Origin of the sequence: Hymenobacter lapidiphilus (assembly GCF_003417065.2) — a bacterium.
Lineage (GTDB): Bacteria > Bacteroidota > Bacteroidia > Cytophagales > Hymenobacteraceae > Hymenobacter.
The window spans coordinates 1-208,860 of sequence record NZ_QVLT01000004.1; the positions used below are offsets into that span (position 1 = coordinate 1).

Annotated in this window: 181 protein-coding genes, 5 tRNA genes and 4 pseudogenes; 101 read left to right on the forward strand and 89 right to left on the reverse strand. The window is 57.5% G+C overall.

Annotated features, from left to right (window positions below; genetic code table 11):
- A pseudogene (locus D0N36_RS03170) lies at positions 1 to 600 on the reverse strand (hypothetical protein); the annotation flags it as partial.
- Positions 597 to 1,598, reverse strand: a complete 1,002-nt coding sequence (locus D0N36_RS03175) for a VWA domain-containing protein (protein WP_147320724.1) — start codon at positions 1,596 to 1,598, stop codon at positions 597 to 599. The gene D0N36_RS03175 and the pseudogene D0N36_RS03170, both read right to left, overlap by 4 nt.
- A 191-nt stretch (positions 1,599 to 1,789) precedes the next feature.
- Here D0N36_RS03175 and D0N36_RS03180 point away from each other — a divergent pair.
- The 5 genes from D0N36_RS03180 to D0N36_RS03200 all read left to right on the forward strand — a co-directional run bounded on the left by D0N36_RS03180 (position 1,790) and on the right by D0N36_RS03200 (position 5,408).
- Positions 1,790 to 1,877, forward strand: a tRNA-Ser gene (locus tag D0N36_RS03180).
- 104 nt (positions 1,878 to 1,981) lie between these two features.
- Positions 1,982 to 2,058: transfer RNA gene (locus tag D0N36_RS03185), tRNA-Pro, on the forward strand.
- A 98-nt stretch (positions 2,059 to 2,156) separates the two neighbouring features.
- A tRNA-Arg gene (locus D0N36_RS03190) sits at positions 2,157 to 2,230 on the forward strand.
- 98 nt (positions 2,231 to 2,328) lie between these two features.
- Positions 2,329 to 2,622 (forward strand): hypothetical protein, encoded by a 294-nt coding sequence (locus D0N36_RS03195; protein ID WP_116939600.1) that lies wholly within the window; start codon positions 2,329 to 2,331, stop codon positions 2,620 to 2,622.
- A 155-nt stretch (positions 2,623 to 2,777) separates the two neighbouring features.
- Positions 2,778 to 5,408, forward strand: coding sequence for a TonB-dependent receptor (locus D0N36_RS03200; protein ID WP_199798298.1), 2,631 nt, complete (start codon positions 2,778 to 2,780; stop codon positions 5,406 to 5,408).
- Positions 5,409 to 5,531: 123 nt separating this feature from the next.
- Here the strand turns inward: D0N36_RS03200 and D0N36_RS03205 are convergent, their stop codons facing one another.
- Positions 5,532 to 7,109, reverse strand: coding sequence for a ThuA domain-containing protein (locus D0N36_RS03205; RefSeq protein ID WP_116939601.1), 1,578 nt, complete (start codon positions 7,107 to 7,109; stop codon positions 5,532 to 5,534).
- A 303-nt stretch (positions 7,110 to 7,412) separates the two neighbouring features.
- On the opposite strand from D0N36_RS03205, the gene D0N36_RS03210 reads away from it, so the two are divergent.
- On the forward strand, positions 7,413 to 7,712 hold the full coding sequence (locus tag D0N36_RS03210) for a putative quinol monooxygenase (protein ID WP_116939602.1): 300 nt from the start codon (positions 7,413 to 7,415) through the stop codon (positions 7,710 to 7,712).
- A 183-nt stretch (positions 7,713 to 7,895) separates the two neighbouring features.
- On the opposite strand, the gene D0N36_RS03215 is transcribed toward D0N36_RS03210, so the two are convergent.
- Positions 7,896 to 8,987, reverse strand: a complete 1,092-nt coding sequence (locus D0N36_RS03215; protein WP_147320725.1) for a M1 family aminopeptidase — start codon at positions 8,985 to 8,987, stop codon at positions 7,896 to 7,898.
- A gap of 380 nt (positions 8,988 to 9,367) precedes the next feature.
- Between D0N36_RS03215 and D0N36_RS03220 the strand changes: the two genes are divergently transcribed.
- The 3 genes from D0N36_RS03220 (at position 9,368) to D0N36_RS03230 (ending at position 13,472) form a co-directional block, all read left to right on the forward strand.
- A complete protein-coding gene (locus D0N36_RS03220) occupies positions 9,368 to 9,904 on the forward strand; it encodes a (2Fe-2S)-binding protein (RefSeq protein WP_199798299.1) in 537 nt (178 codons plus the stop codon).
- A 65-nt stretch (positions 9,905 to 9,969) separates the two neighbouring features.
- On the forward strand, positions 9,970 to 10,989 hold the full coding sequence (locus D0N36_RS03225; protein ID WP_116939604.1) for an FAD binding domain-containing protein: 1,020 nt from the start codon (positions 9,970 to 9,972) through the stop codon (positions 10,987 to 10,989).
- Positions 10,990 to 11,240: 251 nt separating this feature from the next.
- On the forward strand, positions 11,241 to 13,472 hold the full coding sequence (locus D0N36_RS03230; protein WP_116939605.1) for a xanthine dehydrogenase family protein molybdopterin-binding subunit: 2,232 nt from the start codon (positions 11,241 to 11,243) through the stop codon (positions 13,470 to 13,472).
- A 480-nt stretch (positions 13,473 to 13,952) separates the two neighbouring features.
- Here D0N36_RS03230 and D0N36_RS20215 read toward each other — a convergent pair whose 3' ends face one another.
- From D0N36_RS20215 to D0N36_RS03245, 4 genes are all read right to left on the reverse strand, one after another.
- Entirely contained in the window at positions 13,953 to 14,432 is a 480-nt protein-coding gene (locus tag D0N36_RS20215) for a DUF6678 family protein (RefSeq protein ID WP_410504151.1), read from the reverse strand.
- Positions 14,433 to 14,521: 89 nt separating this feature from the next.
- On the reverse strand, positions 14,522 to 15,667 hold the full coding sequence (locus tag D0N36_RS03235; protein WP_242478785.1) for an MFS transporter: 1,146 nt from the start codon (positions 15,665 to 15,667) through the stop codon (positions 14,522 to 14,524).
- A 260-nt stretch (positions 15,668 to 15,927) separates the two neighbouring features.
- Positions 15,928 to 16,527 carry a DUF6134 family protein gene (locus D0N36_RS03240; protein WP_116939606.1) on the reverse strand — a complete coding sequence of 200 codons (600 nt, stop codon included), beginning with the start codon at positions 16,525 to 16,527 and terminating at the stop codon, positions 15,928 to 15,930.
- A 122-nt stretch (positions 16,528 to 16,649) separates the two neighbouring features.
- A complete protein-coding gene (locus tag D0N36_RS03245) occupies positions 16,650 to 17,453 on the reverse strand; it encodes a DUF547 domain-containing protein (protein ID WP_116939608.1) in 804 nt (267 codons plus the stop codon).
- A gap of 235 nt (positions 17,454 to 17,688) precedes the next feature.
- Here D0N36_RS03245 and D0N36_RS03250 point away from each other — a divergent pair, with 235 nt between their 5' ends.
- From D0N36_RS03250 to D0N36_RS03305, 14 genes and pseudogenes are all read left to right on the forward strand, one after another.
- Positions 17,689 to 18,387 (forward strand): TIGR04283 family arsenosugar biosynthesis glycosyltransferase, encoded by a 699-nt coding sequence (locus tag D0N36_RS03250; RefSeq protein ID WP_116939611.1) that lies wholly within the window; start codon positions 17,689 to 17,691, stop codon positions 18,385 to 18,387.
- Positions 18,388 to 18,581: 194 nt separating this feature from the next.
- Positions 18,582 to 18,719: pseudogene (locus D0N36_RS20065) on the forward strand (NAD-dependent epimerase/dehydratase family protein); the annotation flags it as partial.
- A 31-nt stretch (positions 18,720 to 18,750) separates the two neighbouring features.
- On the forward strand, positions 18,751 to 19,593 hold the full coding sequence (locus D0N36_RS03255; protein WP_317191431.1) for an NAD-dependent epimerase/dehydratase family protein: 843 nt from the start codon (positions 18,751 to 18,753) through the stop codon (positions 19,591 to 19,593).
- 4 nt (positions 19,594 to 19,597) lie between these two features.
- Entirely contained in the window at positions 19,598 to 20,548 is a 951-nt protein-coding gene (locus D0N36_RS03260) for an SDR family oxidoreductase (protein ID WP_242478786.1), read from the forward strand.
- 172 nt (positions 20,549 to 20,720) lie between these two features.
- A complete protein-coding gene (locus D0N36_RS03265; RefSeq protein WP_116939613.1) occupies positions 20,721 to 21,413 on the forward strand; it encodes a TIGR04282 family arsenosugar biosynthesis glycosyltransferase in 693 nt (230 codons plus the stop codon).
- A gap of 109 nt (positions 21,414 to 21,522) precedes the next feature.
- Positions 21,523 to 24,576 (forward strand): TonB-dependent receptor, encoded by a 3,054-nt coding sequence (locus D0N36_RS03270; protein WP_116939616.1) that lies wholly within the window; start codon positions 21,523 to 21,525, stop codon positions 24,574 to 24,576.
- Between the two features lie 188 nt (positions 24,577 to 24,764).
- Positions 24,765 to 25,979: an ABC transporter substrate-binding protein gene (locus tag D0N36_RS03275; RefSeq protein ID WP_116939619.1), complete on the forward strand. Its 1,215-nt coding sequence runs from the start codon at positions 24,765 to 24,767 to the stop codon at positions 25,977 to 25,979.
- Positions 25,980 to 26,182: 203 nt separating this feature from the next.
- Positions 26,183 to 27,034, forward strand: coding sequence for an ABC transporter permease subunit (locus D0N36_RS03280; RefSeq protein ID WP_116939622.1), 852 nt, complete (start codon positions 26,183 to 26,185; stop codon positions 27,032 to 27,034).
- A 172-nt stretch (positions 27,035 to 27,206) separates the two neighbouring features.
- Positions 27,207 to 27,968 carry an ABC transporter permease gene (locus D0N36_RS03285; protein WP_116939625.1) on the forward strand — a complete coding sequence of 254 codons (762 nt, stop codon included), beginning with the start codon at positions 27,207 to 27,209 and terminating at the stop codon, positions 27,966 to 27,968.
- Between the two features lie 78 nt (positions 27,969 to 28,046).
- Positions 28,047 to 28,667, forward strand: a complete 621-nt coding sequence (locus tag D0N36_RS03290) for a hypothetical protein (RefSeq protein WP_116939627.1) — start codon at positions 28,047 to 28,049, stop codon at positions 28,665 to 28,667.
- Complete coding sequence (locus tag D0N36_RS03295; RefSeq protein ID WP_242478787.1) at positions 28,660 to 29,220, forward strand: hypothetical protein; 561 nt, start codon at positions 28,660 to 28,662, stop codon at positions 29,218 to 29,220. The genes D0N36_RS03290 and D0N36_RS03295 overlap by 8 nt, the downstream gene beginning before the upstream one ends.
- Positions 29,187 to 29,312, forward strand: a complete 126-nt coding sequence (locus D0N36_RS19880) for a hypothetical protein (RefSeq protein WP_262895290.1) — start codon at positions 29,187 to 29,189, stop codon at positions 29,310 to 29,312. The genes D0N36_RS03295 and D0N36_RS19880 overlap by 34 nt, the downstream gene beginning before the upstream one ends.
- A gap of 199 nt (positions 29,313 to 29,511) precedes the next feature.
- Positions 29,512 to 30,258 carry an ABC transporter ATP-binding protein gene (locus D0N36_RS03300; protein ID WP_116939630.1) on the forward strand — a complete coding sequence of 249 codons (747 nt, stop codon included), beginning with the start codon at positions 29,512 to 29,514 and terminating at the stop codon, positions 30,256 to 30,258.
- Positions 30,255 to 31,202 carry a radical SAM protein gene (locus D0N36_RS03305; protein WP_116939631.1) on the forward strand — a complete coding sequence of 316 codons (948 nt, stop codon included), beginning with the start codon at positions 30,255 to 30,257 and terminating at the stop codon, positions 31,200 to 31,202. The genes D0N36_RS03300 and D0N36_RS03305 overlap by 4 nt, the downstream gene beginning before the upstream one ends.
- Before the next feature lie 150 nt (positions 31,203 to 31,352).
- Here the strand turns inward: D0N36_RS03305 and D0N36_RS03310 are convergent.
- Positions 31,353 to 31,823 (reverse strand): annotated as a pseudogene (locus D0N36_RS03310) (STAS domain-containing protein); the annotation flags it as partial.
- Between the two features lie 299 nt (positions 31,824 to 32,122).
- On the opposite strand from D0N36_RS03310, the gene D0N36_RS03315 reads away from it, so the two are divergent.
- The 3 genes from D0N36_RS03315 to D0N36_RS03325 all read left to right on the forward strand — a co-directional run bounded on the left by D0N36_RS03315 (position 32,123) and on the right by D0N36_RS03325 (position 36,135).
- Entirely contained in the window at positions 32,123 to 32,998 is an 876-nt protein-coding gene (locus tag D0N36_RS03315) for a sterol desaturase family protein (RefSeq protein WP_116939632.1), read from the forward strand.
- A gap of 133 nt (positions 32,999 to 33,131) precedes the next feature.
- Positions 33,132 to 35,795, forward strand: coding sequence for an MGH1-like glycoside hydrolase domain-containing protein (locus D0N36_RS03320; RefSeq protein WP_116939634.1), 2,664 nt, complete (start codon positions 33,132 to 33,134; stop codon positions 35,793 to 35,795).
- A 34-nt stretch (positions 35,796 to 35,829) separates the two neighbouring features.
- Positions 35,830 to 36,135, forward strand: coding sequence for a hypothetical protein (locus tag D0N36_RS03325; protein ID WP_116939637.1), 306 nt, complete (start codon positions 35,830 to 35,832; stop codon positions 36,133 to 36,135).
- Between the two features lie 156 nt (positions 36,136 to 36,291).
- Here D0N36_RS03325 and D0N36_RS03330 read toward each other — a convergent pair whose 3' ends face one another.
- From D0N36_RS03330 to D0N36_RS03345, 4 genes are all read right to left on the reverse strand, one after another.
- The gene (locus D0N36_RS03330; RefSeq protein ID WP_116939640.1) at positions 36,292 to 36,744 is read right to left on the reverse strand and encodes an ankyrin repeat domain-containing protein; all 453 of its coding nucleotides are present in this window, start codon (positions 36,742 to 36,744) and stop codon (positions 36,292 to 36,294) included.
- A gap of 85 nt (positions 36,745 to 36,829) precedes the next feature.
- On the reverse strand, positions 36,830 to 37,888 hold the full coding sequence (locus D0N36_RS03335) for a bile acid:sodium symporter family protein (protein WP_116939642.1): 1,059 nt from the start codon (positions 37,886 to 37,888) through the stop codon (positions 36,830 to 36,832).
- Between the two features lie 86 nt (positions 37,889 to 37,974).
- The gene (locus D0N36_RS03340) at positions 37,975 to 39,030 is read right to left on the reverse strand and encodes an LLM class flavin-dependent oxidoreductase (RefSeq protein WP_116939645.1); all 1,056 of its coding nucleotides are present in this window, start codon (positions 39,028 to 39,030) and stop codon (positions 37,975 to 37,977) included.
- Positions 39,031 to 39,260: 230 nt separating this feature from the next.
- A complete protein-coding gene (locus D0N36_RS03345; protein ID WP_242478788.1) occupies positions 39,261 to 40,844 on the reverse strand; it encodes an MDR family MFS transporter in 1,584 nt (527 codons plus the stop codon).
- 247 nt (positions 40,845 to 41,091) lie between these two features.
- Between D0N36_RS03345 and D0N36_RS03350 the strand changes: the two genes are divergently transcribed.
- Positions 41,092 to 41,865 (forward strand): sulfite exporter TauE/SafE family protein, encoded by a 774-nt coding sequence (locus D0N36_RS03350; RefSeq protein ID WP_116939650.1) that lies wholly within the window; start codon positions 41,092 to 41,094, stop codon positions 41,863 to 41,865.
- A 128-nt stretch (positions 41,866 to 41,993) separates the two neighbouring features.
- On the opposite strand, the gene D0N36_RS03355 is transcribed toward D0N36_RS03350, so the two are convergent.
- A complete protein-coding gene (locus D0N36_RS03355) occupies positions 41,994 to 42,458 on the reverse strand; it encodes a hypothetical protein (RefSeq protein WP_116939652.1) in 465 nt (154 codons plus the stop codon).
- Positions 42,459 to 42,695: 237 nt separating this feature from the next.
- On the opposite strand from D0N36_RS03355, the gene D0N36_RS03360 reads away from it, so the two are divergent.
- Positions 42,696 to 43,730 (forward strand): SDR family NAD(P)-dependent oxidoreductase, encoded by a 1,035-nt coding sequence (locus D0N36_RS03360; RefSeq protein WP_116939655.1) that lies wholly within the window; start codon positions 42,696 to 42,698, stop codon positions 43,728 to 43,730.
- Positions 43,731 to 43,748: 18 nt separating this feature from the next.
- Here D0N36_RS03360 and mutM read toward each other — a convergent pair whose 3' ends face one another.
- From mutM to D0N36_RS03385, 5 genes are all read right to left on the reverse strand, one after another.
- A complete protein-coding gene (gene mutM / locus D0N36_RS03365; RefSeq protein ID WP_116939658.1) occupies positions 43,749 to 44,579 on the reverse strand; it encodes a DNA-formamidopyrimidine glycosylase in 831 nt (276 codons plus the stop codon).
- Between the two features lie 250 nt (positions 44,580 to 44,829).
- Positions 44,830 to 45,729, reverse strand: a complete 900-nt coding sequence (locus D0N36_RS03370; protein WP_116939660.1) for a PhzF family phenazine biosynthesis protein — start codon at positions 45,727 to 45,729, stop codon at positions 44,830 to 44,832.
- Between the two features lie 152 nt (positions 45,730 to 45,881).
- Positions 45,882 to 46,769 carry a M48 family metalloprotease gene (locus D0N36_RS03375; RefSeq protein ID WP_116939662.1) on the reverse strand — a complete coding sequence of 296 codons (888 nt, stop codon included), beginning with the start codon at positions 46,767 to 46,769 and terminating at the stop codon, positions 45,882 to 45,884.
- A 175-nt stretch (positions 46,770 to 46,944) separates the two neighbouring features.
- Complete coding sequence (locus D0N36_RS03380) at positions 46,945 to 48,606, reverse strand: MFS transporter (protein ID WP_147320727.1); 1,662 nt, start codon at positions 48,604 to 48,606, stop codon at positions 46,945 to 46,947.
- A 304-nt stretch (positions 48,607 to 48,910) separates the two neighbouring features.
- Positions 48,911 to 50,686, reverse strand: a complete 1,776-nt coding sequence (locus tag D0N36_RS03385) for an ABC transporter ATP-binding protein (RefSeq protein WP_116939666.1) — start codon at positions 50,684 to 50,686, stop codon at positions 48,911 to 48,913.
- Between the two features lie 48 nt (positions 50,687 to 50,734).
- Here D0N36_RS03385 and D0N36_RS03390 point away from each other — a divergent pair, with 48 nt between their 5' ends.
- Positions 50,735 to 51,922, forward strand: a complete 1,188-nt coding sequence (locus D0N36_RS03390; RefSeq protein ID WP_242478789.1) for a bestrophin family protein — start codon at positions 50,735 to 50,737, stop codon at positions 51,920 to 51,922.
- A gap of 122 nt (positions 51,923 to 52,044) precedes the next feature.
- Here D0N36_RS03390 and D0N36_RS03395 read toward each other — a convergent pair whose 3' ends face one another.
- Positions 52,045 to 54,219 carry a hypothetical protein gene (locus tag D0N36_RS03395; protein WP_147320728.1) on the reverse strand — a complete coding sequence of 725 codons (2,175 nt, stop codon included), beginning with the start codon at positions 54,217 to 54,219 and terminating at the stop codon, positions 52,045 to 52,047.
- A gap of 393 nt (positions 54,220 to 54,612) precedes the next feature.
- Between D0N36_RS03395 and D0N36_RS03400 the strand changes: the two genes are divergently transcribed.
- Entirely contained in the window at positions 54,613 to 55,950 is a 1,338-nt protein-coding gene (locus D0N36_RS03400; RefSeq protein ID WP_116939674.1) for a site-specific integrase, read from the forward strand.
- Positions 55,951 to 56,212: 262 nt separating this feature from the next.
- Positions 56,213 to 56,644, forward strand: a complete 432-nt coding sequence (locus D0N36_RS03405; protein ID WP_116939676.1) for a hypothetical protein — start codon at positions 56,213 to 56,215, stop codon at positions 56,642 to 56,644.
- 632 nt (positions 56,645 to 57,276) lie between these two features.
- On the opposite strand, the gene D0N36_RS03410 is transcribed toward D0N36_RS03405, so the two are convergent.
- Together D0N36_RS03410 and D0N36_RS03415 are read right to left on the reverse strand one after the other, a co-directional pair.
- Positions 57,277 to 57,771 (reverse strand): hypothetical protein, encoded by a 495-nt coding sequence (locus D0N36_RS03410; RefSeq protein ID WP_116939678.1) that lies wholly within the window; start codon positions 57,769 to 57,771, stop codon positions 57,277 to 57,279.
- 57 nt (positions 57,772 to 57,828) lie between these two features.
- A complete protein-coding gene (locus tag D0N36_RS03415) occupies positions 57,829 to 58,341 on the reverse strand; it encodes a hypothetical protein (RefSeq protein WP_207190717.1) in 513 nt (170 codons plus the stop codon).
- A gap of 300 nt (positions 58,342 to 58,641) precedes the next feature.
- Here D0N36_RS03415 and D0N36_RS03420 point away from each other — a divergent pair, with 300 nt between their 5' ends.
- The 4 genes from D0N36_RS03420 to D0N36_RS03435 all read left to right on the forward strand — a co-directional run bounded on the left by D0N36_RS03420 (position 58,642) and on the right by D0N36_RS03435 (position 64,361).
- On the forward strand, positions 58,642 to 59,112 hold the full coding sequence (locus tag D0N36_RS03420) for a hypothetical protein (RefSeq protein WP_116939683.1): 471 nt from the start codon (positions 58,642 to 58,644) through the stop codon (positions 59,110 to 59,112).
- Between the two features lie 95 nt (positions 59,113 to 59,207).
- Positions 59,208 to 60,242 carry a PD-(D/E)XK nuclease family protein gene (locus D0N36_RS03425; RefSeq protein ID WP_116939686.1) on the forward strand — a complete coding sequence of 345 codons (1,035 nt, stop codon included), beginning with the start codon at positions 59,208 to 59,210 and terminating at the stop codon, positions 60,240 to 60,242.
- A 961-nt stretch (positions 60,243 to 61,203) separates the two neighbouring features.
- A complete protein-coding gene (locus D0N36_RS03430; RefSeq protein WP_116939690.1) occupies positions 61,204 to 63,165 on the forward strand; it encodes a hypothetical protein in 1,962 nt (653 codons plus the stop codon).
- Positions 63,166 to 63,332: 167 nt separating this feature from the next.
- The gene (locus D0N36_RS03435) at positions 63,333 to 64,361 is read left to right on the forward strand and encodes a hypothetical protein (RefSeq protein WP_116939692.1); all 1,029 of its coding nucleotides are present in this window, start codon (positions 63,333 to 63,335) and stop codon (positions 64,359 to 64,361) included.
- 291 nt (positions 64,362 to 64,652) lie between these two features.
- On the opposite strand, the gene D0N36_RS03440 is transcribed toward D0N36_RS03435, so the two are convergent.
- Entirely contained in the window at positions 64,653 to 65,081 is a 429-nt protein-coding gene (locus D0N36_RS03440) for a hypothetical protein (RefSeq protein WP_116939695.1), read from the reverse strand.
- A 380-nt stretch (positions 65,082 to 65,461) separates the two neighbouring features.
- Between D0N36_RS03440 and dcm the strand changes: the two genes are divergently transcribed.
- A complete protein-coding gene (gene dcm, locus D0N36_RS03445) occupies positions 65,462 to 66,859 on the forward strand; it encodes a DNA (cytosine-5-)-methyltransferase (RefSeq protein WP_116939697.1) in 1,398 nt (465 codons plus the stop codon).
- Between the two features lie 37 nt (positions 66,860 to 66,896).
- Here dcm and D0N36_RS03450 read toward each other — a convergent pair whose 3' ends face one another.
- Positions 66,897 to 67,610 carry a hypothetical protein gene (locus D0N36_RS03450; protein ID WP_147320729.1) on the reverse strand — a complete coding sequence of 238 codons (714 nt, stop codon included), beginning with the start codon at positions 67,608 to 67,610 and terminating at the stop codon, positions 66,897 to 66,899.
- Between the two features lie 637 nt (positions 67,611 to 68,247).
- Between D0N36_RS03450 and D0N36_RS03455 the strand changes: the two genes are divergently transcribed.
- The 3 genes from D0N36_RS03455 to D0N36_RS03465 all read left to right on the forward strand — a co-directional run bounded on the left by D0N36_RS03455 (position 68,248) and on the right by D0N36_RS03465 (position 70,145).
- A complete protein-coding gene (locus D0N36_RS03455) occupies positions 68,248 to 68,742 on the forward strand; it encodes a hypothetical protein (protein ID WP_147320730.1) in 495 nt (164 codons plus the stop codon).
- Between the two features lie 94 nt (positions 68,743 to 68,836).
- The gene (locus D0N36_RS03460) at positions 68,837 to 69,337 is read left to right on the forward strand and encodes a hypothetical protein (protein ID WP_147320731.1); all 501 of its coding nucleotides are present in this window, start codon (positions 68,837 to 68,839) and stop codon (positions 69,335 to 69,337) included.
- A gap of 13 nt (positions 69,338 to 69,350) precedes the next feature.
- A complete protein-coding gene (locus D0N36_RS03465) occupies positions 69,351 to 70,145 on the forward strand; it encodes a hypothetical protein (protein WP_116939705.1) in 795 nt (264 codons plus the stop codon).
- Between the two features lie 212 nt (positions 70,146 to 70,357).
- On the opposite strand, the gene D0N36_RS03470 is transcribed toward D0N36_RS03465, so the two are convergent.
- From D0N36_RS03470 to D0N36_RS03485, 4 genes are all read right to left on the reverse strand, one after another.
- Positions 70,358 to 70,801 carry an HNH endonuclease signature motif containing protein gene (locus tag D0N36_RS03470; protein ID WP_190242495.1) on the reverse strand — a complete coding sequence of 148 codons (444 nt, stop codon included), beginning with the start codon at positions 70,799 to 70,801 and terminating at the stop codon, positions 70,358 to 70,360.
- 332 nt (positions 70,802 to 71,133) lie between these two features.
- Positions 71,134 to 71,205, reverse strand: a tRNA-Glu gene (locus D0N36_RS03475).
- A 191-nt stretch (positions 71,206 to 71,396) separates the two neighbouring features.
- Positions 71,397 to 72,152, reverse strand: coding sequence for a YwqG family protein (locus tag D0N36_RS03480; protein WP_116939711.1), 756 nt, complete (start codon positions 72,150 to 72,152; stop codon positions 71,397 to 71,399).
- Between the two features lie 240 nt (positions 72,153 to 72,392).
- Positions 72,393 to 72,464: transfer RNA gene (locus D0N36_RS03485), tRNA-Glu, on the reverse strand.
- A gap of 292 nt (positions 72,465 to 72,756) precedes the next feature.
- On the opposite strand from D0N36_RS03485, the gene gap reads away from it, so the two are divergent.
- The 5 genes from gap to D0N36_RS03510 all read left to right on the forward strand — a co-directional run bounded on the left by gap (position 72,757) and on the right by D0N36_RS03510 (position 78,310).
- Positions 72,757 to 73,764 carry a type I glyceraldehyde-3-phosphate dehydrogenase gene (gene gap, locus D0N36_RS03490; RefSeq protein ID WP_116939714.1) on the forward strand — a complete coding sequence of 336 codons (1,008 nt, stop codon included), beginning with the start codon at positions 72,757 to 72,759 and terminating at the stop codon, positions 73,762 to 73,764.
- A gap of 221 nt (positions 73,765 to 73,985) precedes the next feature.
- Complete coding sequence (locus D0N36_RS03495; protein WP_116939716.1) at positions 73,986 to 74,855, forward strand: diacylglycerol/lipid kinase family protein; 870 nt, start codon at positions 73,986 to 73,988, stop codon at positions 74,853 to 74,855.
- A gap of 214 nt (positions 74,856 to 75,069) precedes the next feature.
- Positions 75,070 to 75,405 carry a translation initiation factor gene (locus D0N36_RS03500; protein ID WP_116939719.1) on the forward strand — a complete coding sequence of 112 codons (336 nt, stop codon included), beginning with the start codon at positions 75,070 to 75,072 and terminating at the stop codon, positions 75,403 to 75,405.
- 129 nt (positions 75,406 to 75,534) lie between these two features.
- Positions 75,535 to 75,951 carry a DUF1622 domain-containing protein gene (locus tag D0N36_RS03505; protein ID WP_116939722.1) on the forward strand — a complete coding sequence of 139 codons (417 nt, stop codon included), beginning with the start codon at positions 75,535 to 75,537 and terminating at the stop codon, positions 75,949 to 75,951.
- A gap of 220 nt (positions 75,952 to 76,171) precedes the next feature.
- Positions 76,172 to 78,310: a glycoside hydrolase family 97 protein gene (locus D0N36_RS03510; RefSeq protein WP_199798300.1), complete on the forward strand. Its 2,139-nt coding sequence runs from the start codon at positions 76,172 to 76,174 to the stop codon at positions 78,308 to 78,310.
- Positions 78,311 to 78,373: 63 nt separating this feature from the next.
- Here D0N36_RS03510 and kdsB read toward each other — a convergent pair whose 3' ends face one another.
- Positions 78,374 to 79,126 (reverse strand): 3-deoxy-manno-octulosonate cytidylyltransferase, encoded by a 753-nt coding sequence (gene kdsB / locus D0N36_RS03515; RefSeq protein ID WP_116939725.1) that lies wholly within the window; start codon positions 79,124 to 79,126, stop codon positions 78,374 to 78,376.
- 197 nt (positions 79,127 to 79,323) lie between these two features.
- Between kdsB and D0N36_RS03520 the strand changes: the two genes are divergently transcribed.
- The 8 genes from D0N36_RS03520 to rlmF all read left to right on the forward strand — a co-directional run bounded on the left by D0N36_RS03520 (position 79,324) and on the right by rlmF (position 85,943).
- Positions 79,324 to 79,923, forward strand: a complete 600-nt coding sequence (locus tag D0N36_RS03520) for a LysM peptidoglycan-binding domain-containing protein (RefSeq protein WP_116939728.1) — start codon at positions 79,324 to 79,326, stop codon at positions 79,921 to 79,923.
- Positions 79,924 to 80,010: 87 nt separating this feature from the next.
- Positions 80,011 to 80,298, forward strand: coding sequence for a hypothetical protein (locus D0N36_RS03525; RefSeq protein WP_116939730.1), 288 nt, complete (start codon positions 80,011 to 80,013; stop codon positions 80,296 to 80,298).
- 107 nt (positions 80,299 to 80,405) lie between these two features.
- Positions 80,406 to 81,164, forward strand: a complete 759-nt coding sequence (locus D0N36_RS03530) for a TIGR02757 family protein (protein WP_116939733.1) — start codon at positions 80,406 to 80,408, stop codon at positions 81,162 to 81,164.
- 21 nt (positions 81,165 to 81,185) lie between these two features.
- Complete coding sequence (locus D0N36_RS03535; protein WP_147320732.1) at positions 81,186 to 81,854, forward strand: hypothetical protein; 669 nt, start codon at positions 81,186 to 81,188, stop codon at positions 81,852 to 81,854.
- A gap of 108 nt (positions 81,855 to 81,962) precedes the next feature.
- A complete protein-coding gene (locus D0N36_RS03540; protein ID WP_116939737.1) occupies positions 81,963 to 84,386 on the forward strand; it encodes an endonuclease MutS2 in 2,424 nt (807 codons plus the stop codon).
- A gap of 30 nt (positions 84,387 to 84,416) precedes the next feature.
- Positions 84,417 to 84,626 carry a hypothetical protein gene (locus D0N36_RS03545; protein ID WP_116939740.1) on the forward strand — a complete coding sequence of 70 codons (210 nt, stop codon included), beginning with the start codon at positions 84,417 to 84,419 and terminating at the stop codon, positions 84,624 to 84,626.
- A complete protein-coding gene (locus D0N36_RS03550; RefSeq protein ID WP_116939742.1) occupies positions 84,613 to 84,954 on the forward strand; it encodes a type II toxin-antitoxin system PemK/MazF family toxin in 342 nt (113 codons plus the stop codon). Before D0N36_RS03545 ends, D0N36_RS03550 begins: the two co-directional genes overlap by 14 nt.
- Positions 84,955 to 85,007: 53 nt before the next feature.
- A complete protein-coding gene (gene rlmF, locus D0N36_RS03555) occupies positions 85,008 to 85,943 on the forward strand; it encodes a 23S rRNA (adenine(1618)-N(6))-methyltransferase RlmF (protein ID WP_116939745.1) in 936 nt (311 codons plus the stop codon).
- A 153-nt stretch (positions 85,944 to 86,096) separates the two neighbouring features.
- Here the strand turns inward: rlmF and D0N36_RS03560 are convergent, their stop codons facing one another.
- From D0N36_RS03560 to murB, 3 genes are all read right to left on the reverse strand, one after another.
- A complete protein-coding gene (locus D0N36_RS03560) occupies positions 86,097 to 86,624 on the reverse strand; it encodes a hypothetical protein (RefSeq protein ID WP_147320733.1) in 528 nt (175 codons plus the stop codon).
- A gap of 190 nt (positions 86,625 to 86,814) precedes the next feature.
- The gene (locus D0N36_RS03565) at positions 86,815 to 89,124 is read right to left on the reverse strand and encodes a phospholipase D-like domain-containing protein (RefSeq protein WP_116939750.1); all 2,310 of its coding nucleotides are present in this window, start codon (positions 89,122 to 89,124) and stop codon (positions 86,815 to 86,817) included.
- A gap of 135 nt (positions 89,125 to 89,259) precedes the next feature.
- Entirely contained in the window at positions 89,260 to 90,288 is a 1,029-nt protein-coding gene (murB, locus tag D0N36_RS03570) for a UDP-N-acetylmuramate dehydrogenase (RefSeq protein WP_116939751.1), read from the reverse strand.
- Between the two features lie 318 nt (positions 90,289 to 90,606).
- Here murB and D0N36_RS03575 point away from each other — a divergent pair, with 318 nt between their 5' ends.
- Positions 90,607 to 91,416, forward strand: coding sequence for a DUF547 domain-containing protein (locus D0N36_RS03575; protein ID WP_116939754.1), 810 nt, complete (start codon positions 90,607 to 90,609; stop codon positions 91,414 to 91,416).
- Between the two features lie 16 nt (positions 91,417 to 91,432).
- Here D0N36_RS03575 and D0N36_RS03580 read toward each other — a convergent pair whose 3' ends face one another.
- The 5 genes from D0N36_RS03580 to D0N36_RS03600 form a co-directional block, all read right to left on the reverse strand.
- The gene (locus D0N36_RS03580) at positions 91,433 to 91,585 is read right to left on the reverse strand and encodes a hypothetical protein (RefSeq protein ID WP_190242496.1); all 153 of its coding nucleotides are present in this window, start codon (positions 91,583 to 91,585) and stop codon (positions 91,433 to 91,435) included.
- Between the two features lie 13 nt (positions 91,586 to 91,598).
- Entirely contained in the window at positions 91,599 to 93,011 is a 1,413-nt protein-coding gene (locus D0N36_RS03585; RefSeq protein WP_190242497.1) for a sugar MFS transporter, read from the reverse strand.
- 241 nt (positions 93,012 to 93,252) lie between these two features.
- A complete protein-coding gene (locus tag D0N36_RS03590) occupies positions 93,253 to 94,278 on the reverse strand; it encodes a hypothetical protein (RefSeq protein WP_190242498.1) in 1,026 nt (341 codons plus the stop codon).
- A 113-nt stretch (positions 94,279 to 94,391) separates the two neighbouring features.
- Positions 94,392 to 94,832: a DUF1810 domain-containing protein gene (locus D0N36_RS03595; RefSeq protein WP_242478790.1), complete on the reverse strand. Its 441-nt coding sequence runs from the start codon at positions 94,830 to 94,832 to the stop codon at positions 94,392 to 94,394.
- Positions 94,833 to 94,844: 12 nt separating this feature from the next.
- Positions 94,845 to 95,360: a hypothetical protein gene (locus D0N36_RS03600; RefSeq protein WP_147320734.1), complete on the reverse strand. Its 516-nt coding sequence runs from the start codon at positions 95,358 to 95,360 to the stop codon at positions 94,845 to 94,847.
- 407 nt (positions 95,361 to 95,767) lie between these two features.
- Here D0N36_RS03600 and D0N36_RS03605 point away from each other — a divergent pair, with 407 nt between their 5' ends.
- From D0N36_RS03605 to D0N36_RS03615, 3 genes are all read left to right on the forward strand, one after another.
- Positions 95,768 to 96,991: a THUMP domain-containing class I SAM-dependent RNA methyltransferase gene (locus D0N36_RS03605; protein ID WP_116939759.1), complete on the forward strand. Its 1,224-nt coding sequence runs from the start codon at positions 95,768 to 95,770 to the stop codon at positions 96,989 to 96,991.
- A gap of 213 nt (positions 96,992 to 97,204) precedes the next feature.
- Complete coding sequence (locus D0N36_RS03610) at positions 97,205 to 99,079, forward strand: glycoside hydrolase family 13 protein (RefSeq protein WP_116939762.1); 1,875 nt, start codon at positions 97,205 to 97,207, stop codon at positions 99,077 to 99,079.
- 215 nt (positions 99,080 to 99,294) lie between these two features.
- Positions 99,295 to 99,912: a hypothetical protein gene (locus D0N36_RS03615; protein ID WP_116939764.1), complete on the forward strand. Its 618-nt coding sequence runs from the start codon at positions 99,295 to 99,297 to the stop codon at positions 99,910 to 99,912.
- Positions 99,913 to 100,216: 304 nt separating this feature from the next.
- Here D0N36_RS03615 and D0N36_RS03620 read toward each other — a convergent pair whose 3' ends face one another.
- On the reverse strand, positions 100,217 to 100,561 hold the full coding sequence (locus D0N36_RS03620; protein ID WP_116939767.1) for a four-helix bundle copper-binding protein: 345 nt from the start codon (positions 100,559 to 100,561) through the stop codon (positions 100,217 to 100,219).
- 243 nt (positions 100,562 to 100,804) lie between these two features.
- Here D0N36_RS03620 and recQ point away from each other — a divergent pair, with 243 nt between their 5' ends.
- The 4 genes from recQ to D0N36_RS03640 all read left to right on the forward strand — a co-directional run bounded on the left by recQ (position 100,805) and on the right by D0N36_RS03640 (position 105,808).
- On the forward strand, positions 100,805 to 103,060 hold the full coding sequence (gene recQ / locus D0N36_RS03625; RefSeq protein WP_116939770.1) for a DNA helicase RecQ: 2,256 nt from the start codon (positions 100,805 to 100,807) through the stop codon (positions 103,058 to 103,060).
- A 283-nt stretch (positions 103,061 to 103,343) separates the two neighbouring features.
- Positions 103,344 to 104,162, forward strand: a complete 819-nt coding sequence (locus D0N36_RS03630; RefSeq protein WP_116939773.1) for a LexA family transcriptional regulator — start codon at positions 103,344 to 103,346, stop codon at positions 104,160 to 104,162.
- A gap of 200 nt (positions 104,163 to 104,362) precedes the next feature.
- A complete protein-coding gene (locus D0N36_RS03635; protein WP_116939776.1) occupies positions 104,363 to 105,082 on the forward strand; it encodes a pirin family protein in 720 nt (239 codons plus the stop codon).
- Positions 105,083 to 105,091: 9 nt separating this feature from the next.
- Entirely contained in the window at positions 105,092 to 105,808 is a 717-nt protein-coding gene (locus D0N36_RS03640; protein WP_116939778.1) for a GAF domain-containing protein, read from the forward strand.
- Between the two features lie 76 nt (positions 105,809 to 105,884).
- Here the strand turns inward: D0N36_RS03640 and D0N36_RS03645 are convergent, their stop codons facing one another.
- The 8 genes from D0N36_RS03645 to D0N36_RS03680 form a co-directional block, all read right to left on the reverse strand.
- On the reverse strand, positions 105,885 to 106,751 hold the full coding sequence (locus D0N36_RS03645) for an alpha/beta hydrolase (RefSeq protein WP_116939781.1): 867 nt from the start codon (positions 106,749 to 106,751) through the stop codon (positions 105,885 to 105,887).
- A 47-nt stretch (positions 106,752 to 106,798) separates the two neighbouring features.
- Positions 106,799 to 108,649, reverse strand: coding sequence for a M2 family metallopeptidase (locus D0N36_RS03650; protein ID WP_116939783.1), 1,851 nt, complete (start codon positions 108,647 to 108,649; stop codon positions 106,799 to 106,801).
- A 44-nt stretch (positions 108,650 to 108,693) separates the two neighbouring features.
- A complete protein-coding gene (locus D0N36_RS03655; protein ID WP_116939786.1) occupies positions 108,694 to 109,173 on the reverse strand; it encodes an SMI1/KNR4 family protein in 480 nt (159 codons plus the stop codon).
- A gap of 22 nt (positions 109,174 to 109,195) precedes the next feature.
- Positions 109,196 to 110,137 (reverse strand): M90 family metallopeptidase, encoded by a 942-nt coding sequence (locus D0N36_RS03660; RefSeq protein WP_116939789.1) that lies wholly within the window; start codon positions 110,135 to 110,137, stop codon positions 109,196 to 109,198.
- 57 nt (positions 110,138 to 110,194) lie between these two features.
- Positions 110,195 to 110,524 (reverse strand): low molecular weight protein tyrosine phosphatase family protein, encoded by a 330-nt coding sequence (locus tag D0N36_RS03665; RefSeq protein WP_116939791.1) that lies wholly within the window; start codon positions 110,522 to 110,524, stop codon positions 110,195 to 110,197.
- A gap of 19 nt (positions 110,525 to 110,543) precedes the next feature.
- Entirely contained in the window at positions 110,544 to 111,824 is a 1,281-nt protein-coding gene (locus D0N36_RS03670) for a sugar MFS transporter (protein ID WP_116939794.1), read from the reverse strand.
- 252 nt (positions 111,825 to 112,076) lie between these two features.
- Complete coding sequence (locus tag D0N36_RS03675; RefSeq protein ID WP_147320735.1) at positions 112,077 to 113,504, reverse strand: DEAD/DEAH box helicase; 1,428 nt, start codon at positions 113,502 to 113,504, stop codon at positions 112,077 to 112,079.
- Between the two features lie 158 nt (positions 113,505 to 113,662).
- Positions 113,663 to 114,613: a YihY/virulence factor BrkB family protein gene (locus tag D0N36_RS03680; protein WP_116939798.1), complete on the reverse strand. Its 951-nt coding sequence runs from the start codon at positions 114,611 to 114,613 to the stop codon at positions 113,663 to 113,665.
- A 227-nt stretch (positions 114,614 to 114,840) separates the two neighbouring features.
- Here D0N36_RS03680 and D0N36_RS03685 point away from each other — a divergent pair, with 227 nt between their 5' ends.
- On the forward strand, positions 114,841 to 115,341 hold the full coding sequence (locus D0N36_RS03685) for a DUF2062 domain-containing protein (RefSeq protein WP_190242499.1): 501 nt from the start codon (positions 114,841 to 114,843) through the stop codon (positions 115,339 to 115,341).
- Between the two features lie 323 nt (positions 115,342 to 115,664).
- Here the strand turns inward: D0N36_RS03685 and D0N36_RS03690 are convergent, their stop codons facing one another.
- The 3 genes from D0N36_RS03690 to D0N36_RS03700 form a co-directional block, all read right to left on the reverse strand.
- A complete protein-coding gene (locus D0N36_RS03690) occupies positions 115,665 to 116,666 on the reverse strand; it encodes an enhanced serine sensitivity protein SseB (RefSeq protein WP_116939802.1) in 1,002 nt (333 codons plus the stop codon).
- 104 nt (positions 116,667 to 116,770) lie between these two features.
- Entirely contained in the window at positions 116,771 to 117,514 is a 744-nt protein-coding gene (locus D0N36_RS03695; protein ID WP_116939804.1) for a LytR/AlgR family response regulator transcription factor, read from the reverse strand.
- Positions 117,511 to 118,500, reverse strand: coding sequence for a sensor histidine kinase (locus tag D0N36_RS03700; protein WP_190242500.1), 990 nt, complete (start codon positions 118,498 to 118,500; stop codon positions 117,511 to 117,513). Before D0N36_RS03700 ends, D0N36_RS03695 begins: the two co-directional genes overlap by 4 nt.
- Positions 118,501 to 118,812: 312 nt before the next feature.
- Between D0N36_RS03700 and D0N36_RS03705 the strand changes: the two genes are divergently transcribed.
- Entirely contained in the window at positions 118,813 to 120,213 is a 1,401-nt protein-coding gene (locus D0N36_RS03705; protein WP_190242501.1) for an alpha/beta hydrolase family protein, read from the forward strand.
- A 136-nt stretch (positions 120,214 to 120,349) separates the two neighbouring features.
- Here the strand turns inward: D0N36_RS03705 and D0N36_RS03710 are convergent, their stop codons facing one another.
- The 7 genes from D0N36_RS03710 to D0N36_RS03740 form a co-directional block, all read right to left on the reverse strand.
- Positions 120,350 to 120,778 carry a c-type cytochrome gene (locus D0N36_RS03710; RefSeq protein ID WP_116939812.1) on the reverse strand — a complete coding sequence of 143 codons (429 nt, stop codon included), beginning with the start codon at positions 120,776 to 120,778 and terminating at the stop codon, positions 120,350 to 120,352.
- Complete coding sequence (locus tag D0N36_RS03715) at positions 120,775 to 121,461, reverse strand: SCO family protein (RefSeq protein WP_116939814.1); 687 nt, start codon at positions 121,459 to 121,461, stop codon at positions 120,775 to 120,777. The genes D0N36_RS03710 and D0N36_RS03715 overlap by 4 nt, the downstream gene beginning before the upstream one ends.
- 13 nt (positions 121,462 to 121,474) lie before the next feature.
- Positions 121,475 to 121,900: a hypothetical protein gene (locus tag D0N36_RS03720; RefSeq protein WP_116939816.1), complete on the reverse strand. Its 426-nt coding sequence runs from the start codon at positions 121,898 to 121,900 to the stop codon at positions 121,475 to 121,477.
- 58 nt (positions 121,901 to 121,958) lie between these two features.
- Positions 121,959 to 122,171, reverse strand: a complete 213-nt coding sequence (locus tag D0N36_RS03725; protein WP_190242502.1) for a hypothetical protein — start codon at positions 122,169 to 122,171, stop codon at positions 121,959 to 121,961.
- A gap of 341 nt (positions 122,172 to 122,512) precedes the next feature.
- On the reverse strand, positions 122,513 to 125,221 hold the full coding sequence (locus D0N36_RS03730; RefSeq protein ID WP_190242503.1) for a UvrD-helicase domain-containing protein: 2,709 nt from the start codon (positions 125,219 to 125,221) through the stop codon (positions 122,513 to 122,515).
- 133 nt (positions 125,222 to 125,354) lie between these two features.
- The gene (locus tag D0N36_RS03735) at positions 125,355 to 126,260 is read right to left on the reverse strand and encodes a phospholipase D-like domain-containing protein (protein ID WP_116939821.1); all 906 of its coding nucleotides are present in this window, start codon (positions 126,258 to 126,260) and stop codon (positions 125,355 to 125,357) included.
- Positions 126,261 to 126,531: 271 nt separating this feature from the next.
- A complete protein-coding gene (locus tag D0N36_RS03740; RefSeq protein ID WP_190242504.1) occupies positions 126,532 to 128,949 on the reverse strand; it encodes a KAP family P-loop NTPase fold protein in 2,418 nt (805 codons plus the stop codon).
- 301 nt (positions 128,950 to 129,250) lie between these two features.
- Between D0N36_RS03740 and D0N36_RS03745 the strand changes: the two genes are divergently transcribed.
- The 6 genes from D0N36_RS03745 (at position 129,251) to D0N36_RS03770 (ending at position 135,932) form a co-directional block, all read left to right on the forward strand.
- On the forward strand, positions 129,251 to 129,442 hold the full coding sequence (locus tag D0N36_RS03745) for a hypothetical protein (RefSeq protein WP_147320737.1): 192 nt from the start codon (positions 129,251 to 129,253) through the stop codon (positions 129,440 to 129,442).
- 248 nt (positions 129,443 to 129,690) lie between these two features.
- Complete coding sequence (locus tag D0N36_RS03750; RefSeq protein WP_116939828.1) at positions 129,691 to 130,542, forward strand: hypothetical protein; 852 nt, start codon at positions 129,691 to 129,693, stop codon at positions 130,540 to 130,542.
- 453 nt (positions 130,543 to 130,995) lie between these two features.
- Complete coding sequence (locus tag D0N36_RS03755; RefSeq protein WP_116939831.1) at positions 130,996 to 133,581, forward strand: HsdM family class I SAM-dependent methyltransferase; 2,586 nt, start codon at positions 130,996 to 130,998, stop codon at positions 133,579 to 133,581.
- 549 nt (positions 133,582 to 134,130) lie between these two features.
- Entirely contained in the window at positions 134,131 to 135,123 is a 993-nt protein-coding gene (locus tag D0N36_RS03760; protein WP_116939834.1) for a recombinase family protein, read from the forward strand.
- A 76-nt stretch (positions 135,124 to 135,199) separates the two neighbouring features.
- Entirely contained in the window at positions 135,200 to 135,394 is a 195-nt protein-coding gene (locus tag D0N36_RS20220; RefSeq protein ID WP_116939836.1) for a type II toxin-antitoxin system HicA family toxin, read from the forward strand.
- 100 nt (positions 135,395 to 135,494) lie between these two features.
- Positions 135,495 to 135,932: a helix-turn-helix domain-containing protein gene (locus D0N36_RS03770; protein ID WP_147320739.1), complete on the forward strand. Its 438-nt coding sequence runs from the start codon at positions 135,495 to 135,497 to the stop codon at positions 135,930 to 135,932.
- A gap of 76 nt (positions 135,933 to 136,008) precedes the next feature.
- Here the strand turns inward: D0N36_RS03770 and D0N36_RS03775 are convergent, their stop codons facing one another.
- Positions 136,009 to 137,217, reverse strand: a complete 1,209-nt coding sequence (locus D0N36_RS03775; RefSeq protein WP_116939842.1) for a hypothetical protein — start codon at positions 137,215 to 137,217, stop codon at positions 136,009 to 136,011.
- 514 nt (positions 137,218 to 137,731) lie between these two features.
- Between D0N36_RS03775 and D0N36_RS03780 the strand changes: the two genes are divergently transcribed.
- Together D0N36_RS03780 and D0N36_RS03785 are read left to right on the forward strand one after the other, a co-directional pair.
- On the forward strand, positions 137,732 to 138,340 hold the full coding sequence (locus tag D0N36_RS03780) for a hypothetical protein (RefSeq protein WP_147320740.1): 609 nt from the start codon (positions 137,732 to 137,734) through the stop codon (positions 138,338 to 138,340).
- A 21-nt stretch (positions 138,341 to 138,361) separates the two neighbouring features.
- Entirely contained in the window at positions 138,362 to 138,934 is a 573-nt protein-coding gene (locus D0N36_RS03785; protein WP_147320741.1) for a hypothetical protein, read from the forward strand.
- Between the two features lie 135 nt (positions 138,935 to 139,069).
- Here the strand turns inward: D0N36_RS03785 and D0N36_RS03790 are convergent, their stop codons facing one another.
- Positions 139,070 to 139,513 carry a hypothetical protein gene (locus tag D0N36_RS03790; RefSeq protein WP_116939851.1) on the reverse strand — a complete coding sequence of 148 codons (444 nt, stop codon included), beginning with the start codon at positions 139,511 to 139,513 and terminating at the stop codon, positions 139,070 to 139,072.
- A gap of 349 nt (positions 139,514 to 139,862) precedes the next feature.
- Here D0N36_RS03790 and D0N36_RS03795 point away from each other — a divergent pair, with 349 nt between their 5' ends.
- Together D0N36_RS03795 and D0N36_RS03800 are read left to right on the forward strand one after the other, a co-directional pair.
- Positions 139,863 to 140,828, forward strand: a complete 966-nt coding sequence (locus tag D0N36_RS03795; protein ID WP_116939856.1) for an ADP-ribosylglycohydrolase family protein — start codon at positions 139,863 to 139,865, stop codon at positions 140,826 to 140,828.
- A 16-nt stretch (positions 140,829 to 140,844) separates the two neighbouring features.
- Positions 140,845 to 141,318, forward strand: a complete 474-nt coding sequence (locus tag D0N36_RS03800; protein ID WP_116939858.1) for a hypothetical protein — start codon at positions 140,845 to 140,847, stop codon at positions 141,316 to 141,318.
- Between the two features lie 409 nt (positions 141,319 to 141,727).
- On the opposite strand, the gene D0N36_RS03805 is transcribed toward D0N36_RS03800, so the two are convergent.
- Positions 141,728 to 142,072, reverse strand: a complete 345-nt coding sequence (locus D0N36_RS03805) for a hypothetical protein (RefSeq protein WP_147320742.1) — start codon at positions 142,070 to 142,072, stop codon at positions 141,728 to 141,730.
- Between the two features lie 437 nt (positions 142,073 to 142,509).
- Between D0N36_RS03805 and D0N36_RS03810 the strand changes: the two genes are divergently transcribed.
- Positions 142,510 to 143,085 carry a site-specific integrase gene (locus D0N36_RS03810; protein ID WP_190242505.1) on the forward strand — a complete coding sequence of 192 codons (576 nt, stop codon included), beginning with the start codon at positions 142,510 to 142,512 and terminating at the stop codon, positions 143,083 to 143,085.
- Positions 143,086 to 143,270: 185 nt separating this feature from the next.
- Here D0N36_RS03810 and D0N36_RS03815 read toward each other — a convergent pair whose 3' ends face one another.
- The 3 genes from D0N36_RS03815 to D0N36_RS20225 all read right to left on the reverse strand — a co-directional run bounded on the left by D0N36_RS03815 (position 143,271) and on the right by D0N36_RS20225 (position 146,223).
- Complete coding sequence (locus D0N36_RS03815) at positions 143,271 to 144,542, reverse strand: hypothetical protein (protein WP_116939863.1); 1,272 nt, start codon at positions 144,540 to 144,542, stop codon at positions 143,271 to 143,273.
- 589 nt (positions 144,543 to 145,131) lie between these two features.
- Positions 145,132 to 145,797 (reverse strand): tetratricopeptide repeat protein, encoded by a 666-nt coding sequence (locus D0N36_RS03820; RefSeq protein WP_190242506.1) that lies wholly within the window; start codon positions 145,795 to 145,797, stop codon positions 145,132 to 145,134.
- Positions 145,798 to 145,977: 180 nt separating this feature from the next.
- Positions 145,978 to 146,223, reverse strand: a complete 246-nt coding sequence (locus D0N36_RS20225; RefSeq protein WP_116939868.1) for a helix-turn-helix domain-containing protein — start codon at positions 146,221 to 146,223, stop codon at positions 145,978 to 145,980.
- Between the two features lie 143 nt (positions 146,224 to 146,366).
- On the opposite strand from D0N36_RS20225, the gene D0N36_RS03830 reads away from it, so the two are divergent.
- Positions 146,367 to 147,998 carry a hypothetical protein gene (locus tag D0N36_RS03830; RefSeq protein ID WP_147320743.1) on the forward strand — a complete coding sequence of 544 codons (1,632 nt, stop codon included), beginning with the start codon at positions 146,367 to 146,369 and terminating at the stop codon, positions 147,996 to 147,998.
- Positions 147,999 to 148,121: 123 nt separating this feature from the next.
- On the opposite strand, the gene D0N36_RS03835 is transcribed toward D0N36_RS03830, so the two are convergent.
- Together D0N36_RS03835 and D0N36_RS03840 are read right to left on the reverse strand one after the other, a co-directional pair.
- A complete protein-coding gene (locus D0N36_RS03835) occupies positions 148,122 to 149,639 on the reverse strand; it encodes a tyrosine-type recombinase/integrase (protein ID WP_116939873.1) in 1,518 nt (505 codons plus the stop codon).
- Positions 149,640 to 149,735: 96 nt separating this feature from the next.
- Positions 149,736 to 150,212 carry a DUF4112 domain-containing protein gene (locus tag D0N36_RS03840; RefSeq protein WP_116939876.1) on the reverse strand — a complete coding sequence of 159 codons (477 nt, stop codon included), beginning with the start codon at positions 150,210 to 150,212 and terminating at the stop codon, positions 149,736 to 149,738.
- Between the two features lie 123 nt (positions 150,213 to 150,335).
- Between D0N36_RS03840 and D0N36_RS03845 the strand changes: the two genes are divergently transcribed.
- Complete coding sequence (locus tag D0N36_RS03845) at positions 150,336 to 151,325, forward strand: aldo/keto reductase (RefSeq protein WP_116939879.1); 990 nt, start codon at positions 150,336 to 150,338, stop codon at positions 151,323 to 151,325.
- Positions 151,326 to 151,417: 92 nt separating this feature from the next.
- Here D0N36_RS03845 and D0N36_RS03850 read toward each other — a convergent pair whose 3' ends face one another.
- Complete coding sequence (locus D0N36_RS03850) at positions 151,418 to 152,872, reverse strand: diadenylate cyclase (RefSeq protein WP_116939881.1); 1,455 nt, start codon at positions 152,870 to 152,872, stop codon at positions 151,418 to 151,420.
- Between the two features lie 199 nt (positions 152,873 to 153,071).
- On the opposite strand from D0N36_RS03850, the gene D0N36_RS03855 reads away from it, so the two are divergent.
- Positions 153,072 to 153,329, forward strand: a complete 258-nt coding sequence (locus D0N36_RS03855; RefSeq protein WP_116939883.1) for a hypothetical protein — start codon at positions 153,072 to 153,074, stop codon at positions 153,327 to 153,329.
- 4 nt (positions 153,330 to 153,333) lie between these two features.
- Here the strand turns inward: D0N36_RS03855 and D0N36_RS03860 are convergent, their stop codons facing one another.
- The gene (locus tag D0N36_RS03860; RefSeq protein WP_116939886.1) at positions 153,334 to 154,569 is read right to left on the reverse strand and encodes a BaiN/RdsA family NAD(P)/FAD-dependent oxidoreductase; all 1,236 of its coding nucleotides are present in this window, start codon (positions 154,567 to 154,569) and stop codon (positions 153,334 to 153,336) included.
- A 166-nt stretch (positions 154,570 to 154,735) separates the two neighbouring features.
- Here D0N36_RS03860 and D0N36_RS03865 point away from each other — a divergent pair, with 166 nt between their 5' ends.
- Positions 154,736 to 155,923: a cation:proton antiporter domain-containing protein gene (locus D0N36_RS03865; protein WP_116939888.1), complete on the forward strand. Its 1,188-nt coding sequence runs from the start codon at positions 154,736 to 154,738 to the stop codon at positions 155,921 to 155,923.
- A 111-nt stretch (positions 155,924 to 156,034) separates the two neighbouring features.
- On the opposite strand, the gene D0N36_RS03870 is transcribed toward D0N36_RS03865, so the two are convergent.
- The 3 genes from D0N36_RS03870 to aroQ all read right to left on the reverse strand — a co-directional run bounded on the left by D0N36_RS03870 (position 156,035) and on the right by aroQ (position 158,365).
- Positions 156,035 to 156,595, reverse strand: a complete 561-nt coding sequence (locus tag D0N36_RS03870; protein ID WP_116939891.1) for a MarC family protein — start codon at positions 156,593 to 156,595, stop codon at positions 156,035 to 156,037.
- A gap of 163 nt (positions 156,596 to 156,758) precedes the next feature.
- The gene (locus tag D0N36_RS03875; RefSeq protein ID WP_116939893.1) at positions 156,759 to 157,826 is read right to left on the reverse strand and encodes an aminotransferase class V-fold PLP-dependent enzyme; all 1,068 of its coding nucleotides are present in this window, start codon (positions 157,824 to 157,826) and stop codon (positions 156,759 to 156,761) included.
- A 92-nt stretch (positions 157,827 to 157,918) separates the two neighbouring features.
- Positions 157,919 to 158,365 carry a type II 3-dehydroquinate dehydratase gene (aroQ, locus tag D0N36_RS03880; RefSeq protein ID WP_116939895.1) on the reverse strand — a complete coding sequence of 149 codons (447 nt, stop codon included), beginning with the start codon at positions 158,363 to 158,365 and terminating at the stop codon, positions 157,919 to 157,921.
- A 201-nt stretch (positions 158,366 to 158,566) separates the two neighbouring features.
- On the opposite strand from aroQ, the gene xerD reads away from it, so the two are divergent.
- Positions 158,567 to 159,469, forward strand: coding sequence for a site-specific tyrosine recombinase XerD (gene xerD / locus D0N36_RS03885; RefSeq protein WP_116939997.1), 903 nt, complete (start codon positions 158,567 to 158,569; stop codon positions 159,467 to 159,469).
- A gap of 21 nt (positions 159,470 to 159,490) precedes the next feature.
- On the opposite strand, the gene D0N36_RS03890 is transcribed toward xerD, so the two are convergent.
- Positions 159,491 to 159,916, reverse strand: coding sequence for a hypothetical protein (locus tag D0N36_RS03890; RefSeq protein WP_116939898.1), 426 nt, complete (start codon positions 159,914 to 159,916; stop codon positions 159,491 to 159,493).
- 113 nt (positions 159,917 to 160,029) lie between these two features.
- On the opposite strand from D0N36_RS03890, the gene D0N36_RS03895 reads away from it, so the two are divergent.
- The 10 genes and pseudogenes from D0N36_RS03895 to D0N36_RS03945 all read left to right on the forward strand — a co-directional run bounded on the left by D0N36_RS03895 (position 160,030) and on the right by D0N36_RS03945 (position 171,338).
- On the forward strand, positions 160,030 to 161,766 hold the full coding sequence (locus D0N36_RS03895) for a DUF6044 family protein (RefSeq protein ID WP_147320744.1): 1,737 nt from the start codon (positions 160,030 to 160,032) through the stop codon (positions 161,764 to 161,766).
- A 179-nt stretch (positions 161,767 to 161,945) separates the two neighbouring features.
- Positions 161,946 to 163,202, forward strand: coding sequence for a DNA translocase FtsK 4TM domain-containing protein (locus D0N36_RS03900; RefSeq protein WP_116939904.1), 1,257 nt, complete (start codon positions 161,946 to 161,948; stop codon positions 163,200 to 163,202).
- Positions 163,165 to 163,359 (forward strand): hypothetical protein, encoded by a 195-nt coding sequence (locus tag D0N36_RS03905; protein WP_147320745.1) that lies wholly within the window; start codon positions 163,165 to 163,167, stop codon positions 163,357 to 163,359. Before D0N36_RS03900 ends, D0N36_RS03905 begins: the two co-directional genes overlap by 38 nt.
- Positions 163,356 to 164,885 (forward strand): DNA translocase FtsK, encoded by a 1,530-nt coding sequence (locus D0N36_RS03910; protein ID WP_242478791.1) that lies wholly within the window; start codon positions 163,356 to 163,358, stop codon positions 164,883 to 164,885. Before D0N36_RS03905 ends, D0N36_RS03910 begins: the two co-directional genes overlap by 4 nt.
- 161 nt (positions 164,886 to 165,046) lie before the next feature.
- Positions 165,047 to 165,691: a LolA family protein gene (locus D0N36_RS03915; protein ID WP_116939907.1), complete on the forward strand. Its 645-nt coding sequence runs from the start codon at positions 165,047 to 165,049 to the stop codon at positions 165,689 to 165,691.
- Positions 165,692 to 165,821: 130 nt separating this feature from the next.
- Positions 165,822 to 167,101: pseudogene (locus D0N36_RS03925) on the forward strand (DUF2851 family protein).
- Positions 167,102 to 167,190: 89 nt separating this feature from the next.
- Entirely contained in the window at positions 167,191 to 168,444 is a 1,254-nt protein-coding gene (locus tag D0N36_RS03930) for a hypothetical protein (protein ID WP_116939914.1), read from the forward strand.
- A 278-nt stretch (positions 168,445 to 168,722) separates the two neighbouring features.
- The gene (locus D0N36_RS03935) at positions 168,723 to 169,355 is read left to right on the forward strand and encodes a NeuD/PglB/VioB family sugar acetyltransferase (RefSeq protein ID WP_116939916.1); all 633 of its coding nucleotides are present in this window, start codon (positions 168,723 to 168,725) and stop codon (positions 169,353 to 169,355) included.
- Between the two features lie 108 nt (positions 169,356 to 169,463).
- Positions 169,464 to 170,417 carry an oxygen-dependent tRNA uridine(34) hydroxylase TrhO gene (gene trhO / locus D0N36_RS03940; protein ID WP_116939919.1) on the forward strand — a complete coding sequence of 318 codons (954 nt, stop codon included), beginning with the start codon at positions 169,464 to 169,466 and terminating at the stop codon, positions 170,415 to 170,417.
- A 48-nt stretch (positions 170,418 to 170,465) separates the two neighbouring features.
- Entirely contained in the window at positions 170,466 to 171,338 is an 873-nt protein-coding gene (locus D0N36_RS03945; RefSeq protein ID WP_116939921.1) for a nucleoside phosphorylase, read from the forward strand.
- Positions 171,339 to 171,449: 111 nt separating this feature from the next.
- Here D0N36_RS03945 and D0N36_RS03950 read toward each other — a convergent pair whose 3' ends face one another.
- Positions 171,450 to 172,478 (reverse strand): acyl-CoA reductase, encoded by a 1,029-nt coding sequence (locus D0N36_RS03950; RefSeq protein ID WP_116939924.1) that lies wholly within the window; start codon positions 172,476 to 172,478, stop codon positions 171,450 to 171,452.
- A 198-nt stretch (positions 172,479 to 172,676) separates the two neighbouring features.
- On the opposite strand from D0N36_RS03950, the gene D0N36_RS03955 reads away from it, so the two are divergent.
- On the forward strand, positions 172,677 to 173,027 hold the full coding sequence (locus tag D0N36_RS03955) for a 4Fe-4S binding protein (protein WP_116939926.1): 351 nt from the start codon (positions 172,677 to 172,679) through the stop codon (positions 173,025 to 173,027).
- Positions 173,028 to 173,180: 153 nt separating this feature from the next.
- Here the strand turns inward: D0N36_RS03955 and D0N36_RS03960 are convergent, their stop codons facing one another.
- On the reverse strand, positions 173,181 to 174,344 hold the full coding sequence (locus D0N36_RS03960; RefSeq protein WP_116939928.1) for an N-acetyl sugar amidotransferase: 1,164 nt from the start codon (positions 174,342 to 174,344) through the stop codon (positions 173,181 to 173,183).
- A gap of 52 nt (positions 174,345 to 174,396) precedes the next feature.
- Positions 174,397 to 175,338 carry a carbon-nitrogen hydrolase family protein gene (locus D0N36_RS03965; RefSeq protein WP_116939930.1) on the reverse strand — a complete coding sequence of 314 codons (942 nt, stop codon included), beginning with the start codon at positions 175,336 to 175,338 and terminating at the stop codon, positions 174,397 to 174,399.
- 221 nt (positions 175,339 to 175,559) lie between these two features.
- Between D0N36_RS03965 and D0N36_RS03970 the strand changes: the two genes are divergently transcribed.
- Together D0N36_RS03970 and D0N36_RS03975 are read left to right on the forward strand one after the other, a co-directional pair.
- Positions 175,560 to 178,268, forward strand: coding sequence for a valine--tRNA ligase (locus D0N36_RS03970; protein ID WP_116939932.1), 2,709 nt, complete (start codon positions 175,560 to 175,562; stop codon positions 178,266 to 178,268).
- Positions 178,269 to 178,401: 133 nt separating this feature from the next.
- On the forward strand, positions 178,402 to 180,237 hold the full coding sequence (locus D0N36_RS03975; protein ID WP_116939935.1) for a sensor histidine kinase: 1,836 nt from the start codon (positions 178,402 to 178,404) through the stop codon (positions 180,235 to 180,237).
- 294 nt (positions 180,238 to 180,531) lie between these two features.
- Here the strand turns inward: D0N36_RS03975 and D0N36_RS03980 are convergent, their stop codons facing one another.
- Positions 180,532 to 181,383 carry a hypothetical protein gene (locus D0N36_RS03980; RefSeq protein ID WP_116939938.1) on the reverse strand — a complete coding sequence of 284 codons (852 nt, stop codon included), beginning with the start codon at positions 181,381 to 181,383 and terminating at the stop codon, positions 180,532 to 180,534.
- 282 nt (positions 181,384 to 181,665) lie between these two features.
- Between D0N36_RS03980 and D0N36_RS03985 the strand changes: the two genes are divergently transcribed.
- Together D0N36_RS03985 and D0N36_RS03990 are read left to right on the forward strand one after the other, a co-directional pair.
- Entirely contained in the window at positions 181,666 to 183,708 is a 2,043-nt protein-coding gene (locus D0N36_RS03985) for a S9 family peptidase (RefSeq protein ID WP_116939940.1), read from the forward strand.
- Between the two features lie 180 nt (positions 183,709 to 183,888).
- Positions 183,889 to 186,414 carry a TonB-dependent receptor domain-containing protein gene (locus D0N36_RS03990; RefSeq protein WP_116939942.1) on the forward strand — a complete coding sequence of 842 codons (2,526 nt, stop codon included), beginning with the start codon at positions 183,889 to 183,891 and terminating at the stop codon, positions 186,412 to 186,414.
- Between the two features lie 101 nt (positions 186,415 to 186,515).
- On the opposite strand, the gene D0N36_RS03995 is transcribed toward D0N36_RS03990, so the two are convergent.
- The 3 genes from D0N36_RS03995 to D0N36_RS04005 form a co-directional block, all read right to left on the reverse strand.
- Positions 186,516 to 186,719: a hypothetical protein gene (locus D0N36_RS03995; RefSeq protein ID WP_116939944.1), complete on the reverse strand. Its 204-nt coding sequence runs from the start codon at positions 186,717 to 186,719 to the stop codon at positions 186,516 to 186,518.
- Positions 186,720 to 186,864: 145 nt separating this feature from the next.
- On the reverse strand, positions 186,865 to 188,238 hold the full coding sequence (locus tag D0N36_RS04000; RefSeq protein WP_116939947.1) for a dihydrolipoamide acetyltransferase family protein: 1,374 nt from the start codon (positions 188,236 to 188,238) through the stop codon (positions 186,865 to 186,867).
- A 210-nt stretch (positions 188,239 to 188,448) separates the two neighbouring features.
- A complete protein-coding gene (locus D0N36_RS04005) occupies positions 188,449 to 189,705 on the reverse strand; it encodes a competence/damage-inducible protein A (RefSeq protein ID WP_116939949.1) in 1,257 nt (418 codons plus the stop codon).
- 189 nt (positions 189,706 to 189,894) lie between these two features.
- On the opposite strand from D0N36_RS04005, the gene D0N36_RS04010 reads away from it, so the two are divergent.
- Positions 189,895 to 190,650, forward strand: coding sequence for a DUF4197 domain-containing protein (locus D0N36_RS04010; protein ID WP_116939951.1), 756 nt, complete (start codon positions 189,895 to 189,897; stop codon positions 190,648 to 190,650).
- An 83-nt stretch (positions 190,651 to 190,733) separates the two neighbouring features.
- Here D0N36_RS04010 and D0N36_RS04015 read toward each other — a convergent pair whose 3' ends face one another.
- The 6 genes from D0N36_RS04015 to D0N36_RS04040 all read right to left on the reverse strand — a co-directional run bounded on the left by D0N36_RS04015 (position 190,734) and on the right by D0N36_RS04040 (position 196,890).
- Entirely contained in the window at positions 190,734 to 191,093 is a 360-nt protein-coding gene (locus tag D0N36_RS04015; RefSeq protein WP_116939954.1) for a hypothetical protein, read from the reverse strand.
- Positions 191,094 to 191,201: 108 nt separating this feature from the next.
- Positions 191,202 to 191,834: an ABC transporter ATP-binding protein gene (locus D0N36_RS04020; protein ID WP_116939956.1), complete on the reverse strand. Its 633-nt coding sequence runs from the start codon at positions 191,832 to 191,834 to the stop codon at positions 191,202 to 191,204.
- 180 nt (positions 191,835 to 192,014) lie between these two features.
- Positions 192,015 to 192,815: an acyl-ACP--UDP-N-acetylglucosamine O-acyltransferase gene (lpxA, locus tag D0N36_RS04025; protein ID WP_116939958.1), complete on the reverse strand. Its 801-nt coding sequence runs from the start codon at positions 192,813 to 192,815 to the stop codon at positions 192,015 to 192,017.
- Between the two features lie 109 nt (positions 192,816 to 192,924).
- Positions 192,925 to 194,319, reverse strand: coding sequence for a bifunctional UDP-3-O-[3-hydroxymyristoyl] N-acetylglucosamine deacetylase/3-hydroxyacyl-ACP dehydratase (locus tag D0N36_RS04030; protein ID WP_116939960.1), 1,395 nt, complete (start codon positions 194,317 to 194,319; stop codon positions 192,925 to 192,927).
- A 143-nt stretch (positions 194,320 to 194,462) separates the two neighbouring features.
- Positions 194,463 to 195,503 carry a UDP-3-O-(3-hydroxymyristoyl)glucosamine N-acyltransferase gene (gene lpxD / locus D0N36_RS04035; RefSeq protein WP_116939962.1) on the reverse strand — a complete coding sequence of 347 codons (1,041 nt, stop codon included), beginning with the start codon at positions 195,501 to 195,503 and terminating at the stop codon, positions 194,463 to 194,465.
- Positions 195,504 to 195,660: 157 nt separating this feature from the next.
- Entirely contained in the window at positions 195,661 to 196,890 is a 1,230-nt protein-coding gene (locus D0N36_RS04040; protein ID WP_116939964.1) for an HD domain-containing protein, read from the reverse strand.
- A 342-nt stretch (positions 196,891 to 197,232) separates the two neighbouring features.
- Here D0N36_RS04040 and porX point away from each other — a divergent pair, with 342 nt between their 5' ends.
- Complete coding sequence (gene porX, locus D0N36_RS04045; protein ID WP_116939966.1) at positions 197,233 to 198,798, forward strand: T9SS response regulator signal transducer PorX; 1,566 nt, start codon at positions 197,233 to 197,235, stop codon at positions 198,796 to 198,798.
- A 66-nt stretch (positions 198,799 to 198,864) separates the two neighbouring features.
- On the opposite strand, the gene D0N36_RS04050 is transcribed toward porX, so the two are convergent.
- The 3 genes from D0N36_RS04050 to D0N36_RS04060 form a co-directional block, all read right to left on the reverse strand.
- A complete protein-coding gene (locus D0N36_RS04050; RefSeq protein ID WP_116939969.1) occupies positions 198,865 to 199,200 on the reverse strand; it encodes a TonB-dependent receptor plug domain-containing protein in 336 nt (111 codons plus the stop codon).
- 54 nt (positions 199,201 to 199,254) lie between these two features.
- Positions 199,255 to 199,578 carry a TonB-dependent receptor plug domain-containing protein gene (locus D0N36_RS04055; protein ID WP_116939971.1) on the reverse strand — a complete coding sequence of 108 codons (324 nt, stop codon included), beginning with the start codon at positions 199,576 to 199,578 and terminating at the stop codon, positions 199,255 to 199,257.
- Positions 199,579 to 199,708: 130 nt separating this feature from the next.
- A complete protein-coding gene (locus D0N36_RS04060; protein WP_190242509.1) occupies positions 199,709 to 200,965 on the reverse strand; it encodes a pyridoxal phosphate-dependent aminotransferase in 1,257 nt (418 codons plus the stop codon).
- A gap of 218 nt (positions 200,966 to 201,183) precedes the next feature.
- On the opposite strand from D0N36_RS04060, the gene tsaE reads away from it, so the two are divergent.
- From tsaE to D0N36_RS04075, 3 genes are all read left to right on the forward strand, one after another.
- A complete protein-coding gene (tsaE, locus tag D0N36_RS04065) occupies positions 201,184 to 201,603 on the forward strand; it encodes a tRNA (adenosine(37)-N6)-threonylcarbamoyltransferase complex ATPase subunit type 1 TsaE (RefSeq protein ID WP_116939973.1) in 420 nt (139 codons plus the stop codon).
- 92 nt (positions 201,604 to 201,695) lie between these two features.
- Positions 201,696 to 202,931: an alanine dehydrogenase gene (locus tag D0N36_RS04070; protein ID WP_116939975.1), complete on the forward strand. Its 1,236-nt coding sequence runs from the start codon at positions 201,696 to 201,698 to the stop codon at positions 202,929 to 202,931.
- Between the two features lie 144 nt (positions 202,932 to 203,075).
- Entirely contained in the window at positions 203,076 to 203,615 is a 540-nt protein-coding gene (locus tag D0N36_RS04075; RefSeq protein WP_116939977.1) for a hypothetical protein, read from the forward strand.
- A 39-nt stretch (positions 203,616 to 203,654) separates the two neighbouring features.
- On the opposite strand, the gene D0N36_RS04080 is transcribed toward D0N36_RS04075, so the two are convergent.
- Both D0N36_RS04080 and D0N36_RS04085 read right to left on the reverse strand, forming a co-directional pair.
- Positions 203,655 to 204,056 carry a sugar 3,4-ketoisomerase gene (locus tag D0N36_RS04080; protein WP_116939979.1) on the reverse strand — a complete coding sequence of 134 codons (402 nt, stop codon included), beginning with the start codon at positions 204,054 to 204,056 and terminating at the stop codon, positions 203,655 to 203,657.
- 206 nt (positions 204,057 to 204,262) lie between these two features.
- Entirely contained in the window at positions 204,263 to 205,186 is a 924-nt protein-coding gene (locus tag D0N36_RS04085; protein WP_116939981.1) for a flavin reductase family protein, read from the reverse strand.
- Positions 205,187 to 205,374: 188 nt separating this feature from the next.
- Between D0N36_RS04085 and D0N36_RS04090 the strand changes: the two genes are divergently transcribed.
- Positions 205,375 to 206,442: an SPFH domain-containing protein gene (locus D0N36_RS04090; RefSeq protein WP_116939983.1), complete on the forward strand. Its 1,068-nt coding sequence runs from the start codon at positions 205,375 to 205,377 to the stop codon at positions 206,440 to 206,442.
- Entirely contained in the window at positions 206,439 to 207,365 is a 927-nt protein-coding gene (locus tag D0N36_RS04095; RefSeq protein WP_116939985.1) for a diacylglycerol kinase catalytic domain-containing protein, read from the forward strand. The genes D0N36_RS04090 and D0N36_RS04095 overlap by 4 nt, the downstream gene beginning before the upstream one ends.
- Positions 207,366 to 207,509: 144 nt before the next feature.
- Here the strand turns inward: D0N36_RS04095 and D0N36_RS04100 are convergent, their stop codons facing one another.
- On the reverse strand, positions 207,510 to 208,100 hold the full coding sequence (locus D0N36_RS04100) for a hypothetical protein (RefSeq protein ID WP_116939987.1): 591 nt from the start codon (positions 208,098 to 208,100) through the stop codon (positions 207,510 to 207,512).
- 96 nt (positions 208,101 to 208,196) lie between these two features.
- Here D0N36_RS04100 and D0N36_RS04105 point away from each other — a divergent pair, with 96 nt between their 5' ends.
- Complete coding sequence (locus tag D0N36_RS04105; protein ID WP_116939988.1) at positions 208,197 to 208,619, forward strand: IS1/IS1595 family N-terminal zinc-binding domain-containing protein; 423 nt, start codon at positions 208,197 to 208,199, stop codon at positions 208,617 to 208,619.
- Positions 208,620 to 208,860: the final 241 nt, after the last annotated feature.

Genomic DNA, 208,860 nt, shown 5'->3' on the forward strand with positions numbered 1-208,860 from the left:
CCGGGCTTGTGGGGTGCTGCTCGGGTCGTTGGGCTGGGTGGGGTCGGGTCGTTGGCCGGGGGTGCCGGGGCCAGCTTTGGGCTGCGTCTGCTGCTCGCGGGGGCCGTCGGGCTGCTTTTTGGGGCTGGCATCGGTGCTAGGCGGGGGCGGTGGGGGCGGGGTGGTACGGCCGGCCAGGAAGCGGCGCAGCACCTCGTAGTTGTAGCGCGCACCCGTGTTACTGGCATCGGCCAGCAGCGACTGACGCAGCAGGGCTACGGCCGGCGCGTATTCGCCCCGGTCGGCGGCCAGGGCGGCCAGCTGCTGCAGGGCTACGCTACGCATTTGCCGGTTAGGGCTGGTCAGCAGGCGGCCGTAGTAGGTGCGGGCCTCGGCGGGCCGGCCGGCTCGCAGGGTGGCGTGGGCCAGGTTTAGCCACAGCGCATCGTCTGTTTCTTTCAATTCCAGCGCGGCTCCGCGGTAAGCTAGGGCCGCCTCGGCGTACTGCCGATTGGCGTAGGCCTCGGCGCCGCGCCGCACGGCCGCGTTGCGGTCGTGGATGCGGGTGAGGCTGCCCCAGAAACTGAACAGTAGCAGTAAGGTAGTCAGCAGGATTTTCATGGCCGGATAACTTTCACAGTCAGCAGAATATCGAGCCCGATAAGCAGCAGCGCCAGTGCCAGCGGGTAGCGGTAGCGGTTGTCAGCCACGGCCACGGTGCGCACCTGCTGGGCCTGGCCCTCTAGCTGGTTGAGGGCGGAGAGCAGCAGCGCAAACTCGTTGCGCTGGTCGGTCAGCTCGAAATACTGGCCGCCGGTTTGCTCGGCGAGGCGGCGCAGCGGGATCGGCACCAGCCGCGTTACAGCATCGCGGCCCCGGGCGTCGCGCACATAGCCCGGCTGGCCGTCGGCGCGCGGAATCCGGCTGCCCTCGGTGGTGCCCACGCCCATGGTAAACACGCGGGCGCCGGAGCGGGCCAGCACCCGCACGGTACCCTCCAGGTTCTCCCCGAAATCCTCGCCGTCGGTGGCCAGCACTATAGCCGTAGCGCGGGGCGGGATGCCGATAGGAGCTGGTCCGGCAGGGGGCGTGGCCGGGGCGAGGCGGTCGAGCACGAGCTTGAGCGGCGGCACCAGATCGGTGGTGCCGGCCGGCACGAGGCTGGTTTGCAGGGTGCTAATAAAGAGCTGCAGCGCGTCCTGGTCGTAGGTAAGCGGGCACTGCACGTAGGCTTCACCGGCAAATACGATGAGCCCCAGCCGGTCGGCTGGGAAGCGGCGTACCAGCGTGGCCAGCTCGGCCTTCAGTTTCTGCAGCCGCGAGGGGGGCACGTCGGGCGCGTTCATCGAGCGCGACAAATCCACGAGTAGCCACACGTCTTTGCCAGCAGTGCGTACCGGGTGCTGGGTGAGGCCGTAGGCGGGGCCGAGTAAAGCGGCGCCCAAAAGGCCACAATACAGCAGGCGCAACGCCAGCTTCCAGATCAGCCGGCCGCCATGCTGGCCCAGCGGGGCGGCCAGCCGGCGGGTGCGGAGGGCGTAGCCCAGGTAAAGAATAAAAAAAATCAGCGCCGCTGCCGCCTCCGGCCAGCCTGGCAGATACGCCCAGTTCAACGCCACGGTAACGGGTTCATGTTCACAATACAACCAGCCAAAAGGGTGGGGCTGCCCCCCGGGCAAAAAGCGCCAATTTGCGGCCTGCAAGCCCCAAATGCAGTAGCAAGATGGAAGATATTTTTCGGAACAGGGTTTGAATCTCCATCCGGCTCGTATATTTGCAACACCTTTCAACCGGAAAGGACAACCCTTCGGGAGAGATGGGTGAGTGGCTGAAACCAGTAGTTTGCTAAACTGCCGTAGCTCTAAAGGCTACCGGGGGTTCGAATCCCCCTCTCTCCGCGTTTCTTTGAATTAAAAATTAGGAGTTAAAAGTTGAAGATTTCCGGTTAGCGCAAGCACGGTTGATTTTTAACTTTTAACTCTCAGTTTTTAGTTATCCTTTTCGGGGTGTAGCGTAGCCCGGTATCGCGCCTGCTTTGGGAGCAGGAGGCCGCAGGTTCGAATCCTGCCACCCCGACCAGCATTTAGCCGTCAGCCCGCCTTTGGGGCGGGCGGCTTTTTGCTTTTTAGAACTTGCTCTATTGTTGAATAGTGCGTTTCACTTTGTCAACCCAACCCGCCTCGTTAGCTCAGCTGGATAGAGCACCTGCCTTCTAAGCAGGCGGTCACACGTTCGAATCGTGTACGGGGTACAGCGAGAAAAACCACTTAGCAGCTGTACTAAGTGGTTTTTTTGTGGCCGGCTTAGTTGTTTCGCAACAAGTGCGGCTGCCCCTTATCTTTGTTCCTTATGAAAGCGCCCCTTTTTCATCCCGGCCAGGAAGTCATCTGTACCAACGACGACTTTACCATGCTGCTGGTGCAGAATCCCAATATCCAGACGCCTAAGCGCGGCCCAATCTACACCGTGCGCGACGTGTACGACACGCACAACGGCTTTGGCATTACGCTGCACCAGATTAATAATGCGGCCGTGGCGCCCGGCTTCCCGGAAGCCAATTTTCACGAGTCGCGCTTTGCGCTAGTGCCGCCGCTGGAGGAAGTCGATATTTCGGCGGCCATTGAGGAAACGGTTACAGTCTGAAAACGGGTTGCGGATATGGAGTGGGCGGCCTACTGGCAAAACACAGTGAGCCGTACACAGCGGGAGGGAAATTATAAAGCACCTCATCTAGCCATCAGTTACACCCCTGTTGCGCCGGCCGCGTCTACCTTTTCGCTGACTCCGACTGTCGCCTAATGAAGCATTATTTACGCGCAATCCGCCGCCGGGCGCTGGCGGGGCTGACTGTGGCGGCCGCTACTGCTGTTAGTCCGGTCCTGGCGCAGCAGGCGGCCGCGCCGGCCGATACTACCCGCCGGCCGGTAGTGCTGGGCGAGGTGGTGGTGACTGCCTCCAAGGTGGAGGAAAGTATTCTGCAGTCGCCGGTGACGGTGGAGAAGCTCAATGCGCGGGCCTTGCGCCTGTCGCCTGCGCCCTCGTTTTTTGATGCCCTGGAGCAGGTGAAAGGCGTGCAGGTGATTACGCCCAGCCTGGGATTCAAGGTGCTCAACGCTCGCGGCTTTGCCAACACCACCAACGTGCGCTTCGCCCAGCTCGTGGACGGTATTGATAACCAAGCACCTCACATCGGCGGACCGATTGGCAATGTGCTCGGGCCGAGCGACCTGGATATTAAGAGTGTGGAAATCGTGCCCGGCACGGCCGCCGCGCTCTACGGGCTCAATGCCATCAACGGACTGGCCAATTTCAGCACCCGCAACCCTTTTGCGAGCGAGGGGCTGAGCGTGCAGCAGAAGGTGGGCGTCAACCACCTGAACGACCCGAACACTGGCGCGCGACCTTACTCCGAAACCAGCCTGCGCTACGCCAAAGCGCTGGGGCCGAAGTGGGCGTTTAAGGTGAACGGGACTTATCTGCGAGGTTACGACTGGATGGCCATGGACCCGACCGATATCAACCCCAACGGCAACGCCAGCACCGGCCTGCTGGGGCCCGACAACCCCGCCCGCGACCCGGTGAGCAGCTACGGCAACGAATCATCAAACCGCACGACGCTGACGCTGGGCGGCCGGAGCTACCAGGTGGCCCGCACCGGCTATCAGGAACGCGACGTGGTGGATTATCATCTGCAGACGCTGAAATACGACGCGGCCCTGCACTACAGACCAAATGCCCGTACCGAGCTGGCCTACACCTACCGCGGGGCCGGTTTCGACAACGTGTACCAGCGCAGCAACCGCTTCCAGCTGGCCGACTACCGCCTGCAGCAGCACGCCCTGCAGCTGACGACGCCCGTGGTGCAGGCGCGGGCTTATTTCACGCAGGAAAATACCGGCAAAAGCTACAACCTACGTTCGGCCGCCGAAAACCTCGACCGCAGCTTCAAGCCTGACAAGAACTGGAACGCCGATTACACCACCGAGTGGAACCGTGCCGTGGGGCAGGGCCAGACCGTGGCCGCCGCCCACGCCGCGGCCCGCGTGTTTGCCGATACCGGCCGCCTGCAGCCCGGCACTCCGGAGTTCCGGCAGCGCCTCAACGCGCTGGCCGACATCAACAACTGGGACCAGGGTGCGGCTTTGCGGGTGCGAGCCGATTTGCTGCACGCCGAAGTGCAGGCCAACCTGGGCGCGGCCCTGCGGCAGGGCGGTAGTAAGGGCCTGCCGGCCTGGGCCGATGTGCTCGTCGGGACCGACCACCGCACCCACTTCGTGCAGCCCGATGGTAACTACTTCATCAACCCTAACCCCGGCCGCGACCAGTTCAGCACCCTGGCCTACGGCAAAACCGGCGGCTTTGCACAGGTGGGGGCGCGGCTGCTGCCGGGCGAGAAGCTCCGCCTCACGGCCACGCTGCGGGCCGATAAGAACCGCTACTTCAGTATCCGCTTCAACCCCCGCCTCACGGCCGTGTACTCGCCCACGGTCCGCCACAACTTCCGGCTCAGCTACCAGAGCGGCTACCGCTTCCCCAGTCTGTTCGAGGGGTTTTCTAACGTGAATAGCGGGCAGGTGAAGCGCATCGGCGGGCTGCGGGTGATGTCGGATGGGGTGTTTGAAGGCAGCTACCTGCGCAGTTCCATCGACGCCTTTAATGCGGCGGTAACTCAGGGCGTGAATACCGGCGGGCTGACCCGCAGCCAGGCCATTGCTGCTAACCAGAACCGGCTCGTGGCCAACCCCTACACCTATATCAAACCCGAGTTCGTGCGCTCCTGGGAGGTGGGCTACAAGGCGGCCCTGCTGCCCGGCGGCCGCCTGCTGGCCGACGTGGACTTCTACTACAACACCTACCGCGACTTTATAGCCCAGGTGGAAGCCTACGTGCCGCTGGCCCCCGACGGGCAGTCCCTGCCAGCTGAAGCCAGCGCCAACGCCGTGGCCACCGCCCTCAACGCCCGCGCCACCCAGGCCCGCTACCGCCTCTGGACCAACTCGCGCAGCCGCGTGTACAACTATGGCGGCTCGCTGGGCCTGCGCTATGATGTGCCCGGCGGCCTGCTGGCCGGGGCCAGCACCACCTACGCCCGCCTCGACCGCACCGAAGCCGCCGACGGACTAGAGGCCGGGTTCAACACGCCGCGCTGGAGCTACAACCTCAACCTGGGCCATGAAAACGTGTACCGCCACCTGGGTTTCGGCCTCAACTACCGCTGGCAGCAGGGATACTTCTCCGAAACCTTCCTTGTGAGCGGCAACGTGCCGGCCTACGGCACGCTCGATGCCCAACTCAGCTACCACCTGCCTGCGCCTAACCTGCGGCTGAAACTCGGGGCCAGCAACGTGCTCAACAACTCCTACGTCAGCTACCTCGGCGGCCCCGGCGTGGGCGGGTTGTACTACGCACAAGTGACCTACGGACTGTAAGCAAGTAGTTGTATGGCACTGCAAGCGCCGCGCATAGTAGGAATCACTCTACCGCAGGGATGGAATGCCGTCGAACAAAGAGTGAGACGCAAGTGCCTACTCAATCAATCCTTCATCAAGCGCCTACCGATATTCTACGGGTATTTCAGTGATGGGCCGAATCAGCATATGGCGGTAGTATGCCTCCGCTGCCTCCGACTGGAGCTGAATTTTACCATTGACAAGTGGTACGATTGAGCCATCCGGCTTCCGCTCCCGCGAGTTTTCCAGTATCATCATTATCTGGCCATTAACGATGTGCATACTCTTCTGCCCCAGACATATCAGTTCGACCGTATTCCACTGGCCCAGCGGGTTCTCGTTGTTGCGGCCGCGTCGGCAGCGGCCCGGCTGCCCCATTCCGAACGGCTGCAAGGGAGCCGTGGGCGTATAAATCCATTCGGTTTCTTTGTCTGCCAGTTTGTAAACTGCCTTGATGTCCATGCCCGGCCCCAGCGCGAAGTAGTCGCCCATGTCCGATTCCTGGATTTGCATTTCCTGCGACAACATCCAAACATTCCAAAAAGCCCCGTGGCTGCCTTTGGCGTGGTAGAGAATGCCGTTGTCTCGCTTATCATTTAGTCGGGGTTCGTACTTGCTGGTGCCCCAGCGAAACTCCGCTTTGAAATGGTAGTTACCGTGTTCCTGTTTGGTGCTTAGCCCCCCGTAAATCTGCCCGGATACGCGCAGTTCGGGGGTTCCGTCATTCATCGCCACGCTAAACACGTCCAGTGGGTCGTTGTGCAGGCCCAGCGGGGTGCCGGTGATGCCATCGGTACTCGTATAGCCGGGCAAACCGACGCTATAATGAGGGACGCCAATAAACTTATCCCATTGCGTTAATGATTTATCCAGCAGCGTATTCCACAGATAGGTCGGGGCCGAAGCAGGCGTTAGTACCCGTTTTGAAGTGCCGGTAGCATACTGGATACCGCCCAGCAGGTGCTGCAAAAACAGCGGCTCCTGGTAGCTTTCGTCGGTGTGGCCACCAGCCGTATAAAAGGAGCGCCCGCCTTGGTAGCCATGATACCAGGCAATGGGATGATTGTTGCCATGAATGCCCCCGGAATAGCTGCGCTCATCCAGGTTCACCAACACCTGCACATCCGGCGACAACTCCCGGAAATTGTACCATTCATCGTTCCGCTGCCATTCGTCGGGCAGGAAAGCCGTGGCATCGTGGTTCTTGTCTACCACGCGCAGGGTTGCTTGCTGGATAGCCGGGTGTCCGTTGAAATAAGCGCCGACCAAGCCATTGTACCAGGGCCAGTCATATTCGGTATCGGTGGCGGCATGAATGCCAACAAACCCATTGCCGGCACTGAAATATTGCTCAAACGCCTGCTGTTGCGCCGCATTCAGCACATCGCCGGTGGTGCTCAAAAAGACCACCGCTTTGTATCGGGCCAAAATAGCCGGGGTGAAGTTGGCCGCCATCCTGGTTGTATCTACTTCGAACCGATTTGCCGCGCCCAGTTTCTGGAGAGCCGTAATAGCCGCCGGAATCGAGGTATGAAAGTAGCCGGCCGTTTTATAGAATACCAGCACCTTCGCCGGTGGCTCCGGGGTAGCCGGCGCGTCATCGTCGGAAGAGTTGCAGCTACACAGGCAGGCAGTGGCCAGCAGATACAGCAATAAATAGGGGCGCAGGAGTAAGGGCATAGTCAGGGCTTTCAGAGAATACGGGTCAACTCCAGATACCTAGCGTTGCTGTGCTTGCTGAATTCGGAGAAAAAAGTCAGAAAGTGAGCGAAAGTATTTGCTTAGTAAGATATTATTTTAAAGAATTATCCTACAAATACCTTAAGATTGACCAGCCTAAGGCAAGAAGCGTTGTAAACGGGTAATTAAACTACGTTTTCAATGCTTCTTAATTCAACTCCTTTCTACACCCGAAAAGGCGTCGTTGTAAACATTCCACTGTTGAGCCGGTCCTGTAAGTCTACCCCTTAACCCCCTCATATCATGGTAAAAGTAGGATTGTTCGTACGTCTCGAAGCCAAGCCTGGTAAAGAGCAGGAAGTAGCCGATTTCCTCCGTGGTGGCCTGGCCCTGGTGGAGCAGGAACCCGACACCGCCACCTGGTACGGCGTGCAGATGGGTCCGACGACCTTCGGCATCTTCGACACGTTTGCCGATGAATCCGGCCGCAAGGCTCACCTGGGTGGCAAAGTGGCCGAGGCGCTGTTTGCGAAGGCTCCCGAGCTGTTCGCCTCCGCCCCGGCCGTAGAGATGCTCGACATTCTGGCTGCCAAAGGCGCGTAGCCGTTGATACTTTAGAAAATCCGCCTCCCGCTACCACGACCTCCTGATGGTCTGGCAGCGGGAGGCGGTTTTGTGTCGTAGAATCAGACTGTAGTTAACCACGTGTTGTAGAACGGTGTAGGGTGCGGGGCTTAGCTTCGCACCCTACGCCGTGCCAACGAATCACTCCGCAACTCGGGTTAGTTACCGCTTGAGTTCCGCCAATAGCCAGACGCTGGTTTCCGGCCCGGCTACCTGCTCCACCAGTTGCAAAAACTCCGTGGTGGTGCTGGTTTTTCGGGCTGCGGATGTGGCGAGCAGCTGCAGGAACTGCGCATTGCCGATACGGGTGCGCAGCGCGTGGAGGATGCCGGTGCCCTTGTTGTAAATCACGCGGCGGTGCATGGGATACTCGTATTTGTAGCGGTCGAAACCCCAGAGTGGCGGTGTTCCAGTAGTGGTTTGCGCCAAGCGGTTCAACTCTTTCTGGTAGCCTGCTTCGTCGCCGCTGGCTTGCAGGTAGAGAAGGCTGGAGTAAGTGGCGAAGGCTTCGTTCAGCCAGTCGGTTTCGTCATGAAACGAGCCGTAGCCCCACCATTTATGGCTGATTTCGTGGGCCAGCACCAACAAGTCTTCTGTTTTGGCCACGTCGAAATCGGGGTAGGTGATGATGGTGGCGTCATCCAGCAACCCGTATGCCCCTCGGTTGGTGCCGGGCAGGAAAATGGTGAACCGGGTAATAGGGTCCTGCCGGCCGATAGTGCGGTTGTAAAAAGCCGTAATGACCTCCCCCTGACGGAGCATAACCGAATCGGTGCGGGCCAGCGGGGCACCGGTTTTAACGAGGGTGATGGGCGGGCTAACAGCGGACACAGTCTCATAGAACTGCTTGGCCACGAAGGCCGTGAGCTCGATGGCGCTGGTGGTGCCCTGGAAAGTCCAGCGGCCGGCCTTCTGCTGGCTGGGCCGTACGGTGCTCCGCACCTGATAGCCGGGCGGTACCTGCACCGTAAGCTTATAAGGCAGTACCTCGTATTCCTGGTAAGGGCGGTAAGGCAGCCATTCGCTATGGCCGCTGAGGAAATTTACGTGGTCGGTGTAGTAGCCCTCGCCGATTTTACCCGTGTACACCAGCTCGATGTAGCGGCTGCGGCGCGGATTTGGAGCGTAGCGAACCTGAATCTGGTGGAGTGTATCGTTTCCATACCCCGGCACCACCGATGTGATGCGCGGCTGCCCGGCCCGTGGAGCTAGTACCTGTTGCAGCTTTAAGTGGCTGTTCAGGTTCAGCCGCACCACCGACGTGGTATCAGAAGCGGGTAGGGTGAAGCGGTAGCGGCAGGTGAAAGAGTGCGTTATCGGGTCGACTTGCAGTTGAACCTGCAGGATGGGGGTTGCCAGGGCCGGGGAGGCGGTCCGCAGAGGGCCATCAAGAGTAACAGAAGATATTTCACGGAAACAGACTTGGCGTATAAGATGCGGCTGCCAAGCTACACACTGCTGCATTAAGCGGAAAGGCAAATCGGCCTGCAGCCCGCTTCGTTGGTTTTGGCGCCGGGGAAATGCGGCCCGAAGCATAACGCGCCGGCCGTTGCGGGCGTACAGGAAACCTACGCACTGCCATTGCGCCCGCCGCATTCGGTGCCCATGCTCCTCACCACTTCTATTCTTTCCTTATGTCGCAACTACTTACCAGCACCCCCTATAGCGGGGGCGTGCCGGCCCCGGTGCCCACTGGCCCGGTTCGCCTGCACATCAACGGCGAAACCCGCACCCTACAGCTCGCGCCCTGGACCAGCCTGCTCGACGCGCTGCGCGAGTACGCCGGCCTCACGGGCACCAAAAAGGGTTGCGACCATGGCCAGTGCGGCGCCTGCACGGTGCTCGTGAACGGCCGCCGCATCAATAGCTGCCTCACGTTGGCCGTGATGCACGAAGACGACGACATCACGACCATCGAGGGCCTGGGCTCCGAGGATAACCTGAGCCCGTTGCAGCAGGCCTTCGTCGACCACGACGCTTTCCAGTGCGGCTACTGCACGCCCGGCCAGATTTGCTCGGCCCAGGGCCTGCTCAACGAGGGCCACGCCCACTCCGAAGCCGAAATAAAGGAGTTGATGAGCGGCAACCTCTGCCGCTGTGGCGCCTACGTAGGTATTCTGGACGCGGTGAAGGAAGTAGTTGATAAGGAGAGCTCAGAAGTTAGAGCCTAGCGCTTCGACTGACACACTGATTACACGTGCTAAGCACTACGCTCTAACCCCTAAGCCCTAAATAAATGTATCCTTTCACCTACTCCCGCGCCACCGATGTGGCCGACGCGGTGCGCGACAAGGCCGGCCACGATGGCTCGGCCTACATTGGCGGCGGCACCAACCTGATTGATTTGATGAAGATGAACGTGGAGCAGCCCGCGCATCTGACCAACGTGGCCAAGCTGCCGCTTTCCAAAATTGAAGACCTGCCCGACGGCGGCCTGCGCCTCGGGGCCACGGCCACCAACTCCGACACGGCCTGGAACGAGCAGGTGAAGCAGCGGTATCCGTTGTTGAACCAGGCTATTCTGGCCGGTGCCTCGCCCCAGCTGCGCAACGCGGCCACCAACGGCGGCAACCTCATGCAGCGCACCCGCTGCTACTATTTCTACGATATCGCTACGCCCTGCAACAAGCGCGAGCCCGGCTCGGGCTGCTCGGCCATCGGGGGCTACAACCGCATCCACGCTATTCTGGGGGCCAGTGAGGCCTGCATTGCCACCCACCCTTCGGATATGTGCGTGGCCCTGGCGGCCCTCGCGCCCACCGTGCGCGTGAGCGGCCCCAACGGCGAGCGGACCATCGCCTTCGAGGACTTCCACCGCCTGCCCGGCGAGCAGCCCGAGTTCGACAATACCCTGGCCGAAGGCGAGCTAATTACTTCGCTTGATTTGCCCGAAAAGGGCTTCGCCAAGCACTTCGCCTACCTCAAGCTCCGGGACAGGCACTCCTACGCCTTTGCGCTGGTAAGCGTGGCCGTGGGACTGGAAATGGATGGCGACACCATCACGGAAGCCCGTCTGGCCCTGGGTGGGGTGGCCCACAAGCCCTGGCGCGACAAATCGGCCGAGGAAATGCTAAAAGGCCAGCCCGCCACCGCCGAAACGTTCGGCCGCGTGGCTGCCCATGTGGTAGCCAACGGGGTGGGCCAGGGCTCCAATGATTTCAAGATTGAGCTGGCCCGCCGGGCCATCGTGCGGGCCCTCAAGCAGGCCGCCGAAGGCCAGCAAGAGGCCGGCGACGTTTACCTGGGCGGCCAGTAGGGGCGGGGGCAAGCCCCGCCCATCGTTGAACGGAGCCGCCGGAACTACCCGGCCAGCTTCGCGCCATGTAGAGCGGTGTAGGGGCGGGGCTTGTCCCCGCCCGCCGTTGAACGATTCGGACCCGGACCGTTGAACGATTCAACCCCGGACCGTTGAACGATTCAACCCCGGACCGTTGAACGGCGGGCGGGGGCAAGCCCCGCCCCTACAGCATTATTATAAAGCCGTCAAACAGCTACAAACTCCATCCCATGACTCAGACTAATCATATCGGCAAGGGCCCTAACCGCGTAGATGGGCCGCTAAAAGTATCGGGTGCGGCGCACTACTCGGGCGAATTCAATGTGCCCGACCTAGCCTACGGCTACGTGGTGAGCAGCCCCATCGCCAAGGGCAAAATCCTGAAAATCCATGCCGATGAGGTGCGGGCGCTGCCGGGTGTGCTGGAAGTGTTTTCGCACGAGAACGTGCCGTATCTCGCTTGGTTCGATAAGAGCTACAAGGACCAGATTGCCCCCGGCGGCTCGCCTTTCCGGCCGTTGCACGAGCCCGACATTACCTTCAACCAGCAGCCTATTGCCTTGGTAGTGGCCGATACCTTCGAGCTGGCCCGCTACGCCGCCGCGTTGCTGCGCATTGATTACGAGCAGGACGAGCACGAAACCAACCTGGAAACCAAGCGGGCCGCGGGCTTCGTGCCGGGTAAGGGCAAAACCGGCTTCCAGCCGCCGCCGCCGCCCCGCGGCAACCCCGATAAGGCCCTGAAAAACGCCACCCACAGCATTGAGGCCGAATACGCCCACGGCGCCCAGCACCACAACCCCATGGAGTTGTTCACGACCACCGTGGAGTGGCGCGGCAACGGCAAAATAACGGCCTACGACAAAACCCAGGGCGTGTTCAACGTCAAGAACTACCTGATGGGCGTGTTCGGGCTGGGCAAGAACGACGTGCGGGTGGTGAACCAGTTCATGGGCGGCGGTTTCGGCTCGGGGCTGCGGCCCCAGTACTCGGTGTTTATGGCCGTGCTGGCCGCGCTGGAGCTTAAGCGCTCGGTGCGCGTCACGCTCACGCGCCAGCAGATGTTCAGTATCGGCCACCGGCCCAACACGCTGCAGCTGCTGAAGATGGGCACCAACCCCGACGGTACGCTGGCTTCCCTGCAGCACCACGCGTTGCACGAAACCTCGCAGTTCGAGGACTACACCGAAAACGTGGTGAACTGGTCGGGTATGCTGTATAAGTGCGAGAATGTGAAGCTGGGCTACCAGCTGGCCAAGCTCGACATTTACTCGCCCCAGGATATGCGGGCACCGGGCGCGGCCTCGGGCAACGTGGGCCTGGAGGTAGCCATGGACGAAATGGCCTACGCCGCCGGCCTCGACCCACTCGAATTCCGGCTGCGTAACTACGCCGACCGCGACCAGAACGTGGATAAGCCCTTTTCGAGCAAGAAGCTGCGCGAGTGCTACCAGCAGGCCGCGGCCAAATTCGGCTGGGAAAACCGCACCCAGGAGCCCCGCTCGATGCGCGCCAACGGCAAGCTGGTGGGCATGGGCATGGGCGGCGGCGTTTGGGATGCCACCCAAGTTAAATCGGCCGCCAAGGCCCTGATTTCGGCCGACGGGCAGCTGACGGTGCGCAGCGCTACAGGCGAAAACGGCACCGGCACCTACACCATCATGACCCAAATTGCGGCCGAAACGCTGGGCCTGCCCCTGGAGGCCGTCACGTTTGAGCTGGGCGACACCGACCAGCCCGAAGCCCCCATTCAGGGCGGCTCCTGGACTGCCGCCTCGGTGGGCACGGCCGTAAAAAACGCCTGCGACGCGCTGGGCGAGAAAATCCTCAAGCTGGCCCAGAAACCCGCCGACTCGCCGCTGAAGGGTGCGAAGTTCGACGACGTGGAGTTCGTGAACGGCCAGCTGCGCCTGCGCCTCGACCACGACCAAGCCGTAGTGCTCCGCGACGTGCTGCAAACCAGCGGCGAAACCCAGCTCGAAGCCGACAGCTCGGCCATGCCCAACATGGTCAAGCAAAACGGCTACTCGCTGCACTCCCACAACGTGGCCTTCGCCGAGGTGGAGGTAGACGAGGACCTGGGCACCATTAAGGTGACGCGGGTGGTGAGTGCCGTGGCCGCCGGCCGCATCCTTAACCAGAAAACGGCCCGCTCGCAGGTGCTGGGCTCGGTGGTGTGGGGCCTGGGCATGGCCCTGATGGAGGAAACCGTGATGGACCACAAGTTCGGCCGCTACGTGAACCACAACTTCGCCGAGTACCACATTCCCGTCAACGCCGATATGCCCCACATCGACGTCATTTTCGTGCACGAAGACGACGACATCGTAAACCCGCTGGGCGTGAAGGGCATCGGCGAAGTGGGCATGCTCGGCGTCACGGCCGCCATTGCCAACGCCGTCTTCCACGCCACCGGCAAGCGTGTCCGCGACCTACCCATTATGCTCGATAAGCTGCTGTAACACTTGCCGCTTTCCGTAACGCAAAACCGCCCCGCAGCCGAAAGGTCGTGGGGCGGTTTTTTGTGGGGGATTGAACAGCAAAACAGCTCATTATGCTGAGTGAAGGCGTAGCCGAAGCATCTCTACCGCTTCGTTGGGGGGGTAAATACCTGATTAATATTGATAATCAATGATTGGATATGCTATTTTCTCTTTATGCAAGTAAATTTTCAATTCTTCAATTCCTTGCCATAAGTAGGAGGAACCGTTTTGGCAAATATAAACTCCATCGTCTTCTATGATTGCACATAAGTTGGGCATGTTACCAGTATTAGTATTCGTTTTATGTTCTATAAACTCTCTATTAGCGAATAAAAGAATTCTGGTGAAATTATGATGATTTTCCAGAATAATCCGAACAGTACTCAGTTGTTTAACTGTGAAAGTAGTAGCTATCTTATATTCAAATCCCATGTTTCGTTAGTTTATAAATGAGGATAATTATCTATATCCAATTATTCTCAAGTGTTTTTCACTCTCGTCCCACTGGAATTGGCCAACTCTGTCTAGTGATGATTTGATTGCGCACGTATCTTGAGTTTCCTTCGTTGGTTTTACAAGTCTACCGACAGGCTCATTATTCCAATATTTTAAAAATTCAATAAATTCAATTTCTTTATATGAGGTTTTGTGCTCAGAAGTTGTAAAGAAATTGTCTATGTAAGTTGGAAATATATGATCCATATAATTTATATATATTTTAGAGAATATAATTTCATTAGTACAGCTTCCAAAGAAATCGTAGATTTCACATCTTTTTATAATTTTATTATTCTCGCAAATTGTAATAAAAAGTTTTTGCCATTTTGAATTATTCATGAATGAATAAGAGAACGTAGAAACTTTTCTATCTAACCGTAATAGCCAATCCTCATACCCTTCCCGGGTCAAAAAAGAATCCTTGAAATTTCCCCTATCCATATAGTATTAATTTTGTGATTGTGATGGTAATATAGGCAATACTGTTGCATCCTTACCAAAAAGCGGCTGATACTGTTTGCCGATTCTCTTCATAGCTGAACGACCCGCTCCCGCCCAAACAACCCCCACAGCCCCAGCAGCGGCCCCAGCGCCAGCGGCAGGTACAGGTAGGGCGCGGGCAGGTGGGCGGCCAGCCAGCTGGTGAATTGCAGGCTGGCAATGGTGAGGGCGAACCCCAGGCAGGTAACCAGCGTGAGGGCCGTGCCCCGGCTGGCAGGCGGGGCGTGCTGGGCCACCAGCGTCGAGAGCAGCGGCGAGTCGGCTACCACCACCAGGCCCCAGAAGCCCAGAAACGCCGGTCCCAGCCACAGCGGCCCGCCGCCGCCCAGCACCAGCGGCGAGAGCAGGCAGCAGGCCCCCGAGAGCAGCAGCGCCCCCGGCCGCCACCGGCCGGGCCCCGCGCCGCTGGGCCAGCCAGCCCCGCGCCCACGCACCCCAGGGCCCCCACCGCAATAATGGCGAAGGCCAGCAGCGGCCCGTTGGCGCCGGCCGCCGCCGGATGCGCCGCCCGCCACAGCGCCAGCATCATCGGCACGAAGGCCCAGAAGGTGTACAACTCCCACATATGCCCGAAGTAGCCCAGCGCCGCCGCCCGAAACCCGGGCTCGCGGAAGCCGTCGAGCAAGGCGGCGGGGCGGAGGCGCTGGCCGCGCGGCGGAAGGGGCCATCGGGCACCAGCAGCAACAGAGCTGTGCCGCCCAGCGCCGCCAGCGCCGAGGTGGCGTCGTTACGGTTTGCCAGGGCAGCGCGCCGCCCGCGCCGCCGGGTTCAGCCAGCAGGCCGCGCAGCAGGTGCGGGAAGGCTGTGCCCAGCACCAGAGCGCCCACCAAAAACCCCAGCGAGCGGCCCAGTCCGGCCTCGTAGTAGTCGGCCGCCAGTTTCATGCCCACCGGGTAGATGCCGGCCAGAAAAAACCCGGTGAGCACCCGGGCTGCCAGCAGCCCCTCGGCCCCGAGGCCCGGCAGGTTGAGCGCCAGGTTGCAGCCCGCCGCCAGCAGCGCACTCGTAAAAAACACCCGTGAGGGCGAAAACCGGTCGGCCAGCGCCAGCAGCGCAAATACCAGCGTGCCGCCAATAAAGCCCAGCTGCACGGCGCTGGTGAGGGCGGCCACGAAGCCGGCCGGCTGGCCCACGCGCGCCGCCAGCTCGGGGGCCACGGCGTGCCGGCAAACCACAGCGAGGTGCAGCAGAACTGCGCCAGCACAATGGTGGGAAGAATGCGGGACATGAAATCGGGAGCAGGGTAGGAGCCCGCAAAGTAGCCGTTTCGGCCGGGGTTTGTAGAAACGGGTAGGGTGCGGGGCTGCTTGAACAGGTAGGAGCGGGGCTTGTCCCCGCCCGCCGTTAAACGATTATCGTTGAAACGGTGCGAACGGCGGGCGGGGACAAGCCCCGCCCCTACAACGTTCTTTACCAGCCGAAGCCGTTACGCGCCCTATAGCAGCCGGATGATAAAATTTTTCAGCGGGTTCTTCTTGATGAGCGTTACCAGCTGCCCGTTCTTGTATTGGTACTCGTCTTCGCGGCCGTCGCGGGTGGCTTGGTAGCGCCCGGGCTTGCCGGGCTTCACGGCGAAAAAGTCGCCGAAGTACTCGGCGAAGGCACGCGGCTGGCCGGTAGGTTCCCCGAAAAACATATCGGTAACCGTGTAGCGGATGGGCTTGGTTTCGGTGGCCTTGTACTTGTATTTGTACTGGTCGGCCACAATGTCGTAGTGGTCGCCCTTCCACTCGGTGCGCGACGAAAAATTGCCCTGGTTGGTGCGGGCATCCACGGTAGACAGCCGCAGCTGGCCGCCGCGCATGTAGTTCGTTACCTTATAATAGATGACGAGGTGATAGAACAGAATATCCACCTGCACGTCGCTGGTGAGCGTGCTGATGGTTTCGGGGTTGCTGGGCGTGGGCAGCTGGCGGGTGGCCGTCATGGTGCCCACGCGCAGGCCGGCCACCTCGATGGCATAGCGGCGCGTTTCGGGCGTTTGGGCCTGGGTAAGGAAGGGGAGTAGCAGGAGTAGTGATAAGAACAGCTTCATACGGACGTCAAAAAACGGCTGTCATCCTGAGCTTGCGATGGACCTTACCCCACTCAACCGGTTGTCATATCAGGTCGAACGGGATAAGGTCCTTAGCAAGCTCAGGATGACAGGTACTGCAATTACTGCTCGTTCAGGTTCCAGTTGTAGTCCATGTACCCAATCTTGGTGTTCTCGCTGATTTTGGTTTTGGCGTACTTGTTCACCCACTTCACCACCGACTGGCCGTTCTGGTTCCAGTCTTCCTTATACCAGTTGAAGTAGTTGGAAAGCTGGGCGCTCTGGGCGCTGAGCTTGTTTTTGCCGGTATCGTTGAGTAAGGTGCGTCCCTGGGCGTCGAGCTGGACGTTGAGGCGGGCGGCCGTGTAGGCTTCGGGGCGCAGCGCCGGGCACGAGATGGAGGCGCACACCAGCGCGAAATGGATGCGCGGGTCGTTGAATTTCTTGCGCAGAATGCCGTGCTCAATATCGTCGAGGCTCATTTTGGTGCCCCCGATGGTGATGAACACCTTCTTCCAGGGCTCCCCAATATCCTTGATACTCTTGAGCGGGTAGTTGTCCAGAATGAGGCGGATGGTGTAGGCGTTGTAGGCATTGGTCCAGAAGGCCATCTGCTCAGCCTTTGGGTCGGTGGCCTTGGGCGGGTTCTGGCTGAGCTTGGCCAGGTAGGCATTAAAAGCCTTTTCCTCGCTCTTGAATCCCTTGTAGTTCACCTGGCCCCGGGCATCGACGTACTTTTTCAGCAGCCGGTCGAAGGCGCTGTGGTCGAAGGCCGCTGCTGCCACTGGGGCCGCCACGGGTGCCGCTGCCAGGGCCGCCGGGGCCGTTGCCGTTTCGTCGGCGGAGGGCGTGACGCCGTTGCAGGCCGAAACCGAGAAGGTGGAAATGCTAAGCGCCGTCAGCAGAAAAGTGCGGTATATAAACATGGAGGAGGAAGCTATGGAGAGGAAAAAAGGCAGGCGACAAATCGGCGCCCTAAGCGTTTGACGCATACGGGGGAAACCACAGCCGTGGTGAGGTGCTTTGCAATAAACGCGCCGTGCCGGGCGGCCGGATTGCCCGGGCGGGCAAACTGGCCGGGCCCACAACTGCGTATCTGCCGGGCCGGACCAGTTTATGGCCGCCGGAAATTGCGCAAATTGCGCTCCTGTTCAGTTTTTTATGCCCGAGCTAAGTATCATCATTCCTACCTATAACGAAGCCCCGCACATTGCCGGGCTGGTGCGCCAGCTGCGCCAGCTTGCCCCGTCCGGCGAGGCGGTAGAAATTCTGGTAGTTGATGCTCAAAGCCCCGATGGCACGGCCGCGCTGGCCGAGGCCGCCGGGGCCACTGTGCTGCCTGCCCCGCGCCCGGGCCGCGCCGCCCAAATGAACTACGGCGCCGCCCACGCCACCGGCCGCATCCTGTACTTCGTGCACGCCGACGTCGGCATCTGCCCCGGTTACGTCACCACCATTGCCCAGGCCGTAGCGGCGGGCCACGCGGCCGGCTGCTACCGCTTCCGCTTCGACTCGGCCCACCCGCTGCTGCGCATCAACAGCTACGGTACCCGCTTTCCGGGCCTCATGAGCCGCGGTGGCGACCAGACGTTGTTCATCACCAAGGAGCTATTCGGGCAGCTGGGCGGCTTCAACGAGCGGTTTGTGGTGATGGAAGACTTCGAGATTATCCAGCGTATCCGCCGCGTGGCCTCGTTTTACATCGTGCCCCAAAGCGTGCTGGTATCGGCCCGCAAATACGAGCAGAACGGCTGGCTCCGCGTGCAGCTGGCCAACCTTACGGCCTTCATGCTGTACTTCATGCGCGTCGAGCCCGCCCGCATTGCCCGCACCTACAAAACGCTCATCAACCATCGGTAGGTAGGTTTTGGTGGGTGGGAAAGAGGAAGGAAAAACGTCATTCAGAGCATGTGGCGCATAGAGCCAGGGACGAAGAATCTCGCGTGATATTCTTGAACGACTGTTTAATCATCAGCTCACGAGATTCTTCGTCCCTGGCTCTATGCGCCACATGCTCTGAATGACGTTCTACTGTCGTCGTTATCCGATTTCCTGTGTCTGACAATCAAAGCCTACTTAACCCAAAGTCGGTCCTCGTTACCGGGGCCAATGGTTTTCTGGGCCGCCACCTGGTAGCCGAACTGCACCGCCGGGGCCACGCCGTGCGGGCGCTGGTGCGGCCCGGCACCGCGCCGCCTTTTCCGGCCGAGCGGGGCGTAAGCTATGTTGAAGCCGACCTGGCCCAGCCTGCCACTGGCCGGCGCGGCTACCGGTTGCGGGGCCATCATTCATGCCGCCGCGCTGGCCAGCGTGAACCCGGCGCGCAACCCGGCACTGTGGGCGGTGAACGTGGAGGGCACCCGCGCCGTGCTGGCCGAGGCCCGCCGCGCCGGCGTACGGCGGCTGGTGTATGTAGGCACGGCCAACGTATTCGGCTTCGGAACCCGGGAAAACCCCGGCGACGAAACCCGGCCCTACGCCGGCGCCCGCTACGGCCTCGACTACATGGACAGCAAGCGCGCCGCCACCAACCTCGTGCTGCAAACCGTGGCCGATGAGCAGCTGCCGGCCGTGCTCGTGCACCCCACCTTCATGCTCGGCCCCGACGATGCCAAACCAACTTCGGGGGCGCTGCTGCTGGAAATTTACCGCGGCAAAGTGCCCGGCTACCCGCCTGGCGGCAAAAACTACGTGCACGTGCGCGACGTGGCCCACGCCACCGTAAATGCGCTGAATCTGGGGAGGGTGGGAGAGTCGTACATTCTGGGCAATGAAAACCTGAGCTACCACGAAGCCTTTGCTCTGATGGCCGACTTAATGAGCGTACCGGCCCCGCGCTGGCCCCTGCCGGCCGGCCTGGCCCAGCTCTACGGCGAACTGTGCAGCCTGCAAACCCGCCTCACAGGCCGTCCGGGCCGCCTGAACGCCGCCATGACAGCCGTGGCCAACGACGGGCACTACTTCGCAGTAGAGAAGGCCCGCCGCGAGCTGGGCCTGCCCCAAACGCCCATAGCCGAGGCCATAACCGACGCCTTCGCCTGGTTTCGAGCCCAACAGTATATTTGATAGTATGTGGAAAGAAAGTCCGGCCCCGGTCGATAGTGAGCCTGCCCTGTCCTTATCCCCAACACCGGCGGTACTGGTGTCAACGGAAAAGGCCGTAACCGGTGCCCAGGTAGCGGCGCGCGTCCCCCGGGCCCTGCCCACGGTGGGGCCGCTGGCCGGCAAGGTGGCCCTGGTTACGGGTTCCGAGTCGGGCATTGGGCGCGAAACGGCGCGGGCCCTGGGCGCCGCCGGGGCTGCCGTAGTGCTCAACGGCCTGCGCCCCGACTACCTCGAAGCCACCCGCCAGCAGCTCGAAGCGGCCGGCGCCACCGTGGCCGCCTGCCTGGCCGACGTAACCGACTACGCCGCCTGCGAGGCTCTGGTGGCGACAACCCTGGCCGAGTTCGGCCGGCTCGATATCCTGGTGGCCAACGCCAGCATCTCGCAGCGGGCCTATTTCCGCGACATGGACCCCGACGTGTTCCGGCGGGTGCTCGACAGCAACGTGTACGGGGCCGTTTTTCCGCTGAAAGCCGCCTTGCCGCACCTGCTCGAAAGTAAGGGCAGCATCACGTTCATTTCCTCCATTTCGGCTCTAAACGGGATGCCCAGCGGCTCGGCCTACTGCGCCGGCAAGGCGGCCCTCACCAATCTGGCCCATACCCTGCGCCTGGAGCTGGATTGTACCGGCGTGCATTTTGGGGTGGTACACATTGGCTTCACCGAAAACGACGACGACAAACGGGTGCTCGATGCCGCCGGCCAGCCCGTGCCCATTGCCTACCGCAAGCCCCGCTGGCAGAAAACCCAGGCCGAAGTAGCCGCCATCATCGTGCGCCACATCCGCAAGCGGCGGCAGCGCACCGTTATTTCGGCCCTGGGCTGGATCATTGCCATCGTCCACGGCAACTTCCCCCGCCTCGGCGACTGGGTGGTGCTGACGAGCATGCGGCGGTTACGGAAGTTTTATGAGTGAGGAAAAGCTGCGATGGTAATTGGGTAAGAGAAGAGCGGCTCATGCTTGTTCTCTTACCCAATTACCACCGCAGCCGTCAATCCATCCCGGCCAGCTCTGCCGTACATTGCGCCTCGCAAGCAGCACCCGGCAATGTGCCGGCTGAAATCCCATTCAAGTCCAGCCCCTGCCAGTGCTTTCTGTCGCCCCGCGCTCCGCTACTGCCGTTTTGCTCTTCAGCCGCCTGGCGGGCGAGGAAGCCGCGCACAAGCGCTTCGGCAACGGGCCCGCTGCGGCGGTGGCAGCCCAGCTGATTGCCCGGGCCACGGCCACAGCCCGGCAGGCAGGCGTCGATTTTCTGCACTTTGGCACCGGCCAGCAGGTGGGCCACACGTTTGGGCAGCGGCTGGTTTCGGCCCTGGCTTACGGCTTCGGGCTGGGCTACGAGCGGCTGGTGGTTATTGGCAACGACTGCCCCCAGCTGACGCCCGCACGGCTGCGCCAGGCCGTGGCCGGCCTCGAAACGGCCGATGCCGTGCTAGGCCCCGATTTGGCCGGGGGCGTGTACCTGCTGGGCGTTAATCGCGCTTTTTTCGTGGCCGAGGCCTGGGCCGTGCTGCCTTGGCAGACCGCCACCCTGCATCAGGCCCTGGGCCGCTGCCTGCGCCACGCCGGCGCTATCGTGCGCCGGCTCCGGCCCCTGGCCGACGTAAACAACGCCTACGATCTGGCGCGGGTGCTGCGCCGGCTGCCCGCCGCGGCATTGCGCCGCCGCCTGTTGCGCCTGCTGCGGCCTGCCAGCCCGGTGCGCCTGGCCCTGCGGCCCCGCCTGCGGGCGGCGGTTGTAGCCGCGCCACTGCCCCTGCGCGGGCCGCCCGCCAGCTGAGAACCTTTGCGAATGGCCCACTTACGGGCGGTTGGGGTGCCGGATGGCGGCCTTGCCGGCCCGCAGGTGCGCCCGGGTTTCAGTTTTAAGGTGTTTTAGTTTTTTTCAGATGAGTAAATTTGCCGCTTTCGCAGTGTCTTCGCTGTGTCTGCTGGTGCTGCCCGTGTCGGCGGCGCTGGCGCAATCCGTCGATTTAGTGGTGTCGGTAGTGGATGTGGGCACCCGCCAGCCGGTGGTGGGCCAAGTGGTGCACCTTGATAACGCCGCCATTGGTTTTAGCACCCAGCAAACCACTGATAATCAGGGCAAAGTCCGCTTTCGGGGCCTGAGCACGGCCGGCTCCTACGCCGTGAGCACCGATTTATCGGACAAGTTCCAGCCGGTGCGTGAGGCCAACATTCTGCTGCGTTCCAACTCCAGCCCGAGCGTGACGCTGGTGCTGCCGCGCGCCAGCGGGCAGGCCTTGGGCGAGGTAACGGTGCGGGCCCCCAACGCCACCACCATCAACACCCAGAACGCCGAGGTAGCCTCCCAGCTCTCGGCCCGCGAGTTGCGCCAGATACCCATTGAAGCGCGCGACATCACCCGCGCCCTTTACCGCCTGCCCAACGTCACGCAGGCCACCGGCTTCTTCACCGAAGCGCCTAACGTGAGCATCAATGGGGCCAACGGCCTGTACACCAACTACCTGATTGATGGTCTCGACAACAACGAGAACTTCCTGGGCGGTCAGCGCTTCGCCATCCCAACGGGTTTCGTGCAGAACCTGAACGTGCTGACCAACAACTTCTCGACGGAGTACGGCAACTCGGCCAACGGCATCGTCAACGTCACTACCAAGTCAGGCTCGAACGAGCTGAGCGGCGAGGCGTTTTACCTGACCCGGCCCGGTCCGGGCATTGATGGCAAGTCGGATTTTGCGCAGCGCGACCTGTCGGGTAACCAGGTGAAAAGCGGCTTCCAGCGCCAGCAGTTTGGCTTTGGCGTGGGCGGGGCATTGGTGAAGGACAAGACGTTCTTCTTTCTGAACGCCGAGCAGACCTTCGACCTGAAGGATAACCTGTTGAATTCGCCCGCGCTGGGCGTGAACGAGAGCGTGCGGGGCCAGAACCGCTTCACCTACCTCAGCACCCGCCTCGACCAGCGTTGGAATGACCGGTTTACCTCTTCGCTGCGGGCCAATGTGGGCATCGTGAACATTGAGCGGCAGGGCGGTGGCCTCGACGGCGGCGTGAACTTCAACTCGGCCGGCAACCAGCAGGACCGCAACTCGGTGAGCATTGCCTCGCAGAACGTGTACGTGGGCGAGCGAATCACCTCCGAAACCAGCCTGCAGTATGCCCGCTTCCGCTGGAACTACGCCAAGGCCAACAATCCTAACAGCCCCGACGTGGGCGTGCGCGGCCCCGACGGGCAGACCATTGCCGTGCTCGGCCATCCCGGCTACCTGTTCGATGCGCTGGAAAACACCTGGCAGGGCCAGCAGAAGTTCACCTACCTGGCCGGCCGCAACACCTTCAAGGCGGGTTTTGGGCTGATCAGTTCCCAGCACTCGCTGTTCGGCGGCGGCAACCCCAACGGCAGCTACACCGTGCAGCTGAGCGCCACTCAGCTGGCAGCACTGCGGGCCCGCAACCTCGGCGGCGGCCTGAGCATCAACGATATTCCGGCCGACGTGCAGGTAGTGAACTACGGTGTGGAGCTGCGGCCGGCGTCGTTCGGGACCACCCAGAACCTGTATAACATCTACCTCGAAGACCTGGTGGCCGTAACCGACCGCCTGAACCTGACGCTGGGCCTGCGCTACGACTACGACAACCTCTCGAAGGGCGGCTCCGACAAGGATGACTTCAATAACATCGCGCCCCGCGCCAGCTTCAACTACCAGCTCACCGAGCGCAGCAGCCTGCGCGGCGGTTTCGGCCTGTTCTACGACAAGATTCAGTACGCCATTTACAGCGACGCGCTGCAGCAGAACACCACCTCGGCTGACTACCGCGCCCAGCTGACGGAGCTGGTGCGGGTGGGCGCGCTGCCCGCCGACACCGACCTGGGGCGGGTGACGTTTGCCGGCAACGCCGGGGCCTCGTTCAATAACACCACCTACCTCAACGGCCCTTCGGCGGCCAGCCTGCAGGGCCAGCGGGAGGCTTCGTTCAGCAACGAACGGCGCATCCTCAATCCCAACGGCTACCAGAACCCCTACACCCAGCAGAGCACGTTGGGCTACCAGTACCAGGTAGGCGAGCGGACGCTGTTCTACGCCGATGCCGTGTTCAACCGCTCGTTTAATCTGCTGCGGCTGGCCAGCCTGAACGGGGCCGCCAACTACCCCGTAACCGACCCCGCCAACGTGGTGGTACGCACTGCGGCCCAGGCCGATGCCAGCCGCCCAATACCGATTCTGACCGATGCCAATGGTCCTTATGCCAACATCAACGGCCAGAAAGTGCGCGGCGTGGCCCGCGACATTATCGTGAGTGAAACCGCCGGCCGCTCGCGCTACCTGGCGCTTAACCTGAACCTAAAGCGCGACTTGCTCGCCGACGATAAGTACGGCTACCGCTTAAGCTACTCGCTGTCCAACCTCAAAAACGACACCGAGGACATCAACTTCCGCGCCCAGAACGCCAACCAGTACGGCACGGAATACGCTAACTCCATCAATGACCGTACCCACGTGTTCAATGCCCTGGGCTTCTACCAGCCCATCCGCAACCTGAACTTCAACGTGGCGGCGCTGGTGCAAAGTGGCCAGCCCATCAACCGCGTGGCCGGGGGCTATCCGGTGCCGGGCGCCTTCAACCCCGACGGCTCGCCGGTACTCACCAACGACCTCAACGGCGACGGCAGCTCGTTCAGCACTGCTTACCTGGGCAACGCCGACCGGTTTCCGGGCGAAGGCCGCAACTCCGACCGGTTGCCCTGGTCGAAGACGATTGACGCGGGGCTGCAGTATAACTTCCTCTTTGGCGAGAAGCTCAGCCGGCTCGAAATCCGGGCCGATGTGTTCAACGTCTTCAACACCCAGAACCTGAGCGGCTACGCCAACAACGCCACCCAGAGCAACCAGATTCAGGTGGGCCCCGAAGGCTCAGGCATCGTGCGCAAAAATGCCAGTGCCCCCCGCCAGTTCCAGTTCGGCGCCCGCTACGCGTTTTAATCAGATTCCACCTTCGGCTCCTTCCCGTCAACCCCACCCCAACCCCTCCCCAAAAGGGAGGGGCTCTAGTTATAGAACTTAGAGGGCTAGAAATCTAGCAGGCTAAAATTAGAGCCCCTCCCTTCTGGGGAGGGGTTGGGGTGGGGTTGACGGGGAGGAACCGAAGGTGAGTTGTTTACAAGCTCAACATGAAAACCTTCTTCCTTTTCCTTCCCATCCTCGCCCTGCTGGCTGGCTGCAACTCGGGCGAGCAAACCAAAACGCCTGAGCAGACGCTGGCCCAGACCTGGCCGAAAATTGAGGCGGCGGGCAAGGGCCAGCCGGTAAGCATGCTGATGTGGATGGGCGACCCGCTCATCAATAAATACATGCAGACCTACGTGAAGCCCGAGCTGCAGCGCCGCTACGGCATCGAGCTGCAGATTGCGGCCAGCCAGGGCGCGCAGCTGGTGCAGACGCTTGCCGCCGAGCAGCAGGCGGGTCAGCCAAGCGAGGCCGATATGGTCTGGATTAACGGCGAAACATTTTACCAGCTTCGGCAGGTGAATGCCCTGCTCGGGCCCTTCGTGGACAAGCTGCCCAACGCCCCGCTGCTCGACCTGGAAAACCCATTCATCAACACCGATTTCCAGCAGCCGGTGGCCGGCATGGAGGCTCCCTGGGGCAACGTGCAGTTCAACTTCATCTACGATTCGGCGCGGGTGGTCAACCCGCCGAAGTCGTTTGCCGAGCTGCCAGCCTTCGTGCGGGCTCATCCCGGCCAGTTCACTATCCCGAACGAGTTTACGGGCATGACGCTGCTCAAATCGTGGATGATTGCGCTGTCGGGCGACCCGAAGCTGTTCCAGGGCAAGTTTGACGAGGCCGTGTACAACAAGTGGTCGGGCGAGCTATGGAAGACCATCAACCAGAGCAAGCCCTATTTCTGGAAGGAAGGCCGCACGTTCCCTGAGCAGCTGGCCCCGCTGCACCAGCTGTTTGCCAACGGCGAGGTGGCCTTCACCTTCTCCAACAACGACGCCGAGGTGGACAATAAGGTGAACCAGAAGGTGTTTCCGGCCACGGCCCGGGCCTACGTGCCGGCCCCCGGCACCATCCGCAACTCGCACTACCTGGGCGTGGTGCGCGGGGCCCAGCACCCCGAGGCGGCTATGCTGGTCATCAACTTCCTGATTTCGCCCGAGGCCCAGCTGAAAAAGATGGACCCCAACGTGTGGGGCGACCATACGGTGCTCAACCTGGCCGCCCTCACGCCCCAACAACGGCAGCAGTTTCAGCAGTTGCCCTCGCGCCGCTACGCCCCGCGCCGCGAAAACCTGCAAAACCTGGCCCTCATGGAGCCCGACCCCGAGTACATGACCCGGCTGTTCAAGGATTTTCGGACGGAGGTGATTGAGAAGTAGCTGTTGGGACTGCGCCTCACCCCCCGGCCCCCTCTCCGAAAAAGGAGAGGGGGAGCCTAACAGAATAGATGGCCTCGGTTAACTAAAATTCGTCCGTTATATCCAGCATATTGCATTGGCCATCGGCCCAAGTCGTCCGGCACCCCCTCTCCTTTTTCGGAGAGGGGGCCGGGGGGTGAGGCGCAACGCAAGAACGACGTTCAATGAAACCCATCAAACCCATTCTGCCGCTTTACGCCCTGCTCGTTATCGGCCTGCCGCTGGCGGGGCTGGGCTACGCGCTGCTGGGTAGCGTGGGCGTGGTGGGGCCACTGGCCGGGGACTTTACGGGGGAATACTGGCAGGCGCTGGGCCACGAGCCGGGCCTGGCGTATGCGGCATTGTACAGCTTCTGGATTGCGGGGGCCTCGGTGGGTATTTCGGTGGTGCTGGCGCTGTTGCTGGTGCTGCGGGCGCAACCCACGCTGCAGCGTGGGCCGCTGCCGGGGCTGTTGTACGTGCCGCTCGTGATGCCCGCGCTGGTGGTGGCCTTCTACCTGTTTCAGCTGCTGAGCCGCAGTGGCTTGCTCTCGCGCATCAGCTTCCGGCTGGGCCTGACGGACAGCCTGGAGGCCTTCCCCGAGCTGGTGCAGGATGCGGCAGGAGTGGGCATCATCATGGCCCACGTGCTGCTCACGTTTCCGTTTCTCACGCTGCTGTTCCAGGCTATCTACCAGGAAAGCCGGCTGGCCGAGCTAGGGCAGCTCACGAGTACGCTTGGGGCCAGCGCAGGGCAGTTTCGGCGGCGGGTGGCGGCGCCGCTGCTGCTGCGCCGGGCCGCGCCCACGGTGCTGCTCAGCTTCATTGCCACGCTCGGCGCCTACGACATTCCGCTGCTGCTGGGCCGCCCGTACCCGCAGATGCTGAGCGTGTTCATCATCACCAAGCTCCAGCGCTTCGACCTGCGCGAGTTACCCGCCGCCTACCTGGCCGGGTTCCTGGTGGCTGCGGGGCTGATAGGGCTTATTTTGCTGCTGTTGCGGCTGGTAAACCGGAGCAAAGTGGAGGCGGGGTGAGATGATTAACAAGAGTGTCATGCTGAGCGTAGCCGAAGCATCTCTACCGCAGTGGTAAAATCAACGACAGGATTAGCGTTGCAGTAGAGATGCTTCGACTCCGCTGCGCTCAGCATGACATCGTTCTTTTCGTTTCCAGCCCCGTATCGTCTTCTCCTTTTTCCTTCAATCAATGCGCTCCAGACTCCTCACAACCGTTCTCCTCATCCTCTTCGCGCTGCCGTTTGGGCTGCTGGGGCTGCTGGCGGTGGGGCAGGAGTGGCGCTTCCCAGAGGTGCTGCCGCCGGCTTACTCGCTGGAGGCGTTACGCGGGCTGGTAGCGGCCGATAATGACCTGCTGGCCGGCCTGGGCAAAAGCCTGCTGCTGGCCTCCGTGGTGGCGGTGCTGGCTACGGCCGGCGGCTTTCTGGTCGCGCGGGCCATAGCCGGAGCACGGCGGCCGGGGCGCTGGACGGCCCTAAGCTACCTACCCTACGCGCTGCCGCCAGTGCTGCTGGCCGTGCTGATTCAGCCGTTTATTATCCGGATGCATTTGTCGGGTTCGGTGGGCGGGGTGCTGCTGGGGCTGCTGCTGCTGGCGCTGCCGTTTGCCACGCTGCTGCTGGGCTCGTTCTGGAGTCAGCGGGCCACCGAGTACGAGCAGCTGGCCCGCACGCTGGGCTGCACGCCCCGGCAGGCGCTGCGGCGGGTGCTGCTGCCGCTGGCCGCCCCGTTGCTGCGCACCACGCTGGTCCAAACGTTTCTGCTGGCCTGGTTCGATTTCGGCCTGACCAATGTGCTGAGCGTGGGCAAAGTGCGGACGCTTACGGTGCAGGTGTTTACTTACGTGGGCGAGGCCAACGCCCCGCTGGCGGCCGTGGCCTCGCTGCTGCTGGTGCTGCCGCCGATGCTGCTGCTGCTGGCCAATAAATCTGCCCTGCTGCGAAAGCCGTAACTAGCCTGCCGGTTGCTAGGAGATACCCAAACCAGCCTCCGGCAACCAACAAGTTCCGACCGTCAATCAACAACCAATATGCTGCAAGCCCTTCTGATTTCCAATGGTCTGCAAGGGCTGGATAGCTATTATGTTTCCAACGAGCTGGTGCAGTACACCATCTGCCTCGTCACCAAAGACTTCAACCCCGACCTGTTACCTTACGACCTGCTGGTGGTGCCCAACGGCTCCGACCACGTGGCCATGCTCAGGATAAAAGATAAGGTAGAGGCGTTTCTGGCGGCCGGAAAAGCGTTGATATGCTGCGACGGGTTTTTCACGGCCTGGGTGCCCGGCAACCAGTGGCTGATGGACAATTCGCGCCGCACTCTGGATGTGCGCTATTCGGCCGGTACCGATTCGCACGGCCTGCTGGCTAACATCAACCTCGATGAGCTGAACTTCTCGCACGGCATGAGCGGCTGGTGGGCCTGCGGCTACATTCAGGCGGCTGCCGGGGCCGATGTGCTGCTCCACGATACCTGGCAGCGCCCCATTGTGGTGCTCGACGAGGTAAGCACGCCGGGCCGGATGCTGCTCACGGCCAGCGGCCCGCTGGCCGACGTCACGTACGGCGGCAAATCGGAAAGCGCTATGGTTACGCTGTACCGCAACTTTCTGCATCTTATTTCCACCGAAACTGTTTCTGCACATGGCTAAGATCGGCTTGATTTTCAACGGCGTGTGGTCGCACTACGCCGTGGCTACGGCCCCCAAGTATCGCGACCTGTACGAGCTGCTGTACGTGCACGACCTCACGGCCGAAGCCGTGGCGAACCTGGAGGCGCTGGCCATCCCGTTCCAGTCGAACCAGCAGGTGCTGACGGAGAAGAAGGCCATTATATACGATTTCCTGGCGGCCGGTAAAAAGGTGTTCCTGGAAGGCGACTCTTCCACGGCCTGGCTCGATGCCCAGTGGGAAGACCGGCCCGTAAACAACTACTGGTGGGTCGACGACCCTACTAATCCGCCCGTGTCGGAAACCAACTACGACCACCCCGTGTACCAGGGGCTCACGCCCCGGCAGGCCTGCTGGCACACCCACGGCGTGTACACCCGCGTACCCGCATCGGCCGAAATCCTGCAAACCAACGCGCCGGCGACGTTATTACCTGGCAAACCCACGCCTACGGTGGCACATTGCTGGCCACCACCCTCGACCCGCTCGTCGAGCACGGCGTGCAGCAAATCACCCACCTCGATAACTACGTAGACCGCCTCACTTACTGGCTCAGCGGCGAGCAGCCTAGCCCGGAGCGCATGACGATTGACGCGGCAGCATATGGCGTAGGGGCGTTGGTGTGAGGTTGATGAAACCAGAACGAGTGGCTAATGATAAAACCAGTACGTCATGCTGAGCGCAGCCGAAGCATCTCTACCGCAGTGGTGATTTTTGCTCCCGGCCAGTTTAGCAACGGAGTGGTAGAGATGCTTCGACTGCGCTCAGCATGACGTACTTTGTCTTCCTCCGCACGTCATTTAATTCCCCAAAAAGCCTCACCTAATGCTCACCGTTTCGCACCTTTCCAAGCAGTTCAACGACCAGCCCGTGCTACGCGATATTTCGCTGACGTTGGCTGAGGGCGAAGTGCTGGCAGTGCTGGGGCGCTCGGGCTGCGGCAAAACTACGCTGCTCAAGATTATGGCGGGCCTCGAAACTGCCGACAGCGGTACACTGGAGCTGCACGGTCAGGATTTACTCCCCGTCCCGCCCAACGAGCGGCAGATGGTGTACCTGTATCAGGAGCCGCTGTTGTTTCCGCACCTGTCGGTGTTTGAGAACGTGGCTTTCGGGTTGCGGATTCGGAAGGTGAAAGAGGCGGAAATCAGGCAGCGCGTAACCGAGCTGCTGGCCGAGCTGGAGATGAGCGAACATGCCCAAAAGGCGCCGCATCAGCTTTCGGGCGGACAACGGCAGCGGGTGTCGTTCGGGCGGGCGCTCATCATTCGGCCGCGTTTGCTGCTGCTCGACGAGCCCTTCGGCAACCTCGACGCCCAGACCCGCGCCGCCATGCAGCAGCTGTTCGGCCGCGTCAGCCGTCAGCACCGCATCACCTCCATTTTCGTCACCCACGACAGCCGCGAGGCACTTACCGTGGGCTCGCGCCTGGGTTACCTGGAGCGCGGCCGCCTCACGAGCTTCGGCTCCGTGGCCGAGTTTGTGGACGACCCACGCACCAATATTGCCGCCGAGCTGTCCTTCTGGGAGAATATCCGGCAGGCCGCTACCTCTACCTTAATCATCGAATGAAGACCGATTTCAACCACTGCGAATCCGTGTACTGGGTGTTTACCCAGCTCTGCAACGACAAGTGTGACCATTGCTACAACAGCTCCGGGCCCCAGGGTACGCGCATCAGCGTGCAGGACTGTTTTCGTATCATCGACAACCTGCCGGAAAAGATAGACCGGCTGATTCTGTCGGGGGGCGAGCCGCTGGCCGATAAGGTGAAGCTCTACTCGATTCTGGAGGCGTTGCAGCGCAAATACCAGGGCCGCACCCAGATTATGCTGCAAACCAACGGTGACCTGCTGACGGAGAAAATCCTGGATTTGCTGATTGAAAAGGGCGTTACCCGCTTCGATATTGCCAGCATCGACCGTTACCACAAAGCCGCCGGGGCCCGGTTGATGACGCTGGCCGACCTGTTCGAGAGCCGCGGCGTAAACGGCGACGACCACGACCCGCTCATCGACAAAGAACACCTGCTGGTGGAAAGCCACCGCCTGAGCTGGGGCTACTGGGGCGCGAGCGAGGATATGTGGCTGGGCGGCAACTGGGCCCGCGGCCGCGCCCTCGAAAAGGATATCTGGCTCAAGGACCCCAGCCATAATTTCTGCGCCATCCTATCAGGCGCGAAAGGCTTTCTGGGCGGCACCGAGCTGCCTCAGGAAATCAGCATCCAGCTCTGGAAAATCAACCCCTGCTGCCCCGGTACCAAGTTTCCGCTCGGAGACGCCCGCAAGGAAAAAGTGGCCGATGTTCTGCTGCGCGCCTCCAAATCCGAAATCATGCAGCGCCTCAACGAAGGAGCACCCTGGAAAATGGGCGAATCCATCGGCGTGTCGGAAGCCCACGCCCTGGCCCGCACCGAGGACCTGCAGAATGTGTGCAAGTGGTGCGACGAGTTCTTCGAGCAGCATTTCGACGGCCCACTGGTGGCCTCTGAAGAGCCGAAACTAGTGGTTAGTTAATGGTGCGTAAAGCTTAGAAACCGCCTGTCATCCTGACAAAGGAAGGACCTTATCACGCTAAAACGATTCGTTGTTACAACCGTTTAAACGTGATAAGGTCCTTCCTTCGTCAGGATGACAAGCGGTTCCGTTCGCCCACCAACCACTAACTCAATACCGCAAATCCGCGCCGGCTACATGGTATATCGGGTCCTCCAGGATATTCACGTCGATGAGCGAATCGGCGCGTTGGAGCAGGTGGCGGCAGTCGGGGCTGAGGTGGCGCAGCTGCACGGTTTTGCCAAGGCGGTGGTAACGCTCGGTGAGCTTGTTGAGGGCTTCGATTGCCGACATATCGGCGACGCGACTTTCGGCAAAGTCGATGATGACCTGCTGGGGGTCGTCGGCCACGTCGAACTTCTCGCTGAAGGCCTGCACCGAGCCGAAAAACAGCGGCCCGAAGATTTCGTAGTGCTTCACGCCGGCCTCGTCGAGGTGCTTGCGGGCGCGGATGCGGCGGGCGTTTTCCCAGGCAAATACCAGCGCCGCAATGATGACGCCGATAAGCACGGCCAGTATCACCACAAGGTCGGATACGGGCATGTGGCCGAAGGTGCGGAGCGAGGCCCACTCGAACGTGCCTGCAGGACTTGTTGCATAAGCGGCGGAAAGCAGGAGAGGAACGGCGCCCAAAAAGCCGCCCGCCCCAGTAGAGCCGTGCGGCGGGAAGGGTAGTAGCCCGGCAGAATGAGGACTCTGGCGGAAAATCCGCCAGGGCAAGGGTGCAGATTCAGTTATCGGTTGAATGACGTTCTTTGTTCACCAGTAAAGTAGGGTGCGGGGCTTGTCCCCGCCCGCCGCTGAACAAAACCCGCACGAACCGTTCAATGGCGGGCGGGGATAAGCCCCGCACCCTACGCCGTTTCTACCAGCCACGAATAATGAACCTGCTCCCCGTTTCTCACCCTCTGCTCAAGCGTTTCGATAAATACGCCACGCCCGTACTGGCCGTGCTGGGCCTGGGCCTGCTGCTGCTCGAAACCCGCAAGCCGCTTCGCAGGCGCACCCGGCCCCGCACCGAGCGGTGGGTGCGCAACGTGGCGCTGGCCGCCCCCTCCATGCCGGCCATGCGCCTGACGCTGCTGCCGGCCATGGTAGGCCTGGGCCAGCTGATGGCGCCCTACCGCACGCCCCTTTCGCGGCTGCCGGAGCCGGCCCGGCTGCTGGCCGAAGTGCTGCTGCTCGACTACCTGGGCTACTCCTGGCACCGGCTGCTACACTCGCCGCTGCTCTGGCGTCTGCACCGCGTCCACCACTCCGACCTCGATATGGACCTGAGCACGGGGTGGCGGTTTCACTTTGGCGAGATGCTGGCCAGCATCCCGTACCGGGCCGGTATTGCGGCACTGCTGGGCGTGCGCGGCTCCACAGCTTTGGGTTTTGAAGTAGTGTTTGAAGCCTGCACTGCCTTCCACCACACCAACCTGGAGCTGCCCTACGAAGTAGAGCGCCGCCTGGCCCCGTTCATGGTCACGCCCCGCGCCCACGGCATCCACCACTCCATGGTCGACCGCGAAACCCAGAGCAACTTCGGCGTCGTGCTCACCCTCTGGGACCGGCTCCACCGCACGCTGCGCCTCAACGTGCCCCAGCAGGATATCACCATCGGCGTACCCGCCTTCTCCGACCCCGCCGGCCAAACCGTCGCCCGCCTGCTTGCCCTGCCCGTCAAGCCGCTCGATACATGGGCCTTCCCCAACGGCACCGTGCCTGAGCATCCCGAATATGCCAAGCCGGTTACTGAGCTTGCGGAGTAGATTTCGGTGTCCGGTTACCAGTTTTTAGACTCCTCAGTAGCCGGCAACTGCCAACCCGGTATCTTTGCCGGCTTAACAGGGCCTGATTTTTGGTTTCCTGAACCGGCGGCCGTTGGCCGGCCCGATTCTTTTTATGACGCACGAACAACTGCGGCTGGCCGATGCCAACGCCCTGACCACTCCCTGGAAGAAATTCGGTCCCTACCTCACCGAGCGGCAGTGGGGTACGGTCCGCGAAGACTATAGCCCCGACGGGCAGGCCTGGAGCTTTCTGCCCCACGATGAGGCCCGGAGTACGGCCTACCGCTGGGGCGAGGACGGAATCGGGGGCCTCTCCGACGACGAGCAGCACCTGTGCCTGGCCGTGGGCCTCTGGAACGGGCAGGACGAGCTGCTCAAGGAGCGCCTGTTCGGCCTGACCAATCCCGAGGGCAACCACGGCGAGGATGTGAAGGAGCTGTACTACTACCTCGACAGCACGCCCACGCACTCTTACATGCGGATGCTCTACAAGTATCCGCAGGCCGAATTCCCGTACGAGCAGCTCCGGCGCGAAAGTGCCGCCCGCACCCGCCAGGACCCCGAGTTCGAGCTGCTCGATACTGGTGTTTTCGACCAGGGCCGCTACTTCGACGTGTTCATCGAGTACGCCAAGGCCGGCCCCGATGATGTGCTGCTGCGCATTACGGCCCACAACCGCGGGCCCGAAGCCGCGCCGCTGCACGTGCTGCCCCAGCTGTGGTTTCGCAACACCTGGAGCTGGGGCTACCCTGGCCAGGAGGCCCGGCCCGTGGTGGCTGCCCACGCCCCCGGCACGGCCCTGGCGGCCCACCCCACGCTGGGCCAGTACTACTGCTACTGCGACCACCCCGACGTCGAGCTGCTGTTCTGCGACAACGACACCAACGCCTACCGCATCGGCAGCCTGGCCGACTACCACAATCCCGGCCGCTACTTCAAAGACGGCATCAACGACTACGTGGTGGAGGGCGACCCCACGGCCGTAAACCCGGCCCGCCGGGGTACCAAAATGGCCGCCCATTGTCAGTTCGAGGTGCCGGCCGGCGAATCGGTTACCGTGCAGGTGCGCCTGACCCCGGCCACTTTGGAGGCACCGTTTGCCGATTTCGGGACCCTATTTGAAGCCCGCCAGCAGGAGGCCGACGAGTTCTATGAGTGCCTGCAGCAGGATTTGCCCGACAACGCCGACGCCCGCAACGTGCAACGCCAGGCCTTCGCGGGCATGCTCTGGAGCAAGCAGTTCTACTACTACGACGTGGCTCAGTGGCTCGACGGCGACCCGGCCCTGCCGCGGGTGCCCGCCACGCGCCGCCGCAAGGGCCGCAACCACAACTGGCGCCACCTGCGCAACCACGACATCATTTCGATGCCCGATACCTGGGAGTATCCCTGGTACGCGGCCTGGGATTTAGCCTTCCACTGCATTCCGCTGGCGATGGTGGATGCCGACTTCGCCAAAAACCAGCTCCGGCTGCTGTGCCGCGACTGGTACATGCACCCCAACGGCCAGCTGCCGGCCTACGAGTGGCACCTGAGCGATGTGAACCCACCCGTGCACGCCTGGGCCACCTGGCGGGTGTACCAGATGGACAAGAAGCGCAACGGCCACGGCGACCCGGCTTTTCTGGAAGCCGTGTTCCACAAGCTGGTGCTCAACTTCACCTGGTGGGTGAACCGCAAGGATAAAAGCGAGCGGAACGTGTTCGAGGGCGGTTTTCTGGGCCTCGACAACATCGGCGTGTTCGATAGGAGCGCCCCGCTGCCCACCGGCGGCCATATCGAGCAGTCGGATGGCACGAGCTGGATGGCCATGTTCGCGCTCAACCTGATGCGCATTGCCATGGAGCTGGCCCGCACCAACTCGGTGTACCAGGAAATGGCCGGCAAGTTCTTCGAGCACTTCCTCTACATTGCCGACGCCATGACGCGCGGCGGCGATGGCCAATTCAACCTCTGGGACGAGGAAGACCAGTTTTACTACGACGTGCTGCACACGCCCGACGGAGCCCGCACCATGCTCAAGGTGCGCTCCATTGTGGGGTTGATTCCGCTATTCGCCGTGGAGGTGATTGACGAGCAGCTGCTCAGCGAGCTACCCGATTTCACGGAGCGGGCCCGCTGGTTGCTCGAAAACCGCCCGCATCTGGCCCAACTAGTGTCGCGCTGGCGCGAGAAGGGGCCGGGCGACGGCAAGGGCGCCCGTCACCTGCTAAGCCTGCTGCGCCGCTCGCGCCTGCGGGCCCTGCTCAAGCGCATGCTCGACGAAACCGAGTTCCTGTCTGACTTCGGCATCCGCTCGATGTCGCGCGACCACCTGGCGCACCCCTACGTGTACCACACCCCGGAAACCGACTTCACGGTGCAGTATGTGCCCGGCGAGGCCGAAAGCAGCATGTTTGGGGGCAACAGCAACTGGCGCGGCCCCATCTGGTTTCCCATCAACTACCTCATCATCGAGTCGTTACAGCGCTTCTACGCCTACTACGGCGACGCTTTCCAGGTCGAGTACCCGACCGGTTCGGGCAAGATGCACACGCTCAAGCAGATTGCCGAGGCCCTCTCGGAGCGCCTGACCAAGCTGTTTCTGCGCGACGCCAACGGCCTGCGCCCGGCCTTCAACGGCGACGAGCTCATGCAGACCGACCCGTACTTCAAAGACCACCTGCTCTTCCACGAGTACTTCCACGGCGACACCGGCCGCGGCCTCGGTGCCAGCCACCAAACCGGCTGGACCGGCCTAGTCGTGCGTCTGCTACGCTACCAAGGGTACGAATAGAGCTTAGACCAAAACGAGCGTTTCTTTACAGCCAATGCTTCTTCCCTTCTTTGGCTTCGTCTTCGGCGTGATGGCCAGCACGTTTCTTGGAGCAGCCGTTATTGCGCTTCACCCCTGCTGGAAGCTGACCTTCGCGAATATCGCCTGGTTTATCGGCGGTGCTTTTGTCGGAGCCATCGGCTCCTCGCTGCTTTACACCCGAGTGTTTGCCGACGACAACCAAGTCCTGCACTCCACGGCCGCGATTATTGGGTTTCTGGCTACGCTCGGCGCAGCGACCTTATTGGGAGGCACGTTAGCTGTTTACATAGCCCAACGCTTTGGTAGTCGGGCGGCTTAATCGCTTAGCGGGAAGCAAACCAGCCGTTCACGAAAAGGGTCGGAAGGTAAACGCGCTTTGTTCAGGATTACGAGAGTTAAAGATGAAAGCCGTTGAAGAGCTGTGAGGCACTCTTCAACGGCTTTTATCTTTAACTCTCGTTTGTTGATTTTCAGCCTACATCCTGCTTTTTATTAGCTTGATGACCTGCTCGTTTTCGCCTTCCTTGGCGGCGGCCAGCACGTCTTTGCCATCTTTATCCTTGGCCTTGGGGTTGGCGCCGTTGGCGAGCAGGAACTCCACTACGTCGAGGCTGCCGTTGGCGGCGGCGGCCATTAGCGGGGTCATCTGGAAGGAGTCGGTTTTATCAATCTGAGCCTTGTTTTTGAGCAGGGCCTTCACCACATCGAGGTGGCCGTTGCCGGCGGCAATAACGAGGAAAGTGGTCGGAAAGCCGGGCATCATTTCCACCGGCGCGTTGGCGTCGGCTCCGGCCGCGAGCAGGGTTTCTACGTCGGCCGGGTTGTTTTTTGCTACTGCCGCGTACACTTTTTGGGTGGGCGTCGTCTGGGCCTGGGCCAGAATGGTAGTGGTCAGAAATAGCGTAAAAGCGAGAAGAAGTTTTTTCATTCCGGAAAGTGGGGGTGGGGTGGAAGAAAACCAGCCGGAAGATACGGTTTCAGTGGAAAAAATACGCGTACTAAAAAGTGCCCGCCTAGGTTTCCGGTTGGGCCTCAGCACGTAGGGCCGCCCGCCCAAACTGCTGGGCCATGATGCTGGCCAGCACAATCTGCAGGGCGTGGTAGAGCATCAGCGGCAGCAGCAGCGCCCCAGTGGCGGCCGTGGCCGGAAATAGCAGGCTGGCAAACACGCTGCCGTGCACCAACGACTTCTTGGAGCCGCAGAAAATAGCCGTGGTGCGGTCGGCGGCGGCAAAACCCAGCAGCCGGCTAGCTCCGGCCACCAGCCCAAACACCCCAAAATATAGCCCTACCATGCCCACGCCCAGCAGCGCCACGGTAGTCGGCGCGTAGCTGCGGAACACGCCCTGGGCAAACGATTCGCAGAACGAGGTGAACACGATGCTCAGGATAACGACTTGGTCGAGCACGCGCAAACGGCCCTTGTGCCGCCCGGCCCACGCCCCGAAGCGCGGGTTGAGCAGCATGCCGGCCCCCACGGGCAGGAGCACCTGCCAGCCCAGGCTCAGGGCCAGCGCGCTTAGCCCCTCGCCGCTGCTGCCGGTGGGCTGCAGCACTGCCCGCACCCACAGCGGCGTAAGGGCTATGCCAATCAGGGCGCTCAGGCTGGCGTTGAAAATGGCGGCGGGTACGTTGCCGCGGCCCATGCTTACCATCATCACCGAGGTCGAAACCGTGCTCGGCAGCACGCACAGAAAGAAAATACTCGGCCATAACAGCTGGCCCTGCACGCCCCCAAACAGCGGCCGCACCGCCAGCGCCAGCAGCGGAAACAGCACAAACGTGGTGCCTTGCACTACCAGGTGCAGCCGCCAGTTGCGGGTGCCACTGCGCAGGCTGCTCAGGCTCAGCTTAAGGCCGTACAGGAAGAAAACCAGCGCCACGCCCCCGGTAGTAAGGGCATCCCAAGGCAGAGGGCTGGCCGGGCTGCCCGCCTGCGGAAATAAATAGGCCAACCCTACCACGCCGGCCAGCGCCGGCAGAAACCAGTCGAGCAGGCCGGCGCGGCGCAGCCAGGCTACCAGGTGGTTTTCGGTGGGAGGCAGGGGCGAAGGATGGGCAGCAGTAGGCATGGGTGCCGCAAAGCTAGCCGCGCCAGCCCAATTAGGGCCGACGCGGCTGTGGTGAGCCTCTGCTCTGCGAGAACTTTAAGCGGGTGCTATACCGTCGCTAATTCGGGTCGGGCCAGGGCTGCTGCAGTGGGCAGGGCGAAGGCATCGGCCAGTAGCTCGTAGGAGCGGAGGCGGTCGTCGTAGTCGTGGGTGATGGTGACGGCCACTACTTCGTTCACGCCGTAGCTGGCGGCCAGTGCCTCAATTTCAGCCTTCACCTTGTCGGGTGTGCCGCTGATGATGCGCTGGTGATGGTAGGCCAGGCGGGCCCGCAGGTCGGGCGAGAAGGCAGATACGTTCACCGTTTCGGCCGCTTCAATGGGCGTGAATTGGCCGGTTTCGAGCTTGAGCATTTGCAGGGCCAGGTTATCGGCCAGTAGCTGGGCGCGGCCGGCCGTATCGGCGCACACCACAAAAATGGCTACGTTGGCCTGGGGCGCGGCCAACTCGGGCGAGGGCCGGAACCGCTCCTTGTACATCTGCACCATCTTCGGGCCGCCGTTGGGGTTGATGAAGTGGGCGAAGCTGAAGGATGCCCCCACGTGGGCTGCGAACAGCCCGCTCTGGCCGCTGGAGCTGAGCAGCCACATTTCTGGTACCGTATCGGCGAAGGGCGCGGCTTTCACTTTGGCATGAATGGTATCGGCCACCACCTCGTCGCGCAGGTAGGTCTGCAGGTCCAGCAGCTGCTCCACAAAATCCTGGTCGCTGAAGGTATTGTGGGGATTGAGGGCCTGGGCCGTGATGCGGTCGGTGCCGGGGGCGCGGCCGATGCCCAGGTCGATGCGGCCGGGGTACAGGGTTTCAAGCAGCCGGAAGTTCTCGGCCACTTTCAGGGCCGAGTAATGGGGCAGCATCACGCCGCCCGAGCCCAGGCGGATGCGGCTGGTTTCGGCCCCGAGCCGGCCCAGCAGCACTTCGGGCGACGAGCCGGCCAGCGTGCGGGTGTTGTGGTGCTCGCTCACCCAGAAGCGGGTAAAGCCCAGCCGGTCGGTCAGCCGCGCCAGCTCCACGGTGTGTAGCAGCGCCTCGCGCGGCGTGCGCCCCAGCGGTACCGGCGACTGGTCGAGGACACTGAGTTGAAGCTTATTTTCAGTAGTCATGTAGTAGACCAAGAGGTGAGCCCGGCCGCGAAGCCAGGGTTAAGCAGGTAGAACAGCAACCGGCGGCAAGTAGTTTGCCGCCCGCCCACATGCCTCGTACCGCATTGCTGATTGATAACGGCCGTAGCGCGAGGCTTCCGCTTCGCGTGTCGTTGAACGATACGGCTGCCGACGAACACAACGACCCCGTTCAACGATACGCGAAGCGGGAGCTTCGCGCTACGGCCGTTCTACTTCACCGGCGGAGCCTCCTCGTTGGTTTTGCGCAGCGGCAGCTCGGGCACGAACAGCGTCATCACGAAGCCCGCGGCCACCAGCAGCATCGTTACCAGGTACACCTGCGAAATGGACTTGGAGAAAGCGGCTTTCAACTCTGGCGACGCGGGTGTGCCGGCCGGAACTACGACCGGGCCTTCGCCTACCGGGGCCGCTTGGGCCGCCGCGGCCGATGGCGCCACGCCGCCCGCCGGTCCGGCTGCGGGCAGTACGCTGCTCAGGCCCAGCGAGAGAATAACACCCAGCACCGAGGCCGAAATAGCCCCGCCAATCTGCCGGAAAAACTGGCTGGCCGAGGTGGCCTGCCCAATGAACTGTGGCTCGACAGCATTTTGGATGGCCAGCGTATAAAGCGGCATGCTCGGCCCCAGGCCTACCCCGCAAATCAGCAGGTACCCCAGCACCTGGCTGTAGCCAACGGTGGGCGGCATGGTGGCCAGCAGCGTGAGGCCGCCCATCAGCACCACCAATCCGGCCAGCATCCAGCGCTTGTAATGGCCGTAGCGCGACACCATCTGGCCCGCCAGCAACGAGCCCGTCACCACGCCCATCGACAGCGGAATCAGGCTGACGCCGGCGCTGGTGGCCGATTCGCCCAGCACGTTCACCATAAACAGCGGCTCGAAAATGATGAGTCCCAGAAAGGCCCCGCCCAGCAGAAACAGCGCCGCATTAGCCGTCCGGAACACCGGATTCTTGAACAGGCTGAACGCCAGAATAGGATTGGGATGACTGAGGCTGCGGCGCACGAACAACAGCAGCATCAGGGCGGCGAAGGCCAGCAGGCCCAGCGTAACGGGGTCGGTCCAGCCGTACTCGTTCTTGTTGAGCTGCAGACCAATCACCAGCGACCCCAGGCCCAGAATCAGCAGCAGCATCGAGAGGTAGTCGAGGGGTTTGGGCGCGGCGCGGGGGCGCAGCGGCGGCATCTGAGTGATGATGAACCACAGCGCCAACGCGCCCAGCGGTAGGTTCACGTAGAACACCAGCCGCCAGCCCTCCACCCCCGGAATCAGGTTGGTGCCGTTATCGGTCAGGAAACCGCCCAGAAACGGCCCCAGCACCGACGAAGTACCGAACACGGCTCCCACAAAGCCCTGGTAGCGCCCCCGCTGGGCCGGCGGAAAAAGGTCGGCAATAACGATGAAGGCCATAGCAAACAGACCCGCCCCGCCCAGACCCTGAATGGCCCGAAATACGATGAGCTGCGTCATGCCGTCGCCGAGCAGGGGCAGCGTGCCGAACTCGCCGGCCAGCCCGCACAGTGCCGAGCCCAGCAAAAACACGCTCACGGCCACAATCTCAATGGTACGCCGCGAGTACGTGTCGGCCAGCTTGCCGTAGATGGGTACCAGCGCCGTGCTGGCCACCAAGTAGGAAGTAGCTACCCAGGTAAACCGGTCGAGGCCCTGCAGGTCGTCCACAATGCGCGGCAGGGCAGTACTGACGATGGTTTGGTCGAGGGCGCCCAGAAACATGGCCAGCAGCACGGCGCCAAACGTGAGCATTTTCTGCCGTTGCGTAAGTTGTTCGCTCATAAGCCAAGCTGTACGGCCGGCAGCAGGGGCGGTTGTTGGCAGGCGGGAAGGATAAGGGTAAGTAGCCTACCAAGACCAAGGAGGTTGTCATGCTAAGCGAAGCGGAGCGCAGTCGAAGCATCTCTACTGCATTGGTAAACTCAACAACAGGATTAGCACTCCGGTAGAGATGCTTCGGCTATGGCTGCGCCTTCACTCAGCATGACAGTCTCCTATTACCCACCTCGCCGCTTACCTTCGCGGCCCTATGCTGACTGCTACCACGCTTGCCCTGCTGTGCCTGTTTGCCTTTCTGGCCGGATTGATTGATGCCGTGGTGGGCGGGGGCGGGCTGATTCAGCTGCCGGCGCTGCTGGTGCTGCTGCCGGGCGTGCCGGTGCCCACGCTGCTTGGTACCGGCAAAGTATCGTCGTTGCTGGGTACGGTGGCGGCGTTGCGGCGCTACGCGGGGCAGGTACCGCTGCGGTGGCGGGCAGTGGGTACGGCGGCAGCCGTGGCGGGCGTGTTCTCGTTTCTGGGGGCGCGGGTGGTGAGTAAGCTGCCCCAGGAGCTGCTGCCGCCGCTGGTGCTGGGGCTGCTGGTGGTTATTGCCGCCTACACCTTCTGGCGCAAAGATTTCGGGAGCATCCACGCGCCCCGGCTGCCCGCCAGCCGCGAGCCGTACTACGGAGCGGCCCTGGGCCTGGTGCTGGGCTTCTACGACGGCTTTTTCGGCCCCGGCATGGGTTCGTTTCTGCTCTTCGCCTTCGTAGGCCTGTTCGGCTACGATTTCCTCACAGCCTCAGCCTCGGCCAAGCTCGTCAACGCCGTCACCAACTTCACGGCCCTCATTTACTTCGCCGCCTCCGGCCAGATCCTGTGGGCCGCCGCCCTGCCCATGGCCGCCAGCAACATCGTCGGTTCCACGCTGGGCGCCCACCTGGCCCTGCGCCACGGCACCGGCTTCGTGCGGGTGCTGTTTCTGCTGATGGTCAGCGCCTTCATTCTGAAGCTAAGCTGGCAGGTGTTTTTTGGTGGTTAGTGAAGAACGTCATTCAGAGCGAAGCGAAGAATCTCGCGTGTAGTAGTAAACCCTAACGACAGGGCTACTGCTGCACGCGAGATTCTTCGCTGCGCTCTGAATGACGTTCCTCCTCTAACCACTAACCACTAATCCTGGCCCGGCATACCGGGAACGGGGTTGCCCTGGATGCCCTGGGAGCTAGGGACGCCCATTTTCTCCTCGCGCTTACGCTGGTATTTGTCGAACTGGGCGGGGCTGAGCACTTCCTTGAGCTGCGCGATGCGGGCCTGGCCGATGTCCTCGATAACGCCGCCCATCTTGCGCACATTCTGGCGGTAGGTATAGCGGGCGGTTTCTACGCCGCGCACGCTAATGAGGTTTATCTGGCCCACCCGGGCCATCTGTTGCGGATTCAGGCCGAGGGCTTTCTGCATGTTGGCCGTGAGGGCCGTGGCGCGCTCGGCAATCTTACCCTCATCGAGTTTGGGGGCCGGCGCGGCGGCGGCCGTAGTGGCCGGACGGGCCGATGGTTTGGGGCGGACGGCCGTTTGGGCCAGCAGGGCAGGGGCGGCGGTGAGGGTGAGCAGGGCGACGAGCAGGGGCGCTTTCATAAGCGAAGAAGTCAATATCGAAGAGGTGAAGTCGGAGAACAGCCCGCAACCGGCGCCGGGCCGGAAAGGGGGTAGTAAAGATGGTGCCAGTTTCAGCAAACCACTGCCACCAACGCGTGGCGACGAAGTTATATTCCCTTTAGTGGCCTAAAAAACCCAACCGGCCGGCTGGCCTGTAACCTTTCGGCTCCGAAATCCTTACAGTTACCTATCCTTTCGCTTAAACGTATTCCTTGTATGAAATCTGATACCCGTAATTCGTTGCTTATGGCCGCTGCTGCCGGTGCCGGCCTGCTGGCCGCCACCCTCTATGCCAACCGTCGCGGCAACTTCGAGCTGGCTGGTCGCACGGTACTCATCACCGGCGGCTCGCGCGGCCTGGGCCTCATTCTGGCCCGCCAAGCCGTGGCCGAAGGCGCCCGCGTCGCCATCTGTGCCCGCGACGCCGACGAGCTGGAAACGGCCCGCCGCGAACTGGACGCTGCCGGCTCCGAGCTGGTCCGCGCCTTCGTTTGCGACCTGACCCAGCCCGACGAAGTGCGCCAGCTGGTGGCCGATGTGGAGCAGCAACTGGGGCCCATTGAGGTGCTAGTCAACAACGCCGGCATCATCACGGCCGGTCCGCTCGACAACATGGACGTGCGCGAGTTTGAGGAATCGATGGATACCCATTTTTGGGCGCCGCTGCACGCCATGCAGGCCGTGCTGCCCAGTATGCGCAACCGGGGCGAAGGCCGCATTGTCAATATTGCCTCGGTGGGTGGCAAAGTAGCCGTGCCGCATCTGGCGCCCTACTGCGCCAGCAAGTTCGCGCTGGTGGGCCTCTCGGAAAGCTTCCGGGCCGAGCTGCTGCAGTACGGCGTGCGGGTAACCACCGTGTGCCCCGGGCTGCTGCGCACCGGTAGCGCCCGCCACGCCATCGTGAAAGGCCAGCACCGCAAGGAGTACGCCTGGTTTACGGTGGCCGATTCACTGCCCGCCCTCTCGATGAATGCCGACAACGCCGCCCGCCGCATCTGGAACGCTTGCCGCCGCGGCGACGCCGAAATCATCCTGAGCCTGCCCGCCAAACTACTCTCGGGCCTGCACGGCCTACTGCCCGGCACCACCACCGACCTGCTCGCCTGGGTCAACCAGGCCCTGCCCGCCCCCGACACCAACCGCGGCGACGCCCGCCGCTTCGGCTACCAAAGTGAGTCGCCCATCACCCGCTCCTGGCTCACAACCCTCAACCGCCGCGCCGAGGAGAAGAACAACGAGGAGTTTGAGTAGAAGCGCAGGCCTTAGCTGTCATTGCAGTTCAGCCGGCCCTGGCTGGCAGCGGGGGCAGAAGTAAGTGGCCCGACCGCCCACGTATTTCTTCTCGATGCGGGTGCGCGGGTGGCGGGGGCAGAACTCGTGGGCATCGGTGCCGGGCGTGGCCGATTCGTCCCACTCGCGGGCGTGGATGAGGAAGCTGGCCGGGAAGTTCCGGTAGTTGACCTCGGCCGCAATGGCCGTCGTGAGCACCAACTGAATGGCCGCGTGCAGACGCTTGACCTCGGCGGCCGCGAGGCTGTTGGCTATTCGCTCGGGATGGATTTTTGCCTGGAACAACACCTCGTCCACAATCCAGTTGCCGAGGCCGGCCGTCAGTCGCTGGTCGAGCAGCAGGGGCTTGAGCAGGGTTTTGCGTTTGGCCAGCTTGTCGGTCAGTTCGGCTACGGTTAGCTCCAGCGCGTCGGGGCCCAGCTTTTTGGCTTGCTGATAGGCGGCCACGCTCTCGGCCAGTCGGATGCGGCCGAACTTGCGCGGGTCGACGAAGGCGGCGCGCAGGCCCGAATCGAGGTGCAGGGCCACGCGGGTGAAGCGGGGTGCGTCGGCCGCGTCGCGGTAGGCGCCTACGTCGCCGCTCATGCCGAAGTGCAGCACCAGCACCCAGCCATCGTCGAGCAGCAGAAAGCAGTTTTTGCCCAGCCGGCTGGTGCCCGCAATGGTGCGGCTCACTAGAGCCGGCCGCAACGTGTCTTCCGGCGTACCCAGCACGTGGGCGTCGAGCACTTCAAAAGCGGTAATCGTCTGGCCCACTACCAGCTCGTCCAAGAAGCGGCGGTAAGTTTCAACCTCGGGTAGTTCGGGCATTTGGGAGGGTCAGCGAGTTAGGATTTCGGGAGTTTGAAAGGACGTTATAACGGCTCTTTCATGCATAAACAGGCCGCCGGGCAAAAAGTCAGGCAGAGCTGGCTCTCTTATCTACTTAGCTATTCGAACGGTGTAGGGTGCGGGGCTTGTCCCCGCCCGCTGTTGAACGATTCAGTTATAGACCGTTCAACGGCGGGCGGGGACAAGCCCGCACCCTACACCGTTCGGCTAGCAGTTCTACTTTCCCTACTCACAACCTCAACTCGCCCTGCACCACTACCACGCCCTGGCCGCTGATATGGACGGCTTCAATGGCTTCGGGCGGGCCCTGCACCGCTACGTGGACCGTACCGGGGCGGCCCATCCAGTGGCCCTGCTCGGCAATGAAATCGGGCGTGGAAAGCAGGCCGTAGTGCCAGAGGTAGGCGGCCATGCCGCCGGTGGCCGAGCCGGTTACCGGGTCTTCGGGCAGGTCGGGCGGGGTGCAGAAGTGGCGGGCGAAGGTGGTGCCGGCGGGCGTGGCCCCTTCGAGGCAAAACAGATGGGAGCTGAAAAAGCCGCTGGCCCGGCGGTATTCATCGAGCGCCATTGGGTTGGGCAAATGGGCCCGGCGAAGACTGGCCGCGTCGCGCAGCGGCACCATGAGCTGGGGCGTGCCGGTGCTCACCGTCTGCACCACGGCGCCGGGCAGCAGGTCGGCCGGCGTGAGGCCGAACAGGGGCAGCACGTCGGCCGGCTCGTGCAGCGGCCCGAACTCGGGGCAGCGCTGGGTCATGCGGATAAAGTGGGGCTGGCCGGCTTCGGCGGGCGAAACCCGAATGTTTACGGGGCCGTGCAGCAGCTCCAGCTGCAGATCATGGGGCTGCCCGGTGGGGCGGGGCAGGCGGCCGGTGTGCAGCAGGGCCGTGAGGGTGGCAATGGTGGGGTGGCCGGCCAGCGGAATTTCCTCGCCCGGCGTAAAGTAGCGCACCCCGAATTCGGCCACCGCCGAGCGGCGTACAAAGGCAGTTTCCGACTGGTTGAACTCCTGAGCCAGCCGCTGCATCTGGGCGGGGCTAAGGTCGTCGGCATCGAGCACCACGGCGCAGGGGTTGCCGCCCAAAATCGCGGTGGTAAAGGCATCAACCAGCAAAAATGGGTAGACCGGCATCAAAAAGTAGGAGAAGTGAGCCGCAAAGATAAACGGCCGGCCTCCCGCAAGGGAAGCCGGCCGGCCGATAGAACAACGTAGGGGCGGGGCTTGCCCCCGCCGTTCACACCGTTTCAACGATAATCGTTTAACGGCGGGGGTAAGCCCCGCCCCTACGACGGGTCCGTCAACATGGCTACCTGGCGGCCGTTAGGGTCGTAGATTTCGCCCATCCGGCTGATATAGAGGCGGCGCTGCTGGCCGTCGATGAGCACGTAAGGGTAGCTGAGGCTTTCGGAGCGGGTGAGGCGACCAACGACTTCGGCGGCCTGGCCGGCCCGGTCGAGGCGCACCACGCTCAGACGGTCGGTCACGTAGAAATCGACCTCAGGCTTGGCCTGAAACGTGATTTTACCCAGCACACTCACTGGCGCGGCGCGGCGGGCTACTACCTGCCGCACCGGCGCCGGCTGGGTGGCCATCATCGCGGGCTCGGCCGAAGGAGCAGCTCCGCGGGTGCTGGCCGTAATCTGCTGGCTGGCCCGCTGCCAGCCCTGGCCGATAGCCGTGAGGCGGGTCCGACGGCCGGGGTGGGTGGGAGAAGCCTGCTCATCCGACACCACAGCCATGCCAGCCTGAGCCTGGGCGAGGCTGGCGCCCATCTTGCGCAGCACAAAGCCCGAAAACTCGTCGGCCTCCAGCTCGTCGGTGGGGTTCGAGCCGCCGGTGCGCAGGGTGTGGCCGTTGAGATGGTGGCCCATTTCGTGGGCCAGAATGCTGATACCGGCCCAATCGGTGCGGCCGGCCCGGTTCACGGCGGACACGAACTGCGGGTTGTAGAGCAGGTAGCGCTGGCCGCCATATACCACGGCCGCCGCGTTTTGTACCTCGCTGGTGGCGCGCAACTGGAATCGGGGCTTCAGGCCCACCACATCGGTGATTTCCCGCAGCACGTCGCGCTGGCCGTTGCCGCTGCTCTGGGCCGAAGCAGTGCCGGCCAGCAGCATTCCCGCAGCCAGCAGGCCGGTAAAGCGGTGGAAAAGTCGAAGGCTGATATTCATGGATAAGTAGAGTAGAATGCGTTTGCATGGAGGCAACTACCTTGCCGGAACGGCGCTAATAAGACGCATTTGTAGCACCAGTAGGTTGTCAGTAGAACGGTAACAGCTCCGAATTTATTCTGCTTCAGGCCGAAAAGGTGAGTTAAGCTGTCGGCCTCACACCATGCATCCTGACTTACGTGACCTCGCCGGCGGTGCTGGCTACCAGGCGGGTGCTGCCAGGCGGCATGGGCGGGTGACCAGAAACCGGATGGTGGTGCTGGGCCAGCAGGTGGCTGACGTGCGGCGGCTCGGGGCCCTCATGGAGCCGGCGCAGGCTCACTTTCAGCTCGGCCTCCTCGCGGCCCACCCCACGCTGGTGCTGGCGCAAATATTCCTCCCACGACTCCGACAAGAAGTATTCCATCAGTCGGTCGGGGTCGGCCAGATCGGCGTAGAGGCCCCAGCCGATGGCACCTTCGCGGCGGCGGATGCGGCCCAGTTGCTCCATGTAGTAGGTGAAGGCCGGGCGGTTTTCGGGGGCCACGCGGTAAGTGGTAGTCGTGATAACCGGGCCTTCGGCGGGGGCAGGCTCCTCAGCCAGCACGGGCTCGGGGCGCTGGCGGGCGGGGGTGTGGTCGAGGGCTTCGGGAGGCGTTTGCAGCGAGTAGCGGCGGACCAGCAGTAAACTCAGGAGCAGCCAGATGGCCGAGCCAGCTAAAGCCAGCGGCAGGCCCGCCCGCTCGGCCACCGCGCCCCACACCACGCTGCCCAGCGCCATGCCGCCCTGAATAACGAGCAGATAGATGCTGATGGTACGGGCCTGCACCCAGCGCGGCACCACCGTCTGCACGCCCACGCTGAACGAATTGAGCACCAGCATCCAGGCCATGCCTACCAGCGCCAGCAGCCCGTACAGCAGCCATGGTGCATCTACGTAGCCCAAACCTAGCAGTCCGCCGGCAAACACGGCCGTGGCCAATGCTACCCGGTTATCGATGTTCAGGCGGCGGTTGAGGCGTGGCAGCAGCACGGCCGCCAGTACCGCGCCCAGGCCCATGCAGGTGAGCAGCAGCGAGTAGAACGAAGTAGGCCGCAGCAGGCGCTGGGCCACCACGGCTGGCATCAGGGCAAACAAAGCGCTGCCCCCGAACGTGAAAGCGGCCCCGCGCAGCAGAATCCGCTGGACTGGGGGTGAGAAGCGGGCGTAGCGCAGGCCGCCGCGCATGGCCATTACCAGCCGTTCGGTGGCCAGGGTGCTGGCCGGCTGGGGCTGGCGCTGCCAGCGGTACACCATATAAATCGTGCCCAGAAACGAGATGCCGTTGAGCAGAAACGCCGCTCCGGCCGAGAAATAGCCGATAACCAAGCCGCCCAGGGCCGGCCCCAGTGCCCGGGCCAGGTTGAAGCTAACGCTGTTGAGGGCAATGGCTTGGGGTAGCTCGGCGGGCGGCACTACCTGGGGCGTTACTGACTGCCACACTGGGTTGTTGAGCGCCCCGCCCAGCCCCAGCAGAAACGTGAGGCTCAGCAGCAGCCAGGGCGAAGCAAAGCCCCCAAAGGCCATGCCCGCCAGCAGCAGCGCTACCAGGGCCATCCAGGTTTGGGTGAGGATGAGCAGCTTGCGCCGGTCGAGCAAATCGGCCAGGGCGCCGGCGGGCAGGCTCAACAGAAACACGGGTAGCGCCGAAGCCGTCTGGAGCAGGGCCACCAGCACGGGCGAGGCCGTCAGCTCGGTCATCAGCCCCACGGCGCCCACGTTTTGCATCCAGGTGCCCACGTTCGATACGAACGAGGCAATCCAGAGCATCCGAAAAATCGGAATCTTCAGCGGCGTAAACGGCGACGAGGAAGCCAAAGTGAAACAGTGAGGTGGTGAACTGGTGGGTGGCGGTCCTGGGTACTCAGCCAGCTTCCAACATCCCCCAAACCCCACTCATACGGCTGTCAGGGTCTTTCGAACAAGTGAGCCCCGCATCCTCCCTGAAAACGTCACCTCGCAACGGCTTCTACTGTTGTACAGCTCGCCAGCATGGTGTAGGGTGCGGGGCTTGTCCCCGCCCGCCGTTGAACGGTGCAAACCCAAGTCGTTCAACGGCGGGCGGGGACAAGCCCCGCACCCTACACCGTTCCTTAGAACTTGGGCTACCGCGCAAAGCCATTCAGCGAGTTACCGCCGCCAGGGGCCGCTCACCAATTTGCTGGCGCCACATGGCGTAGTAGAGGCCGCCCTGTTCGAGCAGTTCGGCGTGGCGGCCGGCTTCGGCTACGTGGCCGCGTTCGAGCACGAAAATACGGTCGGCGTGCAGAACGGTGCTGAGGCGGTGGGCGATGAGGATGGTGATGTGCTGGCGCGAGCCCGACAGCTCGCGCACCGTCTGGCTGATTTCCTCCTCCGTGAGCGAGTCCAGGGCTGAGGTAGCCTCATCAAAAACGAGCAGTGTGGGGTGGCGCAACAGGGCCCGGGCGATGCTCAGGCGCTGCTTTTCGCCGCCCGATACCTTCACGCCGCCCTCGCCAATTACCGTGTCGAGGCCCAGCGGGGCGCGGGCCAGCAGCGACTCGGCCGCCGCTTGGTGCAGGGCTTTGATGCACTGCTCGTCGGTGGCGTTGGGGGCTACAAAACGCAGGTTTTCGCGGATGGTACCAGCAAAGAGCTGAGTATCCTGGGTCACGAAGCCAATCTGCTCGCGCAGGGTGTCAAGGTCGATTTCAGGTCCCGGGATGCCGTTATAGAGAATCTGGCCCTCGGCAGGCGGATACAGGCCCACCAGCAGCTTCACGAGGGTAGTTTTGCCCGAGCCGGAAGGGCCCACAAAGGCAATGGTTTCGCCCAGCTTGGTGCGGAAGCTGATGCCGTCGAGGGCCGGGGCGCTGGCCGTGAGGTGCTGGAAACGCACGTCGTCAAACTCCAGCGTTTCGATTTGGTCGATGACTTTGGGGTGAGCCGGCTTCACTTCCTTGGGCGTGTCGAGAATCTGCTGGTAGTTGGCCAGCGAGGCCTCGGTTTCGCGGTACACATTAATGATGGTGCCCATCTCCTGAAGCGGCCCAAAAATGGCGAACGAGTAGATGAAGAACGAGAAGAACTCGCCCACCGAAATCGTCTGGCGCACCACCAGAAACAGCAGCATGAGCAGAATCAGGTTGCGCATCAGGTTCACAAACGTGCCCTGCACGAACGACAAGGACCGCAAATAGCGCACTTTGCGCAGCTCCAGCTTCAGGATTTTCTCGGTCGTGGCGTTCAGGCGCAGCGTTTCCTGCTGGGCCAGCCCGAGGCTTTTAATCAGCTCGATGTTGCGCAGGCTTTCGGTGGTAGAACCCGCCAGCGCCGTGGTTTCAGCCACAATCGTTTTCTGAATCACCTTGATACGCTTGCTTAGAAACAGGCTCAACGAGCCCAGCAGCGGAATAGTGAGGAAGTACACCGCCGCAATGGGCCAGTACACGCTCAGGGCGTACCAGGTCACGAACACGATGCCTACCAGCGAGATAAACAGGATGTTGACGAAGCTCTGGATGAGCTTCTCTACGTCGGTGCGCACCTTCTGGAGCTTACCCAGGGTTTCGCCCGAGCGCTGGTCTTCGAACACCTGATAGGGTAGTTCTAGCGAGTGGCGCAGGCCGTCGGAGTACAACTGGGCCCCGAGGCGCTGGGTGATGACGTTGGTGTAGTAGTCCTGGAAATTCTTGGCGATGCGCGACACCATGGCCACGCCCATGGCCTGCAGAATCAGCAGGCCCGCCCCGCCGCTCAGAAAGGTCCAGAAGCCCGTTTCGAGCACGCTGGCTCCGGCTTTCACCACGTGCCGGTCGATAATCTGCCGAAAAATATACGGGTCGAGCAGGGAAAATACCTGATTAATGGTGGCCAGTAGCAGGGCCAGGGCCAGCAGCCCCCGGTAGTGGCGCAGGTAGGAATAAAGGAGTTTCATGCAGTAGAAAGAGAATCGGAGGAAAAGCCGTAAGTCCGGCGGAAGGTTTTGCTACACCCGTACAGCCTTCACCCCGACCCCAGAACTGATCCGGTGCGAAGCGGCTTCCGGCGACAGCTCAAAAACGAAGATTTGCCGTATCCGTACCGCTACTACCACGTTGCTGCCAGGCCGTGGTCATGCTGTGGTTCCAGCGGACGGGTGCTCAGGGTACTGCCCAAACAACTTCTGCCGGATGCGCAGGTTGCTTTTAATACGGATTTTGAGGCGCTCAAGGCATCACCGGCACAACTTCTACTTTCTCTCTTCATTGTTTGCTCCATGCTATTGAAAACCAAAATTCCCCTGCGTTATATATTTGGTGGAATAAGAACTGAATTGTTCTTTGTCTTTTTCTATGCCGGCATTATCGCCCTTGAAAATAAATACATCCACCTGATTGCTATATCTATTCCGCTGAGTGTGCCCATGGTTCTGGGCACGGTTTTGTCGCTGCTGCTGGCTTTTAAGTCCAACCAGGCCTACGACCGGTGGTGGGAGGCGCGCGTTGTCTGGGGCGCCGTCGTCAACGATTCCCGGACCCTGGTGCGGCAAATCCTCTGCTTTGCGGAAACTCCTTACGACTCCGAGGAAATGCAGAACTGGCAGGCGCGGCTGACCAACCGGCAGATTGCCTGGCCCTACGCGCTGGGCATGACGCTGCGCAAGCAGATGGAACCGGAAAAAATCAGCCCCTATTTGTCGCCCGAAGAACTGGAGTTTGTTGCCACGCACGAAAACATTCCTAATGCTCTGTTGCAGCTCCACGCCCAGGATCTGCGCCACGCCCTGCAACAAGGCTGGATCAACCGCTACCAGCAAATAGAACTAGACAATACGCTAACCAAGTTAACCGACTCAATGGGGCGGTGCGAACGAATTAAGAATACGGTGTTTCCGGTGACGTATTCTTTGTACACCCACTTTTGCCTGTTTTTTTTCGTGCTGCTGCTGCCCTTCGCGCTCCTCGACGTATTTGGCATGCTGGGGGTATTCGTCGTGCTGGCCATTTCGGCGGCCTTTTTTCTGATTGAGAAAATGGCCATCCACCTGCAGGACCCCTTTGAAGATAAGCCCACCGACACGCCCGTAACCGCCATTGCCCAAACCATCGAGCGAAACCTGAAACAGATGACCGGCGACCATCAGGCTGTGCGTCAGGTGAAAGTTCCCGATTCGCACTTTTTCATGCTGTAAAGCAAGACCCCTGTTCCTTTGCAAAACAGGTGGCTGTCGGCACTCATGCCACCCATTGGTCGCGCCCGATACTGGGCTGCAAGATTACGCCAGCATTGTGCCGACTCTGAAGTCAGGGCTGCTCACAGCCGCACCCCAATCCCCGGCCCGAACAGGAAGAACATCTGGCCCTTGTTGACCAGGTAACCGGCGCCCAGGTACAGCGGGAACGTGAGCTTGGCGTCGGAGCGGGTGGGGTACACCGAGCCCAGCACCACCAGGCCCAGGTCGCGGGAGGCGTTGGCGTTGGAGCTGAGGTTGAAGGCGTTGAGCGCCACAAAGCCCGCGCCCACCTTGTAGGGCCGCAGCTTGTTGATTTTGTTGGGGTTATAGAAGCTCAGCTGGGCCAGCGTGGCCAAGCTAATGCCGCTGAACGCCGTGTAGTTATTGACCTCGCCGCCGCCGAGCTGCTTGGTGAGCAAGCCGGCCGGGAAGCTGATGTCGATATCGAATTTTACGCGCCGCTGCAGTACCAGTTCCAGCCGCTGCGTGAAGCCCGGCTCCTGGTACTGGGCCTGGGTGTGCTTGATGGTCACGATAATCTTGCTCCAGTCGTCGAGGTCGTAGCTTTTGCGGGCGCTCAGCAGGTTGTTGAGGCTGATGTTGCCCACCTGGCACTGCTTGTCCTGGTAGAAGGGCGCGCGCACCGATTTGCCATCGGGGCAAATCACCACGTTGTCGATGGTGCGCATCTCAATCAGGTCGCCCTTGGCGTTCTGGGTCCTGATTTCGAAGGTGAGGTACTGCTTGCCGTAGAGTTGCTCGGGCGAGTCGATGGCGCCGGGGTTGAAGCTGAACACCACGTCGCGGATGGTGCGGTCGTAGAGGATGGGGCCGTTGAGGCGGGTGATGGGGCGCACGGCCTCGCCAAACGTTACGCCCACGAAATCGAGCGGGTGGGGCTTTTGGAACTCGCGCACCGCCAAGGCAAAGCTGGTGGGCTGGCCGGCATTATCAATGGCAATGCGCTTCTTATCGATATTCACCGGCACCTGCACCCGGTACACCACCGCGGCATCCGAGCGCACGCTGGAGTCGGAGGGCACCACGCGCACGTCTTCAAAGTGTAAGCGGCCCCGTAGCAGGGCCACGCCTTCGAGGCGCACGTCCACGGTTTCGCCGGGGTTCACGGTGTTGGTGCTGGTCCAGTCGCCGCCGCGGTGGCGCACGCTCAGGCCCGTAATGGCCGTGGGGGGCGAAATGTTGAAGTTGGTGATGTACTTGGCCTGGTCGTTTTCCTTGATGTAAAGGTAGCTGTCGGCCTGGCGGTGGGTGTTGTACACGCGCAGCCAGCACAGCACCCGGTCGTTGGTCAGGTACTGGCGCGTAAACAGCTCGGCAATCAGCGTCCCGCCGGCTTCCTCCTGGTCCTCGATGCGGTAGGTGCGCTTGAGGTTGAAGCTGCGGCCGTTGTCGAGAATCAGCTCCACGCCCTTGCGGCGCGAGTCCTCATCGAGCGTAATTTCCTTTTTATCGACGCTCAGAAAGCGCAGCCGCGAGCTTTTTACGGTGAACTCCTGGCGCAGCGGCGGCAAGGCGTAGGTCACGCGGCGGTTGCGGTCGGTGAGGAAGGGCTGCTCGGTCTGGGGCTGCAATGTTAGCATCCGGCTGCCGGTGGCGTTGGGCAGCACGTGCAGGCGCAGCGTGCCTTTCTCACGGTCGAGGCGGTAGTCGATGTCCTGGCCACGGGTCCATTCGGGGCTCAGGCGGATGTTTTTGGAGTTGTTGCTGGTCAGCTCGAACACCTTCTCCTCGCCCACAAACAGCTCGGTATCGGTGGGCCGCAGCTCCAGCGTAGTGCGCGTTACGGGCAGCAGCTTTACCGTTTGGCTGCGGGGCGCAAACCCGCCCGCCACGGCCGACTGCTGGAACGTGAGGCTCAGGAAGCGGGCGTCGGCAAGGTTGCGGAAGCGCAGCTTGGCCCGGTAGTACTGCCCGCCATTCACCGGCGTCAGCGAATCGAGCAGCGTGAAATCGGCCGAGCGTTGCAGGTGCAGCGGGCCGGCGGCGGGGTCGGCGGGGGATACCTGCAGCTCGGCCGCATCATCGCCGGGGCGGTAGTAGAAGTAGAGGTGGGGCTCGTCTTGGGCCAGAACCGTGTTACGGCTCAGCGAGTATACGGTGGTGTCGAGGCGCAGGCTGAGTTCGCGCAGCAGCGGGGGCGGGGTCTGCTGGGCGCGGGCGCTCAGGGCCAGGCTAAGCACTAACAGCAAGGCGGGCAGCAGCTGGCCTGCCCGGAATCCGGACAAATTAAACACGGCAACATTGGAAAAGCGGCTCCCGACCCACCGGCAGCCCGTGCAAAGGTAGGAGGCTGCACCAAGCGGTTGCACTAATGCCGCTTTTATTGCCGGAAATTGTATTCAGGCGGGGCGGAAAAGCAATAAGGCTTCCCGCGCAGTGCGGAAAGCCTTATTTGTAGTCCGTAGGGGAATCGAACCCCTGTTGGTAGAATGACTTCTAGATTCCTATTTGACTGACAGGTAACCAGATGCGGAAAGCTCTTTCAGGTCTTTGAGCGCCTGACGGTGCGGAGTCGGCAGGTCCGTACCGCACTGCAAAAGGAGACGATTTGTCGGCCCCGTTTCATGGGAAGGTACGTGCGCCTATACTGCGTGTGTTGCATCTAACACACTAAACAGTAGAAGATTATGGCCACAACCAAGGCGTATCTAAGAGCCACCAACGTCCACAAATCTGCCCTGCCCGTCGGGGTGAAGTATTGCCACCAGCGGCAGTGGTTCGCCGTTTCAACCGGCACGACCATCGAACCCGAACACTGGGATAAGGTCAAGGGCCAAGCCAAGTCCACGGCTACCAATGCCGCCAGCGTCAACGCGGCCATCTCCCGTGTCGCGGCCGAATTGCAAGCCATTGCCGATAACCTCGCCAAGCAAGGCATAGAGCCGTCGGTGGAAGCCGTGAAGGCCATGCAGAAATGCCATCCTAAAGCGCCCGACGCAAGTCCCGCCGTTTCATCGGTGCCGGAAACACGCAGTATGGGATTGCCCTTCCTGTATCACCTTGACTCGTTCATCAGCAGCAAAAACGGCGGCTACAGCTACGAACAGATTCAGGTACGCAATCGGCAGCACCGAAAGAAGGACTATCGAGTGCCCATTCAACACGAAGGCGGCATCTTCGGCAACAACACGATGAAGACCTACTACTCGCTTTATCGCATCATCAGGGAGTACCAAGTATACAAAGACATGGTGTTGGAGCTGATGGATTTCGACAAGCGGATGCTATCGGACTTTCAGGCGTTTCTAGTGGGCGAAAAGAAGTACCTCAACTCTTCTGTTGCCAAGGTCATCAAGAGCCTGAAACGGGTGCTGAACCAACTGGCCGATGACGACTTGATGCCTCACACCAAATACCGGCGGTTCACGCTATCAGAAAGCAAGAAGACCGTGGCGCGTACCGTGATTGCCCTGACGCAACAGGAGATGGATGCGCTGAAGGCATTGCCGTTGGTCAATACGCCGGGCGTGGCCTACGTACGCGACTTGTTCATTCTCGGCTGTTCGTCGGGGCTGCGCTACAGCGACCTCGTTCGCTTACAGCCGTCGCACATCCGTAACAACCACATCCATATTGAAATGCAGAAGACGGGCGAAGCAGTGGCCATCCCGCTCAACGCAACGTCGAAAGCCATTCTCAAGCGGTACGACTACACTATCCGGCGTATTTCTAATGTGGGCTACAATGTACATTTGAAGACACTACTGCAACTGCTGCCTACGATGCTTGCCCCGGTGGAAAGGGTGCGTTGGTCGGGGGCCGAGAGAAGGAGCGAGGTCGTTCCCCGTTGGTCATTGGTTACGACCCACACGGCCCGAAGGACATTCATCAACGTGGCGTTGGAGAGTGGCGTATCGGTGGCCGTGTTGCGTTCTTGGGTGGGCCACGCAAATCTGGAACAGTTGCTTCAGTACGCGGACCAAAACCGCAACGCGGTAGGGGAGATGGCCAAGGCATTCTGCTAAGCGTGAGAGGTCAGCCTTCAAGCGAACTGAAACGCGAATAGAGCTACCAAACAGCTCCACCACGGAGGCCAGCCCTTCCAGCTAGACTTACTACTAGCTGAAAGGGCTGGCCTCTCTGTACGCGTCCAGATTGACCCGTTTGAAAAGGACGGAATCTTGAACAATAATAGGATTAAAATAAGTCAGTGGAAGTTGTCATTAGTCGCGGTAACGCGGCATCTTCACAGAGTAATAATTCAACAACCACTTAATCCACAGTAGCATGTCCAGCAAGAAGACCACCGCCAAGCAAGTAGCAGTTGCCATCGAAGAGGCACCCGTAATGGAATTGAATCCAACCATGACAGCTGAAGAGGCCGCTGAAGCGCCCGTCACCTTGTCGCAAATGGAAGCCGAAGCATTGGCTGATGAGCCAGCTTCTACGTTGCCCGAGAAGCTTAAGAAAGAGCGTGGGTATTCGCAGTCAGCAATCGACAAGGCCGATTTGGAGCGGCTCAATGGCCTCAAAGCTATTATTAAGGGCAAGTTGCAAATGAGCATCAGCAACCAGCGTATCCTGAGCAAAGCGTTGGATTGCCTTGGTGACCAAGTAGAAGGATTCCTGAATGAGCTGGTTGCAGAAGCCAACGAAAAGGCCAAGGCCAAAGACTTCAAACAGCTATCCGAATTGAAGGCAAAGTTGGGTATAGAGTAACCCAAGCAATAGCTTAAACATAAAACCCCGACCATGAGGATTTTTCCTTGTAGTCGGGGTTTTATTATGTGGGCAGCGAAGTCATACTATGCTTTGCTAGGTATCACTTTCTTTTTGCCTCTACTGAAAAACTCTATTACCTGTTGTAGGGCTTCTTCCGAAGTGTATGATTCTGCTTGCTCAGTCAAAAAGTGCTTATTTCTGAAAGGGACCGGAGTTGTCGATAGTAAGCATGAATCGACCGCTGGATTATACAACATGTATAGTGGAAGGCCACTACTATGTAAGGCATCATGCCTGTATAGTTGAACACCTGTACCGCTTTCAAAACCTTTGACATGGCCACCGTCAGTTCCGTCAAAAACATCGCCTGACTGTTCCGTTTTAGCGTCTACTTGGTGAAACGCCGCCGCAATGAGCTGTTGAAATGTTATCATGCGCCAAACATAAGCACTAATAGCCAAAGCATATGACCCGACCACTCATTCTATGGTAGCCGGCCCAGCAGATTAGACTAATAACTTGGGTTTTCGGTTTACTCTACCATATATTACAAGTATGAAAATGTTAATATTATTCATTGAATAATATTAACAGATGTCCTTTATGTCGTGTAAGGAATCAAATAAAATTTATCGTTTTATAGTATTTCTCTGGGTTTTTTGGCCATCTAATTTTTTGTCATAAAAGCTTATACGAGCTTCGTTAAGACCGATGAAACTAGTGTATTGTAATTCTATCTTTGAGCTTTCCCACATAATCATTTTAGACCCCTCTGATAAGTTAAACTCCTGTCCAAATCCATATGCCTTTTTCAATGCCTTCAATATCCCTTGGCCGTTGGACAATCCATCAATCTTGATGACAATTTGTATTAAAAGGTCTTTGTAAAATCTGTACTCAATGGCCTCTAGCTCATAAGCTCCAATGCTAAGCTTATCAGTTGGATTCGTGTAACTCTTGGTTGTTTCATCAGCCCAGATGAATTTAAGATTGGAAATAGAACGGCGATGCATACCTAGTTTGTATGTTCTAAATCCATTATTGGCATCTAAGACCGCGATACTCTGAGCAGATACTGAAAATGCTAAACTGAGTAGGAGAGCAAGTAAAAACGTACGGAGCATAGAGGATATATGGCTTCGAAGAGTATTAAAGTGTACAAGATATGTCGCATTGCAAGATTACATGTCATTTACTGCATTACGTTTTTTTGCCTCAAGGTCAGCTTCTATTTGCTTCTTCATAGTTAAGCTAATGAACTCTATATAAGCTGTCTCGAGTATAGTTTTATGAAATGAGGCAAATACCTTTTTGCCTTCCCAAGTGTGTGTCCATCTTGCCTCATCGTTCACTGATTCCCCATAAAGCCTTGTAAGGGTATCATAAACCCCTTGACAATTATCTGCACTTGCCGCAACTTTGAGATAAACGGAATGTAATCGGTCCTTGTAGAACACATATGAAATGCTTTGTAGGGGATAAGGTCCTATTGATAATTTCTCATCAGTTTTGTTGTAGTAAGGTAATTTGGTAGCTGGATGAATGCCACCGTACTTCAGGTTGGGTATCGCCTTTCGAGCCATCCCAAATTTGTAAGTTCTGAATCCATCCTTCGTATCTAGGTCAGCAACGCTCTGAGCAGATACTGAAATAGTTAGAGCAATTAAGAAGACGAATAGAAACGTGCGTAGCATAGATTGACGTAGATTTTTATAGTGCAATTGAGGCATCTAAGATAGCAAAGGTTGATTGTGTTCAACCGACAGACAACTCCAAGGGGTGCTTTTTGCATTTTAATGAGAGCGCGTAACTGAAAATACTTTGATTGCTTTACAAATAAGATAACGCCATTAGAGCGGCTGTGCCAACCTGATGCACGCCATGACTTCGTGGACTTGTATGCCGCGATACAGCTATTTGTGGATGGTTAGGCCTACCCGAAAATGGCAGTAGGATTAGCTTGGAATAATAGAACTACTCTATATCTTTCAGGCATGGAAAACTTCTTACTCAATGGTGAATCGCTAATCACGCAGTCGCCCAATAATGTGGTCATGCTGACCAGCCACCGTATTCGCTACAATGCCGCCTCTTCCTCCTATGCCCATCTCGTATCCATGATGCTGGAAAAGGTCAGCTCGTGCGAAGTTCGTTACCAGAGCCATCCTGGCCTACTCATTTTAGGGCTTTTAGTCGCTGGCTTAGGAAGCTTAGGATTCGCAGGCAATGGCGATACACAGGCAATGGCTATGGCAGCTATAGTAATAGGCCTTGTCCTAGTGCTGGTGTACTTCTCTACCAGAAAGCACATCGTCAGCATTGCCTCGGATGGTGGAAGCCGCATTGGCTTTGAAACCAAAGGAATGAAACGGGAAGCTATCGTCGCCTTTGTCAATGCAATTGAGAAGGCAAAGGTCAAACGCGTAGAGCAGCTACAGCAGCTTGCTTCCCCCATCTTGGTCTGAGGCCAGAAGCTTTCGGCAGTTATAAATCTCCCTTAACGTTGGCTGATCTATTCTATAATCTGGGTTAGCCAAATCACGCATAAGCAAATAACATAATGCACTCCAAACCCAATATTTTCAGTGTTGCTACCAAAGAGTTATCACAAGACGGGTTCCTTACATGGCTTCTGCAATGGGCCGATAGTCGCGTAGCCTCATTCGATGAATCCTTGAATGAAACGGCTAAATCATTCGTCCGAATGCTGTTGGGCCAACCGGCCTCTTATGAAGTGACGAAAGTCGAAGCAGGGCGTCAATGGAGCAATATTGATGTATGGGCAGAAGTAAACGACGAGTACTTTATTGCCATCGAAGACAAGACTACTTCGGGCGAGCATTCTCAGCAGTTGGAGCGCTACAAGCAGATTGCTCAGGAATACTATGCGGACAAAGGGTTCAAGCTCATATTCATCTACCTGAAAACGGGCAATGAAAGCGCTGCAACCTTGCAAAAGGTAACGGAGAAAGGCTACGCAGTCATTGGTCGAAAACCCATATTAGCGGTATTGCAAGAGCGCACAGTGAGCAACGCCATTCTGGTGGACTTCTTAGAGTATTTAGCCAGCATCGAAAACCAGACTAACTCACATAGCCAGTTTGAGAACATTACTTCTGACTGGAAAGCGGCTGAGGGCTTCTACATTCAGTTGCAGGAACGGCTGGCGCAATGGAGCGACTGGCGGTATGTTGCTAATCAGACCGGTGGGTTTTTGGGTTTTTGGTATCACTGGGCAGAAGCCAGCGATTACAGCCTGTACATCCAAATTGAGAATAGACTTGACGGCGGCATCAAGTTGGTTGTAAAGATTGGCGATTGGGATCCTAGCGTTGATACGCTTTATAGTATTCTTGCAGGACTACAGCCGTATGCAAAGAAGCAAGAGTTGCTCCTTGCCAAACCAGACAAATTTCGCTCAGGTAGTACTTCGACTTTGGCTATTGTTAAAAACGCATTTCCCGCGAGTGATCAAGGTGCCTTTGACATAGAAGCTTTTCTACAGGTACTAGCAAAATTGGAAATGGTATTAGACGAGTATGTTGAGGATGCTGAGAAGGCACGAATAGCAATTAGTTTAGGGTTAGAAGCATAAGCAGTTCTTGTTGCTTCCTGAACGAAATACTAACCTAAAGTTTCAGCAGCCAGCAGCAGGTAGTTTTGAACGCTGTACGAGGGGCAGAGTGGGGAAATAGCAGGGAATAGTAGGCACTTTTGTTCGCTGTACGAGCAAACCCACGAGGCCAGTGAGCAGCTGATTTAAGTGTTTCCGTTTTCGTACCTTGCAGAGCCTATGAGTAGCTGATTTAAGTGTTTCCATTTTCGCACATAGTTTCCAATGGGCGCAAAAATGGAAACACATCTGTCTATACAAATCCTCGTGGTCGTGGCCGCTAATGGTGTAGTGGTGGCTGGTGTAGTGGTCGTAGGTGTCAGCGACCCGAAGACCGGTTCTGAATCCCGTTTCGTTTAAGTGTTTCCGTTTTCTTTGTTGGCGTTTAAGTGTTTCCGTTTTCGCCGTTAGTAGCTGTAAATGTCAGTATCTAGCGTCTTGTGCAAAAATGGAAACACATCTGTCTATACCTTTTGCCTTCGCTGGCCGTGGTCGTCGGTTGGCCTGCCCGTTAGTGGTTTGGTTGGGCTTGCCGGTTGGGTTGGCGTTGGTTTGATCGGTTTGAGGGGCGGCGTCGCAGACCGAGCCCCTCTGGTTTAGCCTGCTTAAAAATAGTTGACTTATTTATCGGCATTTCGCAAGCAGAACGCCTACATCGCAGTATATAGTTTATGGAAACAATAGCATCAGAAACAGCAACTACTACAGTACGTGTGAGCAAGAAAATCAGGGCTAAAATAAACGCACACGCTAAAGAACTATCTGCGCTTTACGAGCGGCCGGTTTCGACCAACGAGTTGATTACAATTCTTTTTGAGAAGAGCGGAGTGTAATTTAAAATACAGGCAACGGCTTCCAGTTTGTCATTCTGGAAGATAGTGAGAGGGAACGGCCGTTCTCTTTCACGCCTACCGTTAAAAATATTAAATGACATATCAACGCAATGACACATAATAAACGACTAACTACAGCCGAGAAGGCAATTAACAGCGGCGCATTAACGCCACTACAAATATGGCTACCTGCCACTGTTGACGTAATTAAATTCCGCGACGAATTTTCTACTTGGGTCGCCAATAAGAGGTTTTACAATGGCTCTGGTGTGGCCCTTGAAGATGAGTGCCTGCACATCTTGTCGCTATTCGCTCTATCGGCCAACCTGACCATCTACCGCAGCAAGAAGGCCAGCGAGGTCTACAAGGATGGCAGCGGTATCGTTACTAGGCTTACAGAGCTAGGCTACCACAGCGCCAGCAGGGACCAGCTGTACAAGCAATTCGGCAAATCCTACGCCAAGCATATCGACTTCCTTACAGAAAATAACTACATCAAGTGGTACGATTTCTACGACCCCGAACGCCTTGCTAGCGATGGTACAGACATATTTGGCCCAGCACCACTCAAAAAGAACTACACGTATGAAGCGAAGACCACTAGAGCTGGTCGAGGTTCCTATATCTCGAAGGTTGCTGGCGAGAGTGGCGACGGTGTTCCCAAGAGCTACCGCCTGAAGCGACCGCACACCGTTGATACTACTGACTTCGATGTTATCGTGCCGGTCGTGCTGGGGGCCAAGTACAGCGCCAAGGCCCACCGCTTCTACGCCAAGAGCAAACAGGTTTATCTGCGTCGGCGCGCCAATTACAGCCGGACACGCCAACTACTAGCTGCCCACGTCGATACGCTGATTAAGCACGTTGACATGGTGGCGCTGGAAGTTTTCTTGCGCAGCGAGAACGAAATACAGGCCATGCCGGCAGTCTGGAGCCTGTACTACGTCGATATGTTGCGCCAGGGCCTCATTAGCTACGAGAATCTCTGCTGCGACTTTGGTAACCGGATGCACACGCCGCTAACCAACATTGCCACCATGCTACGCCAGTTCTTTACTAGCGGCAGCCAAGCCTACTCGCTCGATATCCGGTGCTCCCAGTTCGTGCTGGCCAGCTACCTTTTTGAATACCCTGAGCAGTGTTTCCGATTGCTGACCAAGAGCGGCGCCATCGACTCCGCGACGGTGCGCTACGTGCTGGATGAGTTGCATACAGCCTACCAGGCCGACGAGAAGATACGGCAGTTCTGCACCGACGTGCGCACCAAGGACCTATACGCGCACACGGCTGAGGCGCTTGGATTAGCGTCGCGCAAGGATGGCAAAGATTTGTGGTTTGGCGCGTTCTTTTCGGCCACGGGTGAGTGTAACTCTGCTAAGAAGCAGCTACGCCCTTTGTACGGTTCGTTGCTAGACGTTACTGGCCAGCTCAACGCACCACTGGAAGGCAAGGGCAAGGAGAAGCGCAACTATATGCCGCGCCTGCTGCAACTGCTGGAGCAGGAGCTGATGATAGGTGGTCTCGCAACCCGGCTGTTGAAGCTGACCGATACGCCCTTCTTCCTGGTGCACGACTCGGTGCAATCCGACGAGCAGGTTATCCGGTTGGCCGGTGAGGTGCTGGTTCAGGTGTATGCCGACGCCGACTTGCCAATGGCACCTTACAACATCGAGACGATGGACGCCGACGGCAGGGCCACAAAAGCGCTTATTGAACTTGCAGCCGACGAAACTGTAGCTACGCACGCTACTGAAGTGATAGCGTCAGCTTCTGGGGTTGAGGTTGATGATACCCCCCTTTACGAGCGGTTACTCAGTATGAGCGCGGACGACACATTTACTGACCATGACGACTTTTTGCCAGTGGGTAGGCCAGTAGCAGACCCAGCACCCGAAGCCTCCACACGCAAGCCCAAAACGCTTGTGGACGAGGACCCACGAGTAGCACAGCTTACGCCATTGCAACTACGTGAGTACCGTAGCATTCAGGACCTTGCTGAGCCATTTGAGGCCGTTGATTTTCTCGATAACCTCGACTACTTGGCCGACCGTATGCAACGCCTAGGCTGGTAATTTTAGCTAGTGACGTGCGTCGCGTTCTACTTCGCCATCGCTGTACGCTTCCACTAGCTGGCCACTGTTAGGCCTGGTGCTGCTTGAAGTGCTTGCCGTTTGGTTAGCGTGCAGCTAAATATAAACTGTCTTTTTTGTCGACATTGTGGGTATTATTCTACCCACCAATGATTAGAAACCTACCCTCACCCAGCGATTTCTTGGGTCTAGCTCACGACTGCCTGATTCAGGCCTTCGAAATCATTTTTGAGAACGATAAACATCTCTGGGATTACTTCGAGGCGGCATTACAAGAGGATGTCTGGGCTTACTCACAGAGCAAGCTGAACACTGCGGTAGTGTTAATCCATCAGGCCAATGAGGCATTCATGAAAGCCAGCATCTGTCAGGTCAGTCCGTTGCTGCTGCTAGAAGGCAAACGCACGGACTGGCCAGTAATGCCTCAGCAGAAGGACAAAGACTTCAACGATTTCTATACTACACCTTCGGAAGCATTATTATACACCTATTCCGCGACCGCTTCCACACCTGTGTCTGAAGTGCTAATTGGCCACATTGACGCCATCCGCAAGCTGCGTAACCAAATCATCCACGGAATACCTAAAATAAAGCTCACCCCTCAAAACCTTATAACTAGCATTCTGAACACCTACACCCTATTCAGTGGTAAGGATACATGGTGGGAATCCTTCATTAAACAGGAGTTCAACCACCCATTGGCTGGGGTATTCAATATCCATTTTGAGTTAGCAGATTTCGCTAATCGCCTGGAATACATTGTTAAACAGATTGGAAAAAAGCAGTTGGCGAAGCATTTGTCTATCAACATTATGCAGCGTCCTTATTTCTGCCCGGTCTGCTTGGCTGGATTTGAGCAAGAGGCAGGCGATCCGTACGAATACAAGTGGGCTTTTTTAAAAGGCACTGCAAAGAATTCTGTAGTCCACTGCATCAACTGTCGCACCGTATCAGATGTAGTGCGCGACTCTTGCCCTCATGAGGGTTGTAAAGGCAGTGTAATGTCTTTCGTGATGCGAAACCCAGAAGAAACGCAGATAAATTTTGATGAGCCTAACTACGACTCACGGTGTTTGACATGTGGTTGGGAAGTGTACCGGAATGATTCCACAGTTTCGGACGATGACCATATAGCCGATTCAGATGACACATCTTCAAGTGAGCTACCAGTGTCTTAGTGTTTCGCCCGTGCTTTTTTGGAAGTCAGCAAAAAGCCTATCATAAAGGTCTTTTTCGAAAGTGCAGTTGCCTAACATAGACTGGTTTGGCTCAACGTATATAGGGCCCTGACAATGTACACGCATACCGGCATTTTGCATACGCACGATGTTGTCAGTCATCAGTTTTTCTGGTGATGGGCAACCCCCCCATGTGTGGAGGTTATCATCGTAAACAATGTTGCATTCGTAGCTCATATAGAATTCAATATTAAAGAGTATTAGTTATACCCAAATCTAGTGAGCAATAAGCTAGAATCGGGCGTCGCGTTCCACCTCGCCGTCGATGTACGTCTCGGTTAGCTGGCCTCCGGTAGGTATCGTGCTGGAAAATTGGGATTGCAGATAGGCACCTTGGCGGCTCTTTGCCAGCACCATGAACTCTTCCTCCAACGTCGGTAGCTCCTTACCTAGCTCTGGTATCAACCCGCCCTGAGCATGGACCCGTACTTGATAGAGCTGTGAACCCTCCGGTATCTCGTTGGTTTTCCAGAGATGCACCAAGCGACACTTCTCACACTTGACCAGAATCTGCCACCTGGCTGTTCGGCTTTTCGGCCAGTGCGCCAGTACCCGTTGCTGCGTGTGGCGCGTGGGTTGCTTATCGACGGGGCAGAGTAGGGTGGCGAACTCTTTCAGGAAGGTGGCGGTGCCACCGGTTACGGTATTCAGTTTGGCCATTGGTTCGTACTTTAAGTGAAGATAGCCCGAACCGGCTTGCCGACTGCTACACCAGTAACGAGTACGTGGCGATCATATGATTTATTACGGTTAATTATCTGATAACCAATTAGATTATAAAATAATCAGCAGTAATGCGAGTTGGGTTGGCTAAATTAGCGCTACCATACCTAATCTGAGCATTAATGGATAAGAATCAGGGATCTGCCCCACTTGGACCAATGGCTAACGGCCCAGTTAATATGTTGAAAATGACTGCCTTGTTTAACATCGATGATACAGTAGTACACGATGCGATAAGGGTAGTAGGGGACGATGAAGGCCGAGTTTATTCATGGCTGACTGTTTACCTCAAGCCCAATAACAGGAAGAAAAAATAGATGACTGTAGTAAAAGAATTGCGAACAAAATTGGGGCTGACGCAGAAGCAACTAGCCGCCAATACCTCTAGTAAGCTAGCGTTTATTCAAAAAATGGAACGGGGTCTTATTACTCCGACAATTGAAGAAATAGCACCGGTGGCCGAGTTTCTAGGAATAACACCAGGGATATTACTTGATTCACTGAAATTACGAGCTTTAGATAACATTGGAGAAGGCTATAAAACATCGTTGCAAGGTGAGGCATTTACAATACCGCGTGTTAAACCTATAACACCCGACCGCCTCTACATGGTAGATTTGTTTTGCGGGGTAGGGGGCTTATCATACGGGTTTGAGCAAACAGGTCGTTTTGAAGTAGTTGCTGGCCTTGACCTTTTAAGCGACCGTGCAAAAACATTTTCTGCTAATCACCTACATGCGTTTTCTGTTTGCAGTGATATTACCAAGATTACGCCACAGACTATTCAAGATAATGCGCCTCGACCATTTATAGTAGCTGGTGGCCCACCATGTCAGGGCTTTTCCTCTATTAGACCTTTTCGGACACTTACAGTAAATGATGAACGCAATAATTTATTTGAGCACTTTGCGCTTTATGTAGATGCTTTACAGCCCGAGTGGTTCGTCATGGAAAATGTAGTGGGTATGCTTACGCATAAGAATGGCGAAACATTGACAACCATCCTTGAATTGATGCAATCTATAGGTTATCGGGTTTCATGGAAAGTACTAAATGGCGCGTATTATGGTCTGCCGCAAAGCCGTGAACGATTATTTATTATTGGAAATAGACAAAATGTAGATTTTGTATGGCCTGAACCAACTCACTTCTATGTTTATCAAGGTATGGCTGGTAGGTACAGCCAAGTGCTTGCTCGTGACCTTTTTCACGGTGCTTTACCCCCAGCAGTGTCTGTGATGGAGGCTATTGGAGATTTACCGCCAATAATAGCTGGTGGCAACGCTACTCAATATGAGCGTGAGCCATTGACGCCATACCAAGCTACAATACGTAATGGTGCTCAGAATCTAGCTTTACATGAAGCTACTACACACTCGGATAAGATGATGGAAATCATTAGACAGAGTGGTCGAAATATAAGTGCGGTGCAACACTTAGTAACAAGTGGGTTTAGTACTTCTTATAGCCGACTTGATGCAGATGAGCCATCAACTACTATTACAGTTAATTTTGTTCATCCTTCTTCAAATAGATGTATTCACCCGATACAGCATCGAGCTTTGACTCCCCGAGAAGGAGCTAGATTACAGAGCTTTCCTGATACTTTTGTTTTTAATGGTAAAAAAACACAAATAGTAAAACAGATAGGTAATGCTGTGCCACCTCTACTGGGGGAAGTAATAGCAGAAGCTATTCTTGCCAATATTGCATAAAAAAGAACCTTGCTTATTGATAAGCAAGGTTCTTTTTTTAAAGATCCAAAATTATCTGATCTTCTACTGCCCCAAATAATTTTTGCATTTCTTTTCGATGCTTACTTCTGTGACCGTATGGAGCGACGTCTAAATCACAGTATACAACACTGAGTTTATTCATACCAGCGGCATTAACTACAGCCGTTTTACCTGAGTCACCGGCAGTATTGCTTGTATTAAAATCCGATTCATCTAACCAACCAAAGCGAACTTCCCAAATACAAGGTATTGTTCCTACTCGAACAATTCGTCTTTTTCCAGGCTTATCTGGATGCTCTTCGCTGTATGTAAGAGTGTGCGAACCATCCTCATTTAGTAATACATAGCGGCACGTTAAATAATATCCAGCCTTTGCTAAATGGCCTTTAGGCGTATTATCGTCTAATGCCATTTTTATTTCAACATCTTGTAAGCCGTCCTTAACAGCTACTAAGTCAGGATAAGTGTGTGGGCCATTACGCCGTAGCGCACCATTTGAGCAACGCGCTACACCAGCCCCTAATAAGTTGCCTATCATCGAAGACAGGTTTGCGAGTTCTACAGTTTGGGATAACCTATCCGCACCAACCTCGATTAGCTTATCATCAATTGCGGCAACGGTGCTATGTACGTAGTTGCAGGCATCTGCTATTACCTGGGGGGTCAACCCAACTAACTCAAATTGCGGGTTCGCCTTAATAATTGTGTGTTGAACAGTTCTTGACATCATTGTTGCCTAGTTGTGGTAAGTAGAGGGCAACAAGTTAGGGTAAGCAGTTCAGCTCAACAAGTGGGCAAATCGATTTTCATCATTGTGGGTAATTGGTGGCCGGTGATTAACAACTCGATTGGGCGAAGCCACAGTAGCATCAGCTACTAAAATGCCACTCAGTGTACTGAGCGACGACTGGCAGGAGCCAATATCTATCAGCCGCAGGCACACCAGCTGATTTATTTTGTCGTAGAATCGAAATAAATGACCAAGTATTATTAGATATGATTATTCCGTGTGATTCACGGCTAAAACAGACTGTTTAAATTGCACTGCTGTACCTACATCATTGTTTTTTGTTGATAGGAATGCGGGTTTTAGGGTAGAAGTTTCCGTCGTTTTCCTTCGGTCGGCTTTACCACGGTTTGCAATCGCCAATAAGATTTAAGTCATTTGCATGGCAATCGAGACACGACGCCCGACCCGGCGCAGCTTCAACGAGCTTCTCTTGCCCTTTGCGTTATCCGTGGGAATGGCCCACTCCAAGCAGGTTCGACTCCTGGGATTAGCGACCACAGATTTTGATAGTCAGTGTTTTCATCTACGGATAATCCGTGGGGTTCCTGATTACGTCCTGTGTCATTCCCCCCGTAAAATGGACAAGGAGAGTAAAAAGTACGGCTATCCGGCCGGATTGATTGACGAGCCTGAACAGCCTGGCGACGCGCATCAGGTTAGCCAAGCCGAAGCAGAGGCCCAATGGTGCCCGGGCTGCGTCGATGAGGACTGGGCCGAGGAGGCCTTGCAGGAATCTTGGGCGAATATGCCGGAAGGCCTCTGGTACTGTGTGTGGAACCTAAACAGGTTACGCGATGAGTTCTTCGCTACCATGCCCAGTGGAGACGAGAAACAGTTTCAGGCTGGCCTTGATGCAAACATCACCATAATGATTGGTGTGAGTGCGGCGTTGGCCGTGAAGGGCCGCAAGGCACAGCGTGAAGCGTTTGCTCGCTACTTCGACCAAGGTGTAAAGCAAGTGCAGGTAGCTTACGGTACTACCCACGAGTTGGAGCTGGCGCAGTTCAGCGACTCGGTATACGAGCTGCTGGAGGAGTGCCTGACTGTAGAGGAGAATAGCCTAGCCCAATAACCTAACACTTTCCCGGTAAAGTACCCGCCCTGAAAAGGGCCAGGGCGGCGCTTTGCCAAATTTTCAAACTTCACCCCCCCCCTTTACCATGATAATGAATAGTGACAAAGAGCTGCGTAAAGCCATCATCTTTTACAGCGAACTGATCGGCGCCCTGCGCTGGGATCTTATTAACCGGCAGCAGGACTACCTGCTCGAACACCTGGCGCAACCGGCTCCTGAGCGTACGGCTGCCGACCAGGCCATGCTGGACCAAATCGCCGTCCTGCTGCAGATCATCCTCGATGCCGAGCCTGGGTTGGCCGAGTTCGGTCTCGACGGCTCGATGTGCGATGCCGTCCTGGAAGAGTCGATCGATAGTCACCAGCAGGTGGCGTTGGAAATGACGGCTGGTTTACTGCGCTGCTGCAACGAGAGCGACGCGAAAGAGCTGCTTGTGGTGCGTGAGTCAATGGCGGCCTGGGAAGAGGGAGCGTTGGTGGAGCTGATGATCGAAGGCGGCCGGTTGATCGGGCAGCCACGGCGAGATGTCGTGGACGAGTTTAGTGGCCTGCTGCGCGGGGCCAAGCCAACCAACGCCAACGATAACGACTAACCACTTAGGACCCATGAAAAAGAACAAGAAAGCACAGTTCAAACTACAGGCCGGGGCGACGAAAGTCCCGACCGTTTTGCCCACCCCGACCCCGAAGCCGATGGTCTTCAGTGGCCTCAGCTCCTTGGGGCCGGTTAAGCTGGAAGTGTTAGCGGAGCCGACACCGGAGCCGACGCTACCGTCCGTAAAGGACCGAGGGCAAGTACGCTCCCTCGACAAGTACGCGAGCTTACCGCCGCAAACGCCGCCAGCGACATCCAACCGCAACCCTCGTAAGCAGCCGCTGCTCAAGGATGCGCAGTACGAGGACTGGATGAAAATCCGCGCTTCGGAAGAGAATGCAAAGCTGCCCCGCAAATCGGAGAAGTTTTTACGAGGCTTATATCTATGGGAACCACCGGTGGAGCCGCTCAACGGTAACGCCTGGACGGTGGCCGTAGCGGAAGACCCAGCCACGCCGTACCGGATGCAGCTCCACGCCGTCCGAAACGAAGTAATTAAGGCAATTACCGACCTGCATCAGCTAGCCTCCCGGTTGCCTGAGTTCGATGATGCGCGCCGGGAGGTTTGCCATGTGATTGCCAAGCTCTACAAGACGCTGGACGCGGAACAGTACTACGAGCAATCCATCGTCACGCGCTACCAGTGGACTTATCAGTACGGCGAGCTGAAGTTCGATGCGCTGCCGGTGGCCGATGCGTTGCGGTTGCGGGCCGAAAGACAGCAGCGAGAAGCTGAAGCACACGTGGCCTACCTGGCGGGCCTGTCGCCGGAGGACTTGGAGCAATACAACAGCCTGCCGTTCTAATTGAAAAGGCCCACTCAATAACTGAGTGGGCCTTTTTGCGTTTAACAGTTCGTGTCCCAGCCTCAAAAAGCCCGCTCTCAAACGAGCTCCTGTATCGAGCCCAAAAGAGGCCAGTTAGATAAGCTTGCTTATCAGCGGGTCCGGGCTCAATACAGGTCGGATTTAACTATAAAAAAGACCAGCACGAATCAGATTCGTGCTGGTCTTTTTGCTTACTCGGTTGGGAAATTCATGTACGTGAAGCCTAACGCGGCGGCACCGGTATCTCTCGCCTTGGCCGCACTTTCTTCGTCGTTGTGGTAGCCGAAGCTGTAAGTCGTGCCGCCTACTTTAGCTTTCGCCACCCATTGCCCTCTGGTCGAGTTGAAGCTAACGCCGACATACTGCGAGGTGCCTTTCGATGATGCTTGACGGTTTCGCATCTGGTCGCTACGGTTGGCCCAGACCAGATTGCCGATAGCGTTGTTCTGCACGTTCTGGTCCAAGTGGTCAACCTCAACCTTGTCCGCGATAGGAGGGAGGAAGGCTTGGGCAACGATGCGGTGGACTTTCACGCGCTTACGCTGCCCATCTACTTGCCGGAGCCATACTTCAAAATGGCCACGAGGGGTCGCACCCAGTACAGCCCATTTGGCCTGCTCCTGGTCGTAGATCAACCCAGCGGGGGTAATTCGGTAGTCTGGGTACTCCGGATGGGTTACTGCGCCGTGTAGGGCCTCTGCGAGGTCGTTCGTATGATTTTCCATACGATTGTACGTCCCAACTCTATAATAGTCCTCCCTTGGGGGCTACCAATTCGCAGTTGAGATGCGACGATTTGTCGCGTTTGCTGAAGGTACAGCCTGTACCTTCAGCCTAGCGGTACGGAAAAGCCGATTCTGACGGTGCAGACCCGATTTGCTGAAATCGCTCTAAATGCAAAAAGCCTCCCTACATGATGCAGGGAGCTTTTTAGGCTTTACTTGAGAGCTTGTAGCCCCCAAGTGAGTAGTCCGTAGGGGAATCGAACCCCTGTTGGTAGAATGAAAATCTACTGTCCTAACCCCTAGACGAACGGACCGTGGTAGGTTTTGGTGGTGCAAAGATACGGGTCAAATAATGCGGGGCAATAGTGAGCCACAAAAAAAGCGTTAAAGGCCTATAAGTGGTACATAATCAGCTGGATTATTTTACTCAAACCTACTTAAACAGGTTGTAAAACGTGACTCCACAGCCACTACATAAATGGTGGCGGGCAAAAATCCCTGTTGCTCAACAGCAGTCCCACTGAAAATACGCTTGTTCGAAATCCCGGCTTTTCAGCGCCTCTGGGCTGATGAATACGTGGGCCACCCCACTGTCACCGAACATTATCTCTTCATCGATATCAATTTGCAGCAGCAACACGTGCGTGTTTGTGGCTACCGAGCAGTCTCGTGGGTCTTGCTGATTGAACAAAGCATAGCCACCAATCTTGTGTCCGGTGTTGTAGCAGTAGGCATCTAATTGCTTCTGCTGCGCCTTAGGTAAGGTTTTTTGGTACTCATAGTATTCCAGGCCCTCGAACGTCATATCGAACCGGCAATCCTGAGTGCCCCCGTATTCCGTTTCCCTACTAAACGTGAGCGTATGCTCGACGTAAATCGGGGAGTCTTCGTAAAGGTCGGGGGTGAGAAAGGAAAAGTCGGTTTGGGGCTCCGTTTCCAGCGAAGGATGATACAGGATGCAGTGATCATCCATGCTGTACCAATTGGTGGCCGAGACAAACAATTGGAGCAGCCCATGAGTAGGGTAAGGCTCTAAAGCAGGCGTTTCGGCGAAGTTGATTTGCGCCAGCAGAATCATGGGTTTACCCAGCTCATCCAGCGGGTAAGGCACACTGATAGGCAGGAAAGGCGTGCCCAGAAACTTGCTTTGGGTGAGGGGAAGCGCAGGCGCGTCGCGGTGAGGCTCGGCCAGAATTTTGAGGTAATCAAGCCGATATTGTTCGAGTTGAGACCGGAAACTGCCAAGGAACTCAGGTAGCATAGAAATAGAAATAAGTGTTAAAGTGAAGGTAGAAAAACTTGAGATATCACCACTTATTCGGGCGGTTAACTGCTTTTAGCATATACCTAATTAGCGTACTACTTACCTTAAACTCGCCCTCGGGCAAAGAATGGTTCGGCTGCATCCCAGGAGTCTCCTTCTGGATGGAAGAATTTTAAAAACAGCGCGTAACTAACTGCTGGAAAAGCAAAAAGCCACCCTTTAGAGGCGGCTTTTAAGTAGTCCGTAGGGGAATCGAACCCCTGTTGGTAGAATGAAAATCTACTGTCCTAACCCCTAGACGAACGGACCGACTAGAAAACGGAAGCGTTTTTCCGTTTTGGTGCTGCAAAGATAGGAAGCCGACTGCGGGGTGCAAGGGGTGGAGTGGAAAAAAGGGGCTTCTAGTGATAAATAGGCTGATTTTCAGCTGGAAAAAAAGTTGAGTACGCCGGCAACTGGCCCCGAAAGCAGGTCCAGTTACGCCCCAAATAGCCCGCAGTAGGCCCCCGATTTGGGTATCCGGACCTAGCCCATTACCTTCGTTGCGTGTTTTCACCCCGGCCCGTTGCGGGCCGATAAACTTCCCACTCCCCCTACTACTATGGCTAAAATTAAAGTTGCCATCAACGGCTTCGGGCGCATCGGCCGCCTCACGTTCAAGGCGCTGCTTTCGCGCGACAACGTGGAAGTCGTGGCAATCAACGACCTGACCGACAACAAGACCCTGGCCCACCTGCTTAAGTACGACTCCGTACACGGCCGTTTCCCCGGTACCGTTGAGTTCGACAACGATAGCCTGACCGTGAACGGCAAGCGCATTGTGGCCCTGGCCGAGCGCGACCCCAAGCTGCTGCCCTGGGGCGATATGGGCGTCGACATCGTGCTCGAAAGCACGGGTCGCTTTGTAGATGAGGCCGGCGCAGGCCAGCACATCACCGCCGGCGCCAAGAAAGTCGTGATTTCGGCTCCCGCCAAGGGCAACATCCCCACGGTGGTGCTCGGCGTGAACGAGGACATCCTCACCGGCGACGAAACCATCATTTCGAACGCCAGCTGCACCACCAACTGCCTGGCCCCCATGGCCAAGGTGCTCAACGACACGTTCGGCATCGAGAAGGGCTTCATCACCACGGTCCACGCCTACACCTCCGATCAGAGCCTGCAGGATTCGCCGCACTCGGACCTGCGCCGCGCCCGCGCCGCCGCTCTGAGCATCATCCCGACCAGCACCGGCGCTGCCAAGGCCGTGGGCCTGGTGCTGCCCGAGCTGAAAGGTAAGCTCGACGGTATTGCCATGCGCGTGCCAGTTCCGGATGGCTCGACCACCGACCTGACCGTGCTGCTGAAGCGCGAGGCGACGGCCGAGGAAATCAATGCCGCCATGAAAAAGGCCTCCGAAGGAGACATGAAAGGCATCCTGGAGTTCAGTACCGACCCGTTGGTAAGCGCCGATATCATCGGTAACCCCCACAGCTGCATCTTCGATTCGGAACTGACTTCGGCCAACGGTACGCTGGTGAAAGTAGTGGGCTGGTACGACAACGAAGCCGGCTACAGCGCCCGCACCGCCGACCTCATCAAGATGCTGGGCGACAAAATGAACGCCTAGGTTTTGAGCTGTTAGCTGAACGCTAGTAGCTCAACGTGCTAAGTGAACCGTTCATAGAACGTCATTCAGAGCGAAGCGAAGAATCTCGCGTGTTAATCGTCAGGATAATTCCCAACGATTTCACGCGAGATTCTTCGCTTCGCTCTGAATGACGTTCTTTTGTTGTCAGCTTAAGCTTCTCTGACGAAAAGCTACCAGCCATTAGCCAACAGCTCAAAAGAATGCGTCTCTGCTTTATTCTGAATCCGACTTCCGGCACCAACCGGAGCCAGAACGTGGCGGCGCTGCTTACCGAGCATGCCACGGCGGCCGGGGCCGAGTTCGATATTATGCCCACGCAATACGCCGGCCACGCCGAGGAGCTGGCCCGCGAGGCCGCCGCGGCGGGTTGCCGGGTGGTGGTGGCCGTGGGCGGCGACGGAACCGTGAACGAGGTGGCGCGGGGCCTGCTGGGCACCGGCGCGGCGCTGGGCATCGTGCCCCGGGGTTCGGGCAACGGCCTGGCCCGCCACCTGCACGTGCCACTCGATTTGCCCGCCGCCGTCCGCCGGGTCTGCCGCCCCACTTTCCAGCGCATCGACGCGGGCCGCATCAACGGGCACTGGTTTTTCTGTACTTCCGGATTAGGCTTTGATGCCCATGTTAGTCGCCTGTTTGCCCAGGCTGGCACGCGCGGGCTGGCCACCTACGTGAAAGTGGCGTTGTGCGAATACCGCCACTACCGCCCCACCGCCGTGCAGCTGCTGCTGGAAAATGAGGCCGTGCGCGACACCCATTGCTACGTGCTGGCCTTCGCCAATGCCTCGCAATATGGCAACAACGCCTACATCGCGCCCCGCGCCGACATCCAGGACGGCCTGCTGGACCTCTGCCTGATTGACGCGCTGCCCATCTGGCGGGCCGTACGGGTAGGCGTGGGGCTGGCCCTGGGCACGCTGCCCACCTCGGGCGGCGCGCAGTTCCACCGCAGCCGCCACATCCGTGTGCAGGCCGCCACCCCACTGGGCTTCCACGTCGATGGCGACTACGTGGCCGACGCCACCGACTTTGAGGTACTGCTGGAGCCACTGGCGCTGGAAGTGGCGGTGTAGGGGTGAATGAGTGACTTGGTGAATGAGTGAGTTGATGAGAGGTAGAGAAAGAACGGGTCATGCTGAGAGAAGGCGCAGCCGCAGTCGAAGCATCTCTACCGCTTCGTTGAAGTAATAACCAACCGACAAGATTACCCATTGCGGTAGAGATGCTTCGGCTGCGCTCAGCATGACGTTCTTATTTTCCCTAATCCCTAATCCCTAATCCCTAATCATGAAAATCAACCGCCAAGGTGTGGTGTATTCCACTAATCCCGAATTTAGCTACGATGTACCCACTGAACAAACGGCCGCCACGCTGCCGCCCCAGCAGCAGAACCTGCGCGTGCAGCTCGATAAGAAGGCTCGCGGGGGCAAGCAGGTGACGCTGATAACCGGTTTTGTAGGTCAGGAAACCGATTTGCAGGAGCTGGGCAAATTGCTTAAAACTCGCTGCGGCGTCGGCGGCAACGCCAAGGACGGCGAAGTCATCATTCAGGGTGATTTCCGCGACAAAGTGCTGGCTTTGCTGCTCGAAAAGGGCTATAAGGCCAAGAAAGCCGGCGGCTGAGAAGGCCGAGCTCAAGCACGCTTCGGCGGTGGGCAACACGTTTTTACCTGCCAACTTCCTTCGGAAGCCCACCGGTTTGGCCGCAGTTCCGGCACAACCGTACAATTCCTTCCACCTCGCCCACTACCGATGCCTGACGTTACGCTCCCGCACGTTTCCAGTGCTTACACCCAGGTCGAGGAAACCGTGGTACATGCGGTGCTGTGGCTGAAGCTGGGGGCCGAAGCGGTGGGGGCGGGCATCATTGTGCTGGGTATTGTGGTGGGGGGCTACCTGTTCGCCAAGGCGTTAGCATCGCGCCAAACGGCCGACTTCACGGCCATCCGCCTCACATTGGCTCGTTATCTGGCGCTGGCGCTCGAATTCCAGCTCGGGGCCGATATTCTTTCTACCACCATTGCGCCAAGCTGGGAGCAGATTGGTAAGCTTGGGGCCATTGCCGTTATCCGGACGGCCCTCAACTACTTCCTGTCCCGCGAAATGAAGGACGAGCACCGCACCGCCGCCGAGCACCACGTGCAGCGCCGCGCCCGTCAACAGGAGTAGGTTTTTGAGAAGTGAGAGTTTAGAAGCGAGAGGTGAGAACCGTTCAGGGGAACAGAACTATCTCACCTCTCGCTTCGCATATCTTACCTCTCGCTTCTATTCAAATAGTCAATGGGGCGCGAGGACCGGGCAACGCACTGGTAGCCCGGGCGGCGGCGGCGGCCGAACTTGCGGCGGCAAAGGGCTACTTTGCCAATTCCTGCTACTCCAACCCGTTTCTATGCTTACTTCCCCCGTTTCCTCGCGGTTCGGCCGCGGCCTGCTGCTGCTGCTCACGTTTCTGTGGACCACTGCCACGCTGGCCCGCGCCGAGGAACAGCTCCAGTCGCCCGATAAGCAGCTGACGCTCAACGTAAACCTGACGGCCGACGGTACGCCTACTTACAGCCTCACTTACAAGGGCCGCGCGGTGCTCAAGCCCAGCCAGCTGGGCCTGGAGCTCAAGGGCACGCCCAATCTCACCAACGGCTTCGTGCAGACGGATGCCGTCCGCAAAGCCATCGATGAGAGCTGGAACCCGGTGTGGGGCGAGGTGAAAACCATCCGCAACCATTACAACGAGCTGGCCCTCACGCTCACGCAGCCTGCTACCAAGCGCACGATGCTGGTGCGGTTCCGGCTGTTTGATGATGGCCTGGGCTTCCGCTACGAGTTTCCGCGCCAGCCCGAACTGGGCTACTTCGTGGTGAAGGAGGAGAAAACCCAGTTCGCCCTGGCCGGCGACCATAAGGCGTTCTGGCTGCCCGGCGACTACGACACCCAGGAGTACAGCACCGTCACGTCGAAGCTCTCGGAAGTGCGCGGGCTAATGAAGGCGGCCATCACCGGCAACGCTTCCCAGACCCAGTTCTCGCCCACCGGCGTGCAAACCCCGCTCATGCTCAAGAGCGCCGACGGGCTCTATATCAATATCCATGAGGCTGCGCTGGTCGATTATTCCACGCTTTCGCTCGACCTCGACGACAAGACCTTCACGCTTAACGCCCACCTCACGCCCGATGCCCAGGGCAACAAGGGCAACCTGCAAACGCCTTGCACCTCGCCCTGGCGCACGGTTATCGTAAGCGACCGGGCCGCCGGCATCCTCGAATCCAAGCTCGTGCTGAACCTCAACGAGCCCTCCAAAATCAAGGATACCAGCTGGATTAAGCCCATCAAGTACGTGGGCGTGTGGTGGGAGATGATTACGGGCAAAAGCTCGTGGTCGTACACCGACATGGAGAACATCAAGCTCGATTCTATCGACTACTCCAAGGTGAAGCCCAACGGTACCCACGCCGCCAACACGGCCCACGTAAAGGAGTACATCGACTTCGCTGCCCAGCATAAAATTGGTGGCGTGCTGGTAGAGGGCTGGAATATTGGTTGGGAAGACTGGTTCGGCAAGCACAAAGAATACGTGTTCGATTTCGTGACGCCGTACCCCGATTTCAACATTGCCGAGCTCAACAGCTACGCCAAGAGCAAGGGCGTTAAGCTGATTATGCACCATGAAACCAGCGGGGCGGCCCGCAACTACGAGCGCCACCTGGAGGACGCCTTCCAGCTCATGAACAAGTACGGCTACGACGCCGTGAAAACCGGCTACGTGGGCGACGTGCTGCCGCTGGGCGAGTACCACTACAGCCAGTGGCTCATCAACCACTACAACTACGTGCTGAAAAAAGCGGCCGAGCACCGCATTATGGTCAATGGCCACGAGGCCGTGCGGCCCACCGGCCTGTCGCGCACCTACCCCAACCTCATCGGCAACGAGGCGGCCCGCGGCACCGAGTACGAGGCCTTCGGGGGCAACAACGCCGACCATACCACCATTCTGCCCTTCACCCGCCTCGTGGGCGGCCCGATGGACTACACGCCCGGTATCTTCCAGACCAAGGTGAGTGCCTACAACCCGAAGAACAACTCCTTCGTGCACAGCACCCTGGCCCGGCAGCTGGCCCTGTACGTCACCATGTACAGCCCGCTGCAAATGGCCGCTGACCTGCCCGAAACCTACAACAAGTTCCTCGACGCCTTCCAGTTCATTGAAGACGTGCCCGTGGATTGGGACGACACCCGCATCCTCGAAGCCGAGCCCGGCGACTACATCACCATCGCCCGCCTGCAGAAGGGCGGCAGCAGCTGGTTCGTGGGCAGCACCTGCGACGAGCAGGGCCGCACCAGCAACATCAGCTTCAGCTTCCTGAAACCGGGCAAAAAGTACGAGGCTACCATCTACGCCGACGGCAAGGGCGCCCACTACGAAACCAACCCCCAGGCCTACGCCATCCGCAAAATCACCGTCACCAGCAAGTCGAAGCTCCAGCAATACTGCGCCCCCGGTGGCGGTTACGCCATCAGTGTGGTGGAGAAGTAAGGAGTAACATACGCCGCTAAACGCATGCTGAGCGAAGGCGTAAGCCTTCGCTCAGCATGACGTTTAGCGGCTGCTTTGGCTCTCAATCAGCTGTAACGCCCGCTCCACATCTTCCGGCGTGTCGATGCCCAGTGTTTCCAGCTCCGTTTCGGCGGTTTGTATGACGTAGCCGGCTTCGAGCCAGCGGAGCTGTTCGAGACTTTCGGCCAGCTCTAGGGGCGAAGGTGGGAGCTGGGTGAGGGCGCGGAGCACTTCGGGGCGGTAGGCGTAGAGGCCGATGTGGCGCAGGTAGCAATGGTAGGCGAGCCACTCGGTAGTCGCGTGCTGGCGCTGGTAGGGCAGAGGGTGGCGGCTGAAATACAGCGCCCGGCCCCGGCTGTCGAGCACCACTTTGGGCAGGTGCGGGCTGAACAGCTCCTCCTCGCTGACGACCGGCTTCACCAGCGTCCCGATTTGGGTGGCGGGATTAGCGAACAGGTCCAGCAGCGCGTTTATCTGGTCGGGATGAATGAACGGCTCGTCGCCCTGGATGTTGACGATGCAGTCGGCCGTTACGCCCAGCTGCTCGTAGGCGTCGCGCACCCGGTCGGTGCCGCTGGGGTGGTTGGGGCTGGTCAGGACAGCTTCGCCGCCGAAGCCGCGCACATGGGCCAGAATCCGCTCGTCGTCGGTGGCTACTACTACCCGCTGCAGATTGGCTTGCTGGGCCTGGCGCACCACGCGCTCAATCATGGTCTGGCCGCCCAGGTCAATCAGCGGCTTGCCGGGTAGGCGGGTGGAGGCGTAGCGGGCGGGAATGATGCCGATGGCGAGCATAGAGGAGGAGTAAATAGAGGAAGCGCAAGAAACGGCAAAAGCGCCGAACTGCCGGCCGTGTAGTGTCGGGCAGCCTCTGAAATAAGCGGCTTTGGGGGGCTTAAGCCGGTGCTAAAGCCTGAATCCGTAACTTTAGGCAAAGTTTATGCGGCTGCGCTGGTTTCGGCCCGCTTACCCGCTTCGTGTTCTGCTTCCTTATGTCCCGATTTTCGTTGCTGACCGCCGCCCTCGTCTTCTCCGGCCTTTCCGCGTGGGCGGCTCCCGCGCCGGTGGCCCCACCCGATTCCATCGGGGTGGAGTACCGCAACAACAAGCTGCTGATTCGCCACCGCGTGACGGCCGGCGAAACTATCTACGGCCTTTCGCGCCGCTACAAAGTGCCCGTCGAGGACATTGTGGAGGCTAATTCGGGCCAGAAGGGCCAGCTCAATCTGGGCCAGATAGTTCTCATTCCGCGTACCCGGGTGGTGCTTACGCCCGCTCCGGCCCGCCCCGCGGCTCCCGTAGCAGTGGCCGCGCCCGCCGCGGCCACCGTGCGCGCCCTCGCCACCGATGCTGACGGCAACCGCGTGTTCAAAGTGACGCCCGGCATGACGCTCTACGGCATTGCCCGCCGCTTCCAGACCACGCCCGCCGAGCTGGCCCGCCTCAACGGCTTCGCAACCGACCATAGCGTGCGGGTTGGTGAGGTGGTGATTGTGGCGGCCCCGGCCACTGGTGCGGCTGGCCCGCCCGCCCCCGTAGTGGCCGCTGCTCGCCCCACCGCCCCGCGAAAAGGCCGTGATCCGCGACGCTGAGCGCGACAAGCCCGCGACGAAGCAAACTCGCCGGCCGTAACGCCCGAGCCCGACGCTAAGCCCGAAGCCAAGGAAACACCCGCCCCGGTGCGCGTCAACGAAGCCGGGCGCCGCGTCACGGAAAGCGGCTTGGCCATGGTCATCCCCACCGATGCCTCCGACAAGTATCTGGCCCTGCACAAAACGGCCGCTGTGGGCACCATCATGGAGGTGCGCAACATCATGAATGGCCAGGCGGTGTATGTGCGCGTTATCGGCCGGCTGCCCGACACCGGCGAAAACGACAAGGTGCTGCTGCGCCTCTCCAAGCGCGCCGTGCAGCGCCTCGCCACCCCCGACCAGCGCTTCCGCGTGGAAACCAGCTACGTGCCGTAGGCTGTTAGTGAGTAGTTGGTATGGAGTAATGAGACTCGACTTTGCTAATACTAACGACTGCAAAGCGTCAATCTCACTACTCCATACCAAGTACTCAATACTAAAATATGAACCACGCCCAGGTGCGGGCGCTGCTCGACGAACAGTACCGCCGCTACAACCAGCCCGGCTTTATTGCCCTCGACCCCATCAGCATTCCGCACCAGTTCACGGCGCGGGCCGATGTGGAAATCAGCGCCCTATTTGCGGCAGTGCTGGCCTGGGGGCGGCGGCCCACCATCATCAGCAAGTGCCGGGAACTGATGCGCCGCATGGACGACGCGCCCCACCAGTTCGTCACCCAGCACCACGACGACGACCTGAAGCGCCTGCTGGGCTTCTGCCACCGCACCTTCTGCGACACCGACCTGCTGTATTTCGTGCATTGGCTGCGCTGGTACTACGGACAGCACGCGTCGCTGGAAGACGCGTTCCTGCAGGGCACCACCCAGAAGCAGCGGCTGGAGAATTTTCATACCCTGTTTTTCAGCCTCGACGATGCGCCCCAGCGCACCCGCAAACACGTGGCTACGCCTGCCCGCGGCTCAGCCTGCAAGCGCCTGAACATGTACCTGCGCTGGATGGTTCGCCAAGATGAACAGGGTGTGGACTTCGGCCTCTGGACGCGCCTCTCGCCCGCCGACCTCATCTGCCCGATCGACGTGCACGTCGAGCGGCAAGCCCGGCAACTGGGGTTGCTCACTCGCCTGGTAGTGGACTGGCGCGCCGCCGAGGAGCTGACCGAAAACCTGCGCCGCTTCGATGCTGCCGACCCAGTGAAGTACGATTTTGCGCTGTTTGGGCTGGGGGTGGAGGAGAAGCGGTAAGGCCACGACCAACAACATTTTATGAAGACATATACCCTGCACACGCTGCACCCCAAGCCAGCCTTCGCTATTTTACTCGTTGGAATGGTTGGGTGTTTGGTCGGTATTTTATTGCTGCCCACAGGCCTGACGATGGTGCAATGTGGCATTTGGGTGGCTGCTTGGGCCGGCGTAGGCTATTACCTGATAAAAAAGCTAGCCGTAGGAACAACCCAAGTGACACTGACGGCAGAAACTCTGACAGTTCAGCCCACCGGCGGAACAGCGCGGCAGGTGTTGTTGCGGGAAATTGTTTCGTATGCCCATAATGAGTACAACGGCAATGAGTCGCTGCTGCTGCGCCTGCCGACCGGGAAGCCGGTAGTCATCGGCTACAATTCCACCTTCTGCGACGAGGGTGACTTTCCGGCGCTGGTGGCCGATTTTGAGGCCCAGATTGCCGACGTGCCACCAGCTACAACAGCCGCCGCACCGGTGAGCATTCTGCGCGAAAAGACCTTTTTCGAAAAGCCCGTCGGCAATGCCATTGGCTGGCTGATTTTAGTGGCCATGGTAGGCTTTACCGGGTATCTGTTGCTGTACGGCCTGAAACCGGGCAAAACGGGCTCGTTATTCTTAGTGTATGGCAACGGCCTGGCGTATCTGGCGGCGTGGCGGAACGCGCGGAGCAAGCAGGCGAAAGCCCAATAAATCCCAATACTCACACTTTATTAACGCCGCTGAATCTTTCCCGGCCCTCTAGCTGTTTATCTTCGCACTGCCATCCAATTACCCAGTACCTACTACCTAGCACCCAATTTGATTCTTCCTCAGAATTTCGAGCAGAAAATAGGCTTCTCGCAACTCCGCGACATGCTCAACGAGTTGTGTCTAAGCGGCCTGGGTCGCCATTTTGTGAGCAAGATGAGCTTCCAGACGCAGGCCGAGCCCCTGCAGAAGCTGCTGCTGCAAACCGACGAGTTCCGCCAGCTGCTCAACAGCGGCGTCGACTTTCCCAGCAGTCACTACCACGACGTGAACCAGTACCTGGTGCGGGCCAACCTGCCGGGTTCCTACCTCGATGTGTCGGCATTCTTCGCCATCAAGATGAGCCTGCGCACCATTCGCGAGGCGCTCCTGTTTTTCTCGCGGGCCGAGGACGACTTCTATCCTACGCTGCGCCTGCTGGGCATCGGCGTGCAGGTCGACCGTAATCTGCTGGCCGCCATCGATAAGGTGGTAGATGACGAGGGCCAGGTGCGCGACGATGCCTCGCCGCTGCTGCGCCAGTTGCGCCAGGAGCTGATTTCGCGCCAAATGATGCTGCGCAAGCAGATTGGCAGCATTCTGCGCCACGCCCGTCAGCAGGGCTGGGTGCCCGAGGGCGTCGAGCCCACCATCCGGGGCGGGCGGTTGGTGCTGCCGGTAATAGCCGAGCACAAGCGCCGCATTAAGGGTTTGATTCACGACGAGTCGGCCACCGGCCAGACGGTGTACATCGAGCCCGAGGCCGTGTTCGAGCTCAACAACGACATCAAGGACCTCGATAATGCCTACCAGCGCGAGCTGATGCGCATTCTCACCCAGCTCACGGCCCAGCTGCGCCCCCACATTCCGGACCTGCGCAAGGCCTACCAGTATTTGGGGCTCATTGACTTCATCCGCGCCAAGGCCCAGCTGGCCCGCCGCATCGAAGCCACGTTGCCCATCCTGCACCCGCAGCCCATGATGCGCTGGAAGCAGGTGCGCCACCCGCTGCTCTACCTCACCTTCCTGGCCCACGCCAAGGACGACCCCCGCGAAGTGGTGCCGCTCGACATCGAGTTGACGCCCGAGCAGCGGATTCTGCTGATTTCGGGGCCCAACGCCGGCGGTAAGTCGGTGAGCATGAAAACGGTGGGCCTGGTGCAGTACATGCTGCAGTGCGGGCTGCTGATTCCGGCTGGCGAGAAGTCGGAGGCCGGCATGTTCGATGATGTTTTTATTGACATCGGTGACGAACAAAGCCTGGAAAACGACCTGAGTACCTACTCTTCGCACCTGCTCAATATGAAGCAGTTCGTAACGCTGGCCAGCAAGCGCAGCCTGGTGCTGATTGACGAATTCGGCACCGGCACCGAGCCCAGCCTGGGCGGGGCCATTGCCGAGGCGGTGCTGGAGCAACTCAACCGGGCCCGCGCTTTCGGCGTTATCACCACCCACTACACCAACCTGAAGAACTACGCCGAGCGCACGCCCGGCATCGTGAACGGGGCCATGCGCTACGACCCCGACAAGCTCCAGCCGCTTTACCGCCTCGAAATCGGTAAGCCGGGCTCCTCGTTTGCCATCGAAATTGCCCGCAAAATCGGTCTGCCCCGGCAGATTGTGGAGCGGGCCAGCCAACTCGTAGGCAAGGATAAAATCCGCTACGACCAGCTGCTCGAAGGCCTCGAAAAGGAGAAAACCGAGCTGGAGCACCACACCGCCGAAGCTGCCAAAGCCGAGCGCCGCCTCAAGAAAGCCGCCCAGGAATACCAGGACCTCAAGCGCTACCTCGACGACACCACCCAGGAAACTCTGCGCACGGCCAAGGCCCAGGCCAAAACGCTGCTGCGCGATACCAACCAGAAAATCGAGGCCACCATTCAGGAAATCCGGCTGGGCCAGGCCGACAAGGAGCGCACCAAGGAGGCCCGCGGCAAGCTCGACACCTTCGTGCGCGAGAAGCTGCAGATTGAGCCGCCCAAGGCCCGCGCCACCCGCGAGCTGGCCGATGCCGCCACGCTCAAAACCGGCGACAAAGTGGCCTTGATGGGCCAGGAGGGCCACGGCGAAATTATGAGCGTGAAGGGCAAAACGGCCGAGGTGTCGTTTGGCGGCATGAAAACCATCGTCAAGATTGGCCAGCTCGAAAAGCTCACGCGCTCGGAAATCCGGGAGCGGGAGAAGCAGGCGGCCCGGTTGGCCCCGGCCCAGTACGCCAGTTCGGGTTTCAACACCACCAGTCGCATGGCCACCTTCAACCCCACGCTGGACCTGCGCGGCGAGCGGGCCGAGGACGCCGTAACCAAAATCCAGAGCTACGTCGACGACGCCATCATGCTGGGCATCCCGGAAATCAGAATCCTGCACGGCCGCGGCAACGGCGTGCTGCGCCAGATTGCCCGCGACTACCTGCACCGCACCCGCGAAGTAGCCAGCGTAGCCGAAGAACACGCCGACCGCGGCGGCGACGGGGTGACGGTGGCCGTGTTGAAGTAACCTAAACCCAATTCTGCGTATCTTCAACTCATGACAACGGCCGCCATTCTTCGCGAAATTCAAAAGCTTCCTCTAGCCGAAAAGTTACGGGTAGTAGAAAACACGCTGGAAAATATTCAGGCGGAGAAGACGAGTCGTTTGGAAAAAGCTGCGGAAGCGTTATACCACGATTACGCCACTGACCCGGAGTTGACGGCGTTTACGAGCCTCGATAAGCAACCCTACCATGAAGCAGGGTGAAATCTGGCTGATTAATCTCGACCCAACTATTGGTTCTGAAATCAGCAAAACCCGGCCCGCCGTGCTTGTCAACGACAACGCGGTGGGCCGTTTGCCGCTTAAAATCATCGTGCCACTCACCGATTGGAAAGACCGGTATGCCGTGGCTCCCTGGATGGTGAACGTACTGCCCGACCAAGCCAACCAGCTCAGCAAAGAGTCAGCGGCCGACTGCTTTCAGATTCGTTCCGTGTCTCAGGAGCGGCTGGTGCGAAAAGTCGGCACGATTGGCCGCGAGAAAATGCGTGAAATCAGAGCAGCCCTAGCTCTGGTACTAAGTATCCCGTAAGGCCGCACTCCGCACATTAAGAATACATTTTCCACATTCTGCACATTAATACATTGCATCCTCGCAACCCCCACAACGGCCGCTACGATTTCGCCCAACTCACGGCCGCCAGCCCTACGCTGACGCCCTTTGTGGTGCCCAATCCGGCCGGCGACCAAAGCATCGACTTCGCCAATCCTGCCGCTGTGAAGGCCCTGAACCAGGCGCTGCTGCGGCAGCACTACGACGTGCAGCACTGGGACGTGCCGGCCGGCTACCTCTGCCCGCCCATCCCCGGCCGCGCCGACTACCTGCACTACGCCGCCGACCTGCTGGCCACCGACAACGGGGGCGTTGTGCCGACTGACAAAGCCGTGCACGTGCTCGACATCGGCGTGGGGGCCAACTGCGTGTACCCCATCATCGGTACTAAGGCTTATGGCTGGCGCTTCGTGGGCTCGGAGACTGATGCGGTAGCCCTGAAAGCGGCCCGTGCGCTGGTAGGTGCCAATCCGTCGCTGGCCAACCGGGTGGAGCTGCGGGCGCAGAGCCACCAGGCTTTCGTGTTCGAGGATATCGTGAAGCCGCGCGAGGAGTTCGATCTGGTGATGTGCAACCCGCCATTCCATGCCTCAGCCGAGGAGGCCGCGAGCGGCAGCCGCCGCAAGGGCCGCAACCTGGGCTACCCCAAAACGGCTGGTGCGCCGATGCTCAACTTTGGGGGCCAGAACACGGAGCTGTGGTGCGAGGGCGGCGAAGAGGGCTTTTTGAAGCGCATGGTGGCCCAGAGCGTGGGCGTGCGCGAGCGGGTGCTGTGGTTCAGCACGCTTATCTCCAAAAAGGAAACCCTGCCCAGCATCTACCACTTCCTTAAGCTGGCCGACTCACCCGAAACCCGCACCATCGAAATGAAGCAGGGCCAGAAAATCAGCCGCATCGTGGCCTGGACCTTCCAGAAGCCCGAACAGCGCCAGGAGTGGGCCGCGCGGCGCTGGCAGGTAAAGGGCTAACGCCTCTCGTCCTGCGCTCTGCCCAGGATGATTGATAGAGAAAAAGGCGCCCCCAGCTTTGGGGGCCGCCTTTTCGCGTTACCGGCTCGGTTGAGAAAGTGTTTTAAAAGGACTGCTTTTCTGACGTAACCTCGCCTGTGTGCTTCCAGCCAGCTAACGAATCATAATAGAGCCGGGCGCAGATTCGACCTTGGGCGATTGGGCCAACCAGACATCCACGAGCGTAGCGGGCTGCCCGGCGGTGGGGCGAATAATATGCAACTGCCCGATGGCAGCCGGTGCAATGCGCAGGCCTGCTACTGATGGCGCGTCGAGCGGGTGGCCGTTTAGGGCGAACAACAGCGGACCGCTTATACCTAACTGCTTACCCAAATCAGCAAACGATTGGCTTTTGACACGCTTGGCTAATTTAATGTCAACAATTCCCACCCCGAGATTTCGGAGCTGAGCCGGATAATCTGCTTTGTCGCCTTTGTACACCATCATCTCTTTGATATCGTTCGGTTCAATTTCATGCAGCATGCCGTTGATGATGACGTTGGAGTTCAGCACAAATAGGGGTTCGGACAAGGCAATCGACGACTGGGCATAAGCCGTGATTTGCTGCGCGAAGGTGGTTTGGGCCCCGCTCCAGCAGCAGGCCAGCAGGGCACTGGTCAGGTAAAGTCGCTTTAGAAGCATATGCGCTATAAAGAGAGTGGATGGAAAGACCGTCAACAAGAATACGGAAAATGCTCGCCGCATTGCTATCAAGGGCGGTAAGATATTGATTGACGCAAAAAAGGTGGCTCCCAATTTCGGGAGCCACCTTTTTTTGCGTCAATAGAGTTGGTGAAGAGTCGCACTTCTCACCACTCATAATCTCACTTTTCTATTCTACCACCACGCGGCTAACCTGCGTGGCTTCGGGCGTTACAATCTGTACCATGTACAGGCCGGCTTTCAGGTTGGAGGCGTCTACGTTCACATCCTGGCCGTTGAGGGGCTTGGTCTGGTCGAGTACCACGCGGCCGGTGGCGTCGCGCAGCACCACGCGGGCGGTGCGGGCGGCTCCCGTCTGCACCCGCAGGCGGAACTTGCCGGTGGTGGGGTTGGGATACACCTGCACGCTGCTGCGCTGGATGCTGGCGTTTTTGGTGGCCAGCACCAGGTTGCACACCTGCACGCCGTTGTTCTGGTCGGCGATGCGCTGGGCAAACTCCTGGTAGTACTGGTTGGCAATGCGCTCATCGTGCACAATCAGCGTATTCTCGTCGTTTTCGGTGTTGGCCGACAGGCTCCAGTTGTGCGAACCCACGAACACCTGCGGGTCCGACTGCGGCGCGGTGGCGTCGATGATGGCGTACTTGTGGTGCATGATACCGGGCTGGTTATCCAGCATGAGGCGCGCGCCAAGTGCGGTCTTGATGTTGTCGAAGATGTCCTGGGCAGCGGAGTTGGCCTGGATAATATCCATTAGCATCTCCGAGCAGCCGGCTATGTTTTTGGTCCGGATCTGATTGGCAATAGCGTTGCCGATATCCGTCTGGGTGAGCAACATGGTGGCAATGTGCAGGTCCTTGTCGGCCGTCTGGATGGCGTCAATCAGGCGGCCGTTCACGTTGTCGGTGGGCGAGAACCACGACTCTACCTGCTTGCCGGCAATGTTGAAGTAGTGCGGCGTGTTGTCGGTTTTGCGCGAGCCGAACAGGGCCGTAGCCTGGGTGCCGCCGCCCCACATTTCGTTGAACTCGACGGTGTAGGTGCGGGCCAGCGACTGGTCCTGCACGGCAATGGAGTTGTTGCGGTCGGTGCTGAGCTGAGCGGGCGTCCAGTTGGTCGAGCCGGTCCAGACCCAGGGCTGGTTGGGCTCGGTGCTGTTGGCGTCAATCACCACAAACTTGTTGTGCATGATGTTCTGCAGCGTCTGGCGCTTGATGCGCGGGATGGCCGGATCGAGGCTGGCGAGGCTGATGTTGGCGTTTTCACCTTCGTAGATAACGCGCACGGCCACGCCGCGGGTTTTGGCGGCATTCACAGCGGCCACAATCGTGGCGCTGTTCCAGTTATAGATGGCAATGTCGAGCGTTTGCTTGGCCAGGCCAATGTAGCGGGCCACCGTGTCGGCCATGGCGCCGTTGGGCAGGTACAGGGCAGTGTTGCCGGGCAGGGCCAGCGCCGGATTTACGGTGCTGGTGAAATACGTCCGCATCTTGCCCGTCGAGCGCGAAGCCGTAATCATGGGTACTACCCGCGACTCGGAGAGACCCACGGCGTTGGTGCTGCTGGCCTTCACGTAGTAAATGGTAGCCGGCTGCAGACCCGTGATAGCGAGGCTGTGGCTGGTGGTGCTGGCCGTATTATTCACGGCCGTAAACGGCCCGGTAGGACTGACGGCGTATTCCAGCTTGCTGCTGCCGGCGTTCTGGGTAACGAAGTTTACCGTGAAGCCGGTAGTGCTGATGTTGGTGGGGTAGGGCGTGGCCAGGAAATTGGGCGTGTTGCCCTGCCGGAAGTCGGCGTAAAGGCGCGGCAGCAGCTGGTAGCCGGCCGCGGCACCGCCGCCCGTTGGGGCCGTGTTGGTGAACTGGCTCATGATGCCGACCACATCGAAAACGCCGGTTGGCGAGGGTTTACCCACCAGTCCGTCGGGGCCATCAGAAGCCCGGTTCACGTACATCACAGTGGCGGCGTTGCCACTCACGCGGTAAGAGGTGTTGGCCGAAAAGGCCGATACCGGCGCGCCCGCAACAGTGGTTACAGTGGTGGCATTTACCAGCTTCACCAGCTGGCCCTCGTACTGCTCGGCGTAAGCGGCCGTGGCAGTAGCCACCGAAAATTCGACGGGCTTAGGCAGCGGCCGGTTGCCGGCCACCACTTCGAGCGAGGTGATGGGGTCGATTTCGAGCAGCCCCCGGAAATCCTTGAGCACGCCGGTAACCAGAATAGAGTCGCCGGCTACTACGGAGCCGAGTTGGGTGGCCGAATACACGGCAATACCGCCGGTGCCGTCCTGCATGTAGCGGATGGCCCCCAGCTCGGCGCCGTTGGTAACGATACCACGCAGCGTAACGGTGGCTCCCGAAGTATTGAAAGTTGGCGCCTGGGCCCGGGCAGCCCCAATAGTAATAGCAGTTTGTGCCTGCGCCGACTGCCAGCCGGCCAGGCTCAGCAGCAACGCCAGCAAGGGTAATTTTTTCATCAAACGAGAAGCAGAAAAGGGGTGGGAAAAGGAGACTACCCGCAGGCAGACATGAGACAAAGATCTTGATTTCAACGACAAAAAACGCGGCGGCCGGATGAAGTTTGCATGATGCCGGCCTGGGCCGGCCTGCGGCTACATAATGTTCACTTCGGGGTGTAGCTCGATGCCGAATTTCTCGCGCACCGAGGCAATGATTTCGTAGGCCAGGTCGCGGATGTCCTGGCCCTGGGCGCCGCCGTGGTTGACGAGCACCAGCGCCTGCCGGTCGTGCACGCCGTGGGGGCCGCGGCGCTGGCCCTTCCAGCCGCACTGCTCGATAAGCCAGCCGGCGGGCACCTTCACGCCGCCCGGCACGGGGTAGCCCGGCAGGTCTGCGAAGCGGCCTTTCAGCTCATCGAATTTGGCCTGCGATACTTCGGGGTTCTTGAAAAACGAACCCGCGTTGCCAATCTGGGCCGGGTCGGGCAGCTTGCTGCGGCGGATGTTGCTGACGGCCTCGCTGATGTGGAGCGGCGTGGGTTCGCCCTCTATGCCCATATCCTGAAGCGTGGTCTGGATGTCGCCGTAGCGCACGTTGGGGCGGGCCTGCCGGTGCAGCCGTAGCAGCACGCTGGTGACGATGAACTGGTTTTTGAGCGGCCCTTTGAACACGCTTTCGCGGTAGCCGAAGCCGCACTCGGGGGCCAAAAACGTGCGCAGCCGGCCGGTAGCCAGTTCCAGCGCCTCCAGTTGCTCAAACGTGTCCTTCAGCTCGGCCCCGTAGGCGCCGATATTCTGCAGCGGGGCTGCACCCACCGTACCCGGAATCAGCGACAGGTTTTCGATACCGCTCAGATCCTGGCCCAGCGCGTACTGCACCAGCGCGTGCCAACTTTCGCCGGCGCCCGCTCGCACCAGCGCTGTTTCGTCGTCCTGGTCCACGACTTCGAGCCCCCGGATTTCGTTTTTGAGCACCACGCCCTCGAAGTTGCGGGTGAACAGCAGGTTGGAGCCGCCTCCGAGAATGAGCTTTTCGGCGGCCTGCACCTCGGGCAGCGCCAGCAGCGCCCGTAGCTCCTCGACCGAGGCAAAGCGGGCAAACCAGCGGGCCGTTACCTCCAGGCCAAACGTGTTGTAGGGGCGGAGCGAAACGTGGGCTTCGAGAACAGGGGCGGGGCTCATAGCAGCGGGCGAAACGGTGAGAGCCCAAAGGTACACCGGTTGTCAGTTGTCAGTAGTGAGTTGCTAGGTGGAAGGCAGAGCGTTGGTGGTTGCGCAGCCCGCTGTAGGGGCGGGGCTTGCCCCCGCCCGCCGTTTGCACCGTTTCAACGATTTTGTTCAACGACGTGAACGGTGGGCGGGGACAAGCCCCGCCCCTACAGCGGGCTGTGTTCGACCCGCCACCAACTTCTGCCCCGCTACAACTGTTCAGCCTGCCAACTCCGTATATGCCAGCCCGGCACCAGCAGCCGGATACTCCACCGAACCTTTTCTCCTGATATGCAGCGTATTTCCCGCTTTACTTCCCGCCTGGCTCTGGGCACTTCGCTGGTAGTCGGCGCGCTGGCTTCCGGCGGCTGCGGCTACGTTGGCTACCTGATTCCGCTTAACCCGACCTCGCAGGGCGGCCGTACCCTCGACCACTCCGCGTGGGACGGGCTGCTCAAAAAGTATGTCGATGACCAGGGAATGGTGAACTACAAGGGCTTCCAGCAGGATAGTGCCGCGCTGAATTCCTACCTCAAAACGCTCGGCGACAACCTGCCGGCCAAGAATTCGCCCGCCGATGAAAAGCTGGCGTACTGGCTCAATGCCTACAACGCCTTCACGGTGCAGCGCATCATCCGGTCGTATCCATTAAAGAGCATCAAGGATCTGGGCGGCGACAAAATCTTCGTCAATACCGTCTGGGACCAGGATTTTATCCCGCTCGGCGGCAAGCGCTACACGCTCAACGACATCGAGCACCGCATCATCCGCAAGCAGTTCGACGACAACCGGATTCACTACGCGCTGGTGTGCGCCGCCATGTCGTGCCCGCCGTTGCGACAGGAGGCGTACGTAGGCGCCAGGGTGCAGGAGCAGCTCGCCGACCAGGGCCGCAGCTTCATCAACAACCCCCGGAAAAATGACCTCACACCCGCTGCTACGCCCACGCTGTCGGCCATCTACAGCTTCTATCCCGGCGACTTCGAAAAGAACGGCAGCACTTCCATCCAGGATGCCGTGAACCGCTACGCCAAGCAGAAAATCGACCCCAACGCGAAACTGAGCTACAAAGAATACAACTGGAGCCTGAATGAGCAATAAGGTATTGAGCTGCTGACTAACTGGAAATGCAGATAACGATGTAGGGGCGGGGCTTGTCCCCGCCCGCCGTTGAACGAACCAGTTGGCGCTTAATAACCCGCTGGATGTTGTTCTTGCGGCGGGCGGGGGCAAGCCCCGCCCCTACATCGTTCTTCACTGCGCGTTGCATGAGGTTCTAACAGCTAACCACGCTGCACCCGGTAGCCGTTCAGAGCGTAGAACAGCAGGTAGGCATAGCAGAGGGCGGGCAGGATGAAGGCCACGCGCAGGCCGCCGCCGTGGGTGGCCACCAAGCCCATGAGCGGCGGAATGATGGCCCCGCCCACGATGGCCATAATCAGGTACGACGAGCCCTGTTTGGTGAAGCGGCCCAGTCCGGTAATGGCCAGCGGGAACACTACGGGCCAGATAATAGCGTTGCACAGGCCGCAGAGCACCACCAGCCACAGCGCGGTTTCGCCCTGGCTGAAAATGGAGAGTGTAACCAGCGCCACGCCGGCCGCGCACACGCCCGCCAGTAGCTTGCGGGCATCGAAGCGGCTGAGTAGCGGAATGCCGATGATGCGGCCCACCATTACGCCAAACCAGTAGGAGGCCACTAGCACCGCGCCCACGGCCTTGGTAAAACCGGCCGAAGTGTCGATGGCTTCGGGCGTGTTGCCGAACAGCGCGGCGGCCCAGTTAGTAGCTAGACTGAGGATGCGCACCAGCTCCTGGGTGAAGCCGCTGAGCTGGGCTATATTCTGGGCCTCGCCGTAGCGGATGATGAAGGAACCGATGCCCACTTCCACGCCCACGTACACGAAAATAGCCACCACGCCCAGCGTCAGGTGGCGGAAGCTGAGGGCCGACGAACGGCCGGTTTCGGCCGCGGCCTGCGCGGCGGCGGCGTCTTCATCGGCGGGCAGGCTCTCGATTTCGGGCAGGCGCACCACAAAAAACAGCAGCGCCAGCACCGCCAGAAACACGGCCAGACCAATGTAAAGCGGCTTTACCAGCGCGGCTTCCTCGGTTAGGCGCTGCTCCAGCGGCATTTGGGCCAGCTGGGCCTTGAGCACCGTGGAGCCCCCGAACAGAATCAGGCCGCCGATGAGCGGCGAAAGGGTGCCGCCCAACCCGTTGGCCACGCCCACGATGCTCACGCGGCTGGCGGCAGTGCGGGCCGGGCCCAGCACACTTACATAGGGGTTGGCCGCCACCTGCAGCAGCGTAATACCGGCGCCCAAAAAGCTTAGCGCCAGCAGAAACAGCGAGAAGGTGCGCGTATTGGCAGCCGGCACGAACAGCAGCGCCCCCACGCCCATCACGAGCAGGCCCAGCACAATACCCCGCTGGAAACCAAGCTTCTCCAGCACCCGCCCGGCCGGCAGCGACATCAGAAAATAGGCCCCAAAAAAAGCCGACTGCACGGCTGTCGACTGGAAATCGGTGAGCTGGCACACGTCCTTGAGGTAGGGCATGAGCACGTCGTTGAAGTTGGTGACGGCCCCGAACAGGAAGAACAGGGTGGTCATGAGCACCATCGGGCCCACGTAGGAGCGGGCGGCGGCCGGAGCGGCGGCAGTAGCGGGGGAGGAGGCGAGGGGAGCGGCCATGCGGGAATGAGTGGGAATGTGCGGCGTTAAAGATAGGTGGTTGCCACGATCCGGCCGAAACACCCCGCAGCTAAGCTTGCTCAGGCGGCTACCACATCGTGCTTCAGCCCAGTACCCAAGGTTGAATCCACGTGATATGGAGCGGTTGCCGTTGATAGATTGGGTTATTGGCGTTGCGGGAGAGATACTTTGCCTGCGACTTCGCGGACGCCAGATGAAGCATGACGTTCTTCTCACCCCACTACAACGGAAATTCCCGGCGCAGCTGCTGGTAGGCGGCGTTGTCGTCGAGGCTGGTGAGGCTTTCGAACATGCTGATGAAGGCGCGCACCAGTTCGGGGTCGGTGGTTTGCATGGCGCGGGCGTCGGCCACTCGATCGAGGTTGTACTGGCCCAGAAACACCACCAGCGCCCGCAGCGGCTCGTGGGCCTCGGCATCGAAGCGCAGGAAAAGCTGCAGCGGTAGCACCGGTACCTGCTGGTGCGGCCCGAGGCCGGCGGCCCGCTGCTGGCGGTGCTCCGAAAGCGTCTGGAACGTTTCCTCAATCTGGCGCAACGTGGCCAGGTGCTCCTCGCGGTGCTCCTCCCATATCTCACCCGATACGGGTGCCTCGGGATGAAACTGCTGCCAGACGCCCTGCACGAAGTGGTGAAGTCGGCCGTACTGGTCGAGGGTTGGGTGCTGGCTGCCAGCCGGGGTGTCGGCGGCCAGCGTGGCCAGGTAGAACTCGCGGGCGTCGCGGGCCCTGGCTAGCAGCAGGTCATGAATCTGGTCGGTGAGGACGCGCATTTCGCGCTGGTTGAGCTCGGGGCGGTGGTGGCGGGCGTAAAAGGTGCCGATGGCGGCCGAATCAGTCATCAGGGCCAGGTACTCGCTGTCCTTCGACTCCTCCAGAAAGTTGCGCATGGCCAGCAGAATGGGCTGGAAACCACGGTACAGCTCCCGCGTGGCGTCGCTGATAGTAACGACGGCGGCCTTTATCTGCTCCTCCACGGTGGTGCTGCGCTCCACCAGCTGGCGGGTTTCCTCGGCCAGCTGCTGCATCTGGGTCAGGGCTTTTTCGGTGTTGCGCGACGCATCGTCGGCCGCCTTCCAGCTCTGGAAAGCCACGAACAACCCCAGAAACGAGGCCACGCTGCCAATGATGGAGTAGCGCCCGCTCAGCGCCTCGCTGGCCGTAAGCCCCAGCACGATAAACGTCATAAACAGCACCAGATAGAACAACGAGTTCTTACTGGGGTCGAGTAGAAAACCGAGCCGGGGCATGTTTTGCGGGGTAAGGAAGGGAGGAAGCGACAGGCGGCCAGCGCAAAATGCCGCGCCGCTTTCATGTGTGCAAGAACGACATCCGCCCGACAATTCTGCTTAGCTCCCGCCGTTCAATGGGCTCGCGTCGTTCCTGAGCCTACCCGTTTAACAGCACAAACGTCTTCAGGTCCGGCTGGCCGTCGTAGAATTTGTACAGCACCTGCCCAAATACCACGACCACCCGGCACAGCACCGAACAGCGTCATCGAGGAGCGCAACTTCATATCGTCGGGGCTGCCGAAGATGCGGGTGGCGTCGGACGAATCCAGTTTCAGCAGTGCCTCGCAGATTTCAACCAGCCGCTTGCCCAGTACCGGGTGGACCAGGTAGGCAGCAGCTTCGGCCGCATCGTGCAGGCCGTAGAACCGGGCCGTTTCGCTGAATCCCAGGCCCTGCAGCTGCGGAAAGATGAACCACATCCAATGGCTGCGCTTGCGGCCGTTCCGGATTTCCGTCAGGGCCGTTGGGTAGGTGGACTCCTGGGCATCGAGGAAGCGTTGGAGGTTAGGCATGGGTTGATTTTGCTATTTGCTTTTCAAGTATCCAATTATCAGAGTAATTAGAGCACCAAAAACCATGCTTATTAAAGATAAAATTATTTTATCTTTATTGTTATCATAAAAATTTATTTCATGTTTCCTGCTTAACTCGATTTTTGTATTGGAATCAGGATTAATATCGCTAATTAGAAAAGCAATAACCCAAAATGTAATTATAAAAAACCATGGAAGTAAGTTGAATTTGTAGTTTTTATACAGAAGAGATAATGAATAATCGGCTAGCATTAAAAAAGATTGAATAACAATGTTTATTTTGGAAAAACTGGAGTTAAATATATTATATATGCGTTTTCTTTTTCTTATGAGTAGTAATTTTTCAATGTCATAACCTATTTTTAGTGCCTTTTCTTGCACGCTAGCATAAATATGTGAGCGTAAATTAGATATGCTTACTGATATGCGTGTGTAATCAGAAGCACCTTCATACTTGCTGCCGATTATTTCTATCGAAGTAGGATTTTTGCCTTTTATTGATATCAATTCTTCTATTGATTAGTATTTATTTTCATCATCTAGTATTTCTACGTCAAGATTTAGGGATTGAAGCTTTGATATAATAAATTCAACATCATCTAAGTAAATTTTCGTTCGTGGAATGTATCCACTCAGTTTATCCTCTTCTATTTTTTTCATATTGGCTGTTTTAGATTCTGATGTTACGCACCACTTCTGCTGATTGGCTGGAAAGAACCTTTTCTGAAGTAACCAAAGTCGCTTTCTGAAGCCGGAGCGCAATCAGTGCGTAACATCAGTTAGATTGTATCTGATAGAGTGCGAGCTAACTGGTACTACATACCCAACCTATGGGTGCCCGCTACCATCCGCCGCTCCAAGATACGCGCTTGCCACATATTCCCGACCTTTGCGGCTTCACCTGAATCTGCCCTATGTCCACCAACCGCCGCGACCAGCCGTTTTATATGACCGCCACCACCCAGTTCGGGCTCGAAGAAGTGCTGGCCCAGGAGCTGCGCGAGCTGGGCGCGAAAATCGAGAAGGTGGGGCAGCGGGCCATCGAGTTCAGCGGCAACCAGCAGCTGCTCTACGAAGCCTGCCTGTGGTGCCGCACGGCCGTGCGCATCCTGCGGCCCTTCGCCGGCTTCTCGGCCCCCGACGAAAAATCCCTGTACCGCGAAGTAGGCCGCATCGACTGGAGCAAGTACCTGCGCCAGGACCAGACGTTTGCCATTACGGCCGTCGTCAACAAGTCCAATCTGGAACATTCGCTGTTTGTGGCCCAGCTCACCAAAGACGCCATCGTCGACCAGTTCCGCAACCGCACCGGCGAGCGGCCCAACGTGGACGTGCGCAACCCTGATATCCGGCTGCACCTGCACATGCTGGAGAACGAGGTGGTGCTGAGCCTCGACGCCTCGGGCGAGTCGTTGCACAAGCGCGGCTACCGCCAGCAAACCAACGTGGCCCCGCTGAATGAGGCCCTGGCCGCCGGCCTGCTGCTGCTGTCGGGTTGGGATGGCAAAACGACGCTCGTTGACCCCATGTGCGGTTCGGGCACCATCCTCACCGAGGCCGCCCTCATCGCCCAGCGCATCGCGCCGGGTCTCTACCACCAGGGCAAGTTTGGGTTCGAGCACTGGGCCGATTTCGACGCCGTACTCTGGGAAACCGTGCAGATGGATGCGCGGCAGATGCGGCTGGAGGAGCCCCAGTGCTACATCGGCGGCTCCGATTTGAGCCGCGAGTTTATCGAGTTGGCCCGCGAAAACGTGGCCGCCGCCGACCTCGAAGACTTCATCCGCCTCGGCGTGCGCGACGTAAAGGATGCCACCGCGCCCGCCCGTGCCGAGCCCGGCATCGTGCTGACCAACCCTCCCTACGGCGAGCGAATTGGGGAGGAAACGGAGATGGACGCACTCTACAAAACCATCGGTGACACGCTCAAAACCGGCTTCCAGGGCTACGACGCCTACCTGTTCACCGGCAACCTGGAGGCCGCCAAGCGCGTCGGCCTCAAAGCCAGCCGCCGCATCCCGCTCTACAACGGCCCGATTGACTGCCGGCTGCTGAAGTACGAGCTGTACCGCGGCACCCGGAAAGTGGTGAAAGAAGGCGAGGAGGGAGGCGAGCAGGAACGGACGCAAACTGAATAGAGAGAGCGAAAACCAGCCCGTCATGCTGAGCGAAGCCGGAGGCGCAGTCGAAGCATCTCTATCGCAGTGCTAACCCTAACGGCAGGTTAGTATGGCAACGAAGCGGTAGAGATGCTTCGACTACGGCTGCGCCTTCGCTCAGCATGACATGGTTGTTATGGCCCTCACCCGCTTATCTTGCCCATCAATCCTGCCTGCCTTCCTCCTCGCCTCATGAAAAAACTGCTCCTGTTGCTCCTGCTGCTGTTGCCGCTGCTGACTATCGCCCAGTCCATCACCCGCGTGAACCCGACCAACTGGTGGGTGGGCATGCAGGAGCCGAAGGTGCAGCTGCTCGTGTACGGTCCGCAGGCCGGCACTCTGAGCTACACCGTCGAATATCCCGGTGTTACGCTCACCGAAACCCACACCGTCGAGAACCCCAACTATGCGTTTCTCGACCTCACCATTGCCCCCGATGCCCAGCCCGGCACCGTGCGGCTGGTGGGCCGGAGCGGCAACAAGCTTATCACCCAGAAATGGGAGCTGAAGGCCCGCGACAACCGCCCCAAGGGCCAGGGCGTAACCGATGCCGACCTGATTTACCTGGCCATGCCCGACCGGTTCTTCAACGGCGACCCGAAAAACGACAAGTTCAAAGACCTGGCCGACCCCAATGCCGACCGCGCCAACCCCTTCCTGCGCCACGGCGGCGACCTGCAGGGCGCGGCCCAGCGCCTCGATTATCTGCAGGACTTAGGCGTAACGGCCGTTTGGTTTACGCCGGTCATCGAAAACGACCAGCCCCTGACCGATGAGGGCGGCACCATGCGCTCGGCCTACCACGGCTACGGTTTTACCGACCATTACACCGTCGATAGGCGGCTGGGCGGCAATGCGGCCTACCTCGATTTGGTACAGAAAGCGCATGCCAAGGGCCTGAAAGTGGTGCAGGATGCCGTGTACAACCACGTGGGCATCAACCACTGGTTTGTGAAGGATTTACCTTCCAAGGACTGGCTGCATCAGTGGCCCAGCTACACCAACACCAGCTACCGCTATCAGCCCATTACCGACCCGCACGCGGCGAAAATCGACCGGCTCGTGACCACCGACGGCTGGTTCGTCCCCTTCCTGCCCGACCTCAACCAGCAGAACCCCTACGTGGCTAACTTCCTGATTCAGCACGCGCTCTGGTCGGTAGAAAACTTTGGGGTGGATGCCTGGCGGATTGACACTTACCTCTACAACGACCAGCCGTTCATGAACCGCTGCAACGCGGCACTGCTGGCCCAATACCCCAACATTCACATCTTCGGCGAGTCGTGGGTGAACAACGTGGTGGACCAGGCCTACTACGTGCGCAACAAGATGGATTTCCCCTTCAAATCCAATCAGCCCGGAGCCCTCGACTTCGTGCTGGAAGGCGGCATGCTGGCTGCCCTGAAGGAAGTGGGCACCCCCGCCGCCACCGGCTGGGACAACGGCGCCCAGCGCGTGTACCAGGCCCTGGCGCAGGATGCCGTGTACCAGGACGCCAACAAGCTGGTCACCTTCCTCGATAATCACGACCACAACCGTTTCCTGTCGGAAGTAGGGGAGGACGTTGCCAAGTATAAAATGGGGCTGACCTGGATGCTGACCACCCGCGGCATTCCGAGCATCTATTACGGCACCGAAATCCTGATGAAGAACTACAAGGATCCTTCGGATGCCGAAGTGCGCCGCGACTTTCCCGGCGGTTTTCCGGGCGACAAGGACAACAAGTTCACCGCCGCCGGCCGCACTGCTGCCGAAAATGACGCCTTCAACTTCATGCGTACCCTGGCCACCTATCGTAAAACGCATCCCACGCTCAGCTCGGGTCAGCTGATGCAGTACCTGCCCGAAAACGGCCTCTACGTTTACTTCCGCTACGATGCCGCCGGCACCGTGATGGTGGCCACCAACACCACCGACAAGCCCGCCAGCCTGCCCACCGCCCGTTTCGCGGAGCGCATGAGTGGCTTCACGAAAGCCAAAAACGTGCTGACGGGCGAGGAACTGACCGACCTGAACACGCTGACGCTGCCTGCCAAAACGGCCGTGGTGCTGGAGCTGCGGAGGTAAACTCTGGTCCGTAACTCCGAAGCCTGGAATCTACCAGAACGGTGGGTTCTGGGCTTTTCGCTGGTGTCCGTTTTAGGGTCCGGTAGGGGGAGGTAAAGAGCAGGTATTATGCTAGCTGGCTAGCAGGAGAGTTTAGCAGTACTACTTGTCCGGACCTGTAGGTGCTGTAACAGGCTGCCTTATCTTGCGGCCATACTAACGCCATCTTGCTAGATATGCTGAAAATTATTGCCATCGTGGTAGGCGGCCTGGTAGTGGCGGCGGCCACCGGAGTTGTCTGGGCATTTTCCATAGGCCAGCGTTCCGTCAGCTATACCCTGCACCTGACGCTACTCGATTCCGTCGGCCGGCCGCTGCCCCCGCAAAGGGTAGTTGTCTGGAAGCAGGGCTACCCCCTGCAGGAACTGCGCTCCGACGCGGCCGGCCAGCTTACACTGGAGGCTACGGAATCATTTGGGTCCAGCGTGCTTTTCGGACCGAACCGCCCCGATGCCTTTGCCATCCGCCTTTACCTGCCCGAAATAGCGCCGCTGTTTTACTGGTTTACTATCAAGGAATCCGGCCCCGTTGGCCCGTACGAAGTTCACAACGACTACTACAGCTACAACTACAAGCAGTGGGTGGGCGACTTCGACGCTACTCATGCAACTCGCCGCCAAATTGTACCTGCCGACCCCAGTAAAACGTTTTATGCAGTGCCACCTACTGGCGGTCAGGTGCCGCGCTGGCAAGGCACTACCACGCTGGAGCGTGCCGCCAAACGCTCCGATGGCAGTTATGACTATCGCCTGGATCTGGTGTTGCAGCAGAGTGGAGTGGAAGTAATCAATTAAGCGACGAGAAGTTGTATAAGAACTGCGGACCTTCCTGCAGAAGTAAGGTGGCAGGAAATAGGTCTAGACAACACCTGCGATGATCGGTAGATCAGTAGCTGGGCGTGGGGGAGGATTTATTGTTGCGAGAACCAGGGACGCGACACCCTCAAGACAGCGCGATTGATCCGTAGGAGCAACGCAAAATAAACTGTAAAAGCATAAAGCCCCTAACGACCGTACTGGAGTCAGGGGCTTTATGCTTGCTGAAAGTTGCCATGTTGAAGGCACGGATTGCTTCGTGTGCTCGCAATGGCGTAACAGCCTACTTCTGGTAGCTCTTGCAGGCCTCGATGCAGGCGCGGCAGGCTTCGGCACACTGCTGGCAATGCTCGTGCTTATGCTGGCCGCACCCGTCGGCACACTTCTGGCAGATTTCGAGGCACTCCTTGAGCACGTGCTGGGCGTGGTCGGAGCCGCGGGCGATGAAGGCGTGGGTGAGGCGGCAGATGTCGGCGCAGTCGCGGTCGAGGCGAATGCAGGGCACCATCATCTTGATGTCGTCTTCGCGCAGGCAGGCGGTGGCGCACATTTCGCAGGCGGCACTGCAGCGGGCGAGGGCGTCGAGAACCTGCTGGTTCTGTGTAGCGGAGGTGGTGGAATGGGCCATTGAGAATGGATAAAAGGTGGTTGGATGGATAAAACGCGGGGAATGCGAGGCAGTGCGCAGCGTACTGCTGGCGGCTATTGGCCGGCAGCGCAGTTGCACAGTTGCCACGTCCTGGACGTCGCTCTTCTACGGGCTCGTGCCGACTAAGGGTGTGCAGAGTTTTGCGGGTCGCGTGCACGATTTCCACTTTGCGCAGGTTCATTTCCTGCTTTCCCCCGCCGCCATTTACCGTACCTTTACGCTATGTTATTCGCCGCCGAACCCCTCGCCCCGACCATCGAATCTGCCCGCCTTGTGCTGAAGAAGTACTACGGCTACGACACGTTCCGGCCGATGCAGGAGGACATTATCAGCAACATCATGGGCGGGCAGGATACGGTGGTACTCATGCCCACCGGCGGCGGCAAAAGCGTCTGCTTCCAGGTGCCGGCCGTGGTGCAGGAAGGCGTCTGCATTGTGGTGTCGCCGCTGATAGCCCTGATGAAAGACCAGGTGGAAGCCCTGAAAGCCAACGGCATCCCGGCCGCCTACATCAACTCCAGCATCGGCGCAAGCGAGGCCAATAACATTGCCGCCGACTGCCTCAACGGCCACCTCAAGCTGCTCTACGTGAGCCCCGAGAAATTGCTCTCCGATGGCTTTCTGAGCTTTCTGAAGCGGCTTAAAGTGAGCATGTTCGCCATTGATGAAGCCCACTGCATCAGCTCCTGGGGCCATGACTTCCGGCCCGAGTACACCAAGCTGCGAATACTGCGCGAGCAGTTCCCCGAAATTCCCATCATCGCCCTCACCGCCACCGCCGACCGCCTCACCCGCCGCGACATTCAGCAGCAGCTGCGCCTGAACCGGCCCAAGGTGTTTTTGTCGAGCTTCGACCGGCCCAACCTCAACCTCATCGTGCGGCCGGGGCAGGATAGGGTGGGGGGCATTCTGGAGTTTCTGGAGCGCCACCAGGGCGAGGCGGGCATCATTTACTGCCTGAGCCGCAAGCAGTGCGAAACGCTGGCCCAGAAAATCCAGGCCAAGGGTATCAAGGCCGACTACTACCACGCCGGCCTCACGCCCAACCAGCGCAGCGCGGTGCAGGAAGGGTTTCTCAAGGACGATTTGCAGGTAATCGTGGCTACCATCGCCTTCGGCATGGGCATCGACAAGAGCAACGTGCGCTGGGTGATTCATTACAACCTGCCCAAAAACATCGAGGGCTACTACCAGGAAATCGGCCGCGCCGGCCGCGACGGTACGCCCGCCACGGCCCTGCTGTTCTACTCGTTTGGCGATGTAATGAGCCTGCGCGACATGCTGAGCAAGGAAAACCCCACGCTCACCCAGCTCAACCTCACCAAGCTGGAGCGCATGCAGCAGTTTGCCGAGGCCGCCGGCTGCCGCCGCCGCGTGCTGCTCAACTACTTCGGCGAAACCCTGCCCCACGACTGCGGCAACTGCGACATCTGCCGCAACCCGCCCACCACCTTCGACGGCACCGAAATAGCCCAGAAGGCCCTGTCGGCGTTGGTGCGGGGGCGCGAGCGGCTCAGCATCAGCCTACTGATTGACGTGCTGCGCGGCATGCGCAACCAGGCCGTACTCAGCGGCGGCTTCGACCAGATAAAAACCTACGGTGCCGGCCGCGACCTGCCCTACCTCGATTGGTACAGCTATGTGCACCAGATAATCAACGACGGCCTGGTGTACATCGCCTACGAGGAAGGCTACGCGCTGAAAATCACGGACCTGGGCCGCGAGGTGCTGCTGGGCCAGCGGCCGGTTTCGATGAAGAAGTTTCAGCCCGCCGAGAAGGCCGAGAAGAAGCCCCGGGGCCGCAAAGCCGCCGCCGCCGCTTCGGCTGCTACTCCTACCTCGCGCGAAGCCCAGCTGTTTGAGGCCCTGCGCGCCCTGCGCAAGCGCATTGCCGACGAGCAGGGCGTACCGCCTTACGTCATCTTCACCGATGCCACGCTGACGGAAATGGCGGCCGAGCGGCCGGTAAACCGGGTGGCCATGCTGGGCATTTCGGGCGTGGGCATGAAGAAGTACGACACCTACGGCGAGGCCTTCATCCGCGAGGTGCTGGCCCACGGCGGCAACCCCGCCGCCCAGGCCGAGTTCGGCGACGAGCTGCCCGCCAACCTCGACCCCGACGACCCGGGGGCGGCTCGCGCCCCGCGCAAAAAGGAGGCGAATACCGACGCCGGCTCGACCATCGACACCACCTTCCAGCTCCATCGCATGGGCCTGAGCGCCGAGGCCATTGCCGAGCGCCGGGGCCTGGCCCTGAGCACCATCCAGAGCCACTTGAGCACGCTTTATACCAACGGTGCCGACCTGCGGCTGGAAGATTTTCTGTCGGCGCAGGACCTGGCCAACATCCAGACTGCCGTGGCCCAGCTCGGCGGCCAGCCCCTGCTGCGCGACCTGTTCGACCACCTGCGCGAAGACTACGATTACTTCCGGCTGCGACTGGCCCAGCAGTACTTCCGGCGCCTGCGCGGCGAGTAGAACAGCGGCTTGGAACTGTCATTCCGAGCAGCGCGAGGAATCTGGGGGAAGCCACTGAACAACTGCGTTCAACGGCTCCATCGAGATTCCTGGCGCTGCTCGGAATGACAACCTGATGAGCCAGCACCGTTCCGCTTGACCAAATTTCAATAGCTGACAAAGCGCAAAAATATTAGTAAAATTTTCGGCTAATTGAATTAGTATTATCGTAATGGAGTTCCTATCTTCGTGAGCCGGTCCATACTTGCCCTTATCGTTTCGTTTTCCCGGCTCTCCCTGCGTTATGATTAACACCAACCTCAAATTCTGGCGGCGCGAATTGAGCCTCACCCAGGCCCAGATGGCCGAAAAGCTGGGCATCAAACGCTCGTTGGTGGGCGCCTACGAGGAAGGCCGGGCTGAGCCCAAGCTGGCGACCCTCGTGAACATGGCCCGCCTGTTCGGCATCACGCTCGACGCGCTGGTAACCACCGACTTTAGCAAAAAGAAGAACGCCAAAGCAGCTGCCCAGCTGCAGGCCCAGAACGCCCAGATGGCGGCCACCGACACCAGCGCCGTGTACGCGGGCGGCGGCAAGCTGCGCATCCTGGCCCTGACGGTGGACCGCGAGCAAAACGAGAACATCGAGCTGGTGCCCCAGAAGGCCGCCGCCGGCTACCTCAACGGCTACGCCGACCCCGAGTACCTGGAAGAACTGCCCAAGTTCCGGCTGCCCATGCTGGGTAGCTCGGGCACTTTCCGGGCCTTCGAAATTGCCGGCGACTCGATGCTGCCTATTGCCAGCGGCACCGTAATCGTGGGCCGTTACGTCGATGACTGGCTGAACCTCAAGGACGGTACGCCCTGCATTATCGTCAGCAGCAAGGAAGGTATCGTGTTCAAGCGCGTCTTCAACCGCCTCAAAGACAACGCCATGCTGGCGCTGCATTCCGATAACCCGCTGTACTCGCCCTACGAAATCGACGTGGAGGACGTGGTGGAAATCTGGGAGGCCAAGGCCTATATCAGCAGCACCTTTCCCATTGCCGACCTTTCGCTGAGCCGCCTGGCCAGCATTGTGCTCGATTTGCAGCAGCAGGTTTCCACGATGAAGAAAGTGTAAGTGGACTGCTCCTTTGGCCCAGGTTGGCCGGGCAGTTGCCTATAAGCTGCTCCAGTAACCCGAGGTTATCTTTAAGGTACCCGTTTTCCGGCCCTGCTGCCTTCGTTGGCGGCAGGGCCGGTTCCTGATGAGCACCGTGCCTAACTTACCGGGGCGGGCTGCGTAAATCGGGACACTACTCACCTGACTCCTCTTTCCCGATGCTGAAACTGATTCCTGCCACCGACCGTTACCATGCAACCCCGACCAATTGGCTGAGCAGCTATTATCTGCTCAGCTATGCCGATTACAACGACCCCAACAACGAGCACTTTGGCCCAATGCGCGCGTTCAACGACGCGACTATTCAGGGTAAGGGCGGCTATCCGCAGCAGCCGCGCTCCGAGATGGAGATTGTGACGCTGGTACTCGACGGCGAGCTGCAGCACAACGACACGGTAGGCAACCGCGGAACCATTAAAAAAGGCGATGCGCAGCGTATTACGGCCGGTACAGGTCTGGCTCATGCCGAGATGAACGCCACCGACACGCCCACGCATATCTTCCAGATATGGCTGCTACCCAGCCAGAGCGGCCTGGCTCCCTGCTACGAGCAGAAAGATGTCAATCTGTTTGATACCAGCAACAAGCTGGTTCCGGTGGCCTCGGGCCAGAAAGTACTTGAAGACCTGCTGTACATCAATTCCAACAGCACTATTTACTGGTGCAACCTCGATGCCGACGAGACGGTGCGCTTTAAAACCTTTCCTATCCGGAATACTTTCATTTACGTGCTCGAGGGGCAGCTTTTTGTCAACGGCCTCGATGTAGGCACCAGCGACCAACTGCGGGCTACCGATGAGCATGTACTTGAGATTCAGGCAACGGTCGATGCCCGCTTTGTGCTGCTCGACCTGCCGGTTTCTCCGGCTAACTACTAACTTCACTGCATGAGCATTTCCTTTCCCGATAGCCTGATTCCAGCCGATGAGGCTGCCCGGCTGCGGGCCCTGCACCTTTACCAGATTGCGAATACACCCCCTGAGCCCATTTTTGACGAGTACGTGGCATGGGCAGCGCAGCTGTTCAGTACACCCATTGCGATAATTTCCCTGGTCGATGAAGAGCACGTCTGGTTTAAGGCAGTGGCCGGAGTTGATGACCTGACAGAGATGCCCCGCAACTCCAGCCTTTGTTCGGCTGCTATCCTGGTCGATGTGCCTATCGTTACCTCCGACTATTCGCCCGACAGTTGTCAGATCATCAAACCAGATGTGGCTTTGCAGATGGGCCTGAGTTTCTATGCCGGCGCGGCTCTACGTACGCCCGACGGCTCACGCATCGGCATGATGGCCGTTATCGGGCGGGAGGAGCGGACCCTATCGGAGGCGGAAGAGGAAGTGTTGAAGCACTTGTCGGTACTCGTCAGCCGCACCATTGAACTGCGGTTCCAGTATCTGCAAGCCCAGCACAACGCCGATTGGGAGGCCGCTCAGCGCGAGCTTTCCATTACCCTCGATGACAATGCGACGCTCACCCGCTACCTGATGGCCCGCAACAACGGCCTCAACCTCAACGACCCCGGGATTCATACTCTCGTGCTTGCCCGCATGGCCGGTATGAACAAAGTTCTGGACCGCCGGATAGGTGAAAACGACGCGCAGTAGCAACCAGTTGCTGTGCGCTACCGAAAAAAGACTGCTCCTCTCGGGCAGTCTTTTTTTGATGATACCTGACTTCAGTCTACTTCTTTGAGAGGCTGGGCGAAAATACGGCCCGCAGACCCAGCAGTGCGGCCGGATGGTAAATTGTCTGATGTGTTTCGAGGGGGAGTGAAAGGGCCATAACAGTGAGCCGCGGGTTGGCGGCCTGCTGCAGTATAACGCCCAGCTCCCGGGTTGCGCGGGCAATATCGGGCTGGCTGCTGGCGGCCATGTACAGCACTTTGGGCGGGCCTTTATACTGGCGCGCAAAATCCGGGGCAGTTTGCAGCAAGCGCTCCTTGTTCCACCACAGGCTGGGGTCGAAGGCCAGGTAAGTATCGAATAAATCGGGCTCGGCGAGCAGTGTTTCCACCACAAACAGCCCGGCCAGCGACTCGCCAATGATGGCTTTTTCGGTCGTTACGCGGTAGCGCTTCGCCACTTCGGGCATCAGTTCCTGGCGCAGAAACTGCCGGAAAGCTGCCGAACCGCCTACCCGTGGGGCTATTTTGCGGTCCTGCGGATCGGTGGTGGGGCCGGTCAGGTCGCGGCGGCGTTCGGTGTTCTCGATGCCCACCAGCAGAAAGGGCCGCATAGTGCCGTTGCCCACCAGCACCTGTACCAACCCCGCCACGTGCAGAAAATCCTCTGCCATACCACCATCAGGCATGTAAAGTACCGGTAGCGCAGCCCGCGCCGAATCGGGCGGGCCCGGGGGCATGTACACGTTGATGCGCCGGGTTTCGCCCAGCACCCGCGAGGCCAACGTAAACGTCTGGCCAATGGCGAGCGGGGTGGCCGGGGCCAGCTGCTGCTGCGCCGTTGCGGACAAGGCGCAGCCCAGAGCCACCAGCAACAGCAAAAGCGCCAGCTGGCCGCGGGCCGCGAAAGGGCAGGAGTGTTGCATGACGTGGGCAAAAAGCACGGTCTGGCAAAGCGGCCAGACCGTGGGAATTACATGGTGTACTTGCGGCCCTTGTTCTTCTCCTTGAGGTAAGCCATCAGCGGCTGGAAGTACTCGACCATGGCGCGGGCCGAGAGGTCCTCGCCGGTTTTCTCCTTCAGCACCGTGCGCCAGTCCTTGCTCGCACCGGGCCGCATAATGTCGGCCAGGAATGTGCCGACCTCCTTGCTTCCGTAGTAGTTGGTAGCGTGCGGGTCCTGCTTGAGGATATTTTTGGCAATGTGGTCGTGGAGCTGGAACAGGATGACGTAGCTCAGGGCGTAGTCGTAGTACTGGGCCGGGTCGTCGTTTATGTGGGTTTTGGTGGCCGGGTCGAGGTACTGCTCACCGCGGGCCGTGGGCGGCACAATGCCCTGATACTGCTTGGCCAGCTCCCACCAGCGGGCATTCAGCTGGTCGGCGGACAGGTTGTCGGCGTAGAAGCTGTTCTCCCACTCGCTCATCACGCCCGAGGCAAACGGAATAAACACCACCGACCCCAGCGCCTCTTTCAGCAACGACTGCATCTCGTCGGTTTTCACCTTGGGGTCAATCAGCCCCAGGCCGGCCAGAAACGGCTTTTGGCGAGCCGCCAGGCCCATCAGGCTGCCCATGGCCTCGTGGTAGGCGCGGTTGGCGCCGCCGCGCAGCAGCACCGGCACTTCGGGGTTGGTGTAGCTGAGGTAATAGTAAATGTGGCCCAGCTCGTGGTGCGTGGTTTCGTACCACTCGGTGTTGGGCTCCACGCTCATCAGGCTGCGCACGTCCTGCTCCAGGTTCATGTGCCAGGCCGAGGCGTGGTTGTTCTTCTTGTAATCAACCCCCTTGGGCAGCGGGTACAGGCTGGATTTCTCGTAGAACACCGGCGGCAGCGCCGGGAAACCCAGGCTTTGGTAAAAGCGCTCAGCCTGCTGCACCTGCCACTCGGCGCCTTTTTTGGCCAGCACCGGATCGAGGTCGAGGCCCTTCACGTCCACCATGCTGCTCCAGTCCTGGCCCCAGCGGTTGGGCAGCCACGAGGCCGGCAGGTAGTCGGGCACCTTCTTCACGCCGTATTGTTTGGCCAGTTCGTAGCGGGCGTAGGTGTGCAGCTCGCGGTAGAGCGGACGCAGCTCGTCGTTGAGCTGGCGTACCAGCGTCATCATCTCCTGCCGGTTCAGGCCGTAGTCGGAGGCCTGGTAGGTGAAGTAGTCGGGGTAGCCCAGGGCCTGCACCGTCTGGTTGCGCAGGTTGCGCAGGTTCAGCAGGCCGGGCTTCAGCGTCGGCCCTATTTCCTTGCTGGCCTCCCAAAGCTTTTGCCGCCGGGCGGGGTTCTTCTCCTTGCGCAGCAACTCATCGAGGTCGTTGGTGGTTACCGACTTGCCCTGGTATTTATAGTCGAAGCCGTAGAGCTTTTCGGTCTGTTGGGTTTCGGCCTTAATGCGGGTCTTCACCACGTCGGCAATTGTCTGGGGCGAATTGGCAGCGTTGTAAAGGGCCGCTTCGAGCTGCTTCACCTGCAAACCGGTTAGCTCGGCTTTGTGCTCCAGCAGCTGGCGCAGGCGGGTAATGTTTTCGGTAGAGCCGGTAAAAGCTGCCATCCGCTCGTTGGCGCGGGCCGTGGCCCCAGCGTTGGCTGTATCGCCGGGTACAATATGGATGTTGGAGCGCCACTCGGCCTCGGCCGAGGCGGTGTACAGGCGCTGGTATTCGCCCGAATAATAGTCGAGGTAAGTTTGGGCCAGCGCCGGCCAGTTGGGCGCGGCTGCCACGGCGGGCTGCTCGGCAGCAGGCGGCGCGATAACGACGGGCGCTTTGGCAGTGGGGGCGCAGGCGGTGAGCAGCGCGGCAGCAGTGAGAACAGGGAGGAAGGTTCTTTTCATCACCACAAATTAGCCCCATTCGAGTTAAGTCCGTCGAGCCGGGCTTATCCCTCCATAGGAGCAGCAGGAACTAATCCGTTGTAAAAAGCCTCGAAACTGGGTGCAATCAGCATTTCAACCGCGTCATCGGCATCAATCCACAGGACAGTAGGCTCTGTGCTGGTGCGGTAGTCGAGCGTGACCCACCAGTGGCCTTCGCCCCACAGGAGGACCTGCCGCTCGGGCAGGTCCCATTCCTCGGTCATGTAAGCCGTATCAAGGATGTTCAGGTTCGATTTCAGGCCCTCATCGGTTACGATGCCGAATAGCTCATGCATTCTCACGCGGTTCTCCCTCCAGGGAGCCTGAGGCATGGGGAAGTCGAAGGTGTTGGTCGAGCCGCCGTTCTGCAGCCGCAGTAGCGCTACCAACAGCGGCGGCAGTTGCACATCCAGCAGCTTTTCTGCGGTGCGTAGCATCTCGTCGGTCAGTGGTGGGTTTTTGGGGTTGTTGGTATCCCAAAAAGCGTGGAGGTCGATAGCCATAGTGTAGCTGTTAATTAAAGAATTAAACTGCTGCCTCCTGCCCTAAGTGGCAGTCCTTGTACTTTTTGCCGCTACCGCAGGGGCAGGGTGAGTTACGGCCGAATTTGCGGCGGCTCCTGAGCGTCTTCAGCCACTCGCGTGGGTCGGTGGCGCGGCGCAGGAAACGGCTTTTGGGGTTTTGGCGGAAGGCCAGCAGCAACAGGCCGTATAGCTCGGGGTGGTGCTCCTGCAGCTTCTCGGGCTTCTCGAAGAAGTACTCCGTCACGACGGCAAAAAACTCGGCCTCGTTGGTGCCCGCGTAGTTGTTGATTTCGGAGTTGCCGGCCCGGATGGCCTCGATTTCGCGCTGCATCACGGCCTCCCACTCGGGGCGCAGGGCGGCGGGCAGGGTCAGGCCGGGCACTCCGTCAATCACGCCGTCGGCCTCATCAAGCAAGTGAGCAAACTCATGGATACCCACGTTCTGGCGGTCGAGCGAATCCTGGAAGCCGCGCTCCAGGGAGGTTTTCGACAGGCGCATGTAGTGGGAAGTCTGGAAGCCCTGCACGCTGCCGAGCAGGGTGCCTTCGAGGCCCACGTACTCCTTATTGGGGTCGCGCTGCAGCGTCCAGGCGTCGGGCACTACCAGCACCTCGCTCAGGTTGCCATATTCCCAATCGGGAAAGCCAAACACCGGAATAATGGCCGAGGCGGCCACCAGCAGCCGGGTGGCATCGTCCAGCTCGGTCTGCACGCCCGTTACGCGGGTCTGGGCCAGAAACAGCTGCACGCGCTTCTCGAAGCGTACTCTGTCGATTTCGGTGAGCGACAAGTAGAAGGCCACCCGCTCGCTAAGCACCTGCCGCCAGGCCGCCGGGAACTCTTTGGCCAGGGCCACCTTTTTCAGGCGCGCGTCCTGGGTGAGGTAACGGTAGAAAAAGAAGCCCACCAGGGCCATCAGCGCAAAAAAGAACAGATAAGGCATGAGGCGCTAAACGGCCGGCGGCCCACCAGGGTTGGGCGCTATACGGCTTCGGGCTACTTACACCTCCACGGCCAGGTGTTCGCGCACACGCTCCCGCAGCAAATCCACCAGCAGTGGGTCCATAAACTGAAATTTATCAGCAATGCGCAGGTTGATGACCCTTTTGCCCGCCAGCTCGGGGCCAAACTTCTGCCGCAGGATGTCGGCGTGGCGGCGCTCCATTACCAGCACTACATCGGCCCAACCCAAATGCCCAGCTGTTACGCGCACTCTGGCCCCCGGCTCGGTGCCGGCCGAGCGGGCCTGGCAGTTCGGGTGCTGCTCAAGCATCCCTTCGGCCGTGAGGCTGCGCCAGCGGTTCTGGCTACAGATAAATAGGAGCTTCACACGGTCAGTAGTTTAATGCTCAGGCAGAAGCAACGGCCGCCGGGCGGTGACCCTTGAGGCCGTACCACATGATGTAGGCGTAGCAGAGCACCGGCAGAATGAAAGCCCAGCGGAGGCCGCTGCTGTCGGCTACCAGGCCGAACAATAGCGGGATAATGGCGCCGCCCACGATGCCCACATTGAGCAGACCCGACGCTTCCTCGGTATTGCGGCCCAGGTCGCGCACGGCCAGCGTGAAGATGGTGGCGAACATGATGGAGTTCATCAGGCCCACGGCCAGCAGGCTCCACATGGCCAGTGCCCCGGTGCTGCTCACCGACAGCAGCACCAGCAGCACTGCGCCCAGCGCATTGAATGCCAGCAGGCGGCCCGGGTTGAACTTGTTGAGCAGATAGGCGCCCATAAAGCGGCCCACCATCGCCCCGCCCCAGTACCAGGCTACTTTGTCGCCGGCAATTTTGGGCGAGAGGCTCATCACGTCGGGCAGGTGCAGGTAGTTGACGATGTGCGAGCCGATGGCCACCTCACCGCCCACGTAGGCGAAAATAGCCAGCACCCCGAACACCAGGTGGCGGTAGTGGTAAGCGCGGCGGGTCAAATCCTCGTTCTCCGACTGCGCGTGCGTGATTTTGGGCAGCTTGAGCATCGCCAGCAGCAGGCTGATAAGCACCAGCACGCCACCGATGGCCAGGTAGGGCGTCTGTACGGCCTTTACGTCGATGGCCGCGGCCGAGGCGGCGGTGTCGAGGTCGGGCAGGTTGTTGAGGATGAGGGCCGAACCCAGCAGCGGCGCCACCGTGGTGCCCAGCGAGTTGAAGGCCTGCGTGAGCGTAAGCCGCGCCGGCGCCGACTGCGCCGGGCCCAGAATGGCTACATACGGGTTGCCCGCCACCTGTAGCAGCACCACACCGGTAGCCAGCACGAACAGTGCCCCCAGAAACAGTCCGTAGCTGCGGCTGTCGGCGGCCGGATAGAACAGGAAGGCCCCGAGTGCGGCAATCAGAAAGCCCGTCAGCATGCCGCCCTTGTAGCCCACGCGCTGCACCAGCCGGCCCGCCGGAATGCCCATCACGAAGTAAGCCCCGAAAAAGCACAGGTTAATCAGGTTGGCCTGGGTGTAGGTGAGGTTGAAGATGGCCTTCAGATAGGGAATCAGGATGTCGTTCAAACAGGTGATAAAGCCCATCATGAAAAACAGGACCGTCAGCGAAGCCAGGGCGGGCGTGTAATTAGGCCTTTCGGCTCCGGGCGCGGTTTCAGCACTAAAGGAACGCGGGACGGATGATATGGGAGCAGCCATAGCGGCAAGGATGGGAAATGGTGGGCAACTAAGGAACGGAATCAAGCACATGGCTCCGCTTAGCAAAGTAGCGGATTTCGGTCGAATACCAACTGCAGATGCTTATCCAGCACCTTGCGGTTACCTAACTGGCAAAAGCAGCACCATCCGGCCGGCCGGCCCCGGCCTAGTGCCCCCAAAACGGGTTCGCCCGCGCAGCAGCCAAGTTGGCTGTTGCGCGGGCGAATTATATCGAAAATCCGGTCTTTGGGGCTAGGCCACTATCGACACGCGGACCTTGCGGCCTTTTACCTTGGTGCCGGCCAGGCGCTCGGCTACCAGCTGAGCCTGCTCGCGGGGTACGGCCACGTAGCTGTAATAATCGAACACCTCAATGTGGCCCACTTGCTCGCGGGCTACACCGCCCACGTTCACGAAGGCGCCTACCAGGTCGTGGGCGCTTACTTTGTCCTTTTTGCCGGCCGATACGTGCAGCGTTACGTTTTCGGGGCGTGGAGCTTTGGGGGCGGCGGGTGGCAGCTTGGGCGCGTGCAGGGGCGTCCATTTGATGCCCTCGGCTATGGGCCACTTGCTCACGTGGGCGCGCTCTTTCTCGGTAGCCAGCAGGTGGGCCGTACCAGCGGCACCGGCGCGGGCCGTGCGGCCGGCCCGGTGCTGGAAGCCGTCGGCCTTGTCGGGGGCGTCGTACTGCACCACCGTGTCGAGCTGGGTTACGTCGATGCCGCGGGCGGCTACGTCGGTGGCTACCAGCACCTGGCTGGAGCCGTTACGGAGTTTGAGCAAGGCCTTGTCGCGCTCGGGCTGGGGCATTTTGCCGTGTAGCACCTCAGCCGCCACGCCGCGGCCCACCAGAAAGCGGGTCAGCTCCATGCACCGGTCGCGGGTGTTGCAGAAAATGAGGGCGCGGCCGGTTTCGGGCAGGTTCAACAGGTGCAGCAGCGCGGCGGGCTTCTGCTCGATGGCACCGAAGTGGCCGAGCAGCGTCAGGTTTTCGGGTAGCTCGTCGGTATCCTGGCCGGCATTTACTACCCGCGGCCGGGTCAGGTTCTTCCGAATCAGGTCCAGCACCTTATCCGACATCGTGGCCGAGAACAGTAGGGTCTGGCGGCGGCGGGGCAGGCGCTTGATAATCTCCACCAACTCGTCCTGAAAGCCCAGCTCCAGCAGCTTGTCAGCCTCGTCAAGAATGAGGGTTTTGAGCTGGTTAGGGATGATGGTGCGCCGCTCGAAGTGGTCGAGCAGGCGGCCGGGCGTGGCCACCACAATGTGCGGAGCCTGGGTGAGCGAGGCCGTTTCTTCGCGGAACGCGTGGCCGCCGTAGAAGGCGGCCACGCGCAGGTTGGGCAGGTACTTGCCCAGCTTTTTGAGGGCGTCGCGTACCTGCAGGGCCAGCTCGCGGGCCGGCACCAGCACAATCACCTGCACGGCATCCTGCTTCAAATCGAGCAGCTGCAGCACCGACAGGCCGTAGGCGGCGGTTTTGCCCGAGCCGGTGGGCGCCTGCCCGGCCACATCCTGCCCGGCCAGCGCCATGGGCACTACTTGCTCCTGCACGGGCGTGGGCGTCTGGAACTGGAGCTCTTCCAGGGCTTGCAGCAGCTCGGGGGCCAGGCCCAGGTCGGCGAAGGTAGCGGCGGCGGCAGGCGAGGTGGCGGGGGTAGTCGGTTCGGTCGGGGTCATGGTCAGGGGTTCAGCCTGCAAAGGTAGGGCTTTGCGAGAGGGGAGAGAAGGAACGTCATTCTGAGCGAAGCCGAAGAATCTCTACCGCTTCGTTGCAGTCGGGGGAAGTTAGTCAGAGGTAGAGATTCTTCGGCTTCGCTCAGAATGACGTTCTTCCACTAACTACCAACCTCCTCTTCCTCCACCACATCGACCAGCTTGTAGCGCACGGCCGATTTTTTGGGGCGGATATCGAGGCCGGCGTGGTGGGCGTAGGCTTTGGTAAAGCAGGCGCCGAAGTAGAAAATCATGGCCGAATAGAACACGAACAGCAGCACCAGCACGATGCTGGAGGCCGGCCCGTAGATGGGGCCCAAGTTGCGCGGCACCAGCAGCAGCCCCAGCACACTTTCGCCCAGGCTGATGAGGCCGCCCGTGAGCAGTGCCCCGCGCCAGACGGCCTTGCGCGGTATTTTAGCCGAGCTCAGGTTGCGGAAGGTAACGGCGCACCAGCCCACCAGAATCAGCAGCGAAAACAGCCGGTTAACCACCTCCAGCACCACATTACCGAATGTGGCGTTGAAGTAGTCGGCATAGCTGGCCACGAAGCCCAGAGCGGCATCCAAGAGAAAGGCCAGCATGGAGAGCAGGCCCGTGGCTAGCAGCAGCCCCAGCGAGCGGGCCCGTTCCTTGAGCACGGTGCGCAGCTGGCCGGTGCGGCGGCGCACCCGCACCTGCCATACTTGGTTAAGGGAGTGCTGAATAACGCCGAACAGGGTGGTGGCAATGAACACCAGAAAGGCAAAGCCCAACCACGTAACCAGCCGGCTGCGCTCCACATCGGTCACGTTGCGCAAAATCTGCTCGACGAGCCCGGCCGCCGAGGCCCCCAGCAGGTGCGAGAGTTTAGTGAGCAGCAGCACCCGCACCTGCGAAGCCGAGTACAGGTACCCCAATCCCTGAATAAGAATGATGACGATGGGCGGCAGGGCGAACGTGGCGAAGAAGGCCGTGGCCGCACCGAGCCGCAGCGGGTCGTGGTTGCTGAACTCGCGGGCAGCCTGGCGCAGCAGCAGCCAAAATACTACGAACTGACGGCGGGCTGTGGGCCGCAGGTGTACTTTTGTCATGGAAGGCTCTGGGGCCAAAAGCAGTCTGGCCAGCGAAGGGTGCAGCGCGAAGATACGTGCTGCCCAGCCTATGCATGGCGAATTTGATAGGCCCCGGGTAAGTTGTGCGCCTATCTTTGCGAGCCGGTCGCGCGTACTCAGCGCAGCTGTAAGTGCTGGTAGCACTTGCAGCTGGCGCTGAGTACGCGCGACTACTGTCTGTTTTATTTCGTTCTGAAGCTGCTGTTTTGCCTGATACTCCTGCCCCCGCCGCCGCCGCACCACCCCGTAGCTGGTGGCAGCGCCGGCTTACCGACGCCTTGCTGGGGCTGCTGCGCCAAGGCCTCACGCCGCACCAGCTGGCCCTCACGGTGGTGCTGGGTTCAGCCTGCGGGGTTATCCCGGTGCTGGGTCTGACGACGCTTACGGCCACTCTCGCGGCGTTGCGCCTGCGCCTGAATGTGGCTGCAACCCTGCTCATCGCCCATCTCTGGAGCCCGGTGCAGCTGCTGCTCATCATCCCGCTGCTGCGGCAGGGTGCGCTGCTTTGGGGCGACCAAGCACCCGAACTTACGCTTGACAAGCTGCGCTACCTGCTGGCCAACGACTGGCTGGCGGCGCTCCACCTGCTCTGGCAGGCCATGCTGGGCGCGCTGCTGCTCTGGGCCGGTGCATTTCTGGTGCTGGGACCGGTCGTGTATTTCGTACTGCGCCCGCTGCTGGTCCGGGCTATGCGTAACAGAAATTAAGGGCCGACCGGAGTAGAAGAATCAGGCCTGAACAATGAAACCTGACGTCCTGAGTGATTCCGGGTACTTTATAAATGGCTAACCCAAGTTGCGGAGGACGACGTAGGGGCGGGGCTTGCCCCCGCCCGCCGTTAGCACGGGCATTACGGGGCCTCAAAACAACTATTCAACGTATCCTTCTGGCGGCGGGCGGGGGCAAGCCCCGCCGCTACAGCGTCCTCCGCAACTTGGGTTGGCTACAATAGAAAAGAACGCCACTCCACTCGGAATGACGTTCTTTTCTAAGCCCTAAGCCCTAAGCCCTAAGCCCTAAGCCCTAAGCCCTAAGCCCGGGCGTACACCGGCTCGGTGGTGAGCAGGTACTGAATCAGCGGCTCCTCGGAAGTAGGGTCAATCAGCATCAGATCCACGAACTGAGCTTCGGCAATGTTGCCCTTGATGATGGGCCCTAGATCCTGCATGAAGGCCGGGTCGGTTTCCTCAGTGTCGAAGGCCACAAGCAAGCGCGACTGTTCGGGGGCGTTCTGCATACGCATTTCGGCCAGGTACACGTTGCGAATGGCTGGCTGGGTAGCGCTGTACTCGCGCAGGCCGTCGAGCAGGGCCGTGGGCTCGGGATCGGGCTGATGCAGGGTTACCTGCACATCCTGCGGCGGGCCTTGCTCGAAAAGCTGGCCGGCCATCAGGGCCTTTATTTCGTCGGCTGGCATCAGTTTGCCCACCGCCGAGAAGGGGTTGATGGCGCAGTCAGCATCCTGAACCATGCTAAAGAAATCGTGCCCGCGCAGGCGCATGTAGGTAACGCTACCCTCGGGTACGGCCCCATTATCGAAAATGCGCTCCACGGACGTGAAGATGGCAATTTTGCCGTCGTGCAGGGCCTGCAGCTGAATTTCCATGCCCTCGGAGGGCGTGATTTCGCCGGGCTCCTGGTCTTCCCGGGCGGCCAGTACTACCGTCAGCTCTTCGCCCAGCAGGGCCTGATAGAAAGGCGGCCGGAACTGCGGGTCGTAGGAGGCCTGCATCAGCAGCTGCTCCAGAATATTGGTGGGCTCGAAAGCGGCCTGCGCCTCCATCTGGTCTTCGGCCGGGCCGCCCATCATGCCGGGCATGGCAATGGGCGGGGCCGGCGGAATCATCGGCATGGGGGCCGGGGCCTGCGGGGCAGGCATCTGGTAGTTAGAGCCTTTGTAGCGCGGGCCGGCCGGCTCGGCCGGGGCCGCTGGCTGGGCCGGGCTGGTGTCGGCAGCCGGGGCCGGAGCAGGAGTAGCGGGGGCCGAAGCAGTGTCTTCGGTCTTCTTCTTTAGAAAGTTAAACAGGGCCATATTCAAGCAAAGAAATGAAGCTGCAAGCTAAGCAGGTTTGGGGGAAGATGCACGACCAAAACCGGCCGGCAGCCAAACCGCTGCTCTAAAAACAACTGCCTGGCTTAACCGACAGTTCCCGGCCAGTGGCGCAAAAAATCCTGCCGAAAGGCGGCACCCAACGGCAGCATCTGGCCGTTGCGCAGCGTCAGCTGGTTGCCCGCCAGGCGCTCCACCTGCGGCAGCGGCACCACGTACGACTTGTGTACTCGCAGGAAGGCCGGGGCGGGCAGCTGCTCGGCCAGCAGCCGGCGCAGCGTATCGGTAACCACCAGCCGGCCGGCGGCGGTGTGCACCTTCACGTAGTTGCCGTAGGCTTCGAGCCACAGAATATCGGCCAGTGGTACGCGGTGGGTGCTGGCCCCGTCGCGCAGCAGCAGCGCGGCCGGTGCGGCGACAACTGCCGCGGGTGGCGGCGGGTTTGCGGGTACTAAGGCCGGAGTGGCCCCAGCTCCGGGCAAGCGCCCCACCGCCTTCAGAAACCGCGGAAACGGCACAGGCTTGAGCAGGTAATCGACTACGCCAAACTCGTAGCCTTCGAGGGCAAACTCGGCGTGGGCGGTGGTGAGGATAATGTGGGGCGGGTGGGGCAGGGCCGCCAATAGCTCCAGGCCGCTCATTTCGGGCATTTGAATGTCGAGCAGCACCACATCGACGGCCTGATTATGCAGAAACGACAGCGCCTCGGCGGCCGTGTAGCAGTGGCCGGCTACCCGCAGGTGGGCCACGCGCTCCACGTAAGTGCGCAGCACGTCGTGGGCCAACGGCTCGTCGTCCACAATCAGCACGGTCAGGGGCGCGGTAGTCATAGGGCTAGCGTAAGTTGGGTGAGGAACTGGTCGGGCGTGGTGGGGTCGGGCCCCGCCAGTAATTTATGGCGGTTGGGGTAGAGCAACGCGAGGCGCTGGCGGGTGTTGACGAGGCCTGTGCCGGTGCCGCCCTGCTGGTCAGTGGGCGGGGGCAGGGCGTTGCGCAGCGTCAGGGCCAGCCGCCGCTCCTGCACCGTTAGCTCCAGCGTCACAAAGCTGCCCACGGCCCGGCGGGTGCCATAGGTAAAGGCGTTTTCAACCAACGCCAGAAACAGCAGCGGCGGCACTGTGAGGCCGGCTACGTCCTCTTCGGAAGGCATTATGAGGGTAACCGGGCAGCGGGCCCCGAGCCGCAGCTCCTGGAGGCGGGCGTAGTCGCGCAGGTAGTCCAGCTCGTCGGAAAGTGGCACTTGAGCGTGCTTGGTGCTTTCGAGCTGGTAGCGCATCAGCCCGGCTAGGGCCAGCAGCATGTCGGGCGTTTGGGGGCTGTTGGTCAGGCTCAGGGCGTAGAGGCTGTTGAGCGTGTTGAACAGGAAGTGCGGATTCACCTGGGCTTCCAGCAGCCGCAACTGTTGCTCGCGGGTTAAGAGCTGCGCTTGCAGCCGCTGCTGGCGCTGCACCACCGTGCGCCACGTCAGTAGTAGCCCCAAGGCCACCAATATCATAAACAGGCTATTGGACCCCGGCTGCAGTGCATTGTGGGCGTAAATTTCGGGCCAGATAAGCTGCCCGGCCCCGTGCAGCAGCAGCACCCATGCCAGCAGCGCCAGCGCGTAGCGCCCGTAGCGCCCCCGATCAAACAGCCAGGGTACCAACCCCAGGTTGTTACCATAAATGGCCGCCGCGGTTAGCGCCAGAGCAGGAAATAACGAGTGCTGGGCCTTCAGCTGCATATTTGACGGCAGCTTCGAGGTTGCCAGCCACAGCAGCAGCCCCAACCCGCCCCACACCAGTGCATCGCGCAACAACAGCAGCCAGGTTTTCATGGGCAAGGTAGTGAGGGGGTGGGAGTGAAGGCCGGCTAAGCAAGTGGTTTTCCTGATCAGAAATCCACTCTCAGCGGCCCCGACGAAGGTACGGCCCCATCCGGCGGACTGCAATGCTACCGGATGAACGCGGTTCATCCGCCCGGCGGAGGTGTTTATCCGGTTGGGCTGTTGGGTCGTCCTGAAGAGTTTCGGCGCTTGATTGCCCACTGCACCTTTGTCTCAGTTCCATGGCCACCGGCTTTGCTGAAGGTTCGCTGGTCTACTTTTCAGAACATCAAATTCATCCTTTTACTTTTTGCCTTAGCCGTCATGAAAACGCCCTACTTTCTACTCGCCGCCTGCCTGCTTGGTGCCACCGCGGCCCAGGCCCAAAACAGCCCCGCCCCCGCCGGTATCTGGGAGGGCAGCCTCGACGTTTCGGGCCGCGCCCTGCGCACCGTGTTCGAGCTGAAAGGCCCCGCTGCCGCGCTTACCGGAACGCTGGCCGTGCCCCAGCAGGGCCTCACGGGGATGCTCTTGAGTAGTGCCATTATCCGCCACGACAGCCTGCTGCTGGACGCCGATAAAATCGGGGGCAAGTTTGCCGGCCGCTTTGCCGCCGACGGGCAGCGGGTAACCGGCATCTGGAGCCAGGGTGGCGCGCAATTGCCCTTGACGCTGGTGCGCAGCAGTGCCGAAGCGCAGGCCGCCGCCGCCCCGGCCCGGCCCCAGGAGCCCAAAGGCCCGCTGCCCTACCGCGCCCTCGACCTCACGTTTCCCAATGCTAAGGGTGGTTTCAACCTGGCCGGCACGCTCACGCTGCCCCAGGGCAAAGGCCCGTTTCCGGCCGTGGTGCTGGTATCGGGCTCGGGCCCCGAAGACCGCGACGAAGCCGTGTTTGGCCACAAGCCGTTTCTGGTGCTGGCCGATTACCTAACCCGTCGGGGCTTTGCGGTGCTGCGCTACGACGACCGGGGCACGGCCAAATCGGGCGGCACCTTCGCTGGGGCCCTCACCACCGATTTCACGGCCGATGTCCAGGCGGCGCTGGCCTACCTGCGCACCCGCCCCGATATCAAATCCCGCCAAGTGGGCCTGATTGGGCACAGTGAAGGCGGCCTCATTGCCTGGCAGTCCGCGGCCCAGCCCCAGGGCCCCGATTTTGTGGTGAGTCTGGCCGGCCCCGGCCTGCCCGGCGACGCCATTCTGCTGCGCCAGCAAGTTGACCTGGCCCGTGCCGCCGGCGTCGATTCGGCTGCTATTGGGGCCAACCGGCGCCTGCACACCGCCCTGTTTGCCGCGCTGCACCGCCTGCCCGCTACTGCCACTACGGCCGAGGCCACGCAGCAACTGGCCGTCGTTATGCAGCAGCAGGTGCCTAGCCTCAGTGCCGAGCAAGCGCAAAAACAGACCGGCCGACTTACCGCGCCCTGGCTGCGCAGCTTCCTGCTCACCGACCCGGCCACGTATCTAACCAAGGTGAAGTGCCCCGTACTGGCTATCAATGGCACCACCGATTTGCAGGTAGCTGCCGACGAAAACCTGCCTGCCATCGAGCGGGGCCTCAAAGCCGCCCGCAATTCCAACGTCACGGTGCGCGCCCTGCCCGGCCTCAACCACCTCTTCCAAACCGATGCGGCCGGCACCAGTCACTACGCCGAAATCGAGGAAACATTTGCTCCATCTGCCCTCAAAGTTGTAGGCGACTGGCTGGCGAAGCAGACGAAATAAGAACCAAAAAAGAACGTCATTCTGAGCAACGCGAAGAATCTCGCGTGCATTCGTTGAAACGGTTATCGTTCGACGAATGCACGCGAGATTCTTCGCGTTGCTCAGAATGACGTTCTTCTCTAATCTCTAATCACCGCTACTGCCCATCCGAGCCGTTGCAGCGGCCGAGGAGCTCCGAGGTTTCGCGCATGGTGTAGGGCTGGTTGTTGTTGCCCCAGTTGGTTTGCACGAAGTTGAGCAGGTTGGTGATTTGTGAGTCGGTCAGGTCTTCGTGGCCGGGCATTATCTGGTTGTAGTGGATGCCATTGACTACAATATCGCCCTGCATGCCCTTGCGGATGAGGCAGGGCAACTCGGCGCGGTGCTGGGCCACGTAGTCGGCGGCGGCCACGGGCGGGATGAGGCGCTCCAGGCCCTGGCCCTGGTCGCCGTGGCAACTGCTGCAGTGGGCGGCGTAGAGCTGGGCGCCTTCGTTCTGGCGTTCGGTAAAGCAGCTTTCCAGCGAGAAGGCAAGTGTCAGGAGCAGACTGCCGGCCCCCAGCAGCCGTAGCGGGCGGCTCCTCATTTGGCTGCCACGGGCTGCGGCGCCTCGGCTTCCTCCTTCAGCAGTACCGGAATGTCCTTAATGAGCTGGTCGACCTGCGCGGCCACCATCCCGTCGTACACGCCCCGCACCCGGCGCCGCGAATCGACGAGGGCGAAGGTGCCGCTGTGGGCGTAGCCGCCGGGTACAGTCGCGTCCACCTGCGCGCCGGTCATGTAGGCCTTGGCCAGCGCGAAAATGGAGTCGCGGGGGGCCGTGGCGAAGTGCCAGCGCGAGGCGTCGTTGATGCCCAGCCGCTCGGCGTAGTCGCGCAGCACCGGAATCGAGTCGTGGGCCGGGTCGATGGTGTGGCTCAGAAACAGCACGTTGGGGTTGGGTTCGAAGGCCTTGTACACGCGCAGCAGCTCGCTCTGCATTTTGGGGCAGATGCTGGGGCAAGTCGCAAAGAAGAAATCGGTGACGTACACCTTGCCCGCAAAAGTCTGGTTGGTGATTACCTGCCGGTCCTGGTTGGTGAGGCGGAAGGCCGGAATGGGGTCGGGCAGCGTGTCGGCGGCCGAGGTGGGCTCGGCAGACTTAAAGCCCAGCACCGGCAGGCGCTCAACTGGGTTTTCGGGGGCCGATGAGCAGCCGCCGAGCGAAAGGCTCAGGGCGGCCCCGGCAGCGGCCAGCAGCAGGCCGGCACGACGAAGCGGATAGGTCATTATATAAAACAGCTTATTGAGTAACAGAGGACGAAGGTGCCGCCGCGGGCGCGGTGCCCAGCAACTGGCGGGCGGTGGCCTGACTGCTATCAAACAAACGGCCCACCGAATCGATGCGTTCCTGCTGCATAGAATAGTAAACCAGCCGGCGGGCGTCGACCACGGTGTCGGCCGGGCGGCGGTAGCGGTGCATCCAGTCCATCATCCCGTTTTCGGCGCCCACGAGGGCCCTGCGGGCCTGGCCGATAGCCACGGTGTCGGCGGCCGGCGCTTTGGCCAGCTGCTGGCGCAGCTCGTAGAGCTGGTCCATTTGGGCCATCAGCGAATCGTGGCGGGCCAGTACGGTCTTTTCGGCCGTGGCCACCTGTTGCTCCGCGCTGGGCTGGCTCTGGCAGGCCGCCAGCAAGCAGAGCAGGCCGGCAAAATATAGCATTTTCATGCCCGCAAAGGTAAGCAGGGAAGATGAGGGTGCCGTGAAACAACGCCCGCTCACCTATTCACCACTGCACCGATTCGCCCCAGTGCCAGAGGGCGGCACCCAGCGTCCAGGCGGCCCACACGAACAGGCCCCCAATGGCCAGCAAAACCAGCAATAGCACCAGCAACAGGCCCTTGCCCGAGCCCTGGTACTTACCCTCGGCGTAGTGCGCCCGCAGCAGCGCCACGTTGCGGTTGTTGGCTTTATAGGCGAAGTCGAAAATGTTGCTCAAAAACACCGTTTAAATCCATTTAAGCTGTATTTATTATGGTTCTAGTATCTGTGTATTACTTTATGATAGCAAAAATTATACAGTTGATGTAAAACTGTATACAATCTCTGTGTGAGTTTATACAGAGTCAAATCTCATATCATTTGTACTCTACCTTGTTGGCTTACGAAGGTGATTATGCACCAATTGGAGCAACATGAAACATTATTGCAGCCAGAATATGCAACCAAATGTGCTGGCTGATCTTATAGGTTCATTTGCTGCACACGCATCATAAGATAGGTTTTGAAGCAACTTTATCCGTAGCATATCCCACCTTGACACTGTTTCTACCACTGCCACTACAGCACGTCTTGTGGCTCGTCAGACTCTGCAGAAGACGCAAGGCTTGCTCTGATGAGTGCTTTGAACTTAGCCTTGAGCAAAGCTTTTCGCTCTTCTGCCTCACTGTTGCTATTAGGCAACTGCTGCTCTGCAGGAGGTGCTACGCGTACCCATTCTTGGTAATCACATCCATATAGGTAATTAGAGCATCCATAAAATGCCCATGGTTTACCGTTTTTGGTACCAGTGCGTAGCAACGCATCTGCCGTGACACAATGAGGACATTTCTTTCGTTTAGGATCATCATCGTGCGCTTCCAACTCAGTGATAAACTGAGATTTGAAAGCAGGATTGGTTACAAGGATTACCTGCTCCTTAGCTCGTGTGAGCGCCACATAGAAGAGTCGCCGTTCTTCGCCGTTGTGGAACTGTTCTGCTTCGCTTAGTAATAGGCTTAGTACAGGGTCATCTGACATCTCGGAAGGGAACCCGAACTTACCTGAACTGCAGTTGAGTAGAATGACAATATCAGCTTCGAGCCCCTTTGCCTTATGGACTGTGAGAAATGGAATGTGCAGGGTAAGGGCTTCACCAAGCTCATTCGAATACGTGTAATGGATTGTGCTAGATGAATCAATGCTGAATGTTCGGTCGTTGTTTCTAATCCGTTTCAGGTCAAAAGAGTACCTGCCCAAGACTATAATTTCTTTCTGAGCAATTCCCGGAACCTCAGATATTAGCTGATCCAGCAACTGTTTAACAGTATCTGTATCATCTTGCTCCTGAGAGGTATTGTACACGATACGGTAATTCGTCTGGTTACCGATGCTACCGCTCTTCAATGATTTTCGCACTTGATTTGGATTCTTCGTGATAAACTCACTAGAAACACCGATCAAGGGCTCATGGAAGCGATAGGTTGTTTCTATCTTAGAATGCAGACTGTATCCAAAGTACTTGTTGAAGTTTTGAAACAAGGACATATCGCTGCCCGCAAAACGGTAGATAGATTGCCAGTCGTCTCCTACGCAGAATAGCTTACACTGCGGGTTTTGCTCTCGTAAAGCCCGTATTAGATGATACCTACCTTGGGAGATATCTTGAAACTCATCAATGATGATGTAGTCAAACCTCTCTCGATAAGCTCCTGAGCTAATGTATGAGGTTGCTTTGGTGATAAGGTCGCTGAAATCAAGCTCTTGACGTAATGCTAGTTCCTGTTCATAGCGCTCGTAGATCGGCGTTATTAGGTCAAGGAAATGCAGATTACGCTGCTTCTGGTGCTCATTGACTATTGAGTCATTTTGCCTCCGAACATCCTTGATGGAGTAGTTATTCGACTTCATCAGAACGATGAAGGTTTGCAGCAATGTGCTGAAGCTGTCAACTTCATCTGCTGCGGCATTGGCAATGATTTCCCAGATTTCTTGTGGGGATTTCGGCTGCAACACGATGCTGTGCTGCAATAGGTTCTCTGCTAGGTTTTTAAACAGGGTGTTCTCCTGCATCTCGTAACTATACGATTCCAAAAGGGTAGTGCCATACACGTTGCTGGTCTGACGAGCCCACGCCATTTTCCCTTGGTACTTAGCGCTTGCCTGCTCCCGCGTTTCACCATTCTTTGCAAAAAAGGACGGCACATTACCATCATGATCGACTCCGAAGTGCTCTAAGTAAAGCTTCTTGTCTCCTTGTGTTATGGTAAAGTCCGGTTTCCATTGCCCGTAAAGAGGCGAGGATGTGGGATGCTCGTATGGAAATTCATACTGATACTCGACCCCGTTGAAGAGAAGAAAATTGGCAATCTGGCATTCTTCTACACTTTTGACTACTTCCTGTTTGTAGGTTTTCTTCCCTTTCACCCAATGCTCCACGCTTTTGTAGGATCGAATATTATTATCCTTCAAGTGCTGAAAGTAGGCTCCTTGGTTCTGAAATTCCTCTGAAGACTTGACGGGTTTCAGATGATGGATGAAGTAGGTAGTTACTTTCTCAGCATATGCACGATCCTGCATAAGCTTCTTAAACGTAGCGCTGATGAAAGCACGAAATTGGCTTTCATCATACAGAGAAGGCTGTTTTTGCTCCACAGCGCAGATAACATCCTTGCCGAATTTGTGAAAGGTTCGCGGCTGCATCCCTTTGATACCAATGCGGTCAGCGAGTGTGGTGGCTGATTTACTGGTAAACGAGATGAGCAAGATGTTGCTTGGATCGGTGCGGTATCGGTCAAGTACGTACTTGACCTTGCCAATGATTGTCGTGGTTTTACCAGAGCCTGCACCGGCAACAATCAAGCTGTTGTCCTCATTGCTGATGATGGCAGTGCGTTGCTGCAAATCAAGGCTTCTGCCTTCTATATGGCTAAAGATGTTATCGTATCGCTGCAGTTCTTGCGGGATAAAATCCTTGTTGTAAGCTTGCCGGATCTCATCTCCCCGGTTATAATGGTCGAGGAAGGCTTGGATTGTGGCTTTCTCCAATGATGATAAATTAGTAGCCTCGTAAGCTAGCCCCTTGACTGCTTCAAAGGCAGCACTATACTGGTCCTTCCAGATTCTGAGTTTATAATTCTCAAAATAGCCCCATGAATAGGAAGTGAACGACTTGAAGGCGGACTCTGCCTCTACAAGCGTTATTAGCAAGATTCTGAGCTTCGTCGTTAGGGCATTGCGCCTGCTGGTTTCGGAAATCTGCAGATAGATTAGATAGACGACAAGCACCATGCAGATGCCCAATCCTAGATACGCCATGAAAAATGTTTGTGCCGAAAACTTACTTTAGGTCGGCGAGCGGAAAGGTCAGGTGAGTGGCTGAGCGGCTTCGGTCGAAGCCGTGATAGTAGCAGTGTTAGCTTGGTTAGGCATTCTTAAGCACGAAACGAGCTTTTTCTAGTGCCTGCTCATAATGGGCAGCAACAGCTTGCTCATCCGTATACTCATAACTCTTAGCGGCATAGATCTGAATGACGTTACGATTCCAATAGCAGCGGTACTCACCTAGTATTCTGTTAAATGTGGCTTCTAGTTGACTTTTTACCCGTTGATAGTCATGACTATTCCCAAATTCTAGCCGAATTGAGCCTTCGTAACGAAACGTGACGCCTAACCTTGGGAAGCCTTCCGCCATGATTGTCGTTCTCATCCCTGCCCCAAATAATTGAGGGCTGCTTTCTGTTTGGAACTGGATGGCAGAATAAGCCGGATTTTGCGAAAGAAGCTCATGCAGCTTCCGCACCTTCAGATTATGATCAAATGACTTGCTTGGAGCAAGGGCAACACTTACACTAGGTTGTGGCACCGCAACAGGTTGTTTGGCTAAGCTATCTGTTGTTCTTGTGCTTGCTCGGGCTGCTGCTATAATAGAACGCGCTTCCGCAAGTGCGTCAGCAAAGCATTCTTTATCATCACGTTGAGTCAGTACAATGCTCATCTCTCTGTTGTTCTTCTCAGAGAACTCATAAAGATTCATTGAGCTAACGATAAGTGTAGATTCATTATGATAACATTTTGCGTGCAGGTTTTCGAGGTAGAGTAGTTCTAGGTTATGTAACATATCAAGCTGCTGTCGTTCTCGTGGACGTAGCTCAGATTTTCCATATACCAACTTGATTTTCACTCCCAATTCGTTCGCCTCCGCTAATCGCTCTGATAGGATGCGGCTCAATTTCAAGTAGGGAGTTATGAGCACCAGATCAGATTTTGCCTTGATAATGATGTTCTCAATGAGGTGAGAAGTACCTGAAGTGGTAAGGAACTGTGGCATGTCAGAGTAAGGAGATGTAGCCAAAGCTAGCTAGAACAAGGTGATATGTATAAACTGTAATAATCATATATCTATGAGAGGAGGAAAGGGACTTAAGGTTGTCAAGTATCGTTACTGATAGCGGTGGTTTCAATAATGTATGTTTTTCGCATAGTAACACAAAATCAATGGATAGGACAAAGATTTGTAATTCAATGAGTTAATGTTAAAGACAAGTTGTAGCCGCCAAAGATCGAATTATGATTGATTGCAGGCAAAGTCACGTAATGCATTAGCTGTCTTTGTGTCCTTGAAAATCATAAGCAATAGGTTTGTAATTATTTTCAACAAACTTATCGTAGAAATCAGAGAATAAGCTTGTGAAACTATTCAGATCCTTGTTGTTATGTACAAGCGGTTTAAAATCGTTCCATGACCCAAAAATATCAGTGACTATATCGCTCACGGTATATTTTTCATCCATGCTTCTGTGTTCTTTGTTTGTTATGTCTCTTATAAAATCAGTATATACTTTAGTTTTTATAAATTCTATGAATATGCTGCGTGATCCTTCTATAGTTTTGCGACCCTCCTCGTGTATCGTGCTGCCGTGTCTTGACCAGCTTTTATATTTGCAGTTATGATATAGTTCCCATGTGTCTCTGGTCAATGATTCAGAAACGTTGCAATGCTGGTTAAAATAGCCTAGTGCAATGCTATGGCTTTCTTCCGTCGCAAGTGGAAAGCCATCTGAGAAATAACTATTTATTGATTCAATAAAATCAGACTCAAAACGAAAAGGATGTTTAGCTGACAGAAATAAATTTCTGATAAATTCTTGATATGCTACCTTGTCTTTGCTGTAATATTTGTTAGATATTCTATTTTCGTGGTCGGAAATTTTATTTCTCAAATCGTCTTTGTCGTAGCCGTTTAATGTGCCGAATACTTGTGAGAGATGTTCTGGATAGGGGGTATTGGCAAAATTAAATATTGTGGTTATGATTTTTTCGAAATCTTCACGATCATCAAACTGATGAATATCAAGGAAACGTTGTCTGATTTCCCATGAAAGCCCTTTAGCACACCATTCTTCAATGCTTTGGTTAAACACATGTTGTTCACTAGCTCTCGCTCTGCTGAATGCTACTTCTGATAAATTGTCCTCAAGGAGAGCGTATGTAGAATACTTTCTGAAGTTGCTAGGAAATGCAATTGAAAGTACCGAAGATGAGTAAGAGTTAATGTAACTGTCAGTAAATATGTCACTTAGCAGCTTTATTATTTGAGTAATATCATTTTTATTGATGGATAGATTTGGATTGTCTATAATATAGTTTTCTATTAAATATTTGCCTGTCTTTTCTTCAGTTGCAAGCTTATACCTTGCCTTGCTATATTGGACATATGTATCTTTCGTGCTTAGAAAGATATGGCTTTTCTTAAATAATAATTCATAGATTACTGGATATTTCATTCGAATTATTTCTATATTCATGAAGTCGACTATGTCCACTTCGTTTAAAAGTTTAGAAAGGTTTAGTGACAAGGAATTGCTGAAACGAGTTACCTCTCGAATATTCTCCAAATGATGAATAGCTGCAGTATTGCTTCTGTAGCTATCACTCTTGATAGCAGGTTTAATTACTGAATCGTAATGGTTTGGGAATAGCTTTGCTAGTTGAGATTCTAAGTGAAGAAGTAGACGCTCGGCTTTGTAATAAGGTAGGTTAATCTCAAGTTGAAATATTTTCTCTAGGAACTTGGTGTGGTTATGAATATTCTGTTGCGATAAAGCCTCTAAAACATAGTTTCGATCGTATGCAACGACAAAAAATGTATTATAAAAATCCGCGTTATTTCTGATTAGACGAATTACTTCTAATATTTCACTTTTGTCAGACCTGTCTAAATCATCAATGAATATAACAATTCGTTTATTGATTTTAGATAATGCTTTGTTTATCTGTTTGTAAAGTTCCTTGATAGAACTTTCACCTGCCACCAAAGTTATTGTTGACTTGATTGATTTAGTAATATCGCTATCATTTATTGATATAAGCTTTTCGCTATATGATCGTAGTAGTTGCGCTAATGATGAATAATATGGCGCTATAGCTTCTTGGACAGTATCAAAAAAGTCGGTAACTACTGCGTTCGGGGTGGTACTGTTCCAGGATGAGAAATCGATTAGTATAGTGTCATCACTATCTATTCTCTCTTTAATGAGATTGATGAATGAAGTTTTTCCACTACCCCAGGCTCCATTTACCCCAATCGCAAAAGAATGGTTAAAGCTGCTCTTGTTTATATATGTTGCAACAGTGGCTGCATAATCTTGGTATCCTAATGCATCACTGTCTGCAGTCCGTATAGGTTCGTCTGTTGCTAAGTGAACAGATCCTAAAGTGAGGGTTCTGCGGTTGTAGCGTGAGCGAAACCATAGTCCCATGTACACGGCTGGGTATGCCAAGAAAGTGTCAGCATATGCTAGATTGGATGCGACAGAGTAGTGAGTAAAGCTCCATCGCTCAGAGAAAAGCCGATAGCACAGATAAAGGGCTACAGCCAAAGCGCTACTGGTAGCGAGAGGACCTGAAGCAACATATTGCTTATGCTTGCGCAACATGAGTAAAGACGCTAGTGCGATAAGCCCGAATACAACATCATTGATGGTTCTCTTCTCAATCTTGCTAAACAAGGGTTGCACAAGAATCTTTGAGGCGAGGTCCTCGAAAGGCTGATGCAGCAGAATCGCGCAGCAGACTAGAAAAAAGAAGGCTATTATGGATTTCTGACTCAGAAAGTTCAGTACATGGTTGATCTTCTTCACTGTTGCTTCTGGGGACAAGGTTACATCGCATACCCGACAAGGTGTATGGATTCTAATGTATGAGCGAATGTAGCGTTCAGTACGATGCGCTGGATGATGATCTTATAAGAGACTGAACAGTCCAATTTTCGACTTCGTCTAAGTGTAGAAGTATCATTCATAATGTCATCAAGACATCATGGAGGATAAAAATAGTGCATATCTTGCTGATATTCAGTGTAATAATGGTCAGCAAGACGAGACCGTGGTAGGAGAAAGTATTGGACTTGCTGAACCTGAGATTGAGCAGATCATCAAAGGGCTTTTGAAAGAAGGTAGGATTGAACACCAGAGCTTTGAAATCTGTAGCTACAGGCTTACAGGTAGATAACCCATACATCCTGGTTCGGGCATACATATGTCTTCTGCAATATACAGCTAGAGTTTTCGATGATAAGAGATCTTTATTTGAAGGCTATCTAGCAGATATAATGGGTGTTAAGAGCGTTAAAGAATAGATTTGAAGGAGAAAGCACCTTATTTCATAATGTTCTTTCTACAGAATAAACCTCAGTGTAAGCTGGGGCTTATTCATTGGCTTCTATCTTCACTGCTAACATCGTAGACCACACCTAAATAATGGATATCATCATAGGGGATTTTGAGCTATATCTCCACTTTCAACGCCAGTCTGCTACACCACAACGTATCTTCAAGTCGCAAGCCGATTTGATTGTTGCACTTGCAAAGCTTGATGACCTACTAGCACAGACTGTTGCTCAAGAGCTACACGTAGAGCTAATACTTGATGATGTACAAGTAGGCTCCTTGCGCTCTAAGTTAGCAATGCTATTGAGAGAAGTTCCTGATGAAGCCATTAAGGACTTTGACTGGCAGAAACTAGTAGGACACTTTCTTCTTAAAGCCAAGTATGTGCTTCTGAAGCATTTAGAAGATACAGGGGAGTTTACCTCGGGGCAGCAAATAAAGGCTATTCAACAGGAAATACAATCATTAGCTGAGCCAACACAACCCAATCAGCTTACTGTTGCTGGACAAATCCCTTTAGATAAGCTGACCGGGTTTATTGAATCTATAGTACGATCAGTAAGCCCTTTATCTTCAGGTGACTATGTTGAATACAGATCAGCAGTAGGTAATGTGAGGTTGAACCCTAACTTCAATACCTCCAACTTAAATGCACTTGTAGCTGCCGATGCTCAGACCACGGAGCACGAATATCTCATGAAAATCAAACGCGCCGATTTTCTTGGCGACTCTATGTGGGATTTCATGCTACGAGGCAGAATGATTTCTGCCAAAATCGTTGATAATGACTGGTTAGTAGAGTTTCATGAAGGACGTATTAATATTCTTCCTGGTGACTCCCTATTGGCACGCTTACGTACTGAGTATACCTATGGTCCTAACTTCCGGAATGCTCAAGAACACCACACAGTACTGAAAGTGCTGGATGTTATAAGGCATTGATTCACATGAAGAATAAAGACAGGCGCAAGTAAAATGAATTAACAGGGCAACCTGCAGAATAAATAGGCAATATAAAGTGACTGCTTGAACGATGTAGATCAATACGTAGCATGACATTTATTCAGTATTGAAATTGTGGTCACTAAGGTTAAGTTATTCCTTGATCAACATCGGCTACTACACAAATAGCTAAGGTATGCCGGTGCAAACGAGATATATGACATTAACTACTTCCCAATCTGTGTGTGTTATATGTACAATAATATACTGATATTGTTATAGATTAATGCAGATGTTAATTAAGTATATTGTAGTGTAAATAACTGATAGAGATTAGGTTATCATTATGATTTGCTTTGCTTTGAAGCAGTCGTGGTTTCTAAGTTGACAAATGGTAATTTGCTTGACATTTCGCGAACAAAAGTGTTCGTTTCCTTCAAAAAATAGTACAATATGTCGACAGGTCTTACCATAGTCTGCCCTATTCGAGGAGTCCTGAAAGCTGCTGCAAAAAGCAAGAACGGTCTTAAACCATCAGAAGAAAGAATCCGAGTTGAAGCTATTAAGCATCTGATTCAACTTGGTTACCCAAAAGATCATTTTCAAATTGAAACTGTTGTAAAAAAGTTTGGCAATTCAGGTAGAAATAGCCTTCGAGCTGATTTCACTGTTTTAGATGTGCCCGTTGCTTCTGTAAAATCTACTGATATTGATACTATATTGGAGCATGCAATAATTTTATGTGAGGTCAAACGTGATAGTACTAAGATTGAATTGACTAAGGCAACGCAAGTGAAACCATTACTAGATTTCGCAAAGCGTGATGATAGCATTGCTATATATTGGGACGAGATTGAGCAAAGAATTTTTTGGAATGAAAGGAAAGGTGGCAAACGATCTGTCAAAGAAGCTTCACTGGCTTTACTTCCTAAATACGGACAAAAGCTTCTTGTCAAAGCTATCCCATTTAGTGCTACTGTTGCTTCTGATAATCTATTAACCCTATTCTCAAGGATAGAGGATTTGCTCCATGCCGCTACGATTGATCCAGACAAGCGGTATGGCGTAATGATGCAGCTTATATTAAGTAAGCTTTACGATGAACATAGCAAGCAAGCGAAACCTCACGAGGAATTAGAGATACAAGACTATGAATCACTAGGTTATAATGGTAGTAATGCGCTTGTTAAGTTCAATGCGTTATTATCTAAAGCTGTGGCGTATTATGAGAAGGCACTTCCTCAACCCGTTTCTACTAGTTTGCCTGTTAAGGTAACAGGTTCAGTATTGTTGGAAATATGTAAGTTGCTTGCCCCCGTAAGGCTAATTGCCTCTAAGAGAGAGGTAGTTCAGACATTTTACATGAAATTCGCTAAGGGGTTGTACAAGTGGGACTTGGCTCAATTCTTTACTCCTCCTACAGTAACTGACTTTGTTGTTAATATACTAAACCCTCAGTTTGGCGAACACATTAAGGATCCAGCTTGTGGAAGTGCAGACTTTCTAACTGCTGCATTTCACATAGGTAGAGATAAGGATCCTAATTATGCGTCATGCGTTTGGGGGGTAGATAATTCTAATAATGCCGTTCAAGTCGCCATTCTTAACATGATGTTAAATGGTGATGGTAAATCGAATATAAAAGAAAGAAACTCTCTTGTAAACATTAACAACGAAAAGGATAAATATGAAATTATGGTATGTAACCCTCCGTTTGGTGTTAAAATAACGGAGAAGAACCCTGATATTCTCAAACAGTTTTCATTGGGCTACGAGTGGAAAGAAGATCACGGAAAATGGGCGCAAACTTCTGAGTTGCTTGATGCCCAGGAACTTGGTATACTTTTTTTAGAAGTTTGTGTTGTTCAAGCTAAACCAGGTGGAAGAATTGGGATTATTCTTCCCAATGGATATCTTGGAAATACCTCAAAAAAATATATGATTTTTAGAAGGTGGCTTATGACTCATTGCAGAGTTGCAGCCATATGCTCATTTCCGAGATTTACTTTCAAAACCAGCGGTGCTGATGTTAGCGCGAGTATCATATATCTTGAGAAAAGGGAATCCCCTCTTTTAGACTTCATGACAGATGATAAATACTCTTTCAGCGTTCAGATGATTGAAAAAGTCGGCTGGAATCTTGGGGATAAAAAGGCAGCTGTCAGTTATAAGCAGAATCCAGATGATGGGACTTTTATTGTTGATGTTGATGGTGAGCTAATGCTTGATTCTGATTTTGATAAAGCATTGGCTGATCTTCGTAATAGTCAGGCAAGTGTTCATTTCCCATGGTTGCTTGAAGATAAGACCATTAGCCCTGATGGAACAGGATGGAGTGTTTCAATTGATAATGTATTAGGGGACCCTTATTTAACGTTGGATCCCAAAAGGTATTCTAATAAATATACAAAATTGATAGAAGCGATTAAGAAGGAGGACTATTTTAGATTAGGTGATGTTGTAGAGATTTTGCCTGAAATGCATACTTCCTCTGGTAAAAAGGTAAAGAGGGTGGCGAAGCATGTGTATAAATACGTGCAAATTGCTGATATGGACTTTGGTGATTATAACTCCTCTGAGCTTCGTGGGTGGGAGTTGCCCGGTCGTGCAAAGCATTTTGCAGAAGCTGGCGATTTATATTTAGGGTCGATTTGGGCAAGCGTATCCAAGTGGTGCTTAATATCTAAGAATGCGGAGGATACTGTCGTGACCAATGGCTGTTATAGACTAAGAGCAAAGGCAGGCGCTGAGGATCTAATGCCAGACTTAATATCATTCATTTGCACTGAAAATTATCGTATTCAGATGCGAGCTATCTCAAGAGGATCAGATGGTATGGCTGCAATAACTGCCGAAGACCTATTAAACGTATTAGTTGTGAAGTTAAGTGAAGATGCTAGAAATGAAGTGAAGCCTTATGTTGACGGTCTCTTAGAAGGTACGTCAAATATCAGAGCAAAGGTCTCTGCATTGCAGCAGGATAAAGTGATTTCCATACCTGACCATGCATACAGGTCATCTCATGTAATCCTCGTTTAACCAAACCCCTCTTAACGCATATACAAAAGAAGCCGGTTCATCTGAACCGTCTTTTGTATACAAGTGATGGGGCGATGGGGAGTGGTTTTTATATATAATGTATATCCAGATTTAAAAAACAGAAATTACACATGGACATTATAGATGCTATAAAGGGGTATTCAGATCGTGACTGTTCGCTACGATCTAGTGCTTCAGGAGGATGGCTTGTTATTGAAGGGGGTATTGAAATCGCCATAGGTAAGGAGCGTTACGGCGAACTTTCTGACGCATTTGGAAGCGAGGTGCCGATTTCAGTAAATTCTCTCATCAAGAGGTTAAAAATTAACAGGGTTCTCGACGTTGAATGAATCGAGTTTTGAGATTAAGCCCACATTAGATTGAACATAGGGTTTTGTTGATAGATATGTCACGGGTAATTATGGGGTTGCGCATTGCTTAGACGCACGGTTGTGTAGTCTTCAACCACTTGTTACATACTAGTAACGACCGTTGCTAGTATGTAACAGAAATCATATCTTTGTAATGATATCAACATCATCAGTAAGTATGAAGACATACATCAGCTACATTCGAGTATCAACTGCAAAACAAGGTGCTAGCGGTTTAGGCTTGGAAGCTCAACGAGCAGCTGTAGCAGCTTATGTCAAAAGCACTGGTGAGATTGTACAGGAATATCTAGAAGTTGAAAGCGGTAAGAACAATGCCCGCCCAGTGCTTGGCAAAGCAATAGCGGATAGTAGGAAGAACGGACACACATTAGTTATTGCAAAACTTGATCGTTTATCACGTTCAGTTTCCTTCCTGTTCAGCTTACTGGATACCAAAGTTGATTTCGTTGCGGCAGATATACCTACGGCAAATACCTTGACTGTTGGTATGTTCGCCACCATTGCGCAACATGAGCGAGAAACCACTGTAGCCAGAACAAAGGCAGCCTTACAAGCTAAACGGGAAAGGGGTGAACCACTCGGTAACCTAAATAATCTAACTGATGCTGGTAGGGCGCTAGGTCGGGCTGTAATGCAAGAGAATGCACGTATAGCGGAGGCTAACGTTCAAGCATCATACTTAATCAAGCTGATCATGCAGCAGCAGCAGCAAAAGCCAACGTTACGATCTGTAGCAGCAGTGTTGAACGCACAAGGTTATAAAACTAGGAGAGGTAGTGAGTTTACTGCTACTCAGGTTATGCGACTCTATAACCAAGTAGGAGCTGAAGCTGCTACTGAGACTGTAGCAGCTTCTACCTATCCTGCTGATCTGCTGAAGAACCTTGCTGACACTGTGCGTAACCGCACCGCTATCACCTTGCAGCATGTTCTACAGGCTAACTCGTGGCATATTGACGGTTACGATCTGGTACTTGATGGTGTGGCTAGCAGTGATGTTGATGTTAAATCCCATAACACGTTACTACGCTGCACCAGTACAGATGATGTAGCTGATGCACTAGAACGCATACTCTATCCTAGACGCTGGTATAAGAAGCATGGTGAACTGCAAGTCACTCAGGAACAGATAGATGCTGCGTTCAGGTAAATTTATGTTTACTTTTCTTGTGTAAAAGTAAACGATTGTTTACTTTTGTCATGTTCACCAACAGTTAGCGCATGGCATGACAATAACAGACCTGATTAGCAAGCTAGAAGCAGACGGATGGTTTTTAGCTCGTTCAGCCAAACATAAGACCTACGAGCATCCGACCAAGAAAACACTATCGGGCAGACCTCTCATGGTACCACATGGTAGCAGCAAGGAACTCAAGATAGGCACACTAAATAACATACTGAAAGATGCGGGGCTGAAATAGCCCCCATTTTTCTATGCTTCAGAATTTCACATATATGTAATACTGAGGCTTTTCATACGAATAGATTTGTACAAGTTGTAGTGTGCAAATCACCTAGCGCATGACTAATAATCCTAGTTATGCGGAAAATCTACAGCAAAATTCAAAAAGACCGCACAAAATGAAAACCGTAAGCTTCTTGATCGAAAAGGTAGAGGGGGGCTATACAGCCTACGCACAAGACTACAGTATCTTAGCAGAAGGTGATACATTAGAAGAGACGTATAAAGATGCTACTGAGGCATTTGAAGATCAGTGTGAGTATTTGAACGAGAGTCCTAATGATTATAGAATTGAGTTCAAATACGATTTGCCTACATTATTTGAAGTATATAAGATCGTAAACGTTGCTGCATTGGCTGAAAGATTGAACATGAATAATAGTCTTATCAGCCAATATGTTACGGGTAAGAAAGAACCCTCAGCTAAGCAGAAACTACGAATAGAGCAAGGTTTGCATGAGTTTGCAAGAGAGTTGTTGAAGTTCTCTTTTGCCTAGTATCTTTGCAGCCTCACACACCTATTAGTACGAAAGAGCCGGTATTGTAATGATATCGGCTCTTTTCATTGCCTCTTTATTTAGACAAGAAGTCAGCAAGAGGCTTATGCTTAGGATGTGATAGAAAAGTCATGTCTCTCCTAATCCCGTCACTTGTGGCTTCTTTGAATACGAAGACGATACTAATAGACTCGGTAATAAGATGATTGAATAATTTGTAGTCGATATCTTTCTTGCCAATAGGTGAAAACATGGGTGTGTTAGGGCTATGCCCTTTAGTTAAATCAATTTCTATAAAGATTATCTTGTTGAAATCAGATGGAGCGTCTTTATGCTGGCTAATCTTGCCTTGAACTTTGCTTAGTAGGTTCTGATTTGCTCTTTCAATAGGATGAATTTTCATGCCTGTTATAACAACTTGACCTCTTCTTACATCGGTTGGGTCTATTTCTGTATGAAAGGAAATTATAGCTTTGTATACATCTTTTTTGTCTTCAACTTCTTGTTCATGGCTTGTTCCAAGGTGATAAGGTAATATTTCGATATCAAATTCATCTGATTGATACTTCTGAGGAATGTATATTGTTAAACCTTGAGTATTAAAACATTGCAAGTAGTTTTTATACAGTTGCCATATCATGCCTTTTGCTCTATCAATAGAGTCTGAAAGTGCTTTATTGGTTTTAAAACGTATATGACCACGAAACATCTTGTAGTCAACTATTTTGCTAGTAGCAAAAGCAGTTATCAGATACTCAGATATTTGCAACATACTTTTGTTTATTGGCTCATCGACTCTACAGCATTCGACAAGATATTTATTGCCTGAAAATTCGAAATAATTATCGAGTGGTTTATTATTTCCGTTGCTATCGGTATAGCTAACTGTGGATATAGTTTGTATATTATTTGAAGTAAGAAACCTATCGATGTAAACTTCAAAAAGTAAATTACTCAAATTAGCATGTGAAATGTAGCCTTTTTTTGATTTTATCAGTATATGCGGAGTATGATCTTTTGCATACAATATTAGTAGTGCTAATTCATTGACTAGGTATATATCTTGCTCCTTGTCGCTACTGAGTAGATACACAAGGTAGTTTTCGTCATCAAATTTCTTAGTGCCAACTACGTAATCTCTAGGGTGAAAAAAAGCACGTAGAATGCTTTCAACTACTGTATTGAATTTATAAGGTTCGTCTAAAGGTTTGCCAAGTTTAAACTTCTTTACGCCAACATTTTCTTTCCATTCTTGAAGCAAGTCCTTGCCAGTATTAATCTTCATATGCAGTTTGTATATAAGGCTTGATTAAAGATACAAAAGCCTGTGCTGAGAAAGTACAGGCTCTTACACTAGGCTAGGCAGAGTTCATCATCGTTGGTATCATCATGCTCGCTCTTAGCTGCCTGAACCCTGATACGTTCCGCATCAGCACCGATCAGTTCACGTAGCTCAGTACACTTGTCAAGAATCTCTTGTTGCTTAGAGCGTATCTCAGTGCGGTTCGTGGCTAACTCAGGATGATGTATGGTTATTAGAGTCAACAAGACGTTGCATCACATCCTTGATGCTCTTGACCTTCAGCCTCTTTATCTCTTGTAGTGTGGTGGTGTAGAACTTGATAGTTCTAAGATTACTCATGTTATTCATAGTAGTTAGATGTTTAACGTATATCAGTATCTAAAACTGATAAACCACTTTTGATGATGAAAACCACAAAATACTTTAACTACTTATATCTGCTATAATCTAGTTGATGATCAAGATGCTATCTTGCTCAAAATCTTACTGACTACTCATGCTACTTCAAACAGCACCTTTTTTATCTACAGCTACTATAGTTACTATAACTGTCTCAGTTATAGGTGGTCTGATTCTATGGCTGCTAGATAAAGCTTATACGGCACGTAAGAAGCGGAATGAAGCGAAGAATGCGCAGCCTAAACTAGCAGTACGGTTAGAATTTCTAACAAGGGGTAGAATGAATGAAGGTATTTCCCACCTAAATAATTTTACGCCCGATACCGTTGTTGATGCAGGTAAATTGAACGAAATAATAATCAATTTTAAACTTGATTGGGATTTTGCAATGCACATCACCAATCAATCAGATGCGCCAGCTTATAAGATTAAATTAGTGGTGCCTGAAACAAAAGGTAGATTCATAGTGAAAAAAGAGATTGATTATACTAAGCCGTTTGTGCATGGTGAAACCAGAGCGCATGAAATCAAAGTTGTTCAGTATTTTGTGGGCACTAGTGTAGAGGCAGATGTTATATTAAGTCAAAAGCCATTTACTGAAATCGTACTTGAGTACGAAAACTCAGTAGGCTCAAGATTTGCAACATCATTCTTTCCTAAAGAAACTGAAGAGAGTAATAAGAACATCTATAGAGTTGTGGCATAATAATTCATTGGTATAGTTTGTATGGGATTTTTTGATTTTGCCTCAATAGGTGACCATAAAGATTTTGATAGGTATGAAAATCTTTATAAGGCGCTGATATGGATTCTTGGTGGCTTATCTCAAGTAATTATAAGCTATTTTAAATCAAGATGGAATAAACCAAAGTTGATGATCAACTTGGTGAATCCAAATAATGGTAGAAGTGACCTTTCTTCTGGTCTTTGTCGAATTGTTTATAATTTCTCATTCGATATTATAAACCAACGGCAATTAGCTGCTCACCATGTCTCTGTTGATAGTTATGAATTGATTGATGAACTAGTTGGAAAAGTTAAGTTGCTGCATACAACTGAAATCAGTTATTTAACCATATTCAGTTACAATGCTGCTCAGAACTTTACTATGCGTATTGAGGCTGATGTAGATGCCGAACTTGCTGATAGAATGATAGATGTGAACCCAATTAAACAGTTGACTCTTGAATACCAGAACGAATCTGGTGCTTCATTCAAAACCATATTTTATCCGTACGTTACTGATATAAGCAAGAAGCATAAGTACAGGAGACGGATTGTGTTTAATTGGTGGTTATAATAGGAAGGTTTTAAACCTTATCGCACGCTTCCTTATTGTAAATGCACTAGCTCACTGGTAACACATCTATTGTAGTGCCACTCACTTCAGACTAATCTGCCATCATCTACACTTACCTTGCTGCATTATCAATCATCAGGATTCAGCTATCAATTTATTAGCATGAAAAAGTTGTACATGATCCAAGATGGTGGGGATGAGGGTCTCATGAGGTTGTAGAATAGAAGATACATTATAGTAAACCGCTTCGTCTGGTGTTTCAGCATTGAATGTCACTTGGTTTATTCCTTCAAGCTTGAGCGCAGTCAGCTTCGTTTGTATCACGGAGAAGAAAATTAGCAAGGTGGTGAGATCGGGGATACCACCAAAAACCAATGAGATTTTGGCTCCCTGCTGTGTAAAGCCAAACCCAGCTGGTAAATCAGCCATACTGATACCATACACATCATGCAGGTAGTAAAAGAAGGCTTCTGCATTGATCGGAGGTGTAGGCTCAGGTTCAACAGCCAGTGAGTCAATGTCTTGCTGGGAAATATTCTGAAGAGCTATTTCCGCTTCATAGGCTTCATACGTTTTCATATGTTGCAATGGGATAGATGTCTGATTCATTAATAGATGTTATAATTTATATAATATGGTGTGTACGTCGCGCAGGAGGAAGTAGAAGCGGGTGTCTTCCACAATAACATTGAGTTGCTCTTTCGCTAGAAGCCGTTGTAGACGTGTTAAGGGGATATTGTATAATTCAGCTATCTGCTTGCGTGTAACGTATTCCTCGCTATCGTAATAGTGCTTAACTTTATAGATCATGTAGTACAACGGTTTACCTATATATATAATGTATAAGGTGCGTTTCGGTGCAGTGTCTACCGCATGAATCCTTGATCTGTTGAGATGGGTGTAGAAGAAGAGAACTTTAAACTTTAATATGAACAAAGACAGGATCACCACGATAACCAAGCGCTTGCTACTTGCCATTGCTACTGCTGATGCATTAGGAGTACCCGTAGAATTTGAGCCCCGGTACAATCGACAAATAGATCCTGTGAGTGGTATGAGAGGATTCGGGACGTTTCAACAACCGGCAGGGACGTGGAGTGATGATTTTTCTCTCACAGCTGCGACCATAGAATCCTTCATCCATGCTGGACCCAACCAAATTGATGTTGAAGATTTAGGCAGACGCTTCAGAAATTGGCTGGACTATGATTACTGGACCGTCGATGGTGTGTTCGATGTGGGTATCGCCACTCGTGCTGCCATTGAGCGAATGCGGGAAGGGTGCCGCGCTGAAGAGGCTGGTGGAGTTGATGAGTATGACAATGGCAACGGAGCATTGATGAGAATACTACCGTTGCTGCTGCACCCCTTGTATCAAGCAGGAAACGCATCAAAACGGCAAACGCTCATCGGTCAGGTTGCCAGTGTGACCCACCGTCACCCCCGTTCTACGCTAGCGTGTTTTATCTACCTTGAACTCGCAGACCAACTTTTGCAGGGAGTGGGCAAGATGGAAGCATACACACATGTTTGTGATAGCATTTCATCAACGCTTTCACATGAGTTGACACACGAGCTAGGGCACTTCACCCAAGTGCTGGATGGAAACTTACATCTATTGCCAGTAAGTCAGATCCAATCATCAGGATATGTAATTCACACACTTTCAGCAGCTATCTGGTGTTTGCTGAAGAATGTAGGGTTTACCGACACAGCGTTGGCAGCCGTGAATCTTGGAGGTGATACGGATACTACTGCTGCTACAGCAGCACCACTAAGTGTTCTAGCCGCAGATGAAAATGATATCATCATTCCAGCCTGGCTGCAAGTAGTTGCTAAACGTGATAATATTGAAGATTTGGCGGATCGGTTCATCGCAAGAATGTGGGCATGATCAACGTTGTTGGTTCATGCTTAAATCTTTATTACTGATTGGTGTCCTCTTGTTCGCGGTAGACGCTTACAGCCAAAGACCTTCACCTGCATTCAAGCCCGCATGTGACTTAAAACGGTTGAATGAGGAATATGCAAAATTGCTTTACGCAAAACGAAGATTAGTCAATCCCAAGGCTAAGCTAGTGGTGTTTGATGTTGCAATGTTGTCGAATGCCACATTGCACAATAAGGCAATGGATGAGAGAGATAAACTCTATCACTCCGACCAAGCAAAAAGTGTTGAGCTAATTGGGATGAGTACTGAATTCATCAATTTACAGCGTGACCCCAAGCGGATTGCAGAGCATATCTGGACCATCTTCAATAGTTCGTTCAAGGGACATTGCGAAGCTCAGGAGGATGGTGAGAGATACCGAATCGCAATAAGCTGTAGCCAGAAATACTTCGTGGTGCGAATGCAGCCTATTCCAGTGATGTATGGATATTAGACATTTACATACATCCAACCGTGAAAAACACGTAACAGACTTTTTATGGCACTACACAGCAGATCCGTGAACGGTGTGCCTTAATAGTTTACCGACTTGGGTGTGAGAGCGGTAGTTGTCAAACCAGTTGCGGACGTTCCTCTGGTGCATATTGACGAATACGAGTTTTACAGGTGCTATTTCAGCATCAGTAAATATTGGTCGGCGATATAAATACTACGGCTACAATAGCATTAGTTATTCTCGCAACCGATGAGGCTAATAATAGAGATATGAATGGCTTAGCGGGTTGGTTAAATAATCATCTATTGAGGAGATAGCAGGTAGGGTTATTTCAAAAGCATGGATTTGATGTGATTAAAACACACCAAATCCATGACATTCATAACGCCTATTAGTAGTTGGGAATTTATAAAGAGAGTGATTGCATAATTATTTTTATCTTGGATTTGCGTTCGAGTGATTTTGTTTCATTTTCTATGTAAATCTTGCAATGAGGTTGGTCAAAGTAATAGTAGTCACAACGGTTGTAATGGCAAAAACGCATCATTAGAACTTTTTCATTTACCTCGAGTGCTTTAGCTATGATTTTAATATTACTTGCATCTAGTATGTAACGGATGCCAAGTCTGTCATTTACAAACAAATAAGATCCTGCGCAGTTGCCCATTTTGGCTCTAGGTGACTTAGCACGTGAAATTTTTTGAAGAGCCTTCAATAATTCGAGTTTAGTCGGATATGAGATGATGTTCATGATTAAGGGAGTTAGGAGATGAAATGAAAAATTTGTGTCTACTATGCTTGAATTATCAATATGCAAAGCTAACAATTGTACTTTTTATAGACAATAGGGGATCCAAAAATTGAAATTTGAGATTGTGGGAATATATTCTCACATTTAATAAAATGCAGAAAAATGATTGAATTGATGTGGTCTGGTTTCAGAAATGAGAATACATATCTTTGTAGATTCTTGAAATGTTCATAATCAACATGCAAGTGTATAATGCATATACCATTGTACATGAAAACCAATGTGCACAAGTCGTCCTCTCAGTGTATAAGAAGCAATGGATGAGTATCAGCCAGTTTACAAGTAGAGTAATAAGATTTAGTCCTTCTCATGATCTGACATTACGGATTGTGTGATCATCGGACGATAAAATGCTAATAGTAAATAACTTGATTGTTATGGCAGCGCCATTAAAGTGGAGCGAATTTCAAGAAATACTTGACCTAGTCAAACGAGATGCGACGAAGGACAAAGACGTTGGATTGTATCGCTTCCTCATATTTGCTACCTTAAGTGGATACCGAGGTCTACTTGCAGGAGACGTACTGAAGATGACATGGGGAGATGTCTATAAGGCAACTTATCCATCGTTTCGAGGCTGGCTGAAGAGGCATCCTCGTAAAGAGGATGACATACTCATAGAGATAGCCTATAGATTAGCTGTTAAGAGCTTAGGGGAAAATGCTAATAGTTCTAATGACTATGGTATGAATCTTTCAATTATGCCTCCCTTAAAATCAGATGGCACAAAACCCATGTCAATACAGAGCCTGAATCGTTTGCTGAAAGATGTTTTTCTGCACTATGGTAAGCCTGTACAGATGTTATCAACGCACACGTTTCGTAAGACATATGCTAAACACATATATGAGCAAAAAGGTAAAACTACTAATGCGCTGATTCAGCTATCAAAAGAACTAGGACACTCTAGCTCATCAGTTACAAAGAAGTATATTGATATAAACAATGGTTAGTTAATGTTGACGGTGATTGTGGGTTGTATTATGTTGTGCTATTATAGTTGGTTAGTAATAATATGTAAATCATATGATATTAGGTTCTGAAATAAATATATGAATAGAAGTAAGTTTAATAGTTGATGTATCTGAGATTTTAGTAATGGTTCTTTAAAGACAACTTCAGATAATTGTGATGAATACTAATTTAGTTTAGGCTTAAGACCTAACTTGTTCATTTCACGTTTGAAAATCTTATTTGCTTTTACCGCATCCTGCTTCTTCACTACAAGTGCGTCATGGACTGTCACCACGTCCGTGATACCTTCAGCAACAAGTGCCTTCACAACGCGGGTATACATGATACCAGATTCAATACGCTGAGCCAACAAGCAATTGTTAGCATACCGTTTTGGCTTTTGGGTGCCATTCTGCCCGAATTGCCAATCCAAACGCTTAATCTTGAAAAACAGGTCATGCAGGTGTGGGAATAGACTTTTGAAGAGTTCGTAACACTTTTTGCTTTCTAATCTCTTCACTGCACGCTTGAGCTGTGCTGCTGTACCTAACACGCTAGCGTTAGCAACCTCGTCTTGACGCTGCTGGATCGTCCCCTTCGCCATGTTTACGTAACTGCCGAAGAAGGCTGTGTAGCACACAACTTTGGCTTGCGGGCGGGTGATTACCATACCGTATGCAATCTCATATTGCTTTTGTATGTATTCGTAGATGGTGCCGGCTTCTGTGAGGCGCTTAAATTTGACCACATCTTCTTTGTCTTCAACTGCTTTGAAGAGTGGAATAGCTTCGACACACTCAGGCGCAAACTTCTTAATCAAACTGCTAGTGGCAGCAGCGAGAAAGAACATTTGTGAGCAAACGATATCAAGTTCTACCAGCTCACTTGCTATACTATTGCTGAAGCGTAGAAAAGGGCGTAAAAGCTTGTGCATTCTCGTGATTGCAGCGTGAACACGCTTGCCGAAATCACACACTACGAAACGTTTATCTACATCATGATTGAAGAGGTCAATCATGGTGCTAGGGCACACATCTGGTAAGCCAGCCTGAGTCAGTATGGTAGTGATAACTGCTCGTGATTCAGGAGTGTCTATCAACACCAAGTCTTTCATCTTGCCAATGACGAGGTTGCGATAGTATTCATTCGTGGAGGTAGTGTTTACTGATAGGTCATTGACCTTTGTTATCATTCGCTTATTGTTGATTGGTTCTTTGGTATACAGTTTTTTAGTGCTTAATAGGCGAGGGTGAATGCGGTAAGATTTTGCGATTTTCTTATTCTCACTAGCATATCCCTTTTCAAAATACTGACCATGCTCGTTGTATTTGCATACTTCTATGTATTCATTGTCAAGTAGAGTATTGATCACTTTATAATATGTCTTGCCAAGGATCTTTTCTAGCTTGTCTGAGTGTATCTGAGTAAATCCATTTAGGTTATTCACTCCTTTCATAGAAACAAGCTTACAGCAAAGATGTGTGAACAATAGGCAGGTGTTTTCAGTTACCTGTGATCTTCGGGATTCATCTGTTAAATGAGTATTTAGATTGTTAATATCTAAATGTGGAGGTAGAAAGTAATATTTCATTGATAAATACTGGTTTTGCTTTTATAATTATCCTATTGATATTACAAGAGTGTGATGTTTGATTTGTGTTTATATATAGACTGTGGTTCGTTCCATATCTTGTTTATATGTTATTAAAAAAAACTTATTTGGTTTTAACCTGATGAGATAAAAACCATAAAAAAATGCCCAGTCCCTTGCGGGTGGGCATTCTCTTTTATCTATATTATAATGATGAGATGTGCCTACCATATAGGAGGTTATAGAACATAATAGTAGTCTTACCAAATGTTCCCCGTTTCTCACTCAAAACCGCTCATACGTAGTGTAGAGAAGGTTTTTTTAAAATAAATGAGCGTTTGATCTGGATTATAATAGCCACAGCCTGCTATAAGCAAGTAGTGTGAATCATATGTAATGCAAAAAGGCAACCCGATAAAGGTTGCCTTTTATTGCTGCCATGACCTTGATGAAACTATTTTATTCTGATAGAATCCGATAGGGAGCGTCTTGCCCGCACTAGATTGCTTAACGCGTCAGTGTAGTTGGAGTGTAACCTCACTGCTTTAGTCAAAGCACGAACAGCGAGAGTGGGATGGTCCAGCTGCAATTCAGAGTAACCCTTCAAATTATAGTAAGTGGAGTTCAATGTATCTCCAAGCACTAAAGCACGATCAATATCTTGTACAGCTTGCTTGTATTGCCCGATTGATACATACAGCAACGTTCGGTTCCCATAAGTAGGAGAGAAGGTAGAGTCTAGACGGATAGCACGAGTGTAATCTTGTTCAGCTAGCTGAGGCTGGTCTGACAGGTAATAGGCATACCCCCGGTTGTTGTAGGCTGTCGCTGATGATGAATCCAGTTGGATGGCAGTGGTGAAATCGGCAATTCCCGCTTCATAGTTTTGCAACTTATCATGAGCGTATCCCCTGAGCATGTAGTGTTGCATACTGTCTGGCTGGTGAGCAATCAGGGTATCCAGCTTATTAATGGCTGCTTCGTAGCGCTTTTCGGTAAGTGCCCGCAAAACACTTTCATGTTTCGGGAGAGGACCTTTAGGTGAGCAACCAGATAGCAACAGTATTGATGAAGTGATTAATGATATTGATAACGCAGCGCAATAGATCTTATAATTCAAGACGATGGATGATTGGTGGTGTGCTATCAGCTGATAGCCCACTATGTGGTTCACGGCATACTGATACCAACAGTAGCCGGTGTAAAAATAGTATGTTGCTAAGCAGAATTTGTGTCAGTAGTGCTCTGTACTGGCTGCGAAGCTTGCTATAACAATAATGTGACCATGCACATCACTATATCATATGCTAGAATCCACTTGTGTGATATCAGCACAACTCATAAAGTCGCCCATTTCCATGTCTAGTGCCCGGCACAAGGAAATCAGAACATCTAGTGTAGGGCTAAATGCTGCGGTTTCAATGCGCTTGATGGTGGATTTTTCCACGTTAGCAACATCGGCTAGCATTTGCTGGCTCCATCCTTTGATCACCCGCAAGGAGCGTAGGTGAGCCCCGAAAAGTTTAACGCCTGCTGGATTCTTCACCCCAGCAAGCTCCCTACCTCAAAAATGGATGTTGGGCGCAGGAATGCGCCCAAAGCTCGTTAGATTTGTATTACCAGCAGGAGCTTGGGTGATAGCCTACTTCGAGCCTTCACATCATTTCACCTTCAACATCTATCCAGAGTATGCATCCTACCGCGAAAAGCCGGTTCATGACCTATTTGCGTGTTAGCTGCTTAGCAGCCAGTCTTGCAGTGAGTGTATCTACTTCCCATGCTCAAAAAACTACTGCCCCACCGCCTGCCCGCACCTACTTCAAAGACGAGTATGGTAAAGAAACGAAAGTGGTGAAGGAACGGTGGGGTGAAGATGAGAACGGTGAAAAGCACGGAAAATACATCCGCTACTTCGAAGGAGACATGTATTCTACTGCTGGGCAAGTAATGGAGAGCAGTACCTATGTACATGGTGCCAAAACAGGACCAGCCTACTACATCGGTGATTTGTCTTCTGCTGTTCGTTACAATGCTAATAAGTTTGTTGGCAATTATATCAATGGCAACCCATCGGGAGTCTGGACTGTCTACAGGCGCTTAGATGGCAACAAAGTGGCAGAAAAGCACTTGTATGGTGCTGATGGTAAGCTGTTAAAGCGATCTGAATATAAAGAGGGAAAAATTTCAGGAACATTCTCCTACCAGAACAATCGTCTCAGTGGACCAGCGAGAATCTATGGTAGCTCGGAAGCTGAATATGCATCAGGTAGCTATGAGAATGACATGTATGCGGGCACTTGGCAGAATGCTGTGCTGCTAGAAGATGGTAAGAAACAGTCGATTAAGTATAGCAAGGGTAGCAAGATCGTGTTTGAAAACGGGGTTGCTGTCACCAGTATAAATTCTGCTGGTGCTATTAGATCGCTCAAAGCTGAGGCTGGGCAACGAGCAATTAAGAAACAGATAGTCGCAGACTCTATTGCAAATGATGAGCGATTGAGTTTGCCAATACAAACTGAGGGAATTAGTTTCTACTCGAATAGCTACAGGCTAACTGATAATGCAATGTATTCCTTAGATGCCATCGCTAATGCGGTAAATGAAAAACTTGGTAGTCGATATGAGGTAAAAGAAATTGTTCTTTCTACACACACAAGTGGGATCAATGATCGTGATGCTAGTGATATTGCTATTGCAAATGATGATACGGCGAAATTCATACTGTCATTAAATAGAGCTTACAGCATTCGTTATTATCTAAGAAGCAAATTAAAGCAACCTGTGAAAATGTATTCATATCCATGTGGTTCTAAATTGAGTATATCGGAAAGCGACCAAGTAAGAGGAAGAAATGTTACTTATAATACTGAAGATCGTGTGCAGATGGTGTTTGACGAATCTTTGCCTAATGCTAGGAAATTATATACTACATTGTCTAATAGCTACAACCTCAATGTTAAAAACGAAATAATTTCAAATCAAAAGTTAAAGAAAAAAATCATAAAAGATGTAGCAGAATTGTTTCAAAACGATGCTGTGAGGGCGCAAATGGTAGACAGGCAAGTTAAAAGATTGAGAGGAGAAACACTTTCTTATAATAGCCCTTTTAATTCCAGTATATCATTAGATATGATACCTCCTGAATTTTGGGTTGAAAATACGACTTCGAGTATGCCTGTGAATCCAGCGCAAAAGGAAGAGGTGAAGGAGTTCAAGGAAGCGTTTGCAATGCTATTAGAACGTCTCAATAAAATGTATGATACAACCGTTGAGCCTATAGCATTCTTTACACCTGAGTTAGCAGATATGCTTAAAAAATAGGTGAAGGGCATCAGATTTTTTAGCAACTGAATCTGACAAGGCTTTAGGAATAACGTAAATATGAAGCCCCTATAGACGTGGAATCTATAGGGGCTTTCTGTTGCTGGTGAGGCTGTATAGAGCTTATGCTACCACTTTCATCTTACTGTTGGTAACAGCAGGTAAGGTAGGGGTGTTAGGCATATCCCAACCAGCTTTACCCATTTCCTCAGTGTTCAGTGAACCATCACCATACACATCCATTATCATATTCAACTCAGAGTGTCCAACAATGTTCTTGAGGGCTGTAATCTTCATTCCGTTGGTTAAGCTGATGTTGATGAAGGTCTTTCTCGCCGTGTGCGAGTTGATCAATTCTCTCTTTATTTTGCTCTCATCTTCTTTTGCAACGTTGTTCTTATAGTTGGTGCGTACCAAGCTGTAGTTGCAGATGTTGTTACGCTCCATCAGCCTATTCATATAGTAGCCGATCTGAGCAGTGTACCCAACACCTTCTTTGTTTCCCTTATCGTAATCAAAGTGGTAATCATACTTCTCAAGAATAGCCAACGCATCTTGAGTAAGTGGTATTTGTACTGGTTTGGTGGTTTTTTGCTGAATGATTTTAAGGTACAGGTTGTTTTCAACATTAATAATGTGGTGTTTCTTGATCCGCAAAGCATCAACGAACCTCAAGCCAGTATTACACATCAACAAATAGAAATCCCTGTGTATTTGCTCTCTGCTATTCTCGCATTTAACTTTCTTTACCGCTTCAAATTCAGATTTGGTTAAGAATACTACAGAATGGTTTTGTGATTTCTTGATACCAATCTTCCATTTCTTAACCTCAGTGATATCGTAGTGGTAGGTATCCGAAAAGAAGTAATATACGATCTTCATTTTCTGTAGTAATTCTCGTACTGAGGAATTACGTAAACCTTTTACATAAATGGTCTTGGTAGCCGTAGGGTTTTCTTTGTTGTAAGCTTCTGTAGAGTCAAGGTCAATTACTCTGGTTTCCTTTTCCGTAGTTAACCAATTCCTGAAACTGTTAAGAGTGCTTTTGGTGATATCGTTTATGTTCAATGATGGTTTCCACAGCTTCACAGCATCCTTCAACCCTGTGTAGTTCTTCTTGCTATTTTCCTTTAGCTGATCATTCTGAGCAAGAAACATATCAATGTGTGTAATAAAGTTCTTAGACACATACACCTTCAATTTCCGCTCTTCAGCCTCAATTTCCTCCTCTTTCCGTTTCACCTGTAGCTTCAGATCTTCTAATTCCGCTCTGAGCATCCCAAGCATTCTGTGAAGTACGCTCTGTGCCTGTGGTTCGGTAGTCTCCCTAGTTACTTTAAGCTGTTGTAGTTTCTCCCATTCTACATCCAAGTTGGATTTGAATGGTTCTACACCGTTGGCTTCACATTCATTTAAGCAATACTGTACATCCTTCAGAGTGGCTTGAATCTTCTGGTTCATGGTAGCGGAATCAGTACGCTTGATCACCTTACCAGTAGCCTTATCAAATTCTTCCGGCTCAACGGTTACACCCGTTGCTCTTTGAAAAGGTACAGCCTTTATCTGTGCCTTATGGGTGTAGTTTATGCTGATTCCTAGCTTCTTACCTATAGGACGTGGTTTGATGGTTAGCGTTCCCATTTTGTGTTTTGTAAAGATTGTATAAGCGTATGAAACTGAACTTATACACAAAGATAATGAAATGTCCTGACTGTATAAACCATGTATAAAGACATGTTATGACAGGTAATGATAGAGGTAATTTATTAGCTCGAAACTACCCCATAAAATCAGTGTAAAAATCACTATTAAAGTGCTGATAGACAGTATAATTACTCCTATGCCTGAGCCTTGGTGTTTACCACTGGAATAGTGCTCCCTTAAAAGCCTAACATTACGTTCATTTGCTTTGTAGGCGAAATCGAAGATGTTGCCCACTATCGGAATGGCGCCAATCAGTGTGTCGAGGACCACGTTGAATACCATGCGCACCACCAGGTTGCCGCTGGCGCCGTGGCGCATCATGGTCAGAATCAGCAGGCCCGAAATGGCCAGCGAGGGCAGCCCGCCCACCACCGGAATCAGGCCCATAAGCGGGTCGAGGCCGAAGCGCCAGTTGGTGCCGGGCACCCGGAACTGGCTGTCGAGCAGGCGCGACACGCGCTCTACCCACCGCAGGCGGTCATCTTGGTCGAAAGCAGGAGTTAGTGTCATGGGGGAGAAAGGAGTTTTCGTACAGAAACGCAGCCCCAACGTACAGGTTGGGGACACCGGCCAAACTTGTAGCAATCAAAGCCGTTTTGCCCGTTCATCCCCTCCATCAAAATCCACCGCACTATGAAAACCCGCCAACTCGGCCGCTCCGGCCTCATAGTTTCCGCCCTCGGCCTCGGCTGCATGGGCATGTCCGATTTCTACGGCCAGCGCGACGACCAGGAAAGCATCCGCACCCTTCACCGGGCCCTGGAAATAGGGGTTACCTTCTTCGATACGGCCGATATGTACGGCCCCTTCCTCAACGAGGAGCTGCTGGGCCGGGCCCTGAAGGGCCGCCGCACGGAGGCCGTTATTGCCACTAAGTTCGGCATCCAGCGCAACCCCGACAACCCCGAAAAGCGCGGTATCAACGGCCGTCCCGAGTACGTGCGCGCCGCCTGCGAAGCCAGCCTCAAGCGCCTCGGCACCGACCACATCGACCTCTACTACCAGCACCGCGTCGACCCCAGCACGCCCATCGAGGAAACCGTGGGCGCCATGAGCCGGCTGGTGGAGGAAGGCAAAGTCCGCTTTCTGGGCCTAAGTGAAGCCGCCCCCGGCACGCTGCGCCGTGCCAGCCAGGTGCACGCCATTGCGGCCCTACAGACCGAGTATTCGCTCTGGAGCCGGGAGCCCGAGGACGAGATTCTGCGTACCTGCCGCGAGCTGGGTATCGGCTTCGTGCCCTACTCCCCGCTGGGCCGGGGCTTCCTGACGGGCCAGATCCGTCAGTTCGAAGACTTGGCCGCTGATGATTACCGCCGCCATACGCCCCGTTTTCAGGGCGAGAACTTCCAGAAGAACCTCGACCTGGTGGCCCGCCTCAAGGAAATAGCCACCGAAAAAGACTGCACGCCCGGCCAGCTGGCCCTGGCCTGGGTACTGGCCCAGGGCAACGACATCGTGCCCATCCCCGGCACCAAGCGCGTGCGCTACCTCGAAGAAAACGTAGCCGCCGCCGACCTCGCCCTCACTCCCCAGGACCTGGCCCGCATCGACGAAATAGCCCCCCAGCACGCCGCCGCCGGCTCCCGCTACCCCGAAGCCATGATGAAAAGCGTGAACGGCTAGGTTTTAGGACTTAAAAAAAGAACGTCATCCAGCGCGAAGCGAAGAATGACGTTCTTTTTTTACCCGATTACCAACTCGTCCATTTTCCCAACCTACCTCCAAACCGGAGGCAACAGGTCAATCCAGCCGTCTTCGCTCACCACCACGGCCAGTACTGGGTAGCGGCTGCTTTCTACGTAGCGTAGCACCGAGTTGTAGCGCGAGCCGCGGCTGGAGTCGCCTTTCTCGGTGGCCAAACCGTCGAGAATGGCCCCAATGGCGTGGCAGGTGCCGCTCGGCTCGATGAGCACGGCCCCGTCGATGTTGGTGACCAGGCGCAGCACTGAGGGCGTCATCAGGCGTGGCGTTACGCGGAAGCACTGCGGTGAGAGCCGGACGGCCTCCTGCGCCGCGCCCTCCGAAATCAGCAGAATGGTGCCGTGTTCCTGCTTGGCGGCGTTCAGTGTCAGCTCCCACAGGTAGGCAATGCCGGCCGCATCAAGCGCCGGGAAAATGCGGCCCACGGCTTTGGTGAAGTTGCCTTCGTCGATGGTGCCCTGCGGCAGGCGTGGCGTGTTCGACACCACTTTCATCATGCGGTGCCCGTCGTGGCTCAGCTCCCAGCTGTAGTGCTTGGTGAAATGCACCGTGAACAGCGGTTCGTACTGCGCATCGTCGGGCTCCACGAGGTAGCCCAGCCCGAATACGTCGGTGGCATCGGTAATGAGTGCGTGGCGGTCCTCACTCAGCTCCAGTAGCTTACGAATGCGGCGGTGGTCGCGCAACGGCACCGGCGTATCGAGCATAAGTACCGGCACCACGGCCGGGTGGTTGCGCCTCGAGATGAGCATCGTCCCCACGCCCTCGTCGCCTTCGTGGCGCAGGGCTGCCACGCCGTTGCAGGCGTCATAGAGACCGTGGCTGCCGGCGGCAGCGCGCAGCATAAACCGGCGGCCGGCGGCGCGCAGCACCTCGTTGTAGTCGCGGTTGAGCACCAGCCGATCATCGTCGGCGTGGTCGGATTCGCGCAGGGCCCGCGAGGCGTCGAGCAGGAGCTCTTCGATGGTGGCGGCCAGCAGCGCGGCCGGGCGGTTGGGCACGGTCGGCCCGGGCAGGGCGTAGTAGTTGTGGTAGGCCTCGGCCGAAAGCTGCAGCACAATCAGCACCTGGTAGCCGCCCGTGCTCACGGGCGTCGAGCAGAAGCTTACCCGGTCTTCCTGGCGCCGGGCTACCAACTCGTGCAGGGTGTGCTCGGTGGCGCGGCGCAGCAGCTCGTACCAGCGCTGCTTTTCGTAACGGTCATGGTCGAGCTGGTGCAGATGGTACACCACTTCGCGGGGGCCATCGGGCTCAAGGGCCACGGCGTGGTCTTTCACGGCCGCAAAATCGGGGCCGGCGTAGCGGTGGTTCTGCGGCTCGATGAGTACAGCCTGGGGCTCGTCGGTTTCGCGGGCTGAGGCAATTCCAAGCAGAAAAATCTCCGGCTTCAGCGCCCGGTCGAGCAGGTTAAATACGCCATCGGCGAACAGCTGTGCGGATACGCGAAACAGGCTTTGGTTTTCCCACATAGGGGCAGCGGGCAGAACGTGGAGGGCGGAAAGGGGCAGGTACGCAAAAAGCTTACCGAAAGATAGGTTTTGCCGGCCCGCAGCCGCAACCTTCACGCTCCGGGCGGGTTAGCAACAGGCGGCGCGGCTTTTGCCCGGCTGCCGATAATACCGTATCTTCCGTAACGATTTAGTTTTTCCACCGCTCAGCTCCAGCCCCATGTTCATCGATCTGGTTATTGCGGGCCTGTTTGCCATGTCGCTGGTTCCGCTGATAACCGGGTATTGCGCCTATAGCTACGGCCGCTCGTTCTGGCTGTGGTTTGCGCTGGGGCTGCTGCTGCCCATCGTGTCGTATTTCGTGCTCTTCGCCCTCATCCTGCGTCAGCAGCTCGACCACGGCCAGCGCCTGCTCAACGAAGCCAAAGCTCTGCTTGCCGAAGCCGAAGAAGTTGCGCGCGCGGAGCGGGAAAAGTAAGTGGCTAAGGGGTATTCCCAAGCCAGCGCAATATGCCGCGGGCGGCCCAGGCGCCAGTACTGAAACAGCCCTGCAGCAGATAGCCGCCGGTAGGCGCTTCCCAGTCGAGCATTTCGCCGGCCACGAAGGTGCCAGGCCGGGCCCGCAGCATCAGGTGCTCGTCGAGGGCTTCCCAGGCCACGCCGCCAGCCGTGCTGATGGCCTCATCGAGCGGGCGCAGGCCAGTTATAGGTATCGGCAGGGCCGAAAGCAGGGCGGCGGCTTCGGCGGGCGCGGCCGGAAATGCTGCCGGGCCCAGCTCGCGCAGCAGCGTTGGCACCGGCGAACCCAGGCGCAGTGCTTCGCCCAGAAACGAAGCCACGGATTTGCCCGGCTTGCGCCGGGCCAGCTTATCCAGCAGCTGCGCCGGGCTCAGATCGGGTTTGAGGTGCAGATGCAGCAGGGCCGGGACCCCGGTGGCCAGGGCGGCCCGCAACTGCGGCGTGAGGGCGTACACCGGCGTGCCTTCGATGCCATAGTCGGTGAGCATGATTTCTCCGTGCACCGTGGCCCCGCCGCAGCTTAGGGCTATGTTTTTGAGCGGTTGCCGGCCCACCTTCGCCCGAAAAAACTCTGACCAGGCTACTCCGGCCCCGCAGTTGCCGGGTACAAAGGGTACTACCGGCACCCCGGCGCGCTCCAGCTCGGGCAGCCAGGCACCGTCGGAGCCGGTTTTGGCCCAGCTGGCGCCGCCCAGCGCCAGCAGCGTGGCGGCGGGCTGCACGGTGGTGTTCTCGCCGGTGGCTTCGTTGCGTAGGTGCAAGGCACCGTCGGGGCCGAAGCCCAGCCAGCGGTGACGCACATGCAACTCTACGCCCAGCGCCTGTAGGTGTGCCACCCAGGCGCGCAGCAGGTCGGCGGGTTTGTGGTGCGCCTGCGGAAATACCCGGCCGCTGGTGCCCACGAAAGTGCTGATGCCCAATTCGGTGGCCCAGGCGCGCAGATGAGTGGGGGAGAAGTGGGCCAGGAAGCCAGTGAAATCGGGGGCGCGGGCAGCGTAGCGGGCAGCGAAGGGGGCGGCGTCTTCGGCATTGCTCAGGTTGAAGCCCCCGTGCCCGGCCACTAGAAACTTGCGGCCTACTGTGGCCTGGGCTTCGTAAAGGCGCACCCGGCAGCCCGCTTCGGCCAGGCGCTGGGCGGCCAGCAAGCCTGCCGGCCCACCCCCCACTACGGCTACTTCTTTCCCCAAAAGCTGTTGCATAAGGCAAAGGTACGCTGCGCGCCTATGCAGACTCAGCTCAAGCGGCGGGCCCGCGCTACCGCCGTCGAAAGCGTATCTTCGCCGTTCCGGGTTTTCTCAACCCCGGCCAACCGCCCCCTATTCCGGCTCGTATAGCCGGAATTACTTTTGGGCCAAGCTTCACTCTATGGGTTCTTATACCATTCTTATTGGCCTCAGCCTGGCCATTATTCTTTCTTACCTCTTCGACCTGATAGCCCGCGCCACCAAAGTGCCGTCGGTACTCATGCTGCTGCTCACGGGTATTGCCCTGCGCCAGGCCGCCGATTACTTCGAGTTTACGTTCGTTGCGCCTAAAGTAATTCTTGAAATATTCGGAATTATTGGCCTGATTATGATTGTGTTGGAAGGAGCGCTCGACTTGAAAATAACCCGCGAAAAATTTCCACTTATCCGGCGTTCCTTCTTCGCGGCCGTGCTCATGCTGGTCGTGCAGTCGCTGGCAATTGCCCTGATTCTGCACTACTGGCTGGGGGTTAATTTCCAGAGCTGCCTCGTGAATGCCATTCCGTTGGCCGTTATCAGTTCGGCCATTGCCATTCCCAGCGTAGCGGGTCTCACGGGCGAAAAGCAGGAGTTCATCATCTACGAGAGCACCTTTTCCGATATTCTGGGCATTATGCTCTTCAACTTCGCCCTGCAGGCTAACTTCGGCCAGGGCATGTCGGTGGCCACGTTCGGGCTCGATGTAATAGCCGTGGCCCTGGTGGCCATTGCAAGCACTGCCGCGCTCATCTTCCTGCTCGACCGCATCCGGCTGCACGTCAAGTTCTTCCTGATTCTGGCCTTCCTGATTCTGCTCTACAGCGTGGCCAAAAATCTGCACCTGTCGTCGTTGGTGCTGGTGCTGGTGTTCGGGCTGGCCGTCAACAACGCCGAGCAGTTCATGGTGGGGCCCATCAAAAAATGGTTTAACCCCGCCCGTCTCACCGAAGAGTTGCACCAGCTGCGCAGCATCACGGCCGAATCGGCCTTCCTGATCCGCACGTTCTTCTTTCTGCTCTTCGGCTACAGCATTACGGTCAGCAAGCTCATGAGCCCGCAGCTGCTGATTCAGGGCTTCATTATCGTGGTGGCCCTCACGGCTATCCGTTATTTCTACCTGCGCTTCATTGCCAAAACCGACCTGATTCCGGAGCTTTTTATCGCCCCGAAAGGCCTCATTACGGTGCTGCTGTTCTATAGTATCCCGCAACAGCACCTCATTGGCGAAGTCTCCGAAAACATCCTCTTCATCGTTATTCTGTTCACCGGCGTGCTGATGATGGTGGGCCTGCTCATGAGCCGCGAGGAACCTGCCATCGGGGAGTACTGACGATTCAGAAGTGAGCTATAAGAAGCGAGAGGTGATTTTTCGTTCTGGCATCCCTAACGGGCCGTCAGAAGAAAAATCACCTCTCGCTTCTTAATATCTCCTGGCTTCTCCCTAAAAATTCGTTTTAAACAGCTTGATGGCAATGGCCAGCAGGATGACGCCGAACACGCGGCGCAAAATGTCCTCGCCTGCTTTGCCGAGTTTGCGCTCAATCCAGGGCGAGCTTTTGATGACCAGGTACACGAAAACCAGGTTCACAAGCACGCCGGCCAGCACATTGGGCAGCGCGTAGGCGGCCCGCAGCGAGAGGAGCGTGGTCATGGTGCCGGCGCCCACAATAAGCGGGAAGGCCAGCGGCACAATCGAGCCCGTGCCCGCCGCCGGATCGTGCCGGAACAGCTCGATGCCCAGAATCATTTCCATCCCAATAAGGAAGATAATGATGGCACCGGCCAGGGCAAACGACTGGAAATCAACCCCGAAGAGCGATAGAATGCTCTGACCCACAAACAGGAAGCTCACCATCAGTATGCCCGCCACAATGGTGGCCTTCTCGGCATTTACGTCGCCTTCGCGCTGCCGAATCTGGATGATAATGGGCACCGAGCCCAGAATATCGATGATGGCGAACAGCGTGAGCGTAACTGAAGCAATTTCCTTGAGACTAAACATGAATCACAGATGGTGCAGATGGTGCTGATAACGCAGATCCGTTCTGAGCCGCGGATTCGTGCTTTCAATGATTTCGTTCTTCCGGCAGATTCGTTCTGGTGTAGGGGCGAAGGAGGTTAATCGAACGAATCCGCCGCATCCCATCATCTGCACCGTCTGTGATTCAGGAGAACTCCCTGGCGAAGAACTGCACAAGCTGCTCGAAGGCGGCGTCGGGGATGGCGGGGAAGTTGGCGATGCGCAGGCTGGTGGCTTTCAGGTCGCCGTAGCCGCTGCCGATGTATAGGTTCTGGGCTAGGGCGCGGCGCCTTACTTCCTCGATAAGGGCGGGAGCGGCCTGTAGACCTATTACGGTGTAGGAGCGGGTTTCGGGGTTGGTAACCAACGGCCGGAGCTGGGTGGCCTGGTCGAAGTAATCGTAGAGCTTGGTGGCCCGCTCGACGACGTGCTGGTGGATAGTTTTGATGGGCGGGTTGTCGTGGATGGAGCGGCTCAGCATGTAGATTCCCAGCACGTTGGGCGTGTGGGTGGTCTGGAAGTTGAGCATCTTCTCGTACTGGTCGGCCAACGAGTTGTAGTGGCCGCGCTCCTTCAACTGGCGCACCCGCTCGATGGCCCGCGGCGAGAGCACCATGACCGAAAGGCCCGCCGGCAGCCCGAAGCACTTCTGCACCGACGCGTACCAGATGTCGCCCTTGATGTACTTGAGCTGCACCCCAGCCATCGACGAGGTGGCATCGACGGCCAGCAGGGCCCTGGGCGGCAGGCGGTTGTATAAGTTGAGGATGATGCCGTCGCGCAGCTGGGTGGTCGTGGAGGTTTCGTTCTGGGTGATGCACACCAGGTCGGTCTGCTGGTCGAGGCCCGGCAGCCGGTCGGCGTCGGGCACCTCATCAATCCCGAATTTCAGGCCTGCCGATGCCGGGCGCAGGGCCTTGGCGGTTTCGTACCACTTCTGGCCGAAAGCGCCGTTGTAGAGGTGGAAACTTTTGGTGGGCGTGAGGCTCTGGGCCAGCACTTCCCAGCATTCGGTGGCCGAGCTGAGGAAGAAAATGGTGTAGTCCTGCGGGATGTGGAGCTTGGCTTTGAGCTCCTGCACCGTCTGGCGCATCAACTGCACAAACTTCTCGCCCCGGTGCGGCGCCGAAAGCCAGCCCTCATCAAAGGCATCCTGTAGATACTGGCGCACCTGCGGATACACCTGCGAAGGCCCGGGATTGAACGTATACATAACGGCGGATTGCTTGGAAAGGAAATGCAAAGGTAGGAAAGGGAATGAGGGCCAAAGGGGTAAACGCGAGATATCCGCGCCCTCGCGCTGCCTTACACCCGAAACCCCATGCGCTTGGGGCGCTGGCCGTCGAGGTAGTGCAGGGCCAGCCGGTAGCTTTCCAGCCCAAAGCCGCTGATGCTGCCGGCGCAGTGGCGGCCCAGCAGGCTGCGCTGCCGGAACTCCTCGCGGGCATGCAGGTTGCTCAGGTGCACCTCGATTACCGGCGAGCCAATGGCGGCTACCGCGTCGGCCAGCGCCACGCTAGTGTGGGTGAAGCCGCCGGCGTTGAGCACGATGCCGTGGTAGCTGAAACCCACTTCGTGCAGCTTGTCAATGAGGCCGCCCTCGTGGTTGCTCTGGAAATACACCAACTCGAACTGCGGGAAAGCCTCCACCAGTTCGGGCAGGTAGTCTTCGAACGAGCGGGTGCCGTAGATGCCGGGCTCGCGCCGGCCCAGCAGGTTGAGGTTGGGGCCGTTGAGCAGCAGGATTTGCATAGGGTTGGGAGTATTATAAGGCTTAGGGACAAAGGAACGTCATTCTGAGCAGAGCGAAGAATCTCGTGTGCCAAAGCAAATCATACCGTTAGGTACACCCGTCTAGCGTCGGGAATAGCATTGCACGCGAGATTCTTCGCTCTGCTCAGAATGACGTTCCTTTGCCTGCCCTCACCCCAAAGCCTCCCCAACCGCCCGCCCATGTCGCCCTGGAATCTTGCCATTAAACAGTTTGAGGGCTACCTGCAGCTCGAAAAGTCGTTGTCGGCCAACTCGGTGGAGGCCTACGCCCGCGACGTGCATAAGCTGCGCCAGTACTTGGAGCTGGAGCGGCTGCCGGCTTCGCCCCAGCAGGTAACCACCCGCCTGCTGCGCGACTTTCTGACCTGGCTGGGCGGTATGGGCCTGGAGGCCACCTCGCAGGCGCGCACGCTCTCGGGCATCAAGGCCTTCTACCGCTTCCTGATCATGGAAGATATGCTTTCCATCGACCCCACCGACACGCTGGAAGCGCCCAAAACCGGCCGCAAGCTACCCGACACACTCACCTATATTGAAATTGAGCAGCTGCTGGCCGCCATCGACCTGAGCACGCCCGAAGGCACCCGCAACCGGGCAATTTTGGAAGTGCTCTACAGTTCGGGCCTGCGCGTGAGCGAGCTCACCGGCCTGCGCCTTTCCAACCTCTACGCCGACCAGGGCTTTGTGCGCGTAACGGGCAAGGGCAACAAGGAGCGGCTGGTGCCCATCGGCCGCGACGCGCTCAAACACCTGGGTTTCTACCTGCAGGGCATCCGCGCCCACCTCGACATCAAGCCCGGCCACGAAGACACCGTATTTCTCAACAAGCGTGGCACGGGCCTTTCCAGGGTGATGATTTTTCACATCATCAAGGCTGCCGCCGAAAAGGCGGGCATCGCCAAGAGCATCAGCCCGCACACGTTCCGCCATAGCTTTGCTACCCATTTAATCGAGGGCGGGGCCGATTTGCGGGCCGTACAGGAAATGATGGGCCACGAAAGCATCACGACCACCGAAATCTACACCCACCTCGACCGCGACTATCTGCGCCAGGTTATCACCCAATTCCATCCGCGCAGCTAAAGTGCCTGTGGCCGGCCGCATTCAGTGGGCCGTTTGCTGCCTGCACGCTGCCAGCCAGTCGTTGGCTTCCGCCAGCAGGTCGAAAATCTGAATCTCAAACTGGGTGAATAAGTGGTGAGTGGGCGTGCCCAGAAAAGTGGTGGCCAACGTGCCTCCTCGCACCACGTGGGCCACATACTGCACACCGGCCTGGGCCGCAGCCGGCGCCCAGCGCTGCGCCAGCCACAGCAACGAATCGAACCAGGGGCCCTGCAGGTCGGTGTTGTCATTGAGCAGGCACTGGCAGGGGTGATGATGCATAATATCGAGTGCGGCTTTGGCTCCTTCGTAGGCCAGCGGCCCCGTTATGGTGCCCTGCCAGGTAACGGTCAGCTGCTTCTGACCCGGCAAGTAGCGCAACCGGCAATAGTCAGGGCTTTCGGGACTGGACAGTAGTTGCTCTACCATGAGAAAAAGCCTAAAATATGAGGAAATTATTTTAACGAGCGAAGAGCTGGTCAGGATGCCTTTTGCCGCAAAAAGGCAGCTACTTTTACGGCCCTGTTCCTGCCGCTGCTTTCATGCCTGCTCTTTTTAGCGCCATTGCTTTGCCGTTTCGCCCTCGCCGCGCCCTGCTGGGGGCGGTAGTGGCGCTGCTGCTGCTGGCCCTTGCCTACGTGGCCCCCGCCGGCCGTACTTACATCCTGCTCAACGACAACCTCGACACCGAGCTGGCTACCGGCTATGCGCTGGTAGCCGAAGGCAAGGCCCTCGACTACCGGCCGGGCATCGTGGTAGAGCGCCTGCTGAACGGGCTGCCCCGTAATGCCCTGCGGCCCGGTTTGCAGCCCCTGGTAGGCCTGCAGGCCCTGCTGCCCACGTTGCCCGCCTACCTGCTGCACGAGCTGTTGGTGCGCCTGGCGGGCCTGCTGAGTATGTACTGGCTGTTGCGCCGCCACTTGCTGCCCGGCCCCCGCAATGCTGCGCTGTGCGCCGGGCTGGCGCTAGCCTGGGCGGTGCTGCCGGCCTACACCACCTACGGCGTATCGGTGCTGGGGCAGCCGGCGGTGGTGGCGGTGCTGCTGCACCTGCGCCGCCGGCCCGCCCGCTGGCCGCACCATGTGGTGCTGGTGGCCTTCGGAATGTGGTCGAGCCTGGTGCTGGCGGGGGTGTTCGTGCTGCTGGCGGGCGGGGTGCTGCTGTTGCATGAGGCCTGGCGGGGCCGTTACCGCGCCGTCGTAAGCCTAATGGTGGGGCTGGGTGTGCTGGCAGCCACGTATCTGGTGGTGGAGTACCCGCTGGTTTCGGGGCTGCTCGGCGGGCAGTTTGTGTCGCACCGGCTCGAGTTCGACTATGAGCGGCTGGCCCCGGTGGGGGTAGGGGTAGGGCTGCTGGCGTCTGCCCGATTCTTTCTGCTGGGCCACTACCACAGCGGGCTGCTGGTGTGGCTGGCACCGCTGCTGGCCGCCGGTGCGGCCGCGTTTCTGGTTCCGGCCAGCCCCGCCCGCCACCAGCTGCGGCGGTGGTTGCTGGGGGCGCTGGGGGCACTAGCCGGGGCCGCGCTGTTTTGCGGCTTTTACCCGCAGCTGATGGCTGTGGGCCAGCAGGCGCTGCCATTGCTCCGGGCTTTTAATCTTTCGCGGCTTCATTTTCTGTTTCCACTGGCGTGGTTTGCCCTGCTGGTTTTCAGCCTCCGCCAGCTGCCGGCCGGCCGGGGCCGCTGGGCGCTGGTAGGCCTGCAGCTGGTTGTTGGGCTGGGCATGAATACCGAGTGGACGCTGAACGTGCGCCGTTTGCTGGGCCGGCTGCCAGATTCGGAGCCCACCTATGCCGCCTACGTAGCCCCCGGGCTGTTTGGGCAGGTCCAACATGCTATTGCAGACCGTACGGGCCAGCAGCCGGCGGCCTACCGGGTGGCCTGCCTGGGCCTGCCGCCGGCCGTGGCCACGCTCAACGGGTTTTTTACCCTCGATGCCTACCTCAACAATTACCCGCTGGCCTACAAGCACGCCTTCCGGCCCTTAGTGGCCGGCGAGCTGGCCAAAAGCCCGGAGCTGGCCACATATTTCGATGCCTGGGGCAACCGCTGCTATCTGTTTTCGGCTGAGCTGGGCAAGAATTTCCGGGTGCCTGCCACGCCGGCCCGCATCGTGCAGCACTGGCAGTTCAACGCCGCTGCCTTCCGCCGTCTGGGGGGGCGCTACGTGCTGTCGGCGGCCCGGCTGGCCCGGCCACGGGCCAGCGGCCTGCGTCTGTTCGGCCAATATGCCGCGCCGGATGCCTACTGGCACCTGTGGGTGTATGAGGTGATATACTAAACCGGAGAGCGAGCGCGCTTGTCGTTTGCGCGCTCGGGCCGCGCGGGGTAAGTGGTCGGGCTCAATGGCCTAAGCCGAACCTGACGTGCTGCCGAGCCCCCGGACAATAAATTCCTCACTTCCTCATCGCTCTATTTCACCTCTTTTATACCTAGATTTGGTATCTGGCGTACTTCCCAATGGCTAAAAATACCTACAAGCAACCGGCCGAAACCCCCACCCGCCGCGGCAACGAGCCCCGGCCCGCTGAGCCGCGGCCGGCCCGCAACCAACCCCGCCCCGCTGCTGCCTCCGCCGACGCGCCTCCGCGCGAGAACCGGCGCAACGAGCCGAAGTCGGCGGCTGCGGCCAAGCCTAAGAAGGAGCGTAGGCCGCTGAAACTACCGGTTTTTCAGCTGGGGGGCATCTTTGACTTCCTGCGCGACCGGCGCTTCCAGTTGTTTCTGGGCTTTTTCCTGCTCTTCAGCTCCATTTACCTTACCATTGCCTTCGTCTCGTTCCTGTTCACCGGCCATGCCGACCAGAGCGTGACCGAAAGCGTGGGCCGCACCGCCCTGCGCGACGCGGGCCAGGAAACCGGCAACTGGCTGGGGGTGGTGGGGGCATTGCTGGCCGAATGGCTGATTCAGGACGGCTTTGGGGTGGCTGCGTTTGCCCTGATTCCGATAGTCTTCTTCCTGGGGTATAAAACCGTGTTTCGTCGCGGAGCCGTGTCGTTCAGCTACGTGCTGGCCCTGTGCCTGTTCACTACGCTCTGGCTGAGCGTGCTGTTGGGCTACGTGGTGCTCTCCCTGCAAAGCCCCGGCATCGACCCCGTGCTGGCCCATAGCCTCGACTTTTTGTGCGGCGGCGTAGGCTATGAAACGGCCTTCTGGCTCGATAGCCTCATTGGCTGGGGCACGGTGCTGCTGCTGGCCTTCCTGCTGATTTCGTTCGTGGTGTTCTTCTTCAACATCACCACTCTCAACCTGGGCAGCAGCCCCGAAGAGGCTGCTGACGAGTCCGACGCCCGCCGCCCCGCCACCAACGAGCCCGCCCCCTGGGCCGTAGATGCCGCCTCGGCCGAGGATACCAACGACAACCCGCTCGGCCTCACGCTGCGCGATACGCGGGGTTCGCGGGCCATGACAGCCGAGGAGCAGGAGGCTGATGACGAATTCGATGAGGATGAACCGGCCCCGATTACACTCCGTACCGGCGCCGTGGCTTCGTCGGCGCTGGCGGCGGCCACTACGGTAGGAGGGGGGCTGGCGGCCGGCGCTTCGGCGCTGCCCCTGAGCGTGGCCCCGGTGGCTGCGGCAATAGTGCCCAAATCCAGCGGGCCCAGCTTCTCTATTGAAGTAGCCGCGCCCGAGCCGACCGCGCACCGGTTGCCCCGGCCGCGCCCTGGCGGCCAGCGTGCCCACGCCACTTTCGCTGGCCGATCTGGCCGATGACGATGCCCCGCTGCCAGCCTCTCTGCCGTTGCCTGCGCCGGCCCAGCCCGCGGGCCTCTCGTTTGAGGTGGAAGACGCCACCGGCAAGCCCGAGCTCGACCCTTCGGCCGGGCCCGACATGGCTATTATTTCCGAGGAGACGAGGAGGCCGAGGTGATGCCGACCGGCGAGTACGACCCCACGCTCGACCTGCCCCGCTACCAGTACCCGACCCTGGACCTGCTCAACGACTACGGCCAGGCTAAAGCCCAGGTAACCAAGGAGGAGCTGGAGGCCAACAAAGACCGCATTGTGGAAACGCTGGGCCACTACGGCATCAATATCGCCAGCATCAAGGCTACCATCGGCCCCACCGTCACGCTCTACGAAATCGTGCCCGACGCCGGGGTGCGCATCAGCAAAATCAAGAGCCTGGAAGACGATATTGCCCTGAGTCTGGCCGCTTTGGGCATCCGCATCATCGCGCCTATTCCGGGTAAGGGCACCATTGGCATCGAGGTGCCGAACGCCAAGAAGGAGATGGTGAGCATCCGCTCGGTATTCAACACCGAGAAGTTCATTTCCACGGAAATGGACCTGCCCATTGCCTTCGGCCGCACCATTACCAACGAGGTATTCGTGGTCGATCTGGCCAAAATGCCCCACTTGCTGATGGCTGGCGCTACCGGCCAGGGTAAGTCGGTGGGCCTGAACGTGATTCTGGCCTCACTCATCTACAAGCGCCACCCCAGCCAGCTCAAGTTCGTGCTCGTCGACCCCAAAAAGGTGGAATTGAGCATCTTCAACAAGATCGAGCGCCACTTCCTGGCCAAGCTGCCCGACACCGAGGAGCCCATCATCACCGATACTAAGAAGGTGGTGAACACGCTCAACTCGCTGTGCATGGAGATGGACAAGCGCTACGACTTGCTGAAGGATGCCGGCTGCCGCAACCTGAAGGAGTACAACCGCAAGTTTGTGGAGCGCCGTCTCAGCCCCAAGAAGGGCCACCGCTACATGCCCTTTATTGTGCTGGTGATTGACGAGCTGGCCGACCTGATGATGACGGCCGGCAAAGAAGTGGAAACGCCCATTGCCCGCCTCGCCCAGCTGGCCCGCGCCATCGGCATCCACCTCATCGTGGCCACCCAGCGCCCCTCGGTAAACGTGATTACCGGTATCATCAAGGCCAACTTCCCCTGCCGGATTTCCTTTAAGGTGACGAGCAAAATCGACTCCCGCACCATCCTCGATGCCGGCGGGGCCGACCAGCTCATCGGCCAGGGCGACATGCTGATTTCGCAGGGCTCCGACATCATTCGGGTGCAGTGCGCCTTCATCGACACGCCAGAAGTGGACCGCCTCTGCGACTTCGTGGGCGGGCAGCAGGGCTACCCCGACGCCTACCACCTGCCCGAAGTGGTGGGTGAAAGTGGCGGCGGCAACGGCGACGGTGATGATTTTGACGCCGCCGACCGCGACAATATGTTCGAGGAGGCCGCGCGTGTTATCGTTACGCATCAGCAGGGCAGCACCTCGCTGCTGCAGCGCCGCCTCAAGCTTGGCTATAACCGCGCCGGTCGCCTGATTGACCAGCTGGAGCACGCCGGCATTGTGGGCCCGTTTGAGGGCAGCAAGGCCCGGGAGGTATTAATTCCGGATGAGTACAGTTTGGAACAGTTGTTGAATACGTTGGCCAAGTAGTTGGTAGTACTTCACTGCAAGGGCTTAGAAATCCGATTCGGAAGAAGTAAAAGAAAGAACTTCATTCCTATTTTGGAGTATCTAACGGCAGCAAGTGTCGACTCTACAGTCTGAGTACCACCAACCAACAACCAAGCACTAAATAACCTCTTCCTTTTGCAATGAAAAAGTACCTCGCTCTGCTCGCCCTGTCCGTTTCTTTTACCTCCGTAGCTACTGCGCAGCAGGATCCTAAGGCGGAGAAGATTCTGGACCAGATGAGTGCGAAATACAAGGCCATGAAGGCTTTTAAAGCTACTTTCACCCAAACCCTGGAAAACGACGCGGCCAAAGTAAAAGAGAACCTGACCGGTGACATTACAGTGAGCGGCCAGAAGTTTCGGCTGAAAATGAGTGGTCAGGAGGTCATCAACAACGGCCAGACCATGTGGACCTACATGAAGTCGGAGAACGAAGTGAACGTGTCCGACTACGAGCCCGACGAGCAGGAAGTGTCGCCCTCGCAGATTTACACGCTCTACAAGAAAGGCTACAAGTACAATTATGTGCAGGAAGCCAAGGAGGGCGGCGAGTTAGTCGACATTATCGACCTCTCGCCCGAAGACCGTAGTAACCCCGTGTACAAAGTGCGCCTGAAAGTAGGCCGCAACGATAAGGCTGTGAAAAGCTGGCAGATGTACAAAAAGAACGGCAACCGCTACACCTACCGCATCAGCAAGTTTCTGCCCAACGCCCCGGTTGATGCCACGACTTTCAACTTCGATAAAACCAAGTATAAAGGTGTGAAGGTAATTGACCTGCGCTAAGCGCACACCAGCCAATCTAACCGGCCCGCTCCTGCTGATGCAGGGGCGGGCCGGTTCTTTGTTGGGCTGATTTTGCCTACTTTGAGTTCGGTTTCAGACCCAAAAGCTGCTTTTTTAGGGAGGACTCATTATGCAGGAAGATTTTCTCCATTACGTTTGGCAGCACCAGTACTTCGATAAAACCGACCTGCTTACCGACGACGGCCAGCGGATAACCGTGCTGCGTCCTGGTCACCGCAACCCCGATGCCGGCCCCGATTTTCTGGGAGCCCGCCTGCAGATAGGCGAGGTGGAATGGAGCGGGGCGTGGAAATCCACCTGCGTGCTTCCGACTGGCACCGCCACCAGCACCAGACCGACCCCAAATACGACCAGGTGGTGCTGCACGTAGTGAACGTGGCCGACGTGCCGGTGCAGCGCACCAACGGCTCCGAAATTCCGGTGCTGGCCCTGGCGGCGCGGCTGCCAGCCGGGGCCCTGGCCGCCTACGAGCAGCTGCGCGGCCAGCCGCCCGAAACCCTGCTGCCCTGCGCCCCGCTGCTGCCCCAGGTGTCGGAGCTAACGCGCACCATGATGCTGGGCCGCACGCTGCTGGAGCGAATGGAGCAGAAGGCCGACCGCGTAACCGAGCTGCATGAGCGGCTGGGCCAGGACTGGGAGGCCACCGCTTGGCACGCGCTGGCGGCGGCGTTCGGTTTCCAGAAAAACACCGAGCCGCTGGCCCGCCTAGCCAAAGCCTTGCCGCTGGCACTGCTGCGCCGCTACCGCCCCGACAGCCGCCAGCTGGCCGCGCTGGTGTTCGGGCAGGCCGGGTTTCTGGAAGACGAGCCGCAGGACGAGTTCAGCCGCGACCTGCAGGCGGAGTTTGGGTTTCTGCGCCACAAGCACAACCTGCACGGTACGGCGCTGGCGGCCCACGAATGGAACTTCCTGCGGCTGCGACCGGCTAACTTTCCCACTGTGCGGCTAGCCCAGCTCATAGCCCTGCTCCATGCCCGCCCCACGCTGTTCGACGCCCTGCTCACGGCCCGCGACGGCCGGGCGCTGGAGCAGTTTTTCCGGGCTCCGCTGCCCGAGTACTGGCAGACCCACACCCGCCCCGGCCGCCCCGGGAAAGTGGCCGAGCTGGGCCGCGGCAGCGTGCACCTGCTGATAACCAACACCGTGGTGCCACTGCGCGTGGCCTACGCCCGCTCCGTTGGCAACCCCGACCAAGTCGAAGCCGCCCTCAGCCTGCTTGACCACCTGCCCGCCGAGCGCAACCACTTCACCGACGCCTACGACGCCGCTGGCTTCCGCCATACCTGCGCCGCCGACTCGCAGGCTTTGCTGGCCCTGCACCGCGGTTACTGCGCCCCGCGCCGCTGCGTGCACTGCGGCATCGGGGCCAGCCTGCTCCGCCAGCTTTGAGCCACAAGCTGCAAGCCACAAGCATGTTCAAACAGCTTACGCGGCTAGGCTTGCAGCTTGTGGCGCGCAGCTTGTAGCTTGCAGCTCAAATGAAGATTTTCCTCGCCTTGCTGCTCAATACCGGCCTGCTGTGGCTGTTGTGGCAGTGGCTGCGCCGGGTGCGGCAACTGCCCCAGTTGGGTCGCTGGGTGCTGCCCACGCTGGCCCTGAAGTTGCTGGCCACGGCCATTACCTTGATAGTGCTAACCGAGGACGCGTTGTATTTCCTGGATTGGAGCCGGCGCATGACCGACCAGCTCTGGCAGGCGCCCGGCCAGTGGCTGCGCATGCTGCCGACCGATGAGTTTCACTGGCAGGGCGCGAAGCTGATATTTCATGGATTTTCCAACACGCTTTTTATCGTCAAGCTGCTGTCGGTGCTGAACCTGGCCAGCCTGGGCAGCGCCGGGCTGAACGCGCTGTACCTGTCGGTATTTAGTTTTGTGGGTAGCTGGGAGCTGGTGCGGCAGCTGCGGCGGCTGTGGCCCGAGGCGGTGCCGCTGGCGGCCGTAGGGGCCTTCCTGCTCTGGCCCACGGTGGTGTACTGGACTTCGGGCCTGACCAAGGAAAGCCTACTAGTGGGCAGCGGGGCGCTGGTGCTGGCCGCCGTGCTGCGGCTGGCCTACGGGCCGTATACGGGCCGGAGCTGGGTGGTGGCGGGACTGCTGGCCGCCGCGCTGCTGCACTTCAAGATGCGCTATTTCTTCGCCGTGGTGCTGTTCGGGGTGCTGGCCGGGCTGGGGCTGATTCGGGTGTTGCAGCAGTTGGGGCTGGCCCGGAACCGACTGGTGCAGTTGGCGCTGTTGCTGAGCCTGCTGGCCGGCGGAAGCTGGGCGGCAGGGGAGGTGAGCACGCTTTTCCGGCCCAATAAATTTACCTCCCAGCTCCAGCGCAACTACACCGCCCTGCTCCGCGTTTCCGCCGACCGGCCCCACCTGCGCTACCCCAATCTGCAGCCCACCACCGAAAGCGTGGTGCGCCATGCGCCGGTGGCCGCCCTCAACACGCTGGTGCGCCCCTGGCCCTGGGAGGGCGACTCGGTACGCTACGTGGCGGCGGGCCTCGAAAATCTGCTGCTGCTGGGGTTGCTGGGCGTAGCCTCAGTGGCCGTGGTGCGGGGCCGCGCCGGCCGGTTGCCGTTTGCGGTGGTAATGGCTCTGCTGCTCTACTGTGTGCTGTTGGCCGCGTTGCTGGGCCTCACTACGCCCAACCTGGGCACCCTCAGCCGCTACCGCGTCACGTTCCTGCCGTTTCTGCTGTTGCTACTGCTGCAAAACGACTACGTGCGCCGTTGGCTGAAGTGAGTTGGCAATTGCGAGTGAAAGAACGTGTCATGCTGAGCATGTGGCGCAGCATCTCTACCGCTTCGTTGTAGAGCTAATCAGCCGGTAGGACTACTACTGCGGTAGAGATGCTTCGACTGCGGCTCCGCACACTGGCTTTATGCGCCACATGCTCAGCATGACACGTTCTTTTTACTGACAACTCACAACTGCCAATCAGCACTTACATCTCATCCCGTATCTTTGCTGTTTCGTTCTTAACTCGTCATCGGCCGCCCCGCGGCCGTTTTTTAATAGATATGGAAAATCCCGTAATCATCCTGGGGGCTCAGGCCGTGGGCACCGCGGCTCTCGATGCCTTCCAGAGCAACGATGTAGTCGTGTACTGCCTGCTCGACGACAATGCTGCCCTGCAGGAAACCGAACTCAACGACGTGCCCGTAATGGGCAACACCGACGATAAGGAGCTGCTCAAGCTGCTGGGCAAGAAGTGCGAGGTATTCGTGGCCACCGAAGACACGGCCAGCCGCCGCAGCCTCACCAACATGCTGCGCGAAGAATACAGCGTGGCGCCCGTCAATGCCATCCATGAGCGGGCCAGCGTATCGGCCCACGCCTGGCTGGGCCACGGCAACCTCGTGGGAGCCAACGTCGTGGTAGCCGGTACTGCCCGCCTCGGCGACGGCTGCATCCTGGGCGCCAACGCCGTGGTCGATGTAAAAGCCGAAGTGGGCGACTACGCCCAACTAGGGGCCGGGGCCATTCTCAACGCCGGTGTAACGGTGGGCGAGCAGGCCTTTATCGGGGCCGGTGCCGTAATCGTGGCCGGGGTGAAAATCGGGGCTAAAGCCCGTGTGGGGGCTGGCTCGGTCGTGGTGGCCGATGTGGCCGCCAACCAGACGGTATTCGGCAATCCGGCGGCGAAAGTTTAAGTTTTAGACATGAGATTCTGAAACCTGAGAAGTGACCCGGACGAAACCGCCAACTAGGTATTTCTTCGTCTCACTTCTCAGGCTTCACCTTCTCACTTCTCAGTAAGAATGGATTACCTCGTTCTGCTTTACTACTGCTACACGCCGCTGGAAAACCCCGAGCAGTTTCGGGAGGAGCACCACCGGCTTTGCCTGCAGCTGAACCTGCTGGGCCGCATCATCGTGGCCCCCGAAGGCCTCAACGGCACCGTATCGGGCCGCCGGGCCGACTGTGCGGAGTACATGCGGCTGGTGAAGGCCGATCCGCGCTTTGCGTCCCTCGAATTCAAGGTGGAAGAAGCGCCGGAACACACGTTCCGTAAGCTGCACGTGCGCGTGAAGCCCGAAATCGTGCACGTGGGCCTGCCCGCCATCCGGCCCTACGAGCGCACCGGCATCCACCTCTCGCCCGAGCAGTTTCGCGACCTCAAAGACCAGCCCGACGTGGTGGTGCTCGACGTGCGCTCCGACTACGAGCACCGCCTTGGCCGCTTCAAAAACGCCGTAACGCTCGACATCGAGAACTTCCGCGAGTTCCCGGAGAAAGTGGCCGAGCTGGCGCAGTACAAGGACAAGAAAATCCTGACCTACTGCACCGGCGGCATCAAATGCGAAAAAGCCAGCGCCTTCCTGCTCGACCAGGGTTTCGACAACGTGTACCAGCTGCACGGCGGCATCATCAAGTACGGCCTGGAGGCCGGAGGCGAGGATTTCGAGGGCAAATGCTACGTATTCGATGGCCGCGTGGCCGTCGATGTGAACACCGTGAACCCCAGTATCGTCAGCCAGTGCCAGCATTGCCGCACGCCCTCCGACCGGATGGTGAACTGCGCTAACCCGCACTGCAACGCCCATGTGCCGCTCTGCGAGGCCTGCGCCGAACAGCTGGCCGGCGCCTGCTCGCCCACCTGCCAGACCCACCCCGCCAAGCGCCCCTACGACGGCACCGGCACCTACCCCAAGCTCAGCAACCACTACAGTCCCGAACAAGGGCTGGTTTCATACCGCGCCCCGGGCCAGTAACGGGTCTTTTACACCTGCCATCCTAACCTATAAATCTTTCCAACTCCCATGCCCATCGCCGAATCGGAATTCATCCTCAACAAAGACGGCAGCGTTTATCACCTCAACCTGCTGCCCGACCATATTTCTGACACCATTATTACCGTTGGCGACCCCGAGCGGGTGCCCAGCGTAAGCGAGCATTTCGACTCCATCGAAACCAAAATCCATAAGCGCGAATTCGTAACCCACGTCGGCTACTACAAGGGCAAGCGCATCGCCGTTATCAGTACCGGCATGGGTACCGATAACATTGATATTCTGATGAATGAGCTCGATGCGCTGGTCAATATTGACTTCGTGACCCGCGAGGTGCGGCCCCAGGCCGAGCACATCAACCTGCGCATTGTGCGGGTGGGCACCAGCGGCTCGTTGCAGGCCGATGTGCCGGTGGGCTCGTTGCTGGCCTCTGAGCACGCCGTGGGCCTCGATTCGCTCATGCAGTTTTACCCGCTCGTAGAAACCGGCCTAGAGATTGAAGTGGCCCAGGGCATCCAGCAGGCTCTGCAGCTGCCCTACCGCCCCTACTGCGTGCGTGGCTCCGACCTGCTGCGCGAGCAAATCGGGCACGACATGATTATGGGCAACACGCTCACCTGCCCCGGCTTCTATGCCCCCCAGGGCCGGGTGCTGCGCCTCGATCTGCGCCTGCCCCACCTCATTGAGGCCTACCAGAACTACCGCTACAACAGCGCCGAGGGCGAGTTCCGGCTCACCAACTTCGAGATGGAAACAGCCGGCTACTATGCCCTGGGCCGCATGCTGGGCCACGAGGTACTCTCGCTCAACGCCATCGTGGCCAACCGCGCCACCGGCGAGTTTGCCACCAACGCCGACCAGATTGTGGGCGACCTGATCCAGAAAACCCTGGACCGGCTCTAGGATCACGGATTAGCGCGGATTTTTTTCGGATTTCCCGGATTTTGTGAACGAACAAGGGCGAAGCAATTGCTTCGCCCTTGTTCGTTCCTTGCTTTTTATTTGGATCGTATTTCAGCTCAGGTCGGCCAGGAAAGCCATGGTGTCTACACCGTCGGCGTAGTCGGCGAGGCCGGGGTGCTGGGCCCGGCCGAAGGCGAAGGAGCCCGGGTACTGTCCGCCGCCTGATACGAGGCACTGGGTTTGGGCCGCCACGTCGGTGAGTTGGTCGACCTGGTCGACTTCGTTGGTGTAAGTGCTGTAATGCAGCACCGAAATGGGCGACACGAGCCGGGCGCTTTCGGTGAGCAGCAGGAAGCCCGAATCGAGGTGTGGCACGGCATTAACAAGCAAGATGCTCTTGTTGTAGTCGTAGTTGTTTTGGTAGCGGTTGTGGTGCAGCGCGTGGTGCCAGGGCTGCAGGGCATCGAGCAGCAGCGGGAAATCGTAGCCGACGGGAGCGTATAGCTTGCTCACGTTGCGGCAGCCCAGGCCATAGTAGCGGAAGATGTCGGCGCCCAGCAGGCCCAGCTCGTGGGGCGTTTCGTGGCCCGTGAGCACGGCTAGGCTGGTGCGGTTGCGCCGGATGATGTGGGGCTTCTTGCCGAAATAGTACTCGAAGTAGCGGGCCGTGTTGTCGGAGCCGGTGGCAATGAAGGCGTCGGCGGCGTTGAGGCGTTCCACGAGCTGCACGGCCTCGGTGAAGCGGGGCTCGATGCTGGTAAGCTCCTGCAATATCCAGCGCATGAGCAGCGTATCGTCGGAGCTGAGCTTGGCCAGCAGCTGGTGGCCGCTGAGCAGCACGCACAGCGCATCGTGGAAGCCCACCAGCGGAATGTTGCCGGCCATCACCACGCCTACGAGCCGAGGGGCCGGGTCGGGCTCGGGCCGGTAGCGGCCGGCCCACTGGCGCAGGGGCTCCTCGCGGAGCATTTCGGCTATGCTTTCGAGGGCGGCGCGCACGTTGGGCGCGTCAAACCAAGGATTGTTGTTGCGGGCGCGGATGGAAAGTTCGGTTAGCTCCTCGGCCTGAGCCGGGGCGAGCAAAGCGGCGAGGCGCTGGCCCAGGGCCACAAAAGCGGCAAGGCGGTCGGCGTGCATCATGGAAAGACAGAGCTGAAAGAGCAGGAGGGAAGGAAAAATGGTCGGCAAGTGCGAAAAACAAAATCGGCGGCCCGAAATTACATAGCATATATCAAGGGGTGTACAGGTAATCCCTACTTTTGCCTTTCCGTATCCTGCCTCCGGCCGCTTACGTACCTTGCATACCCGATTTTCTCTCCCTAACGATTCCCCGAGGCTATGGCCATCATGATAACCGACGAGTGCATCAACTGTGGTGCCTGCGAACCGGAATGCCCCAACACTGCTATTTACGAAGGTGGTGCCGCCTGGCGCTGGGCCGACGGCACCAGCCTGAAAGACGTGCAGCTCGACGGCGGCCAGACCGTAGTGGGCGTAGCGCCCCAAACGCCGGTTTCCGACGAGTACTATTACATCGTATCGGATAAGTGCACCGAGTGCGTGGGTTTCCACGAGGAGCCCCAGTGCGCCGCCGTCTGCCCCGTCGACTGCTGCGTGGACGACCCCGACTACCGCGAATCGCAGGAAAAGCTGCTCGCCAAGAAGCAGTGGCTTCACCAGGAGGCCTAAAAAGAGTTCGTGCTCAGCTCAGAATCAACCGAAGCGAAAGCCCCTGATACCAGCACGGATGTCAGGGGCTTTGCGCTTCGGCTGATTCTGTGGCTCTGAAAGGGACAACTCCGCTTCGCTGTCTGCCGGGTATTTCGGCCTCACCTGTGCGGCTTAGGTGCCGCAGTTGAAATACTTATCGTGGGCTGATTCGGGGATGAGGCGGAATTGACTGAGCAGCATGATGGGCCAGCGGAGGCGGCGGATAAGCGCGTAGTTGTTGGGGTAGGAGCGGAAGGTGGTGGGTGACGTGGCCACAATTTGCTCGAACTCCTCGCGGCTCAGGCCCAGACGCTTGATGCAGAGGTTGATGACCTTCTCATCCTCGATGCTGTTGATATGCCGCACCTTCTCCAGCGCCTCAGTCCGCGGTAGCTGCCCCGAGCGGACAAGGGCCGAATAGTTGAATAGCCGACGGTCGATGTTGAATTTGGTGCGGTTGAGGTAGTAGATGACGCTTTGGTAGAGGTCGTCGAAGTAATGGGCGCCGGGGTTCACCCAATCGAGCTCCTTTTGCAGCAGCTCGTCTACATCGGCGCGCACGTAATCCACGTGATAGAGCAACGTGACGGTTTTGATGCGGCGGATGAAGGCGTAGTAGAACATTTCCTTCAGATCGAGGTGGAAGCCCGGGTCGGCAGGTTTCCAGGGGCGTAGCGGCACGGTGCCAAACTGCTTGTGCACGGCCTTCAGGTACTTGCCGTCGAGGTAGTTCCAGCTCAGCGGCGCAATGCCCTCGGTGCGAAACGACTGCCCGATAATGATGCGCTGAATGCCTTCCTTGGCGGCCACGCCGTAGAGGGCTGTGGCAATGCCTACATCGGTGCCCTGCTCCATATCGGGCACCGAAGCCTTCAGAAAGGCAATCTTAAGGTCTTTGGATTCGCGCCAGTCGGAGGTGATGGTACGCATTTCCACGCCCAGCTTGCGGCAGGCCTTGGCCATATTCTCGCCGGCTATGGGGTTGCCGAAACCGTCGTTGAAATGAACTGCCAGCGGGCGTAGTCCCAGCTTTACCACGCAGTACCAGAGCGTAAACGACGAGTCGCGGCCCCCACTAACGCCTAGTACGCAGTCGTAGGGGCGGCCCCGTCCGAGGCGCTTCATGTCGGCCGTCATGGCCTGTACGTGCCGTTCGCCGGCCTCGCCCAACGGGCAGGCGCGGTCCATTTTGTCGTGCAGCTTGCAGAAGTTACACTCCCCCCGGGCATCGAAAACAATGCCGGGTACGGTAGTGTCCATAATGCAGCGGCTGCATTGCTGGTAGAGGTCGGCCATTCAAAAACAGTAGCGTGAGAGTCGAAATGCGGGGTAGGGGAATGTTGGTAGGTTAACGGGTGGGGGCTGGCAGTTCATCGAGCCGAAAGCCCTTGCGGGCCAGCATCTGCCCGATTTGAGTGCCTTGTTCGGCGCGTACCGGCCGGGGCAGATCGGCTACCACGAGCTGGCCGGCAAACTCGTTGAACACGCCCTGGGCCCGGATGCCGCCCGCATCGACGGCCAGCGAGCAGCCGATGCTCTTTTTGCCCTCGTAGGGCCCGCCCACAATGTAGCCCACCGACGTGGTGCCCACCACGCTCACGTTATAGAGCTGGGCCAGAATGGAATAGGGCTTGATCCACTTTTCGCTGTACGGGTCGTGCTCCTCGGTGATGGAGTAATCCACGGTCCAGGACGAAGGGGAGAGGATAAACTCGGCCCCCATACGGGCCAGCGTGTGACCGATGGCCAGACCGTCGAGGAAGTTGTCGGCGCAGATGTTGACGCCGATTTTGCCCAGCGGCGTGTCCACTACATTTAGCGTCTGGCCCACTGCATAGAAAGGCAGCTCAACTTCTAGCAGGTTGATCTTGTGGTATTTGCAGATGATGTCGCCGGATGGGTTGATGAGCAGGGCGGCGTTGTAGTTGCGGCCGTCGGGCGCGCGCTCGGTGAGGCCGGCGCACACGTAGAGGCCGTGCTGGCGGGCGGCCTCGCAAAGGCGGTCGGAGTAGAGGCCGGGAATGGGTTGGGCCTCGGTGAGGGCGCTGGGGTGCGTCCAGGCGAAATCGAGGGTTTCGGGCAGCAGCACCAGCTCGCAGCCCTGGGCGGCGGCATCGGCCATCATCTGCTCGGCCCGGAATAGGTTGCGCTCGGGCTCGCCGCCCTCTACCAGCAGCTGGCCCAGGCCCACGCGCAATGAGCCGGCAAAAGCCGGGGCCGTAGGCAGCACGGCAGACGGGGGCGTAGCTGGCCGGGCAGCGGAAGGTTTGCGGAAGGTGAAAAGAGCCATAGGCCAGCAGAAGCGACGACGAAAGCAGAGAAATGGCCTACAGAAAGGGCTTCCAGCAGAAGCACCACCCTCTAATATTCTACAGAAGCTTCAAAAATAAACAATCGACACGGTTGTAACACCCCCTACAGCCAGGAAAGGCCAAGTAATTCCGGTAGTTTCCGGCCCCGGCCCGAAATAGCTACTTTTGTGCCCGTATTCGCCCCGATTTTTCCCGACCGATGACCATCGCCAAAACCTATACGCCCGCCGACGTTGAAGCCAAATGGTACCAGCGCTGGCAGGAGCAGGGCTTTTTCAAAGCCAAGGCCAACCCCCGCAAGCAGCCCTACTCGGTCGTGATTCCGCCGCCCAACGTGACGGGCGTGCTGCACATGGGCCACATGCTCAATAATACCATTCAGGATGTGCTGGTGCGCCGGGCCCGGATGCAGGGCTTCGAGGCCTGCTGGGTGCCCGGCACCGACCACGCCTCCATTGCCACCGAGGCTAAAGTAGTGGCCTTGCTCAAGGAGCAGGGCATCGAGAAAAAGGACCTGACCCGGGAGCAGTTTCTGGAGCACGCCTTTGCCTGGAAGGAAAAGTACGGCGGCATTATTCTCGAGCAGCTCAAGCAACTGGGCGCCTCCTGCGACTGGGACCGGACCCGCTTCACGATGGAGCCCGCCCTGACCGACGCGGTGCTGCGCGTATTCGTCGACCTGCACCAGAAGGGCCTCATCTACCGCGGCGTACGCATGGTCAACTGGGACCCGCTGGGCCAAACCGCCCTGTCCGACGAGGAGGTTATCCCGAAGGACGTGATGGCGAAGATGTACTACCTGAAGTACGAGATAGTAGGAGCAACAAGCTCCAAGCCACAAGCTGCAAGTGCAGAAGCAGACAAACAGAACGAAAGCTTGCCGCTTGAGGCTGACAGCTTGCAACTCACAATAGCTACTTCCCGCCCGGAAACCATTATGGCCGACGTGGCGGTGGCGGTGAACCCGAACGACCCGCGGTATCAGCACCTGATTGGGCAGAAGCTGCGGATTCCGCTGCTGGGCCGCGAAATTCCGGTTATTGCCGACGAGTACGTGAGCATCGATTTCGGGACCGGGGCACTGAAGGTGACGCCGGCCCACGATTTGAACGACTACGAGCTGGGCGTGAAGCACAACCTGCCCGTCATCGACATTCTCAACAACGACGGCACGCTCAATGAAAAAGCGGTGCTGTATGTGGGCCAGGAGCGCTTTGCGGCCCGCCGCAACATCGTGAAGGACCTGGAGGAAGCCGGCCATTTGGTGAAGGTAGAGGAGTACGCCAGCATCGTGCAGACCTCGGAGCGCACCAAGGCTGTAATTGAGCCGCGGCTGAGCATGCAGTGGTTCATGAAGATGGAGCACCTGGCTAAGCCCGCCCTGGAAGTAGTCGAGAACGATACCGTGCAGCTGCACCCGGCCAAGTTCAAGAACACCTACCGGGTGTGGATGGAGAACGTGCGCGACTGGTGCATCTCGCGCCAACTGTGGTGGGGCCAGCAGATTCCGGCCTACTACCTGCCCGACGGCACCTACGTGGTGGCCCTCACGCCCGACGAGGCGCTGGCCCAGGCCCGCCAGCAGCCCGGCAACGAGGCCTTGACGGCCGCCGATTTGCGCCAGGATGAGGACGTGCTCGATACCTGGTTTTCGTCGTGGCTGTGGCCGATTTCGGTGTTTGATGGGTTTGAGGACCCCGATAATGCTGACGTCAACTACTTCTACCCGACCAACGACCTGGTAACCGGCCCCGATATTCTGTTTTTCTGGGTAGCCCGCATGATTATGGCCGGCCTGGAGTTTCGCAAGGAGGTGCCGTTCAAAAACGTGTACCTGACGGGTATTGTGCGCGACACCCAGGGCCGCAAGATGAGCAAGCAGCTCGGCAACTCGCCCGACCCGCTCGACCTGATTGCCCAGTTCGGGGCCGATGGCGTGCGTACCGGCATGCTGTTCTCGGCCCCGGCCGGCAACGATTTGCTGTACGATGAGAAGCTGGTGGAGCAGGGTCGAAACTTTACCAACAAGCTCTGGAATGCCTTCCGCCTGAGCCAGGGCTGGGAGGTAGATACCGCGCTGCCCTTCGCCAACGACAAGGCCGTGGAGTGGTTCGGGGCCCGCCTGCAGGCGGCCATTGCCGAGATGGACGAGCACTTTACGAAGTTCCGGATTTCGGATGCGCTCATGACGGTGTATAAGCTGGTCTGGGACGACTACTGCTCGGTGTATTTGGAGATGATCAAGCCCGCTTACCAGGCTCCCATCGACCCCGAAACCCTGCGCCACACTAGCGCCTACCTCGAAACGCTGCTACGCCTGCTGCACCCGTTTATGCCCTTCATCACGGAGGAAATCTGGCATGAGCTGAAGGAGCGCGGCCCGAAAGAGTACGCCTGCGTGGCTGCTTGGCCCAAGCCTCATCCCGTGGCCGACGCGCCCGCGCTGCTGGCCCGCATGGCTCAGGCGCTGGAAATCGTGGGCGGCGTGCGCACCATCCGCAACCAGAAGGGCCTCGGCCCCAACAAGCCCCTGCTGCTGGCCGCCAAAACCACCGACGCCACGCTGCAAAGCCTGTTGACCGACTACGCCGGTATCATCCGCAAGCTTGCCGCCCTCACCGATATTTCGGTGGTGGAGGCCGCCCCGGCCGCGGCCGTAGGTTTCGTGGCCGGCGGCGCCGAGTTCTTCGTGCCCCTCGAAGGCCAGATTGACCTCGGAGCCGAAAAGGAGCGCTTGCTAAAGGAGCTGGAATACGCCCAGGGTTTCCGCGACTCGGTGAGCAAAAAGCTGAGCAACGAGAAATTCGTGGCCAACGCCAAGCCCGAGCTGGTGGAGCGCGAGCGGCAGAAGCTGGCCGACGCCGAAGCCAACATGGCGGCGCTTGAGCAGCAGCTGGCGGGACTATAGAACTCGTTCGTTTGTGCAGATCAGGCCAGCCGGTTGCTCGTTGAGCGGCCGGCTGGTTTTGTTTAACCGGTATATAGGTCCGTAGAACAGGGGGAGACGTATTATCGCAACACTGCTATATATATTTGGCGCAGTGAAAACGCTTCTCCTTGCCTTTGCGTGTTGTGTATGCCTGGCCAGCCCATCGTGGGCGAGCGGCACCAGTGTTTATGCCGACAGCCTGCTGCGGCGGCTGGCCTATTCACGCCCCGATACCAGCCGTGTAAATCTGCTGATTCTGCTGGCCTGGGACCGGACCGACGACAACCCGGTGGTGGCCATTCAATATGGGCAGCGGAGCCGCCGGCTGGCCCACACGCTGAATTTCTCGCGGGGCGAGTGCCGCTCGCTACTGATGCTGGGGTGGGCCTTTCTGCGGACCGGTAACTATCCTACAGCCGTGCAGTCGATGCAGGCAGCGCGGCGCCTGGCCGAACGGGTCAACTACCAGGGCGGCCAGATTCACGCCGACAATGGCATGGGCTACGCTCACCTGGAGCAGGGTAGTCCCCGGCTGGCGCTGCGCTACTTATTTAGGGCAGTGCGCCGCGCTCAGGCCATCAACGATAAGGTACTGCTGACGCCTGTTCCGGGCAACATCGGGCAAGCCTACCTGCAGCTAAACCGGCCCGACTCGGCCTTGCACTACGTTAAGTGGGGCTACCAGCTTGACCTGGAGCAGCACGACTGGCACAGCGAAATCGGGGATTTGGCGATTTTGGGCGATGTGGCGGCGCAACAGGGCCAACCGGCCCAGGCCCGCTTCTATTACCAGCGTTGCATCAGGCGGGCCTACGGCCGGCCGGTGGCGTATGCGCTATGCCAGGCCTGGCTGGGGCTGGCCCGCCTGGCCCGGCAGCAGGGCCAGTTGGGTCCGGCGCTGGCATATGCCCAACGGGCCCTGGACGCCAGCCAGGTCGGGGGGTACGCCAAGGGGGTGCTTATGGCCAGCGAAGTGCTGGCCGACCAGTATGAAGTCCTCGGCGATACGGTCCGCGCCTTCGTGCACCTGCGCCGGGCCAGTACCACCACCGGCCGGCTGTTCAGCCTCAATCGCCAGGTGCAGGTGCAGGCGCTCGATTTCAGCGAGCAGCTGCGCCAGCAGGAGCAGGGCGACGAGCTGCAGGAGCAGCAGCAGCAACGCCGGCAGAACCTGCTGGTAGGCAGCTTGCTGCTGCTGCTGGCTGGCGCCGGCGTGGGCTACCTGCTGATTAGCCGGCAGCACCTGCGCCGCGAGGTGGCGCTGGTGCAGGAACGCCAGCAGCTGGAACGGCGCTACGCGGGCGAAATTCTGCAGGTAGAGGAAAAGGAGCGCCGTCGGGTAGGAGCCGACCTGCACGACGGCGTGGGCCAGCTGCTGTGCGCGGCCCACATGAACCTGGCCGCCCTGCAACAGCACCTAACCCTACACGAGCCGCAGCAACAGTCGCTGCTCGCCACGGCCGTCGCCACCATCGATGAGTCGGTGCGCGAAATCCGGAGTATTTCGCATGGGTTGGCACCGGTGGCGCTGCTGGAGCAGGGGCTGGAACCGGCCGCGCAGCAGCTGCTGAGTCGCCTGCGCTACTCGGCCCCCGAGCTGGCTGCGCGCCTGCACACGGTAGGGCTGCCTGTGCCGGGCTTGCCGGTGGCGGCCCGGGCGCTGGTGTACCGCATTCTGCAGGAAGCCGTGCAGAACGTGCTGCGCCACGCTCAGGCCACCGAGCTAACTGTGCAGCTGCTGGGCACCGCTACCGATCTGACACTGATGGTGGAGGATAACGGCCGGGGCTTCGGGCCGGAGGCGGCTGAGGGCTTGGGCATGCATAACATCCGGCTGCGCGCGCGCTACCTCAATGCCCGGCTGCAGCTCGATTCGCGGCCCGGCTACGGTACTACACTCACGCTGCTCGTGCCGCTGGAAGCCTCGTTGCCCCCTACGGCGGCTTAACTTGCGGCCTTGTCCGGCGGTTGCCTATCAGCCAGCTGGTGGTCTTCGCCGTCCGGCAGTTCTTCTGCCTGATATCCATACCTATATATCTGCCCACCGTAGCGGCCGTGAAGGCCTAATCACTCTTCTCGCCGTTTGGCACCCGCACCGATATTACTACTTGCTCAATGAGTGCGAATGACTGGCCGTACTCGACTATCTGAAGGCAGAAAACGCCTACTTTGACCAGCAGATTGCCCCAGTGAAGGTTCTGGAGCAGTAATTGGCTGCGTTAAGAAAGGACGGCGGCTGGTTTTAGGATTTTAGGAGGCCGGTGGCGGGGCGGTTCAGCCGGTTGTAGCCGTAGGCCACCAGCAGCACGAACAGGCCCGCCGACACGCTCAGTAGCACATTGTAGTACTTGGGGGCCGTTAGCGAGAGGCGGATGATGACTGTTGCCAGGGCAAACGAGGAGTAGCGGAACAAGTGTAGGTACAGGGTGCTGTAGCGCAGGGAAATAATCAGAATCAGGATGTCAGTGAAAATCAGAATCGTGTAGAAGCGGCCCAGCAGACTGTGGTACTGGCCGTAGTAAACGAAATTGGCCAGCGAGTAGAGGCCGGTGGCCAGAAAAGCGAACAGCAGCAGCGAGGCAACCAGCTTTTTGAGACGCACGAAATCCTGCTGCTCCTCAACCGAGCTGGTAATGCGGGTGTGGTGTTGGATGCGGTAGAAGAGACCAATGATAAGGAAGATGGCCACTGCCCCCAGCGCATCGGTGAGAATGGGCAGCAATTCGAGCAGGATGGCCGTGTCCCAGGCCAGTTCCACCGGCAGATGGCCCAACTCCTTGAACGACTCGCGCAATAGAATCAGCGAAACCACTTCGAACTGCTTGCCCACCGAATCGGCCACCGAGCGCGAGAGCGTGAAGATGAGGCTGGTTATTTCGCTTATCAGCAACACGCTAAAAGCTAGCTCCACGGCGTAGAACCGCCTCACTGGATAGTTTAGTATGCCATAGTAACTGAGCAGACTGATAATCATACCCCCCACGAAGGCCACGATAACTAAGTTACTCGTCAGCTTGGCGGCCCGTAGCGAATGCCATTTACGCTCCGTCGTGTCGTACCAAGTAAGCCAGTTTTGCGGATACTTTTCGAGCATGAGTAGGGGGAATGACGACGGGTTGACGCTGTATTTCAGCTTCCTACCTCACTAAATAAACCAGGCAGTACCTTCATAAGTTAAATGGCCGCCCTGCCTGCGGCCGCTCCGCCCGCAAACTCACTGAATCCGTGGTTTAGCGGTACTTTGGCTGGCCACAGAGTGGTGGTATCCTTACTTCTTGTCTGCTCCGCCACGAAGCATTCGTCGTTACCGCTGCCTGCCGGGCTTCTGCTGTATTTCGCGCTACCCACCGTACAGGCCCAAACTCCTGCCTTCTTTATGTCTCGCCCCCCCATAGCGGCCGTTAAGGCCCACGCGCTCGTCTCGCCCTTTGGCACTCGTACCGATAACTACTACTGGCTCAATGAGCGCGAAAACCCGGTAGTAATCGACTATCTGAAGGCTGAAAACGCCTACTTCGACCAGCAGATGGCGCCCGCCAAAGAACTGGAAGAACGGCTGTTTCAGGAGATGAAGGGCCGCATCCGCGAGCAGGACGAGTCGGTGCCCTACCGCGACAATGGGTATTACTACTACGTGCGCTTCGTGGAGGGCGGCGAGTACCCGGTACACTGCCGCAGGCCGGGTAGCCTGGAGGCGTCGGAGGAAGTGCTGCTTGATGGCAACGCGCTGAGCGCGAGCCACGAGTATTACCACATCGGCGGGCTCGAAGTAAGCGACGACAACCGCACGCTGGCCTATTCGGAGGACGTGGTAAGCCGCCGCCTCTACACGCTACGCTTCCGCGACCTGCAAACCGGGCAGCTGTACCCCGAAGAAATTGCCAACACCAGCGGCAGCGCCGTGTGGGCCACCGATAACCAGACCGTCTTCTACACCCGCAAAGACCCCGACACACTGCTCGACTACCAGCTCTGGCGCCACACGCTGGGCACCGACCCGGCCACCGACGAGCTGGTGTATGAGGAAGCCGACGCGGCATTTTACCTGCACGTGAGCCGCTCCAAGTCGCGCGAGTACGTGCTGCTGAACATCGGCAGCACGATGTCGGCGGAGGTGCGCTACCTACGGGCCGATGAGCCGCGGGCGGAGCTACAGGTGTTTCTGGCCCGCGAGGAAGACCACCTGTACGAAGTGGAGCACTTCGGCCCCGATTTTTACGTGCTTTCCAACGACGAAGCGCCCAATTTCCAGCTGCTGAAAACGCCCGTGGCCGACACCGCCAAAGCTGCCTGGCAGGTGGTAATTGCGCACCGGGCGGAGGTGTTTCTGGAGAACATGGAGCTGTTTCGGGAGTACCTGGTGCTGGGCGAGCGGCACGATGGGCTGCTGCGGCTGCGCGTTATCCGCTGGGCCGATGGGCAGGAGCACTACCTCAATTTTGGCGAGCCCACCTACACGGCCGCCATCAGCATCAACCCCGAGTTCGATACGCCGGTGCTGCGCTACGGCTACTCCTCGCTCACTACGCCCACGTCCACCTTCGACTACGACATGGCCACCCGCGCCAAAACGCTGCTCAAGGAGCAAACCGTGCTCGGCAGCTTCCGCAAGGAAGACTACGTGACGGAGCGCCAGTACGCCCCGGCCGCCGACGGCACGCTGATTCCGCTGTCCATCGTGTACCGCAAGGGCTTTGCGCGCGACGGCAACGCGCCGTTGCTGCAGTACGCCTACGGCTCGTATGGCCTCTCGATGGACGCCACCTTCAGCGCCAGCCGGCTGAGCTTGCTGGACCGGGGTTTTGCCTACGTCATCTGCCACATTCGGGGCGGGCAGGAACTGGGCCGGCAGTGGTACGAGGGCGGCAAGAAGCTGCGTAAGATGAACACCTTCACCGATTTCACCGACTGCTCGCAGTACCTCATCAGCGAGCAATATACCTCGGCCGATAAGCTGTTTGCACTGGGCGGCTCGGCCGGCGGGCTGCTGATGGGGGCCGTGCTCAACCTACACCCCGAGCTGTACAAGGGCGTGGTGGCCGCCGTGCCCTTTGTGGATGTGGTAACGACTATGCTCGACGAGAGTATTCCGCTGACGACCGGCGAGTACGACGAGTGGGGCAACCCCAACCAGCAGGAGTTCTACGACTACATGCTTTCGTACTCGCCCTACGACAACGTGCGCGCCCAGGCCTACCCCAATCTGCTCGTGACTACCGGCCTGCACGACTCGCAGGTGCAGTATTTCGAGCCCGCCAAGTGGGTAGCCAAACTACGGGCCAACAAAACCGACGATAACCTGTTGCTGCTGCACACCGACCTGAGCGCCGGCCACGGCGGGGCCTCGGGCCGCTTCCAAAGCCTGCGCGACACTGCCCGGCATTTCGCCTTTATGCTCATGCTATTGGGCGAACGGTAGGGGAGTAAATGCACGCAGGTTAGTCAGCGGCCAGCGAAGAATAACCTGCGTGCATCCAATTGAGCATCACTACCGACTACCACAAAATATTCCCGGCCCGCCGTGCCACTTGCCGCGCAAAGTTGTGTCTGTGGCACAGGTCGGCGGGTTTAGCGGCGGCTGATTTTTCTGGATTTTAGAATGAAGAAAATTGTACTGCTGCTGGCTCTGAGCGGCACGGCCGCCACGGGGCTGGCCCAGGTGCCAACCGGCTCCGGCCGCCCCGCCGGGCAGGCGCAGGCCGAACCCGGTAACGGCCGCGTTACCGGCACCATTATCGATGCTGCCACCAAGCAGCCGGTTCCCTACGCTACGGTGGTGTTGCTGAGCCCCGCCACCGGCAAGGCCGTCGATGGTACTTCGGCCGATGATAACGGCAAGTTCAGCATCCCGCGGCTGCGGGCGGGCACCTACACGGTGCAGGTCAGCTTCATCGGCTACAAGAACTTCGAGAAGCCCGGTGTCGTCATCACCGATGCCGGCAACGCTGTAAACCTGGGTAGTCTCTCCATCGAAAGCACGGCCCAGGCCCTGAAGGAAGTGGTAGTAGAAGGCCAGCGCGCTCTGATTGAGGAGAAGGTTGACCGCACGGTGTACAACGCCGAAAAGGACGAAACCACCCGCGGCGGCGACGCCACCGACGTGCTGCGCCGCGTGCCGCTGCTGAGCGTCGACCTCGATGGCAACGTGAGTCTGCGCGGCTCCAGCAACATCCGGGTGCTCATCAACAACCGCCCGTCCACCATCTCGGCCAACAGTATTGCTGATGCGCTGAAGCAGATTCCGGCCGACCAGATCAAGAGCGTGGAGGTGATTACCTCGCCCTCGGCCAAGTACGATGCCGAAGGCTCGGGCGGCATCATCAACATCGTCACCAAGCAAAACAACCTGCGCGGCTTCACGCTCGACACCCGCATAAGCGCCGGCTCGCGTAGCAGCAACCTGGGCCTGAGCGCGGCCTACCGCACCGGCAAAATGGGCTTCTCGTTCAACGCCGGGGGCCGTGGCCAGTACAACACGCCCGGCCGCTTCGAGAACGAGCAGCTCAGCTACCGCCTACCGGCCAACAACGACCCCGCCAACCGCACGGTCGTCAGCCGCTCGGTGCAGCAGGCCGATACGCGCCAGAACAACGTGTTCGCGCGCTATTCGCTGGGCTGGGACTACGAGATCAACAAGTTCAACTTCGTGGCTGCCTCGGTGCAAATCGGCCAGCGCGACGGTACCAGCTATCAGGACAACCTGCGCTCAAGCACCACGTTTTTCCGCACCGACGGGGACACGGTGATCAACAGCCTGCGCGACGTGAAGGTGCTCGATAACTCCATTACGCTCGACGCCACGCTCAGCTACACCCGCACCTTCGAGAAGCCGCGCCAGGAGTTCAGTGTGCTGGGACAGTACAGCCGCAACGTGCGCACCAACAACTTCACCAACGCCATCCGCGAGGGGCAGGGTTCGGGCGATTTTCTGCGCAACGTCAACGATAGCTACAACGAGGAATACACGCTGCAGGCCGACTACGTAACGCCCATCAAGGAAAACCAGATTCTCGAATTCGGGGCCAAGGACATCATCCGCCGCGTGAACAGCGACTATACCACGCTGCTCAACGGGCAACCCCAGGCCGGTCGGGGCCTTTCGAACATCTTCACCTACGACCAGAACGTGGCCGCCGCTTACGCCGCCTACACGCTCACGCTGCTGAAGAACTACACCTTCAAGCCCGGCGTCCGCTACGAGTACACCACCATCAACGCCGACTTCAAAACCGAGCGGGCGGCCTCCATTCCGTCATATGGGGTACTGGTGCCCAGCCTGAACCTCTCGCGCAAGCTGGCCAACGGTAACCTGCTGAAAGCCGCTTACAACCGCCGGATTCAGCGGCCGTCGCTGCAGTTCCTCAACCCCAACCGCCAAGCATCCAACCCGCTCAACGTCACTATCGGTAACCCCGAGCTGCGGCCCGAGTACACCAACAACTACGAGCTGGCCTACAACACGTTTGTTAAACAGACTTCGCTCAACTTCTCGGTGTTTGCGCGCAATACCACCGGCTCCATCCAGCCGGTGCGCACCACCAACCTCGACACCATTATCACGCGTTTCGATAACATCGGCACCGAAAACGCCTACGGGGGCAGCCTGAGTGCCAATGTCAACATCAACAAGAAGTTCACCCTCAGCGGCGGCACCGACGTGTTCTATGCCGTACTCGATAACAACTCGGCCAACCCCGTGCTGGCCGCCAGCAACTCAGGCTGGGTAGCCAGCGGCCGCCTCAACGCCACCTACACCTTCGAGAATGGCTGGGGCTTCCAGAGCTTCGCGTTTTACCGCGGCCGGCAGGTGCAGTTGCAGGGCTACCAGGGCGGTTTCGGCATTTATAGCCTGAGTGTGAAAAAGGACTTCGCCGAAAAGCGCGGCTCGTTCGGCATCGGAGCCGACAACTTCTTCACGCCCGAGTTCAAAATCCGCAGCCGCGTCGAGTCGCCGGTGCTCGACCAGAACAGCGTGAACGTGCTGCGCCGGGCCGGCGTCCGCGTCAACCTGAGCTACCGCATTGGCAAGCTCACCACCGAGCAGCCCCGCCGCCGCCGTCGCGCCATCAGCAACGACGACCTGAAGGAAGGCGGCACTACCCCCGATGCGGGCGGCCAGCAGTAAGCAACTCTGTCATACTGATGCAAAAGGAATCCGGGTCAGGTCATCGAACTACATTGTTCAATGGCCTGACCCGGATTCCTTTTGCATCAGAATTGCAGCTTCTACTTCTCCCGCAGGCTATCGGGTACGGGGCCGCGCTTTAACTGGCTGAGCTTGTTCTGAAGCTGGAAGGTGACAATCTCGCAGTCCTGGAATTTCTGCTCGGCCCGTTTCAAAGCCGTTTCGGTATTGTTCAGGCGCTGGTAGAGGAACAGGATGAGGCCGAGCGCAACCAACAGCGCCGCCAGGGGAAGGTATTTTTTCATGGAGAGAAATAGCGAGGTACTTGCTCACAGCCTGATTGACTCAGGCGAGCAGTAGATGAACAATCAAAAGTACGTTCTGATCATCGAAAAGGCCCCGCCGTGTAACCACGGCGGGGCCTTTCGCATACATTCTGAGCCCTAAGCCCTAAATGCTCGTGTTGGGGTCGAACTGCTCCAGGTAGTCGGCCACGCGGCGCACGAACATGCCGCCGAGCGAACCGTCGACCACGCGGTGGTCGTAGCTGTGGCTCAGGAACATGAAGTGGCGCACGCCAATCAGGTCGCCCTGGGGCGTTTCAATCACGGCCGGCTTCTTCTTGATAGCGCCCACGGCCATGATGGCCACCTGGGGCTGCATGATGATGGGCGTACCCATCACGTTGCCAAACGAGCCGACATTGGACACGGTGTAGGTGCCGCCTTCCAGGTCTTCGGGCTTGAGCTTGTTGGCCCGGGCGCGGTTAGCCAAGTCGTTCATCTTCTTGCTCAGGCCATTGAGGTTGAGCTGGTCGGCGTTGTGAATAACCGGCACGATGAGGTTGCCCGAGGGCAGGGCCACGGCCACCCCAATGTTGATGTCGCGCTTCTTGATGATGTAGTCGCCGTCAATGGAGACGTTGATGAGCGGGAAATCCTGGATGGCGCGGGCAATGGCCTGGATGAATATGGGCGTGAAGGTCAGGTTCTCGCCCTCGCGCTTCTTGTAGGCATCCTTGTGCTTGTTGCGCCAGTTCACGATGTCGGTCACGTCGGCCTCCACGAAGCTCGTTACGTGGGGCGAAATGCGTTTCGAGTCCACCATGCGCTGGGCAATCATCTTGCGCATGCGGTCCATCTCAATCAGCTCCTGCCCACCGCTGATGGAAGGCACGGCCTTGGTGGCGGCCGCGGCCTGCGGCTTAACAGCAGTAGCGGCTGGTGCTGGTGCGGCAGCCTGGGTAGCGGCTGGGGCCGGAGTAGCAGTGGCCGAAGCGGCTTGCTGGCCCAAAGGCTGCTTGCCGCCGGAGACGTAGTCGAGGATGTCTTTCTTGGTTACGCGACCCTCACTGCCCGTGCCGGGCAGGTATTCGAGGTCGCTCATGCTGATGCCTTCCTCGCGGGCGATGCTGAGCACCAGCGGCGAATAGAAGCGGCCGGCCTGGGGCTGGGCCGTACCGGCAGCCGGGGCCGTTTCGGCCGGCACGTGGGGCACCTTGGCGGCAGCGGTAGCCGCGCCATTGTCGGACGCAGCTGGTGCGGCGGGGGCAGCGGCTGGAGCCGGAGCGCCGGCGTTGGCGGCATCGGTTTCAATCACGGCGATGGGCGCACCCACAGCTACAACCTGGCCTTCCTCCACCAGAATCTCCTGCAGAATACCCGCGTGCAGGGCCGGAACTTCGGTATCAACCTTGTCGGTGGCCACTTCCAGCACCGATTCGTCCTGCTCGATGGCGTCGCCAACTTGTTTGAGCCATTTGAGAACGGTGCCTTCCATGATGGATTCGCCCATCTTGGGCATCGTCATTTCCATTCGTGCCATGCGGTCGGGGTAATATAAAGGTGGGTGGGGTGGGGTATGGTGGTGCAAAGGTAACCAGAACTCGCAATGCGGGGAACGGATAAATAAGAGAACGTCATGCTGAGCGAAGCGGAGCGCAGTCGAAGCATCTCTACCACTTCGTTATAATGGTAAATTCAACGAAGCGGTAGAGATGCTTCGACAAGCTCAGCATGACGTACCCTTGCTAACTCACTCCTGCACCCCGCCCGGCAGGCTCAGCCGCAGCAGGTTCAGGGCGGTGGTGGCGGTGAACTCCAGGTTGAGCTGGCGGCCGCGGTCGAAGCTGATTTGCTTCGTGACGGTGCGGTGGGCGTCGGCGTAGGCCACGCAAATGGTGCCCACGGGCTTGGCGGGCGTGCCGCCGTCGGGGCCGGCCACGCCACTGGTGGCCAGGGCCACATCCACGCCCAGACGGCGGCGCAGGCCCTGGGCCATTTCGGCTACCACGGCTTCGCTCACGGCGCCGTGGGCGGCCAGGGTTTCGGCCTGCACGCCGAGTTCCTGCATTTTCAGCTCATTGGAATACGCCACGATGCTGCCCTGGTAGTAGCGCGAGGCGCCCGGCACGTTGGTGAGGCGGTGGGCCAGCAGGCCGCCAGTGCAGCTTTCGGCCGTGCCCACCGTCAGGCCGCGCTCCAGCAAAAGCTGGCCCACTACTTCTTCCAGCTTGATTTCGCCTTCGGCAAAAATGTGGGTGCCCAGCAGGCGGCGCAGTTCGGGCAGCAGAGCCTCCATGCGGGTGCGCAGGTGGGGCTGGCCGTCGTCCTGGCCCGTCAGGCGCAAGCGCACGCCGCCCAGCGAGGGCAGATAGGCCAGCTTCACGTAGGACGGCAAAGCGTTTTCCCAGTCCTCAATTTGCTGGGCCAGAAACGACTCGCCCAGGCCTACGGTCTGCACCACTAGGTGCTCGATGGCAGGCGTCTGGAAGTGGGCCCGCAGGCGCGGCAGCACCTCGTGGGTCATCAGGTACTTCATCTCGTGGGGTACGCCGGGCATGCTCACGAATACCACGCCGCCGTCCTCGAACCACATACCGGGCGCCGTGCCCACGGCGTTATGCAGCACCTGGCAGTTGGCCGGTACCATGGCCTGTTGGCGGTTTACTTCCAGCATGGGCCGCTGGTAGCGGGCAAAAATGCCCTCTACATGGCGCAGCACGCTTTCGTCGAGTACCAGCTCGGCGCCGAAGTAGCGGGCCAGCACGTGCTTGGTCAGATCGTCTTTGGTGGGGCCCAGGCCGCCGGTCATCAGCACCACGCGGGCCCGCTGCCGGGCCTGGTCGAGGGTGGAAACAATTTCGTCGGCCCGGTCAGATACGCTCGTAATCTGGCGCACGCGCAGGCCCAGTTTGCCCAGCTCCTGACCCATAAAGGCCGAATTTGTATCGATAACCTGCCCGTAGAGCAGCTCATCGCCAATGGTCATAATCTCAACATCGGGCACCATAAGGAAGGGGTTAATCAGGGAACGGGCAAAACTTAAGTGGGGTAGGGCGAAGGTAGCGGACAAACCAGAACATTGCCGGCGCTTAAAGTCCGGGGGCAGTGCCTGGGTTTTGCTTTTTTGCTTTATCAGCTGACGTTAAGTTTGGTCCGGTTTGTGCAAAACCGACAACCTAACCGCTTCCTTTACGCCATGAACAACCGCTCCTTCCTTGCGCTGCCCTTGTTATTGCTGGGCCTGCACCTGCCCGCCGCGGCCCAATTCCGGCTGCCCAAGCTGGGCGAAATTTTCAAAAATCTGCCCGCGCAAACCGGTAATACTACCACCCCGCGCCCCGATGGCCTTAGCTCTGATGAGGCTGCGCGCGGCCTCAAGGAGGCACTCACGCTGGGCATCAGCAAAGGTGCCGACCAAGCCTCGAAAACCGACGGATTTTACCTGAACCGCCTTATCCGCATTCCGTTTCCGCCCGATGCGCAACGGGTGGCCACTACGCTCCGCACGCTGGGCATGGGCAGTCAAGTGGATAAGTTTGAGCTGACGCTGAACCGTGGGGCCGAGCAAGCCGCCCAAAGCGCCAAACCCATCTTCCTGACTGCCATCAAGAGCCTCACGTTTAAAGACGTGTGGGGCATCCTGTCGGGCGAGAAGGACGCCGCCACCAACTACCTCAAGCGTACCACCACCGAGCAGCTCACTACGGCCTTTCAGCCCATCGTGCAGCGCAGCCTCGACCAGGTGGGCGCCACCAAATACTACACCGACCTGACGACCCGCTACAACCGCATCCCGCTGGTAACGCCCGTCCAGACCGACCTGAACCAGTATGCCACCGGCAAGGCCATCGACGGCCTGTTCACGCTAGTGGCCAAGGAGGAGGCCAACATTCGCGAAAACCCCGTTGCCCGCACCACCGAGCTGCTCCGCCGCGTGTTCGGCCGGAGGTAGAGTGGACGAGTGACTCGGTGAATGCGTGAAAAAAGGAACGTCATTCTGAGCGAAGTGAAGAATGACGTTCCTTTTTTAAGTCTCTAATCGTAATCGGAGTTGCGGCCGCTGTTGCGGGATGAGCCGGAGGAGCCGTACTCGTCGTTTTCGTCGTCGGAGAAGTCGTTGTCGTCCAGGTCGTCGAGCGAGGTGAACTTGCCGCTGCTTTCGGGGTCGTTGCCGGCTTCGGCCTCATCGAACTCATCCTCACTCATGTTGGCCAGATCCAGCGCCTCATCGTGCGAGGAGCCGGTGTCGAGCCACATCAGGTAATCGGCGTATTTGGCCGCGAGGCGTTCCTCAGCTGAGCCTTGGGTTTTGCTGCCGCCGGCTTTGGCGAAACTATCCAGGGCATCGTCGTCACCAAAAAGGTCGTCGTCGTCGAAGTCGTCGTGCTGTGTCATGGCCTTGTCAGGGGCGGTAAATGGTGAAACGCGTTGGATTGCAAAGATACGCGGTGAAACCTTGCCAAGTTCTCTTCAGCGTCCTTAAGTAATCTGTAAAAAAACTGCTTAGCGGGCTGCCTGGGCCCCAAAATCGGTAATAAGTAGTTGCTGCCCGCAGAAGTCGTACTCCTCGGGCACGTTGCTCGATACCAGCACCGTACGGCCGGGCAGCGTGGCCGCTACGTGTTCGCGGTACCAGGCCACGCCGGTGCGGTCGAGGTTGGTGGTGGGCTCGTCGAGCAGCAGCAGCGGGGCGTCGGCGTACAGGGCCAGGGCCAGCTTGAGACGCTGCTTCATACCGCTCGAAAAGTCCCGAACCAGCTTGTGGCGCGACTTTTCGAGGTACATCAGGCGTACCAGTTCGTCGGCCGTCAGGCCCGGCCGCAGGGGTTTGAAGCGGGTGTGAAATCGAATGAGCTCGGTCAGGGTCAGCTCCTCGATAAGCTCCAGGTAGGGCGCGGCATAGGCCAGCCGTTGCGGCACGGCCTCCACGGCCACCGCCCGGTCGTTTTCACGGTATTCCACCGTGCCCTGGGTGGGTAAAATCTGACCCGAAAGCGTATTGAGCAACGTGCTCTTACCGGCTCCATTCGGCCCCAAAATAGCCGTGGCCGAACCCGTTGCAAACGTGTGGGTTAGCCCCCGGAAAATCCACTCCCGCGCAAACCGCTTGCTCAGTCCGGTAGCCGTAATTTGCATTCGTCGGGGTGTTGGGAATGTTTGATAGGGTCGATATAGCACAACGTAGGGGCGGGGCTTGCCCCTGCCCGCCGATTAAACGGGACTGTTAAACTGCCGCGTTTGGGCTGTTGTTGCGGACTCGTTCAACGGCGGGCGGGGGCAAGCCCCGCCCCTACGTGGCCTTTTCACCCCAACTACCTACTCGCCGCCGCCGTTGGAGCCGCGGCCGTAGCCTTTGATGACGCCGCGGCCAGAATTGCGGATGAAGTTTACCACCTCGTCGCGCTCGGGCGAGGGGGCCAGCTCCAGTTCAATCTGGTCGAGGGCGGCGGCGTTGTTGAGGCCGCTCATGAACAGCAGGCGGTAAAGCTGCTGAATCTCGGAAATCTTCTGGTCCGAAAAACCCCGGCGGCGCAGCCCAATGCTGTTGATGCCAGCGTAGCTCAGTGGCTCGCGCCCCGCCTTCACGAAGGGCGGCACATCTTTCCGAATCAGCGAGCCACCCGAAATCATGGCGTGCTGGCCGACGCGCACAAACTGATGGATGGCCGAGGAGCCCCCGATGATGGCATAGTCGCCGATTTCGACGTGGCCGGCCACCTGAACGGTGTTGGCCAGAATGCAGTTGTCGCCGATAACGCAGTCGTGGGCCACATGCACGTAAGCCATCAGCAGGCAGTTGCTGCCGATTACGGTTTTCAGCCGGTCCACGGTGCCGCGGTTCACCGTCACGCACTCCCGAATCACGGTGTTGTCGCCGATATGCACGGTGGTTCTTTCGCCGGCAAACTTCAGATCCTGAGGCTGGGCGGCAATTACGGCGCCCGGAAAAATGCGGCAGTTCTTGCCAATCCGGGCCCCGGCCATAATCGTGACGTTGGGGCCAATCCAGGTGCCTTCCCCGATTTCCACGTCCTTGTCAATGGTCGTAAATGGCTCCACTACCACGTTCTGGGCAATGATGGCCTCGGGATGAATATAGGCGAGCGGCTGGGTCATTCGATTTTAATTAGCAATTAAGAATTAGTAAGTAAGAATTTCACTGCCGGCGTAATTAGCGGATTCAGCAGAGAATGGGTCATTCTTGATTACCAATTACTAACTCAGATTAATTGTTCTTTTTCACAATGCTGGCCGACATTTCGGCTTCCATCACCACTTTGCCGCCCACGTAGGCCTTGCCGCTCATCTTGGCGATGCCCCGCTTGATGGGGGCCGTCAGCTCGCACTTGAAGATGATGGTGTCGCCGGGCTTCACCATGCGGCGGAAGCGGCAGTTTTCGATGCCCAGGAAGTAGGTCCAGTAGTTTTCTGGGTCGGGCACGGTGTTGAGCACCAGAATGCCGCCAGTCTGGGCCATGGCTTCAATCTGGAGCACGCCGGGCATCACGGGATTGCCGGGGAAGTGACCGGCGAAGAACTGCTCGTTGAAGGTCACATTCTTGACACCCGTCACGGTGGTGGCGTCGAGGTGGATGATCTTATCAATCAGCAGAAACGGGTAACGGTGAGGCAGGGTGGCGGCAATCTGGTTGATGTCCATCACCGGCTCGCGGCTCGGGTCGTAGGTCGGGATGGGGCTGGTGTGGGCCTCCATCATCTTCTTCTTGATGCGCTTGGCGAAGGCCACGTTGGCCGCGTGCCCGGGGCGGGCGGCCAGAATCTGGCCTTTCAGCGGCCGGCCCACCAAGGCCAGGTCGCCTACCAAATCGAGCAGCTTGTGGCGGGCGGGCTCGTTTTTGTAGCGCAGGTCCACGTTGTTGAGGATGCCTTCCTTCTTGACGGCCACCTTGGGCTTGCCCAGCATGGTAGCCAGGTCGCTCAGCTCCTCGTCGCTTACCACGCGGTCGACTACCACAATAGCGTTGCTCAGGTCGCCGCCTTTGATGAGGTTGGACTTGTAAAGTGCCTCCAGCTCGTGCAGAAAGCAAAACGTGCGCGACGAGCCGATTTCGGCGGCAAACTGGGTGATGTCGGTGAGTGAGGCGTGCTGGGAACCCAGTACCGGCGAATTATAATCCACCATCACTGTGAGGCGGTAGTCATTGAGCGGCAGGGCAGCAATTTCCACCGAGCGGGCATTGTCCACGTAGCGGATTTCGCTGGGAATCTCGTAGTAGTTGCGCAGCGCGTTCTGTTCCTCAAAGCCAACTTCCTGCAGGGGCTTGATGAACTCGAAGCTGGAACCATCCATAATAGGCGGCTCGGGGCCGTCGAGTTGGATGAGCACGTTGTCAATCTGCAGGCCCACCAATGCGGCCAGCGTGTGTTCCACGGTATTCACGCGGGCGCCGTTCTGCTCAATGGTCGTGCCGCGCGACAGGTCCACCACGTTGTCCACGTCGGCATCCACGATGGGCTGGCCAGGCAAGTCGATGCGCTGAAACTTATAGCCGTGGTTGATGGGGGCCGGACAAAACGTCATCGTGGCCACCACTCCCGTATGCAGCCCAATGCCACTGACGGTGACGGGAGCCTTAATTGTATGTTGCTTGTCGTTCATCTAAAGGAGCTAGAAGCTGCGGAAGCTAGAAGCTAGAAGAAAAGTCAATAAGGAAGGCCGAAAGCAGCAAAATCAAAGCAAGGCAGCCAACGAATTCTAACTTCTAGCTTCCGCAGCTTCTAGCTCCTTTCAGAAACGCAAAGCTAGGGCTTTTCCGGCGGCTGGGCTTGCTGTTCTAGCCGGTGCAGGCGGCGCTCCAACTCGGGCAGGTGGCGGAAAACGGCGTTGGCCCGCAGGCTGTCGCGCAGGTTGAAAGCCGGCGAGCCCTGCAGCAACACACCTTCCTGCTTGATGGATTTGCCCACGCCCGACTGGGCCGTAACGGTGGTGCGGTTGGCCAGCGTGAGGTGGCCGGCCATGCCCACCTGCCCCGCCAGCACGCAGAAATCCCCGATTTTGGTGGAACCCGAAACGCCCGTTTGCGACGCAATAACCGTGTGTCGGCCGACTTCTACGTTGTGGGCCAGCTGCACGAGGTTGTCGATTTTAGCGCCTTCGCGGATAACGGTGGAGCCCAGCGTGGCGCAGTCGATGGTGGCGTTGGCGCCGATGCTCACGTTGTCTTCGAGCACCACGTTGCCGATTTGCGGAATGGTGCGGTAGGAGCCGTCGGGCTGGGGCGCGAAGCCGAAGCCATCGGAACCGATAACGGCCCCGGCGTGCACCGTGCAACGCTGGCCAATCACGGTTTCGGCGTAGATTTTGGCCCCGGCGTACAGGATAGTACCGTCGCCGATTTTCACCCGGTCGCCGATGAACACGTGCGGAAAAATCACCACGTCGGCCCCAATCTCGCAGTTTTCGCCGATGTAGGAGAAGGCCCCGCGGTAGTGGTTGGCCCCAATGCTCGCGCTGGCCGCCATGTAGGCCGGCTCCTCGACGCCGCGCTTGCCGGTGCGGCTGGCCTGTTGGTAGAATTCGAGCAGGGCTGTGAAGCTGGTATAGGGGTCGTCGACGCGGATGAGGGCGGCGGCCACGGGCTTTTTCAGCTCCAGCGTGCGGCTCACAATTACCACCGTGGCCTGAGTGGTATAGAGATGGGGCTCGTATTTGAGGTTCGACAGAAACGAAAGCGAGCCGGTCTGGGCCTCTTCAATCTTGGCCAGCCGGTTGATGGGCTGAGTCGCATCGCCCTCCACAGTTCCTTGCAGCACTTCGGCTATCTGACCTACGGTAAATTCCATGAGGGCAAAAGTAGTGGTTAGTGATTAGTGGTTAATAAAATCGTCTGTCAGCCTGAGCGAAGCGAAGGACTTATCCCGCTAAGATGGTCGTTTAGGTAGGATAAGGTCTTCGCTTCGCTCAGGATGACAGGTGTTTTGTTCTCACACTAACCACTAATTACAATATCTCCTTGGGGTAGCAGATATAGTGCTTCTCGACGCGCTGGCTCAGGGCCTTGATGTTGGGTAGGTCCGAGGCTTCGGCGGCGTTAACGACTTCGCCGCGCTTCGTGAGCACATCGATGGAGTCGTGGCCGTCGGCGTCGTAGGCGTTGTTGCTGATGCGGCCGGCAATCATGAGCTGGGCGGCTTCGGCGGGCGGTAGTTTGAAGCGAGCGGCAATCAGCTCGACGATGCCGAGCTGGAACTCTTCCTCGAAGGGCTCGGTCTGGAGCGTGATTTTGAATAGGTGGCGGTCGAGCAGGCTTTGGGCCAGATAGCGCAAGACGGTGTCGGGGTGGTCGGCCCAGAGCTTCACGGCGCCCCACACGTCGGTATCGTCGAGGCGGGCGAAGCGGCGCAAGATGGTGTCATCGGTTTCGAACTGCTCCTGCGTCACGTTGCGGGTCAGGAAGAAGTGCAGGTTAGGCGAGGCGGGTACTTCGGTGCCGCCGCGCGCCAGGTCGCGGGCCCGCTGCATAATGCGAATCACCATCTGTTCGGCGCTGGTGACGGTTTTGTGCAAATACACCTGCCAGTACATCAGCCGCCGGCTCACCAGAAAGTTCTCGATGCTGTACACCGCCTTCTCTTCCAGCACCAGCCGCTCGTCCACCACGGTCAGCATTTTGATGAGGCGGTCGGCGCCGGGGCGGCCCTCCTGCACGCCGGTATAAAACGAGTCGCGGTTGAGGTAGTCCAGCCGGTCCATATCTAGCTGGCTGCTGACGAGCTGGTGGAAGAACGGCCGCTCGTAGGTGCCCTGAAAGATGGTAATGGCCAAATCCAGCGCCCCCTCAAACTCGGCGTTCAGCTTGCGCATGATGTGCAGGCTCACGGCTTCGTGGTGCACATCGTGGAAAATGCTGCGCTCCAAGGCGTGGGAAAGGGGCCCGTGGCCGATGTCGTGCAGCAGAATGGCTGCCATGGCCGCCTCGCCCTCGGCGGCCGAAATCTTTACGCCCTTGTCCTTGAGCGTGCGCAGGGCCAAGGACATGAGGTGCATGGCGCCCAGCGCGTGGTGAAAGCGCGTGTGTAGCGCCCCGGGGTACACGAACATAGTCAGGCCCAACTGCTGAATCCGCCGCAGCCGTTGGAAGTAAGTATGCTCAATCAGGTCGAAGAGCAGCTCGGTTGGGATGGTGACGAAGCCGTAGACGGGGTCGTTGAAAATCTTCTTTTTGTTCATCTGGGACGGTGGAAGGCAGCGGGTTATCGGCGTTGGAATCAGCCCGGAAAACGAATACCTGAAACAGGCAGGGCAGCTCAGTTGTAGTAGCTGGGAGAAGTCAACCCGTTAATTTTTGATTTCTTTACGGCGGAGTTGACCTGAAAAATTGTCAGCCGGGAAGAAAAAACAACCTAAAGGCAAGGATTGAGAGTAAAGCTACTTACGAAACGGCAGTTATAAACCCTGCCAGCAGCCCGGTTTTCCGGGGTTGCTTAGCTGGCGCACGGTAATTGCCGAAGCTATTTCTATTAAGCGCCGGGCAACTGCCCGGGCTTTCCTTTGTAACTCTCAACCTGCCATATGCAATCATACTCCATTCTTTGGGCCGACGACGAAATCGACCTGCTTAAGCCGCACATTCTCTTTCTGAAAGAGAAGGGTTACGACGTAACCGCCGTCAACTCCGGGACCGACGCGGTGGAGGAAATCCAGGAAAAAACTTACGACATCGTCTTTCTTGACGAGAACATGCCTGGCCTGACGGGCCTCGAAACCCTTACCGAAATCAAGGCGTTGCGCCCCACCGTGCCGGTTATCATGATAACCAAGAGTGAGGAGGAGCACATTATGGAGGAGGCCATCGGCAGCAAAATTGCCGATTACCTCATCAAGCCCGTCAACCCGAACCAGATTCTGCTGGCAGTGAAAAAGGTGCTCGACAACAAGCGCCTCGTGAGCGAGAAAACCAACTCGGGCTACCAGCGCGACTTCCGTCAGCTGGGCATGCAGCTCGGCGACCGGCTCAGCCCCAGCGAGTGGGCCGACGTGTACAAAAAGCTGGTGTACTGGGAGTTGGAAATCAACGAAACCGAAGGCAAGAGCATGGCCGAGGTTTTCAACATGCAGAAGGATGAGGCCAATACCTACTTTGGCCGCTTCATCCAGGAAAATTACGAGGACTGGCTGCACGGTGATGAGGACGCGCCGCTGATGTCGCACCAGCTGTTTCAGAAGCGGGTGTTTCCGCTGCTCAAGGAAACCGGCGACACGCCCGTGTACTTCATGCTCATCGACAACCTGCGCTACGACCAGTGGAAAGTGCTGGAGCCGATTATCGCGGAGATGTTCACCGTCGACCAGGAGGAAACCTACTACAGCATCCTGCCTACCACCACGGCCTACGCCCGTAATGCCATCTTCTCGGGCATGATGCCGAGCGAAATCCAGAAGAAATACCCCAATCTGTGGGTGTGGGACGACGACGACGAGGGTAAGAACCTGCACGAGGCCGAGTTCCTGGAAATCATGTTCCAGAAGGCCAACCAGAAGCACAAGTTCAGCTACCACAAGGTAACCAACCTGCAGGCCGGCAAGGACTTGCTGGGCAAAATGGCTAACCTGCACAACAACTACAAGCTCAACGTCATCGTCTACAACTTCGTGGATATGCTCAGCCACGCCCGCACCGATATGGCCATGATTCGGGAGCTGGCCGCCGACGAATCGGCCTACCGGAGCCTCACTAAGTCGTGGTTCCTGCACTCGCCGCTGTATGAGATGTTCCAGCAGATTGCTGAGCGCAAGGGCAAGGTCATCATCACCACCGACCACGGCACAATTCGGGTGAAGCGCCCCTACAAAATTGTGGGCGACCGGAACACCAACACCAACCTGCGCTACAAGCACGGCAAAAACCTGGGCTTCGACGATACTAAGGACGTGTACACTGTGCGCAAGCCCGACAACATCTTCCTGCCCCGCGAAAATGTGAGCACCGCCTACGTGTTCACGGTCGGCGACTTCTTCTTCGCCTACCCCAACAACTACAACTACTACGTGAACTACTACAAGGACACGTTCCAGCACGGCGGCATCTCCCTAGAGGAGTGCATCATCCCGTATGTAACGCTGAGCCCGAAAGGGTAGGGGTACTGTTAGGTAAAACAGAAGAGGGCCGCCATTTATGGCGGCCCTCTTCTGTTTTACGGAAATCTACTTAAGGTCAATGCCAGGTTTCAACGTGATTAAAACAACGCCATTTTTAGCCAAATCACCATAGCGGTTAGTCGCAGCCGGTGCCTTCATAACTCTGACAGAATCAATCTGGTCTGGATTAATTTGGGGAACGTGTAAGCTATCTACGACCATGCCGTTGACAACGAAGAGAGGCATAGATTGCAGCTTTACTGGTCCACAATAGATACGGATGCCAGTTGCTGTATCAGGCTTGATGGGAGCTGTGACGCGAACTTTACCGACCAGTACGTTTTGGGCGCTGGCAGTAAGCCCTAATAGTAATAGCGGAAATAGTAGAAAACGGCTCAGCATGACGTTCTGATTGATTACGGGTACTTTGTAAACAGCTTCAATGTTATCAAATTGCTAGCGGCCGGTTTTAGCTGGTTTCGTTGTAATTAATATTGCTCCGTCCTTGGCCTTCTCACCATAACGGGCAATGGCGGTATTTCCCTTCAGCACGTTAACAGCCTCAATCTGGTCGGGGCTGATATCCGACAGTTGGAAGGCATCGATAACTTTGCCATCGACAATGTAAAGCGGAGTTGGCTTGGCATTTATACCAGTTGTGATACTGGCATTGCTGGCCGGCCGGTTAAGTCCGATACGCTGATTTTCGGGAGCCGAAGCGGTTTGGGCGCTGGCGGCAAAGCCCAGTAGCAGTAGCGGAAGCGTCAGGAGGCGGGTCATGGCTTACGAAGTATAGTGAGAAAATACTAACAGAAAAGCGTGAGTATCTGCGTGTTCATAGCTGGTAGATAAGCGGTTCGGTGAATAAACGTGCAGCAGGCCGGAAAAGTGACCTTCCCACTCCCGCTGCCTACCGCAACGCCTCCAAAGCTGCCCGCAGCCGGGGCAGCGCCGCCGCAATAGACTCGGCCGAAGCCCCGCCCACCGACATCCGGAACCACGGCGCGGTGCCATCGGTGCCGAAGGCGCTGAATGGCACCAGCGCCAGCTTCGCCTCACTGATGAGGTAAGACGTTATTTGCTGGGTCGTATCGAGCCGCTGGCCGGCAGGGGTGGTGCGGCCCAGTACGTTGAGTTTGGCGGTGAGGTAGATGGCGCCCATAGGTACCAGCGAATCGACGGGCAGGCCGTCTGCCTTCATCGTTTGCAGGCCCTCGTGCAACAGGTTCAGGCTACGCTGGATTTTATGTTTGAAGCCGGCCATGTACGTGTCCACGGCCTCCGTCTGGGGCAGGTACTGGCCCACGGCTACCTGCTCGGCCTTGGGGGCCCAGGCGCCTACGTGGCCCAAAATGGCCTTCATCTTGTCGATGACCTTGTTTGGCCCGAATGCGTAGCCCACCCGCACGCCGGTGGCGGCCAGGCACTTCGAGATACCGTCGATGTAAATGGTGTAGTCGCGCAGGGCGGGGCGCAGGCTAACCGGGTCGTAGTGCTCGGTGGCGCCGAACGTCAGGAGCCAGTAAATCTGGTCATAGAGCAGGTAAAGAGGCTTTTCGTTGGGGCCGCGGCGTTGGTTTTCGGCCAGCACCAGGTCGCAGATGGCTTCCAGGTCTTCGCGGCTGAACACGGTGCCGGTGGGGTTGAGCGGGGAGCACAGCGCCAGCATGGTGGCGCCGGCCAGATGTGGGGCCAGGTCGGCGGCGGTGGGCATGAAGTTGTTTTCGGCGCGGGTTTCCACCATCACGGCCTCGGCACCCGAAAGGTGGCAATAGTGGTTGTTGTTCCAGCTCGGCACCGGAAACACCACCCGGTCGCCGGGATCCACGAGGGCCAGATAGGTGGCGTAGATGAGCGGGCGCGAGCCGCCGGCCACCAGAAAATCGGCTGCTGCGTACTCCAGGCCCAGCCGGCTGGCGGTGAAGGCTGCCGCCGCCTCGCGCAGGCCGGCCATACCGTTGGCGGGCGGGTAGTTGGTCTGCCCGGCCTCGTAGGCGGCCATAATTCCGGCCTTCAGCTCGGTCGGAATCGGGTATTCGGCCGGGTCGAAGTCGCCGATGGTGAGGTTGCAGATTTGCTCGCCCTGGCGAATCATATCGTTGACCTCGTTGCCGATTTTGATGATTTCGGAGCCAATCAGGCCCGCGGCCATTTGCGAAACGTGCATCGTATGGGAGTGGTGAGTAGTTAATGTGGAGACATGAGTGGAACGTTATGCGGAGCGAAGCCGAAGCATCTCTACTGTTTTGCCGCAGAACCATTGATTGATCAGCGGTAGAGATGCTTCGGCTCCGCTCCGCTCAGCATGACGTTCAACTCATGTCTCCTAAAAGTACGCAACGGCCGCGGGTTGGGGTGCGCGGCGGCCGGTGTACCTTTGCCACTATGCGCACGATTTCCATTCCCAGCCTGGCCGACCTGCCCGCCGCCGCTGCCCAGGTGCGGGCTGCCCTTGGGGGCCACACCATTGTTTGCTTCGAAGGCGAGATGGGTGCCGGCAAAACCACCTTTATCAAGGCGCTGTGCCGCGAGCTGGGCGTGGCCGATGAAGTCAGCAGCCCCACTTTCGCGCTCGTCAACGAGTACCGCACGGCCGCCGACGTGCCCGTGTACCACTTCGATTTTTACCGCCTGGATGAGCCTGCTGAAGCCGAGGGAATTGGCGCTTGGGAGTACTTCGATTCTGGCTATCTTTGCCTGATTGAGTGGCCTGGCCGCGTGGCGCCCCTGCTGCCCGACCACCGTCTCACTGTCACGCTCACCGTCACGGGAGCCTCTTCGAGGCAATTAAAAATTGAGGATTAAGAGTTAAAAATTGCTCCGCTAGCGGCCAGCTTGGCTCAAAAGGAACAGTGCTTAACTTTTAGTTTTTCACTTTTGATTTTTAATTAAAGACAATGCCCCAAGCAGTACCATCCGGCTTCGAGTCGCTGGCCGCCAGCCGCGCCTACTTCACCCAGGAATCGATGCTGGCCGTGGAAACGCGCAAGCGGAAGCTGTTTATCGGGCTGCCCCGCGAAACTTCCCTGCAGGAAAACCGCATCTGCCTTACGCCCGAGGCCGTGAAGCACCTGGTGGAAGGCGGCCACGAAATTCTGCTCGAAAGTGGGGCTGGGGAGCCCAGCCGCTATTCCGACCACGAGTACTCCGAGGCCGGCGCTACTATTGCCTACTCGCAGAAGGAGGTGTTCGAAGCCGATATCATCCTGAAAGTAGCTCCCGCCACCTATGAGGAAATGGAGTACCTGCGAGCCGGCCAGACGCTGATTTCGGCCCTGCAGTTTGGCACGCTCACGGCCGACTACATCACGGCCCTGTTGCGCAAGAAAATCAACGCCATCAGCTTCGAACTGATTAAGGACCCGAGCGGGGCGCGGCCGGTGGTGCGGGCCATGTCGGAAATTGCCGGCTCAACTTCGATGCTGATAGCGGCCGAGTACCTGGCGGCCCGCGGTGGCGACGAGGGCAAGGGCATCATTCTGGGCGGCATTACCGGCGTGCCGCCCTCGCAGGTGGTTATTCTGGGGGCTGGTACGGTGGCCGAGTATTCGGCGCGGGCGGCCATCGGGCTGGGGGCTGAGGTGAAGGTGTTCGACAACCACCTTTATAAGTTGCGCCGCCTCAAGCAGCACCTTAACCAGCCCCAGCTCTACACCAGCACCCTCGACACGTTCGCCCTCAACCAGCAGTTGCGCCGCGCCGACGTGGTGATTGGGGCACTCAACCCCGAGGAGGGCCGTATTCCGTTTATGGTGTCGGAAGAGGCCATCTCGCAGATGTCGCCCGGCTCGGTAATTATTGACGTTAGCATCGACCAGGGCGGTTGTTTCGCTACGAGCGAAGTAACCAGCCACGCCAAGCCCGTTTTTCGCAAGTACGACGTCATTCATTACTGCGTGCCCAACATTGCCTCGCGGGTGCCGCGCACGGCTACCAACGCGCTGAGCAATATTTTCACACCCATCCTGCAGGAAATCAGCCAGCACGGCGGCGTAAATGAGGTGCTGTTCACCAACGAGCACTTCCGCTCCGGCGTGTACGCCTACAAAGGCTCACTCACCAACGCCAGCATTGCCCGCCGCTTCAATATGCGCTATAAGGAGCTGGCCCTGATGATTGCCGTCAGGAATTAGGGACACAAATCAGGACCAGCTCTTGATAGCGCGAATTATATGGGCATAAGCTTGCGTTGGAGTTCGTTGATTTGTAGATTTCATGGACGGCTGCAACGACTGGATTAGCGTTGGGCTCCTGCCTTGGAAACGAACTATCCGGTTATGCTCAAGCTCTCTATCCTTACTACCGGGCTGCTGCTGGCTGCTGCTGGGACCCCGCAGGCCTGGGGCCAGTCGTTGCCGCTGGGCGCCGATACGGCCGCGGTATCGGCCTTTCTTCCTGACCTAAGTACCCTGCGCTACGACCGCACCGACACGCTCCGGGCCGTGCAGCACCTGTTTATGCGGCGCTCCAAAGCCATGCGCAGCTGGCTGGAGGGCGGTACGGCCCTGATGGCTACCGGCGCCGTAAAGAAAACGCTGGCGGTTACCCGCAGTAAAAAGGAACGCCGAGAACACGAAGCTCACTACCACGACTTGGAGCAGAGCGCCAATCAGGATTTGCTAATTGGCACCCTAATGGCGGGCTACGGCGCCTTTCGCTACGCCCGTTTCGGGCCCGAACGGTACCAGCGGGTGGTGGCCGCTTATCAGGAGGGGCAGCCGCTACCGCCCTACCTGAACCGGAAGCTTAAAACCAAGTATTTCCGGCTCCTGCCGATGGGAAGCCGCAAAGAACGGGCTCAAGCCATGGGGCAGTAACGGGCTATTGGTGCTGGTCAACTCAAATCTTTGCATTCGTTACCGGCTCAGCAACCGGGCGAAGTCATCGTAGTCGCGGATGTAGTCGGCCTCATCGTACTCCTGCGAGGCCAGGCACATGAGTACCGCGCCGGGGCCGAAGCGGATTTCGCGCCAGCACAGCGGCGGCACGTAGAGGCCCTGCGTGGGCCGGTCGAGGCAGAAGATGTGGCGCTGGCGGTCGGGCGTTTCTACCAGCAGCTCGATGGTGCCATGGACAGCCACAATCAGCTGTTCCAGCTCGTGGTGGGCGTGGTTGCCGGCTACTTTGGTGGTGGGTACGTCGGCCGTCCAGTACACGCGCCGCACCGCAAACGGTAACTGCCCGCCTTCCGCGATAATCAGCTGGCCCATTTCAGCAGAGCCATTGGAAGGAAAATCGAGCAGGTGCGGGAGCGGCATGAGAAGCGGACAGGGGAGGGGCTGGGCCGGTTCGGGCAATCGGCCGCCGGTAATTCACAAAGAAACGAATAGCAGCAGCAAGCTGAAGGGGCTTAGTGCGAGAACGTCATTCAGAGTGCAGCGAAGAATCTCGCGTGAGTCATTGAGCAATTATCATTCAACGAAGCCACGCGAGATTCTTCGCTGCGCTGAATGACGTTCTTCCACTAACCACTAACCACCGATTCGGCCAGCAGCAGCGTCTTCCAGGCGTCGAGCAGGCGGCCTTCCTCCAGCAGCTTCTGGCCCAGTAGCACCAGCTCGTGGCGCTGGCGGGTGGGGTCGGCGGGGTGCTGGCTGAGAGTATAGCCCACCAGAGGCTCGTGGCGGAAGGCGGCTACTTCTTCGGAAGTCGGTATGGATTGGACCTCGATGTTGGCCAGGCGGCCTAGGTTGTTGCCGGTGAGCACCTCGGAGGTGCGGATGAACTCGGGGAGCTGGTCGATGCCAATGCCCAGGTTGCGGTTGGGTTTGGGTACCTCGAACAGGCTGCTGCCCGAGGCGCGGCAGTACCAGTCGCCGCCGAGGCGGGCAATGGCGTCGAGCTTGAACGGGTCGATGCCCGAGCCGGAAGGCAGCACAATGTCTTCGCGGAAGTGGGCCAGCACGACCCGGCAGATGATCAGGTTGCCGGCCCCGTTGTTCTGGCCCAGCTCAATCACCTGCTCCACTACGCACTCGAAAGCGGCTGGCGCTTCGGCCACTCGTGGCGGCCGAACTTTCTGGCTGGGTAGCTCCGTAAAACCGGCCTTCACGAACTCGTTGACCCCTTTGCCGTACTCGGTGCTGGACAGCGACATCTGCTCGACCATGGCGTAGTCGCAGACGTGGATGACGACTTCGGCCACCTCTCGCACGTTTTGCAGCGTGTGTTTCTGGGAGTTGTCGCGCACCCGGTTGGCGGGCGAAAACACCAGGATGGGCGGGTTGGAGCCGAAGCAGTTGAAGAAGCTGTAGGGACTCAGATTCACGCTGCCGTCGGCGCTAACGGTGCTGGCGAAGGCCACGGGGCGCGGGGCAATGGCACCCACCATAAAGGGGTGCAGCTCGGCCGGCGTGAGTTGAGTGGGGTCGATGGTGCGGAAGGACATGGGGCGAAGGTCGGAATAGTCGGCCGGAAATCCGTTGTGGGGTGGTTTGGGCGTGGAGTATTGTTCGAGCTACAGAAAAACGTCAGGCTTGGCTGCGCGCTGCCAAGCTGCGTTTTCTGTAGTACTGTAAAAATGCCTCATTCCATCCTAAAAGCTATACTTTTAGCCCGCATCTCCAACCCGCCCTCATGTTCGGAATCAACCACATCAAGTTCGATTCGATGACCTACGTCATCCACTACCAAAACGGCCGCGTGCAGAAGGAGGGGCGCGGGCTATCGTTCTATTATTTTGGGCCCAGCAGCTCCATTGTGGCCATTCCGATGGGCAGCAACGACCTGCCCTTCATCTTCAACGAAACCACCGCCGACTACCAGACCGTCTCCATTCAGGGGCAGATAACCTACAAGGCCGGCGACCCGCGCCAACTGGCCGAGCAGCTCGATTTTACGGTGGATAACCGGGGTGTTTACAAGAAAAACGAGCTGGAAAAGCTGCACCAGCGCATCATCAATGAGGCCCAGACTGCCACTTCGACCTTCGTGCAGCGCCTGGGCCTGAAGGACGTGATGCGCTCGGCCAAGGCCGTGGAAGTGAACATCGGGGAGGGGCTGGCGGCCTCCACGGCCATCCGGCTGCTGGGCATTGAGGTGCTGGCCGTGAACATCCTGGCCGTGCGGGCCACCCCCGAAATGGGCCGGGCGCTGGAAACCGAAACCCGCGAGAAAATTCAGCAGGAAGCCGACCAGGCCATTTTTGAGCGCCGCAACTTTGCCGTGGAGCAGGAGCGCCGGATTCGGGAAAGCGAGCTGAACACCGAAATTGCGGTGGAGGAGAAGAACAAGCAGATTGCCGAGAAGCAGATGGAGGGCGAGATGCAGCGGGCCACCAGCACCCGGCAGCTGCGCGAGATGCAGGTGCAGGCCGATATTGCGGTGGAGGAGCAGCGCCAGCGCCTGATTGAGCAGGCCGCCGCCAACCAGCGCACCGAAGCCGAAACCCGCGGCTACGTGCTCGAAACCACGCTGCGGCCCTACAAAGAGATGGACTGGAAGCTGCTGGTGGCGCTCAACAACAACCCCGACCCCCGCTTTAATATTGCGCTGGCCTTCCGGGAGCTGGCCGAAAACGCGGGCAAAATCGGCAACCTCAACATCTCGCCCGACCTGCTCGACTCGCTGCTGCAAAGCCCGCAACCGTCCTCGGCCGAGCGCCCTGATACCCGCAACGACAACCGCGCCGGTAACCGCCGATGAGCCAGCGCGACTACGCCATTCTGGTGCGCGGCAAAACCCGGCTCGAACAGCTCGTGGAGCGGTTCAATACGCTGGGGCAGGCCCGGTTCTACATCGAAAGCGCGGGCGGCGAATTTGCCGAGTACGAGGCCGAAAACGACCGATTTCAGGAGTCGTTTTCGCTGGTGCAGCGGCAGTTATCGGCCCTGATCAAGAACAAAATCGTGGAGCGCCGCTTTCTGCCCGCGTTCCTGTTTGATGCGCGGCAGTTGGTGGTAGTAGTGGGTCCCGATGGGCTGGTGGCCAACACGGCCAAGTACGTGGGCCAGCTGCCCATTGTGGCCATCAACCCCGACCCGGCCCGCAACGACGGGGTGCTGCTGCCCTTCACGCCCCGCACGTTTGGGCCGGCCGTCGAGCGGGTGCTGGCCGGCAAGTTCAGCGTGCGCGAGGCGGCGCTGGCTGAAGTGCGCCTGCAGGACGGGCAGCGGCTGCTGGCCTTCAACGACCTGTTCATCGGGGCCGCCTCGCACGTGTCGGCCCGCTACCGCATCCGCTACCAGCAAACCACCGAAACGCATTCTTCGTCGGGCATTATCGTTTCTACGGCCTCGGGGGCTACGGGCTGGCTGAGCTCGGTATTCAACATGAACGCCGGACTGGTGGAGTTTCTGGACCCCGATGAAGACGCCCCACCGCGCCCCGCGCTGGCCCCCGACGAGCTGCTGTTTGTGGTGCGTGAGGCCTTCCGGAGCCAGCGCACCCAGTGTGGCCTCACGGCGGGTGTGCTGAATGCGCAGGTGCCGCTGGTGGTCGAGTCGATGATGCCGGCCAACGGCGTTATCTTCTCCGATGGCGTGGAAAGCGACTTTCTGCACTTCAACGCCGGCGCCATTGCCACCATTGGCGTAGCGCCGGAAAAGGCTAACCTGGTAGTAGCGTAGGGGGCTAGGGCCCGCCCGCATTTGAATGAGTGTGCAAACTCAAACAGGCAGAACTATTTGATGGCGGGCAGGGGCACGCCCCGCACCTTACGCGCTTCTTTCCTGACTGCTACGGCAATAATGCGCTGCCGGCCGTGGTGGCAGCTAAGTAACGTGCGGCGCGCGCCCCACCCATACCCAGCCGTGGGGTATTACCAAAAAGCTTCGGCCGACTTCCAGTGTACGCACCGTATGTTCTTGGCGCAGCAGCCGGGCGGGCCAGCCGTGGGGGAAATTATCGGCGTCGAGCCACTTTTGCTGGCGGTGAGTGGTCCAGGTGAGCTGGTCGGCGCCCGGTAGCGCCCGGTACTCGGGGGGCAGGAGTGGCCCGGCTGGCACCGCGTCGCCAAAGGTGTTTTCGTACCACTCGATGCGGCCCTGGGTGCCGACTACTACCTGGGAGAGATATACGAAATCGGTGTCGGCGAGCCAAATGGCTGCGTAAACCGGCTCGGTGAGCGGCGCAAGTTGCTGCTGCCAACGCTGAAGCGTTTTCAGCAGATAGGTAGCGCCCAGCTGCCGGACCACTTGCGGCAGCGGGTGGCGGGCGTGCCGAAACCGGTGCAGCGGCCCGAGCCGGAGCTTGGCGTAATCGTAGTGGAACTGCCGGAGGTGCGCTGCGGACAAATCGGGCAGTAGTGCGCAGTCCCGCGCTGTGAGCCGCACGTTGCGGTTGAATCCGCGTATCTTTTTCATGGAAGAAATGTAGAGATAAAAGCAAATATTTGCTCAACTGCTATATCTTTACTAAATAGCTATAGCTTTAAGCCGGTATCCCTTTATCCGTGGCCCATGTCCCAGCTCCGCTGCCCCAAATGCGAATCGATGGAAGCTACGAAAAGTGGCATTGTGGGCGGCCGGCAGCGGTATAAGTGCCGTAACTGTGGCTACCATTACTCGGTGGCCAAGGCCGGTAAGGAAACCAACCCGTACTACGTTATTAAGGCCCTGCAGCTGTATGTGGAGGGCGTGAGCTACCGCGAGATTGAGCGGCTGCTGGGCGTAAGCCACGTGAGCGTGATGAACTGGGTGAAGAAGTACGGTGTGAAGGCGCCGCGGCAGACCGACTACCACCCGACCTACAAAATCCTCAATCAGAAGGAGCTTGCCGAGTTTTTTCAGAACCCCGATAATGTTAAGGGCTCGGGGATGATGATAACCGAACTGGGCGACAAGTACATGCTGATTAAGTGGGAACGGTTCCGGCAGGCCTGAAGCTATAGGCGCTTAGCGGAAGTATAGCCAACGTGCGGATTTGCGGGCGGAGATTTTTCTATTTGGGGACACCGGAGCGCGGCTGTTGAGGCTGTGGCTTGCGGGGTTGACTCAGATCCGTCCCATTTCTCCCCACCCTCATGCGTAAGATTTACTACCCACTGGCCCTGAGCGCCTTGCTGCTGGCCACTGCCGCCTCGGCCCAGGTGCAGCCGCCGCCGCCGGCAACGCGCCCGCCCCG

Bases quoted from the DNA above. Each gene is read 5' to 3' on its own strand.
- D0N36_RS03700 (WP_190242500.1), bottom strand. From the start codon at position 118,500: ATGAAAACCTGGCTGCTGTTGTTGCGCGATGCACTGGTGTGGGGCGGG.
- D0N36_RS03635 (WP_116939776.1), top strand. From the start codon at position 104,363: ATGCTGAAACTGATTCCTGCCACCGACCGTTACCATGCAACCCCGACC.
- D0N36_RS03875 (WP_116939893.1), bottom strand. From the start codon at position 157,826: ATGTATACGTTCAATCCCGGGCCTTCGCAGGTGTATCCGCAGGTGCGC.
- D0N36_RS03340 (WP_116939645.1), bottom strand. From the start codon at position 39,030: ATGACTACTGAAAATAAGCTTCAACTCAGTGTCCTCGACCAGTCGCCG.
- D0N36_RS03460 (WP_147320731.1), top strand. From the start codon at position 68,837: ATGAATAGTGACAAAGAGCTGCGTAAAGCCATCATCTTTTACAGCGAA.
- D0N36_RS04070 (WP_116939975.1), top strand. From the start codon at position 201,696: ATGCCCCAAGCAGTACCATCCGGCTTCGAGTCGCTGGCCGCCAGCCGC.
- D0N36_RS03505 (WP_116939722.1), top strand. From the start codon at position 75,535: ATGCCTGACGTTACGCTCCCGCACGTTTCCAGTGCTTACACCCAGGTC.
- D0N36_RS03815 (WP_116939863.1), bottom strand. From the start codon at position 144,542: ATGAAAGGAGTGAATAACCTAAATGGATTTACTCAGATACACTCAGAC.
- D0N36_RS04010 (WP_116939951.1), top strand. From the start codon at position 189,895: ATGAACAACCGCTCCTTCCTTGCGCTGCCCTTGTTATTGCTGGGCCTG.
- D0N36_RS03615 (WP_116939764.1), top strand. From the start codon at position 99,295: ATGCTGAAAATTATTGCCATCGTGGTAGGCGGCCTGGTAGTGGCGGCG.
- D0N36_RS04085 (WP_116939981.1), bottom strand. From the start codon at position 205,186: ATGTCCTTCCGCACCATCGACCCCACTCAACTCACGCCGGCCGAGCTG.
- D0N36_RS03805 (WP_147320742.1), bottom strand. From the start codon at position 142,072: ATGAACATCATCTCATATCCGACTAAACTCGAATTATTGAAGGCTCTT.
- D0N36_RS03830 (WP_147320743.1), top strand. From the start codon at position 146,367: ATGCATCCTACCGCGAAAAGCCGGTTCATGACCTATTTGCGTGTTAGC.
- D0N36_RS04060 (WP_190242509.1), bottom strand. From the start codon at position 200,965: ATGCACGTTTCGCAAATGGCCGCGGGCCTGATTGGCTCCGAAATCATC.
- lpxA (WP_116939958.1), bottom strand. From the start codon at position 192,815: ATGACCCAGCCGCTCGCCTATATTCATCCCGAGGCCATCATTGCCCAG.
- D0N36_RS03775 (WP_116939842.1), bottom strand. From the start codon at position 137,217: ATGAAGATTAATACTGGCAAGGACTTGCTTCAAGAATGGAAAGAAAAT.
- D0N36_RS03450 (WP_147320729.1), bottom strand. From the start codon at position 67,610: ATGATGTCAAGAACTGTTCAACACACAATTATTAAGGCGAACCCGCAA.
- D0N36_RS03210 (WP_116939602.1), top strand. From the start codon at position 7,413: ATGGTAAAAGTAGGATTGTTCGTACGTCTCGAAGCCAAGCCTGGTAAA.
- D0N36_RS03205 (WP_116939601.1), bottom strand. From the start codon at position 7,109: ATGCCCTTACTCCTGCGCCCCTATTTATTGCTGTATCTGCTGGCCACT.
- D0N36_RS03590 (WP_190242498.1), bottom strand. From the start codon at position 94,278: ATGCCCCGGCTCGGTTTTCTACTCGACCCCAGTAAGAACTCGTTGTTC.
- D0N36_RS03870 (WP_116939891.1), bottom strand. From the start codon at position 156,595: ATGTTTAGTCTCAAGGAAATTGCTTCAGTTACGCTCACGCTGTTCGCC.
- D0N36_RS03835 (WP_116939873.1), bottom strand. From the start codon at position 149,639: ATGGGAACGCTAACCATCAAACCACGTCCTATAGGTAAGAAGCTAGGA.
- D0N36_RS03295 (WP_242478787.1), top strand. From the start codon at position 28,660: ATGGCTAAGATCGGCTTGATTTTCAACGGCGTGTGGTCGCACTACGCC.
- D0N36_RS03315 (WP_116939632.1), top strand. From the start codon at position 32,123: ATGAACCTGCTCCCCGTTTCTCACCCTCTGCTCAAGCGTTTCGATAAA.
- D0N36_RS03400 (WP_116939674.1), top strand. From the start codon at position 54,613: ATGGCCACAACCAAGGCGTATCTAAGAGCCACCAACGTCCACAAATCT.
- trhO (WP_116939919.1), top strand. From the start codon at position 169,464: ATGGATTACCTCGTTCTGCTTTACTACTGCTACACGCCGCTGGAAAAC.
- D0N36_RS03855 (WP_116939883.1), top strand. From the start codon at position 153,072: ATGTTCATCGATCTGGTTATTGCGGGCCTGTTTGCCATGTCGCTGGTT.
- D0N36_RS03695 (WP_116939804.1), bottom strand. From the start codon at position 117,514: ATGACTACCGCGCCCCTGACCGTGCTGATTGTGGACGACGAGCCGTTG.
- D0N36_RS03240 (WP_116939606.1), bottom strand. From the start codon at position 16,527: ATGAAGCTGTTCTTATCACTACTCCTGCTACTCCCCTTCCTTACCCAG.
- D0N36_RS03950 (WP_116939924.1), bottom strand. From the start codon at position 172,478: ATGATGCACGCCGACCGCCTTGCCGCTTTTGTGGCCCTGGGCCAGCGC.
- D0N36_RS03480 (WP_116939711.1), bottom strand. From the start codon at position 72,152: ATGCTACCTGAGTTCCTTGGCAGTTTCCGGTCTCAACTCGAACAATAT.
- D0N36_RS03250 (WP_116939611.1), top strand. From the start codon at position 17,689: ATGCCCGAGCTAAGTATCATCATTCCTACCTATAACGAAGCCCCGCAC.
- D0N36_RS03545 (WP_116939740.1), top strand. From the start codon at position 84,417: ATGACAACGGCCGCCATTCTTCGCGAAATTCAAAAGCTTCCTCTAGCC.
- D0N36_RS03620 (WP_116939767.1), bottom strand. From the start codon at position 100,561: ATGGCCCATTCCACCACCTCCGCTACACAGAACCAGCAGGTTCTCGAC.
- D0N36_RS03585 (WP_190242497.1), bottom strand. From the start codon at position 93,011: ATGGCCGCTCCCCTCGCCTCCTCCCCCGCTACTGCCGCCGCTCCGGCC.
- D0N36_RS03680 (WP_116939798.1), bottom strand. From the start codon at position 114,613: ATGACAAAAGTACACCTGCGGCCCACAGCCCGCCGTCAGTTCGTAGTA.
- lpxD (WP_116939962.1), bottom strand. From the start codon at position 195,503: ATGGAATTTACCGTAGGTCAGATAGCCGAAGTGCTGCAAGGAACTGTG.
- D0N36_RS04005 (WP_116939949.1), bottom strand. From the start codon at position 189,705: ATGGTGCCCGATGTTGAGATTATGACCATTGGCGATGAGCTGCTCTAC.
- D0N36_RS04015 (WP_116939954.1), bottom strand. From the start codon at position 191,093: ATGACACAGCACGACGACTTCGACGACGACGACCTTTTTGGTGACGAC.
- D0N36_RS03985 (WP_116939940.1), top strand. From the start codon at position 181,666: ATGTCTCGCCCCCCCATAGCGGCCGTTAAGGCCCACGCGCTCGTCTCG.
- D0N36_RS03220 (WP_199798299.1), top strand. From the start codon at position 9,368: ATGTCGCAACTACTTACCAGCACCCCCTATAGCGGGGGCGTGCCGGCC.
- D0N36_RS03195 (WP_116939600.1), top strand. From the start codon at position 2,329: ATGAAAGCGCCCCTTTTTCATCCCGGCCAGGAAGTCATCTGTACCAAC.
- D0N36_RS03810 (WP_190242505.1), top strand. From the start codon at position 142,510: ATGGCAGCGCCATTAAAGTGGAGCGAATTTCAAGAAATACTTGACCTA.
- D0N36_RS03720 (WP_116939816.1), bottom strand. From the start codon at position 121,900: ATGAAAATGCTATATTTTGCCGGCCTGCTCTGCTTGCTGGCGGCCTGC.
- D0N36_RS03245 (WP_116939608.1), bottom strand. From the start codon at position 17,453: ATGTTTATATACCGCACTTTTCTGCTGACGGCGCTTAGCATTTCCACC.
- D0N36_RS03790 (WP_116939851.1), bottom strand. From the start codon at position 139,513: ATGAAAACGTATGAAGCCTATGAAGCGGAAATAGCTCTTCAGAATATT.
- D0N36_RS20215 (WP_410504151.1), bottom strand. From the start codon at position 14,432: ATGGATAGGGGAAATTTCAAGGATTCTTTTTTGACCCGGGAAGGGTAT.
- aroQ (WP_116939895.1), bottom strand. From the start codon at position 158,365: ATGCAAATCCTGCTGCTCAACGGCCCCAACCTCAACCTGCTGGGCCGG.
- D0N36_RS03690 (WP_116939802.1), bottom strand. From the start codon at position 116,666: ATGGCCCTGTTTAACTTTCTAAAGAAGAAGACCGAAGACACTGCTTCG.
- D0N36_RS03510 (WP_199798300.1), top strand. From the start codon at position 76,172: ATGCTTACTTCCCCCGTTTCCTCGCGGTTCGGCCGCGGCCTGCTGCTG.
- D0N36_RS03430 (WP_116939690.1), top strand. From the start codon at position 61,204: ATGACACATAATAAACGACTAACTACAGCCGAGAAGGCAATTAACAGC.
- kdsB (WP_116939725.1), bottom strand. From the start codon at position 79,126: ATGCTCGCCATCGGCATCATTCCCGCCCGCTACGCCTCCACCCGCCTA.
- D0N36_RS03945 (WP_116939921.1), top strand. From the start codon at position 170,466: ATGCCCATCGCCGAATCGGAATTCATCCTCAACAAAGACGGCAGCGTT.
- tsaE (WP_116939973.1), top strand. From the start codon at position 201,184: ATGCGCACGATTTCCATTCCCAGCCTGGCCGACCTGCCCGCCGCCGCT.
- D0N36_RS04080 (WP_116939979.1), bottom strand. From the start codon at position 204,056: ATGCCGCTCCCGCACCTGCTCGATTTTCCTTCCAATGGCTCTGCTGAA.
- D0N36_RS03780 (WP_147320740.1), top strand. From the start codon at position 137,732: ATGCTACTTCAAACAGCACCTTTTTTATCTACAGCTACTATAGTTACT.
- D0N36_RS03865 (WP_116939888.1), top strand. From the start codon at position 154,736: ATGGGTTCTTATACCATTCTTATTGGCCTCAGCCTGGCCATTATTCTT.
- D0N36_RS03320 (WP_116939634.1), top strand. From the start codon at position 33,132: ATGACGCACGAACAACTGCGGCTGGCCGATGCCAACGCCCTGACCACT.
- D0N36_RS03610 (WP_116939762.1), top strand. From the start codon at position 97,205: ATGAAAAAACTGCTCCTGTTGCTCCTGCTGCTGTTGCCGCTGCTGACT.
- dcm (WP_116939697.1), top strand. From the start codon at position 65,462: ATGACTGTAGTAAAAGAATTGCGAACAAAATTGGGGCTGACGCAGAAG.
- D0N36_RS04000 (WP_116939947.1), bottom strand. From the start codon at position 188,238: ATGGCACGAATGGAAATGACGATGCCCAAGATGGGCGAATCCATCATG.
- D0N36_RS04075 (WP_116939977.1), top strand. From the start codon at position 203,076: ATGCTCAAGCTCTCTATCCTTACTACCGGGCTGCTGCTGGCTGCTGCT.
- D0N36_RS03630 (WP_116939773.1), top strand. From the start codon at position 103,344: ATGATTAACACCAACCTCAAATTCTGGCGGCGCGAATTGAGCCTCACC.
- D0N36_RS03420 (WP_116939683.1), top strand. From the start codon at position 58,642: ATGGAAAACTTCTTACTCAATGGTGAATCGCTAATCACGCAGTCGCCC.
- D0N36_RS03650 (WP_116939783.1), bottom strand. From the start codon at position 108,649: ATGAAAAGAACCTTCCTCCCTGTTCTCACTGCTGCCGCGCTGCTCACC.
- murB (WP_116939751.1), bottom strand. From the start codon at position 90,288: ATGAGCCCCGCCCCTGTTCTCGAAGCCCACGTTTCGCTCCGCCCCTAC.
- D0N36_RS03770 (WP_147320739.1), top strand. From the start codon at position 135,495: ATGACTAATAATCCTAGTTATGCGGAAAATCTACAGCAAAATTCAAAA.
- D0N36_RS03350 (WP_116939650.1), top strand. From the start codon at position 41,092: ATGCTGACTGCTACCACGCTTGCCCTGCTGTGCCTGTTTGCCTTTCTG.
- D0N36_RS03970 (WP_116939932.1), top strand. From the start codon at position 175,560: ATGACCATCGCCAAAACCTATACGCCCGCCGACGTTGAAGCCAAATGG.
- D0N36_RS03520 (WP_116939728.1), top strand. From the start codon at position 79,324: ATGTCCCGATTTTCGTTGCTGACCGCCGCCCTCGTCTTCTCCGGCCTT.
- D0N36_RS03405 (WP_116939676.1), top strand. From the start codon at position 56,213: ATGTCCAGCAAGAAGACCACCGCCAAGCAAGTAGCAGTTGCCATCGAA.
- D0N36_RS04055 (WP_116939971.1), bottom strand. From the start codon at position 199,578: ATGACCCGCCTCCTGACGCTTCCGCTACTGCTACTGGGCTTTGCCGCC.
- D0N36_RS03325 (WP_116939637.1), top strand. From the start codon at position 35,830: ATGCTTCTTCCCTTCTTTGGCTTCGTCTTCGGCGTGATGGCCAGCACG.
- D0N36_RS03915 (WP_116939907.1), top strand. From the start codon at position 165,047: ATGAAAAAGTACCTCGCTCTGCTCGCCCTGTCCGTTTCTTTTACCTCC.
- D0N36_RS03750 (WP_116939828.1), top strand. From the start codon at position 129,691: ATGGATATCATCATAGGGGATTTTGAGCTATATCTCCACTTTCAACGC.
- D0N36_RS04105 (WP_116939988.1), top strand. From the start codon at position 208,197: ATGTCCCAGCTCCGCTGCCCCAAATGCGAATCGATGGAAGCTACGAAA.
- D0N36_RS03900 (WP_116939904.1), top strand. From the start codon at position 161,946: ATGGCTAAAAATACCTACAAGCAACCGGCCGAAACCCCCACCCGCCGC.
- D0N36_RS03845 (WP_116939879.1), top strand. From the start codon at position 150,336: ATGAAAACCCGCCAACTCGGCCGCTCCGGCCTCATAGTTTCCGCCCTC.
- D0N36_RS03415 (WP_207190717.1), bottom strand. From the start codon at position 58,341: ATGCTACGCACGTTTCTATTCGTCTTCTTAATTGCTCTAACTATTTCA.
- D0N36_RS03225 (WP_116939604.1), top strand. From the start codon at position 9,970: ATGTATCCTTTCACCTACTCCCGCGCCACCGATGTGGCCGACGCGGTG.
- D0N36_RS03965 (WP_116939930.1), bottom strand. From the start codon at position 175,338: ATGGCTCTTTTCACCTTCCGCAAACCTTCCGCTGCCCGGCCAGCTACG.
- D0N36_RS03410 (WP_116939678.1), bottom strand. From the start codon at position 57,771: ATGCTCCGTACGTTTTTACTTGCTCTCCTACTCAGTTTAGCATTTTCA.
- D0N36_RS03670 (WP_116939794.1), bottom strand. From the start codon at position 111,824: ATGGCTGCTCCCATATCATCCGTCCCGCGTTCCTTTAGTGCTGAAACC.
- D0N36_RS03800 (WP_116939858.1), top strand. From the start codon at position 140,845: ATGCTTAAATCTTTATTACTGATTGGTGTCCTCTTGTTCGCGGTAGAC.
- recQ (WP_116939770.1), top strand. From the start codon at position 100,805: ATGTTATTCGCCGCCGAACCCCTCGCCCCGACCATCGAATCTGCCCGC.
- D0N36_RS04050 (WP_116939969.1), bottom strand. From the start codon at position 199,200: ATGCTGAGCCGTTTTCTACTATTTCCGCTATTACTATTAGGGCTTACT.
- D0N36_RS03980 (WP_116939938.1), bottom strand. From the start codon at position 181,383: ATGCTCGAAAAGTATCCGCAAAACTGGCTTACTTGGTACGACACGACG.
- D0N36_RS03330 (WP_116939640.1), bottom strand. From the start codon at position 36,744: ATGAAAAAACTTCTTCTCGCTTTTACGCTATTTCTGACCACTACCATT.
- D0N36_RS03370 (WP_116939660.1), bottom strand. From the start codon at position 45,729: ATGCCGGTCTACCCATTTTTGCTGGTTGATGCCTTTACCACCGCGATT.
- D0N36_RS03705 (WP_190242501.1), top strand. From the start codon at position 118,813: ATGAAAACGCCCTACTTTCTACTCGCCGCCTGCCTGCTTGGTGCCACC.
- D0N36_RS03260 (WP_242478786.1), top strand. From the start codon at position 19,598: ATGTGGAAAGAAAGTCCGGCCCCGGTCGATAGTGAGCCTGCCCTGTCC.
- xerD (WP_116939997.1), top strand. From the start codon at position 158,567: ATGTCGCCCTGGAATCTTGCCATTAAACAGTTTGAGGGCTACCTGCAG.
- D0N36_RS03495 (WP_116939716.1), top strand. From the start codon at position 73,986: ATGCGTCTCTGCTTTATTCTGAATCCGACTTCCGGCACCAACCGGAGC.
- D0N36_RS03575 (WP_116939754.1), top strand. From the start codon at position 90,607: ATGCAGCGTATTTCCCGCTTTACTTCCCGCCTGGCTCTGGGCACTTCG.
- D0N36_RS03675 (WP_147320735.1), bottom strand. From the start codon at position 113,504: ATGACCCCGACCGAACCGACTACCCCCGCCACCTCGCCTGCCGCCGCC.
- D0N36_RS04100 (WP_116939987.1), bottom strand. From the start codon at position 208,100: ATGAAAAAGATACGCGGATTCAACCGCAACGTGCGGCTCACAGCGCGG.
- D0N36_RS03840 (WP_116939876.1), bottom strand. From the start codon at position 150,212: ATGACACTAACTCCTGCTTTCGACCAAGATGACCGCCTGCGGTGGGTA.
- D0N36_RS03850 (WP_116939881.1), bottom strand. From the start codon at position 152,872: ATGTGGGAAAACCAAAGCCTGTTTCGCGTATCCGCACAGCTGTTCGCC.
- D0N36_RS03440 (WP_116939695.1), bottom strand. From the start codon at position 65,081: ATGGCCAAACTGAATACCGTAACCGGTGGCACCGCCACCTTCCTGAAA.
- D0N36_RS03465 (WP_116939705.1), top strand. From the start codon at position 69,351: ATGAAAAAGAACAAGAAAGCACAGTTCAAACTACAGGCCGGGGCGACG.
- D0N36_RS03355 (WP_116939652.1), bottom strand. From the start codon at position 42,458: ATGAAAGCGCCCCTGCTCGTCGCCCTGCTCACCCTCACCGCCGCCCCT.
- D0N36_RS03435 (WP_116939692.1), top strand. From the start codon at position 63,333: ATGATTAGAAACCTACCCTCACCCAGCGATTTCTTGGGTCTAGCTCAC.
- D0N36_RS03375 (WP_116939662.1), bottom strand. From the start codon at position 46,769: ATGAATATCAGCCTTCGACTTTTCCACCGCTTTACCGGCCTGCTGGCT.
- D0N36_RS03300 (WP_116939630.1), top strand. From the start codon at position 29,512: ATGCTCACCGTTTCGCACCTTTCCAAGCAGTTCAACGACCAGCCCGTG.
- D0N36_RS03580 (WP_190242496.1), bottom strand. From the start codon at position 91,585: ATGCAACGCGCAGTGAAGAACGATGTAGGGGCGGGGCTTGCCCCCGCC.
- D0N36_RS03200 (WP_199798298.1), top strand. From the start codon at position 2,778: ATGAAGCATTATTTACGCGCAATCCGCCGCCGGGCGCTGGCGGGGCTG.
- D0N36_RS03360 (WP_116939655.1), top strand. From the start codon at position 42,696: ATGAAATCTGATACCCGTAATTCGTTGCTTATGGCCGCTGCTGCCGGT.
- D0N36_RS03565 (WP_116939750.1), bottom strand. From the start codon at position 89,124: ATGAAAAAATTACCCTTGCTGGCGTTGCTGCTGAGCCTGGCCGGCTGG.
- D0N36_RS03960 (WP_116939928.1), bottom strand. From the start codon at position 174,344: ATGGCCGACCTCTACCAGCAATGCAGCCGCTGCATTATGGACACTACC.
- D0N36_RS03605 (WP_116939759.1), top strand. From the start codon at position 95,768: ATGTCCACCAACCGCCGCGACCAGCCGTTTTATATGACCGCCACCACC.
- D0N36_RS03345 (WP_242478788.1), bottom strand. From the start codon at position 40,844: ATGAGCGAACAACTTACGCAACGGCAGAAAATGCTCACGTTTGGCGCC.
- D0N36_RS03755 (WP_116939831.1), top strand. From the start codon at position 130,996: ATGTCGACAGGTCTTACCATAGTCTGCCCTATTCGAGGAGTCCTGAAA.
- D0N36_RS03710 (WP_116939812.1), bottom strand. From the start codon at position 120,778: ATGAGGAGCCGCCCGCTACGGCTGCTGGGGGCCGGCAGTCTGCTCCTG.
- D0N36_RS03230 (WP_116939605.1), top strand. From the start codon at position 11,241: ATGACTCAGACTAATCATATCGGCAAGGGCCCTAACCGCGTAGATGGG.
- D0N36_RS03655 (WP_116939786.1), bottom strand. From the start codon at position 109,173: ATGGCTATCGACCTCCACGCTTTTTGGGATACCAACAACCCCAAAAAC.
- D0N36_RS03715 (WP_116939814.1), bottom strand. From the start codon at position 121,461: ATGACCTATCCGCTTCGTCGTGCCGGCCTGCTGCTGGCCGCTGCCGGG.
- D0N36_RS03275 (WP_116939619.1), top strand. From the start codon at position 24,765: ATGAAAACCTTCTTCCTTTTCCTTCCCATCCTCGCCCTGCTGGCTGGC.
- D0N36_RS03895 (WP_147320744.1), top strand. From the start codon at position 160,030: ATGCCTGCTCTTTTTAGCGCCATTGCTTTGCCGTTTCGCCCTCGCCGC.
- D0N36_RS03550 (WP_116939742.1), top strand. From the start codon at position 84,613: ATGAAGCAGGGTGAAATCTGGCTGATTAATCTCGACCCAACTATTGGT.
- D0N36_RS20220 (WP_116939836.1), top strand. From the start codon at position 135,200: ATGACAATAACAGACCTGATTAGCAAGCTAGAAGCAGACGGATGGTTT.
- D0N36_RS04090 (WP_116939983.1), top strand. From the start codon at position 205,375: ATGTTCGGAATCAACCACATCAAGTTCGATTCGATGACCTACGTCATC.
- D0N36_RS03640 (WP_116939778.1), top strand. From the start codon at position 105,092: ATGAGCATTTCCTTTCCCGATAGCCTGATTCCAGCCGATGAGGCTGCC.
- D0N36_RS03860 (WP_116939886.1), bottom strand. From the start codon at position 154,569: ATGCAACAGCTTTTGGGGAAAGAAGTAGCCGTAGTGGGGGGTGGGCCG.
- D0N36_RS03930 (WP_116939914.1), top strand. From the start codon at position 167,191: ATGAAGATTTTCCTCGCCTTGCTGCTCAATACCGGCCTGCTGTGGCTG.
- D0N36_RS03305 (WP_116939631.1), top strand. From the start codon at position 30,255: ATGAAGACCGATTTCAACCACTGCGAATCCGTGTACTGGGTGTTTACC.
- D0N36_RS03745 (WP_147320737.1), top strand. From the start codon at position 129,251: ATGGAGGATAAAAATAGTGCATATCTTGCTGATATTCAGTGTAATAAT.
- D0N36_RS03995 (WP_116939944.1), bottom strand. From the start codon at position 186,719: ATGAAAAAATACCTTCCCCTGGCGGCGCTGTTGGTTGCGCTCGGCCTC.
- gap (WP_116939714.1), top strand. From the start codon at position 72,757: ATGGCTAAAATTAAAGTTGCCATCAACGGCTTCGGGCGCATCGGCCGC.
- D0N36_RS03935 (WP_116939916.1), top strand. From the start codon at position 168,723: ATGGAAAATCCCGTAATCATCCTGGGGGCTCAGGCCGTGGGCACCGCG.
- D0N36_RS03535 (WP_147320732.1), top strand. From the start codon at position 81,186: ATGAAGACATATACCCTGCACACGCTGCACCCCAAGCCAGCCTTCGCT.
- D0N36_RS03735 (WP_116939821.1), bottom strand. From the start codon at position 126,260: ATGCCACAGTTCCTTACCACTTCAGGTACTTCTCACCTCATTGAGAAC.
- porX (WP_116939966.1), top strand. From the start codon at position 197,233: ATGCAATCATACTCCATTCTTTGGGCCGACGACGAAATCGACCTGCTT.
- D0N36_RS04030 (WP_116939960.1), bottom strand. From the start codon at position 194,319: ATGAACGACAAGCAACATACAATTAAGGCTCCCGTCACCGTCAGTGGC.
- D0N36_RS03290 (WP_116939627.1), top strand. From the start codon at position 28,047: ATGCTGCAAGCCCTTCTGATTTCCAATGGTCTGCAAGGGCTGGATAGC.
- D0N36_RS03955 (WP_116939926.1), top strand. From the start codon at position 172,677: ATGGCCATCATGATAACCGACGAGTGCATCAACTGTGGTGCCTGCGAA.
- D0N36_RS03795 (WP_116939856.1), top strand. From the start codon at position 139,863: ATGAACAAAGACAGGATCACCACGATAACCAAGCGCTTGCTACTTGCC.
- D0N36_RS03335 (WP_116939642.1), bottom strand. From the start codon at position 37,888: ATGCCTACTGCTGCCCATCCTTCGCCCCTGCCTCCCACCGAAAACCAC.
- D0N36_RS03455 (WP_147320730.1), top strand. From the start codon at position 68,248: ATGGACAAGGAGAGTAAAAAGTACGGCTATCCGGCCGGATTGATTGAC.
- D0N36_RS03530 (WP_116939733.1), top strand. From the start codon at position 80,406: ATGAACCACGCCCAGGTGCGGGCGCTGCTCGACGAACAGTACCGCCGC.
- D0N36_RS03595 (WP_242478790.1), bottom strand. From the start codon at position 94,832: ATGCCTAACCTCCAACGCTTCCTCGATGCCCAGGAGTCCACCTACCCA.
- D0N36_RS03730 (WP_190242503.1), bottom strand. From the start codon at position 125,221: ATGGTGCTTGTCGTCTATCTAATCTATCTGCAGATTTCCGAAACCAGC.
- mutM (WP_116939658.1), bottom strand. From the start codon at position 44,579: ATGCCCGAACTACCCGAGGTTGAAACTTACCGCCGCTTCTTGGACGAG.
- D0N36_RS03660 (WP_116939789.1), bottom strand. From the start codon at position 110,137: ATGCCTTATCTGTTCTTTTTTGCGCTGATGGCCCTGGTGGGCTTCTTT.
- D0N36_RS03890 (WP_116939898.1), bottom strand. From the start codon at position 159,916: ATGGTAGAGCAACTACTGTCCAGTCCCGAAAGCCCTGACTATTGCCGG.
- D0N36_RS03785 (WP_147320741.1), top strand. From the start codon at position 138,362: ATGGGATTTTTTGATTTTGCCTCAATAGGTGACCATAAAGATTTTGAT.
- D0N36_RS04040 (WP_116939964.1), bottom strand. From the start codon at position 196,890: ATGAACAAAAAGAAGATTTTCAACGACCCCGTCTACGGCTTCGTCACC.
- D0N36_RS03500 (WP_116939719.1), top strand. From the start codon at position 75,070: ATGAAAATCAACCGCCAAGGTGTGGTGTATTCCACTAATCCCGAATTT.
- D0N36_RS03425 (WP_116939686.1), top strand. From the start codon at position 59,208: ATGCACTCCAAACCCAATATTTTCAGTGTTGCTACCAAAGAGTTATCA.
- D0N36_RS03255 (WP_317191431.1), top strand. From the start codon at position 18,751: ATGTTGAAGCCGACCTGGCCCAGCCTGCCACTGGCCGGCGCGGCTACC.
- D0N36_RS03385 (WP_116939666.1), bottom strand. From the start codon at position 50,686: ATGAAACTCCTTTATTCCTACCTGCGCCACTACCGGGGGCTGCTGGCC.
- D0N36_RS03285 (WP_116939625.1), top strand. From the start codon at position 27,207: ATGCGCTCCAGACTCCTCACAACCGTTCTCCTCATCCTCTTCGCGCTG.
- D0N36_RS03645 (WP_116939781.1), bottom strand. From the start codon at position 106,751: ATGCAACACTCCTGCCCTTTCGCGGCCCGCGGCCAGCTGGCGCTTTTG.
- D0N36_RS03270 (WP_116939616.1), top strand. From the start codon at position 21,523: ATGAGTAAATTTGCCGCTTTCGCAGTGTCTTCGCTGTGTCTGCTGGTG.
- D0N36_RS04020 (WP_116939956.1), bottom strand. From the start codon at position 191,834: ATGCAAATTACGGCTACCGGACTGAGCAAGCGGTTTGCGCGGGAGTGG.
- D0N36_RS03990 (WP_116939942.1), top strand. From the start codon at position 183,889: ATGAAGAAAATTGTACTGCTGCTGGCTCTGAGCGGCACGGCCGCCACG.
- D0N36_RS03560 (WP_147320733.1), bottom strand. From the start codon at position 86,624: ATGCTTCTAAAGCGACTTTACCTGACCAGTGCCCTGCTGGCCTGCTGC.
- D0N36_RS03760 (WP_116939834.1), top strand. From the start codon at position 134,131: ATGAAGACATACATCAGCTACATTCGAGTATCAACTGCAAAACAAGGT.
- D0N36_RS03280 (WP_116939622.1), top strand. From the start codon at position 26,183: ATGAAACCCATCAAACCCATTCTGCCGCTTTACGCCCTGCTCGTTATC.
- D0N36_RS04095 (WP_116939985.1), top strand. From the start codon at position 206,439: ATGAGCCAGCGCGACTACGCCATTCTGGTGCGCGGCAAAACCCGGCTC.